This window comes from Bacteroides sp. HPS0048, assembly GCF_964240755.1.
Lineage (GTDB): Bacteria > Bacteroidota > Bacteroidia > Bacteroidales > Bacteroidaceae > Bacteroides > Bacteroides nordii.
Genome location: NZ_CAXSVC010000001.1, coordinates 57672 through 288357, shown reverse-complemented (window position 1 = coordinate 288357; position 230686 = coordinate 57672). Strand labels below are relative to the sequence as shown.

Here is a 230686-nt window from a genome sequence, read left to right as displayed (position 1 = left end):
CTCAATCACCTCTTTGGCCGTTTCTTTTGCTAATACATATTTATCTGTCTGTTTAAGGGGCCATCCTGCCATAGTCAGATATACTTCCGCCAAGCAAGTCTTTGCTGCCCACTTAGTGGGGGTAGAATTGGCTCCGGCACTTCCTAAACGTCCCTGTTCCGGTAATTTCTCTGCCGCAGCCTGTAAATTTGGAATAATCACCTGATTATAAATGTCGCTTATCGCATTACGACCGATGATTGTGCTACCTAGAATATCTTCTTTCTGCTCCGAATCTTTATAAGCCGGCACCTCTCCAAACCAACGAACCAGTTGGTAATAGGCAAACGCTTTAAGAAAATGGGCCTCTCCTGCATATTGTACTTTGTCACTTTCGGTAAGAGTCGTTGAATTTTGAATTGTCTCCATCAAAAGATCACACTCTTTTATCAGTGCATACATATCCTGCCATATAATCTTCACATCCCCTTCAAAGGCAGCATCTACTTTCAGCTCGTCCATAGCATAATGACGCTTAGCTACCGATCCTCCGACAATATCATCCGCTCCTAATCCTAAAATCTGCGGGCGACAATTAAATCCCCAATTACCGCCCCATAGTGTAGTATATAGCTTATCGGCTGCCGCTTCCAATTCTGCTTTAGTCGTATAAGACGAAACAGCCGCTTTTACTTCCTGTAAAGACTGGCGCTGCAAGTGTTCGGAAACAACCTGAGCATGCGATACCTCGTTTGAATCAAACAAGTTTGCAGGAGCGAACCATGCCGCATAACCAATGCCGGCAGCCCCACATAATGTCAATGCTAATAAAATGTTTTTCATTGGATTTCTTTTTTTAAGTTAAGTTTCGCGAACTCTTATCTTCCGGTAACCGTAACAATCCGGCTATCGGCTGCCGGAGACAGAGCTCGCTAAACTACGTTTTTTCTATATTAATAGACTCTCGGATTAGCTTCAAAGCCACAATCAATCTGTTCCTGTTCGGGAAGTGGCATCAAATAGGTACGACGCTCTTCTTTGGTAATACCATTCTTTATCATAGATGCTTTCACACGCGGATTATTTTGATTCATCTCCCATACTTTTTCCGTTCTCACCAATTGAAACCATCTTTTAAACTCAGCGAAAAATTCCCAACCGTACTCATCAAACACGGCTTTATCAAACTCTTCTTCGTTCATGTTTTCCGCTTTGTCATACACTCCGCCTCCGGCCGCACGTTTACGAACATCATTCAGGCATTGGTATGCCAATGTATTGGGACCATGCTCTGCACGATTCTGAGCTTCAGCATAAATCAGTAATACTTCAGCATAACGATAAATTGGGGTAATACCCGAAGATTGAGCACTCATCGTTCCCCCGTTTTCTGTAGTTGTACCTCCATAATCACGATATTTATTGATGGCAGGAGAACGCATCTGTGTTACACGAAAATCTTTCGCTCTTTTTCCTTCACCCATTTTAGTGATAAAGTTGAATGCCTTTCGTTCATCGGCCGGATAACGTTCATAAAAGCAGGAATCTGCCAGATAATCACTCCATGCAGCCGTGTTTTCCTCCATTGCCATATATGAAATTCCGTAGTTACTGGCTTGATTTACCTTGTCATGAGGTAACGCGAACATATGCTCCGTCGCATCAAGCTTAGTAGCTTCTTTCCACAATTCTTCGTAATGCGGAAGCAGTGAATAACCTCCTTTATCAATAATTTCTTTTGCTTTGTCACGGGCAAGTGCAAAATTTTCTGTCTTTTTCAATGGCCACTCTGCCATGGTCAGGTATACATCAGCCAGACATGCCTTCGCCGCCCATTTGGAAGGAGTTTCATTTGAACCGTTATTCTTCCGTCCTCTTTCGGGCAGATACTCTTCGGCTATCTTCAAAGAAGGAACAATAATCAGATTGTAAATATCTTCTGTCTTGTTACGGGTAATGTTCGTACTCCCCAAAATGTCTTTATAACAAGTAGAATCGGTAAATCCGGGAACATCTCCAAAATAACGCACAAGATGAAAATAAGCAAATGCACGCATAAAATAAGCCTCACCCAAATAGGGTTTCTTGGCCTCATCGGCCATGGTAGGAGAAGCTTCCAAACCTTCTATAAGCTGATTACTTGCTTGTATCACGGCATATAAATACTCCCAAACCAAATCAACATCATTGCCATGTACATAAAACTCATCAATCAGATAATGACGTTTACTAACCGATCCTCCGATAATATCATCGGCTCCTAATCCTAAAATTTGGGGACGGCAATTGAATCCCCAGTTATTAAACCACAATTTTCGATATAAACCATCGGTCAGGCTTGTTACGTTGTCCTGATTATATTCAATATTCTCCGGAGTTGGAAAACTCAATGGCTCTTGAAATAAATCAGCACACCCGGAAAGCCCAATACAACCTGTAAAAGCTAACGCTACAATATATTTTTTCATAAATCAATCTGCTTTTTATTATTAAAACCCAAAATTCAATCCAATCAGATAATTACGTCCGTTAGGATAATATCCGTAATCGATCCCCGAAGTTAACGGACTTTTCAATGTAACCTCCGGATCGATGCCGGAATAACCGGTAAACAGGAATGGATTCTGAATAGAAGCATATATTCTCAATGTACTGATTTTCATACGTTTCACTATTAACTCCGGGAAATTATATCCCAATGTGATGCTCTTTACTTTCACAAAATCACCTTTTTCCACGTATTGTGAAACAGATTTCTTTGAATTACGCTTTGATATAAAACCGGCAATATCCGAATTCTCATTCTCCGGTGTCCAACGATTCAACCACTCCGGATTGGGGCCTAACTCCAACGGATTATCCCCTACTCCCAAACGTGCCGCACGCGTATAATTATAAATATCAAAGCCATGTACTCCAATAACAAACAGGCTTAAATCAAAATTCTTGTAGGTAAGTGTATTATTCCATCCCCATTGAAAAGAGGGTTGTCCATTACCGATAATGGTCTGGTCTTCCACCGTTATCTGCTTATCTTCGCTACCGTCCAGGTTCTTGTATCGATAAGATCCCGCCTCTGTTCCCTGTGGAGCATCAGCCAGTTCACTTGTTTTCCAAACGCCGTCACTTACATATCCCCACATTGTTCCAAGCTTTTCACCCTTTATATTACGGAAATAGTCGTTCTGATATCCACCGCTAATAATAGCATATTCCAAATCCCCGTCCAGGCTTTCAATAACTCCTTTATTGTGTGATAAAGTGATATTCGTATTCCACCTGAAATCTCTGGTAGCTACAGGATCGGCTCCGATAGTAACCTCAAAACCTTTATTACGTATTTCGGCTGCATTCTTCAAACGGGTCTTGAAACCGGTATATAACGGTGCAGTCACATCCAGTAAAGCATCCTTGGTCAGCTTATTATACACATCTACCGTAAATGTCAGGCGATTGTTGAATACTCCGAAGTCAATACCCGCATTCCACTGTTTTGTACGTTCCCACCGCAGACCTTTCGTTCCGATTCGCTTGGTTGTGAGAGTCAAATTATCATTTGCATCACGGGTTGCCTCCAACTCTGTCCAGGCAGAATATGCGGCTACAGCCTGATTTCCTGTTTCGCCATAACCGGCACGGAGTTTTAATTGACTCAGGAAATCAACATCACGCAAGAATGATTCTTCTTTCACATTCCATGCCAAAGCCATTGACGGGAATTGTTCCCATCTCTTCTCTGACGAAAGATTGGAAGAACCGTCATAACGCCAGGAAGCAGTCAGCATATACCGGTTCATAAGAACATAATTTACTCTTGCCATATAAGAAAGCATAAAGGACCGGGTATGTCCGGAAGAGCCATATACTTTTTTAGCCAAAGAGGTATTATTGGCACCTATTTCTTCGGAAATCAACTCACGACCTTCGCTCTTATTGTTCATATTATTACTATACTGTTGCTCAATAACGGCTGTAGCATTAATACGATGGTTCTTATTAAACTCTTTCACATAGGATAGAATATTCTGGTTCGTCCAAGAGTAATTCTGAGTACTGGTAAAAGTAGCAGAGTTATACCCACTATTCCACCCACTCAGGCTTCCTTTCGTATTGGTGTTCAATGCACTGGTATTCCCGAACCAGAAATTCTGAGTAGTCCGTAGCGTTAGTCCTTTCAAGATCGTAACATCTACATACCCCTGTATTGTAGAACTATAATAATAACCGTCTTTATCTACCTCATTGATATGAGCCATCGGGTTGAATTTACGTCCTCCCTGAATATCTTTGTGATGATAAGCTCCATCTTCATCTTTCGGTAAAACGGTATTCGGAAAATTCAGTGCATCCACCAATGTATTCTGCCATCCGCCAAAGTTCACCCCGGAATCTTTAGAGTAACTGCCATTAAAGTTCACACCTGCTTTTAACCATGGAAGAAGTTCTGTATCCACCTTCAAGCGGGCATTGATCAACTTGCGTTGCGACTCTTCAATCGTACCTTCGTTATAATTATAACGCCCGGAAAATACAAATTGAGTTTTCTCATTTCCTCCGGTCACCGACAATTCATGTGTGTGCTCCAACGCCACATCCCGGAAAATAGCATCCAGATAGTCATATCCACCTCCATTATAGAAACTTTTAACAGCATCTGCATCATAGAAAACCTGAGGATCCAAACCAGAGTTCCGGTTAATTTCTCTTCCGTAATCGTTTGCTAAATCGGCCATTTGTCCGGGAGACAAAACATCAGGAAGAGTATATGGCTTTTTAAAATTGACATATCCATTATAATTCATATTTACTTTTCCGGATTTTCCTTTTTTAGTCGTAATCAGGATGACTCCATTTGCCCCGCGTGAACCATAAACAGCCGTAGCAGAAGCATCTTTCAGTACCTCGACGGACTCTATATCACCCGGATTCAACATGCTCAATGTACCTCCGATAAAACCATCGACTACTACCAGCGGACCACCATCTGCCTTGATAGAGTTGGCTCCACGCACACGGATCGTAGCTCCCTGAGTAGGGTCACCCGAAGCGGAAACAATACTAACCCCTGCCATACGTCCCTGAAGTGCATTTTCAATATTATTAGTCGGCGTATTTTTCAGAATATCGTCTGCTTTAACAGAAGCAACCGCCCCCGTCAAATCCGACTTACGCTGTACACCATAACCTACTACCACTACTTCATCCAGAGCTTGTGTATCGTCCTGCAGCGTTATTGTCAAACTTTTCTTTCCTGCTACTTTGACCTCTAATGTCTGATAGCCGACAAAGGAGATTTTCAAAGTTGCATCACTCCGTACATTGTCCAACTTAAAGTTTCCATCTACATCTGTAATGGTACCCATTGTCGTACCTACCACCAGAACAGATGCTCCAATCACGCCCTCCCCGGCTTTGTCAATAACCTTACCAGTTATAGTTCCTACCTGTGCCCATACTATTTGCGTCATCAGGCAGCAAACTACAAACAGGCTCCACAACCTTTTTGTCGCCAAATTACTTTTTTTCATACTATTTTATTTCTAAAGTTATTTCACCAGAACTTTAAATGTCTTCGAACCGTTTACATTGCTGACTTTCACCAGATAGAAACCATTTCCGGACATGTTTATAGTGTTATCACCCGCAGCAACCGGCATAGTAAGTACCATTTCACCTACGATAGAGTAAACCTCTACAACCGAGTTTTCATCAGAAGTTACTACCAACTGATTCCCATAAGCCACCACCGAGGAACCGTTATCTGCTTTGTTCGGATAAATGCCAGTGAGTGCCGAACCCTGGTAAGCTCCCATATTGATTTTACCATTTACAATACGATTATTGCCGGCAATATCTTTCTTCATGAATTTTTCAACCCAGGCATCTTCCAGCTCACAATTATAGTCAAATTCAGTAGTACCGGAGTTTATGGCCAACGAAGCCTCCTTTAGAGAATAATCAGCTTTTGCAGACTCCTCTTTCTGAGTTGCATCCGTAGCAGCCCCTTTGAAAGAAGCAGGATTTACAAAAGGGGTAGCATCTACAACATTATTACTATTCGTTGCTTCTCCAAAATCAATCTCTGTATCAAAAGCACTGTATTCTATCCAACACTGTTCGTTATTAGCTGCAACCTCCACTGCTTTTTCTCTGCTTGCTTCGTTGTTTACTACAATATTATTATACCAGAAGGGGCTACCGGCACCATCAATATACAAAGTACCTTTATTATTGGCAATGGTATTATTCAACTGGGTACCTCCCTGAATGTCTATCAGTAACTGCTTACTTGTATTATTCACTATCAGATTATTAGCAAGAACCATATTGGAAACCGTTGTAATAAGAGCACTTCTCCATTCGTCTCCACTTTCTGCTGTATTTTGATTATTACGAATAATGTTGTTAGCAAAACTTGCCTGCACATTTGACTTTCCGGAAAGCACAGTACCAGAAACAGTCGTAGCATTTCCTTCAAACAGGCAGTCCGTTATCGCCATCGTGCCTTCTGACCAATCATAAGCAATTCCAATACATTTATCTGTATTATCTTTAAAAAGACACTTGGTAATCAGTACTTCGTCTGATTGATTCTGTGGTCCGCCATTATAATTATAAAGTCCAAAAGATTGCATTTTGTTAGCTTCAAAAACACAGTTCTCCATACGATTTGGCAAACTGCCTACTGCATAACCACAAAAATAAATCACTGAATTAGTCTTCGTCAAATCACCTAAATTGCTGTTATTCGCAAAATAACAATCACGTACTATGAAATTCTCTTCACCATAAACAAGAGTAGCATTAGCTGCGCAATTAATCACTTTATTATTCTGGAAAGTAACTGAATTTCTAAAATATAAAAAACGCCAGTCCTTGGTTACCTTATAATTATTAAAAGTAATTCCATCCACATACAGCATATCCCAAAGAGAACTTTTATCCTCACGTTCCATCAAACGGTTTTCATTCTCACCGGTAAAAATCGTTTCATTTGTAAAGTTCCAAGGTTCAGTTTGAGGATTAGGTCGTTGACGTACATCGACAGAGGTTTCTCCTTTGGCAAATCCACCATAAAAGCTTACTCCATTTTTCATCATAATAGATGTATTGAAAACGTAGGTACCTGCAGCAATATAAATGTCATCACCTTTATCGGCTTTGCTTATTGCCACATTCAAATCTTTCACTGCCGTCTCCCAGGAAGTCCCGGCATTGTTGTCATTACCATCAGTAGTTACATAGATTACTTTCGCACTCATGCCTGAGCAGAGAAACAAAGCACACATTGCGGAGAATAATGTCTTTTTCATACTATAAATTTTAAAATTGATAAGTTTTACATCGGTTTTTGATGCAACAAAAGTGGAATAAATATGAAAGAGAGGGATGCATATTGCGTACTTAAAGGAGGCACATCAAGTACAATTCACCGATACACAACATGCAGGAATTATTCTGTACGCAATGTGCACCTGATTGTACGCATAGTGCACATTCATTTAATAAACTTCGTATTAAACTTACTCCTGCTATTACATTAACATTATTAACACCTTTCTTTAACAAACTCCCTCTGCCTTGTAAGAGTGTACACTTTTGCACTACAAAACTGTACATCTTTGCATAACAAGAATGTACAATTAACACATGAATAAATGTACACTTTTACAAGACATTAAATAAGAGGTTATTATCTATTATAAATCAAACGATTACATAATATCAACGAAGTATATTCTACCTAAAATTTTCTTATGAGAAATATCTGTAATTACTTTTTTGACTACTACGTATTTACCGAATGAATCCAATATAAGAGGTGAAGAGAATATCACGTACATAAAAAACGACTGATACAGAATAGGGCATATATCATACACCAAAGATTTATACGATGATGAACGCCTCTTTACCGGCCAGTTTCCTCTTCCGTTTCTTCCACATCCTCGTCCTTATTACCCGTGCGATAGAATAATGGGCTGATACCATATACTTCCTTAAAGCAACGGCTGAAGTAACGGGGAGAGCTAAAACCTGTCTGGTCTGCCACCTCAGCTATTGACAAGAACAATTCATTCTTCAGAAGATAAGCGGCTTTTTTCAAACGAATTGTCAAAATGAAATCGTTCGGAGTTTGTCCGGTAATAGCTTTCATTTTAGAGAAGAAGTTGGTGCGAGAGATACACAACTCACGAATCACGTCATTCAGACTAAACTCTGCATTATCCATATTCTTTTCAATAATGGTAACGGTACGGTCCAACAGATCTTTATCCATCGGATTGGTTGCTAACATCTGAACACGGGTCTGTGGCTGTTTACTAAACTTCTCCTGCAATACGATACGACTGTTCACCAGATTATTACACCTGGAAATAAGCAGGTTCACATTAAAAGGTTTCGTAATATAATCGTCCGCACCAATACGCAGGCCTTCAATGGTATGCTCTATCGCAGTACGGGCCGTCAATAGAACAACCGGAATATGACACGTTTCGAAATCCTGCTTTATCTGTTTGCAGAGTTCAATACCGGTCATTTTAGGCATAACCACATCGCTAATAATAAGATCAGGCATTCTATCACGAGCCTCTTTCAATCCTTCTTCTCCATCCGCAGCGGTTATTATCTCATAATAAGGTTCAAACAGACCCGCCAACATTTCTCTTAAAGAGTCATTGTCCTCCACAATCAGTACTTTCGCTCCTTTGATACGTTCCTTCACCGTATCGTCCAACACCTGCTGTTCAACCATGAATTTCGATTCGACTATGACTGCTGCTTCCTCTTCTTTCGGCTCCTCTGTCTCTATCTGTTCTGCGGTGAAATGGGCATTTCCTAACTTTAACGCAATAGTAAACGTTGTCCCACTCGTCTGATTGCTACTAACCTCAATCCGCCCCTTATGTAACTCCACAATACCTTTGCTCAAGGCCAGCCCAATACCTGTTCCCTGAGTATTCTCCGGATCATTGCTGGTTTGATAGAAGCGTTCAAAAATCTTCCCTGCTTCTTCCGGCTTGATTCCTTTACCACTGTCCTGCACTTCAATAATAGCTTCTTCTCCTCTCTTACTGATGTTGATGGAGATACTTCCTTTCTCTGGAGTATACTTAAAAGCATTTGACAGCAAATTATTAATAACTTTCTGCATCTGACGCGAGTCATACCAAACCTCCAACTGATCCTGATCCTTATTGAAATAGAATTTGATATGCCGGGTAGATGCATATTCGATATAAAGCAGATAGTTTTCATATAAGAAGTCAACCAGATTATGCCTGCTCACCTTTATCTTCATATGACCTTGCTCCTGCTTGCGAAAATCAAGTAATTCACTGATCAATCCCCGTAACTGGAGCCCGTTCTTATAAACATTCAGAAGTTTATTGTAAATAGCCGGTGGAAACGACTGTACCTGCAGTAACATTTCAATCTGCCCCACAATAACCGTCAACGGAGTACGGAACTCATGAGAAATATTAGTAAAGAAACGGAGTTTAGATTGGTTCAGTTCTTCTACATCCCGAATGTGCTGTTTCTCGTATTTAAGAGATTCCTGCAATTTTATTCTTCCATGATAGGTCCTCACTATATAATAAAGAAGGCTAATCGTAATGACAACATAGATAAGATAAGCCCAGATCGTTTTGTAAAAAGGAGGAAGAACGGTTATGTTAAGACGATATTCCGGTTGGTACACATTATTAATTCCTGTCGGTTTTACAATCAGGGTATAGTCACCCGGTGACAGATTGGTATAAGTAATAGTACGTTGCTTGTATATCTTTGTCCAACCATTGGAAAATCCCTCTAACCGATATACAAACTCATGCTGATTGGCAGCAATATAGTTAGAAACGGCAAATTCCAGATTCAAAACCGAATGATCACTTTTCAGCGTAATAGCAGAGGTGTCATAAAAAGAAGATTTCAGAATACCTGTCTTGTCATTGATACCCACTTCTTCGCCATTCACCCAAAGTCCTACCGGAAAGATATCATAAGGTTTAGGAGGAATATTGAGACTTTTTTCATAGAATGAAACCATCCCTTTGATACCTCCCAGAAATATTTCACCATCTTTACATTGATATAATGAGTTCTCATTCAGCGTAGTGAAAGGAAAGCCATTCTCATTATCATAATTGTAAAACAACTTCGTGTAATAATCAAAAAGGGTGAATCCCTGATTAGTGGTCAGTAACAATTTGCCGTTTAAAGACTCTGTTACAGCATAGATACAATCACTGCCTAAACCGTTCTTCTTAGAATTGAAATTCTCAAATTTACCTGTCTCCCGGTAATAAACGTCAATGCCGGAACTAATCGTTGAGAACCACAGATTGCGATGACGATCTTCGGTTATACAGGTGATCATATTATCGCTTAAACAATTTGTCTTCTCCGGATCATATCTGTAATTCACCAGCTCCTTCGTATCAAAATGGTAAGCATATACGCCATGTCCCTCTACCCCAATCCACAAGAGTCCCTCCGAATCTATTTTCAAACGATGAGAAAACAGATTTAATAACAGAGTAAAGTTTCCCGTTTCGGGATTGAATTGAAAAACACCATCATAAGAAGCCAGCAGCAATTCATTTTTATAGGGAATAATGTCCAGTATTACATTAGACAATTGCTTTCCTGCCACATCAGGAAGTTTATAAGTGGTAATTCTGTCTGTTTTTAAATCCAGTTTGTTAAGCCCCTCCTGATGAGTACCGATCCAAAGTGCCTCTCGCTTTTCGTCATAGTACAAAGCTTTTATGTTATTATGCGAAAGAGAGTTGTGTCCCTCTTTATGCTTATACTACTTGAAACGCTTGTTGGTACGATCATAGAAGTCCAGCCCACCTCCTTCGGTAGCAATCCATAAATTTCCACTCTTGTCTTCTGCAAAACAACCGATCACCGGAAAACTAAGTCCCTCGTTCTCGTGCAATCCGGGACGATAATGGGTATAAATTTCATATTCGGGATTAAAATAGTTCACCCCACCGAAATAGGTGCCCACCCAGAGAGTTCCCTGGTGATCTTTAATAATGCAATAAACAGAAGCATTACTCAGACTACCTGGTATATCTGTAGAAGTATAATAGACAAATTCGTTTTTCTTCTTATCAAACTTATCCAAACCATTGAAAGTTGCAATCCATAGGTTTCCCTGATTATCTTCACAACAATCTCTTACGGAGTTGGATGATATACAATGTGTTCTATCTGCTCCTCCATCCGTATAATGTACTGTTCCATTGTCAGATATGTGGTAAAGTCCGTCTTCCCAAGTACACACCCAAATGTCACCGGATGAATCCTGATAAAGATTAAAAACATTACATTGAGGTAAAACACACAACTGCTTCATTTCTCCTTTCTTCAAGCAATACAATCCATCCCCCCGGGTCCCAAGCCACAACCGTCCGGTTTTATCTTTCAATAAAGAAGAGACCTGTATATCTCCCTCTAAAGAACAATAAGGTTTTACCTGATGATTCAGAACATCATAAGAATAAACAGAACCATTACCACCTATCAATAATGTATCAGAACTATAGGTAATTGAATGCCCCGGCCCTTTCTGGATTGTTTCAAACGTTTCGGAATACATATCAAAAATACATATTCCCTCAATTGTCTGTATATATAAATGTCCCTTACCATCCCCACAAATCCTCCTGACATCTTTTCCAACAATAGAATGTTCATTCCCACGCTCCGGCTTATAACTCCGCACCCAATTACCATTGTATACATTCAATCCGTCACGTGTTCCTATCCATATCCTGCCAAGTTCATCTTTATATAAACAGTAGGCTGTGAACTGTGAAAGTCCATTCTCAGTAGATAAATAGTTGAACGATATGTCTTGTGCGACAAGCTTGGTAACCCAAAATAGTGAAATAAGGAATAAGGTAATCCTACTTATATTCTGATGCTTTATGTTTTTCATACCAGAGACGAATTAGATTCTTTATTGCACAAAAATACGATAAATAAGAATCACGCCCAACTCTCTCATTAATAAAAAGACAAGCAGGTTATTTACTACGCACCTTCTTCATCCTTTTATAAGACCGGTGTCCATATATAGTTACCACTACAAAAAAAATAAATGGAAGTATAAACGACAAATTCACTGCCGGCATGCCAAACAAAACCGATTGTAAATCGGGCATAATAACTTATAGATTATATCAATTATCACTATCCCAAAGTACCTCTTTTTCAATAGTACATTTATTTCAGGAAGTGTAAATACTACAATCTTCAGCTACTCTCAGAAGCAATGCCGTTTCCACAATTTAAAATAAATAACAAAATTAACAGACCAAACATCAAAACATACATGACAACCGATACAAAATCCGTCTACTTTTGTAAAATCCATTAAAATTAATACTATGTACACACACATGGCAAAACTATTAAGAGTCTTATCGATTATTATACTTATATTAATAAGCATCGCAATCACATTCGATAGCGGCATATTCGTTTACCCCTCCTTATCCAACACCTTATTTTTTTCTATATTAGTATCTTTATTAACTTTAATAACAGCGTTTTATGCGATACATAACACCAGTTATGAAAAAGTATCTATATATAGCTGTATTGTGTTTTTTTGGGGAGTATACATTCTGTTACACTGCTACCACACTAATGGCGAATACTACCGTTCTCTCTATTTAATTTCAAGTATCATCTACCTGATAACACTTTCTTTTTTAATACGGATACAAATCATAAACATTACATTTATAAAAAACATTCTTCTCTGTATTGCAATTATCCAGTTGGTATTTATGCTCGGACAATCTTTAAACATTATTGACTCATACAGTAAATATTTCCCTATTTCCGGCACAAATGAAAATCCAAACACGAATGCAATTTTCATACTTTGCTGTTTGCCCATTCTTATTGAAAGAATCAGGAACCTTGATAAAACATTTATTTACAAAATTCTATTCGGATGTATACTTCTATTTTTATTCATATTGAAATGCAGGACTGCTTATATTGGAGGTGCCATCCTATTAGCCACTTACCTCCTTTCCGGCAAACGTATCCATCGTTTTTGGAAAAAAAGCAACTATATAAGAAGAGCCTTATTACTCTCCCTTTTATGTACAACAATCTTTTTTACCGGAATACATATTTATCAAATTAAGAAGGATTCTGCCGACGGGCGTTTACTCATTTGGAAACTTAGTACGGAAATGGTTGCAAAAAATCCGATTGAAGGCTACGGATATGGATTATTCGAGAGAAACTATAACTTGAAACAAGCATCCTACTTTTGCAGCCAACCATCAACAACAGAACACCAAAATGCTTCTTTAGTTGCAATGGCCTATAATGACTATCTGGAACAAGCCATAGAAGGAGGTATCACAGGTTTCATCTGGTATCTGGGATTTTTCATATTACTTGGCTATCTGGCTATTCGACAAAAAAACAGAGAAGCATTAGCTATTGTATTAGCCATTGCCATAATGGCGTTATTCAACTTCATATATGCTGCAATAACCACTTGGTTTTTACTACTAAACTATGGAGCTATTTTATTGGCTGCATCCAATAACCGATTTAGTCTCCCTACCCTAATTAAAAGACTAATCAGCATTATCTTTTGCTGTATCGCATCCATACTGCTATATCATCAATGCAGAGTAATCAATGCGCAAATAGGGCTTAAAAAAAGTATCGGACTAATTAAAGAAAGACGATTCGAAGAAGCCGGCAATCTTTTAGCCCGACTTTTAGAACAAGCAAGTACTTCCGAAGCCTTCCTTACACAATATGCCAACTCATTAGCTAAACAAAAACGATATGAAGAAGCTATACCCATATATAAAAAAGCTTCCCTGTATACTTCCAATATATCTCTTTACTATCGTATGGCCGATTGCTATGCCCATTTATCACAATATAGCGATGCATTAACCACTTTGAAAACCATAGCTGCCATTATACCCACAAATCTACGTTCCAGATATCAGATAATGTGTTTACAACGACATATTCAAGACATAGAAGGAGCCCGCCAAACTGCCTTGGAAATTATAAATATATCTCCCAAGGCCTATAACCCCAAAGCAGAGCAATATAAAAAGCAAGCTCGAGAATTTTTAGAACATTCCAAATAATAAATCTGCAATAATATGAGAATCAGAATCACTTTCTTACTGCTGCTGTCTTTCACTGTTCCTTCGTATAGTATAGGACAGACAACAGAACAACTGAACAAAGTATTGGCCCATTATACTACCAGCCCGACAGATAGCTTAAAATACAAAGCCGCCTTATTCCTTATAGAGAACATGCAAGATTACAAAGCTCCCTATGGTAAAGCGATTGATAGTTACAAACAGAAAATCCATGCTTTAACCCCTCCCGTCAGCACCAAAACAGTAAAAGCTGCCTGGCAATCATCTATAATGGAATACTCCCCCAAAGAAATAATATGGGTTAACGATTCTGATACCATCTCATCCGAATTTCTGATAGAAAATATCGAACAGGCTTTTCTGTCATGGGAAAATGCCCCGTGGCATAGCCAGATATCATTCGAGCAGTTTTGTCGTCTGATATTACCTTATCGAACAATGAACGAACAACTGACTTTAGGATGGAGACAAACGCTACAACAAAAATACGGCGCCATTATAGAAGGAATAACAGATATTAAACAAGCTTTTTCTCTCCTATCCGATTCTATTATAAAATCCGTTCGACAAGCAACCCCCTTATGCCCCTATTCACCGGATGTATTAACCATAGATAAGCTGCAACAAGCCAATTGCTCCCAACGTTGTATTCTGCAAACCGCTATTCTTCGTTCACTGGCTATTCCTGCCACATTAGATATGGTACCCAGATGGGCTAACTATAGCACCCTCGGACACACTTGGGTGTCATTAGTATTAAACAACGACGAAACCTACACACTTTATGAAAAAGACAAAGAAGCAAAACGATTCAACAAAATCGATGCGTCCGAGTTTCCTGTAACTTATCGACCTGCACCGACAGACAGATATCCGTTTCGCATAGACTCTATAAAAAAAGTATCAAAAGTTTATCGTACCACATTCAAAACGCAGTCCTACCCGATAGAAATGCAAAAGGTTCCAAGTCTAAATGATAGTCATATCTACGATGTTTCAGCAGAATATGGTTACACAGATTCTATATCCCTGAACATCAAAGAAGCAAACAACGAACTTTTATGTTTATGCACTTTCAGTACAGGAAGGAATTGGCAACCTATAGCAATAAGCCGCGCTCAAGATAGCCTAATCACATTCAATAATATAGGAACAGATATTGTATACGTCATTGCACGCCCTCATGGCGATCATATCCATGCCGTATCCTATCCTTTTTTATTACAGGACAGCGGCAATATAAGATATTTCATTCCGGATACCATACAAAAGGAAACAATAACCCTCTATCGTAAATATCCAGTATTCTCTAATTGGAGCAATCAATGGGGTAATATGATTGGAGGGCGTTTCGAAGGAGCAAATAGCCCCGACTTTAGTGATGCCGTTTTACTTAACAGCATTCGTACAATGCCGTTTGGAGGTAATATTCTACAAATCAACAATTCTAATTCTTTTAGATATTTACGCTATAAAACTCCAATTACAAGCAGAACGTCTTTAGCCGAACTTACTTTCTATACCCAAACACCAATTGGTATAAGAAAAATAATAGGAATCCCAATAGGTTATAAAGTTCCAAACGAAGAATTGCATTTTGCTTTCGATGGCGATCGCGAAACAGTAGCCAATACTAAAAGTACTAAATATTGGATTGGACTTGATCTAGGTGAAAACAAAGAGCAATCTGTATATATAATTAAATTCACCCCAAAGTCTGATACAAACAGTATGGAACCCGGACATCTTTATGAACTTTATTATTTTGATAAAAAATGGCATTCATTAGGACGTCAAGTTTGTACAGACGATTTTCTGATTTATGAGCATGTACCTAAAAATACCATTCTATTATTAAAAGACCGAACAAAAGGTAAAGAAGAACGAATATTTTATCACGATGCCGGACTACAAATCTGGTATTAATTTAATAACTCAAATATTTAATAATTATGAAGAAGAAAAAAGTATTAATTACATTGCTTCTAAGTATATTCGGGAGCTACGTAAACGCTCAATTCAGCAAGCAACTTACCCCAAAAGAACTAAACACATTTCAAATCCAAGGAGATACGTCTAGAGTATGGGAAGCAAAAAAACAGTTTTTTTCTCATTTTACCATTAATGACAATTATATAAAAGAAGTAAATTCTATTATCGATTACTACGAAACTAAAAAACAACTTTTAGAACACAAAAGTACAGAAATGGATAATATATCGGAAGACCTTAATCGCCTAAAAGAAGAATATAGCAAACATATTTGCACTATTCTATTTTTGAGCGGAAATTATTTATCAACGCCTAATTATCAACTGGCATTTTCTCTACGCAATAGTCTCCATTTATCCGAAGAAACTTTGAGAAATCTAGCTCAAAAAGCCGTCGAGATAAAAATAGATGAAAAAGAAGAGCAAGATTATTGGCAGATAGAATTTAAAGAATTATCTAGTATTTTAACTAATGAGCAAATGGATTATTTCCTCCGAAAGAAAAACTCTCAAGAAAGTTGGCAAAAGACACATCGCGCATGGGAACTTTTCCGCAAATCACGAAAGTATAATAACAAAGATAGCATTGCTATTTGTGGAAAATTATATAGTTATTATAGTAAAATAGCAATTGCAAATGAATTATATGCTAATGACCCAATACTAAAAAAAGAAGCATATATCGGAATTAAAAAATTTGCCCCATCTATCATTTTTTCCATTGAAGCACTGCAGAGGAGACAAAAAAAGCAAAAGAAAAATAACTCCTCAAAACATACTGAAAAAGCTATTCCTACAATAAAAGAACAATATTTATGGGCAGAACATTCAAATCAATCAATTGAAGAAGACTACAAGGCCAAACGAGCTATAATGTTAGCATTAGGAGCACAAGGAAGAATTGATAGAAACACTGCATTCACAAATCTTTCCGAATATTCTCGTCAAGGTAATGCCACGGCTATGAATGCAATAGGATTAATGTATTTAAAAGGATACGGAACCCAAGCAGACACTATTATGGCTCTAAATTGGTGGGAAAAAGCAGGAGCACACGGGTGTTCTGATGCTTACAATAATATTGGATTATTCTATAAAACAGAAGACAATTATTTAAATCTTGAAAAAGCCTACTCATATTTTTCTAAAGCTGCTGAAAAAGGTAATCTGATAGGATGCTATTTTACAGGTTACATGCTTTACAAAGGATTAGGATGTGAACAAAGTTATGAAAAAGCAATAGAATATTTTAAAATAGGCGCCAAAGATAGCTATGCACCTTCACTATATATGCTTGGACTTTGCTATCGTAATGGGTATGGAATAGAACAAAACGAAGCAACAGGAAAACTATTCTTACAACAGGCTGCATCTCAATCATACAAACAAGCTTTAAAAGAACTAGAACAACCTATGCCGGAAAACAACCATTCTACTTATAGAATCTTAAAACAAAAAACAAATCAAGTTCCAGCGTATCCACAAATCAGAATACCTTCAAAAGAAGTAAAACAAATTAAAAAAGGAGAATATACTGGTAGTTTAATAACTTATGACTGGAGTGGAAAATATATAGTTTCAGAAGTTCCATTAAAACTAATACTCTCTTCACAAGGAAAACAAATTACAGGCGAGTGGTATGAAGGAGAGAAAGAGCCAATTTCAATAGCAGGAGAGCTTAAAGGGAGCAAACTTATTTTCACAAATAGCACAAATAGAGCAAAAAGAATTAATGGAAGATATAAGAATATGACACAATCATTTTATCTTCAAGAAGCAGACATACAAGTAATAGAAGTAGAAAATGAAATATCAATATTAGGAACAATACAGATGTACTCTGTATCAGCTAAAGAGAAAGAGCGTCCAATGTATTTATCCATCACCAAAAAGAATAAGAAAACTGAAAAAAATAGAGTAACAGCATATCCCAATCCTTTTGCTCAGGAATTAAATTTACTTATAAATATGCAAAATACAGATAAAGTACGTCTATTTATTTATAGTATAAAAGGAGAACCAATTTATCAATATGATGCAGGTGTAATTTCAATGGGAGAACAGCACATCACTGTCTATCCCAATTTAACAAGAGGAACTTATATAGTAAAAGTCTTTATAGGAGAAGAAGAAAATCAATTAACAATAATATCTAAATAATCAGTATTATGAAAAAGTTTATTATAGCAACAATTTTAATATTAGGTATAATTCCTAATTTTGATGGAAATATTACTCTCGTATCAGAAGCAAATGCACAGATGATGGCTTATGAATTTCCTGGAGAAGATGATTGCAGTAATTCAGATGAGACCATGTGTATATTTTGTGGGACATGTTATGATACATATACTTACAGTTCTTGCCCATCGTGCGGTACCCTCGTAAAATGCGACGTTTGCCAAAATCATTATTCATCAACCGAAGGACACGATTGTCCTGGTTCAAGTTCAGGTTCAGGCTCAGGTTCTGGCAGTAGTTCAGATGGATATCGATATGATTGTACATCTTGCGGCAGATCATTTTATTTAAAAAGAAATGTTTTCTACGCTGAATGTCCATTTTGTCATGGCATACTAGAACCATATTATTAACCATAAAGAAAAGTATAAACGATTAAATAACAAAGTTTAAGTATATTCAATTAAAAAATGAATGAAAGTACATAAAGTGCAGACAACTTATGCAACTCATTCATTTTTTAGCACCAATAATAATGTACTTATTTCTCATATATCCAAATATATAAATTATATGATATACCGATATTTTCTTTTTTTTATTATATTATTATATAGCAGCATTACAACAAACGCACAAAACGCTCTGAATAAAATCAATTCAAAATTCATCAACTATCTAACAGCTACTCTACCCGAAAAAATCTATCTGCAAACAGATAAATCCTGCTATGTAGTAAAAGACACCGTTTGGATGAAAGCATACGTAATCAGCGCACAAATCCATCAGCCCTCGCCAAGCAACTTTGTGTATGTGGAACTTATCAACCAACTGGATAGTATACAGAGTCGAATCAAAATAAAAAAAGATTCTATCGGATTTCAAGGATATTTAAAACTAAACAAAGAACTACCTACAGGCGAATATGCACTTCGCGCCTATACAAGCTGGATGAGAAATGAATCGCCAGAATACTTTTTCCAGAAAAACATAACAATAGGAAAAGTAACAGAGGCACCACGGGTACTCACAATAGAATATAAGCCAACAGAAGGAAACGAAATTCAAGCAATAACCAGATATACTTACAATGACGGTTCTCCAATTAAAAATTGTAGAATAGACTTCTCATACAACAAAGACGGAAAAAAATACAGAAAAAGATATACTCTTACAGACAAAAAAGGAGAAATAGAACTTGGTATACGATTGGAAAACAATGCAGCTCCCACAAAGCAGATACTAACAGCCACTGTTTTTGACTCGGAAGGAGGTATTCTCAATAGCCAACAATTCACAATTCCACAGATAAAAAATGACTTTGATTTACAATTCTACCCGGAAAGTGGAATTCTCCTTAGCGAAACGCCACAAACCATAGCATTCAAAGCTATTGGTTCAGACGGACTAAGTATTTCTGTAACCGGGAAAATAATCAGTGAAGGTGGAATCACATTAGCAGACATAAAAACAATGCACAATGGCATGGGAAAGTTCTTCTTATGTGCACAAAAAGACACCACCTACTACGCATTGGTAAAAACTCTAAATGGATCCGAAAAGAAATTCAGAATCCCCAGCGCACAGGCAGAGGGAATAATATTATCACTAAACAAAAGAGGAAACAATTGTATCTATTCATTTGAAAATCGAACTCCATATCCTACCGACAGTTTATTACTACTCGCTCATACACGCGGAATGCTTTCAATCACAAAATCTCTAAATGATAAAGAAAAAGTTGGAAGGTTTTCGCTAAATCAAACACCCGAGGGTATACTTAATGTGGCAATTGTCAATCGGGCAGGAAACGTCTTCTGCGAACGAATGATATATATAAAGAAGAACAACAGACCTGTACCAACTGTAGATACCGACTCTCTTGAATATAAACAAAGGAGTAGAATAAAACTAAATATAAATGCCTTAAAAGGGAATTTCTCTTTATCTGTCACTGATGCCGAAATCGTAAAACATAACCCCTTAGAGAACAATATCATTAGCCAATTTTTATTAACATCTGAATTAAAGGGATATATAGAAAATCCCGGATATTACTTCACGGCCAATAACAATGAAGTAAACGAATATTTAGATTTACTTATGCTCACACAGGGGTGGAGACGCTATGATTTATCTGCAATCCTCCAAGGGCAAATACCGGAAATAAAGGAGCCTTTGGAACGGGGACAATCATTAACAGGCAGAGTTAAACCTATTTTATGGAGAAAGACAGACGGTATAGAAGTGGTTGGATTTACCAACAAATGGAAAGCCATACGGGCCACATTAGACACATTGGGAAATTATGTGTTTAATGGTATCGAGTTTCCTGACAGTACGGCTTTCACAATCAATGCAGTCAACAAAAAAGGTAAAGCCAAAGGAGTTATGATTTATCCTGATCCGGAAAGATATCCGGAAGCGCACCTTTTTATAGCCCATCCCCAGCCAGAGCAGAAGAATACAAGAAATAAAGTATTAGAAAACTATCAGGATCTTTACAAAAAAAACAATAGTAACTTACAAGAAATTATATTAGATGATGTAACAATAACCGCCAAATACATTAGCAAAACAGGAAAATTAGCTGGTGAGTTTGCAGCCCACGCAGACTATCTCATTATAGATCAAGATATAGAGACAAAATACAGAAATAAATCAATAACTAATATTGTCAATGAAGCCATCATACAACGTTTTCCTGGAATTAGCACAGCTAATATGGACACACTTTATTATCGCGGCAAACCTGTACGTATTGTAGTTGATACGAAAGTCATTGAATTAGATGAACTCCAATTTTATATGGCCAACGAAGTTGCATCTATCTCCTTTTTTAAGGATGCTTCGGAAGTACCGTTTTTTATGCCTGTCCGCAATGGAGACCAGATGGAAAAAATGGATGAATACAAAGGAGTGATCCTAATCGAATTAAAAAATGGAGGTACCGCCCACTATTATCGTCCATCATTGGGACTGGCAACTCTCTACCCATTAGGCTATCAAAAACCTGCAGAGTTTTATTCACCCAAATATGATGTACCCGATTCATTACAAACGACAAAGACCGACTTCAGAACAACCGTTTACTGGAATCCACAAATACAGACCGATTCCACTGGACATGCTAAAGTGTCTTTTTATACTACGGATATGAAGCACGACATGGACTATGTTTTGGAAGGAATTACCGAAAAAGGGATACCATGCAGGGCTACAGGACGGATAAAAGCGAAGAAGGAATAAAATAAGGTCCCCAAAGAATGGGAAAAATTCCTTTCTGAAAGGGATTTTCCTTATTTATCTTTGAAGAATCGAAACGGAATAATATGAGACACACAATCATCTTAGTAGCTTGCTTGGTTAGTTTGCATTCGCAACCACAAGAAATACAGGTTCAAAAGTTTTTCAACCGAAAGCTTATCGACTATCTGACCACTACTCTTCCTGAGAACGTTTATCTACAAACAGATAAACCCTACTATGTAGTGGAAGACACCATCTGGCTAAAGGCCTACGTAGTAAACGCACAAATCCATCAACCGTCACCCAGTAACTTCGTGTATATAGAACTGATAAACCGGTTGGACAGTGTGGAGAAACGTATCAAAATCCGAAAAGAGAATCATGCTTTCTGCGGATATCTGCCACTCGATAAGAAATTAATTCCGGGGGAATACGTTTTAAGGGCATACACCAACTGGATGCGAAACGAATCACCGGACTATTTCTTCCAGAAAACCATTACAATAGGAAGAATCATGCAGACACCCAAAATTCTGACAGTAACCTATTATCCGGACGAAGAGGGAAAATTACGAACCATAGCCAAATATACCTATAACGATGGCTCACCGGTAAAGAACTGTAGGATTGATTTCGATTACAACAAAGGTGGGAAAAAATATCGAAAAAGATACACTCTGACCAACTCTCAAGGAGAAATCGAATTACAGATTCGACAAGGTGACTCTCCGGAAAAGCAACAATTATCGGCTACGGTATTTGATGACAAAGGAGGTATTGCCTATGAACAAAAGTTCATTATTCCGGAAAAAGGAGGAGATTACGACGTGCAGTTCTTTCCGGAAAGCGGAACATTATTGACAAATATACCGCAGGTTATCGCATTCAAAGCTATAGACACAGATGGGATGAGTACAGCAGTGACCGGAAAAGTATTTAGCGCAGGAGGGATGTTTATGGCAGATATAGCGACCCAACACGACGGAATGGGGAAGTTCCCGCTCTTGCCACAAAAAGACAGTACTTATTTTGCTGTAATAACAGACAATAAAGGGGTTGAAAAACGATTTCAACTGCCGAAACCACATGAAAAAGGGGTAGCTTTACAACTTCGACGGCAAGGTGGAGCATGTATATATATGTTCCAAAACCAAACAGACTATCCTACAGACAGCCTGTTTCTAGTAGCCCATACCCGGGGAATGCTTACGACTGTCAAACAGCTAGACAACAGCAGTAAAACAGGAAAATTTTCTCTGACACGCGCACCGGAAGGAATTTTAAATGTGGCAATCGTCAACAAGAAAGGCAACGTATTCTGTGAAAGAATGATATACGTGAAAAGAGGCGCTCATTATACCCCTCAAATACAATCCAACCAGGATTTATACGGACCAAGAGAAAAGGTGGAATTGCAATTAACATTGCCCGGCAGAGGGGATTTCGCTCTTTCAGTCACCGATGCGCAACTCATAAAAGGAGACTCACTGGAAAACAACATTATCACCCAGCTATTAATACAATCGGAACTGAGAGGATTCATAGAAAACCCTAACTATTATTTTACACAAAACACAACGCAAGTAAATGAACATCTGGACTTATTGATGTTAACTCAAGGTTGGAGAAAATATGATTTATCTTGCATCTTACAAGAACGTATTCCCCAACCCAAGTATCCATTGGAACTTGGACAGTCACTTACCGGAAGGGTGAAACCACTCCTATGGAAAAGTATGGATGGGGTAGAAGTAGTTGGTTTCAGCAATCACTGGAAAGCCATACACGCACAAGTAGACAACTCGGGAAACTATACATTCAATGGAATTGAATTTCAGGACAGTACCGCATTCACCATTAATGCAGTCAACAAAAAGGGAAAGGCAAAAGGAGTCATGATTTATCCGGATGCCGAAACATTCCCTGACTCAAAAGTATTCATTCCACATCCAAGAGAGGTCATACAAAAAGAAATCGGCAATGCTTTGGACGAATATCAACAGACCTATCGACAAAGCAATATATGGAAAGAAATTACATTGGACGAAGTGAATATAACAGCGAAATACATCAGCAAAACAGGAAAACTGGCAGGAGAATTCGCATCTTTTGCCGACTATGTCATTACAGACAAAACGATTGAAAGTGAATATAAAAACAGATCAGTATGGGATATTATAAAAGAAAACTTCATAGACAAGATACCCGGAATCGTCCAACTAAAAGAAGATGAATATATTTATCGGGGTACTACATTAAGATTTTCGGTTGACTTAAAATTGATAGAGCCTAAAGATCTACAATTCTATATGGCAAGTGAAATAGCTTCTATTTCTTTCTTTCGGGATGCACAAAGCGTACCGGTTTATGTTCCAAATCTAATGGTAGGAGTGGTTGTGCCAGAAGGAGGGCTGATTCGTGATCCCAAATTAAAGCCCGGCTCCATCATTAAAGATGTTGACAATCCAGATTTTGAATATCTTTCCGGATGGGACAAAGATGACCTACTGCGATATACAGCCGAAATGAGTAAATATAAAGGGGTAATCCTTATTGAATTAAAGAATGGAGGTTCAGCCCATTACTTCCGCCCTTCACTCGGCTTGGCAACTCTCTATCCGCTGGGTTATCAAAAACCGGTAGAGTTTTATTCACCCAAATATGATGTGCCCGATTCCACACAAACCGGTAATACCGATTTCAGAACTACCCTTTATTGGAACCCACAAATAAAGACCGATTCCACCGGACATGCCAAAGTATCTTTCTATACTACGGATATGAGGCATGATATGGATTACGTATTGGAAGGAATTACCGAAAAAGGGATGCCATGCAGAACAACAGGACGGATAAGAGCAAAAAAAGAATAAGATAAACCGCTATAATAATAGGGAAGTTCCTTTGGAGAGAGGGTGTAAAAAGCAAGACCTGCTATCATCCAATTACAAATTCACGTTAATTTACGCAGATTTCATTTAGAACCTGTTAAAATTTTGCGTAAATCAACGTGAATCTCTGGTTTATAAAGTTACCTCTTTATCCTTTTATAAGACCGGTGTCCATATATAGTTACCACTACAAAACAAATAAATGGAAGTATAAACGACAAATTCACTGCCGGCATGCCAAACAAAACCGATTGGTCAATAATGCTTGCCTGAACCGGAGGTAAAACAGAACCACCCAGAATGGCCATAATCAATCCGGCAGCACCAAACTTGGCATCATCACCCAATCCCTGAAGGGCAATACCATAAATAGTAGGGAACATCAACGACATACAAGCCGAAACACCCACCAGACAATACATTCCACCAATATTCTGGAAATAAATAACTCCTACCGTTAAACAACAGGCAGCAATTGCGAGAATTTTCAGTAAAAGCCCGGGATTGAGATAACGCAGAATAAACGTACAAATAAAGCGGCTCACACAAAAAATGATCATCGCAACAATATTATACTGTTGAGATAAGACCTCAGCAGCCTGCTCACTCATCCCTTGAGAGACAAACAGACGGGTACCATATTGGATAATGAACGTCCAGCACATAATCTGTGCACCTACATAGAAAAACTGCGCAATAACTCCCTCCCGGTAATGGTGAATAGAGAAGATACGTTTCAGCGTTGGCAGAAAATCAATCGAATGAGAATGATCACCACTTTTAGGCATCTTCACCATACGAATCAGTAACAACATAATGAGAATAATGACTCCAATCACGAGATAAGGAGCTATAAGTACTGCCAGATCCGAATCACGCATCGCTTCAAACTCCGTAGGAGAAAGCTGACTGCGTTCTGCTGTCCCCATCGGATTAAGACGATTCTGAATAAAATTCATGGCCACATACATACCCAATAGTGACCCCATCGGATTGAAGGATTGAGCCAAATTAAGTCTGCGGGTAGCTGTCGCTTCCGTTCCCATTGACAAGATATAAGGATTGGCACTCGTCTCAAGAAAAGACAACCCACACGTCAAAATAAAGTAAGCGATTAAAAAAGGATAATAGCATCCGGTCATCATTGCCGGGAAGAAAAGTAACGCCCCCAATGCATACAACCCCAACCCGAGCAGAATACCCGCTTTATAAGAGTACTTACGAATGAACATTGCCGCCGGAAAAGCCATAGCGAAATAACCACCATAGAAAGCAACCTGTACCAACGCACCATCTGTCACACTCATTCGGAATATTTTGGAGAACGCTTTCACCATGGGATTGGTGATATCATTGGCAAATCCCCAGAGTGCAAAACAACTGGTGACAAGAATAAAAGGGATAAGATAGCTAACGCCGTCTTTGCTCAAAATCGATTTTTTGGAAGTGTTGTTCATAATGGTAAAAGGGGTATTAGAAATTATTCTGATTCATATAAATAAAACATGCGCTCCATAGGCTGCCATTTCTGCGCTGAAGTAGCTCCGGGCTCTGTCAATTGGAATATCGACATATAATCTTCCCATTCCTGCTGACGCGGCAGAGTGGCAAGACGAGCCATGGCAGTATCCCAGTCAAACTCCAACGGAGTTTCTACAATCATAAAGAGACGTGTACCGAGAATATAAATTTCCATTTCAAGGATGCCAACTTCGCGAATACCTGCCATCACTTCCGGCCAGATATTTTCACGGCTATGCCGACGACGATACTCAGCTATCAATTCAGGGTCATTTCTCAAATCAAGTGTCCGGCAATAGCGTTTTACAGGCTGATGATATTCCTGCGTCCGATAACTCTTTATAGATGTTTCCATAAAATTATTCGCTTTTAAATTATTCCTTTTATTTCTCTACGGTCAGCAATTTCACCTTTGGCTAAAGCTTGCACCAGAATGTTACCAATGGCCGTAGCTTCTACCGGACCTGCATATACAGGAATACCTAATGCATCTTCTGTCAACCGGTTCAACAGTTTATTCCGACAGCCACCTCCAATAATGTGCAATGCCTCTACCGGAGCAGGCAACAAACGGTTTAATTGTTCGATCCCTCTTTTATAACGTTGAGCCAGTGAATTTAGTACACAACGCACATATTCACCTTGTGTAGAAGGTACCTGCAATTCATGAGTACGGCAATAATGGGCTATGGCAACTTCCATATCCGCCGGACAGGCAAAAGCCGGATCATCGACATCAATCACAGAAGTGATTTCTGCCAGTTCAGCAGCAGAGATTAAAGCATCGTATTCAGTCTCCTTTTGATTTTCGCCCCATTGGGCTATCAAACGTTGTAAAATCCACAAACCCGTAATGTTCTGCAAGAAACGAATCTTGCCGCCTACTCCACCCTCATTGGTAAAGCCGGACAGCCGGGCTTCTTCCGTTAAGACAGGTTCATCGAGCTCAATCCCCAGTAATGACCAGGTTCCGGAACTCAAAAATGCATGACGAAGGCTTGTAGCAGGAGCAACGCTTTCAAGTACAGCATCCGTATCAGCAGACACAGAGCACCCTGTCCCCAAGCCAACAGTAAACACAGCACTTGCCGTATCATGCGAACCTACGGCTATCACATCTACTTCATAATCCAGGCCAAGTTCTGCGGCAACATCTTGTTTCAACTGTCCACGTACTGTACCAGGCATAACAATCTCTCCGAAAAGATGACCGGGTAGGCCCAACTGATGGATCAATGGCCAGTTCCACGTCCGGCTACGCGCATCCAGCAGTTCGGAAGTAGACGCGATACTATATTCATTGTTTGCCGTCCCAGTCAGGAAATAACTGAAAAGATCCGGCATAAACAACAGGCGGTCGGCTATCTCAAGAGTAGCATCTCCCTCTTTCTTCAAACTGTAAAGCTGAAAGAGTGTATTGATCGCCATCACCTGAATACCTGCTTCGGCATAATGCTGTGAAACATCCGTACCTGCAAAGAATTCTTCAGGAAGTCCATTTGTCCGGGAATCACGATAACAAACAGGGTTACTCAACAGATTACCTTTCTTGTCTATCAACCCAAAGTCGACTCCCCACGTATCAATTCCGATCCCCTTTATATGATACCCCCTACGAACTGCTTTACTTATACCCTGTTTCATATCAGCAAACAGTGCCGGAAAATCCCAGTAAAGATGATTACCCAATTTTACCTGCCGATTGGGGAAACGGTAGATTTCCTCTAAATCTACCATTCCCGCACTGACAAATCCAGCCATAACCCGGCCACTTCCGGCACCAAAATCTATAGCTAAATAAGTATCTAACATCATTTTGTCTTTTTTCCTAAAACATACGTTTCAAGATCATCTATTTCTTCCGGAGTCAATACAGTATAATCACCACCAGACTGAATGATAATACGACACGCCATCTCAAAAAACATGGCACGTTCAAAAGCCTCATCAAAATCTTTGCCACATACTACCTGTCCATGTTTCAGTAATAACACTGAATTGTGGTCCTTCATCCCGTCAATCACCCCTTGGGCCAGTTCTTTCGAACCAGGACGATAATAAGGAACCACCGGAATTTCGCTACCTACGTGGCAAGGAATCTCTGCCGTTACATTAAAGTTGGTAGGACGGTTTTTCATGCAAGCCACCGCAGTTGCATAATGTGATTGAAAATGAAGTACTACATTCACATCCGGACGTTCACGAAGAACGCCAAAATGAAAGCCGCTCTCCATAGAAGGTTTTACACCATTCAAGACTTCACCGGTGGAAAGGCGACAAATTGAAACTTTTTCCTTTGGTAAAGAAGGTACCCATGATCCTGTACCGGTAATCAATACTTCATCACCGATACGCCACGAGATATTTCCACTACTGCAGATTGTAAGATTTGCATCACCTACACGATGTGCCTGAGCCATAAACTGCTCTATTTGTTCATTTGTTATCATAAGACCTATTTATCTGTTTTTTTAAGTACTGTATCTTAATTAAATATTTCAACTGCTGATTCGTATTATTTATAGACAGGACCATAAACAGTGCAAGCTCTGTAGTCTGCCCCCTCTTTATCCATACCAAATGCATTCCATGCAGCAGGACGGAAGATCTTATCATCTTCTACATTGTGCATACAAACAGGGATACGAAGCATGGAAGCCATGGTTATCAAATCCTGACCGATGTGTCCGTAACTAATAGCGCCATGGTTAGCTCCCCAGTTGTTCATGACAGAATATACATCTCTGAAAGCCGGTTTGTCGCAAAGACGGGGTACAAACCAGGTAGTGGGCCAGGTACGATCTGTACGTTCGTCCAACAATTTATGAATTTCCGGATCAATCTCAACGGTCCATCCTTCTGCAATCTGCAAAACCGGGCCAAGCCCTTTCACCAGATTCAGACGCATCATAGTGACAGGCATACCTCCTTTTGAAAGGAAATTAGATGAAAAACCACCCCCGCGGAAATAGTCACGGTTGGCAGGATACCAGGTAGTAGCCTCCAGACACTTTTCTACTTCTGCTTCTGTGATATCCCAGTAAGGTTTCATTACCGGTTCACCTTGTTCATTGGTTTGTTGCCCCGTACCATCCAATGTGGTAGCACCGGAATTTATTAAATGGATAATACCATTGGCAGCACGGCCGGTAAGTTCCTTTCCTGTCACACGTTTCACAGCCTCCGGGCTCCAATAAGTACGTACATCTGAGAAGATTTGCGCACGGTTGGTCAACAAATGTCCAAAAAGCATGGCAACTCCATTGCAGGCATCGTTTTCTGTTGCCACCACATAGGCTTCACGAATCCCATTCCAGTCAAAAGAGGTATTTAATAAAGCTTCGGAATAGTCTCCGTTCGGATAGAAATCAGTCCACTGGCGTTGTCCCTGAAAACCGGCAGCGATAGCATTGTGTCCCAAGGCTTCTTCTTTGAATCCCATTTCACGCAATTTCGGGTTTCCTTGCATCAGATCACGCATTATAATGGTCATCTTCACAATAAATTCCCAATCTTCATCCTTCTGTTCACGGGTTTTCGTCTTTTCAGGGATATTGATATCTTTTCCTTCATTTTTCTTACAATATTTTTCAGTCCATGCCATTGCTTTCACGAACTCATCCTTATCATAAATACCTTCAGTCATACGACGGATTATTTCAGTCAAATCGACAGATTCATTGCGCATGCCTAAATATTCCTGGAAAAAATCCGGATTAACAATAGACCCGGCAATACCCATGGAAACACTCCCCATAGAAAGGTAAGATTTACCTCGCATGGTGGCTACAGCCTGTGCAGCACGGGCAAATCGAAGAATCTTTTCCGCCACATCAGTAGGAATAGAGTTGTCGTTTAAATCCTGTACATCACGTCCGTAAATGCCAAAAGCAGGTAATCCCTTCTGAGCGTGCCCGGCCAATACAGCAGCCAGATAGACAGCTCCAGGACGTTCGGTTCCATTAAATCCCCACACAGCTTTCGGATAGTAAGGATTCATATCCATTGTTTCGGCACCATAGCACCAGCAAGAAGTGACAGTAATAGTAGCCCCTACTCCTTCACGCTCAAACTTTTCTGCACACGCTGCACTCTCAGCAACACGCCCAATCGTACCATCAGCAATTACACACTCCACAGGAGTACCATCACCATTTTTCAGATTCGTAGAAATTAATTTGGCTACAGCTTTAGCTAAATTCATTGTCTTTTCTTCAAGGCTTTCACGTACGCCACCCTGGCGGCCATCAATCGTGGGACGAATCCCAATTTTCGGATACTTTTTCATATTCTATGATTTAATAAATAAAACATTTCAAAACCATGCTGAACTGTGCCGAAGCAAGGAGATAAAAAAGGATCATAAAGATCCTCTCAACCGCACTTCCGTGGGAAGATAAGTATGTATCTGCTTACCCGATAGGATGAAATCAGCTGCTAAAGTTCCCATCTTTTCCCAATCAATACTCAGCGTAGTAATCCCTTTATCAATGACTTCATAAGCCGGCGTTTCGTTGTAAGCCAACAAACCGAAATCTTCGCCACATGCAAGTCCGCTTATACGACTTTGCTTGATAAGGCTAACCACATCCAGCTGTCTGATAGCTATATATACTTCTCCTTTACTAATCTTTATCTCATCCATATTGTCTGTCACTTCACACTCAAACTGGTGATCTGTACAAAATTTACGGAAGCTAATGCAAGTGCTTTGAGGATGTTTGGTTCCTTTTACGAATAGCAGAATCAACTTTCTGTAATGTCGCAATCTATCAACAAGCTGTAATAATGCCTGATAAAAGGCATCGTCAAAGTCCTGACATATATAAGAGTAGTCTTTTTTATCAAACTTACCGAAATCGAGTAGTAAAAGTTTAGAAGGATTTATTTTATAAAGATCAGAAGAAAACTTTTCATTATCGAAGTTCATCACAACATATTTGTTGTAACGTCCGAGAGACTCGCGCAGAATAGCATTAAATAAACGTTCATTATATTGATGAAACCATAAATCGACCTTATAACGAACCGATAGATGTTTAATAAAACTATTATAAAGCGTATCTTTGAAAGGAGAATATTCATCAAGCAATAATAAGATACTCCGTTGCCTGTTTACTACATAATAGCCTTTACCTGGAGTAGAATCAATAATGCCTCTTTCTTTCAAGTCGAGAAAGGCCTTAAAAACTGTATCACGTGACACTTTATAATATTGACTTAGTTGATTAATGGAAGGCAATGCGTCTTCAGCCTTATACTTGCCTATTGAAATATCCTGGCTAATAAGATCAGCCAATTGTTTCACTTTAGTAGTTTGTTGTCCGAAAATGATTTCCATACAATTAGAATTAAAAGGTAGTAAGAATGGAACGCACAACTATGCTGAACCATCCTGCCACAAAGTAAAGTAATTTATTTAAAATCAACAAGAAAAAAGAATATGTTCTACAACACGAAAGACACCGTCTGAAAAGCCTGAATTACACACTATACAGCTTCATCTGTAGCGAATATAATAAATACAAATACGGAGCGGTAGAATTCGCATCCCCTAAAAAAACGCCTGATTCCAAAGAAGTATCCGAAAAGAAATATCAATACCCAATATTTACATTACAAGTTCATTACTACATTAGATAGATATCTTCACACCTACATACACATTCCAAAGACGAATAAAAGAGCATGATAATATAGTGATAGCCATTCGCTATAAATTGACATTATTTAGACACCCTTCCTTATAGGCTATCACAAATAAAATCAGTATCTTTACCCCGAAACTTTAAAAGTATTATCATGGCACACCCTCTGAACACTAATAAACAATTTATGATAGGTAATGGTATTCTGGCATTTGCCGTCATCTTTATTGTAGTAGTCTTTGTTTATATGAGTATGAGGCTACAACGCAACAAAGAAGCAGACCGCCATTTTATCGAAACCTACACAATTAATCTGACAAAAGGATTTGTAGGCGATTCGCTCTCACTCTTTGTGAACGATAGCCTGGTAATGGACAAACAGATATCAGAAGAACCTGTCACTGTAGAAATAGGTCGTTTTGCAGAAGAAAGCGCATTGATGATTGTAGATAATATTACAGAACAAGTATCTGTTTTCGATTTGAGCGAGAAGGGAGGCAACTATCGATTTGAAAAGGATACAGACGGAATAAAACAACTGGCACGCTAAACATAGATTCTCTGAATTATAAAAATACGTATTTAACTATGTGTTAATTACCTATTTAACACATAGTTAAAATGCATAGTTTATACTTATAAAGTACGTACTTTTTAATAATCTGTAATACAAGTATATAAGAAAGATTTCAAATATCGGTTTTATACTTCTTCAGTTCCTCACGCAATTCAAAAGCTTTACCGCCAGTCATAGAGTTTAGCAATGCCCAAAAACGATCTCCATGGTTCATTTCACGCGTATGGCTGAGTTCATGAAGCAAAACATAGTCAATTAAATGCTTAGGCAACAGAACCAGAAAATAAGACAGGTTGATAGCCTTACGCGCCGAACAACTTCCCCACCGGCCACGACTGGAGTTAATCTTCACACTTTTATATGGCAATTTATGTTGTTCTGACAGCATATAAAGCCGTGGAGGCAAGATGATCTTTGCATTTCTTCTGAGAGCTTCTTCGATAACCTTACGTAACCACACTTGCAGATTCTCATCCGCAAAATCAGCAGTAGGAGGGCAAATAATACGCATTTCACCCAATTCCGAATGAGCCAGAAACTTATCACGTTGCCCACTAACAAGTGACAATTTAAAATATTCCGTATCAATCTGGTAGTTGAGGTCTATCAATGGACGAACTACTTTCTCCTTAAGCCCGCGTAACTTTACACGCAACTGATCTATAGCATTCGTAACATCAGCAGAGGTAGTTCCAGGAGGTACACTTACATAAATAGCATCATTCTTTGTACGAAACACAAGGCTCCTTGCGCGTGCATTAACACGTATGACCAAAGTGCCTAACTCCTTATCTTCAATTATCTCATCCATTCTTTTCATACATCTGCAAATAAACAAATAATCCACCGGAAGAGCAAATTCAATATAATAAAATCAGGGTAAGTGACGGTTAATTATTGAAACGCAAATATTCGTAAAGAGGCAGATACAGGTATAAAAAGAATAGTCTCTTTTTAATCTGTACCAACTCGCATTAATCCGCGCTTCATTAAATATCAATACGAAAAAATCAAGATAAGATGCAACTTTACCAGGATAAACTACGTCTAATATACAAAAACCTAGAAAAAAGAAAAGAAATGAAGACGAATTTAACTGTATTATTAGCTACAATCTTAGTTTGCTTACTGACCAGTTGTACCTTTATCGGCGAAAGAGCAGAAGGATTAAAACCCAGTAAGAAAATGATTACCAGAGATTATGAGATTAAAAACTTCACTGCAATAGACGCCAATACAGTGAGTAACATTCACTACACACAAGCCACAGACGGAAAAAGTTCTCTCCAAATATCCGGACCGGACAATTTTGTCAACCTGATACAGGTTTCGGTAAAAGGTAATACATTGGTACTTACAATGGATAAACAGAAAAAAATCAGGAACACCAAAAACTTAAAAATTACAGTAAGCTCCCCTAATCTAGACCGTATTAACTTCAAAGGTGTAGGAAATATTAACATTGAAAACAAACTCACAACCAACACACTTGATATAGAGAGTAAAGGAGTGGGTAATATAGAGATACAAGATCTTAGTTGCCAAAATCTGACAGTGAGTTCTATGGGAGTAGGCAATGTAAATCTGAAAGGTAAAGCAGAAAGTGCCAATCTCTATTCAAAAGGCGTGGGCGATGTAGAAGCTACCAATCTGGAAGCTATTCACGTGAAAGCTTCTTCCCACGGAGTAGGAAATATATCATGCAATGCTGTCGAGTCATTGGACGCCGCAGTAAGAGGTGTAGGAAGTATCCACTATAAAGGTTCACCTGTACAAAAGACATTCAGTAAAAAAGGTGTGGGAAGCATAAAAAGTATAGAATAGTAAGAATTGCAGAAACAAAAACATCTGTAGCTTGTTACTTCAACGCAAAGATGCTTCGGAAGCATAAGAGATTTCTCAAAGGCAGGAATCAGATAGATTATTAAAATTCTCTCTTACATATAACTTTATCTCTAACAGAGATACAAAAAGGAAGTTTCCGTGAGGCAATTTCCTTTTTTTGTTTTTCCCTGATGAAACAGATAAACATAATAAAAGGGCTACTGCATCACGCGGTAGCCCATCTATTTAGTTAGTCTTATTTATAAAAATTTGAGAGAATTGAAACTTCACAGCCTCAAGTTGTTTTAATTAAGCACACTAACTATATTATATGTTTAAAGCAAATGAAAATGTCTTTTTTATCAAGAACGTTTGGGCTTCATTGAAGCAGCCAGTTTTGAGATAAACTCTGAACTCATATTACCTGTAAAATTAATCACAGAAAAATTATTCTTCCCATGCATTAACATCACCAGTTCAATAATCGTATCATTCTTCTTTCGCACCATAATCTGACAATTTTCGGTACCGTCTTTGAAAGAAAGAAACGGTTCAAATCTTCCGGAATTCTTTTCTACCACTTTCAGAGCTTCATCATAATACTCTTGCCCTTTCACTTTGGCAGTAAGCATCTGCATACTCTTCAGATTGGATATTATCTCCAGAATTTCATCATCTTTTTCAGCATCACTTTTCATTATTTCCTCCATCATTTTCGGACTGATAGTGACACAAGTCAGATTTGAATCTCCTTTATGCTCTGTCAGAAAACGGGAGGCAAAGTCCTGAGCTGATACAGCTACAGACAGCAATGCCATCCAGCACATTAAAAGAACGCTCTTCATTATTTCTTTATCATATCGACTACACCTGCCCGCACGCTGTCGGTCAAATGCTGGTCTTGTGATTTATTGATTCCCTCAGACAATATCATTAAAGCAGAAGACACTTGTTTGTAAGCTACTTCCGGATCATCATATGTATCTGTGTAGGCGTCATAATTATAATCCAAAGCCTCATCGGCAAAAATGGTATGTTGTGCTATACCGCCCAGTGAAAACATCACAGCAACAACTGCAGCAGCTTTGAACAAAGGCATAAATCTTCCTGCCAATGTCAGGCGCCTTGCCTTCACTACAGGCGTTTCTACCTGAGCAAGAATACGTACATCAAAGTCCTCACTCAGCCCAACTTCCTGTTGAACCTGCTGATAAACAAACAGATCTCTATATTGAAGCAAATGAGCAGGCACCTTTTCCTGTGAGAAGAAAGTACGCAATTCTGACTCTTCTTCCAAAGAAGTTTCACATTGCCAATATCGCTCCAAAAGTTGTTCTATATACTTATAGTCCATATTCTTCAATCTCAATATACTGTTGTTTCACTTTTTGTCTTGCTCTGAAGAGGTTCACTTTAACCTGTTCCTCCGTCAGATGCAGGACTTTTGCAATATCCTTATAACTTTCGCCCTCTATATCCCGCAGCTGCATTATAAGCCGTTGTTTCTCAGGAAGTTCATTGATTAACCGATGAATAATCTTCATCCGTTCATCATTCACCAGCTGTTCATAAGGACCGGAAAGATCAACCTCTTCAGCCATATCCGAGGTAAGTTCTACGTTCTGAGCTTCTTTTTTTTGACTCCTATCTATTGCTAAATTTTTTGCAACTATCAAACAATAAGCTTCAATAGACTCAAATTGCTTCCACTCGTCACGTTTATTCCAGACTCGTATCATGGTGTCCTGAACTACATCCTCTGCTTCTGCCCTATCCAAGGTTATTCTAAGCGCCAATCGAAAGAGTTTATCTTTCAAAGGAAGTATGTCGTTTCGGAAACTGATTTCTTGCATCTCTATTAGAATGACGGGTGAGAATATAAAAAGTTACAGGTACAATCGTATTTTTTTGAATTATTTTTTAATACGTGTACCACTATCCCCATTAATTGCTGATGCTAAGGTGATTACCACTTCTGAGACACCTGCATTAATTGCTTCAAAAGAGTTCTCAAGCTTTGGAATCATACCACCTTGAATAATACCATCGGCTACATATTGATTAAACTCAGCAGGTGTAATCTGCGGGATAACACTGTCATCATCATTTTCATCGCGTAATACCCCCTTCTTCTCAAAACAAAAAACAAGAGTCACATCAAAAAACTGAGCAAGTGCTTTTGCTGTTTCCCCGGCAATCGTATCGGCATTCGTGTTAAGCATATTCCCTTCGCCATCATGAGTCAGCGGAGCCATAACCGGAACTACACCTTTATATATAAGGTCAGACAACAAGGAAGCGTCTACCTTCTTCACATCACCGACAAAGCCATAATCAACTTCTTTCACCGGACGTTTGGCCGAGCGAATCACATTCATATCCGCCCCGGTCAGCCCTAAAGCATTCACCCCACGAGCTTGCAGGCCTGCTACAATATTCTTATTGACCAATCCTCCATAGACCATTGTTACCACTTTGAGTGTTTCGGCGTCAGTTATACGACGCCCATTCACCATTTTACTTTCAATGCCAAGTTGGGTTGCAATCTTTGTGGCCGATCTCCCTCCTCCATGAACAAGGACTTTATGTCCTTCAATAGCTGCAAAATCATTTAATAATTGGTTGAGTGTGGCTTCTTCTTCTACTATTTTGCCACCAACTTTAATAACAGTCAGTTTTTCTCTCATAATTCTATATATTATATAAAGGAAGGTGCGTTAAAAGTCTGAGACAGCTATCAATATATAACTTTAAAAACGCAGATTAACGCTGATTACCGCAGAGTTATTTAATCTTTGCGTAAATTAGCGTAATCTGCGTTTTAATGATAGCGAATTTTACCCTTGGGCACCCTCGCCAAAGGTTCTATTATTCCAGATAGGTATATCCGTAAAGCCCGGAGCGATAATTTGAAAGGAATTCTTTTCCTTCTTCCACAGAAATCTTTCCTTCTTTTACAGATTTTGTAACCCAGGTTTCCAGTGTTCGCACCAATTTCTTAGGATTATACTGTACATAATCCAATACTTCCGCTACTGTCTCACCATCAATAATCTGTTCAATTGTATATCCCTTTTCGTTTACAGATACATGTACTGCATTCGTATCACCAAACAAGTTGTGCATATCTCCCAATATTTCCTGATAAGCACCAACAAGGAATACTCCAAGATAATAAGGCTCTTTACTTTTCAAACTATGCACAGGCATATAGTGAGCTACATTCTTTGTCGAAATAAAGTTTGCAATCTTCCCATCCGAGTCACAAGTAATGTCCTGCAAAGTAGCTGACCGCTCAGGTTTTTCATCCAATCTTTGAATAGGCATAATGGGGAATATCTGATCGATAGCCCAGGAATCCGGCAGTGATTGAAATAACGAGAAATTACAAAAATATTTATCGGCCAATAGTTTAGATAGACCACGGAACTCATCCGGTGCATGCTTCAACCCACTCGCTATCTGATTTACTTCTCGAGTGATAGACCAATAAAGCCGCTCAATCTGTGCACGAGTTTTCAGGTCAACAATACCATGACTGAACAGATCGAGTGCCTCTTCACGAATCTGCTGTGCATCATGCCAGGCTTCAAGCATCTTGTTCTGATTCAAGGTATCCCAAATGCCATACAGCTCCTGCACCAATTCGTGTGCATCCGGTGCGATCTCTTCCTCATCATCCCATTCGGGCAGTGTAGTCGTTTCCAAAACTTCAAAAACAAGTACAGAATGATGTGCCGTCAATGCACGTCCGCTTTCTGTTATAATATTGGGGTGAGGAATATTATTCTTATCACTGGCATCTACAAGAGTAGAAATAGAGTCGTTAACATACTCCTGAATAGAATAATTCACACTACTCTCGCTACTCGATGAACGGGTCCCGTCATAATCAACTCCCAGTCCACCGCCAATATCGACAAATTGTACATTAAAGCCCATGGAATGAAGTTGTACATAAAACTGGGAAGCTTCACGCAAAGCAGTCTTTATGCGACGAATTTTAGTCACCTGGCTACCAATGTGGAAATGAATCAGTTTCAAGCAGTCTTTCATATCCTTCTTTTCCAGGAAATCAAGTGCCTCAAGCAATTCGCTGGAAGTCAATCCAAACTTACTGGCATCACCACCGGATTCTTCCCATTTACCACTACCGGAAGAAGCAAGTTTAATACGAATACCGATATTGGGCATTACATTCAATTGCTTCGCCATCTTGGCAATGAGTTTCAGCTCATTCATTTTTTCTACAACAAGAAAAATACGCTTGCCCATCTTTTGTGCAAGTAGAGCAAGTTCAATATAACTTTCGTCTTTATATCCGTTGCAGATAATCAACGAATCAGAATCAGTATTAACAGCAATTACAGCATGGAGTTCCGGTTTGGAGCCAGCTTCAAGACCAAGATTAAACTTCTTTCCATGACTGATTATCTCTTCCACAACCGGACGCATCTGATTTACCTTAATAGGGTAAATGATGAAATTCTGTGCTTTATAGCCATACTCTTCAGCAGCTTGTTTAAAGCAATAGGCTGTCTTCTCAATCCGATTATCCAGAATATCCGGAAAACGTAGCAACATGGGAGCTGCTACATCACGCAACTGTAGTTCATCGACCAACTCCTTCAGATCGACACCTATGCCATCCTTACGCGGTGTAACAACCACATGACCTTTGTCATTTATACCAAAGTACGAAGTACCCCAACCTGTTATGTTGTAGAGTTCCTCAGAATCTTCAATACGCCACTTTCTCATTTTAATGTATTCAGTTGTGTTTATAAAATATTTAAGGCAACAAAAATAGTTATAAATCCATAGTATACAATCAGAAAGACACGTTTTTTCAATAAGACAGGTTCAGAAGGCACAAATAAGTCATAGTTTTAATAAATCGCGTAGCCGCTGCACTGATTTTTCAATCTGTGAGCGATCCTCTAATTCATCAGCATTAAAAATATACTGAGCTTGAGAATAGAACGGAGCACGTTTCTCCAACGCCTGAATGATAAATTCCTTTAATTCCTCGTCCTCTTTACCTTGCAAAATAGGACGCTGCTGTTTGGCAACACGCAACCTACGAAATAAAACATCGGGATGGACATTCAAAAAGACAGTCTTACCATTATGATTCATGAAATCCATATTATCGAAGAAGCAGGGAGCACCACCACCCGTGGAGATAACAACATTTTCAAAAGCACCTACTTCACGCAACATATTTTTTTCCAGTTCACGAAAACCTGCTTCACCGCGTTCGGCAAATAACTCTCCCACTGTCTTATGGAAACGCTCTTCCATATACCAGTCCAAATCAACAAACGGTACGTTCAGTGTTCGGGCAAAAGCTTTCCCTAAAGTAGTCTTACCGGCACCCATATAGCCGGTCAGGAATATACGAATCATAATTACTTTTCTTTTCAGGACAAAGATAAGAAATAAAAGTGAAACTGAATATTCTTTCGCGTTACAGAATCAGTACTCACCGTGAGAATTACCGCCATTGATGTTTGCTCCCTCTTGAGGTACAGTTATCCTAAAATACCGTTTTACCGATATTATAAAAAACACACAGCCTCATTTCGAATCGCGCACGCACCGTATCGGTCCTGCTACTGATTTTACATAATAAAAATAAAACTGATATTCGAATATATGGAACAGACCGGCATCCTTATGGATATGCAAAATGTTCACTCGGTTGTCAGTATCCGTAGTTGCATTATGGTAGTTCCCACAACTGTTTGTACGAAAACCTCCTCCATCGCCCACACGTGTTCCCTGTGTCGGGAAATAAGAAGTCGGACCCTCTTTCCAATTCTGCATATACATATTCATTCCATATCCGTCCGGAAATTTATCGTCATAATTGATACCACCCATAGATCCGGGATTGAGCCCCGTATTTGTAAATTCGAACCACAATTCACCCGAGGCAACCCTCCAGCCTGTGGGACAAGGATCGAAAATAGATTTTTCCGTTCCATAGTTATCATATATATGTACATTATTATTTTGGTTAATCGTATAAGCTTTCATTCCATCGGAAGCCGGTTCCAGCCCACCCCAAAGTTTGTTGTCACTTTCTCCTATCGGACACCAGTCTCCATTATTGAAATAATTACTCTTTTGTTGTACGTAACTTTCATTTCGGTTAACATCGTTCGTTCCAGTGATAAAAACCGTGGGATTGGCGATGGCATGTCTGACAGCTCCAGTCAGAGTGCTCCCAATCACCGAATGGAACAGCTTGTTTTCATCTGTACCGGATGTCTTATGCACTTCAATCTGGTTGGAGTTGTCATAATGCTGATCTGTATGTTCGTCGTTATAATCCTGATGTTCACTTACAATATTGCGTAAAGGAGGGAAAGGATCTTTTCGTCCCCATTGATACAACATGCCGAAAGCCTGTGTCATTTCATCCGGATACCGATGGAGACCAATTCCTAGACCTTTCTGATTCTCCGCCAATGCACCGAGATTGCATGACATGACGGCATAACCCTGAATACGCGGTTTCTCAGGATAGATACCATTATTATCCCAGTCGTATGTGTAATAAGTAACAGCCCTGCCGAGATTGTCCGGCTCGTGGTCTGTAACCCAGATGTGCCAAGACCACAGAATGTCTCCCTTGCTATTGTAAGCACCGATCAAGGCATTACCTTTCTTTTGCGTTCTAACATAGATTTTCTGATGAATATCACCTGTATTCTCACCGAGTTGCACCAATGTTCCATCCGTATTATCACCAATGCAGTCTTTGGTCTGCCAGATAATGCCGACACTGGCTATTTTCAGATTCTCGTCATGAGGACTTAAATAGTCTGCAAAATTATATCCGCCTCCTGTCTCTACACGGTAATAGGGCTCAAAAGAAAGGAAACCGTTTGGCTTTACAACAAAGCAGTTGGACGATGGATTGTTTTGACCTTTCTCTCCTGTGATAGTCAACGTCACGCGATAAACTTGATTGCGTTGTATATTAAAATTATTAAATGAGTTTCCTCCGGGATAAGCTGCATAGAGATATCTTTCACCACCAATTTCAGTGGTTACATCCACCACAAGCGCATTGGAGGGGGCTCCATCAGACTTATTACCACCTTGAGTTTCTGTTTCCCCTTGCAGGTTTTCAGGAACATAGAAAACAGCCCACTCTTTATCTTCACTCTTTTCCAAATCCGAAGCGGCAAAGGCAATGGAACTGAATGTCGTCCCATCAGGAAATAGAACCGCATTCATCGGTTCCCCCTCTCCTTCACCGGCAAATGTCTCTATCCGGCAAATATTCGGAATTTGCCTAACATTGATGTTGTTCAGCTCCATCTCTGCTTTCAGCATCTCTACCTTTACTTTGAGCTTGGCATACATACGTGTAACCGGGACTGTGACCGTAATACCTGTTGTTACCTCTACCTCCTCGCTTACTCCATCCATTGGTATCGACACTTTATCTATCGACCGCAACGGAAAAGCGGTAGGCAAGGTCTGCTTCTTCAGTTGTTCCAGATTCTTAAACTTTTGCCATGAAGTATCCGTTCCATCGTTGGCCCAGTTGTCATAACCCGTGTTGGTTACGACATATACGAGAGACGGAACCCCGGCTTTCAGGTATACGGGCAGGTCTTGTAACATTGCCTGGTCGGTGATAGTATAGTAACGCGGCTTTATCAGCAATTCTTTCGTTACCGCATCGTACTGGAACACCCAGATATTGTGTACCTCCTTTTCTTCCGAAGTCTCATTCTCAGGGATGCTGCTTGGTATAGACGCCCTTGTCTCTGCCTGTGCTTCAACGGCAAATGTATTGACGGACAAATTCAATTCGGCTTCTGTCAATCCGCTCTCGTCAAGGACCACTCCGTCTGTTCCACTTCTCTCCGGTTGCAGTTCTTCCGTGCAACCACCCATTACGATAGCTGCCAATAGAAGTATGAATAATAAAAAATAATGTTTCATATCAGTCAAAAGTATATTCGTTGTCATAAGCATATTTCCATTCTTGCACATTCACCATGAGTCTGCTATTGCGAACGGTAAGGGTGAAACGATAGAGGTTGTTACGTGAGATGTCAAAACGCTTGGCATTGTCGTTATTATCTGTCTTTCCGCTCTCATCGTAACTTGCGAAATAGACTTTATGCGGCTCGTCCTCACCGGTCTGGACATCGAGCCTAACCTCAATGCACGAGTATTTATCGCCCGCGTCGATGTTCTGGTATTCGAGCAGATAAGCAATCCATTTCTCATATTTATTTCCATCAGCACCTGTCCACTGGCTTGCGAAGCGAAAATTTTGTATTTTATCTTCCGCATCGTTGCTATTTTCCACAAGGTGCAAGCCGCTGACATAATCGCTGTTCCACTCACCGCCGTGATCGTAGTTATCCTGTGAAAAAACGTTTTTCGGAGCACAATATCCCTTTTTATTATAGCGACGAATCTTTACCTCACTGAACGACAAGTCGAAATGGTCGTCCGTCTTGAGTATCACCTCTACTTTTGCCACGGCACGGAGCAGGGTGACAGGCTCAGACAGTAATGTGGCCTCTCCGGACTTGAACTCTATATTATTGTATTCGTGGACGCCATAGAAGGGAATCAGTCGTTCCGGTCCCAACTCGAAAGAAGAAAAACGATCGAAGTACCCCCATTCGGCATCACATATATCCGCAAGAAGCGTTTCTCCAGCCTTCATCGCATCGTCGCCATATTGCGGCCAGTTGGCAAGCACGACCATCTTGAAGTTTTTGTGATTGACCAAAGCGGCGGGTGCCTTGCCAAGCACACTGTAATCGCTGTAATCGTTTCCTTCAGCCACCACGAAACCATCCGGCTCGAAACGGGCGATGAACTTATTGGCGGAGGTGAAAAAATAAATCCTATAGTTGTTGTTCTCTATGTCTATGTAGTTTTCATAGGTTTCGCCAACCTCATAGCTTTCACCGCTCTTCAGGCTTTTTGTGGGTAACCTGAAGCCGATGTTGAGAGTTGTTTCTTTATCGGATATGCCAAAGGCCTCCGTGTCATGACTACACGAGGTACCCCACAACACAAGGAGCATCAGAGTCCCTGTAACGATATGTCGTACCACATTCTTCATTTGCATTCCTCCTATTATAATTCGCTGTTTTGCAGCATTACTTTCCAAGAATTGATATAAATGTAGGCATCTAGCCAACGGTCACCTTCATCAATGAAGAACACCATGTCGTATACGTCCTGCCTGTCAAGATACTCCTGGTCGTCCATATCCCGGTTATAAAAACCTTTCACAAGCAAGGCATAGTCGATAAGGGGAATGGAGAAAACCGCCTTTCCTGTTTCCTTATTAGCCACGGTAAGCCGTGTCTCCTGCCCTTTCACAAGGCGTGGCACGGTCAGTTCGGCTATGGCCGCGCTGAAAATGGCACGAGATGCAGTCTGGTTTTCTTCGGGTTGGGTATCCATGCCTGCTTCCCCGGCATCGGTATGCCATGCGTAGAAAGTCACCGGCTCGTCGGGTAACAACGTATTATCCCAGTCCATGCTCCCGTTAGTGCCGGTAATGGTAAAAACAAACTTCTCTTTGTCCACAGCCTCTCCTGAGAGATGCTGCAACACTACTCGTACGTTATTGGTGTTCTTCACCAGCGGTACGGTATAAGTGTACGTTCCTTCGGTTTCTCCGAAGGTCTGTTCCGGTAACCACCCGTGGAACAAGCGGTCGAGATCTTCGGTGACGAATGCCTTGTTCCCAATATCGTGTTGCCTGTCAAGCGTGCAGGTCAAATCTTTACCGACAGTAGTTTCGGGTATCGAGAAAGAACCTTTCTCAGCAGTACCACACCAGGCAAGCAGATCGTATTCACCTGGTTCTACGTCTACAATCATGGCATAGCCATCGGCTGCAAGGGCTTCTCCCCGTTCAGTACCTTGCCAAACCACCCTACCATCGGCATCGAGCAGGTAAAGTGTCACTACGTTCACCTCGTGGGCAAAGGCATCGGCAAACTTCATGTTGTAATCGTAACGAAACTTTACACGATAGTTCACCGAGCAATCGCCCTCGCCCTCATATATTAAGCCGTCGCAGGCATATAGCATCGAAGCGCAAGCAATGGCCGCCAGCAACTTGCAGCTCGTTTTTCTTATGTAAGACCGTATATCCATATGACTTATATTGTTAGATTCTATATATGTATACTGCGAAAAAAGTCGCAGGGATTTTTCATTTTCGGTAGGAAATGGCAAATGCGCCCTTTCCGGTTCCGTCCTCTCTTTGCGCCGGAGCGGAAGCGCTTTTCTAAAGCCATTCCATGTAGGAGAAACTCCCTCATGGAATGGTTGTACATTAAGATAAAACTATTTCAAGAAAAATTAAAGGTTCACATTTTGGCTGACAATCTTCCAAGAAAGGATATTGATTTTCGCACCAACGTAATAAGTGTCATCATCCGGATCGTCACCGGGAACAATTTTTTCGTTTTCGTCAAAGATTCCCTTGCCTATATTTTCCAATTTGTCAATGGTAACTACGTAGTGATGATTGCGCACCACACCGTATTTGGCTTCCGGAATAGTTCCATTTTCCACAACTTCATCATTATTAAGGTGTTCAATAGGAATATTATAGTACATCAATCCACCATTGTAAGCGATGGCGTCTGTGGAAGCGGCAGCCAAATTATTGTTAAGAGTAGCGATAATTTCATCCGAGTAATTAGAGCCGTTCCCTGTATATAATGAAGTCCCATGCTCATTCGTAAATATCACTTTCACTTTTCCATCGCCTACATTCTCCAATTTCACATACTCTTTGCCAATCTGGGTATATTTTGTATTACCCATATCATCTTGACCGTCTTCATACCACACGTCCAATTGGTTTTTCGTCTTCAGTACACTGAGTACATATTCGAGGAAAGAGTCTTGTTTGAAAAGCACACCACTGTAACGTACGAGGTTTAGTGCATTGCCGCTTACATCGCAAATCTTGGCTTTCAACAAGATGCTCGTAACAGCAGAAGGAAAATTAGCGGTAACAATAGTGTTGGTGTTGGTATTTTCGGCACAATAGGCAGGGGTTTCCAATGCGGTTAAACCAGTTTCCAAATCAACATAGTTCAAATATTGGGAATTGGCAGAAACTCCTGCTACATTTTCAGGATAACCGGAAAGGCCGTAGTTGAACGACTTGCCCCAGTGACTGCGGTAATTAACCGCTCTGTTCCATGTAAAACCCAAATCATTATCTGTCCAAGTCGGATCTATGTTCTTAACCATGAACGAATTCTTCGCCGTAGCATTCAATTTCCACCCGAGCAGTTCCACATAAAGGTCTTCCGAAGCGATATTACCGCTTTCGGCTGAGTTATCTTCACCTGCTACAGTGACTTTTATCGGATAACGCCCATTTTCATCTTTTTCGAGTTCATCAGACACGTTCAAGGTTACTTTGGCAGCCAGACGCTCCACATATACGGTCACCGTATTAGTAATGGCACTCGCATCTGTCATCGGTTCAAGAGAGAAATGTTCCTCTTTAACTTCCGTCACGAAATACTTTTCCCGATTGGTGTCGGTGTAGCTCGTAGTGCTCATGGTAAAGTAATTGGTGGTGACACTATTGGTTGTTTCCGGATAATAAATGCCTTCCGCATTATTATCTGCAAGCACTGTCTGCATTTCATCGAGCGTGTTTCCATACACGAAACCGTTCGGCTTGTTAAGTACTGCTACCATATACTTAGGATAGCTTTTCTTGTCCAGCCCTTTCAGCACAACAACGTTGTTACCCGCAAATTCAATATTTCCGGCAGGAGTTGTTGTCGAGGGGGTGCCACCCGTCCAAACATCACCTTGTGTCACAAATACACCGTCTACATCATAAAAGTAGAAGTAGGCGTTTTTTACGGATTGTTCGTTTGTCCCGTACTCAAACTCACCTTCTGTCGCCCTTGTAAGGGAGCTTGCATCAGCAAGGCGGACATTGATGTAAGCCTCATCTCCTGTGAAAACATTCGGTGTATCATTTGGAATGATTTCCAATTCATCGTTCGAACATGCACTCAATGTAGCGCATACGAACAAACCTAAAAATAATTTATTCATCTTCATAAATGTTTGTAATTCAATTTTGTTAATAATATACTCTCTCATTCATTCTTAATATATCTCTTTTTCAAGCTGTTCAAGCGTAATGCCGGCCTGCTCTAATCCGAGCAATTTCGCCTCGTTCAGATAACGTCGGGCACTGTCGGAATCCTTTTGCCGGATAGCCAGTGCACCTCGGGCATAAACAGCCTCGGACGAATCGCCCGCTTTGGCAAGATAACGCTTCGCATTTGTGAGGTCGCCACGACGTATAGCGGCATTGGCTGCGTTCAAATTGGCAATGGCGTCATCTGGGAACATGCGTACCGCTGTCTCGAATACCTCAGCGAACTCATCCGTACCGGGCGCATACTCCTGTGCAGCAAGGTAGAACTCGTTCAAGCTCAGTTTTTGCGGTCGTTCACGCATGATTCGTTTTATTTCCTCCACATCGCTGTAACTGCGGATAGTGTAGGCTATGCGGTAGTCGGTGTGGCGCAACGCCGGATAACAGTTCTGTAACAGGAAACGGTATTCTACCGGATAGGTACTTTTTATTTTCCACTCTTTGGCATCCGGTTCCAAATTGCCGTCTATCAAAGCGATGATTTCCGTGCGATGTTCAAGATTCGACCGCTCCACATAGTGGCGTAATCCTACCCAATCCTCCGGTTCGTAGTCTGTCGTTATTACGTCGCCTTCAAATCGGTAGAGTTGCTGTATATGATTCTTCAATGCAACGGTACGTCCGATAGCCAACTCTTTGTTATGTGCATAAGGACTTTCGGGCGAAGCATAACCTTTCAGCCATACCGAAGTGATGGTTATGTCCATGTCGCTTCGCACAGAGTCAATCGATGACTGTATTTTCCCGAGTTCAACGGTGTTACGCCGATAATCCGGATAAATCACCGTTTGGTCCACCGGAAAGTCGATGAATGCCGAACCTTCGAGTGAATCACGTTTTTCGATCTGCCCTTGCGGACGTACATATACCAATTCAGGGAAAAATGCCTCAGTGTGTCGCCCAAGCATGCCATTCTGCTCTGCCAGCAAAGTGTTGCAACATCCATAGTCGGTACGATGAAGCGAAAGCACAGAGCCGTTCATCCATTCGGCATATGGTAGCAGATTGTGGTATTCGATAGCATCAGGTTTTTCCGAAACCTTATAACTCTTTTCATCTTTTCCCGATAACATACTCTCGCCATTGCGTACATAGAAGTAATAACGTCTCCTGCCGTAAATCCCTACAGATTGCAAGTCAAGTGAATCATTACCATTGACCAACCTTGGGGTAAGAAGTACGGCACGATTATTGTCCACATTAAGCCCTGACAAGTCCCAAAGCATATCTATGGCGATATATCCGTCGTTACGTTCCATTCTGAGATTCTCTACGGAAACGCCGTCTACAATGTCCTGTTTCCGCATGTCGGTTATGATCTGCGCTTCCGCCACCGCAACTATTCCCCCAAAGACTGATAGAACATATAAAATCTTTTTCATCTTGCACACAATTAAAATATATAAACAAGGTTGATTGCCACTTTCGTCGGCCCCACGTAATGGTGCGACTTGTCCGTTTCTATCCTCTTGCCACACCCGGCACACTGGAAGCGGTCATAGCGTGTATAGGAATAACCAAAACCTATTTCCGCCTCAAGGTTCCAATGCCGCCCCAGTATCCATGCATATCCATAAGCTATGCCTGTACCGATAAACCAGCCCTGATAACGGGTATCCTTCAATCTGCGAGCACCCGTGCCAAGGAAGTTGATTTTTCCATCAAAACCTCCTATATTATATTGTCCGCCATGAATATGAGTACCCACAAAGTGCCCCGAGAAGCGGTCGCAGAACCAGTATCTGACTTCAGGTTGCACAGCCCAGTGTTTCCAGCGCCGATCGTGCGAGAGCGTCCACGCATTAAACTGTCCCGTAACGTCTAAAGTCCATTTAGGTGCAAGTCCGATCTCTATTCCCAAATTCGGATTCAAAAAAGCATCCGCCAGAACATTACTCTTGACAGCCATATCCTGGGCTTTGACACCCTGCGTAATACCGGTGATGGCAACTACCACCAGAACAAATATTCGTCTTATAATTCCATTGTCCATAGTTTATGGTTATAGTTAATTATTGCGTTCCAAATTTCACAAACAGTCCTCGGATAGACAGTCTCCGTCTTTTTTGTTCTGCACAAAGAAACGATGTATTTGTTTTCGCATAATGCCAAAACGTATAAATCAGATATTAATCATATTGGCAAAATCGTAATAAGCATTGTACGCAAGCTGCAATTTTGTAACAGGCATGTCAAATCATCAAATCCTGACTCATTCTTGAAGCGTACGAAGCCATTATTAACAGTAGTAATGCAAAAAGTATAGTAAATCGAGCTATCTTTGTATTGTATAATGCCAGTGAGTCTATGACTATCTACCCAAGTAATTTTAGTGTACCGGGAAAAGTCAGCAGAAATACACTTTAGAGAAGAAGAATTTGAATTCAATTAATATGGGAGCATTTGTCACATACAGCAACTTGATGACCTATATTTTACCGATATTTTGTTCGGCCATCTGTTCGGTCTTTGCCTTATTATTAATATGGAATTATCGTAATCTTGCCGAAAGGAAATTAAGACGGGTCGTGAGTATTTATTGTACCCTGATAGCCGTATGGTGGTCATCCTTTTTATGGCACGTACTCTCTGACGATCCGGTATTCCTCCCGGTAGATATTCCTTTTGCCCTGTCATATATTTATATTCCCATATTGTTCTACAATATCGTTTATTACCTGACCTATTTAGGAAACAAAAGGAATTTTCCCATACAGAATTACCTTTGGCCGATTCCTACATTGGCAATTATCCTGATAGCGTCAGTCTGGATATCGCCTCCCGAAGAAGGATTTTCTACCGGATTATTGTTACTCGAACGATATACGGAGCTTTTTATATCCGGCCTTTTACTGCGGTTTATCCCAGCGGTAGCCTATATCGTTCCGACCGGCCTGCTGTTGTCGCGGTATTATAAGCAGACGGTACTTCTAAAGGCCGACACGGATCGAAAATATCTCAGAATAATATCATCGCGTTGGATCATCGTATTTTTCATACTTTCCATCGCTATATTGCTCATCGCTTTTTTACCTTCGTTGGTTGGCGCAAGCCAATGGCTTATCCGGCTGAATGCGTTATGCATTATGGCTCAGGAGATCTTGCTTACATACCAGGTTATCTGCAGGCAATATCTCTCTTACAAAACCTCCGATTTGTTTCCGGTCAACGAAAAGAAAACGGGTAACAACAGTTTGAATGCCAAACAGCACCTTGAGCCAGACAACGCACACGAACAATTGAGCAGGAGAACGTTCGAAAACTATATGTCCCAACAAAAACCATACCTCAACCCCAATTTCAAACTGACTGACATGGCCGAGGCAATGGGAGTGAACCGTACCATCATGTCCAATTTTGTCAATCAAACTTACGGAATAAATTTCAAGCGTTACCTGAACCAGTGCCGAATCAGGGAGTACCAGATTCAGATGGAAGATCCTTCGAACGAACGTAAAAATCTGTATCAGGTAATGGCCATGGCGGGATTCAAGGACTTCAGACATTTCCAACGTGCAATTCAATTGGAAAATATATATAAAGAACAGTCTCACAAGGAACCACAAATAAATAAAAAAGGATGAATCAAGATATCGAACGTGCAATAGCTTTCTCAATACCCGTAGTAAGCGCTGCAGTCAGCCTGATCATGATTTTGCTTGACACAACTCGCTCTTCCAATACGGTCAACAGGAAGATACATTACAGTATGATCACCGTATATTGCCTGATAATGCTGTACTGGAGCGGACTGGTTATGCATTCCGTCGCCCACGACGCTTTCATAACATATCTACCTGTTTTCTTTTCCTCGTTCAGCTTTATTCCCGTATTCCTATATCTGATCACCTATATTATTACGGGAATAGGCGAACGGAAACGTTTCCCGACATACCATTTTATCCTTCCGTCGTGTTTGACCGTAACCATCTGCATGATTGCCTTTATTGTGCCGTTCCAACAACGATGGACTGCTATTTATGATAACGAAGCAAGCCTGACAACGATCATCGACATCATGTTTATCGTCTGTATTTTGCTGAGCATTTTATACTCCGTACTGAGCCTGCTCCGCATAAAATCGTATAAACGTCAGGTAACCGATTATTCCGCCGATATTTATCGGATGTCGCTGGATTGGCTGTCCTTTATCATCCTGTTCAGGGTCGTGCTGCAAACCTTGCCGATAGCCGGATTGATATTAGGCATCGGACTATTCAATAATTTGGGAGGTATTTGGGCATTTACAGCATTGCCGCCAGTCTTTACCCATATCGTACTATGCCTAAATATCCTTTCAGAGAATTATGTGATTATCGAGCCTGTTACTGCCAAAGAAAAGGAAATGACCGCATCGGGAAATTATGCGCAATTAGGACGACAGCGGATCGAAATGTATTTAGAGAATAAGAAACCTTATCTAAATCCGGAATTCAAAATAACCGATATGGCTAAGGACCTTTTGTCCAACAGGACTTATATATCGGCTTTCATCAACCGAGAATATGGCATGAACTTCAATCGTTTCATCAATAATTACCGGTTGAAGGAAGTAGAAAGATTACAGTCGGAAGCTGTACAAAAAAAGCAAAAAATATCTTCGATGGAGATTGTTATTCATGCAGGATTCAGTAATTACCGCAGTTATTTTCGGGCTAAAAACATGATGAAAAATGATGTTGTTTCCATGGATTAAAAAAGTATTCACTTCCTGATCCAATTAATTATTTATGTCCAAATTGTCCAAACAAACAAATGGAGATTAAGAAGTTATCTTTCTAAATCTCCATTAAAATATTCATAGGAATATTGCCAATATTTTAGGATTAAAAGTAATTCATTTCTTACTACGGAACTACTTAAATACTTTCACTCTTTCAGAGAGTGCTTTAAATTCTTTATCACCCGGTTCTCCAACCGGCATACCAAATGGCATTTCAGCAATCAGATGCCAACTAGCCGGTAATTCCCAGGTACGACGCACTTCCTCATCAATCAGAGGATTGTAATGTTGCAAAGAAGCACCGAAACCTGCATCTTCCAACATACTCCAGATCGCTAACTGATGCATGGCCGATGTTTGTAAAGACCACCCAGGAAAATTATCTTTATAACTGACAAATGTATCCTGCAGCGTTTGCACAACATATTGATCTTCAAAGAACAATACAGTACCATAACCACTTTCAAAACAATTATCAATCTTTGATTCTGTATTTTTAAAAGCCTCCGGAGTTACAATCTTCCGTATAGCATCTTTCACTATTTCCCATAGTTTCTTATGATTCTCACCCAAGAGTAATACGACGCGGGTCGACTGAGAATTAAAAGCTGATGGTACGTGGGTTACCGCAAAATTTATAATACGTTCTATCTCTTCGTCAGAAATAGGTGACTGGTTTGTGATTGAATAATAACTTCTCCTGTGTTTCAGGACATCTTTAAATGATTTCTGCATCATAGTCTCCTTTCTTTGGGTTTATTAATCTATTATATAGAGAACAACTGATCTTGAAAACTTGTTCGATAAGTAGTACTTCAAATTTAATTCATACTATGACAACGTTTTATTAAAATGCAAATGATCGCAGATTTTCGCAAATTAGAAGGTTTGCTGTACTTGAGAGACGATATTTTTTGCGTGAATTTGCGATAATCTGAGTTTCAATGATAGGTTCATTTAACTAGGATACAGTACTTACTAAAATATATTTGTAACTTTACCGCCCGAATAAACAAAAAGATGAATGGCAAAGCAAAAATTTTATGTGGTATGGGAAGGCGTAACTCCAGGCATTTATTCTTCCTGGACTGACTGCCAACTACAAATTAAAGGATACGAAGGAGCCAAATATAAGTCATTTGACAGCCGAGAAGAAGCAGAACGTGCTCTCGCATCATCTCCCTACGCATATATTGGTAAAAATGCCACAAACAAAAAAGGAAATAAACCTACCTCACACACGTTGCCTGCTGCTGTAATAGAGAATAGCCTTGCTGTAGATGCAGCCTGCAGTGGTAATCCCGGTCCGATGGAGTATCGCGGAGTACATGTAGCCAGCCAGCAGGAAATATTTCACTTTGGCCCAATGAAAGGTACAAATAATATAGGTGAATTCCTAGCATTAGTACATGGACTTGCCCTACTGAAACAAAAAGGATTCGATATGCCCGTCTACAGTGACAGTGTGAACGCTATTAGTTGGGTAAAACAAAAGAGATGCAAAACCAAATTACCACGCACCGCTGAAACGGAACAGCTTTTTTTATTAATAGAACGTGCTGAGAAGTGGTTGAAAGAAAACACCTATTCTACCCCTATTCTGAAGTGGGAAACCAAAGAATGGGGCGAAATTCCCGCTGACTTCGGAAGAAAATAAACTACTTGAACTTCTTTATCAGAAAACTCGGATTCACACGCAGATAAACACCAAAAGAAAAACTGGTGGCACTACCCGGCTTTATCACTTCCCCATCTGCTTTAGTCATGGTACCAGGCAAATACTGATAAATATCTGCTTTAGCGCCAAGAGCATAGTGCTTACCAAATGAGCGAGAATATTCTACAGAAAGGAAAAGAGTTTGCGGATCATTATAAAACGCCCCCTCTTCTTTCGTGGAAACAGAGCCAAAATAAGGAATACCAAGCAAAGAGATAAAATCCTTTGACATAAAATACCCACCTTTCACACGTATGTCTTTAAGATCAGTGTAAGCAGCAGCGTATAGCCCTACTCCTTTATCAAAAGGCCATAAATGTCCCGCCTGCTGATAATAGGCTACTGCATCCACTTCTACATTCACTCGTTTCAGCACCGGGCGATTTACGTTCCAGGTTACTCCGGCTCCAACAGAACCATTCATCAATGTTTGTACCGAATTAGTATAGATTGTATCCTGTTCTCCTCCACGATGCTGAATAGTCATTTGTACAGGAGTATAATAATGAAAACGAGCCTTAGGATCATTGTATTTTATAAGCGAAGACAACCCTACTATAAATGCTTCCTGGTGGGTATCTTCTTCAAAAATATAACTCAGCCAGTTGACCCATGCATCCAGATGTAAATGCCGGGAATCATATAGAAATTGTAATCCCATCTCCGGATCAGCGGTCAGATTTAACTCCGGACTGTAAAGAGGAGCAATCAGACCATGATTAGAGCCACCGTAAATATCTCCTAGGATAAGATTCACATGAGACAAAGCCAACTGCGCTCTGAAATAAGGCAAGATATGCGTTCCACGTTGGTATTGATTTCCTTTCCAGGTAGCTATATCATGATAGGCATAATTGGGAAATTTATAAGCACCGCTATAAATCAATGCATGTGCTCCCAACTCCAGTTTCATATTTTTCAGCGGATAATAGACAACTTTAGGTTCCAGCCACATACCCGGCAACGAATATCCTTTCATCACAGTACCGGCATACTCGTTATCTTTAAAAAAACTGATATTATCCAGTTCTACCGACAACTCTCCTACACGTTCAGGATTAATCTTGTAATCAGTCTTACATACTTTCTCCTCCACTTGTGCCCGGACCGTTGTAGTTGCTATGAGAAGCATCACCAAACAACCTGTCCATCCAATATATCTGCCGTATTTCATTTTACCATCTATCAAAGAGATTGCATATCATTCAGCCGCTTATAGTATCCGTTCATTTCCAATAACTCTTCATGCTTACCGCGTTCTACAATCTCTCCTTCATAAAGTACGCAAATTTCATCTGCATTCTTTATTGTCGAAAGCCGATGGGCAATAGCAATCGTCGTACGTGTTTTCATTAATCTTTCAAGAGCTTCCTGTACCAGACGTTCAGATTCTGTATCAAGAGCAGAAGTTGCTTCATCAAGAATCAGAATCGGTGGATTTTTCAATATAGCCCGAGCTATACTGATACGTTGACGCTGCCCTCCGGATAGTTTACCACCACGGTCTCCGATATTAGTGTTATATCCATCTTCCTTTTCCATGATAAAATCATGGGCATTAGCAATCTTAGCAGCCTCTATCACTTGTTCCATAGTTGCATTTTCCACACCGAAAGCAATGTTATTGAAGAAAGTATCATTGAAAAGGATAGCATCCTGATTCACATTTCCAATCAAACCACGTAAATCAGATATACGTACATCTTTAATACTGGTACCATCAATTTTTATATCTCCGCCTTGTACATCATGATAGCGAGGCAACAAATCAACCAGTGTAGACTTACCGGATCCGGATTGTCCAACTAAAGCGATTGTTTTTCCTTTTGGTATTGTTATACTGACATCCTTCAGTACCTCTCTTTTTTCGTCATAACTGAATGTGATATGTTGAAACTCTATCTTATCATTCAATCCATTCAACGGCTTCGGATTCGGAGATTCCTTTATTTTGTTTTCTGCTTTCAATATCTTATCTACGCGCTCCATAGAGGCCAATCCCTTTGGTATATTATAGCCCGCCTTTGAGAATTCCTTTAATGGATTAATTACGCTATAGAGAATTACCATATAAAAGATGAAAGAAGGAGCATCTATTGTCGAATTATTTCCTAAGATTAACGATCCTCCAAACCACAACACTATTACAATCAACAATGTACCCAAAAATTCACTCATCGGATGAGCCAATGATTGTCTGATAGCAACACGATTTGTAGCATCCCGATATTCGTTACTGCACTTTGTAAAACGATCCACCATTTTCTTCTCCGCAATAAAAGCTTTAATAATACGGAGTCCTCCCAAAGTTTCTTCCAGCTGCGACATGGTATCACTCCATTTTGCCTGCGCCTCCAAAGACTGGCGTTTCAATTTCTTTCCGACAACTCCCATCACCCATCCCATACCAGGCAATACAAGTATTGTAAACAAAGTCAACTGCCAACTCGTAATAATCAATGTTCCAAAATAGAAAAGAATCAAAATTGGATTCTTAATCAACATATCCAACGAACTGGTGATAGAATTCTCTACTTCACCAACATCTCCACTCATACGAGCAATAATATCTCCCTTGCGTTCTTCGGAAAAGAACCCCAATGGCAACGACATCACTTTTGAGTATACCATTATGCGAATATCACGAACTACACCTGTACGTAACGGGACCATTACAGCTGAAGAAGCAAAATAACAGGACGTTTTCAACAGCGTCATGAAGGCAAGAAACAATCCTAAAAAAAGTAGTGTCAATGAAGCCCCATTTATAGTGATCATATCCGTCACAAAAAAATAGAAGTTATTCACCACCTTTTCTTTCAATCCTACACTCGCATCCCAAGGAATAAACTCATAAACTTTATTATCCATCTTAAACAGAATTTGTAAAATCGGAATAATCAATGTAAATGAGAAAACATTAAGTACAGCAGACAGTATATTCAACAATATAGCCCATCCTAAATATTTCTTGTAAGGCGCCACGAATCGGCGCATGAGTTGAAAGAATTCCTTCATTAGTTTGTCATTAAATGAATTAGGGTGCAAAGATAGGAGATATTTCTTTTAGTAAAAACCGTTTCCTTATAAATTAATGTAAAGTCCTTCATAAATTGTCTGTAAAGTCTCCATAATAACAAATACTTCAAAACAATACGAAATTATTTGGTATCATAATCTAAAAATATATATCTTCACATTTTCAAATCTAAAACAAAATGAGTTCAAAGATTTATTTTATCTGTTTTGCAGACTCCAGGCTTCAGAAATCAATCAATCGTTTAAAAAATGAAGTGAAAGATTTTAAGATGATAGACGAAGTCTATTTTTATACAGAAAAGGATTTTGATCCTTATTTCAAAAAAGAATTTCATCCTATCCGTCACCTTCGTGGATATGGTTACTGGAAATGGAAGCCCTATTTTGTAAAGAAAATATTTGATCAGATCAATGTAGATGATATAGTTATATGGTCAGATGTAGGTAATATATTCAATATTAGAGGTGAGCAAAGATTCAAAGAATATCTTAATATGGTCCGAAAAAATAAAACTGGCATTCTCTACTTCCGCCAAGAAGGAAATGTAGAGAAACTATGGACCAAGGGGGACTTATTCAAATTTTTCAATGTATATGAAGATCCAGCATACACAGATAGTTACCAGGCTTGGGCCGGCTGCTTCATTCTAAGAAAAACAGACATGTCACAACAACTCGTTGATAGATGGTATGACATACATATGAATCATTATGATCTAACTACCGATAAAAGGTCCCAAGTTCCTAATTTATCAGGATTCAGAGAGAATCGACACGATCAAAGTGTCTTTTCCTTACTAGTAAAATCCTATGATAGTATACAAATTTCCAGTACCGAAGTATATGGTGGTGAAGAAGGTTGGAAAACTCAAGTACTATTTCCTATCTGGGGAGCCAGAAAAAAAGAATTCAAAGGGAATAAAATAACAAAAAAAATAGAGACTTATTACAAATGGTTCTATCGAAAATATTTAATCTTTTTTGAAGATATGCATATTGACAAATTATCTGAATGGTAATAACGGTGTAGAGTTTTACCTAATATACAACAAGTTTTTAATCCACTGAAAGAGCAGAACTGTTACAAAAGAACTGTATATAAACAGTAGTTTTACTTATGTACAATAATTCAGCTAACTTTATCCTGTAAAAATATTCTAAAAAAGTAAAAGTAAGAGGTAGTCTTAGCCAACCACCTCTTACTTTTTTACCTTCATTTCTACAAAGTCTTCTATCTTACGTCAATTTGCAGGATAAATATAACCTGAAGTATGCTCAAAACGAACATATTCCGGATATGATTGGACCAATGTTGGAAACGTAGATGTATAATGATCTCCTTGTCCTGCATTATAATATTCATATAATATTTCTGTATCCATTGTAGAATGTTCATAAACATACCCCAAAAGACCATTCATGACCCAACCAGAATAGATTAGATGCATATTAGGCATCGTTGTAGTACAATGATTAAATCCTGTATCAGAATAATATTGATATAGAGGTATTGTTCCAGACACTTGCTTTTTTAATACAAATCCTTCTAAACGAGAGAAAACCCATCCATTATCCCTATTATCATCATCATAAGGATAAGTAGTAGTATCATGATTGGTCCCCTTGCCCGTATCTGCATGAAAATAAGTTTTTAAAGGTAACACCTCCAAAACATTCAATTGAGCAGATTTTATATATCGTTTAACTGCAGTTTTAATTTCCTCTCTCTTTTGGGGATCTGAAATAAAACTATAAATAGGATAAGTTTCTTTCCAAATAATTTCATTAAGGCAAGCGTTTCCCAAGGAAACTGATTTCTCCCAACCTTGTATATCGACACTAGTAGGCATTCCCTTTTCCAAATCATACTTCAAATTAGTACCACTACCACCATAAAACAGCACATACAATTCTTTACATTGGTTCTCTTTTACAAGACTTTCATCAATTGTTTTATCATAGTCTAAATTATACTCAAACCCCATTTTCCCTAAAGAAGATTTGAATCCTGAGTTTACAGTTTCTTTCTTTATAGAAGCGTCTCTAGTTTTGGTAATAACAGACCTAAACATTAATTTATAACGTCCATCAATTACAAAATCAGTTAGAACATGAGTTCCACACCTCTCTATAAGCCTATCCGCAGAGAGACGATTTAAATCCTCTTTAAATTCATCAGACAAATAATGAGTCAGACGAGTCACCTCATCATTAATACGAATATATTTCAGATTTCTAATTGCATCTAAACTTACGAAGGAATATTTATCAGAATACGAATATTCTGTTTTTAAATAAGAATTATCTTTAATATTCCCAGAAAGTAACCATTTAAAAAGAGTATTTACAAATAGCAAAGACCTTCTAAGATCAAATTTACACTACGGAAACTTTGTTATTCATTTGGTGTGCAAAGCATTAACACACATAAAAGATTCTGCAAACAAGACAGAAGTTATGAACATTAGCTCTTATTTTTGTAGTACAAATTACTTCATACATTTAATATAAACTAACTCATACTACAAAGGTAGATACTAAAACAATAATAAATATAAAATCAGATTATAGATAGACAGGATTTTGCAATAGCTTTCTCCAACTATATTCAGTTACATCGTCACAGAGTATTACATATTTTCCAATATTATCATCCAATAAAGCGCCATATTTCCCCAATGTGCCTTTACTTGTGATTTGATGTTTACAGTGGGAAATAAGATATAAATCCATATATCCTTTATCAGAACCGTTTATATCAACAACACTATAATTATCTGACAATGGCAAATCACAAACAAGCTCTTTGGCAACCCAATCCGGTTCATCTGAGAAAAAATAAAAAAAAGGATTCTGTAACTTGTCATTGAGAAAATGAATTGCTTTCTGAAAATAATTCAAAGTTGCAGGTTTTCCATAAGCAAAAACCTCCCCTTTTAAATCCCCTCTTCGCACATGCACGGCAACACTGGAAGGACAATCCGCTATTTCATTACATAATATCTCATTCCGTTCATCCAAAATATTACTCTCCCACTTAAATAATTGACGAAATTTTTCTAACCAAAGTTCTGGAGGCAACTGGTAGTAGCCTCCCAGATAAACAGGAGCAGTACATTGCAAAAATGAATAATCGTCAATTTTCAAATTGCCTTCTGTTTTATTTCCCAAAAAATAAAATTTCCGTTTATAAACACGAATCATTGTCTTGGAAGCCTCTTTCAAACATAAATGAGGGAAAGCTTTTAACAAATCAAAATTACGAACAAAACACTGATTAAGATCACTTCCCCAATCCTCAAAAAATGATAAATCATAATAAACAGACTCCCCTTTATCGACAAAACATTGTCCTAACAGATACTGATGCATTTGTGAGCAAATGCCTCCATCCAATAATACTACCACTTTAGAAGAGATTAATTTACTCTTCGTTAGGATCTTATAAATCTCGTAATCTAAACTCTTCATTTTATTTATATTTTCCCTCTACTACGATAATAAGATAGATATAAATCACCTAACCAACCTGACAATTGATAAACTGATAGAACCTTTAATTGACGTTTAGTCAACCCAGCCCGTAATCCGGGCATTCTTTTTAGATCATTAGCCGCTTTTCTCAGATCTGCAGGTGCATCTTCATATCGCTTCCAATACATTGCCAAAAAAAGATTCTGAAGTTGCAAATGCGCTAAATCCTCCTCGAACTCTCTAATTAACCCCTTTCTCTGTAAATAATGCTCTATCCAAGTAGGATAAGCTCTAAGGTCTTTATACATCCTGTCACTTACTACCTCCGAACGTGACAGAGAATTTGGACGCACATAATAATTTAAAATAGGTATATCGATAGTCACTACCCTTTGAGCAAAAGAAAGAAGCTGAACCATCAGTATGGCATCTTCACCTAAAGAAATATCGGGAACATGCTCTATAGAATGGTCAAGGAATAAAGAACGCTTCTGAAAATTAGCCCACACACTCCAGTATCCTCTACCCTGAAGAATCTCTCTAAAATATTCCATTCCGGATAATGTATCAAAAGTCATCGATACAGATCTTTTAGGTTCTTTTCCTAATGTACAAAAATAAAAAGGTGCTGCAACAATATCAGCATCGGAATTTTCAGCTTTATCTACCAAATGTTCAACCGCTCCGGGCAGCAAAACATCATCGCTATCCAGGTGTTGAATATATTTCCCTTTAGCAATATCAATCCCTGATTTTCGCGCAGACGGCAACCCTCCATTTCTCTTATTTATAATAATAATACGTTCATCAAGTTTGGCATACGTCTCCATAATAGTAAAACTATCATCTGTAGAGCCATCATTAACTATTATTATTTCCAGTGTAGAATAACTTTGCCCAATCACGCTTTCAATACACGCCTCTAAATAAAGCTCACTATTATAAACAGGTATAATTACAGAAACCAAAGGAGATGATAAGTTAACCATCATAAACAATTTCTAATTTATTAATTCCATTCTTTTTTCGATGACAACAATAATGATTCAAATAGCCTTAGCCATTTTTCACCAATTACCTCCGGAGCATAATCCATAGACTTACGAATAACATTCCCTTTCATTTTTTGCAGTTTATCAGCGTCATTCAATAAGTCAATTAACAAACGCGCATATTCTTTTAAAGAAAAAGGAGGTACGAGTATTCCATTTTCCCCCGAAGGGGATATAATTTCATGTATGCCCGCTACGCAATCAAAAGCAACAGGTATCACCCCATTTGCCTGAGCTTCGGTAAGGCAAAGTGGCCATCCTTCATAATTAGAAGTCAAGCATAGCACCGAAGCATTGTAATAATATTTATCAACACAGCTACTATATCCTACAAAGCTGATACGCTGTAACTGTTTTTTTTGCGCTCTCTGTTGAAGAAACACTTTTTCATCCCCGTCGCCAACCAAAATCAACTCCCAATCCGGTACTTCTCTATAAATCAGCTCCCAAATATCTATCAAACGATCTATACGTTTGTCTTCATAAGTCATACGCCCTACAAATAAAATTTGTTTCTTTTTATTCGGATTAATATTCTCAACCCGTTTTTCCGAATTAGGAATTACAGATATCTTATTTTCCTCAGGAGACAATCCTATTTTATCAATCAGCGTCTGTTTATACCCTTCGCACAAGACCGTATATACATCCACCAGTTCGTATATCCTACGGTAATCGCCCAAAAGACGTTTATAGTATTTCTTAAACCAAACGGTTTTAGGATAAGTAAATAAAATCCACTTTATTCGCCCGAATAATGAATGCCATGCTTTTTTCTTTTTATTGTAAAGATCATGCCCAATCTCCCAAAAAGGAACACTATGCAAAGCGAATATTATTTTACAATTAGTATTATTCCGTATATGTGCCAGATGCGACAATGTTTGAACAGGCAAAACAAATATATCAATTCTCAACTGCTTCAAAGTCTCAATAATAGCATCTGCATTTTCTTTGCTATTAACGCTTGCTTTGTCCGGCAGCTCCAAAAGTACTATGTTGGATAGAAACTTATCACGTATTTCTCTTGCCAGAACATATACTTCAAATCCATAATGAGATATATAACCAGCAATATCAATAGTCACTCTATCTGCTCCACCACTAGGAAATTCGTTATGTAAAAACAAAATTCGTTTTTTATCCATTACTTTTTAGGTCTTTGTTTTATAAAGCGGTAATACCTTTCGAAAAAAAACGGTGACATATTAAACATCCAATAATAAAAAGAAGTTTTACGGGGTTTAAGAGGGAGTAATCCTCCTTCTTTTATTTTTTTTATCATATCAGCCTGTCCTCGTCCACCGCAGCGAATGCTATTCTTAAATAATCTCATAATAATCACAGCAATGTGATCATCAAAATAGGCTACTATCTTTGGATCATTACTAACAGTAATTTTAAAATTATTCAGCGATACCATAGCCGCAACCATATATAGTGCATTAGATTCACAATACTGATTCATAAAAGAACCGCTATTTTGGAAATAAGAATAAAAACACAAAGGTAGATATTTTATTCTGTTTGCATAAAAAATAGCTCTTGGCACGAACTCTTCATCCTCATGCCTAATAGGAATCATCTTTAATTGATTAGCAATAAGAAAAGTGCGTTTATAAACATATAGCGGAACCATTGCCGGATAAAAATCCCTCAAAAGAAACTCTCTTCCGGAAATGATATTTGAATCATTTAATTCCATATGATAAGGTTGCTCTAAAAAACTTCCATCCAAAGAAATATGCTTATAATTCAACAACATCATATCCAATTTACCATCAGACATCTCCTTATAAATACGTTCAAAAACATTCGGATAGAAGCAATCGTCAGCATCCAAAAAAAGCAAATACTCACCACAAGCCTCTAATATTCCCTTATTCCTTGCACAACTAACTCCCGCATTTTCAACATCAATATACTTTAAAAATGAATATTTCTCACACAAAGAATCCAATATTTCAATGGAGTTGTCCGTTGAACCATCATTTATTACAATTGCTTCATAACAATCATATGGTAAATCCTGATTGGCAACTGACTCTATACATCTGTTTAAATATTTTACAGCATTATAAGCTGGTATAATAACAGAGATTTGCATATATATATCCCGCTTTTCGTAAATTTAGGTGGTAAAGATAGTCAAATATAGTTGGACATAATTAATAGAAAAAGACTTTTTCCGAAAAAAGAGCAAAAATATGCAGTATTTCCCCTATCTTTGCATTTATTACTTTACATAGTAAAACAAAAGCTGATTAAGATATATCCAATGAAAGTTTCATTAATCATTTCAACCTACAATTGGCCTGAAGCGTTAAGACTTAGCCTTATGACAGTGTTGCATCAGACCCAATATCCGCACGAAATTGTTATAGCGGATGACGGCTCTACCATTGAAACTCAGAATATGATTAAAGAGCTTCAGACAGAATATCCTATCCCCATACAACACATTTGGCACGAGGATAAAGGATTTAGGAAAACGATGATTATGAATAAGGCTGTCAAAGCAGCTACCGGAGATTACATCATCCAAATTGATGGGGATATATTATTGCATCCCTATTTTATAGCAGATCATCTTGAGATAGCTGAGCCTGGATATTTCATAAGAGGTGGCCGTACACTCATCAATGCATTTAAAACAAGATTTTTTCTGCACCGCAATGCGCTTCGTCCCCAGAAAAGTAATTTAATGAGAAGTAACAATAAGTTTAATGCATTCAGAATACCTTTCCTTGCAAATATATTCAGTGGAGTATCGGAAGATGTAACACATGTAAAAGGGTGTAATATGGCTTATTGGAAGAAAGACTTTATTGCAGTGAATGGCTATAATAATGATATTAACGGCTGGGGACACGAGGATATAGAGCTTGCTATCCGTCTTCATAACTCAGGAATTAAGATGAAAAAAGTGAAATTTAAAGCAATAGCTTACCACCTTCACCATCCTTTGAATTCAAGAAACTGTGAAGAAAAGAATATGGAAATTTCCAATCTTGCACTCAACAAAAAAATAATACGAGCAAAGAATGGATACGACAGCCTATAGCCGTACTTCAAAAGTCAGTATAATCGTTCCAATGTATAATGCAGCCTCTTTTCTAAAAGAGACTTTAGACAGTATTCTTAATCAAACTTTCACAGACTTTGAGCTAATACTTATTGATGACTGTTCAAAAGACAATACTTTAGAAATAGCTAATTCTTTCTCCGATCCTCGTATTTACATTGTTAAAAACGAGAAGAATTTAGGAGCCGGAGGTACCCGGAATAAAGGTATTAAACTCGCACAATCAACCTATATTGCATTCTGTGATGCGGATGACATTATGTTTCCCAATAGATTAGAAGAGCAATACAACTTTATGGAGCAGCATCCGGACATTGATATCTGTGGTAGTTTTGTGAAATTAATCAACCAACAAGGTGACATAACAGGTAAATTTACATTTCCGGTAAAACATGATAAAATAGCTGTTGAGATGTTCTTGCGCTGTGCATTTCAACAATCCACAGCTTTCATTCGCCGCCAGTCTTTTAAGCAATCCGGGCTTGAATATAAAGAAAATCACTATGCAGAGGATTATGATTTGTGGGCCAATGCCATAAAAAAACTGAAATTCCATGTTATTCCCCATTTCCTGATGTACTACAAGATCTCTGATTCGCAGATATCCTCCATATCTTTTGATAAACAGCAAAGAGATGCCTACCTGGTTTACAAACAAATGATGGAGGATTTAGGAGTTCGTTACAATGAACATATTATTGAACTTCATTACGAGTTGGCACATCGCAAGAGAAAAACATTCCCGGAAGAATGGATAAAAGAATATGAAACTTTCTGCAGAGAATGCCTTTTGAGAAATAAATCAGTAAAACTCTACAAAGACAAGCTCTGGAGACAAGCTATGATACATAATTATAAAAAGTCTCAATATTTATTGCATAATAAAATAGTAGCAACTATCAAGGCATTTTTTAAATTCAAACTCCTCAAATAATGGATATCAAAATTTCTATTATCATACCAGCTTACAATGCACAAAAGTATATTGAGAGATGTCTCCTGTCATTGTCTGTACAAGACATGCCAACTAATAATTATGAAGCGATTGTGATCAATGATGGTTCTACAGACAACACTCAAAGCCTTTTAGATGTATTATGTAAACAATACTCATTTGTCCGTTATGTATCTACCCCCAACAGCGGGCTTAGTGCATCCCGAAACAGAGGTGTAAAAGAAGCAACAGGAGAATATCTCTTATTCTTAGATGCAGATGATAGCATTATACCCAACTGTTTAAAGGAAATTTATAAGGAGATGTCCGGAAATCAACTGGATATGATGTTAATGAACTACCAATATATACTTCCCAACGGAACTCAACGGAAGGGCGGATATCATATTGATAAGAATGACGAAAAAATTGTCTCCGGCAAACAGTTTCTAATCAGAGAAAATTATCCGCCGATGATTCCATTGTATGCATATCGTCGCTCTTTCATTACCGAGAATAACCTCTCTTTCCTTTCTATCGGACATGAAGATGAGGAGTTCACTCCCAAAGCTATTTACATAGCTAAGCGCATTAAATATTATCCCCTGACTTTCTACAACTATTTCCAGAATGAAGAGTCATTCATGCATACCTACAAAGAAAGTAACTTTTATGATATGCTCACTGCTATGGGTTCACTCAATAGGTTCAGACTTGAACACGAAAATGATCCTAAAATCATATCCTATTTCAACAACCACATTGCAAACAGAGTGATAATGATATTCAAACGCAGTATCAGGGACGGACATTCCATCCAAAAAGAGTTAATACAGAAAATTAAAGAGGAAGGTTTATATCCATTAAAGCCCCAGAGATCATCTTTTTATATACGGTTATTCAACTATTCTCCCACCTTGTTTGAAAGATACTACCGCTTCATTAAGCATAAATAAAACACTACAACAAAGATATTTTACAGCACATCTCCCAGAAAATAATTTTATTATTATCCTCTGCAAATGTAATATCTTATAAACACCCGGTATGTTCCTCGTAGAGTTTCGCCCCGTTCCTCGTAGAGTTTCACATCATTTCTCGTAGAGTTTCGCCCCGTTTCTCGTAGAGAAAAACACAACCATATATCTTATTGATTTACAAAGACTTACAAAACCAAGAAATGTATCATTTTTTCCTCTATTAAAGGAACTGTTTTTATAGATCCAAGCAGTCTTTTAGTTCTCCAAAAACTACGAATAAACTTTACTCACACACCAGCTTATCCGTATTCATCCTCGTCATATATTGCTGAATTATTGCCTTTAACTCTGATTCCATAGAAGATTGCATTTCGGGTAAAGTACCTAACAAATTATGTTCCAGCAAACGATCTGAAACAAAGTCATACAGTGCAACGGACTCTTTACCATCAAACTGAAGCAAATAACGACCTTTATGATATTGATAAACACCGCCTATATAATTCACTGCGGAAGTCTGACTGGTGGGAGTAGTAAGCAAATCACATCCGAAAGAAATGTAAGGCTTGTCATATCCCAAATATCCCAATACAGTAGGCATTATATCTATTTGCTGGGCTATAGCATCGATATGCCCTTTCAATGTACTACCCGGCTGATAGAAAATGACGGGTACAGCAAATGTGCCGCTTTCAGTCATATATTCGGGATGTTCCGTTTGATTGGTATGATCGGCTGTGATCACAAACAACGTATTGTTGAACCAGGATTCATGAGAAGCCTTCTCAAAAAAACGCTTCAACGCATAATCCGAATAACCAATACACTGATGAATAGGCAATGTCCCTTTGGGAAACTTACCCGTATATCGTTTGGGTATTACAAACGGATGATGGGAAGAAGCACTAAAAAGAGCAGCTGCAAAAGGTTGACGGAAAGAAGAAAGCTCATCTGCAAAAAACTGGAAAAACTCTTCGTCCCAGATAGCCCAGCGACCGTCAAAATCATCATCGTTATTATATTCTGTACGCCCATAATAATCCTGAAAACCTGTAGCCCGCGAAAAAGCTTCAAAGCCCATTGAACCATTTTCGGCACCATGGAAGAAAGCCGTATAGTATCCCTTTTTACGTAACTCGCCCCCAATACCGGATACTTTATTCATTGAAGCCGGCGTCAGGAAAAAAGGTTCTACAAACATAGGAATACCGGACAATACGGAAGGCATCCCATCAATACTTTTGTGCCCGTTGGCAAATGAGTATTCAAATGTGAGACTCTCTGAAATCAATGAATCCAGGAACGGGGTATATCCCTTATAAGCTCCCCCATCCAAATCTTTATTTAAAGCACCAATGTATTCCTTTCCGAAACTCTCCATGATAAATACCACCACATTCAGCGGACGGAACTGCACACTATCCGCCGGAGTATGAACAGGTGTATAAACCGCCTCCATCGCAGCCTCATCTTTATAATAGGCAGGTACTACAAACGGCTTTTTACCAATAGTACGTATCATCGCAAAAGGAGTATTAAGCACCAGCCCTGTCTCAATGGGACGATTGACATATTGGTTGGCATTACTAACCGTAATAGGTCGCACAGCAGCTCCGATGCCGCCACGCATACCAAATATGCAAAAAGGTATGACAGCAACAAGACAAACCAACTGTATTCCGTAATACCCCCACGGATTTAGATTTTCTGATTTTCCAAAAGGCTTTCTGTATAACTTAAACATGCCATAAATCAACACAACAGCCAGCAAAGTCAGATACCAATGATTCAGCAATTCTACTCCGATAATACCCGCTATGTTATTCTCATTGCTGAATTCATTGAAAACGGAAGCAGTGGTACGGCGATTGGTAAACTGAAAATAGACCGTATCCATTAGATTCATAATCAAGGCAATACTATTAGTAAAGACAAAAACGCCTTTTGTCACTTGCTGATAGCGTTTATATTCTTTATAGTGTAATGGGAAAAACATCAGAAGGATGTACAAAGCATTGATATAAACAATAGCAGATGTATCAAAAACCAATCCTCCTTTAAGTATAGTCATCAACTCGGTGCCTGTCAGTTCTGAATAATAAGAATAATTGACCCATAAAAAGACAAACCGACAAATCATAAAAAGAAGATAAGACAGCGCCAGATTACACAGTGCAGCAAGCACCACTCGTATATAAGGAAGGAAAGAAAAAGATTTTTTCATATTGGTGTAATATCAAGTATAACAGCGACAAAATTAATATATTTAATTGGTTCTGCCATTAAAATACCCAAAAACACTTACCTTTGTAACCTATAAACCAGAAATTATAAAACGAATGAAAATAGCTTTTGATGCCAAAAGAGCAGCACAAAACCGTACAGGTCTCGGCAATTACAGCCGCTTTGTTATTGAAGGTTTAAGCCGTTACTGCCCTGAAAACAAATACCTGTTATACACTCCCAATGAACGAAAAGCAAAGTTATTGGGCAATTTGTCACAGCAAGAGAATTGTGTTGTCTGTTATCCCGATAAAGCTATCTGGAAAAGCCTATCTTCATTGTGGCGTGTCAGTGGCATCAAAAGACAGCTGCAAAACGATCATCCGGCTATTTTCCACGGGCTTAGCAACGAACTCCCTTTAGGGATCGAACGGTTGAAAGAAATCAAAAGTATCGTTACGATTCATGACCTGATTTTCCTTCGCTATCCTAACTTTTATTCATATATAGACCGCAACATATATACTTATAAATTTCGCCGGGCCTGCCAGATAGCCAACAGTATTATCGCTGTAAGCGAATGTACTAAAAGAGACATTATACACTATTTTGATATTCCGGCAGAAAAAATAAAAGTGATTTATCAAGGATGTGATGAAAGTTTTCTCCACCCGGCAGACTCCGGTTTGAAAGAAGAAGCACGCAAACAGTACGGGCTTCCGGAAAAATATCTTTTATATGTGGGAAGTATTGAAAGCCGCAAAAATCTGTTGTTAATAGCTAAGGCCCTTACAAAAGCCTCTTGTGACTTACCTTTGGTAGCGATAGGAAAACATACCCCTTATGCGGATACTGTTCTTCAGTATGCCCGGGAGAACGGACTGTCGAATCGACTCCTGATGTTGCACAACGTTTCGTTCCGTTATTTCCCTGCTATCTATCAAATGGCCTCTCTATTTATCTATCCAAGCTTTTTTGAGGGATTCGGTATTCCTATTCTGGAAGCATTAAACAGTAAAATTCCTGTAATCGGAGCTACAGGTTCTTGTCTGGAAGAAGCAGGTGGAGACCATTCCATCTACATAAATCCCGAAAATGAACAGGAACTTGCTGATGCCATAGATCGAGTCATGGCAAATCCCACCTTACAACAGGAAATGATTGAAAAAGGAACAGAGTATGCTGCTCGTTTCGGACAAGAGATATTAACCCGGCAAATGATGGAACATTACCTCTCGCTGTAAAATAATTATTTCTGATTTCTTCTCAGATATTCTTCGTAGGTCCTTTTCCACCGATTATGACTCCACAACCAAAATTGAGGAGCTCGCTGAATAGTCGCCTCCAGGCGCCGGGCATAATCAACCGTTATTTCATAATTCGGGAAGGATTTGGGTTGATCGGTCATCAGGATAAACTCTGCATGATAATACCCTCTTCTTACTCTTTGTACATCTATATACACGACTACAGCATCGGTTGCTTTGGCAATGCCTTCTGCACCAACAAAGAATGAGGACTTATGATTCAGAAAGTCAGTCCACATATTCACAAAATTCCAGTTGGGAGACTGATCGGATATAAAGCCAATGATAAAACGCTTCTTTTGCTGTTTATAACGTACCAATTGACGTAAAGCCATGAACATCTCTATATTAACTGCACGAAAACGACTTCGCATTCGCAGGAATAGCTGATCAAAAGCCGGACTTTCCAATCGGTGATAAATCTGTCCTACCACAAGGTCTTTATCAATATCCAAATGTAAAGGTAAAGAAGCCACCCACTCCCAATTACAATAATGTCCCAAATAAACGACACAATCCCTATCTTTAATAATTTCATTTATCTTTTCCACACCACCAAAAGTCATCCGTCTGCGCATCTGCTTTTCACTCATAGAAAACAGCTTAATCGTTTCCACCATATAATCACAAAAATAATGATAGAATGCTTTCTCTATTCTTTGTATCTCCCCCAGCTCCTTTTCAGGGAAAGATTCAATCAGATTTTTCCGAACAATCTTCCTTCGATAACGAACACAATAATAAAGTGGAAAATACAATAAATCAGAGAATATATAGAGAAATCGCAACGGTAACAAAGAAGCAATAAACCAAAAGAAAAAAATAAAATAATACAAAACAGTTTTCATACACTTACTTATTTTTATGCTTAAAAACCCAACGAAGTAATATAAAATTTATCGGAACTGCAATAGCTAAAACTAAAACAGGAGCCAATACCTTTGAAATTCCTAAATACAAAAAGAGGTTCAGAAAAGACAAATGAATCAAATAGTTAATCAGATGACTTCCTCCGAAACCCAGGGCCTTCCTGATAGAAGGTGAACTATGGAAAGTAAGATACGAAGTGAGAAAGAAATTACAAATCAAGCTAATCAAATATCCCACTGTATAGGCAACATTTACATCAATCTTTGTTTGCAACAGATAGTAAGCCCCATAATGTAGACCCGAAGCTACTACTCCGACCACACAAAACCGAATAAATTCGTATCGCTTTTCTTTTGATTTCAACATTCCTTCCATTACCTTAGTCGTGCGTAGTCTTCGTGTCCGGTTCTTCCGTATCTTCATTATTCAATAAAACAGATTCAATATTATACCGAGGCCTATCTTTCACCTCAATATATATTTTCCCGATATATTCGCCCACAATGCCAAGGCTAATCAAAATGACAGCTCCCACAAACCAGACAGAAAGCATCAGTGAAGTCCATCCCGGCACCACATGACCAATCCAGAGTGAATGTAAGGTATAGACCAATACACCTAAAGTTATTAATAGAAACAATACTCCCACCAGAAGAATCATCCTCACCGGTTTCACAGAAAAAGAGGTAATACCATCTATTGCGAAGTTCAGCATTTTATTAAAGGGATATTTGGACTCTCCAGCAAATCGCTCAACCCTATCATAATATACGGAGGTTGTATTATAGCCAATTAGTGGTACAATACCTCTAAGGAAAAGATTTCTTTCACGAAACTTACCCAACTGCTCAATGGCTCTCTTACTCATTAGGCGATAGTCAGCATGATTATAAACCGACTTTATCCCCATAGCACGCATAAATTTGTAAAAACTTAAAGCCGTAAAACGCTTAAAGAAGGTATCAGAAGTTCTACTTTTACGTACACCATAAACGATATCAAATCCTTCTTTATATTTAATGACCATTTCTTCTATAACAGCAGTATCATCCTGCAAGTCGGCATCAATAGAAATGGCTATATCGCAAAACCTTCCGGCAACAGTAAGTCCCGCCATTAATGCATTCTGATGTCCTACATTACTGGCTAAATTGACCCCACAAATAGATTTGTTATTTGAATGAAGAGTTGAAATCAAAGACCATGTTCCATCTGTACTTCCATCATTTACGTAAAGAATAAAACTATTGGGTGTTATCAGTTTCCTGTTAATGAGCGCCTCCATCACCTTGGTCAAACGTTTAGTTGTTTCAACCAATACCGCTTCTTCTTTATAACAGGGAACAACAATGGCAAGTCTCATTTCTTCTTTACTTTTCCGGTTAATCAATCAACAGACCTTCCACTTTACTTATTATCTGCTCTGGTTTAATATTTCTCATACAAGCATAATCCCCGCGAAAACAGGGTTTCTGCCCATATACCGAACAGGGACGGCAAGATAAATCAAGCTGTACTGTATTGATTGGCAACTGTTTCCAGCCCATAAAACCAGCGTAAGGATGAGTTGCTCCCCAAACGGAAACCACCGGAGTATTTACCAATGAAGCCAAATGCATATTAGCCGAATCCATAGAGAGCATCACATCCAGATGGCTCATCAGATTCAGTTCCGTATTCATATTTAATTTACCGATCATAGACGTCACAGATGGGTACTTTGACATCCATGAATCAAAAACATTCTGTTCGTCCATGCCTCCACCAAACAGGAAAACTTTAACATCCGAACGTTGAGCGAAATGGGCGATCACCTTCTCTTGCAGTTCTATGGGATATATTTTCCCTTCATGCTTGGCAAAGGGAGCAATACCGATCCATTTTATCCCTTTCTCTTTTTCTCCGGTTACAGGTTCTATTAAAGAAAAATCTCCTTTTCCTTCACCATAGATTGAAGTAAAATTCAACAAAACCGGAAAGCCTAACTCCTCCAATACATCTGCATAGTGCCTGAAAGAGCTTTTCTGATTTTCCAATACCTTGTTATGACGCCGTACTAACTTCTTTTTTCCTTTTCGGCCCTTATCAATAAATGCTACCGGAACTCCGGACATTCTAAACCTTAAACGGATATATTTCGTACGCAGCACATTATGAAAATCAGCCACATAGTCGAAATGAAGTTTTTTCAACTCCGAATAAAGTATATTCAATCCCCAAAGTCCCTTATGTTTACCGGTAAGATCTGCACTTATAAAATGTACATTGGCTGGTAAACCTTGAAAAAGAGGCTGTAGCACCCCACGGCTCAACACAGTAATTTCATGCTGAGGATACTGGGTTGCCAACGAATAGACTACCGGAATAGTCATAGCAACATCACCAAGTGCTGAGAAACGAATGATAAGGATACGGGCCATCGTTTATTTTTTAGCATAAAGCACCGGATTCAAAGCCGGATCATTATACATCTTCATCTGCTTATATACCTTCATGTATTTTCTGCCGGCCTCAATATCAGTCAACAATTGGTCAATAGCCGTTGACAGATCTTTCTGTTGTTCCAACAGAATAGAAAGTTTAGCAAGACATTGGTCATGATGTTCTTTCGTTGTATCCGTGCGATCTACTTCCTGCTGCATATGGTAGATTTTCAAAGCAAGTATGGAGAGACGATCAACGGCCCAAGCAGGACTTTCCGTATTAATCGTAGCGTTTGGCAGAGAAACAACATCTTTATATTTATCAAAGAAATAACTGTCAATCAATTCCACCAAATCCGTACGATCCTGGTTGGACTTATCAATTCTGCGTTTCAACTTCAATGCTTCTACCGGGTCAATCTGAGGATCACGGATTATATCTTCAAAATGCCATTGCACAGCATCAATCCAGTTCTTTAAATACAAATAATATTCAATCGTTTTCAACTCATATGGGTTATTCATCGGAGCATCCACACTATCTGTAATATGATAATCGCTGGTCGATTTCCCAAAAATGTCATTGCAAAGGTTACTAAATGTCATAGTTATAATCATTTTAATGAATGTACAATAAGACAAAGCTAAAGAATTTTTCTCAGACGAACAATCCTTTCTTACTTTTAATTATACATCCATACTATAAACGCGCATTATAGCTTCATAGAACTTATCATAAGTCAATTCTTCCTGAAAATATTTTTTAGCCTGATCCCCCAAACGATTACGTGTTTCAGAATCCGAAATCAGCGTTGACAACGCCTGAGACAAAGCATCAACATCACCTGGTGCCACTAACCAGCCATTACTTCCATGCTTAATAAATTCCACTTGTGCCCCATTATCCGTCGTTACAATACATTTTCCTGCCTGCATAAATTCTATAGCAGTCAATCCGAAAGCCTCTTGACACAAAGAAGGAGCAACTCCGATATCAGCATCTGCAATAAGTGCACGCACTTTATCCGAATGTCCCAGAAATGCAACTTTATCAGCCAGCCCTTCTGAAGCCACAAGTGCTTTCAATCGCTCGACAAAATCATCCTGTCCCTTACCTATAATTACTGAAAAGAAATTAAGATGATGAAGTTTGCCTAATGCTGCAATCAGCTGAAGTATGCCTTTCGCCGGAACAACTCTCCCTACAAAAACAATCAACGGACACTCTTTAGCAATATGAAACCTTTCACGAAGGGTTTCCGACTTAACTATAGGTTCTATATAAGAAGGAATACTGTTGTGAACAACGATACTGCGTTCTTTAGGGAAACCGGGAACTGAACCTAAGAAAGTTTGTTCACCAAGCCGTGATACGAACACGATACGATTTATATGACGATAGGCCCAAAGATAGAGAGGATTATTTTTCCCTTTTTTAATAAGATGCCTCGTGAGAACAATCTTTGCTTTACTTCCGGAAATACGTTTGGCAAGAATAACAGTAAACATCTCTTTAAAGCAATGGATATGTATAATATCCGTAGGATGGCTTTTCAAATACTTACTTAACCGGATAACCGAGTAAAAATCTATAATTCCTTTGAAAGGTAACTGGTAATACTCCCCATCGATTCCTGCAACTCTCTGAGCTATAACAGAACTTTTCCGTGAGAAAAAGGTGACAGCATGCCTGTGACTCGTAGAAGCTACAGCCAAGTCATATATATATTGTTCACCTCCTCCCCAAACAGGAGATGCAAAAATCTGAATGATATTCATATTTATTTCTATCTTACAGCTTTAAAGCGAGTCGTCTTTGCCATCAGGCAGTAGTTTTTTACCTATCAAGTCCCGACAAAGATACTATTTTTTTTGTATTTTTGCCAAAAATGAAAAATGATATGAAAATTATTATAGACGACAAGATTCCTTATATACAAGAGGCTATCAAAAAAATAGCGGAGGAAGTTGTTTACATATCAGGAAAAGACTTTACACCAGAACTCATACGGGATGCTGACGCACTAATTGTCCGTACAAGAACTTATTGCAACCGCGAACTGCTTGAAGGTAGCCAGGTTAAATTCATTGCAACTGCAACCATCGGATTCGATCACATTGATACAGAATACTGTCGTACAGCTGGCATTACCTGGACCAATGCTCCCGGATGTAATTCTGCTTCTGTAGCACAATACATTGAATCCGTACTCTCGTTTCTGAAGATCACCAAAGACAAGAATCTCAGTGAAATGTGTATAGGCATTGTAGGAGTTGGAAATGTGGGAAGTAAAATTATTGAAGTAGCAAAGACACAAGGGATGCGCATATTGCTGAATGATCTTCCCAGAGAAGAGAAAGAAGGGAATAGTGAATTTTGTTCTTTAGAACAAATAGCGCAAGAATGTGACATAATAACTTTCCACGTCCCTCTATACAAAGACGGAAAATACAAAACCTACCATTTGGCAAACGAATCATTTTTCCGTACTCTCAAACGCAAACCCATAATTATCAACACTTCCCGTGGAGAAGTTATTGATACAAAAGCATTACTGGAAGCCTTGCAAACAGGAGTCATTTCTGAAGCAATCATTGATGTATGGGAAAATGAACCCGCTATTAATCTTGAGTTATTGAATAAAGTAATAATAGGAACCCCTCACATCGCAGGATATTCAGCAGATGGAAAAGCCAATGCAACACGGATGTCATTAGACGCTCTCTGCCGGCATTTTGGTATAAAAGCCAACTATACCATCTCACCTATGCAACCAGAAAACAAGCTGATACAAGCTGCAACTTTAGAGGAAGCTTTACTAAAAATATACGATCCGCGCCAAGATAGTAACCGATTAAAATCACACCCTGAACAGTTTGAACAACTTCGGGGAGATTATCCTCTGAGAAGAGAAAAAGAGGCATATATTATATCGGTTAAAATGGCGGAATAAAGTACGTATTTAACTATGCGTTAATTAGTATACTTTATATACAAAAAGTACGTACTTTTACAGGTATAAAGTACGTACTTCTGTTAGCATAAAAATGATAGTTAAGAAATTATGTTAATAAAGTTGTAAGGTTATGAGGAAATAAAGCATAGAATCATTATATAGTTAATAAAATAAGCATTCACCACTTTTAATAAATCCGGAAATTATAATCTATTTAAATATCATGAAAAAACTTTTTTTACTTGCTTTTCTTCTTCTGAGCACTCTATCTGCAAACAGTAAGAAAGCCGGAGAATTTACTGTTTTGCAATGGAATGTCTGGCAAGAAGGAACTTCTGTACCAGGTGGTTACGACGCTATCATTAACGAAATTGTCCGTTTGAAACCAGACTTTGTCACCTTTAGTGAGGTCAGAAACTATAACAAAAGCAATTTTAGTGCCCGCGTCCTGTCTTCTTTGCGAGAAAAGGGATTAGCCTACTACTCTTTTTATAGCTATGACACCGGCCTACTAAGTAAACATCCCATTACAGATTCTCTGACTGTTTTTCCCGAAAACGGAGATCACGGTAGTATTTACAGACTATTGGCCACCGTTAACGGACGCAAGGTAGCCGTATACACAGCTCATTTGGATTATCTGGATTGTGCATACTACAATGTACGTGGATATGACGGTTCTACCTGGAAAGAAATTCCCAAACCTCAAACAGTGGAAGAGGTGTTAAAAGTTAATACAGACTCGCAACGTGATGATGCCATCAAACTATTCATTGACCAAGCCCATAAGGATATGGCCAACGGATATAGCATTATTTTAGGAGGGGATTTCAACGAACCTTCTCACCGTGACTGGTTGGAAACAAACAAGGATATGTACGACCACAATGGTATGGTTATCCCCTGGACAGTAACCACTCTACTTGAAGAGGCCGGATTCATTGACAGCTATCGTGAAATTTATCCTGATCCGCTTACACACCCCGGCTTTACTTATCCTTCGGACAATCTGTTAATAGCCCCCGAAAAGTTAACCTGGGCACCGAAAGCAGATGAACGTGAACGAATCGACTTCATTTTTTATCAAGGGAAAGGGCTACAAGCAGAAAAAGCAATTATATTCGGCCCTAAAAGTTCTATTGTGCGCAGTCAAAGAGTAAAGGAAACAACCAAAGATAAATTCCTCCTTCCTAAAGGAGTATGGCCTACCGATCACAAAGGATTACTGGTCACATTCCGCTTCACGGAATAAACAGAACAACAATCATATTATATATGCGAATCAGTAGTTGGTTATTGAGTTCAAAAACAGAAACGAGTCAAATGGCTTTGTATTTTCTACGTCACACAGAGTAATATTTATCTGATGAACGCAAATTAAAAGACTGTAGTTATTTACTATCTATTGGTTCCCTTTGCGAAAATCTGCATTAATCTGTGTTTCAATAAAGATTTAAACTCGGTGTTACTCTGTGATAAGTTTTGCTCATTTCCGATCAGAAATGAATAAAACTAACTCTTAACTGGTTTCAACTACTGATTCGCATTATATAATAATGTATATAAAATAACTATGCCAAGCACCTCAATAGATATTTTTTCAACAACTCAAAAGTTTCTCTATTACCTGCGGATAATATTCATATTCTAAAGAATGCACTTTCTTTGCCACATCGGCAGGTGAATCTTCGGGCAATACCGGGCATTTTGCCTGAAAAATAGTATTGCCTTCATCATAGTGTTCATTTATATAATGTATAGTAATACCACTTTCTTTTTCTCCGGCGGTCACCACTGCTTCGTGTACACGATCGCCATACATCCCCTTTCCTCCAAACTTCGGAAGCAAAGCAGGATGTATATTTATGATTTTATCGGGATAAGCATGCAAAAGTACATCAGGTACACGCACCAGAAATCCGGCCAAAACAATAAAATCAATATTATATTCACGCAATAAAGCTAAAATCTGCTCACCGGAAATCCAATCATCCTTCAAAAACACCTTAGAAGGTACTTTCAGGCGGTTTGCACGCTCTAAAACATACGCATCGCTCCTGTTAGAAAGTACCAATGCCACTCTAATAAAATCATTCTCCTGCAAATACCGGATGATATTTTCGGCATTTGTGCCAGAACCGGAAGCAAAAATTGCGATGTTTTTCTTCATAATCAGCCTATTCTCTGCACAAAACAGTGAAAAATGTGCAAAAGAATGCATTTATTTAATCAAATATTTGCGCAGAACGATAAATATTTATTCCTTTGCACCGCAAAATTAAAGAAATAAAACTAATTATTAATTAAAAACTTAAAGTTATGTCTGAAATTGCATCAAGAGTGAAAGCGATTATCGTTGATAAATTAGGCGTTGAAGAATCAGAAGTTACAACTGAAGCAAGCTTCACCAATGACCTGGGAGCTGATTCTCTTGACACTGTAGAACTTATCATGGAATTCGAAAAAGAATTCGGTATCTCTATTCCAGATGACCAAGCTGAAAAGATTGGTACTGTAGGTGACGCTGTATCTTATATCGAAGAACACGCTAAGTAATCGGATTTCATCAATATGGAATTAAAAAGAGTTGTAGTAACAGGCCTCGGCGCCATTACTCCCGTTGGCAATAGTGTACCCGAATTTTGGGAAAACCTGGTGAACGGGGTTAGTGGAGCAGGGCCTATTACTCATTTCGATGCTTCGCTATTCAAGACCCAATTTGCATGTGAAGTAAAAAACTTCGATGCGACCCAATATATCGACCGTAAAGAAGCACGCAAAATGGACCTGTATACACAATATGCTGTAGCAGTAGCCAAAGAAGCAGTTGCTGACTCTGGTCTTGATGTCGAAAATGAAGATTTAAATAGAATCGGCGTTATTTTCGGTGCAGGTATCGGTGGTATTCGTACATTTGAAGAAGAAGTAGGTAACTACGCCCTTCGTCAGGAAAATGGTCCAAAGTTCAATCCGTTTTTCATTCCTAAGATGATTTCGGACATTGCTGCCGGACAGATTTCTATTATGTATGGTTTCCACGGTCCTAACTATGCAACATGTTCTGCATGTGCTACTTCTACCAATGCCATCGCTGATGCATTCAATCTGATCCGTCTGGGCAAAGCGAATGTAATCGTATCCGGCGGTTCGGAAGCTGCTATCGCTGCTGCCGGTGTAGGAGGTTTTAATGCAATGCATGCATTGTCTACCCGCAATGACTCTCCGGAGAGTGCATCTCGTCCGTTCAGCGCAAGCCGTGACGGATTCGTTATGGGTGAAGGTGGCGGTTGTCTTATTCTTGAAGAATTAGAGCATGCCAAAGCACGTGGTGCAAAGATCTATGCAGAAGTTGCCGGTGTAGGTATGTCAGCTGATGCTCATCACCTCACAGCTTCACATCCGGAAGGATTAGGTGCAAAACTGGTGATGTTGAACGCATTGGAAGATGCAGAAATGGATCCGAAAGAAGTTGATTACATCAACGTACACGGAACATCTACTCCTGTAGGTGATATCTCGGAAGCTAAAGCTATTAAAGAAGTATTTGGTGACCATGCATTTGAGTTGAACATCAGTTCAACCAAATCAATGACAGGCCATTTATTAGGTGCTGCCGGTGCGGTAGAATCTATTGCAAGTATTCTTGCTATCAAAAATGGTATCGTTCCTCCGACTATCAACCACGAAGAAGGTGACAATGACGAGAACATAGACTATAACCTTAATTTCACTTTCAACAAAGCACAGAAACGTGAAGTTAACGTTGCCTTGTCCAATACATTTGGATTTGGTGGTCATAACGCCTGTGTTATCTTCAAGAAATACGCAGAGTAAAGCCGTGCTACGAAATCAAATAGACAAGATAAGACTGCTGTTCTGTAAGGACAGAGAGTCTTATCTTTGTTTTTATAGAATACTTGGATTCTATCCTCGCAACATCCATCTCTACGAACAAGCTCTTCTACACAAATCAACCTCTCTCCGTTCAGAAAAAGGACGGCCTTTAAATAATGAACGCCTGGAATTCTTGGGCGATGCTATTCTTGACGCCATTGTAGGAGATATCGTATATAAACACTTCGAGGGAAAAAGGGAAGGTTTCCTGACCAACACCCGTTCAAAAATCGTTCAACGCGAAACGCTGAACAAACTGGCCGTACAAATTGGCCTTGACAAACTCATAAAATACTCCACTCGCTCTTCGTCTCACAACAGTTATATGTATGGCAATGCCTTTGAAGCTTTTATCGGGGCCATCTATCTTGATCAGGGATACGAACGTTGTAAGTTATTTCTTGAAGAGAAAATAATACATCCGTATATTGATCTGGACAAACTGTCACGCAAAGAAGTAAACTTCAAATCTAAACTGATTGAATGGAGCCAAAAAAATAAGATGGAAGTCTCCTTTGAACTTATAGAACAATTTTTCGACAAAGAGAGCAATCCTGTATTCCAGACAGAAGTACGTATTGAGGGTATACCTGCCGGAACCGGAACCGGTTATTCTAAAAAAGAGTCCCAACAAAATGCTGCACAAATGGCGCTAAAAAAAATAAAGACGCCTGAACTCATGGCAAGTATAGAAGAAGCCAAAATACAAGCAATAACAGTTGTAACAGAGGCAGAAGAGAAGACGAAAGAAGAAATAGCAGAAATACCAGAACAAGAACCAGAAGTAATTACAGTAACAGAAAGTATAACGCAGAAAGAGCTCACCGAAGAGCATGAATTATCCGAAACAATATGAAAACTATAAAAGTAAAATTCGTTGATTTCTGGGAAAACTTTGATCCCCAACACAACTTCATAGCAAATATAATTTCTAAGAAATATCGGATTGAGCTTAGTGATACTCCTGATTATCTGTTCTTTTCAGTCTTTGGATATGAAAATATAGATTATCACAATTGTACTAAAATATTCTACTCCGGTGAAAACATCACGCCAGATTTCAATATCTGCGACTATGCCATTGGCTTTAACTTCCTATCATTCGGTGACAGATATATACGTATACCTTTTTACACAGCATATGGTGTACAGCAATTAGCAGCTCCCAAAGTGATAGTTCCCGAAGTGGTTCTTAACCGTAAATTCTGTAGTTTCGTAGTTTCTAATGCCAAAGGAGCTCCCGAAAGAGAACGTTTTTTCCAACTATTGTCAGAATACAAACAAGTGGATTCGGGAGGCCGCTATAAAAATAATGTAGGAGGTCCGGTTCCCGATAAAACTGCTTTTATCAAGGATTACAAATTCAATATTGCATTTGAAAATAGCATGTGTGACGGTTATACCACTGAAAAAATCATGGAGCCGATGCTTGTTAACTCCGTACCTATCTACTGGGGTAATAAACTTATTGACCGAGATTTCAACCCGGCTTCTTTCATCAATGTCTCCAGCTATTCTTCTTTGGAAGAAGCAGTAGAGCACATTGTCCGACTGGATCAGAATGATGATGAGTACCTTTCTTTATTATCTGCTCCCTGGTTTAATGAAGAGAATTACCTGAACTGGGAAGAGCAATTGATAGTTTTCTTCGATAATATCTTCGAAAAGCCTCTATCCGAAAGCAGATATATTCCAACTCACGGGTATATCCAAACTTATCAATACAGATTGCACCGCATGATGAGAGATAAATTATTTCGCAAACGGATCAATCCGCTGAAATGGTTTTCTTCGAAGTGAATATTTTATCCGAAACAGATTCCCATATGCCGTCCCTGAATCACCAGATCATGATCTTCTGTGACCAGCTTTAATTTCCCGGCTACCTCTTCCAAAGGAATAGATGAAATTTCATCACCTTTTAAGGATATCATACGTCCGAACTGTCCGTTGGCTATCAACTCTGTAGCATGTCCCCCCATACGTGTTGATAAATTACGATCGAAAGGAGTAGGCGAACCACCACGTTGGATATATCCTAAAACAGTTTCACGCGTTTCGATACCCGTTTCATATTCTATTTCCTGCGCAATATACTCCGCAGCACGTTTACGTCCATCAGTCTGGATGCCCTCTGCAACCACAACAATAGAGTAAGGCTTTCCTTTCTTCAGACGATTCAGGATCACCTCACCAATATTCTTTATGTTATAAGGAATTTCGGGTAAAAGAATAACATCACCACCACCAGCCATCCCGGAGTACAGGGCAATCCAGCCGGCCTTATGTCCCATTACCTCAATTACCATCACACGTTTGTGTGAACTGGCTGTAGAATGCAGACGGTCAATAGCATCTGTAGCGATGCTTACTGCAGAATCAAAACCAAAGGAAATATCCGTTCCCCAGATATCATTATCAATAGTTTTGGGCACAGAAACGATATTCAACCCCATAGCGGCAAATTTGGCAGCAGTTTTTTGTGTACCATTACCTCCGATACAAACCACACAATCAAGCCCCATCTCTTTTATATTCTGCTCAATCAAAGCCGGTTTATTAACATTCTCGGCTACTACCCCTCCCTTTTTGAATGGTTTCTCACGGGAAGTTCCCAAAATGGTACCTCCCATATTCAGTAAACCTGAAAGGGATTTATCGGTTATTAGTTCCACATCCTTAGTCAGAAGACCCTGAAAACCACTGTGAATACCGACGACTTCCATACCATAGTAGTTTATGGCAGTTTTACACACGCCACGAATCGTAGCATTAATGCCGGGACAATCGCCCCCCGAAGTTAAAATACCAATTCTCATCGCCGTTTTTTGTTCTAAAGTTCGGAACTAATCTCCCGTCTTTTAACTTTTAACTATTATTTCCGTCGTAAAGATAGAAAAAAAAGATAAATAAGGTTACATTTGTAGGCTTAAACATTACCCATTTAAAAGAGAAATGAATATCACAAAGATTATAAAGCAGGCGTTCAATTCCCGTTTAAAAGAAATAGACCTCTATGCCAGTCAGGCTGGCGAAATACAGCACCGTGTCATGACACGTCTCGTAACCCAGGCCGCTAACACTGAATGGGGAAAGAAGTATGATTATAAATCTATCCGAAATTACGAAGACTTCAAAAGCCGCATACCTGTACAGACCTACGAAGAGATAAAACCCTACGTAGAACGTCTTCGCGCAGGAGAACAGAATCTGCTCTGGCCTTCGGAAATTCGTTGGTTTGCCAAGTCTTCGGGAACCACCAACGACAAGAGTAAATTTCTTCCCGTAAGCAAAGAGGCCCTTCAAGACATTCACTACCGCGGAGGAAAAGATGCAGCCGCCCTCTACTTCCGGATAAATCCGGATAGCCGTTTCTTTTCAGGCAAAGGATTAATTCTCGGTGGAAGCCATAGTCCCAATCTAAACTCCAACCACAGCCTTGTAGGCGATTTATCTGCCATCCTCATACAAAATGTAAGCCCTCTCATCAACCTGATACGTGTTCCCAGCAAGAAAATAGCTCTGATGAGTGAATGGGAAAGCAAAATAGAGGCGATTGCCAACAGTACAATTCCCGTCAATGTGACTAATCTCTCCGGAGTACCGTCATGGATGCTGGTATTGATTAAAAACATCCTTCAAAAGACAGGGAAACAATCATTGGAAGAAGTATGGCCCAATCTGGAAGTGTTCTTCCATGGCGGCGTAGCTTTCAACCCTTATCGTGAGCAATACAAGCAGGTCATCCAATCTCCGAAAATGCATTACGTAGAGACTTATAACGCCTCTGAGGGATATTTCGGGACACAAAATGACCTCTCCGATCCCGCCATGCTATTGATGATTGATTACGGAATATTCTATGAATTCATGCCTCTCGAAGAGGTTGGCAAAGAATTTCCACGTACCTGTTGCCTGGAAGAAGTAGAACTGAACAAGAATTATGCAATGATAATCTCCACTTCCTGCGGATTATGGAGATACATGATCGGTGACACAGTAAAATTCACCAGTAAGAATCCTTATAAATTCATTATTACCGGACGGACCAAACATTTCATCAATGCCTTTGGAGAAGAGTTAATAGTAGACAATGCAGAAAAGGGATTGATAAAGGCCTGTGCAATGACAGGAGCACAAGTAAGTGATTATTCCGCAGCACCGGTATTCATGGACGAGCACGCCAAGTGCCGCCACCAATGGCTGATAGAATTTGCAAAAATGCCCGATTCCATCGAGAATTTTGCTGCTATACTGGATACTACTCTCAAAGAGGTGAACTCTGATTACGAAGCAAAACGCTGGAAGGACATTGCTTTGCAACCACTGGAAGTAATTGTAGCCCGCAAAGGATTATTCCATGATTGGTTGGCTAAAAAAGGCAAATTAGGTGGACAGCATAAAATCCCCCGGCTAAGCAATACGAGGGAATATATAGAAGAAATGCTGGAACTGAATAAAGCATAACACATAGAATTGCGTGCATCCGGGATGTACGCAATTTTTGTATACGGCAAGCAATTCTTTTCCCGGTAAAGAGCAATGTCCGAGATGTACATGTGGTACAGCACGAGATGCACATGTCGTACTGTACCACATGTGCATGTCAGACAGTACGACATGCACATCTCGTCCATCATTCTGTTACGGCATTCTATAAGTTCAATACATACTTATCTTACAAAAGCCTTAGAAAGGTAACTGCCTCATCTATTTGGAGTCTACGATAATTCCCCCACCTAACAATAAGCCATCTTTATAGAAAGCAGCAGCCTGACCAGGCGCAATGGCTGTAAGAGGCTCATACAAATGTATATACAGGAGTCCTTTCTCTGTGATTTGCACTTTACAATGATTCTCTTGTTTCCGATAGCGAATCTTCACTATAATATCTTCCGGCCCAATCAAGCGGGATTCATCCACCATATTCCAATCTTTCAACCACATCTCCGTTTTTGCGAGACCTTGCAATGAAGATAACACCACTGTATTCTCCACCGGATGTATCTCTTTTACAAATACGGCACGATTCAAATCAATCCCTAAGCCACGACGTTGCCCGATCGTATAAAACGGATATCCTTCGTGCCAAGCAATAAAATTGCCCTTTTCATCGATAAACTTTCCTTTTTCAACCTTTATAGGAGCAGAGTTATGACCCAGATATTGCTTTAAAAAGCTTCGATAATCCATCGGACAAAAACAAACTCCCAGACTGTCTTTCTTGGTCGCTGCCTTTTCAAAACCCCGTGCTGCAGCCAGGGCACGGGCTCCAGGCTTTGTCATCTCTCCCATCGGGAGTAACATGCGTTGTAATATTTCCTGTTTCAACCCCCACAAGAAGAATGACTGGTCTTTATCGGAATCAATAGCGGGAACGATATAATATTTTTCTCCCAAGAGCATCTTTCGCACATAATGTCCGGTAGCAATATAAAAAATCCCCATTTCATCGGCTAACTTTGCTAATAAAGGCCATTTTAAATAATTGTTGCAAAGCGTACAGGGTACCGGGGTATGCCCTGACAGATACTCATCAATGAAATAAGTAATAATCTGTTCACGAAAAACTTCACGGGCATCATAAGTTATATGCTCAATACCTAAACGTTCTGCCAACATACGGGCATCTTCCAGATATTCAACCGAGTCATTCAGTTCATAAAAGCGAAAAGTCACCCCAGTCACTTCATAGCCGGCTTCCTGTAGCAATATAGCGGCTACCGAACTATCGGTTCCACCGCTCATTCCCAACAACACACGTTTCTTTTGATCCATCATGCCGCAAAATTAAACAAAATCCCGTATCTTTACCCTTTCAAACTAAACAGAATGAGAGAATCGTCGTCACATAACCTATTCATCATTGTCCTTTCAGAACATCCGACATTAGGTATGCTCCTCCTCCCATACATTGCCGAAAGTTCTCCTGAAAGAGAGGAACTCTGTTTAGTAGAACAAGCTTTCCACCTGTCTCCCAAGACTGTGGCACAAATGAGTAAAACGGAACAGAAGGCCATAGAAATAGCTTCGCACTATACAGAGAAATACCTGATGACTGTCTACTCGAAGGATAAAACTATTCCCAAATTTCTGCGCCGACTGACCGAAGAACCGGAAAAGTTGAGAAATGTCCGCCTTTTCATCGAGAAGAAGTTACAGGAGATGATGGAATTGATACGCACCTGTAACCTACCCTTGTATCAAAAACAAAGCCGTAGCAAACTACTCTATCCACATCATGCATATCATGTGAACCAAAAGGATGTAGAAGTTCACTTTTCATTTGAGGTCAACAACCAGTCCTTCAACTATCAGTTGCAATGTTACAGTGAAGGTAAAGCAATACCTCTCACCGAATTAAAACCAGTCACCACGCTCACTTCCAATCCGGCTATATTATTATTAGGTATGGAAGTCTATATATTTCAACACATTGAGAGTTCACGCCTTCTACCTTTCACAAAAAAAACACACATTAGCGTAGATGCCTCGCTTACAGAGAAGTACATCGACAACATTCTCATTCCTGTAGCCCGTTATCATAATATCGATGTACAAGGATTAGATGTTAAAAAAGAAAAGAGAATATGCGAATGCTTGCTATATATAGAAGATACCATCTATCATACACCACTCTTACGATTAAACTTCCGCTATGGAGATCAGGTATTCAGTCCGCAACCTACTGACGGAATAAAGAGATTCATTTTTCGGGAAACACAGGAAGGGAGAAGCGTCATACGTTATTTCAGGAGAACTCCGGATATTGAAAAGGAAGCAATATTCCTGTTACAGAATGCAGGACTGGAAGCAATCAGCGATTCACACTTCAAACTATCCGAAAATGCACCGGAAAAAAGCATCAACGAATGGGTAGCTCATCACCGTACCATGTTACAGGAATCATTCGTACTGACAAGTGGTATTCAGGACAAGCCATATAGTCTGGATGAAATCCGTATTGAGCAAAGTTTTGATGATGGTCCGGATTGGTTTGAACTTCACATCACAGCTGTCATCGATGAGCTACGTATCCCTTTCAGTCGCTTTCGCAAGCACATTCTTGAAGACAGGCATGAATATACACTCCCCGACGGACGTATCATTTTACTTCCGGAAGAGTGGTTCAGTAAGTATGCCAATCTGATGGAGTTAGGCATGACGCGTGGTAAAACAATCTATGTCAAACACCCCTATATAGGGGTTGTCCATTCTATTCTGGAAAGTGATACCCGCAAAGAATTCCTCCCTCTCCAACCTCAACAGGAATATCCGATCCCCAGAGGGCTGAAAGCCCAGTTACGCCCCTATCAATATAAAGGATATACATGGATGATGCATCTCTACGAGCAAGGATTCGGAGGATGCCTTGCAGACGATATGGGATTGGGGAAAACACTCCAGACACTCACCTTATTGCAACAAATATATCATACTGACAGCAAAAAGAGTAATCCGGCAGAAGGTGACGAATATGTTAATCTACCACAAGACAGTGTAATCGGAGCCAAACAAGAGTGTAATTTTATATTAAAAAAGGCTTCACATACTTCCGATGAAATGGGGCAATTTAATCTTTTCGATGATTTGACAGTGGAAAATACGCTTCCAGGTTGTGTAATTCCGGTAAGTGGAAGCAAGGTCACCAGAAAGCCAGGAACATTAATCGTCGTACCCACCTCCCTATTACACAATTGGAAACGTGAAGCTGCCCGTTTCACCAATCTGTCCTTGGCAGAATTCAACAGTAGCAGTTATTTTAAAACAGGACATCCGGAACAATTTTTCGACCGCTTCCAACTGATATTCATATCATATGGTACTATGCGAAATAAAATAGATATTCTTCGCCAGTATAACTTTGAATACATCGTACTGGACGAAAGCCAGAATATAAAAAACAGCGACTCACTGACTTTCCGATGTGCCATTCAACTACGCAGCCATCACCGGCTGGTACTGACCGGCACACCTATCGAAAACTCACTAAAAGATCTATGGGCACAGTTTCATTTCCTTCAGCCGGAGCTCTTAGGAAATGAAAATGCATTTACCAAACAATTCATCAACCCCATTAAACAAGGAGACAATCGTATGGAATTACGCCTGCGCCAACTTATCAGTCCATTTATCCTGCGCAGAAGTAAAAATGAAGTTGCCCCCGAGTTACCACCACTCACAGAAGAAATCATCTACTGTGACATGACCGAAAAGCAAAACGAAATTTACCAACAGGAGAAAAACAGCCTGCGCAATACATTGTTACAGTTTAATAAAAAGCAGCGCCTGCAACTCACCGTACTCAATGGTATCTCCCGGCTACGTCAATTGTCATGTCATCCCAGAATGATATTCCCCGACTCTAAAACAGAATCGGGCAAAATGGAACAGATTATCGATACCTATGAAACTCTTTACAGCGAAGGACATAAGGTGTTGATATTCTCATCCTTCGTAAAGCATCTGGAACTGATTGCTGAAGAATTCCGTAAACGTGGCTGGCAATATGCCCTCCTCACCGGTTCGTCCACCAATCGTCCGGAAGAAATAACCCGCTTCTCTCAGACAGAGGAGATACGTGCTTTTCTCATCTCTCTCAAAGCCGGAGGAGTGGGACTCAATCTTACACAGGCGGACTATGTGTTTATCGTTGATCCCTGGTGGAATCCCGCTGCCGAAGCACAAGCCATTGCCCGTGCACATAGAATCGGGCAAAACAAGCAGGTCATTGCTTACCGTTTTATTACCAAAGACAGCATTGAAGAGAAAATCATCCGGTTGCAGGAAGACAAACGTAAACTTGCCGAGACGTTTATCACCGACAGTGGGGCGATGCCTGTACTGACAGATCAGGAGTGGATCGGGCTTCTGGAATGAACCAAACTTGTATTTTTTAACCTGACAGATAGACAAACTGTTCTATCTTGTGTAATATCTGACTTAATCGAAAAACAGGTAACCGCCTTATTTACAGTTTGTACTATATTCGTCCCTCAGAAATATAGTATTAACTTTAATCCATTCTTGTATTATGAGAAATGTATATTACACCATTCTTGTATTCGTATGCCTTATAAGCAGTTTATCTGCAAAGGCTTCAACGAGGGCAGAAGGAGATTCCGGTTTTAAAGACATCAAGCTGAATTTGATGAACGGTAATTTCCTATCCGACGAAGAAATCAACAACAAAACTCAGGTAACATTCGGTATCGCCATTGCCGAAGACGGCACCCCAACCCGTGTGGCAGCAGACGACGCAACTGCCAATATCATACTGAACAACTACAAATACCATAGCAACGAACATGGTTTCAATCCGGGTACAGCCACCGTAAAAGTGCAAGGCCCGGTGAAAATATCTATCGGTGCTTGTGCTTACGGAAATAATGTTACAGTTAAGAACGAAGCAGGCGATGTAATTACTACCATCGCTATCAACTCTTTAGGAAGTTGCTACCACAACAATGGCAACCCTTGTGTAGAAGGATATTATACAGGCAAGGAAGCAACGACCCTCTCAATCAGTGGTGGCGGATACATCCCGTATATTGGCATCGAAGCCATCAGCGAAGCCCCGAAAGAATCAACTATCAAATATGCATTAGGAGAATATACCGATGCCGGTACAGTACCAGCCTCCGATAAAGTGCTTACAGGTAATAAGTATACATTACCTCTCAACCGTACTCTATACGTAGAGAGTAAAACACTTACTGCATGGACAGACGGAACGAACAACTATACGCCAGGAGAAGAAATTACAGTAATTGAGGATCTGTCTCTGACACCTGTATTTACAGATAACACAGTATCATTGGATGATCGTAATGAAGAAGTTATTATTACCTGGGATTTCCAGCAGAAAAATGGTGCTCCCAAAATAGCATACGAAGGAATAACAGGTTTCTACGTTTCACAAGCCGTTGTAAATGGGAATACGATTGATGTAAAAACAGACTTCAACACTAAACCCGGTAAGATCAATAATGGAAGCTGGACAGACTGGGCACAAATGAATGAAGGTACTACTTTCACTTTCCCGGCAGCCAAAAACTGTATCATTACTACCGAAGCTTATAATCCGCTTTCCACAACAACTATTGCCGGTTCAACAGACTATACCAGTGGCAAAATAGTGACTTATACTTATGGTGGAACTGACCCAACAATTGATATCGTTATTGGTAAAGATGGTACTTATTTCCGCTATTTTACCATCGTATATCCGAAAGCTGAATCCAATATTCAGGAACGCCCTGTTATTGCTACAGATTTCACTGACTGGGAAGCCGTTTCTTCTAATTCCGGTGATGTAAGCGTAGAAAAAACAACTACTTTCAGTAACGAAGCAGTAACTTTCACATTCAATGGTGTTACCGTTTCGCCACAAGGACAGAATGTAGAAAAATTCGGTGACCTGACAGGCTATGCAATGGCCGAAAAGAATCTGCCCGGAATAATCACGACATCCGCATTAAGCAATATCACTAAAGTACGTTATTTCCACGGAGCTACCGGTGGTAAACGTGGATACAAACTGGAAAAGAAAAGTACGACTGATACCGATTGGGTAGTACTCTCCGACGCTTTTGCCGATCCAGCGAAAGGAGTATGGGTAGAATGTGCCATAAATGAGGAAAACGTACAACTCCGCTGGACCAACCTCGCTCCTACTCAGAATGCGTATATGTTCGAACTGGAGATTTACTCAAATGTTGAAATTACTGCCAAACAAGTAACATTAGCAACGAAAGTCTCTCCCGAAGAAGCCGGAAGTGTATCCGTTTCTCCCTCCAGCAGCCAGTATGACGAAGGTACGGAAGTAACACTAACAGCCAAAAAGAACTTCGGCTACAAATTTGTGAAATGGACAGATGCAACAGGAAACACTCTTTCCGCAGAAGCATCCTACAAGCAAACATTAAACGAAGATATGATCATTACGGCCGTATTTGAACCGGTAGCTACTTATTCACTTACAACCAGTACAGAAGGTGGAGCAAACAATTACATGGTAACAGCCACTCCTGATGCCACCGTTGTAAATGGTAAGAACATGTATGAAGAAGGTACTCTGGTCACTCTTACTGCTACAGAAAACCGCATTCTTACATTCCTGAACTGGAAAAGCGGAGAGATGGGTTACGAACTTCCTGTAAGAATGGATAGCGATAAAGAATTCGTAGCAGTATATAGTGCTGCCGATTATATTGTAGGATGGGATTTTGTTCGGAAAGGAAATAACAGTCGTCCGGCAGACTTCGCTTCTACAGGTGAGAATGAAGCTACAACGCTCATTCTACGCAAAGAAGACGGGACAACCCAGGCATGGCTCGACAAATCAAAAGAATCAGGGAACTATGAAGGTGAATCTGCTGCTGTAAACTGGAAGAACATCTCTGAGAAATATTACTATGAAACCCGTATAAATGCTTCTGAATTTATTGATATTAAGGTAACTTCCAGAATGTTATACAACTATAATGCATATTCTGTACAGAAGTTAGAATACTCTTTGGACGGAACTAACTATACAGAAGTAGCCCGCATTACTCTACCGGGGGCTAAGGCATGGACACCATTGGAAGCCACACTTCCCGAATCATGTAATAATGCCGAATCATTGTATCTCCGTTGGATTCCCGATTATAGCTCTGAGATTGTAGGTACCGCATCAGAAAATGATGGTACTGCAATCGGTTCTATCTATATCACCGGAGTACAAAAAGGAGTTGATCCGGGAAGAGCACCCCTATTACTCTCTTCTCTCCCCGCAAACAATGCTGAGGAGGTTTCTGCTACAGGACGTATCGTATTGACATTTGACGCTAAGGTAAAAATAGCAGAAGGAACAGTAGTTACTTTAGGAAACAAAACATTGGTACCATCTGTGGCAGGCAAAACAATTACATTCCCATACATGGGCTTAGACTACAATACAACTTACACCTTCACATTACCGGGCAATAGCGTATCCGACTTTTATGGTAATAAGATAAAGGAGAATATCACACTCAAATTCACAACGATAGCACCTCCGGTAGTAACTCCGGGTATGTACGATGCTATCGCCAGCAATGCGGAAGAACTGCTCGAAGCACTGGCTAAAGGGAATGAAGCCTCCACATCAGGAGAGCGTTTCCGCATCTTCCTGCACGATGGAATTTACGATTTAGGAGAACTTTGCCTGACAGACGTGAAATCTAACATTTCACTGATCGGTGAAAGTATGGAAAATACAATTATCGTAAATAAAGCACCGGTAGAAGGTATCTCCGTGTCAGCTACTCTACGCCCCACAGGAGAAAATATCTATATGCAGGACCTCACTCTGAAAAACGATTATGATTATCAGGGAAGCACCGGACGTGCTGTCTGCCTGCAAGACAAAGGAAACAAAAACGTATATAAAAACATACGTATGTTGAGTTATCAGGATACATACTACTCAAACAACAATCGCATGCGTTCGTATTTTGAAGACAGTGAAATTCATGGTACGGTAGACTTTATCTGCGGTGGTGGTGACGTTTTCTTCAATCGTACACTGCTTTATCTGGAAGACCGTTCAGGCAACTGTATCACGGCTCCGGCAGGTGATACCGAATGGGGATACGTATTCAATGATTGTACGATTGACGGATACGATGCAAACAAAGGTTCTTATGCCTTAGGACGTCCCTGGCAAGGTGCTCCGATGAGTGTATGGATTAACACAACCATGAAGGTTCTTCCGAAAGCAGAAGGATGGAGTGATATGAGTGAAACGATTATCCCGAAACTATTTGCTGAATACAATAGCCATACCGAAAGCGGAATGGCCGTTGATTGCAGTGCCCGTAAAACTAAATACACAGGAGGAACCATACCTTACAGTCCGGTACTGACTCAGGAAGAGGCATCCCGCTTTACCCTCGAGAATGTATTGAGTGGCAGTGACTCTTGGCAACCGGCTTTATTAACCGAACAGGCAGCAGCTCCGGTACTGACGGTCAATGGTACTACTCTCTCCTGGAATGCCAGCGATTATGTATTCTGCTATGCTATCTGCAAAAACGGAAAAGTGATCGACTTTACGAATGAGACCAGCTATACCATTCCGGCAGATGCAACCGATAATGATGTATTTACTGTACGCGCCGCCAATCAAATGGGTGGATTGGGACAACCTTCCAATAACAGTAATGCTACTGGTATCGAACAGAGTACTGTAGCTAAAGAGATAGTAGAACGTCAGTACTTCAACGTGAACGGTATCCGCCTTAACAAGGCTGAAAAGGGACTAAACATCCTCCGTACCATCTATAGCGACGGTTCAATAGAAACAGTGAAAGAATTTGTAAAATAGTGGTGCTTGCCGCACCGGAAGGTGCGGCAAACGATGGTTAATTGAAACGTGGATTAACACAAATGAACGCAGAGTAAAAGACTGTAGTTTTTTATCATACATTTGTTTTCCTTTGCGATAATCTGCGTTCATCTGCGTTTCAATAAAAATTTAAACTCTGTGGAACTCTGTGTTACTCTGTGGTGAATTTTGCTCCTTTCTAATCAGAAAACATTATCTTTGCATTCTCAAATCAAACACTGAGCATAAAGATGGACTATAAAATCCTCGTACTCGACCTTGACGGTACACTAACCAATACCCGGAAAGAAATAACGCCCAGCAACCGGGAAGCATTGATACAGACACAACAACAAGGCACACGACTGGTATTGGCTTCGGGCAGACCGACTTATGGTATTGCGCCATTAGCCGATGAACTACAAATGAGTCAGTTCGACGGTTATATACTCTCCTACAACGGCGGAGAAATCATTGACTGGAAAAGCAAAGAGATACTCTACGCCAATGTACTACCGAATGCTGTCATCCCTCAGCTATACGAATGTGCCAAAAGAAATAAACTTGCCATCCTGACCTATGACAAAGAATGTATTGTGACCGAAAACCCGGAAGACGAATATGTAAAGAAAGAAGCCTTTCTTAACAGAATGGAAGTACGGAAAAGTACAAACTTCCTGACCGATATCCATCTTCCTGTTCCTAAATGCCTGATCGTAGGCGACCCGGACAAACTCATAGCCGTCGAGTCCGAGCTTTCCATCCGGTTACAAGGCCAGATCAGTGCCTACCGTTCCGAACCCTATTTTTTAGAACTTGTTCCGTTAGGTATCGACAAAGCACAATCACTCACCGTATTGTTAGAAAAGCTCGATATGAAACGGGAAGAAATGGTGGCTGTGGGCGATGGTTATAATGACCTTAGCATGATTAAGTTTGCCGGGCTTGGAGTAGCAATGGCCAATGCTCAGGAACCGGTAAAGAAAGCAGCAGACTACATCACTCTCTCCAACGACGAAGACGGCGTAGCTGCTGTCGTAGAAAGATACTTTTCAGCAGCAAAATAAGAAATATCAATTATTTATTCTAACTTTGTGGTTTCAAACTGAATAAATCTCAAACGTTATGGAACATCAACTGACCATTTACAACACTTTAGATAGGAAAAAGGAGCTGTTCGTACCCTTACACGCTCCGCATGTAGGGATGTACGTTTGCGGACCAACCGTATATGGCGATGCCCATCTGGGACATGCCCGCCCGGCTATCACATTCGATGTACTTTTCCGCTACCTTACACATCTGGGATACAAAGTACGTTATGTGCGTAATATCACTGACGTAGGCCATCTGGAGCACGATGCCGATGAAGGTGAAGATAAAATAGCCAAGAAAGCCCGCCTGGAAGAGTTAGAACCGATGGAAGTGGTGCAGTACTACCTGAATCGTTATCACAAAGCGATGGATGCATTGAACGTCCTTCCGCCAAGTATTGAGCCGCACGCATCGGGACATATTATAGAGCAGATTGAACTGGTAAGCAAAATCTTGGAAGCCGGCTATGCTTACGAAAGCGAAGGTTCCGTCTACTTTGATGTAGCCAAATACAATAAAGATTATCATTACGGTAAACTCTCCGGACGCAATCTGGACGATGTACTGAATACCACCCGTGACCTCGACGGACAAAGCGAAAAGCGTAATCCGGCCGACTTTGCCCTCTGGAAGAAAGCACAACCGGAACATATCATGCGCTGGCCTTCACCCTGGAGTGACGGTTTCCCCGGATGGCACGCAGAGTGTACAGCTATGGGACGCAAGTATCTGGGAGAACATTTCGATATCCACGGAGGAGGTATGGACCTGATATTCCCGCACCACGAATGTGAGATTGCTCAGTCCGTTGCTTCACAAGGTGACGACATGGTACACTACTGGATGCATAACAACATGATTACCATCAACGGGACGAAGATGGGTAAATCTCTCGGCAACTTCATCACGCTGGATGAATTCTTTACCGGTAGCCACAAATTACTGGCACAGGCATATACACCTATGACCATTCGTTTCTTCATCTTGCAGGCACACTATCGCAGTACGGTAGACTTCAGCAATGAGGCTCTGCAAGCATCAGAAAAAGGATTACAGCGATTGATGGAAGCGATCGACAATCTGGAAAAGATTGTTCCCGCAAGTGGTTCTTCTGTAAATGTAAAAGAACTGCGTACCAAATGCTACGAGGCCATGAACGATGATATGAACACCCCAATTGTCATTGCCAACCTGTTTGAAGGGGCCAGGATGATCAACAATATCATTGCCGGCAACGACACTATATCTGCCGAAGACCTGAAAGAGCTGAAAGAAACATTCCATCTGTTCAGTTTTGAAGTTCTTGGCCTGAAAGAAGAAGCAGGGGCGTCAGATAGCCGCGAAGCCGCCTACGGGAAAGTAGTTGATATGCTGTTGGAACAACGTGTGAAGGCGAAAGCCAACAAAGACTGGGCTACTTCGGACTTTATCCGCAATGAACTCACGGCATTAGGATTTGAAGTGAAAGATACCAAAGACGGATTTGAGTGGAGATTGAATAAGTAATCACTCTTACCCCTTATATAAGCAAAAGAAAGAGGTCAGAACCGTGATAACTTCCGGTTCTGACCTCTTTCTTATACCTATCAATAAATGTTTCAATACATATGAAACAACACTTTCAATCGATATGAAACAAAATGAAACACTTCATCATTGATAAGAAATCAGTTCAGAAAGTACCTGTCCCCTATACCAGGGATCATCAATCTCCTTCAACATAGCTCCCATCTCAGTACAAAGTTGTTTCACTATTTCCTGATTCTCTTCCAGCGGAAGGTTATTCATCTGATAAGGATCCTTCAAGTCATCAAAGAGTAAGCTCTTTTTCAACTGCTTTGTATCACGGTCGATATAGAGAGCCAGTGTATAATGTGCTGTTTTAATACCTCTTGATGATGGGAAATATGACATAACCAGTCCGTTCTCATCTTTCTCTCCATCCAGATTCTGAATATAAAGAGCTCCTGTGGGACGTACAATATCCGCCTTTTCATCGAAGAACAACGGAGCAAAATTACGTCCTTGTACCTCAACCGGAATAGAGTCTCCAAGACCACACAATCCCAACAAAGTAGGCATGATATCCGGCGAGGAGATCATCAGATCATCTACACGCGGCTGAATCTTACCCGGGTAACGTACCAGGAACGGAACGTTCATCGATTCCGCATAAGGAGAGTTCTTAGGATCATCCGTACGCTGACTGCACATTGTTTCACCATGATCGGAAGTAAATACGACAACTGTATTCTTATCCAGCCCCATTTCTTTCAATGCCTCCAGTATCTCACCAAAGGCCCGGTCTACTCCCGTCACCGAGGCGAAATAATAGCGGGCGGACTCTGCCTTCTTCATCTTTGTATCCGCATTGGGACGAATCAAAAGGCTATCCAAAGGCTGATCTTTATACAAATCAAAATCTTCTTCCATACAATCATTGAGTGAACGATACGGACTGTGGGGCGGATTCATCCCGACCATAATAAAGAATGGTTTCTTTGTATCACGCACATTACCTTCATTTTTCAGATACGAAACAACCCTTTTGGCTTCGTGCAAGGGCGACCACTCTTTAGGGTCGTGTCTCTTACCATCCGTATCCCAGTAATGAGGATTTTTATGTTCATCAAACGTACCGTATGAATACCAGTAATTGAAACCGTGACGCCGTTCTTTGGGAGTATAAGCATCCCATACCGGACGCTGCTCTTCTACATATTTTCCCGGATGCTCCGGATCATTAGGTGTGGGAAAATCAGCATGTAGCTTGCCAAAGTAAGCACAGTCATATCCGGCATTATAGAATACATCACCTATACACTCTGCATCTTCACGCAGTGAACTGATAGGACGACTGGAGTTACAATTCAATGGTACGCCGCTTTTATTAGGATACATGCCCGTCAGCAAACTACCCCGGTGCGGGCTACTCAGCGGACAGTTACTCTGTGCAGAAGTCAGCACTACCGATTCGCGGGCAAAAGCATTCAGGTTGGGGGTATGTACAGGATCACCTTTGAAGTTTACTTTCTCCCGGAATCCATCCTGATTCCAAAACTCCATAGCCTGGTTACGATACTGGTCTGGAAAAACATAGATAATATTGGGATGTCCGGCTTGCTCTACTTGCGGGGCTTTGCAACCCTGTAAAGCAAGCAAACCCAATCCACCAAATAATAAGTTTACTCGAGTGTTCATAGCTCTATAAGTCGTTAATAAGTAGTAAGCAGTTAATAAGTAGTAAGTAGTCAAGTAGTAAGTATGATACTATTTTCTACTTAATTGTTAATGAGTAAGTAGTAAGTAATGATACTATCTTCTACTTACTACTTAACTACTTGACTACTTAACTACTTATTAATTCCTCCCTTCCATTTCTCTTTTACGTATCAACGCTTCGAGGAAGTAGTAGTCGGCATAATTCAACGGAACATCAATCTCGGCACCGTGAGGAATACTGCCTACAGAGTGCATCAGGATAAAATTACCGTTTGTGCCCACTGCTGCACGATAAGCCGGTGAGCCAAGACTTTCCATGATCTTATCGGCTGTTGCCTTATAGTTATTCCCCGGGAGATAAGTTTCCAGCTCATACAACGCTGAGGCCGTACAGGAAGCAGCAGAAGCATCGCGTGGTTCATTCGGAATATTAGGAGCATCAAAGTCCCAGTACGGTACAAGATCTTCCGGCATATTCTTATTGGTAAAGATAAAATTATACACCTTTTGCGCCTGATCAAGATACTTTTTATCATGTGTATAACGATAACAAGTAGTATACCCATAAAGCGCCCATGCCTGTCCACGAGCCCATGCCGATTCGTCAGCATATCCTTGTGCAGTTTGTCTTTTACGCACTTCACCTGTCTCCGGATCATAATCAACCACATGATAACAACTATTATCTGGACGGAAATGATGAGCCATGGTAGTATCGGCATGTTTCACTGCTATATTATAGAAAGTAGAATCACCCGAAAGCGCAGTTGCCTCAAACAACAGTTCCAGATTCATCATATTGTCAATGATAACCGGGCATTTCCAGCCACGCGTTCCTTGCCAACCTCTGTCAGCATCCCATGATTGAATTACACCGGCATTCGGACGGAAGCGGGTAGACAATGACCGGGCTGCCTCAACAATCACATCTTTATACGCTTTCTTATCAGCCAGACGATAACCATTCAGATAGCTGCAACCAATCATAAAGCCTACATCATGATGCCATTTCAAATGCTTTATTGAATCAAGGGCTTCTGTATATTTCTCTGCAAGGGGCAACCATTTCTTGTCTCCGGTCAGCTCATAAGTAAGCCACATACTTCCGGGATAAAACCCCGAACACCAGTCGTCAATAGGGATATAGACAATATTTCCCTTTTCATCAATTGTACGGGGATTTAAGATCTTACCCGACTTTTCGATGATATCGGTCTGGATTGTGTTCTGTGCTACCGCATTGTCAATGTTATCCTGAATAAAGTCCTTTTCAACCGGCTTTTGGCTGTTGCAACTCGTCAAGACCAGAAGGGAAATCCCCAATGCACTCAAAATAGTTCTCATAATACATGGATTTATTAGTAAAGTAATTAATTTCATGGTGGCAAAAATAAGGCAATCTTACAGATTTGACCGACCTAAATCATCCAATTAAGAGACATTTTTGGTACATTTGCAGAAAATAATGTGCCAATATACTAAAATATGCCGATATGCCAATTCCCATACGGTGTTATTGCGCAGGCAATTGGCATATTGACACATTGAATAATTAGTTATTATGACACCACAGGAGTTTTTCAAAAATGACCTATTTGCCGAAAAAGCAGGTATTGTACTAATGGAAGTACGCGAAGGATACAGTAAAGCCAGACTGGAAATAAAAAAAGAACATCTCAATGCAGGCAACCGTACGCAAGGAGGGGCCATCTTCACACTTGCCGACCTCGCCTTGGCAGCTGCTGCCAATTCACATGGGCAACTTGCTTTCTCTCTGTCCTCCAATATCACATTCTTACGCGCCAGTGGTGAAGGTGACACACTCTACGCCGAAGCCCGCGAACGCTACATCGGACGAAGCACCGGATACTATCAGATAGATATTACCAATCAGCAGAATGAACTAATTGCCACCTTTGAATCAAGTGTATTCCGCAAAGATCAACAAGTACCTTTTACTTTGAAATAATTGAAGTCAACGGATAGCGATTCCCGGAAACACTCTTCAGAAAAGCTTTGGCCGATCCGATATTCAAAAACATATCTAAACGGACAGGGAGATGATTCTTATCATCCGTAATATAAAAAGTAATGACCTCCTTCTCCTTGCCTTTGTCTGTGTATTCTACAAACGAAAAGACAAGGCAGCGATACGTAGTATCATTTTCTGCTGTGATATTCTTCATCCCACGATAGATCAGCGTTTGCTCCTCTACCCTACGTCCTGTAGCCATCGGGAAGTTGATCTTTTGCCCCACTTTATAATCTTTTGGATCGTAGGAACGAGCCTGTGCCAGAATACTAAGCATATCAAAAACACAACGGCTGTCACTATATTCCGTCTCCACTACCTCACCATCCCGGTAAGTCCGCTTCTGATTGACAAAGCATAAGCCGTCTTTGTAAGAGAACCAAGCCTCATCCACTGTATAGCGCTTACCTTCTTCAGCACCCTTCCGGAAATAACGGGGTTCGAGCTTCTCGCCGACAATGCACGTCAGCGTATCACGCATTTTAAAAAAGAAATCGACCTTCTTACTGCTTATGGATAAAAGATTAAACCGGTAGGCAGGTTTGGAATGATAAGTGGTCGCATTCGTTGTAAGACTGGCTATCCCTGCCTTGATCCATACAAATTTCCAGTTAAAGAATAAATCGTACATCACATGCTCGCCAGATTTAAATGCTTCATTGGGTGCTTCACACTGGGCCTTAGCAGGCATAGAGCAACACAGCCCTACCAACAGCACAAGCCATGCTAAATTTATCCGTTTACTAATTGCGGCGATTGTTATTTCTATCTTTCTTTTTCTTGTCTTCATCTGGTTTTTGCTTTTTAAGTTCATCCGGCCTCTGTTTGTCTAATGGAAGAGCCTTTACATCCCAGGTCTGTTCAACCTCCCAATTGGCTTTAGGTTCGAGTATCTGAGGATAGTAATACACCATTTCCGGCTGACGCTTTGTCTCGTATTCACCGCTATCCCACACGCCATTCCCATTCGTATCATTTATCAAACGGGCACAATACTTACCCGGGTTCAAGAAATAGAAGTCGGCCTGTCCATTGATAACCGGAACTTTTCGCACTACTTTATCCTGCGTATCAAGCAATTCTACAAATGCAATAGAGTCACATCCTGAAACATTAAAATAAATGGCTCCGTATTCTTCCAGCGAACGAACTTTTATATTCTGTTTTATCTTATCTGTAAACAAACCGTAGATACCATGAAAAGCTGTAGAATCTACAGAGAACTCATATTCCCGCGTTGGCTCCCATTCATAATACAAGTTATACTTACGCAATTGCAACGAATCTTGCTCAAAGGTAAAGGGGATATCTTCCCATAAGGTATCTACCTTCTGTTTCAAATGAATAGCTGCGCTATCAAAGGAAGCTATCGGCTCGTCAAAAGAGAGTGAGATATAATCATATACATCCATTGTAGACGGGATATACGTAGATACATGCAGGAACTTGGTTGGCTCCGGCTCCTCTTCTTCACCTTTCTTTTTCTTCTTTTTCTTAGGTTCGTCCACAGCCTTTTTCACAGTCTTCGCCACCAGGTTAAGAGTATCCGTACGGGGTACTAACTGGTTAAGTGTATCTGTATACAAATAATTCAGACTTAAAGATAAAGTGTCCTGTTTATAAAGTAACGAATCTTTCACCCAATAATGAATGGTATCATTAGTCAGATTCTTCTCTATAATAAAGGCATCCCTCTCATCAAAATTCAATCCTTTCAACACAGGCAGCGTATCTGCTCTTGCTGCAAAGTAGAGCGTAAACTTCTCAGGAGTCAACCGTTCGTTTTTCACAAGATATTGTGAAAACAAATCTTCCTTAAAAGAACGCAGAATCACATTGTCCGGCAAATAATAAGTGTATTTCCTTTCTACGACCGTGTCGATGGTAAGAGAATCCACCCAGGTAGTATCCTGACGTATACGTTCTTCCCAGCGGGGAATAACCAGCGAATCATTAAAAGCAAGTGCTTCACTCTTCTGGCTGAAAGCAAAGTTCTGGTCGGCATCCATCAAACCAAAAATACGATATTTCCCCGGGGCAACGCCACGAATCGTAAAATGTCCACGGCTATCCGTACGGGCTACTCTGTCAAAAGGCAGTTTCGTAAATGCAGTATCAGACAGATTGGAGTGCATACCCACCAGCATTCCTTTAACAGGCTCCAGGTTGGAGGCTTCGAGCAATGTTCCGGATACTTCCATCGTATCAATCGCACTTCCGGTAGAGAAAGTAAAGGCAAAATTACCTAACGGATTTCCTTCATTGTTATCAACAATAGCATCCGAGAAATCAATTGTATAAGTTGTGTTAGGCTTCAAAGAATCAAGCAGGTTGACACTTATCTTCTTTCCTGATGCTTTTATCTCCGGTTGCTGCACCTGAGGAGGAGAGATCACCACCTTTTCATTGGCTTTCTCAAGCTTAATGAATTCGTCAAAGGAAAGTGATACTTTCGTTTTTGTATTATTAAGTGCCCCCGCAGCAGGCGTGCTGCCAATAAAACGGGGAGGAGTCTCATCAAGTGGTCCTCCATCGGGCCTTCCTATACTGGCACACGAATAGAGAGCGGCTATCACCGTAACCACAGCCAATACCTTGCGAATAAGCCTCTTCATATTATATTCTTTTCTTAACATGATGCAAAAATAAAGGTTCTCAGAGAATAAATACTATACTTTACACTTATTTAAAGGAAAATGTTCAAGTAATAGTGCTTCCCGCACGGGGAGGAACGACAAGCGATGATTCATTGAAACGCAGATAAATGCAGATTTTCACAAAGGGAAACGAATGTATGATAAAGATCTACAGTCTTTTAATCTGCGTTTATCCTGGTTTCTTTTAAACTCTGTACCCTCTGTATCCTCTGCGGTTAAATACACTTAAAACTGTACAGTGACGAAGCTTATGGCCCAATCTTTTCGGTAGCGGAAGTATCCATAGACGATATCGATCCCTTTGTTCGGTATTGTACTTTGTCTTTCTCAGGAAGGAACACTCCTTTCCCCGGTGAGTAGTCTTGTTTTAGATGTACATGTAAAGCAGTACGACATGTGCATGTGGGACAGCACGACATGTGCATCTCATGCTGCTTTACATGTACATCTAAAACAATGTTACCCACCGAGGCTTCCTACGTTACTCTACGGGATAGAGCTTTATCAATACCGGAGAAAGAGACTGATGGCAATGACAAACGCCATTAAGTTCGAAACCGTACAGGAATGAATAAATTTACGATTAGACGATTGACGATGTACGATTGGGCTTACTCTGTCTCTAATAGGGCTGAAACAGGCTTTTAAAAAAGCAACTTCAATCGTACATCGTCAATCGTCTAATCGTAAATTTATTCATATTCGATCAATAATGAACAATTTGCCAATGTGTTAATTTGGCAATGTCTTTCAGCAATACAGTATAGCCAATTGGCGCATTGACATATTGGCACATAACTTTATTGTTTTATTAACAAAGAATCAAAGTAATACAATCCCCACAGGTCTTTAAATGTTATAATTTACCAATGAATGTACCATTCAGACAACACCTATATTAATAAGAGAAAAACATAGTTAAAAAAGAACCGGTTATCGAACATTTATATAAGAATTTAAAGTACTTTTGCAGCGAAAAACTAAAGAGAAGAGTCTCAGTTTTCTCCTTCTATCCCTAATAATACTTATGAGCACACTATTTGTAGAAAATTTATCAATAAACACTGAATATAGAAGTATGAAAAGTAGAATTGTATTATTTGCATTTTGTTTGGCCCTCTTGTCGAGTTGTGGCAAAAAGGGTTTTGACTTGGGAGGAACCCCGGAATGTGCAGTGCAGGCATTGCAACCGACAACAGTTAATCTGACGAGTTCTTATCCGGCTACTATTAAAGGAAAACAAGATGTTGAAATCCGGCCGCAGGTGTCTGGTTTCATCACTCAACTTTGTATCGACGAAGGTTCAATGGTAAAAAAAGGACAAGTGTTGTTCATCATCGACCCGGTACAATACGAATCAGCCGCACGTGCTGCCAAGGCAGCAGTACAAACTGCAAAAGCAAACGTAGCGACCCAGGAAATCACAGTTAAGAATAAACGGGAATTAAACAAGAAGAATATCATCAGTGATTATGACCTGGAAATGGCCGAAAACACATTGGCTTCTGCCAAAGCACAACTGGCTTCTGCCGAAGCACAGTTAATCAGTGCCAATCAAAACCTGGCATATACCCGTGTCACCAGCCCGTCCAATGGTGTAGCAGGCTCTATCCCCTTCCGTGTAGGAAGTTTGGTTAGCGGTTCCAGCGCAACTCCATTAACCACTGTTTCGGATATTTCTGAAATGTACGTCTACTTCTCACTTACAGAAAAAGAATTGCTCAACTTAATCCGCAAAGATGGCTCTCAACAGGAAGCATTGAACAACTTCCCACCCGTTCAATTGACTTTGGCAGACGGTACCCTGTATGGTGACAGTGGAAAAATAGAAACGGTCAGTGGTGTTATTGACCAGAATACCGGTGCGGTAAGCATTCGTGCTACTTTCCCCAACAAAGGCCACTTGCTGAGAACCGGAGGAACAGGTAGTATCCTTATCCCTTATAGTTCACCCAACGCGCTTGTAGTTCCGCAAAAGGCAACTTATGAAATTCAGGATAAGAAATTTGTGTATGTACTGCAAGACGACAACACGGTTAAGAATACAGAAATCAAAGTACTCAATCTTGATGACGGACAAAACTACATTGTAACTTCAGGACTGAATGCGGGCGATAAAATCGTACTGGAGAACGTAAGTACACTAAAAGACGGCGCAACTATCAAGCCGCTTACTCCACAAGAGTCTGCCGAACATTTCAAAGCATCATTAGAGCAGAAGAAATAAGTAAACATGTAAAATCAGAAGATTAAAATATGAAATTAGATAGATTTATTAACCGTCCGGTACTATCAACGGTCATCTCCATCCTGATAGTAATTTTGGGTATCTTAGGCCTTATATCACTGCCTATCTCCCAATATCCGGACATCGCACCTCCTACTGTACGCGTCAGTACAACTTATCAGGGAGCCAATGCACAGACTGTATTGAACAGTGTGATTGCTCCACTTGAGGAGCAGATCAATGGTGTGGAGAACATGATGTACATGACTTCTACGGCAACCAACACCGGAGATGCCTCCATTGAAGTTTACTTTAAACAGGGAACCGACCCGGATATGGCTGCCGTTAACGTGCAGAACCGTGTTGCCAAAGCTCAGGGTTTCCTCCCTGCAGAGGTTACCAAGGTAGGTGTTATCACCTCTAAACGGCAAACCAGTATGTTGCTTGTCTTCTCTCTCTACAGTTCTGACGACAAGTACGACAATGAATTTCTTGAAAACTATGCCAAAATCAACGTTATCCCGGAAGTACAACGTGTACCGGGTGTAGGTGACGCCATGGTAATGGGATCTGATTACTCCATGCGTATCTGGCTGAAACCAGAAATAATGGCTCAATATCACTTAATGCCGACTGACATCTCTACCGCCCTGGCAGAACAAAATATCGAAGCTGCTCCGGGTTCACTGGGCGAACGTGGCAACCAGACTTTCCAATATACATTGAAGTATAAAGGCCGTCTGCAAAGCCAGGAAGAATTTGAGAACATCGTCATTCGCGCCACTGCCGATGGTGAAGTATTACGCCTCAAGGATGTAGCCAACGTCGAATTGGGACGTCTGACTTACGGGTTTGCCAATAAAACAAATGGTCATCCGAGTGTAACTGCCATTATCTTCCAGACAGCGGGTTCCAATGCGACACAAATTATCAAGGATTGCGAAACCTTGTTGAAAAATGCAGAAAAAACAATGCCTCCGGGCGTAAAAGTAAGTATTTCGCAGAATGCCAATGACTTCTTATTCGCTTCTATCCATGAAGTAATCAAAACACTGATTGAAGCCTTTATTCTGGTGTTCATTGTAGTGTACATTTTCTTACAAGACTTACGCTCTACATTGATTCCGGCCATTGCTATCCCTGTAGCCCTGATCGGTACATTCTTCGTACTTTATATCATCGGTTTCAGTATCAACTTGCTGACCCTTTGTGCCATGGTGCTTGCCATTGCCATAGTGGTCGACGACGCCATCGTCGTCGTCGAGGGCGTCCATGCCAAGCTGGACCAGGGTTACAAATCGGCCCGTCTTGCTTCCATTGACGCCATGAGTGAATTGGGTGGTGCCATTGTTTCTATTACGTTGGTAATGATGTCCGTGTTTATCCCTGTTAGTTTTATGTCGGGAACCTCCGGTGTATTCTATCGCCAGTTCGGTCTTACCATGGCAATTGCAATCGGACTTTCTGCTGTAAACGCATTAACACTGACTCCGGCATTATGTGCTATCTTGTTGAAGCCTCATGATCCGGAAGAAAGAAAGAAGTCTACTTTCGTCAGCCGTTTCCATACTGCATTCAATGTTTATTACGACGGGATATTAAAGAAGTACAAGAAGGGTACGCTGAACTTCATCCATAAGCCCTGGCTGACGATAGGATCCGTAGTAGCCGGCATCGCCTTGTTGCTCTTCTTTATGAAGATCACTCCTACCGGACTGGTTCCAAATGAAGATACCGGTACCATTATGGCAGTTGTCGATCTTCCTCCCGGTACATCACAAGACCGTACCGAACAGGTATTGATGCAAATAGACAGTCTGCTTGCTTCCGAACCCGCTATCGAAAGCCGTACGATGATTTCCGGATACAGCTTCATGGCAGGTCAAGGACCAGGATATGGTTCATTTATCTGTAAGTTGAAAAACTGGGATGACCGTACCATTGAGCAGCGTTCCGACTTTGTCTCTGGTATGCTTTACCTCAAAGCCCGTAAGGTAATAAAAGATGCACGCGTTTTGCTGTTTGCACCTCCTATGATCCCCGGATATAGTGTATCCAACGGTTTTGAGTTGAACTTGCAGGACAAGACCGGTGGTAGTCTGGACAAATTCTATGAAGTGGCACAAGACTTTATAACCAAGTTGACAGAGCGCCCTGAAATTGCTTCGGCACAAACTTCATTCAACCCGAACTTCCCGCAATACATGATTGATATTGACGCGGCAGCTTGTAAAAAAGCAGGTTTGACTCCGAATGCGATCCTAACGACCCTACAAGGATATTATGGTGGTTTATACTCATCCAACTTCAACCGTTTTGGTAAGTTGTACCGTGTAATGATCCAGGCCGATCCTAACAGCCGTACCAATCTGGAGTCTTTGAAATCAATCAAAGTGCGTAACGGAAACGAAATGGCTCCTATCACCCAGTTCATGACTATCAAGAAAGTATACGGACCGGATAATATCACCCGTTTCAACATGTTTACGTCTATGAAGATCAACGGTAACCCGGCTGATGGTTATAGTAGCGGTCAGGCTATTCAAGCTATGCAGGAAGTAGCAGAACAGACCCTGCCTACCGGATTCGGTTATGAGTTCTCCGGTATGACCCGTGAAGAGCAGAGTTCAAGCGGCAGTACAACGGCAATGATCTTTATCCTTTGCTTCGTATTCGTTTACTTGCTGTTGAGTGCCCAGTATGAAAGTTATATCCTGCCATTGTCAGTATTGCTTTCTGTACCATTCGGTCTGGCCGGTAGTTTCATCTTCGTACATCTGATGGGACTTGCCAACAACATTGTCCCGATACTTGGAGCGGCGACCAACAATATCTATATGCAGATTGCCTTGATTATGTTGATCGGTCTGTTGGCAAAGAACGCCATTTTGATTGTAGAGTTTGCCCTCGACCGTCGTAAAATGGGTATGAGTATTACCTGGGCTGCCGTATTAGGTGCCGGTGCGCGTCTTCGTCCTATCCTGATGACCTCATTGGCTATGGTAGTAGGTTTGCTTCCTATGATGTTCGCTTTTGGTGTGGGTGCCAATGGTAACCGTGCATTAGGTGCTTCTGCCGTAGGTGGTATGTTGATTGGTATGATTTGCCAGATATTTGTGGTACCTGCATTGTTCGTAATCTTCCAGTACTTACAGGAGAAAATCAAACCAATGGAATGGGAAGATATCGACAATTCAGATGCTGAAACAGAAATTGAACAATATGCTAAATAAGATTAGAAGTTAGAAGTTAGTAGCTAGAAGTTAGAAGAGTGAGATTCTTCTAACTACTAAATTCCAACTACTAACTACTAAATTCCAACTACTAAATAAGATTAGAATGAAGAAACAAATTATATATATGTTGTGTACAACTGCTCTTCTGAGCAGCTGCCACATCTATAAATCATATGACAGACCCGAAGACATACTGACTGCCGGTTTGTATCGCGACACGGTAGCTACCGGTGATACACTGGCCTCAGATACTGCCAACTTCGGCAATCTGCCTTGGAGAGAAGTGTTTACTGACCCTCAGTTGCAAACACTTATCGAGCAAGGGTTAGCCAATAATACCGACCTTCAGACAGCCATCCTGAAAGTAGAAGAAGCAAAAAATGCACTAATGACTTCACGTCTGGCTTATGCTCCTTCACTGGCACTGTCACCACAGGGAACAATCAGCAGCTTTGATAAAAGTGCTGCCACCAAGACGTATTCGCTGCCGGTAACAGCCAGTTGGGAAATAGACTTGTTTGGAAAATTGCTGAATGCCAAACGCGGTGCACAGGCTACCCTATTACAAACCAAAGCTTATCGTCAGGCTGTACAGACACAAATTATAGCCGGTATCGCCAATACGTACTATACATTGCTAATGCTCGACCGTCAGATGGATATCTCCGAACAAACAGCCGACATCATGAAGCGCAATGTAGAAACGATGCGTGCCATGAAAGATGCAGCAATGACCAATGCTGCTGCTGTGTCACAAAGCGAAACAGCTTATGCACAAGTATTGGCATCCCTTCCCGCTATTCGTCAGAGCATTCGTGAGACAGAAAATGCACTCTGCATGTTGCTCAGACAAGCTCCGCAAACCATCAAACGCAGTACGCTTGAAGAACAGCAACTGCCTTCTGAGTTTTCAGTAGGAATACCTCTCCAGTTATTGTCCAACCGTCCCGACGTGAAAGCTGCTGAAATGGCATTGGCCAATACTTACTATAATACCAATTCAGCCCGTGCTGCATTCTATCCACAAATCACAATCAGCGGTTCTGCCGGTTGGACTAACAGTGCAGGTAGCATGATTGTCAATCCGGGTAAACTTCTTGCTTCAGCTCTTGGTTCGCTGACACAGCCTCTATTCTATCGTGGTAGTAATATTGCCCGTTTGAAAATAGCCAAAGCACAACAGGAAGAAGCGAAACTTGCCTTTCAACAGTCTCTTTTGAATGCCGGAAGCGAAGTTAGTAATGCCCTCTCTTTGTATCAGACAACAGCCGAAAAGACCTCTGCACGTAAATTTCAGGTAGAATCTGCAGAGAAAGGTGCCGAATATACAAAAGAATTGTTTAAATTAGGCACGTCTACCTACCTCGAAGTACTGTCAGCAGAGCAGTCACTGCTTAGCGCACGCCTGTCACAGGTATCCGACAGCTTCGATAGCATGCAGGCGGTAGTAAGCCTTTACCGTGCATTGGGTGGTGGAAGAGAAGATTGAGAGGTATTAAATTGTAAATCGTAAATCGTAAAATTGTAAAATATCATGATTAGTCCGTTAGCTTATGTAGACCCCGAGGCAAAAATTGGAAAGAATGTCACTATCGAACCTTTTGCCTATATCGAAAAGGATGTCGAAATCGGGGACGACTGTGTAATCATGGCCTATGCCAGTGTTCTGAAAGGTACACGTATGGGTAAAGGTAATAAGATACACCACCATGCAGTGCTTGGTGCAGAACCTCAGGACTTCCACTACACGGGAGAAGAAACCAATCTGATTATTGGTGACAACAATCATATCCGTGAAAATGTAGTGATCAGCCGTGCCACCTTTGCAGGCAATGCTACAAAAATTGGAAATGAGAACTTCCTTATGGATAAGGTTCACATCTGTCACGATGTTCAGATAGGCAACCATTGCGTAGCAGGAATTGCAACAACAATAGCCGGTGAATGTACACTTGACGATTGTGTGATCCTAAGCGGCAATGTTATCCTCCATCAGTATTGTCATGTGGGTAGCTGGACATTGATCCAGAGCGGATGCCGCATCTCAAAAGATGTTCCTCCATATATTATTATGTCGGGCAACCCAACTACTTATCATGGGGTGAATGCAGTTGTACTGACTCAACACCACAATGCTTCGGAGAGAATCTTACGCCACATTGCCAATGCCTACCGTTTGATTTATCAAGGTAATTTCAGTCTGACTGATGCTGTACAGAAAATCATAGACCAGGTACCGATGAGCGAAGAAATCGAAAACATCGTAAGCTTTGTGAAGGGATCGGAACGAGGTATTGTAAAGTAAATTTCGAAAAATATACTTAAAAGAAGAAGGTTCTGCTTGCCCTTAAAAGGGTAGACAGAACCTTCTTCTTTTATTCACCAACCATCCATATAAACTTACCACCATAGGATCCTCCATCAAAATTCCTCAACTCTCCTCTCTGATACAGATATATTATATCAAATAAAAGTTAACAAGCCCTCTTCGTTAGCTAAGGAGTCTGAAAAATAAGAATAACTTCCATCTGAATTTGTTCTCTACACTCTTTTATCTATGTAATATGTAAATATATACAGCAAAAATTAAAAGAAGAACAGAAGAGATATTTTACTGATCATTTATAAACTAATAATCAAAAAGAATGAAACAAAATGATTTCGTATTTTTCATGCGCTCTGTAATCTGTAACTTTGAGAATAACAATAATCACGGGACCGCGCATATATACAAAAACAGCTTAAATAGTTTTATCACATTTTGCCATAGCAGCACAATACCTTTCAGAAAAATAACACCGGAATTATTGAAAGGCTTTGAGGCATATTTAAGGCAAAAACAAAGGAGTTGGAATACAGTGTCTACATACTTACGTGCATTGCGTGCCACCTACAACCGTGCTGTCGATAAACATCTGGCTCCCTACATTCCACGCTTGTTCAAGCAGGTTTATACAGGAACACGGGCAGACAGAAAAAAAGCATTGAATATCAAAGATATGTCTCGGATACTTCATAGTTGGGATACGGATGAAATACCACACAGCCTTTCCCGTACGCATGGTTTATTCATTCTTATGTTTATGTTGCGCGGTTTACCCTTTGTAGATTTGGTGAACTTACACAAAAAAGACTTGAATGGCAATATTATCACCTACCGCCGCCGTAAGACGGGTAAACAACTAATCGTAGAAGTACCTCAGGAAGCACTAACCATTCTGGAGAAATATATGGATACAAATCCACATTCCCCTTACCTGTTTCCATTTCTGACCCATAGAGAAGGTACAGCAGAGGCTTACCATGAATATCAATGGACGCTACGCATATTCAATCAGCAGCTTTCCCTTCTGACAAAAGCACTTCAATTAAAGACCCCTCTAAGTTCATATACCGCAAGGCACACATGGGCTACTCTGGCTTATTATAATGAAATCCATCCCGGAATTATTTCAGAAGCAATGGGGCATTCATCAATTACGGTTACTGAGACTTATTTAAAACCTTTTAATATTGAAAGAATAGATGCGGCAAACAGGAAAATTATCTCGTCAGTAATACACCTCAATCCATGAACTACTGACCTTATTACTTTGTAGGTAACAGAAGATATATATTGGTGCAAAGATTAAAATATTTTTCCTATGAACAAAATAATCATCCTATTTTTTTATCAAAACAATGGAATATAAATCAAAAATTAAGAATAGAGGAACATTTCACCCAAACTACTGAAAAATCAACCCCCTAATGTAAAAGAATAACATCACCATATTTATCCGAATAAATATGGACTACATTACTATTGCATTTACTTCCATGCAAACGATAAATCATTTATAAAAACAGCTGCTCAAAACACTTTAGAGCTCCTAATTTACCTTTTTTCTGTTACCTACAAAGTAACAGAGCTATAATCTGAAAACAACATTATTAACAGAAAAAGCAAAACAGGCAGAAGTTATGGTAACATGGTTTGGTAGTTTTTTATTTTCGAGCAACAGAAAGGAGTATATTAACATCGCAACTACATTTAATACTACTCCCTGGCGGGTTTATAGTCTTGCTCACAGATCCAGAGCCCGCAGTAGTAAAGAGGCTAAAATATTAACAGAGCTAAAAGAAAGAGGGATAATCACAACCGTCCGGCTCTTCTAAGCAGAAAAAAAGAAGATGCTTACATAGTCGGATGCATCTTCTTATCAATTCTATTTTAGTACTATTCGATTATATTTCTCAATACAAATCCAAAATGTTTCTCCCTATATAATAGAGATCCAACCTATACTATATTTCCTACCACTAACAGTACACTTGTATACATACAAACAGTAACTTTAATATGAAAAGAACTCAAGGATCGGAATATTAGAACATCCGGATGTTTCCCATAAGAACACCCGGATGTTTTCAGATACAACACCCGGGTGTTTTTAGCAAAAACATCCGGATGTTATGAATACAGCAAAAGCATATCAATATCCACATCACATTAATAAACAGCACATTAAATGTATGCATTTATAGACATAATAATATACTATTTTTATGTTTTAGATTATATGCTATATAGATACCATTAGCAATTTCAGAAGAATAAATAAATGCAGAACAAAAAAATTCCACCTGTTATGAACTTTAAGGGAAGTAGCCGTTTCGTTCAAAACAGGTGGAAGAAGATAAACACTCTTGTTTATTCCATTTCCAATGTACCGAAGAAATCGGGACGATGAAAATCTGGTTTCTCTATCTCGATAGGATTCCAGGAAAGGAAATGCGGAGTTTGAAGTTCGTCACCACATTTGTAGAAGTTCGCCTTTATTGTTCTACCATCCAATGAGGTTAACTGATGCTTAAAAAATGCAGTATAAGGAATGACCAAAGCAACCTCCCAGGTTACTTCTCCTACCTGTTCTTCAAAAGGCACACGACCAAGACTTGACCAACGCTGCACCTGAGCCGTTACATCTACCGGCGCATGCTCACGGTTGTTACGCTGAGGACCGGCCCCTATCAAAACAGTCCCAATACAATTACATTCAATATTATAGTAGATTCCGTCGCCGGCAGGAATGGAAAAGAACTCCACACAGGAATCAGTCCACACCGAACCGTTATCTTCGCCATAGCGGGCACGCACGCTGGCCTCTGTTACTTTAAAATGCAGCAAAATGGCACTCTCTGTATGAGCTACCCGAAATTCTACTTTCGGACAATAAGGATATTCAGTCCAATTCACTTGATTAATAGGCTGGAATCCAATCTTTTCTTCATCCAGCAATTTAGGAAGTGAACTGACTTCCACGTTGGCTACACTAATTTTTTTTACTTTCATAGCTTCATGTATTTCTATAAGTCAAACAAAAGTAATATATTTGTGGTTAGTTTCACCTTAAACCCGGCAAAAAGTGAAAAAATTCATCCTTTTATTCTTAGTTATACTTAATACAGTCACCGTTCTTGCTCAGAAACAAAACATAACTTTCAGTCATCTGACTACTGATGACGGGTTATCTCAGTTTTCTGTGAACAGTCTCTATGTAGACGAAGAAGGGGGAATCTGGATAGGTACACGTGAAGGGCTGAACCGTTACAATGGTAATAATATAAAAACATTCAAACTACAGAAAAACAATCCTAACAGTTTGTTCTGTAATACCATTCTTCGTATTACAGGAGATCAGAAAGGAAAAGTCTATGTGCTATGTACGGAAGGTGTAGCCGAATTCGACCTTACGACGCAGAAGTTTACCACCTTATTGCAAGGAAAAGTCACAAGTATCTATTTTAACGAACGTCTTTTTATCGGTAAAAAGGACGAAGTATATGTATTCAACAAGGAGACACGGAATTTTGACCTTACCTACCACCTGGCAGGAAAAGATATCTCTATCGCTTGCCTCCATCTTGACGATAAAGGCAATCTGTGGATGGGAACCGAAAATAGCGGCGTTTATAAACTGGATAAAGACAAAACACTTACCCACCCCATTGAAAAGGGAAATATAACAAGCATTTATCAGGATTCTTCGAAAGAGCTATGGATCGGAAGCTGGGAATACGGATTATATCACATCGATAGAGAGGGGATAATACACAATATGCGTCATGACCCGTCAAATCCCAATAGTGTTTCTTCTGATTTTGTCAGAGATTGTTGCGAGGACAACAATGGAAACATTTGGATCGGTACATTTAACGGGCTGAATCGTTATCAAAAGAGTAATGGCCGTTTTGACGTTTATACGGCAGGACATGAAACAGAAAGCCTCACGCACTCTTCTATTTGGTGCATTGTAAAGGACGCCCAGGGTACCTTGTGGCTCGGCACCTATTTCGGAGGAGTAAATTATTTCAATCCGGAATACGAAATTTACACCCGTTACAAAGCTTCCGATACGGAACGGGATGGCCTAAGTAGTTCTATCATCGGACGTATGATAGAAGATAAGGATGGAAATTTATGGATATGTACAGAAGGAGGTGGGGTAAATGTCTATTACCGAAAAGAAGGGACTTTCCGGTGGTTACGTCACGAAGAAGGACGCAACAGTATTTCGCACAATAATGTAAAAGCGATCTATTATGATGAAAAAGGTGAAAGAATGTGGTTCGGAACCCACTTAGGCGGACTTAATAAACTGGATTTACGTACGAACCGCTTCACTCATTACAGAATGAAAGAAGATGATCCGCACTCATTACCCTCAGACATCATCCGGGACATAACTCCTTTCCATGATCAACTCATTGTGGGTACACAAAACGGAGTATGCCTATTTGATCCGGAAACAGAAACCTGCCAACAACTCTTCAAAGACACCAGAGAAGGACAAGCTATGAAAATGGTAGCCGATTTATTTGTCGATAGGGACAGCACGCTCTGGATTGCCGCAACAGGCGAAGGCGTTTATTCCTATCGGTTTGACACGGATAAACTAATCAATTACCGGCATGATTCAACAATTCCGAATGATGTCGACAATCATACAAACAGTATCAGTAATAACAATGTAAACAGTATCATGCAGGACAGCCAGGGTAACTTATGGTTTTCTACATCCGGTAGCGGGCTCGATCTGTATCACAAGGAAACGGACAGTTTCGAAAACTTCGATATGCAGAAAAACGGACTATCCAGCGATTGTATCTACGAAATACATGAATCGTCTTTTGAGAAAAGCTGCCTGCTGCTCATTACTAATCAAGGATTCTCCCAATTTGATGTTCCTAACCGAAAATTCCACAATTACAGTATTGAAAACGGATTTCCCTTAACTGCCGTTAATGAGAATGCATTGTACATTACCCGTGACGGAGAAGTATTCCTGGGTGGTGTACAGGGAATGATATCCTTTCACGAAAAAGCTTTGTTTTTTACTCCCAAATCATACAATATCCTTCTGTCGCGTCTTATCGTCAATGGAAAAGAGATTACTCCGGACGACGAAACCGGTATCTTGCAATACTCTTTATCCTATACTCCCGAGATTACCCTACAGGCGAATCAGAACATGTTTAGTATCGAATATACCACCTCAAACTATATTCCTGCCAACCGGGATAAAATACTTTATTGCCTCGAAGGGTTCTCCAATGAATGGAACAGTGTACAACGCGGTCAAAACTTCATCACATATACCAACCTGAATCCCGGTACGTATACTTTTATAGTAAAGACTCAGCGGGAAGACATCAAAGCAGTCCGACTGAAGATCCATATTCTTCCGCCATGGTATGAAACCTGGTGGGCTTATCTTATCTATGTCGTATTTACAGGTAGTCTACTGCTATATCTTATTCAGGTTTACAAATCAAGAATCAGACTGCGCGAGTCTCTCAAATACGAGCAGAAACATATTGAAGACCTGGAATCATTAAATCAGTCCAAACTAAGGTTCTTCACCAATATTTCTCATGAATTCCGTACACCACTCACGCTTATTGTAGGTCAGATAGAAACGCTGTTACAAGTACAGACGTTTACTCCAACTGTGTATAATAAAATTCTGAGGATTTACAAAAGCAGTTTGCAACTGCGCGAATTAATTGGAGAGTTACTCGATTTCCGTAAACAGGAACAGGGACATATGAAGATCAAGGTAAGCAGGCATAATCTGGTTACTTTCCTTTATGAAAACTATTTGCTGTTCTTAGAGTATGCCAGCAGTAAAAAAATCAACTTCAAATTTAAAAAAGAAGAAGAAGACATTGAAGTATGGTATGACCAGAAGCAGATGCAAAAAGTCATCAACAATTTACTCTCCAACGCATTAAAGCATACCAAGGAAGAAGACACGATCTCTATCTGTGTAAAAAAACAGAACGGAAATGCTGTCATCGTAATACAAGATACCGGTTCGGGTATTGATGCTGCCGAAATAGATAAAATATTCGACCGCTTCTATCAGACTGAGCAACTTGACACTTTAGCAGTAGGTGCCGGAACCGGAATAGGACTGGCATTAACCAAAGGTATCATTGAGTTACATCACGGCACAATATCCGTAGAAAGTGAGAAAGGTAAAGGCAGTAGCTTTATTATCACATTAAAATTAGGCAACGGGCACTTTGAACAAGAGCAGATTTCCCTGAAAGAAGAGATCATACAACAGCAGGAACCCGCACAGCCGGGCACTGCCGCCATAATGGCAGAAGCTGCTTTAGACAACGACATCGTTCCGACTCACCCATCAGATACCAAGATGTTGATTGTAGAAGATGACGCATCTATTCGCGAGATGTTGGCAGAGCTCTTCCGGACTTTCTATCAGGTTATTACCGCATCGGACGGTGTAGAAGCATTGGAACTGGTACAAAAAGAGATGCCAAGTATCGTGTTAAGTGACGTGGTTATGCCCCGTATGTCCGGAACGGAATTGTGCAAACAGATTAAAGGCGAGTTTAACACCTGCCACATCCCGGTAGTTTTGCTTACAGCAAGAACTGCTGTGGAGCATACTGTGGAAGGATTGCGTCTTGGAGCAGATGACTATATCACAAAACCATTCAATATCAACATATTAGTTTCACGTTGCAATAATCTTGTTAATTCACGCATTCAGTTGCAAGAAAAGTTTACAAAGCAACCCCAGGCATTTGCACAAATTTTGGCCACAAACCCTATGGATAAGGAGATGTTGGACCGTGCTATGGAAATTATAGAAAAATATCTGGATGATTCAACTTTCAATGTCAACACTTTTGCCCGTGAAATGGGAATGGCACGTACCAATCTGTTCAGTAAGTTAAAAGCTGTAACAGGACAAACTCCCAATGATTTTATACTAACCATCCGTCTGAAAAAAGGTGCCGTTATGTTACGAAACAATCCGGAGCTGAACATTACGGAAATCTCAGACAAAGTAGGATTCTCTTCATCGCGATATTTCAGCAAATGTTTTAAAGATGTATATCACGTCAGTCCGATGAATTATCGAAAAGGAGAAGAGGGAGAAGACGACGAAGAAGAAGAGTGATTAGTGGTTAGTGATTAGTGATAAGTGATTAGTATCATACAGGAAAATTGCGCAGCCTACTAATCACTTATCACTAACCACTAATCACCCATCCCTAATCGCTTATCACTCCCCATTATGTACTTTTCTTGCCTTTATCCGTACAACATTATCCATTATCTTGTTTCATGAGGACTATCTTTGCACAATAGAAATCCTTAAATAATAAAAACCATGAAACAGGTATTGTATACTTTGCCTCTACTATCCGGTATCACTTTGATAACAAGTTGTGGAGTCAGTGCCCAAAAAGAAACAGGAAATAACAAACAACAGAAACCTAATATTATCTATATTTTTGCAGACGATCTTGGTATTGGTGATCTCAGTTGTTATGGGGCAACCAAGGTTAGTACCCCCAACATTGACCGACTGGCGGGACAAGGTGTACAGTTCACCAATGCCTATGCAATTTCCGCCACCAGTACCCCTTCCCGCTTCGGACTATTAACAGGTATGTATCCCTGGCGACAGGAAAACACAGGAATTGCTCCAGGCAACTCCGAATTAATTATTGATACTACTTGTGTCACGATGGCCGATATGATGAAAGACGCAGGATATGCCACTGGTGTAGTGGGGAAATGGCATCTCGGATTAGGTCCCAAAGGAGGAACCAATTTCAATCAACAGATATCTCCCAATGCACAAGACATCGGTTTCGATTATGAATTTGTGATTCCTGCTACTGTAGATCGCGTACCTTGTGTGTTCGTAGAGAATGGACGTGTTGTAAGACTCGACCCGAATGACCCGATTACAGTCAGCTATAATCACAAAGTGGGCAACTGGCCTACAGGTGAAGAAAATCCGGAGTTGGTTACACTCAAACCCAGCCAAGGCCACAACAATACAATCATTAATGGTATTCCCCGCATCGGATGGATGACAGGAGGAAAATCGGCTCTCTGGAAAGACGAAGATATAGCCGATATCATCACCAATAAGGCTAAAAACTTCATTTCACAACACAAAAATGAACCGTTCTTCCTGTATATGGGTACACAGGATGTACATGTTCCCCGCATTCCACATCCCCGTTTTGCAGGCAAAAGCGGATTAGGTACCCGTGGTGATGTTATTCTGCAATTAGATTGGACAATCGGTGAAATCATGAATACACTGGATAGCCTGAACCTTACAGAAAATACAATGCTAATCTTCACAAGCGATAATGGTCCGGTCATTGATGACGGTTATCAGGACCAGGCTCTCGAACTGCTGAACGGTCATACCCCTATGGGGATTTACAGAGGTGGCAAATACAGTGCTTATGAAGCTGGTACACGCATTCCATTCATCGTTCGCTGGCCGGCAGGTATCAAACCAAGTAAACAACAAGCCCTTTTCTCCCAAATAGACGTTTATGCCTCTCTTGCTTCTTTACTGAAACAACCTTTGCGAAAGGGGGCAGCTCCCGATAGCCAGGAACATTTAAGAGTACTATTAGGTAAAGAAGCTGCCAATCGTGACTACGTTGTGCAACAGAACCTGAATAACACGCTTGCTATCATCAAGGGACAATGGAAATATATTGAACCCAGTGATGGACCAGCCATCGAGTACTGGACAAAAATGGAATTAGGCAATGATAAACGTGCTCAACTATACAATCTGTCATCTGATCCTTCCGAAAGACAGAATGTGGCAAACGAACATCCCAAAATAGTACAAGAGTTATCTGCTTTATTAGAAGAAGTAAAGAAATAAATATCTTATTTTTAATACACAATTCATATGACAAAATACAAATCTATCAGAAATGGTATCTGTGCTACCATAATGGCGGTTACACCTATCCTGCTTTCAGCACAAATAGTGAAACATGACAGACTTCTGTCTTTCGAATCGGCAGAAGTACCTTCATTTATTTCCGGTACAAACTCCGGTCTATCCATCTCCGACCAACATTATAAAGACGGTACGCACTCCCTGCAATGGAAATTCCAGCCAGGGAGCAGTATCACCATTGATAAAGATCTGAAATTCGAAAAAAAAGATCCGACAGGAGTTGATAAATATCTGTCAGTCTTTGTGGTATGGATATACAATGAAAAGCCAATAGCCCAAACTATGCAATTCGAATTTCTGAAAGATGGGAAAGTATGTACTTCGTTCCCTTTCGGATTGAATTTCCATGGATGGCGGGCTGCCTGGGTATCTTATGAACGGGATATGCAAGGGACCCCCGAAGAGGGAATGAACAAAATACGCATTACCGCTCCCGATGTTCCGGGCGAAATATTCATTGATCATTTGCTCACAGCCGCTAAAATGGACCATCGTTATCAAACAGCCGATTTACAAGTGCCGTTTGTTAACAAAGAAACCGGTAATCATTGGTTATTTGCATTAAAATATTCTCAATTAACTCCGGATATCCCACTGGAAAAGACAGTTAGTAACCTGCAACATAAGGAAATAAAAGTAATAGAAAATCGTCTGCGGGAAATAATATGTCCTCCAAGTGAAGTTACTCCGCAAACGATAGCTAACCTGCGCAAAGCATACGAATCCTACGGTATAACATACAAAGATGGCAAAGTTTCCGGACTTCCTCTTTTTTACGGACGTGCAGGCGAAGCTTACGAACGCATTCTGCCCGATTGGAAAGGAAATATAATGGCCGCTAATAACATGGAAGTTAGCAATTTCTTTAGTTTAATGAACAGAATCGCCGTAGCATATAACAATGCAATAAATCCTCAGGACAAAGATGCGCTCAAGCAAATGTTTATTACAATGTATGATCATATTACCGATCAGGGGATAGCATATGGCAGTTGTCTGGGTAATATCACCCATTACGGTTATAGTTTCCGTCCTTTCTTTACTGCCTATTTTCTGATGAAAGAAGTGTTCCGGGAAATAGGGAAACAAGAAGAAGCAGAAAAAGCAATGCTTTGGTATTCGACTGTAAACGATGTATATAATAAACCGAAAACAGCAGGTATCGATATCGATTTCTTCAATACACTCAGTACCGGGCGTATCGCCAGCATCCTGTTCATGGAAGATACTCCTGAGAAAGTACAGTATCTGAAATCCTACTCACGATGGCTCAATAATGGTTGTCTACCGGCTGAAGGGTTGAATGATGCCTTCAAAGCAGATGGTTCCGCCTATCACCATTGTAACAATTATCCGGCTTATGCAACAGGCGGTCTGACAGGAGCTACCAACATGATTTATCTACTGAGCCATACCGGTTTTGCAGTATCAGAGCTGGCTCATCAGACAGTGAAAGAAGTACTCCTCACCATGCGTTTCTATTGTAACAAACGTAGTTTCCCTCTCTCAATGTCCGGACGTCATCCCAATGGGAAAGGAGAGTTAATCCCCGAGCATTATATTCTAATGGCTCTGGCAGGCTCCCCTGACCGGAAACAAGATATAGACACAGACATGACCAATGCCTATTTACGCCTGACAGAAGCACCGTATAAGTGCAACAAACGAGAAGAATCTTTCAGAAATCTATTTTCTGCTAAAGGATTTAGTCCGGAACAGGATCCCGAAGGGAATAAGGCAATGGGATACGCTTGTGTGTCCATACAACGTCGTAATAACTGGTCGGCAGTGGCCCGCGGTCATTCGCGTTATCTATGGGCTGCCGAGCACTATCGTGGTGCAAACCTTTTCGGACGTTATCTGGCCCATGGTAGCCTGCAAATCATGACTGCCCCTCAGGGAGAAGAGGTATCGTCTACCAGCGGCGGATGGCAGGAAGAAGGTTTTGACTGGGGACGTATCCCAGGAACTACAGCCATTCATCTCCCGGTAGATCAGTTGGAAGCCAATATTCTCAATGTAGACGTGTTTTCGGGATATGAAGAAATGCTATATTCGGACGAAGCATTTGCAGGAGGTATCTCACAGGAACACAGGAACGGAGCATTCGGAATGAAGCTGCACGAACATGATAAATACAATGGCTCACACCGCGCCCGTAAATCTTTTCATTTCTTTGACGAAGTGATTGTGTGTCTTGGCTCGGATATTGAAAATACAAACAATGAATATCCTACAGAAACAACCATCTTCCAGCTTGCAGTAAAAGATGATGCCGGACATAACTATTGGAAAGATTATCAAGGCAACGGAAAGTACTGGATAGATCCCATCGGAACAGGTTATTATGTTCCCGTCGCTGCCAAGTTCGAAAAGAATTTTCCGCAATACTCACGTAAGCAAAATACCGGAGAGAAAACCGAAGGAGACTGGGTATCACTGACTGTCGATCATGGCAAAGCACCCAAAGGAGGCTCCTACGAATATGCGATTCTTCCGCAGACAACCCAAACAGAGATAAGCAGTTTCGCTAAAAAGCCATCTTATAAGGTACTTCAAAAGGATCGTAATGCACATATCGTACGCGATCTGAAGAGTAATACTACCTCTTATATCTTATTTGAAACTCCGGATGTGTTGCCGAAAGGCCTCATACAAAAAGTAGATACCTCCTGCCTCATCATGTTACGTGAGCATAAGCAGGAAGCCGTACTTACCGTATGCCAACCCGACCTGGCACTCTATCGGGGTCCTTCGGATGATATATACGATGAACAGGGAAAACGCATCGAACGCAGTATTTACTCCCGTCCCTGGATAGGAAATCCAAGCCAATCGATCCCCGTCCGTATCGAGCTAAAAGGCAAATGGGAAATCGATGAAACTCCCGAATGCAAAACAGTCTCCTCAGATACTAAAAAAACAGTATTAGAGTTTACCTGTACAGATGCAGCAAGCCTGGAAGTAAAACTTCATAAGAAATAAAACGAAGGAGATTAAAGTATGAAAAACAGCATTCTATTTATTATATATCTTTTGTTGGGAACTACAATGTACGCCCAAACATTGCAAGAGGTACAACAAAAGAAAATAAAGTCCCAAAATCCATTATTCCGGAAACTTGGAAAAGCTTATAAAGCACCGGCCTTCGAATGTGAAGGCTGGTGGGTATGGGGAAGTTCTGTCATTAAAGGAGATGACGGTAAATATCACATGTTCGTATCCCGTTTTCCGAAATCTCTTCCTTTCCATCCGGGATGGATGGTAGCATCGGAAATTGTACACGCCACCAGTGATGTTCCACAAGGACCTTATAAACTATCAGACATCGCGTTGGCAGAAAGAGGGGCACAATACTGGGACGGACGTTCGGCACATAACCCACGTATCTTAAAAGAGGGAGATACTTATTATCTGATTTACATGGGATCCACTCACCCCTTCGATACGCCTACTGCAGAACAACTTACCTTGGAAAGTCCGTGGTGTATAGTAGCCCGTAGCAATAAAAGAGTGGGTATTGCCAAATCCAAATCTCTCTACGGTCCGTGGACACGCCTTGACGAACCTATCCTAAAAACCAAGCCCAATACTTTTTATAGTTTTCTGACGTCAAACCCCTCTCCTATTGTAGAAGAAGATGGTTCGGTTACAATGATATTCAAAGCCCGGGAATACATCGGTAATGACAAATACTCCGATATGGCTTTAGGAATTGCCAAAGCAAAGCATATAGAAGGTCCTTATGAAGTACAGAACAACAATCAGCCCATCTTTCAGGTAAACGGTCAAGGAGAGGCAGAAGATCCGTTCTTATGGAAAGACAAAGATGGATATCACATCATCTTTAAAGATCATGTAGGAAAATACACCATCGAGGCCAAAGCCGGAGCTATGGCACACTCAAAAGATGCGACTCACTGGACAGTAGATAAAGACGCACAGGCCTACTCCAAAACATTGGAATGGGAAGATGGCACAGTAACTACCCAGGGACAACTGGAACGCCCCTTCATCTTTTTTGAAAACGGTGAACCTGCTTATATATTCTTTGCAACGATGGATGGGCCCGGAGGGTTTGAAAATGCAACGCGGTCATGGAATATGGTAATTCCGATTATGAAGTAAAAATGTATAAAAAGGAAACCGGTATTCCTGCTCTTTCCCTTATCCTTTTCATACTTATGAGAGTCAGGAATAAAACTTGCTTTTCTTCCTGAAAGAAGTTCTCCTTCTTATAGAATGAACTATAACCGCAACTTTTGGTTGTATAAACAAAACTTTTAGTTATATAATCAAAACTTTTGGTTTTATAACCAAAAGTTACGGTTATAGATTTATTAGGAAGAAAGATATCTTTTTATTGGGAGAAAATACTTTATTTTCAGGAAGAAAAGAGAATTATTATTGAAAGATGATGGTGAGAGAAAATAGATATAAATAAAATGCCTGACCGATAAACAAGCCTGCTTAAAAAACATAACTTGTGACAGCTTTCTCAGAAAGAGAGGGTAAAAGTCAAAAGCCGGACCAAGCTATCCGTAGGTCTCTTTAGAAACACAGATGAACGCAAATTAACGCAGATTTCATTCAATCTTTGCGTAAATTCTAGCGTTCATCTGCGTTTTTATTACAATATTTTTCTTCATAAAATTATCTCTTCCTATATTTTGTATTCCAATTCAGTAAACTTTTTACAGTATATACAACCCCTGTTTCAGAATCATGTACATAAGGATATGGCTCCTTCGCATATCTCTTCAAATAGTTTGGTCCATTATTTATTTTACTTCGCATATATATCATTGTAGACCTTTGCCCTGATGTTATATTTCTTCCACTACCTTGTTTCATTAAATTATTTAAACCTGTAGCGGTACCATGAGTTAGTCCTGCAGCATGTCCAAATTCATGTAGGGCAGTCTGAATATTATTTGAAAAAAACGTATTAGAGAACCAATTATCATTTGTATAGTCGCTTGATGCTAAGTTTAGAACTTTTCCCCCTAGCATGTTAACTGCTCCTCTTGCACTCTGTCCATCAGCATCACGGAGAACAAATAAATGATCTGAATCCATAACATCATCCATTGAACTAACTGCATCTAATTGGACATCTGTTTGCAAAGTATAAGTTTGTCCTTCAAATTTAAATACTCCACTAAATACATCTGAAATACCAGAAGCAATATCCGAAGCAGCTCGATTTACGTTAATACCATCACTTGAACTATCAATAATCTTGCCTGTCACATGCATTGTAACTACATCTTTATCAATAGTATACCAGATACTATCTCCATTTAAATCAATCGCATTTATCGGATTATTCGCACAATACGCATAGGGAGAAATTGAATAAATGCATATTTTCATCTGCAGTTAGTTCTTCTTTCATGTAAAATTTCCCTTTTCTTTTTTTATATACATGTATTGTAAAACATTATTTGTTAAGCTATAAAAAGCATTGGAGATTTGTGAACACTTATATTAAAGTGTTGCCCTCTATACTCACCTGGAATATCCAAAATATCTCCATAATACTCTATAGTCATAAAAGTAACTAAAAATGTATTTAATTCCACTTCTTCAGCAAGCTCTCCATTCATTCTAACAGCTATTTTATGATTACCAGATGTCGTTTTAGCAGAATATCGTTTATACCAATGAAATCCGTTTTCAATTTCCTCATCTATGATTTTAATTCCGTCTATAAAAATCTCCAATTGGGCAGGATCCACCAAAGATTCATTAGCTATATAAAATATCAAGTTTCCTTCATATTTTACTTTATAATACAATTGCTGTAAAATGCCACACACAAGTATCCCTAAAAAAACAATAAAAAATATTCTCTTTAGCTTTCTCATATAAATTCAAATTATTCTGTATAAAACGGATTAAAATTAGTCCATACCCCAAAACTGGACCGAGTACGAGAAGGAATTCTTTTGCTAAATACACCCGGAAAAGTTTCTATTATCGAATTATACTCTGCCAAAGCTTCTTCCCCCATACCTAATGTGTCTGCCCTAAAAAATTCAATATGGACGTATTGATTAGGAAAAAGAAAAACTTTATTTTCCTGATCAATGTCCGCTTTTTTAGATGATATATTAATTTTATGAAACCCATATCTTAATTTCTCATTGAGTATAGTAGGGAAAAAAGGAGAACTATGCAAAGAATCATCGAGAACTAATTTATCATCAATTTTCAGTTGAACATCAATAACCATAGGAGAATAAGAATAATCTCCTACATAAATATTGGTACTAACTTTTATAGAAAAGAAAGATATGACTAAAAGAATCCCAAACAATATTACTACAATATTTTTCTTCATAAAAATTACCTCCTTCCATAAATATCTACCACCCTTCATGAACTATAGTTTAGAATAAAGAGTTATCTTTCTTCCTACACCTTATTCATATTGCAGAGCAAAATAAGTTATTGAGTATAAAATGGATTAAATTTACTTTCTATTAAAAACTCAGGCTGACGATAACCTGGCATTTTCTTTATAAGTAATTTTTGTGAAACATCTACTGAATCATTCCCTTCTTTAAATACTTTCTTTTTCAAGGTTAATATATCGGTTCCAGAAAATCCAACAAAAATGTACTGGTTAGGAAAAAGTAAAATTTTACTTTTTTGATTAATATCTGCTTTCTTAGACAACACATCAATTTTATGTACCCCATATCTTAACTTCTTACAGATTATGGTAGGGAAAAATGAAGAGCTACGCAAAGAGTCCTTAAAAATTAGCTTATCATCAATTTTTAGTTGAATATCAATGGGTGTGGAAGAACCAGAGTAGTTCCAAACATAAATATTGGTATTAACTCTCATAAAAAGGAGAACAAAAAAAGACACAATGAAAAGCCCCCCAAATAGTTTTATTACAATATTTTTCTTCATAAAATTACCTCTTCCTATATTTTGTATTCCAATTCAGTAAACTTGTTATAGTATATACAACACCTGCTTCAGAATCATGTACATAAGGATATGGTTCTCTCTTATATCTCATCAAATAGTTTGATCCGCCATTTATGCGACTTCGCATATTCATCATTGTAGCCCTTTGCTCCGATGTTATATTTGTTCTACTTCCACCTGGTTCCATTAAGTTATTTGAACGGGGATCAGTATGAATTAGTCCTGCGGTATGCCCAAATTCATGTAGGGCAGTCTGAATATTATTTGAAAAAACGTATTAGAGAACCAATTATCATTTGTATAGTCGCTTGATGCTAAGTTTATAACTTTTCCCCCTATCATGTTAACTGCTCCTCTTGCACTCTGTCCATCAGCATCACGGAGAACAAATAAATGATCTGAATCCATAACATCATCCATTGAACTAACTGCATCTAATTGGACATCTGTTTGCAAAGTATAAGTTTGTCCTTCAAATTTAAATACTCCACTAAATACATCTGAAATACCAGAAGTAATATCCGAAGCAGCTCGATTTACGTTAATACCATCACTTGAACTATCAATAATCTTGCCTGTCACATACATTATAACTACATCTTTATCAATAGTATAAGATGCTATCTCCATTTAAATCAATCGCATTTATCGGATTATTCGCACAATACGCATAGGGAGAAATTGAATAAATGCGTATTTTCATCTGTAGTTAGTTCTTCTTTCATGTAAAATTTCCCTTTTCTTCTTTTATGTATATGTATTGCAAAACACTATTTTATTAAGCGATAAAAAGCATTGGAGATTTGTGAACACCTATATAAAAGTACTTTCTATATTTATCAGTGCTATCCAAGATATCTCCATAATACTCTACAGACACAAAAGTAACTAAAAATGTATTTAACTTTATCTCTTCAATAAACTCCCCATCTATTTTAACAGTTATTACATGATTACCTAATGTTGTTTTAACAGAATACTGTTTTACCAACTGAAATACACTTCTTATTTTATCATCTACAACTTTTATTCCATCTATAAAAATCTCTAATCGGGCAGGATCCGCCGGAGATTCATTAGTTATATAAAATACTAAATTTCCTTCATATTTAACTCTATAATACAATTGCTGTAAAATGCCACACACAAATAATACTGAAAAAATAATCAAAAATATTCTCTTTAGCTTTCTCATATAAATTCTCATTAATTATTAATGCGAATCAGCAGTTGATAATCATCTACCTTTTTCGCTTGTTAAAATGTTATTATTCAGTTAATTATCTCATTAATTAGTTTTCTAATCTCCTTGAAAATCAGTATATTAGAAGAATAAAACCACTCATTGTTCTAATTATGATTCCCAAGGAGAAAGAATTAAAACTTATAAAAATATATATGTATATCTGCGATGTTTACGAGTCTTCACTCAAGTTCTACTGCCAGAGGTTCAGTAATAACAATCATCCAATCTTTACCGATCAGGAACTGCTTACTGTATATCTGTTCTGCGGAGCTTATCAGCAATACTTTAAAATCAAAGACATACATACCTTTACCAAAGAATACCTGCTTTCATGGTTCCCTGACTTGCCTTCTTACCAAACATTCAATTATAGATTGAATTTGATGCCGGAAGCAATCAGCGAACTCGTCAGGCAGTTAATCCATTCATTCAAACCTCAAGATTGTGACAGTATGAAATCATTAGTTGACTCGATGCCTATCATTACTTGCGCAGGAAAGAACAAAGTAGGAAAGGTCGCCACTGAGATTACTTCCAAAGGATATTGTTCGACAAAGAACATGTATTATTTCGGACTAAAACTCCATGCAGTGGCTTTCCGTAGAAAAGGAACTATACCTTTTCCTGAAATGCTCATACTTTCCGCTGCTGATGAAAATGACTCCACTGTATTCAAAAGAGAATGTGTGGGAAATCTGAACAATAGAGAAATATATGCCGATAAAATATATTCGGATATGCCATTCTATAAAGAGACGAAAGAATCCAAAAAACTCGAGCTATTTACTCCTGTAAAAGCTATCAAAGGAGAATCACCTGAAATAACAAAAAGGGAGAAAGCGGCAAGAGACTTGTTTTCAACGGCAGTCTCAAAAGTCAGACAACCCATTGAATCATTATTCAACTGGTTGAATGAAAAAACAAATATTCAAAGAGCGATGAAAGTCAGATCTACATCTGGACTTCTGATACATACGATGGGAAAAATTGCCATCGCATTAATTACTCTAATTTTTAACTAAGGAATCAAATACTGATTCGTATTATTAATATATAACATATAAACGGGCAGCTCCCAACCCTCTATTAGGCTTTTTCTTCCTTATTGCGCCTCCTGCTGAAGGACTACTATATCTAACATATTCCCAATTGTTTCCTTGATTTAAAAGACCTTTTCTATAACTACTATATATCGATTGTAATTGTTCATTATTCATTTTAGTACTTCTCATCCACAAAATTCCTCCAGGATTTTCCTTCATCAATCCAGAGGTATGCTTTAGACCAGCCAAATGCCCAAATTCATGAGCTGCGGTTCCTGGTCCTACATTACCGATGCTGGTATCCAAGAACCCAGTAAAATAATCGGCATTAATAAATGTAACTTTCCCTCCGGAAACATTAGCTACACCTTGCACAGTTTCGCCCAAAGGAGAGTCTATATCAGCTAAAGCAAACAAATGATCGCTTTCTGCAACATCATCCATTGAATTTGCTATAGATAAATCTACATTAGTTGAAAAAGTAATACCATTATCATCTTGTCCATTAAAAGAAGATTCTATTTGAGAAGAAATTCTTTTAGTTGCATTAACCATATTAATTCCTGAATTGGATGACACATTTATTACTTTACCGGTAACATTCATAATTACCCCTATCAAATTACGACCACCATCCTTGTTTATTACATACTTCCCATCTTCATCCTTCTCCCATTCATAAGAAAAAGAAATATCGCGGCCATCCGGATCTATAAACCGTATCGGATTATTCATACAATATGCATAAGGAGAAATTGAATAATATTTCTCACATAAAGGGTCTACACCAATCCAACTGGGAACATCATTACGTTGATATCTTGCTCCAAAATCATGCCAATCTAACCCATGCATCTTATCAAGTTCCTTCCCTCCAAACTTATAAGGCTGATTACTTATAACAGTTTCTTCCCCAAATGAACCTCCGAAAGGATAATAGTGGTTAATCTGCTTTATTGTTTCTCCATCTTGCTTTACCACCACACGATTATTGCCCAAATGATCCCTCAAATAATAATGATATGTATATTTAAATCGATTCTCAAAAGTTACATAACCTTCCGGAAGTAGTAGCATATAGTCAGTTCCAAAATGGACTAGATTTTGGCAGTATTCGTTCCAAGTTTCTTCTAACACCTCAGATGGATATAGTCCTTTCTCTTCCACCCCATCTTCAACAGTGATACGCCCTCCCATAGGTATAACTACCCCAGCTCTCGCAGTAGCATAATACGCTTTTCTTTTAGAGCCATCATTACCATATGAATAATCAATACTGTGTCCATTTTTAAAATGGATAAACGTAGGTTGATTCAGATAATTATATTGGATAAGAGCAATACCCTTATTATAGTCTTGAATTAAATTTCCATTCCCATCATATACATATTCTATTTCTCTATCGGAATCATTTACGAAGTTAGATACACCATAACGCAACGGATCTGTGGCTGCATCATCTACATATTTCAATTGATTACCATTATATTCTAATGTTAAATTATCTATCAACCCATACGATGTGGCATTTGATTTCCCGTAACGGCGTAGACGCTTGATGTTTCCATTTAAATCATATTCATCAATCAATTCACTAAAATGATTTTCATTTATATTATAAGCGACACCTTCACTATATATGGCAGAAGTCATCCGATTTAAACCATCATAGCTCAATTTGTAATTACGTAAAGTTGAACTATTAGAAACTTCCCAATCAAAAGCACTTATGTTGCCATTGTAGCACGCCTTCGAAGGACCTGTATTATAATACAAATGCTCTTTAAAATGCTTATTTGTGATGTCACTTATCCAGTTACGAATATTGTAGGAATAGTTTATAGAAATTGCTCCATTATGTAACTTTTTCATTTGCAATCGCCCTATATCATCATATAAGTTTTCAGCAAGCGTAATAACAGGACTATCACTTGTTTGATTCTCAGCTATTATCTGATGTTCGATTTTATGTACCCGATCTTGCCCATCGTAATGATACATATAAATTTCGTGGGGATTAAGAATTCTCATAGGAAGTCTTATATGATAAACTCGTTCTACTTTTAAAGGCTGTCCAGTAAAAGAGTAATCTGTTGTTTCACTAATTTCAGAACCTGAAGATTGAATTAATTGACCTTTTGAATCATAATAATATGCCATAGCCTGCCAAACATTTTCTCCCGTAAGGAGTCCGGTAGCCTTGACTGTAGGTAATGGAAATCTGCTTCTATCAGTAAAACTTGGCAATTCAAGAAAATCATAATTATCATAATAATATACTTTCCTAACCGAAGGAGATATTAGACTGAAGTTACTATTATATCCGCTATTCCCAATAGTATTAGTTGTATTGGAAAACACTCCAGTGATAATATCATCTCTCGCTTCATCAATATTGTTATTTGAACATATACCATATAAAAGTGTACGCCCAAGTTTATCATAGACATAAAAGTCCCATTTTGGAGTATCCTGCGCACGTTGCAGGCTATCTTGAGAAAAAACCAATCGATCTGCCTTATCGTAAACATATATAACAGGGCCACATCCTGGGATTTTTTTCCAAATGCAACGACCACGATCGTCATAACGGTATTGATAAGCATATAAGTCAATATCCGCTTTTTGCTGGTACATAGGCGAAAGGACAAAACGTAGGTTATCCAAATCATCATATATATAATAAGTATCATGAGAAATGTTATCTGACAGTTGCCGAGTCAATATTTGTTTTCCTCGCATATCAGTAAAAACATATGATACATTTCCATCTTCATCAGTTTGCATTGTTACATATAAAGAAGCCGGCCTATAGTTGCCTTCAATTTCCAAATTACCACTACTATTGACTTTGTAATATTTGCAAGATAATACTCCATTTTCTTGATTCACCAAATAGTCTATTCTAACAGGATGCTCTCTCCACGCATCACCCACACCATACTGAGCTACCACCCTATTTAAAGGGGAAGATTCATAAAGAGGTTCGCTATAAGGACGTGAATCATTTTCGTAATATCCTGAAAGTTGCGCTTTAATAGCAGTAGGCTCCATATAATCGCTGCTTATAGGTAGTGGCAACCATGACTTTCCCTCACGCCCGGCACTATCATATTCTTGTAGTGTAGCTATGATGTTATCTGCCTTATTTACCTGAAGAAAAGGGCGTCCAAATCCATCTACATATTGTATCTGATCAACATACTTATCCCCCGCCTCATTCAGCATAGTACGTGTACGTACATAATTTTGCGTGGTAACTTGTCCAAACAAACAATTAGTAATGCCACAACACCAAACAGTAATGAGAATAAAAAGCAATTTACCTATCCTTATAAATAATGTTTTTCCCATAATAACTTATATTTTAGAAAAAAGGTTTCTACAAAACTAACAGATGAAATAGATAAAAGCAAATTTTATTATGAATATTTTCAAAAGAAATTACATATAGACCTATATAAAGAGGGAAATAGTATTTAAAATAATATTCTCTGTTATAGATTTATTTGTTTAATATTTTTTTTCAAAAAAGAAATCAATTAAAGAAAAACACCGACCCTTTCGAGCCGGTGTTCCAATCAAAGGTTAGAAAAATTACGAAATCGAAAGGTTATCTAATTACAACCTTCACTGTTTTATCACTGATCTTCACAATATAACATCCTTGCTGATCAAGAGTGAAACGTGCCGATCCGTCTACGTCAACAGATTTAATAACCTGTCCGGCAACATCATATACCATAGCTGTTCCCACAGCATTTACAACAAATACGTCGTGTCCGGCTGTATAAACGTGTGCCTGTTCTGACTGATCTACTGTGGTTATGCCTACAGCGTCTTTATCAACTAAGTCAATATATACAGGTTCTCCCTCAGTAAGAGTAAGATCAATCTTTGTAGTTTTATCACTTTGTGGAGTGATAGTAACACCGTCGATTGCATCACCATTCAGAACCCACTCTCCATCCAAAACAATGCTGGTTTGTGTAGGAGTAGCTACCCAACCGTAAACATTATCCGCTTGCGGACGTAAGTTAGGATTAGAAATAGCCAATGAAAGCATCTTATCATTAACACCGGGTTTCTCCATCAACAGCATTTCTGAAGCAGTAGATTTCAGACGACCGAAGTTCAAACCGTCTACAGCTGTAAAGATAGAATAAGCTGTAACTTTGGCAGGTTTGTAAGCCAGCGCGTGAAGTTTTTCATTCTGAGCTTTTATCTCAAAAATTTCACCTCCCTTGTTAGCCATCTTAGCTGCCAGTTCTGCCATATCAGTTACATTCGTTGCCGGAACAGCTACAAAGACATATTCTTTACCAGAAGTTTTTACACCATGATTAATATATGCTTTGGCAGCAGTTACAGTCACAGGATCATCTACATTATCACCGGTTTCATTCGGAGAACTTTGTTCACCATGCTTAATGATAATCGGATCATTGCCTTTGGGTACAAAATATCCGGTACCTTGTGGTGTAACCATCCATAAATCTGCTGACGAATCATTTGTTTTAGCTTCCGCACCAGCTGCCATTGTTTCACCGTTTACTACCAGATCACCACTTACTTCAGAGTCAATACCCTGGAATAAATTAGTTGCAGTAATCATGTCGTCACCATAAGCTCCGGATGCAGAGATATTGCTACCCAAACTGATCAACATTCCATCAAATGCATATACCGATTTCTTAAATGTCAGGTTTGTTGGTGTAAAACGTAGACTACCCCATGAATCATCCTGATCAAATTCAGCACCAAACATACCACAATCTTTCCATGCTAAAGCACCGGCAAAGTTGGTTGTTTTTGAATATTGATCAAAACGATCAGTCACATTCTTGTTAGGCATCATTTCTTTCCAGGAAGTATAATGTACAGTGGTTGCACCTGCTTCTACATTCCAATCCCATCCACCAGTCACTTTAGTACCAAGGCTTGCATTCTTTTTCGGGAAACCGGAGTTCTCCATTGCACCATCATACATCACTTCAAGAGTTCCGTGTGCCTGATAACGTCCAAAACGGTTCGTTTTACTATAAACCTCACCTCCCCAGAACTTAGTAGTCGGACAACGCATCGTAGCTACCCAATTATTCTGACGATAGATACCGGCAGGACTATAATTGAACTGATAGAATCCGTCTACATCAGCTTTATTGACTCCTGTATAGAAATCTTCCATAAAGAAGTAATTGTATTGAGCAGCCAGTTCAGCATCAATACCTGTACCAAGGATATCACCACCTGTTTCGATCAGCTTCTTAAATAAGTCTTTTTTGAATGTGATTTCAGTACCACCTATCAATGGATGACGTCCTGCCATGCTATTAGCAAAAAGATGGATATCATTTTCTGATTTAGTAGACATCATATACAATGTTACTACCGCTTTTTTGATACGTTCATAGGCATCTTTGTTAATACGGAAACTTGTACCTTTCAAATAGCTGATATATTCTACCCAAGTATTATATGCATACATATAATTATTATACTGCGTATTATGGTGGAACCCTGTACCGTCCGGTTTAAGGATATCATTACTACCTGGAGCATACTCACTTGCATTCTCCAACAATTGAGTCAGGCCTTTCAGATTTTCTACAGCCTCATTCTGATCAGCAGCATTGACTGCACATGTATACAGATTAGGCAAGAAGTTATAAATGTAGTCCGAACTAAATTGTGACAGGATATATTCCAGAGGAGCATAAGCCAAATTAAATTCTATCATCCATTTTACACCTTTCACAATTTCGGTTCTTTGTTCATCTGTATAAGCATTCATAGCATTGAGGAATCCAGCCGGAATGCCCTTCACATTCGTATAATCACTATAAGTGAGTCCACTAAAATTATACAAAATACCTTGATCAATGATCAGATCAACCAGATTATTGAATGCCGTCTTCACTTGCTGGTTATTGACAGATGCTGCCATAATCTCAATATCAGAAGATAACTCTTTCAAATAATCCAAAGTCAGTTCCTTAGGAGTTGGCATTACATTACCTGATACAGTACCATCGCTGTTTCTTACAATATTCATCGCAGACACTTTACTAAGCAATTCTCTGATTTTACCAGTATTTCCTACAGGTGTTCTCGCAAATTGAGGTTTCAATGTATTCAAATCTGCAATCTCTGCCTCTGTTGCTGTTCCTGGAACTACATCCGCACCGAAGTTGTATACTTTCAATAAGCGAGAATTGTCTGCATTCAGATATTCAGTATCCAATACCATCATATCGGGATACTGGCGTTTACTATCAACAACAGCATTAAAGTCTACATTATCAAGAAGAATCTTTTGTCCGTTACCTTCCTTAGCAGCATAGATAAAACGTACTTTCTTCACACTTGCATTCGCCTTATTAGCATATTCATCATATGCACGACTGAACTCACGCCAGCCTTTGAAATTTACCAGAATAGTAGCTTTCTTAACAACCTTATCATTAGCATCCAAGAATTCTGTGTAAATAGTATCATTATTAGCACTCGTACTATAAATATTGAAGAATGCAGCATTCTGAGGACTTACAGCCAAATTCTTACTGAACGGAAGTTCTAATGTTGCTTTATCAGCAGCATTCCAGCACAAAGCTTGTACTCCCTTCTTGAAATGTTCTTTAGTCAGACTAAGTTCACTACCGGTAGCTTTCCACTCTGAAGGTACTGTTGCTTCTTCAAAATCATACTGGATAATCAATTTCTGATCTTCTTCATCAATATCAGCTATCTTAGTAAAGCTCACATTATCAATATAAACCGTTGCATTTTCTTTGTTACCTAAGAAACAAATATTCATGTTAGTTAAATCAACGTCTGTAGCATTTTTAACAATACCCTGATCAAAGGTCCACTGATACATACTATTAGCTGTTTTTGATAGGTTAAAGTCAACATAATACTCTTTCCACGTACTAGTTAAAGTAAAGTTCTGCCAACATCCGTACCATTTTTGTGTCGGATCACTTGGTTTTCCAGTTTCTTTTATAAAGAAATTGTTCGTATTACTATTATCAGCATCCGTCGTACGTGTATAGATTCTCAATTGCCCACCATCATCTGAACGACCCAAGAAGGAGAAACGATAAATACCTTGAGGAATAGTTCCTTCAATACGTTGAGATAATACTGTTGTATACCAGGAGAATGTTTGTCCCGTGATAGCTACTACTTTTCCCTGAGTTGCATCGTCACTTACAGTAATAGTAACTGGTTTGGTTTCGTACTGTTGATCTTTATAAGCAACCCATTGCCCGAGAACCTTCGGTTCTTCCAATTGTAAGGTCAAATCCGGATTTGATTCAAAACCTGAATCTTTTACCAAATTCTCTCCCGGTTGATCGGGTTCCTCAGGATCCGATAAATCCTTCACAAGGATAAATGATACATTATCTATCAAGATAGTTTTATCTGCAACATCTCCCTGGAAACAAATACTGAAATTAGTTAAATCAATTTCATCAGCATCTTTTGCATCACTTAACGGTACACTATACATGCTGGTAATTGTCTTCGTAAGGTCAAATTCTACAGAATATTCTGCCCATTCGGTAGTTAAAGACGTGTTAAAATAAGAGCCATACCATTTTGATGCAGGATCAGACGGTTTTCCGGTTTCCTTAATAAAGAATTTCTGTACATCCTTACCACCAGCGTCAGTCAAACGAATAAAGACTTTTGCTTTACCACCATCTGCAGACTTACCCCAGAAAGAGAGTTTATAAATACCTTTTTTAGCTGTAGTCTCAATACGTTGTGCAAAGAATGATGTATACCATGAAGATGGTTTACCTGTGTAAGAAGCCACTTTACCTTTGGTAGCATCATCAACAACCGCATAACTTATTGCAGCTTTTTCGTTAGCAGGATCTTTATAAGTCAACCATTCACCAAAAATAGCAGGACTTGCATCAAACGTTTTTGTAAAATCAGCATCATTAAAATCGGCATCTTTTATTAGATCAGTCGGTTCTTCAGGTTCCGGCTCAGACAAATCCTTTACTAATTCCAATTTTACATCATCTATTAAAATAGTTTTAGCTTCAATATCACCTTGAAAACAAATACTAAAATTAGTCCAATCTACCTCGTCTGCATCTTTAGCGTCACTTAATGGTACACTATACATACTAGCAATTGTTTTCGTAAAGTCAAATTCTACAGAATATTCTGTCCATTCAGTAGTCAATGATGTACTATAAAAAGAACCATACCATTTCGATGCAGGATCAGACGGTTTTCCGGTTTCCTTAATAAAGAATTTCTGTACATCTCCTCCTGCAGCATCCGTTAGACGAATATAGGTTTTTACTTTACCACCATCAGTTGATTTACCCCAGAAAGAAAGTTTATAAATACCTTTTTTCGCAGTAGTTTCGATTCGTTGAGCAAAGAAAGAAGTATACCAAGAAGATGGTTTACCTGTATAAGAAGCAACTTTACCTTTAGTAGCATCATCAACAACCGCATAACTAACCTCATTTTTTTCATTCTTAGGGTCTTTATAAGTTACCCATTCACCGAAAACTGAAGGAGTTGTATCAAAGGTCTTAGCGAAATCTGCATTATCAAAACCTGAATCTTTTATTAAAGCATCTCCCGGTTCTTCCGGCTGCTCCGGTTCTGACAAATCTTTCACCAGTTCAAGTTTAACATCGTCAATCAGAATATTTTTATCAGCATTTTCACCTTGGAAGCAGAGAGTAAAATTAGTTAAATCCACATCAGTTGCATCGACAGCATCGTTCAATGTCATATCGTACATAGTCTTACCGACCTTTGTAAAATCAAACTCTACCGAATATTCTTTCCACTCCGTAGACAAACTTTGATTATAGTAAGTACCACGCCATTTTGCAGTGGGGTCAGTTGGCTGATCAGTATACTTTATAAAATAAGTTGAACCATCAGTATCACTAGCCGTGGTAGTTCTAAAAAAAGCTTTCACTTTACCGCCATTTGCAGATTTACCCCAGAAGGAGAGCTTATAAATACCTTTTTTAGCAGTGGTTTCAATACGTTGTGCGAAAAAAGAAGTATACCAAGAAAGTGATCTGCCAGTAAATGAACCGACTTTACCACGGACAGGATCGGTTACCACTTCATAAGATACAGTATTGGTTTCTTTCGCATCTGTATAAGTAACCCATGAACCATATACACGCGGTTCATCAGTAAATGTTTTTGAAAAATCTGCATTATCAAAGCCAGAATCCTTAATCAGATTCTCAGCTGTAGCCAAAATTTCCGTAGTCTGAATATTCTCTTCATACCACGTTATTGCAGCCGAAGCCAATCCGGCACAGCCCAGAAAGGACAGTGTTAAGAAAATGTTTTTCATAAATTTTATTGGTTTTGTGGAGAAGTTACTTTTAAAAAAGTAACTTCTCCGAATTATATTCTAACTAACAAAAAGCTATTAACGAGGATTTTGAGTGAATCCACAAGCTTGTACCTCTGCAGAAGGAAGGGGCATCAAATAGACATCTCTATTATTTTTAGTAACACCATATTTATCAATTCCCGCTTTCATGTCCGGATTGAGTTGATTAGCATCCCACACTTTTTCTGTCCTGACAAGTTGGAACCAACGCTTAAATTCACAGAAGAATTCCCAACCTCTTTCATCAAATACAGCTTTATCAAAATCTTCTTCACTCAAACCGGGAGTCAATGGGTTTTCAACACCACCCATAGCGCGTTTCCTAACATCATTAATACATTTGTAAGCCAATGTATTAGGAGTATGCTCTGCTTTATTCTGAGCCTCAGCATACATTAACAAAACATCTGCATAACGATAAATCGGAGTAATACCCAAAGACTGTGCAGAGCTCACACCACCATAATCACGATACTTATTAATAGCAGGAGACTTCATTGTAGTATTTTTATAACTGACTTTTCTTCTGTTAATTATAAATTCATCTATAAAATTAAACTCTTTACGTTCATCATCCGGATAGTTTTCATAGAAATAAGGATCAGCAACATAGTCAGACCAAGCTGCAGTAGACTCTTCAATAATAAAATATGATTTACCATAATTACTATACATGGTAGTAGAATGATTCAAAGCAAAAATATGTTCTGTATCATCACTTTTAGTAGCTTCTTTCCAAAGATCCTCATAATGTGGCAACAAATCATATCCACCCTTGTCAATTATTTCAAAAGCCTTATCTCTTGCATCAGCATAATACTGAGTTTGTTTCAGCGGCCAACCAGCCATTGTCAAATAAACCTCTGCCAAACAAGCTTTAGCAGCCCATTTAGATACTGTGGAATTAGGAGCAGTAGTACGCCCACGATTAGGCAATAGCATTTCAGCAAACTGCAAATCGGGAACAATCAGCTTTTTATAAATATCCTCTACTTTATTTCGAGTAATTGTTGTATTACCCAAGAAATCTTTCGCACATTTTGAATCAGTAAATGCAGGTACATCACCAAACCAACGGACTAAATTAAAATGAGCAAATGCTCTCATGAAATAAGCTTCACCCAAATATTGTTTTTTCTCCTCTGTAGTCATTGAAGATGTTGCCTCCAAACCCTCAATTAACTGATTACTTCCTTGTATAAGTTTATACATATTATCCCACATGGTCATAAAATCATTCTCCATGCTTCCCATATCAATATGTAATTGATCCCAATAAACACCACGTTTACTATAAGAACCACAAGCAACATCATCTGCCCCCAATCCCATCAATATGGTACGGCAATTGTATGCATAGTTACCTCCCCAAAGAGAAGTGTATAAACCATTTGTCAAACTTGTTACGTTCTCTTCTGTATATTCAATGTTCTCAGGTGTAGGAAAACTCAGAGGCTCCTGAGATAAATCTACACATCCAGCAAACAATATACCACTAATCCCCAATGTTATAATTAGTTTTTTCATACTTTGTGATTTTAATTTTAGAATGCAAAATTAAGTCCTATCAAATAGTTACGCCCATTAGGATAATATCCCCAATCAATACCAGAAGTCAATGGACTCTTCAAAGTTACTTCCGGATCGATACCAGAATATCCTGTAAACAGGAATGGATTCTGAATAGACGCATAAACTCTAAGTTTGCTAATCCCCGCTTTACTCAAAGTTGTGTTTGATAAAGAATATCCCAATGTTATACTTTTTACCTTTACAAAATCACCTTTTTCCACAAACTGAGAAGAAGGAGTCAAAGCATTAATCCCGTCTACAAAACCCACTATATCCGTATTCTCGTTTTCTGGTGTCCAACGATTTGCCCATTCCGGATTAGGTCCAAGAGAGATAAGGCCATTTGAAGCAAAACGAGCTTCACGCGTATAGTTATAAATATCAAACCCATGCACTCCCATAACAAATATACCCAAATCGAAATTCTTATAAGTCAGTGTATTATTCCATCCCCACTGGAAAGACGGTTGCCCATTACCAATAGCAGTCTGGTCATCTTCATTAATACCTTCTACACCATCAATGTCTTTAAATTTATACGAACCTGCCGCTGTCCCCTTAGGAGCATCCGCCAATTCCCATGACTTCCATACACCATCACTGACATATCCCCACATAGTACCTAGTTTTTGCCCCTTTACATTACGGAAGTATCTATTTTCATAATTTCCACTAATAACCATATAAGATTTGTCGCTATACAGTTCTTCAATAGTACCTTTATTATGAGACAAAGTGATATTGGTATTCCAATTAAAATCTCTGGTAGCAACTGGATCTGCCCCAATAGTTATTTCAAAGCCTTTATTCAAAATATGGGCAGCATTCTCCAGTCGGCTTGAGAAACCTGTATAATGCGGAGCATCTACCTCTAAGAGTACATCTTTACTCAACTTATGATAAACATCTAATGAAACAGTCAAACGGTTATTAAATGCACCAAAATCGATACCACCATTCCATTGTTGCGTTCTTTCCCATCTTAGATTAGGGGTTCCAATACGCTCAGTAGATAAAGCCAAATGATTCTGATCATTTCTTGTAGCTTTCAGTTTGGTATATTCTGAATAAGCTGCTACAGCCTGATTACCTGTTTCACCATATCCCAAACGTAATTTCAATTGACTTAATAAGTCCACATTTCGTAAGAAACTTTCCTGTTTTGCATTCCATGCCAAAGCAACAGAAGGAAATTGTTCCCATCTATTGTCTTTATTCAATCGGGAAGAACCGTCATAACGCCAAGAGGCCGTTAACATATAACGATCCATAAACACATAGTTTACACGTCCCATCCAAGACATCATCGTTGTTTTAGTTCTATCGCCAGAAGCATACATTATATCACCCAAAGCGGTATTATTTGCACCAATAACAGTCGATACCAATCCTCCTTTAGCCTCTGTCTTATGAATAAAGTCATCCGAATACATTTGTTCAAATACAGCTGTGGCATTAATTCTATGGTTTCTATTGAACTCTTTCACATAGGATAGTATATTCTGATTTGTCCAACTATAATTCTGCGTACTTGTAGCCGTAGCACTTGTCTTATCCCCATTAGCCATCACTGTAGTATAACTATCTCTACCATAAGTTGACCGAGCCACATAATCTCCAAAAGTAAATCCTTGCGTCATTCTAAAAGTCAGACCTTTAAGAATAGTAACATCAGCATAACCCTGAATACGAGAAGTATATCTATATCCATTACTATCTATCTCCCAAATATGTCCCATCGGATTATACTGAGGGCCAGTCAGATTTGCGTTATTGTATTTTCCGTTTTCATCTTTGGGTAAAATGGTATTCGGAAAAATCAAAGATTCTATCAAAACTCCACGATACTGACTAAAACGAGGCCCTTGGCTCTTAGAATAATTACCCCAAAGATTAGCACCAAATTTTAGCCAGGGTTTGATCTCTGTATCAACCTTTAAACGATAATTATAAGTGTCTGCACTTGAACTCTTAGCAGTACCTTGATTATTATTGTAACTTCCTGAGAATAAAAATTTAGTTTTTTCACTACCACCGGAAATTGAAAGTTCATGATTGTTCTCTATAGCAACATCACGGAAAATATTTCCTACATAATCATATACATTTTCACCTCTATCAAAAGCTTTGATTTGCTCGTCTGAATAAAAACGATATGGGGTACCATCCTCATTAGCCGGTCTAAGCGCTGCTCCATATTCATTTGCTAATCTTGCAAAATCACCTGGTTCCATTACATCCGGAAGATTATAAGGAGTTTTAAAATTTACATAACCACTGTATTCTACTCTTACTTTACCTGCTTCCGGATTACGAGTGGTTACTAATATTACACCATTCGCACCACGAGAACCATATATAGCAGTAGCAGAAGCATCTTTCAACACTTCAATAGATGCAATATCCGAAGGATTTAATGAACTAAGCGAGCCACCAATAAAACCATCAATAACTACCAACGGACCACTATCAGCTTGTATAGAGTTCATACCACGCACACGAATAGTAGAAGAAGAACCTGGCTGTCCAGAAGAGGATACGATACTTACACCAGCCAAACGTCCTTGAAGAGAAGAAGTGATATCTGCCGCAGGTGCACTCTTGATCACATCGCTTCCTTTTACAGAAGCAACAGAACCTGTAAGGTCAGACTTTCGCTGTACACCATATCCGACAACAACAACTTCATCCAAAGTTTGTGTATCATCAGCAAGTTTGACAGTAAAATTCTTCTTTCCTGCAACGGGAATTTCCTGTGTCTGATAACCGATATATGAGACTACCAACGTAGCATTAGAAGGAACATTATCCAGTTTAAAATTTCCATCAATATCGGTTATTGTACCGCTTGTAGTACCTTTCACTAAAACCGATGCCCCGATTACGCTTTCTCCAGTGCTGTCGAGGACCTTACCCATAATAGAGGAGACCGATTGTGCAAGAGTCGTTTGTGTCAATAAAAAACTGACAATGAAAAAGCAGACGAATTTCACTGACAATAAAATGACTTTCTTCATAGTGTTATAATTTTAAATTATTAAAAAAGGAAGATACGAAGAACGGTGTTACACCGTTCTTCGTATAGTATCAGTTATTACTTAATAACTACTTTAAAAGTTTTAACTTGATTACCTGTTATAACTTTAACCAAACAGAGCCCCTTCTGAGCTGCTGGGATAGAAGCATTGCCACCTACAATTTCTGTAGATGCAACCATTGCTCCATTTACATTATATAGAGTTACATAACCGTCTTTTTCAGATGATATATAAATCATACCTCCATCAACAATTACATTACAATTCATGCCTTCTTCAATGCTGGTATTGTTAATACCTGTGCCTTTTCCTCCTTGATAAGCACCCATATTGATTTTACCATCTACAATACGTTCATTACCTGCTATATCTTTGTTCATGAATTCATCAATCCATTCCTGAGTCATAAAAAACTCATCTATAAAGTCAACAGAACCTGTATTCACACATGCAGAGTTGCTGGTCAAAGAAAAATCTGCATCTTTTATGGCCTGAATATTAGCGGCATCCGTAGTAGATCCAACAAAAGTAGTAGACTTAACAAACGGAGCAGCTTCTATAATATTATCTTCAAAGAAAGCAGGGGTGTTACTATCTGTAGAACTGTTAGTAATCTCTATATCAGAAGCACAAAACCGCACTGCTGAGTTATCAATTGCATAAACTGCTTTGTTATTATGAGTTGCCTGATTATTCACCATAATTGAATTCATCACTGTTGCATAACTCTCACCTACATATACAGTACCTTTATTATTAGCAATTGTATTATTGTAGATTGTACTACCCTGCAAATCAATCAAGAGATTTTCCGAAGAATTATTTACAATTAAACAGTTCTCAATTTGTGCATTCTTTTTTGTAGCAATGATTGCATTTCTCCAGGATTCACCAGCAGGAGTAGCATTTGTGTTATTACGAATAATATTGAAGGCAAAATCATAATATACTTCTGAATTACCAGAAAGAACAGTGCCTATATTACTAGAAGTATTTCCCTCAAACAAACAGTGAGTAATTTTCAAATAACGTTTAGCCCACTGATTATTAATCTGGATACAAGAAGATACATTATTTCTAAAAATACAATTTGTTACCAATGTACCGTCTTGATCACTAACTTGCTCTGCTGTATTATAAATAGATAAACTGGGTACTTTATTACCTTCAAAAACACAATCGTATAACTGATTACCTGGGAAATACTCTGAGTGACATCCACGCAGCTGAAGAGTTACTGCCTCTTTTTCAGGATTACTGGTATTATTGCCAGAAAAATAGCAGTCACGAACTATTGTATTTTCTTCGCCATAAACCACTGTATTAGTACAAGCATTATCTAAAATCTGACAATTTTGAAGAGTTACAGAGTTTCTAAGATAGAGAACACGACCGTCTGTTGAAACATTGTTTTTGAAAGTAATACCGTCTATAATAGTATTAACCCAAAAATTATCTTTATCCACACGGTCTACCAGACGGAAAGTTTGATTTCCACTGGTAATTATAGTTTCGTTCGTAAACTTCCAAGGCTCTGTAGCAGCATTGGGACGTACACGATTTTCTATAGATGTTTCACCTTTGGCAAATCCACCATATACATGCACTCCTTCTACCATATTAATAGTAGTAGTAGTCATATAAGTACCACCTGCCATATAGATAACATCGCCTTTGGATGCTTTTGAATAAGCTGTACCGAGATCACTAATCGGAGAATTCCAGGACTCACCATTATTAGATGCAGAACCATCCGGGCTAACATAAATGTTTTTCGCATTTGCACCTGTTGCAAGCATTAGAGCTAAGACTGAAGTAATAATCACATTTTTCATAAGCGATAGTTTTTTTGTTTAAAGTTACTATTAGGCTTGTATTTTATCTGCACAAAAGTATGAATAAGGATTTTACCTGATACACATTTTTGTTCATCAATACTCCAATATTGTACAATTCTATTTTTTATAATTAAAGAGCTAAAAATAGACTATATCATGTACTATTTTGTAATAAATAGCTCTTTTATAGGCAGAAAGTTATGGAATGGACCGATTATCTTTGTGAACAGAATTACTCTTAATCTAATTTTAAATAATCATGAATAACAAATTCTTTAAGCTTATCTTTTGCCTTGCTTTACTGCTATCATGTACACCTTCATTCGGCGCTAAATGGAAAGCTAAACACGTAGTATTTATTGGATTAGACGGTTGGGGTGCTTACAGTATGGAAAAAGCTAATATGCCCACTGTAAAACAATTAATGAAAGATGGATCATACACCCTGGAAAAGCGATCTGTACTACCATCTTCAAGCGCTGTAAACTGGGCTTCTATGTTTATGGGTGCAGGTCCAGAATTACACGGATACACAGAATGGGGATCGAAAACGCCGGAATTACCCTCTCGTGTACTTAGCCATTATGGCATTTTCCCCAGCATCTGGGGGTTATTCAGAGATGCTAACCCTCAAGCTGAAATCGGATTCTTTTGTCAATGGAACGGATTAGAGTATCTGGCAGAAATGAAGGCTATGAGTAAAGAAATACATGTAAAAGCCGAAGATGATCCTTCAGGAAAGGCTGATAAAGCTGTTGCAACCCATTCTTGTGCATATATAAAAGAAAAGAAACCAGCTTTCGTAGGCATTTTCTTTGATGAGCCTGATCATGTAGGACATCAAAGTGGACATGATACAGAAACATATTATCAAAAATTAGAAGAATTGGATAGATATATAAGCGAAATACTAAATGCCGTAAAAGAAGCTGGTATTTGGGACGAAACGATCTTTATCTTAACTGCTGACCATGGGGGTATCAATAAAGGACACGGCGGTAAAACAATGGAAGAAATGCAAACTCCTTTTATCATCTCCGGTAAGAATATAAAAAAAGGCTATAACTTCACAGAGAGTATGATGCAATTTGATGTAGCCTCTACCATTGCTTATATCTTTAAACTCGAACAGCCTCAGGTATGGATCGGACGGCCAATGAAACAGGTATTTAAATAAATACGATATAACGATTTTTCTACCTTAATCAATTTTATATCTCTAAGCCTCATTCTTCCCCAAAACAAAGAATGAGGCTTTTTCATTTTATAGTTGACAATGAGAAATATTACCCTTACTTTTGCTTCCTAAAAAATATTGTATGCCAGCAACACTTCCAATTCATTTTGCCCCGTTACAAGGATATACCGACGCGATCTATCGTAACGCGCATTCCGCAATCTTTGGTGGAATAGATACTTATTATACCCCTTTTATCCGGCTCGACAAAGGAACGTTCCGGAATAGGGATGTTCGGGATATAGAACCGGGAACTAACGAAGTCCCCCACCTGATACCCCAACTTATCGGACATGAGGAAGAAAAAGTTGAGACCATTTTATCCCTTTTCACCGAAAAAGGATATAAGGAAGTAGATATAAATATGGGGTGTTCGTTTCCTATGTTAGCCAAACGTCACAACGGCTCCGGTATCCTTCCTTTTCCCGAAGAAGTAGAGAAACTATTAGAAATTACCCAAAGATATCCGGAAATAAGTTTCTCTGTGAAAATGCGTCTGGGATGGGAAAATGCTGAAGAGTGTCTGAAGTTAGCCCCCATATTGAATGTATATCCATTAAAACATATCACCATGCATCCACGATTGGGAAAGCAGCAATATAAAGGAGATGTCGATCCGAAAGGATTTGCCGCCTTTGCAGAAATTTGTCGCCACCCTTTGATTTATAATGGAGATATAAGTAATATTGAAGATATAGAACGTATTCACGATAGCTTTCCCACTCTATCCGGAATCATGATTGGAAGAGGGTTACTGATGAATCCGGCTTTAGCCATCGAATATAAAGAGAAAAAGTCCCTTTCCACCGAGGATATGAAAGAGAAACTATACCAAATGCACAAGATCGTATTTGCCCGTTATGAAGAACGGCTTGAAGGCGGCGAAGATCAATTACTCAACAAAATGAAAATTTTCTGGGAGTATCTTGAGCCACAAATTGGTCGTAAAGTATGGAAAGCAATACACAAAAGTACAAGCCTGGCAAAATATAATGCAGCAATAGGGTTGCTCTAAGCCAAAATGAACAAGACTTTAGCCGACTAATAAAGTTATATGCTGATTTTTGATCAAGAATCACACAATTGTTTCTCAGAATCTTAGCGATATAAAAGAGGATACCGGTATAAACTACATGATTATATTGGAGGACAGAATTGTTTTTCCTATTTTTGCCAAAAAGCGAAGATAAACAGCACCTTGGCTTAAAAAATGAACAAGCTCATTTTATTCTACTCTCGGTTTCCATTATCTTTGTAACTAATGAAAAAGAATCAAGCATCAACTTTATGACAAATGTAATAAACAAGATAAACTCTCTGTATCCGCTCTCTGATGATACCTTACAAATTTTAAAGGAAAATGTAACAATCTGTCATTTCCCCAAGAAGTATAAATTGATAGAGGCAAATAAATTTTGTAAATCGGCTTATTTCATAGAAAAAGGAATGACTCGCTCTTTCTGGCTGGTAAACGGAGAAGAAATAACAACCTCCTTTGCATACGAAGGAAGTATTGTTTTCAGTATGGATGAACTGTATTATAATAAAATAAGTGAGGAGTTTGTGGAAACGCTTGAAGAAGTTGTTGCGTATAAGATATCACTCACCGACTTGCTCCGGCTATTTCAAAACAATATCGAACTGGCCAATTGGGGAAGAATTATTCATCAAAACGAATACAGGCGCTTGCACCGTTCACACAAAGATCGCCTGACACTCTCGGCTAAAGAAAGGTACGAAGAGTTTAAGCAGCAGTTCCCTCAAGTATGCCAGCGGGTAAAATTAGGGTATATTGCATCTTATCTGGGCATAACACTTCCAACACTCAGCCGCCTTAGAGCACACAAATAATTTTCCTGTCCGGTAAGATTTTGTCGTAGGACAATTTTTTAGATGTATAAGTTCCGTAACTTTGGCGCGTCGTCAATAACACTACTACTAATAATAATTTGAATTATAGATTTAACATGAAAAACATCTCTGCTTCTGCATTTGCAGACTCTAAACCTCACTACGAACTCCTTGACGGGCTGAGAGGCGTTGCGGCTCTTGTAGTCATATTGTATCATATATTCGAAGGCTACGCTTTTGCCAGTAATGGTACTATTGACACCCTCAATCACGGATACTTAGCCGTAGACTTTTTCTTTATCCTTTCGGGGTTTGTTATCGGTTATGCTTATGATGACCGCTGGGGGAAAGGTCTTACTATGAAAAATTTCTTTAAACGTCGTTTGATACGTCTTCATCCTATGGTAATCATGGGTGCCGTTTTAGGCGCTGTTACATTCTATCTCCAAGGGTGCGTGCAATGGGATGGAACACATATTGCCATATCAATGGTAATGCTGTCTCTTCTCTGTACGATGTTCTTTATTCCTGCGATGCCGGGGGTGGGCTATGAAGTTCGTGGCAACGGTGAAATGTTTCCTTTGAACGGACCTTGCTGGTCGCTGTTCTTTGAGTATATAGGAAATATTCTTTATGCCTTGTTTATTCGCCGCCTGTCTAATAAGGCATTAGCTGTACTTGTAGCAGTGTTGGGAGTTGCCTTGGCATTATTCGCGGTACTTGATATATCTGGCTATGGAAATATAGGAGTGGGCTGGACATTGGACGGTGTAAACTTCATCGGCGGGACATTGAGAATGCTTTTCCCTTTCTCTATGGGTATGCTTTTGTCGCGTAACTTCAAGCCTGTAAAGTTGAAAGGTGCCTTCTGGATATGCACAATTATTATGATTGCTTTGTTCGCAGTGCCTTATCTGGAAGGTGCGAAGCCGTTTTGCGTAAATGGTGCTTATGAAGTATTTTGTGTTATTGTAGCTTTCCCTATTCTTGTCTGGCTGGGAGCATCGGGAACCACAACTGATAAGAAGTCAACCGTGATATGCAAGTTTTTGGGAGATATATCTTATCCTGTCTATGTGGTACATTATCCTATTATGTACTTATTCTATGCGTGGTTGATTAAAAATCAGCTCTATACTTTGGGTGAAACCTGGCAAGTTGCTTTGTGTGTTTACGCATTGAGTATTGTACTGGCTTATCTTTGCCTGAAGCTATATGATGAACCTGTAAGAAAATGGTTAACCAAAAAGTTTCTGGCTAAGAAATAAGACTATATCTTTTCTATCAGAAGATGAGACTGTATCAAAAGCCTGAGACGACTATCAACAGATAACCGTAGAAACGCAGATTTACGCTAATTAACGCAGATTTAATTGAATCTTTGCGTAAATTAGCGTTAATCTGCGTTTTAACAATAGTAAGTTTTACTATTGGCACAACCTCATTAAACATCAGTTTTTAAAAGGAATCAGTTCGGTATCTTGACTCATACCGTCTTTACAGATGAAACGAATCACCGTAGAATTCTTATCTGAAGATACAACCTGGCAGGCAGGCGTTTCTTTCACAGTCCAACATCCTTTTAATGTAACCGTCACTGGAATCTCTCCACTATCATTATTAATCCAGGGACGGGAATAGATGCTACGCTCTATACGTTTACCATTTTCATCAAAAGCTTCATCACTCGGACCACGATAAAAGGCAAGATCGGGCTGAGCTACCGTAAGCAGAGCTTTTCCTTTTTCTTCATGTACCATTACTAAACAGGAAGTATCTGCTTTCATCAACAATCCTTTGGGCAGATCGGCAGAAGGAGTTTCAAAGAGCACATACGAAGTGGTATTACTTTTCAGATCACGTACAATATGTGCATTACGATCCTTTTGCAATACTTTATACGAAGGTTTCTTTGCAAACTGCTTCATAACGGGTACAACGGTCTGGGGAAGAACAGCATATTCATAAGAAGCTCCTTTGGGCGACTTTCCATGATCTATAACCAGAGATACCCAATCTCCTTTTGTCTCTTTATTCACTTTTTGTGCACGTGAATACTGTGGAAATTTCTTCTCAAATTTAGCAGCAACAGGTACATAATACCCCGTACCAATATGATCTATCCAGACTTTACCATCCCCCTGATATGTCTTCCAATAGGCATGCCCTGCCGAATCTGTCACAGCAAGCTGAAAAATGGTAGTTTCCGTAGGATATTCACCATTCGTATTCTCAATGTCTGATCCGAGGCAGACAATCACTCCGTCAAAGAAATGAAAAGATTTACGCGCACGATGGGAACCATTGTATTTATCGTGTTCATGCAGTTTCATTCCAAAATTTCCATTCTGATGTTGTTGAGACAAGCCACCGGCAAATGCTTCATCCGAATAAAGCATCTCTTCCATACCAGAAAAGGTATCAACATTGTAAACTTTAGCCTGTAAATCATCAAATGGCAGATGAATAGAAGTCACACCGGGAATCCGGTTCCAGTCGAATCCGGCTTCCTGCCAACCGCTTGTATCTGGAGTCACAACCACCCCCGGAGCAGCAGTCAGTATCTGCATACTTCCATGAGCCAGATAACGTCCGTAAAGATTAGCGCCAAGATAATGTTCGGCTGCCCAAAGGTAACGCGAATGCCCACGGACTACTGCAGCCCAGTTACTACGACGCTGAACAGATACGCAGCCATATCCCATAGCAAGGTTTCCTTGCGGATCCGGTTCCGGTCGGAAACCTTTATCAGACAAAATTTTAGCCATACGCCTCTCTTCCTCATTGCTAAATTGAGGCATATATTCCGGATCTTCTCCTGTAGAAGATGTACCGGCTACCAAGCGAAGATAAGCTGCTGCCATATCAGCATCAAAATCAGCCTTTCCATCGGGCGTACCGGCAAGAGCCATCACTGCATATTGCATCGGAATAAGTTTTCCCTTTCCATCCGGATGACGTCCGGACATAGATAGTGGGAAATTGAGTTTATTACAGTAGAAACGCATCGTAAGTAATACTTTCTTCACTGTCTGGTGAGCCAGCTCAGATACAGCAAAATCAGTATGATTGAATAGGTAGATCATATTTGAAGCTCCTTCCAAACCTCCAACAGCATAAGCCGGATAATTATTCCGGTGATGAAAAGCTCCTCCATCCTTCTTGAAAGCTCCGGCTAACCCCAAAGCCGGACGACAGCCATAATCAATCCACCTTGAAAAAGATTTCAGATACTGAAGTTTTTCCGGCGTATCTTCCATCATCAAAATACTTGCAATACGTCCTGTTGTTTGCGTATTGAAAGAGTCCATATCAATACCATCAACTTCTGGTTTCGGATAGACTTCATTGGTTATGGCATACCAACGTAGTGTGCGCTCAGCCTCATTTAATTTCCCTGCCTCACGAAGCACATCTTTCATCAGGAAATAGGCCAGATATAAACCACGCACACTATAACCATAATGATGTATATTCCCCCAGCAACTGCCAAATGCTACTCCCTGATCGGTAATATGATCATACATGGCAAGAAACTTATCTTTCATCTCCGCTCTGACAGAATCATCCGAAGCATTGTTATAAGCTACGGCAATCTGTTTCATCAAGTCAAAATAAGCTCTCATTTCCACACCCTGTTTGGTAAGCATATCTTTGTCCCAATCGGGAAACATACGCTCATAAGCTTCAGAAGCACGTACCATAAAGATAGGTACACCCGTCACTTTTCCATCTTTATAAGAGATATTATAAAAATCATATTTTTTACGAATCACTTCAATCTCTTTCTGCGATAACATGGAAGATGTATATACCATATCACGGAAACGTTTCTCTATCAATTGCATATCCCGTCTTTGTTTTTCACTAACCGGAGTAAGCTCAATATCCGGTTTGAATAGCGAATGTTTATAGACAACAAGCCAATGATTCGTAGTTTCGGCATTCACAAAAGGCACCTGTAAATCTGCTGTCTGCTGGCGGGCATCTACTTTGATTGCTGTAATAAGATGATCGATAAAAAGCTGACCTTCTACATTCGGCGCAACCATACGAAGTTCGTTCATACCCTCTTCAGGGATACCCTGCATATCACGTTCATAACATACCCAGGCAGCACGCCAACCTTTGAAGTTAATCCCAAAAGGAAATGATGTACAAACCTTTCCATCTTTCAGAAATTCAAATTCTATTTTTTTATCTTGTGGCTGCTCATTATATATCCATACAATAAAAGCCGAAAGATAGAGATCTTTCCCGGTAGGATCTTTTTTCTCAAACTTCAGATCTTTTTTCAAAGAAAGTGTTGCATTCGGTTGAAAAGTCCATAGTAATGAATGCGTACCATCTTTATAATGTTCCGGTGAAATGGATAATTTTGAAGATTCGCTACTGATACAAGCAGGAACTTGCGACTCCTCAAAAGAAAACATACGATCATTCTTCACCAATTGTGCCAATAAGGTAACAGAGCCAAAAAGAGAGAGAAAAACTACAGCTCCCAATTTCATAAAAGATTGTTTCATCATTTAGAGTATTAATTGTGTGGTTATCACATTTGTTTGATTTGAAATCCGGTCATCAGGACATGATTCTGGAGCAAACGGAGGCCAAAATATCCATCCCCCTCTCCCGGTTTTAAAGAAGCGCGAAAAAGTTCCTCACCATTCACTGCATACGTGGTTTGTTTTTTCTCTACGCGAATCACAATATGATACCACTTTCCTGCTACCAGAAGATGGGCAGGATCAGTATATTCAGCAATTAAGGGTTTTACACGGGCATCATCGACTCCATAAAATTCAGCATAGTAGCGACGGAAACGGGTGGTTGTGTTTTCATTACCACCATAGCCCACATAGAATAGATTCAATGTATTATAATTTTTGAAAACTCCGTTTCTCCACTCACTGCGAGCAAAAATATCATCAGGATACTGCGGATCATTGGCAGCCCAGAAACAGTTCAGGTCACTCAGCCGATCCTGCTTTCCGTCTTCCATTAATATAGCTATGTGATAACTTATTTCATACTCACCGGTCAATGGCTCATTATACCATAAAGTGAGACCTGCAGGTACAACAATGTCCAAAGTATCCGACACCAATGATAATTGCATGGCGGCAGATTCATCCTCTGCAATCCAATTTTCAGCTAAAGAGGTATTATTTTTTCCGGAAGGCAGACAGGCTGTTACCAACCAGAGAAAAGTAAATAAAGCAGTGCTACGGATAAGAATTCGTTTCATTTATTTATGTATTAGTTTTAAAGATTACTACCGGATACAAAGAAACCCCTCTTTTCGGAAAAAGAGGGGCTTAAATCGTACAGAATAATACAATAATTATTCACGACTCCGTGGATAGAAGAACTTCTTGTAGAGGTACGAATCTATTTCACTACAGAGTAACACAAAGTATTATTTATCCGTTTTTGGCATCTTATTTTTCAAGTCAATCACCCTCGGTTCAAGTTTTTCTGTCAAGGGTGCAATTCTTTAAATGCTTTATTATCTTCCTGAACCTGAAGTATTGTTTCTTTAAGTTCACCAATCGGAAGGTCAAACCCATACCAACCGGTATAGCAATCGGTCACATACCATTTTCCTTCAATCAATTCAAATTCCACACGAAGATCTATTTCAGATTCCTCATACCCGGCTTCAAAAACTTTGTGAGCAGGTTCATTAAGCGTATATTTTGAAACATACACACCGCCTTCTTCCTGGCTAATACGTTCTTCTTTCAATACCTCACTATCCAACAATGGCCATTTCTCTTGGGTGAAAGGAAAAGTTTTCTCACTATTTCCATCATCAGTCATCAAAGTAATAGGAGTTTTCAGCGGAAACTTAATACGTGTATACTGATAAGCTGCACTGGAAGTGAACTTTTCTAAAAAAGCAGGGAAATCCTCCCCGTCTACATTGGCAGCAAGAGCCTCTGCTTTTCTTTTTGACATATTGCCACAGGACACACAGCAAACACCTGCTAACAGAACAGCTACCAACAGGTAAGACACAACTCTTTTTGTTTTCATAATTAACTGCATTTAAATTGGCTGCAAAGATAATGCAAACCGAGAGCAGAATAAAATGAACTTATTCATTTTTTATGCCAAGGTGCAGCTTATCTTCGTTTTTCGACAAAGATAAAAGAAGCTTGAATGCGTTGATTAAAAGAGGAAAAATATTTTAGTTGCCTGATAATTGGTTAGTTTTAGTTTTTATTTCTTTCGCAAATACTCATAACCAAAACGGCAATAAAGACACTTCTTTTTATCGCAATACTCTTTTTGAAGTTGCAGTAAAGCCTGACTATCAGCAGCTGTATGTACAGGCAGTCCTGCCCCACTCCACAAACGAGTCACATAATTATTTTCTGCCTTCAGCTCTTCCAGAAAATCAGTAGCACGATCACACAAACGTTCATCCGCTTTATGCAACCCGTAAGCATAAAGAAAAGGAACAACAGTATTGATAACTAACAGATTTTGTGCGCCTGCACCAATTCCCTTTTCTTTTTGGGGAGAGGATTTACCAAAAATAAAATGACTTTCCCAATAAGGAGAAGTCTTTGCTATCAATATCTGCCTGATCTCTTTTAATGTCTTAGCCTCCATCACACGCGAAAACAATGAACGTTCCTCTTGGTAAAGAGCTGCTAACTGCGCCAGACGAACATGCGGGAAATTACCCGGACGAATTCGCAAAAAACGCCATAAAGCATTATCCATTACAGCAGACAGTTCAAATTTATGTTGTAAATAACGGAACTCATTCTGCATCCGGGCCTGATAATCATCTGTAGCATCTTCCTCCAGCAAACCTGCCTGCCCAAAGAAGAAAGCTTCTATCTGTGTCAGATCATCCCGATGCTTATCTACTGCCCGAAAAGGGACCAGATTGGCCCATGTTTCAAAAGCATCTCCATTCAGACCAAAACCGAAATTACGGGCCAGGGTAATAAAAAAAGCATCTTCCCAATTATTATTACAAGAGTGCAACCGTTTGGCTATCACATCAGCCTTTTGCTGAAAACGTTCTGTCTGCAATGCACTAAGCCAGGAATGGATCGTCAACTTAGATAAAGCGGACAAAATAGAATAACAGGGAGGATAAATATCACTTGCATGAAGTTCTTCATAATGTTGCTTTACATGTTCCGGACACACAAGTAACAACTGGGAAACCTGCCCGCCATTGGAACAAAAAACCTCACAATCAGCTTGTTCAACAACATGTAAAATGACCGAATCATAAGCTTTATCATGATCGTGTCCATGACGATACCAATCAGAAGAAGTTGTGTGTATTTCTACATTACCTACCCAAAGAGTGCCGTCTATCTTTAGTTTGGCATTAAAAAAATCGGGACCGGCATGCGTATTTTGCAAACCGGTATCAATGACTTCTACCGGCAATCCTGAGGTTGTTTGCAATGGAGTAAGAGGGAATATTTTATGTTTCCAGACATAGTGCAAGAGTTGTTCCATGTTAACAAGACGTTAATGTGTTCGACAAATGTAATAAAAATCTTATCTTTGCGACTATTATTTTGAATATAAGTCAGTAAAACAATGAAAATAGCATTAATCGGTTATGGAAAGATGGGCAAAGAACTGGAAAAAGTTGCCCTTAGCCGCGGACATCAGATAGTCTGCATTATCGACGTCGACAATCAGGATGATTTTGAATCTGAAGCATTCCGCTCTGCGGACGTGGCTATTGAATTCACCAATCCGACAGTGGCATACAACAACTATATCAAGACATTCAACGCCGGCGTAAAGCTCGTTTCAGGCAGTACCGGATGGATGGCAGAACATGGTGACGAAATAAAAAAACTTTGCGAGAAAGAAGGGAAAACACTTTTCTGGTCTTCTAATTTCAGTCTGGGAGTCGTTATTTTCTCTGCTGTCAACAAATACCTGGCAAAGATAATGAATCAGTTCCCAATATATGATGTGACCATGAGCGAAACACATCATATACATAAACTCGACGCACCAAGTGGTACTGCTATCACACTGGCCGAAGGTATCCTTGAAAATCTGGACCGTAAAGACCATTGGGTAAAAGAAGTGGCTGTCACAGCCAACGAATTACCTATTCACTCCATTCGTGAAGGAGAGGTTTTCGGCATTCACACCATTCGTTACGATTCGGCAGCTGACAGTATCTCCATTACACACGATGCCAAAAACCGTGGTGGATTTGCCTTAGGTGCTATATTAGCTGCCGAATATACTATGGATAAACAAGGGTATTTAGGCATGAGTGACTTGTTTCCGTTTTTGAAAGAATAATTATAAATAAATTATATCATGGAAAAAGCAACGCGCGCACAATGGATTAAATGTGCCATCGTTATCCTCCTCTACCTGGCTTTTTTAGTATGGGTGAAAAGCTGGTGGGGACTCATCGTAGTTCCTTTTATCTTCGACATTTATATCACGAAGAAAGTCCCCTGGTCATTCTGGAAGAAATCGAAAAACTCTACAGTACGTAATGTCATGAGTTGGGTGGATGCCATTGTTTTTGCATTGGTAGCTGTATACTTCGTGAACATATATGTATTTCAAAACTATCAGATACCTTCTTCTTCTTTAGAGAAATCTCTGTTAGTAGGTGATTTTCTATATGTAAGTAAAATGAGCTATGGCCCTCGTGTTCCCAATACACCCCTCTCTATGCCGTTGGCGCAGCATACATTGCCTCTTGTAAACACTAAATCGTATATCGAGTGGCCACAATGGAAATATAAACGTGTTCCGGGATTTGGTAAAGTGAAAATGAACGATATTGTAGTATTCAACTTCCCGGCAGGAGATACTGTAGCTGTCACCTATCAACAAACTGACTTCTACGATAACATCATTTATCGGGAAGGAAAAGGGACTTTTTCCAATCCGATCAACATGGATAGTCTGAATCGTAAACAACAACGGATCGTATATGACCTTTATCGGGATGCCGGTAGAAAATACGTGTTTGCACACCCTGAAAAATTCGGTAACATAATCTATCGGCCGGTAGACCGCCGCGAAAACTATGTAAAACGTTGTGTCGGACTTCCGGGAGATACTCTTCAGATAAAAGACCGCATCATATACATCGACGGTAAAGCACAGGAAGAACCGGAAAACCTTCAGTTCCTCTATACCGTACATGCTACCGGTAAGATGATACCCAACGAATTCCTCCATGATGAGTTGGGATTAAGCAACGAAGATACAGAATACTACCAACCGGGAGCAACTGTTTTCTACTTGCCACTTACCCAAAAAGCACGCAACACATTGCTTGCACGCAAAGACCTTGTTACTTCGATAGAACCAATCTCAACAGAGAGACCCTCACACGATCTCTATCCACTAAACTTGTATACAGACTGGACAGTAGACAATTATGGTCCTATATGGATACCAGCCAAAGGTTCTACCATCACACTGACGATGGACAATCTTCCTATTTATGAGAGATGTATTGTTGCGTACGAAGGTAACAAGCTGGAAGTGAAAGACGATGGTATCTACATCAACGGACAAAAAACAGACAAATATACCTTCCAGATGGATTACTACTGGATGATGGGTGATAACCGCCATAATTCACAGGATTCCCGTTATTGGGGTTTTGTACCCGAAGATCATGTAGTAGGTAAGCCAATTGTAGTATGGTTATCTCTCGATAAAGACCGGGGGTGGTTTAACGGAAAGATCCGCTGGAACCGTATCTTTAAATGGGTGAAATGAGTGTGAGTTTGTGAGTTGGTAAGTTTGTAAGTTTGCGAGTCGATAAGTTTATGAGTTGGTAAGTTGGTAAGTTCTCAGTAGTTATCATAAATTGAAACTAAAGAACTAAAAAACTGAAAAACTAAAGAACTAAAACGCCATGAAGAGAAATCTAAAATGGATAATAGCATTAGCCGGAGCAATAATCATCGTATTATTGCTCCGCAGCTTTGTTTTTACCTCATGCCTTATCCCTTCGGCAGGTATGGAAAATTCTCTCTTCCGCGGTGAACGTATATTAGTAAACAAATGGAGTTATGGACTTCGCCTGCCACTGATGTCTCTTTTTTCTTATCACAGATGGAGAGAACGAAAAGTGGAAAAAGAGGATATTGTTGTATTCAATAATCCTGCGAGTACAACACAGCCCGTTATAGACAGGCGGGAGGTATTTATAAGCCGTTGTGCAGGTGTACCAGGAGATACCTTATTGATTGATTCACTATTTACGATAGTATCCTCCCAAACCGTAGCAGGACCTGACCGTAAAAGGTTGTATACCTACCCGAGAACCAGAGAAGAACAACTTGATTCGCTCCTGAGCATTTTATCCATAACTCCCAATGAACTGATGGGACAGGATTCCGTCAATAACGTACGAAGTTTCAGCCGTTACGAATATTACCTACTGGAACAGGCCATGAACGGATCAAACTGGATACAGCCACTTGAGTCAGACCGGGAAAAACAAGTAGTTAACCCGCTGATAATCCCCCGGAAAGGGATGGCTGTCCGGGTATACCCCTGGAACAGGACACTACTCCGTAACACACTTGTATTGCATGAGGGTAAACATGCAGAAATCAAACATGATACATTGTATGTAGACGGACACCCTGTACAACACTGTTATTTCAGTAAGGATTATTATTGGATGGTATCCAATAATTCTGTTAATTTATCCGATTCACGCCTTTTCGGACTTGTACCACAAGATCATATTATCGGAAAAGCCTCTCTTATCTGGTTCTCCAAAGAGAGTAATACAAATCTGTTTGAAGGTTACAGGTGGAATCGTTTCTTTCAACCTGTACGATGAGAATAAATGATGAATATTTAATGATGAATTACAAATGAAAACTGTTTTTCTCTCTTCAGCCTATCTGGCTCCCGTAGAATACTATAGCAAATTGGTTACCTATGATAAAGTTTTTATCGAGCAGCATGACCACTATATGAAGCAGACCTATCGTAATCGTTGTACTATTGCCGGTCCGGATGGTGATATTGCACTTTCTATCCCTACTGTAAAACCGGAAAATCCGAAATGCCCCATGAAGGATATCCGTATTTCCGATCATGGGAATTGGCGCCATATGCATTGGAATGCTATTGAATCGGCCTACAATAGTACTCCGTTTTTTGAATACTATAAAGATGATTTTCATCCGTTCTATGAGAAGAAATACGAGTTTTTAATCGATTTCAACGAAGAACTCTGCCGACTTATTTGTCAACTGACAGATATTGAAGTAGCCCTAAAACGAACTACAGAATATAAAATGGATTTTGCTCCGGATGAGTATGATTTCAGAGAAGCCATTCATCCCAAAAAAGATTTCCGGGAGACGGACCCGGAATTTATTCCCCATCCTTATTATCAGGTATTCGAAGCCCGGAATGGTTTTCGTCCGAATTTAAGTATGATAGACTTACTATTCAATATGGGGCCGGAAAGCTTATTAGTCCTACAACCACAAACAAGAAAATAGAGCAATAACCTTTTTTAAGATATTTCTAAACAAGAAAGCATCTTCAAACAATCTGTTTCTACTTCTTTTCGAGATAAAAAAGAAGTAGAAACAGACAGGCAAATTTATACTCAATCAACACATAGAAAAAGTATACTAAAAAAAAGCTTCTCCTTCCTTTTCCTAAACCATTATTTCGTGTTTTTATCACGAAGATACACCGGTACAAGCTTTTGAGATAAAATTTAAAAGTGCACCGGTACACTAAAAATAAAATTCCATCCGAATGATACCAGGCTTTGAAAAGTTTAGTAAATTCAAAACAAAAACACTATGAAAGCAAGAGTTACCTCATTTATTGTCGTTTTATTGTTCACAACCGGCAGTATGCATGCACAATCTATTTGGGATGCAGAGCATCTCAAAACCGTCAAACAATCTATACAGGAGCAACCTTATTCAGACATCTTTCAGGAGCTAAAATCAAGAGCTGATAAATTACTCAATGCAGTTCCTTATTCCGTCATGGATAAAGAAAAAACACCTGCCAGTGGAGATAAACACGACTACATGAGCCAGGCGCGTTATTACTGGCCCGATCCGACAAAGCCCGACGGCTTACCATACATCAGCCGCGACGGAGAATCAAATCCTGAACTGAACAAACTGGATCGTAACCGCCTGGGAAGTACTGCCAGCCGAATAACAACACTCAGTTTGGCATGGTATTTCAGCAACGACGAACGTTATGCACAAAAAGCAACGGAACTGATCCGTGTATGGTTCTTTAATAAAGATACCCGAATGAACCCTAACCTGGAATATGCCCAAATGATTCCGGGACGCCACAACAACAAAGGCCGCAGTTTTGGAGTGATTGACACTTATTCTTTTATAGAAATGCTCGATGCAGTGCAATTACTGGAACAATCGCAAGCATTCACAAGTAACGACTCCAAACAACTCAAAGCCTGGTTTGGGGAACTGTTAAACTGGATATTGACAAGCGAACAAGGAAAAGAAGAGCATGATGCCAAAAACAATCACAGTATAGCCTATGATGCACAAGTAATCGCTTTCGCTATGTATGCCGGAGATCAGGCCACTGCAGAACGGTTCGTTAAAGAATTCCCCGAAAAACGTATCTATAAACAAATTGAGCCGGACGGCAAACAACCTCAGGAGCTTCGCCGCACACTCGCTTTTGGTTATTCAGAATACAACTTACAACACATGCTTGACATCTTTGTAATGGGAAAGAAAATGGGACTTTCCCTCGACAACAGCACATCTTCCGACGGACGTAACTTCTACAAGGCAGCTGATTTTCTCGCAGCCTATCTGGGTAAAAATGTATCAGCATGGCCTTATCAACAAATCAGTGACTGGAATATGAAACAACAAGAGCTTTGCAAAGACCTGTATCGTATCTATCTGATGAATCCGGCACGTACAGATTACCTTAGCTTGTACAAAGCCAACAATAAAATAGATATCAAAAGTGAATTCATTCTACTCTATGTACGTCCCGAAGATATAAGTAACAAATAATACCTTATTCACAAAACACAGCAGCAAAAGCTCATCTGGCCGATGCTTTCTACCAGATGAGCTTTTTCATTATCTGATCTATATATCCCCCCTATCCTATTCAGTAAATCATTTTATCCACCTTTCTCTAAAGAAATCCCAATTTTTCCACTTTATAGGAAAATATGTACCCGTCTATTCTCTCTACATAAGATACTTTTGTGATAAGTTTTATGATGTGATACTTAAAAAACCAATCAATTATGAAAAACTATTGGAGACTTTTCCTCTCTTTACTCTTTTTGTGCAGCGCTTTATCCCTGCAGGCTGCCGTAAAATCGTTCACAGAATCTTTTGTCCTTTACACCAATTCAGAGGGGTTAACCGCCGCTTACAATGAAGGTTGGTGCCTCGATGGAAAAGGATCAGGAACTTTCGCTTATTATTCATCCCGCTCGGCTACATTTCCCGATGCACTTACTGACGGCACCGTCACTATGGAATCGGACTGGCTGGACGTTAAAGGAGCTAATAACAATAAAGGAGCTGTATTTACCGTCACTGGTATCTCCGGACTGAAATTAGCCTTTCAAAGTGGTAGCGCCGCAACCCGCTATGTGCGTGCCGTTATTTCCGGCAATTCAGGAACAAATATCACTCTGTTAGGAGGAAGCGATGCCAATGAGGCAGGTGTGCTTGAGACCTCTGATTTGATCCCTGCCGAACAGTATACCATCACTGTCACCTCCTGGGCAGAGGAAACTTGCACAAGTGGAGCCGACAGTCGCTTGTATTACGTAGCTTTCATTGCAAATTCTCAGAATCTTCCTAATGCCGCCTACGTCTACGATTCTCAATATTCCAATTACTCCATTACCAAAGATCCGGTCTATCTGACATTGGTAAAATCGTTTACAGTAACAACGATTGATGCAAACAACTATAACTCCATCCCGGGCACTTATTATAAAGAGAGCTTAAAAGAGTACGATCTGGTAGTTGCTTCTGAGTCTGTTGCCAGTACAAATAAATTTGGTATAGCCCTATCAGACCTGGTAGGAAAAGTTCCAATGTTAAATTTAAAAGCGTTTTATTATGGAAGTGCGTCCTGGAACTGGGCCAGTGCAATAAACCCCACAGCCGGTTCTACAGGATGGAATCAAATCATAGTATCCGATGCATTTAAAACACACTCTCTATTCAAAGGCATCAATTCTGACGGTACCATCACTCTCTTTGACGGTACAGCGAAAACAAGTAATAATGTACAGAGCTATACCTCTCCTAAAGAGATTATCGCTTCGGATGAAGTACTTGCTACCAATGCCTCAAACGGATATAATGCCATACATGAGCATAAACAGAGTAACGGAAAAAATAGCTATATACTCATTCCTCTCTCTTATGCCGCAATTGAAACATTAACCCCTGATGCGAAAACGCTGATCACAAATACAGCTTCTTATCTGGCTGCAACAAAAAGTGAATATACCGTGCCCGCACAAGTGGAAAATCCCGTTATCAGTTATGACACCGATAATAATGTAACAATCAGCTGTCCCACCCATGGAGCTACCATTTATTACAGTAAAGACGGCTCCGCCCTATCCTCTTCAGCCTCTGTATATACAGAAGGATTCTCTTTGAGTACAACCACCACACTTAAGGCAATCGCCGTAAAAGAAGGAATGCTCCCGTCGGAAGAAGTTTCCGAATACATTGTGATTGCCAGAGAATGTGGGCCGCAAGTACTCGATCCGGAGCGTCTGAACCGGGGAGCCATTGCAACCTACACCAACGATGGAATGCTGGTAAACTGGCGTTGGCTTGCCACAGATCCCGATGATATTGCTTTTAATATATATCGTGACGGTACAAAACTAAATACTCTGCCACTCTCATCACGTACCAATTATCTGGATGCTGAAGGATCAGTTAATTCAAACTATACAGTCGAAGCATTGAGTGCCGGTAAAGTAGTTGAAACCGCTGCAGCATTAGTTTTGGAAAAAGGATACCTGAACATTCCTCTCGACCGCCCTCAAGGAGGCACAGTTCAAGGCAGTAGTTATACCTACACCCCAGGAGACGCAAGTGTAGGTGATGTAGACGGAGACGGTGAATATGAAATTATCCTGAAATGGGACCCCACCAATCAATGCGACAATGGCCAGAATGGTAGCCAGAACTACACCGGCAATGTTTATCTTGATTGTTATAAACTGAATGGAACCAAATTATGGAGAATAGATCTGGGAGTTAATATCCGTGCCGGTGCTCACTATACTCAATTTATGGTCTATGATCTGGACGGTGACGGCAAAGCCGAAGTAGCTTGTAAGACAGCCCCGGGAACCATTGATGGACAGGGAAACCATGTAATAATGGGTAGTGACGATCCTACTGCCGATTATCGTGGAACCTATGGTGGTAAGAAAGGGGTCATAAAAACCGGTCCGGAGTACCTGACTGTTTTTGAAGGAAGCACCGGTAAAGAACTCTCTACCGTAGCTTATGAACCAAGTCGTAATATTATCTCAGACTCAGCATGGGGTGACAGTTATGGAAACCGAAGCGAACGCTATCTGGCATGTGTTGCCTATCTGGACGGGAAGAAACCAAGTCTTGTGATGTGCCGGGGATATTATACAGCCGCTTATCTCTGTGCCTGGGATTTTGATGGTAAGGAGTTGAAGAAAAAATGGATGCACGCATCCACCGTCAAAGGACAAGGTGCTTATGGTGAAGGTGCCCATAGCCTTGCCGTAGGAGATGTAGATGGTGACGGATGTGATGAGATAGTTTATGGCGCTTGCTGTATCGATCACGACGGTTCATTACTCTATCGTACGGGATTGGGACACGGAGACGCTCTTCATTTAGGGGACTTCATTCCGGATCGTGATGGCCTGGAAGTATTTATGGTACACGAAGAAAAGTCGGCTGCTTATGGTTTTGAAATGCGTGATGCCCGGACCGGAGAAATACTTTCGGGACGTAAAATGGGGGCAGACATCGGCCGTGGTCTTTGTGCAGATATCGATTCGCTTTCACGTGGTGCCGAATATTGGTCGTTAGCCAAATTCAATGTAACCGCTGATGGCAAGTACAATAACATCACCTTCGACTGCAATGGTGATTCTATCTCTACCAGACGACCACCTGTAAACTTCCGCACCTACTGGACAGGCAATTTATCCGAAGAATTACAGGAAAAAGGCATCATCTCACAATGGGTAAACAAAACCTCCAATTGCTCTACCCTTACGGATTTTGTATCGACTTATGGCTGCGGTGTAAACCTCATTAAAGATACCCCTTCGCTGCAAGCCGATATTTTCGGAGACTGGCGAGAGGAGTGTATCTATTATGATGAAGCCACCAAGAGTAATCTGATGATCTTCTCTACTCCATTTACCTCTCCGTATCGGGTTCCGTGCCTGATGCACGATCACATTTACAGAATGTCTATCTGCTGGCAGAATGTGGCATATAATCAGCCTCCTCATTTGGGATATTATTTGCGTGACTATGTAAAAAACCAACAATCCAACCCCACCGGCATATCACAACCCTCTATAACGGAAGAGCAAAGTAATATTGAAATACCTTTCACTCTTATTTCCGAGGGCATTGTTATCCGTTATACAGACATGAATAATACATCCTGCAACATTCGTGTTTATTCTCAGGATGGTTTGTGTGTATATCACGCAACAAATAAGTTTCAAGGAAACGGAGAAATTAAGCTTGAAGGTCTGGAAGAACTGAAAAAAGGCGTTTACCTGCTCTCTGTAGTTGCTGATGGAGTAAGAACTGTTAGGAAGATTATACGATAAAATAGAATAAAAACGAAATAAAGCCCATCATTGAAATACTGTTCATCAATGATGGGCTTACAAATTTTGTAAACTTGATTTAGAGATAAAATAGCCCAGTAACCAACCATTATCAGATAGTATAACTATAATACACTGATCTTTTTATTTCAATTCAAAAGGAACCACTCCTTTAATATCGGCGGCAGAGGCAGCTATTACAGCTTCAAACTTACCCGGTTCGGCCACCCATTCATGTTTGGCGTCATCGAAGAAACTCAGAGCATCTTTAGCAATCGTAAATGATACGGTCTTTTCCTCACCCGGAGCGAGCTTTACTTTATCAAAACTTTTCAACTCTTTAACAGGCCGGGGCAAAGATGATTTTTTATCACTGATATAGAGCTGGACTACTTCCTGACCTTCACGGGTGCCAGTGTTCTTTACAGATACCGTAAAAGTAATTGTATCATCGGCAGACATCGTTTTCTTATCGGCAACCGGTTTACCATATTCAAATGTAGTATAACTCAACCCATAACCAAACGGAAAGAGTGGCTTCACCTTCTTCTGTTTATCGGTCCAACGATACCCTACGAAAATACCTTCATTGTACTTTTCGTTGACAATGTTACCTACCTTTTCATTGCCGGGATACTCGCCCAGCTGATGTGCGGGCACGTCTTCCAACTTAGCAGGAAAGGTAAAAGGTAATTTACCGGACGGATTCACATCACCAGTCAATACAGCAGCAATAGCTGTCCCTGCCTCCGAACCTAAAAACCATGCCTGCAAAATAGCGGGGACTTCTTTCACCCAAGGCATTGCAACAGCATTGCCGGAGATATTGATTACAATCAGGTTCTTATTAGCTTTGACGAGTTCTGTAATAACTTTATCCTGATCGTACGGTAAACCAAGTCCGGCACGGTCAGAGTCCTCACAATCCTGATGCGCACTTTTGTTTAATCCTCCAATGAATATTACATAATCCGCTTCACCTGCCACACGTACAGCCTCAGCAATAAGTTCCTCTGGAGTACGGTCATCTTTCAGATTCTGCCCTGAAACGACGCCGTTGTACTCGCCACTTGCATCACCTACATAACCGCGCGCATAGACAACTTCTGCCTTATTACCAACGCGGTTGCGAATGCCATCCAGCGGAGATATTTCACGTTGCACTTTCAAAGAAGAAGAACCACCACCTACAGTCATCATCTTTACAGCATTCTCACCGATCACAGCAATTTTTTTTGTATTATCAAGATCGATAGGTAAGAGATCGTTGTTATTTTGTAACAATACAATTCCCGCTTCACCTATCTTACGGGCAGCTTCATAGTGTTCCGGTGATCTCATTGTGCCATAAGGACGGTTACGATCCATTGTTGTACGGAAGGCTAGACGAAGAATACGGCGTACCTTATCATCCAACTCTTTTGTACCTACCTTACCCGACTTTATACGTTCGAGATAAGGTTGCGCCAGGTAATAATTGTCATAAGCATTACTCGTACCGTTAGACAAACCATTGGTCCAGCTACCAAACTCCATGTCGAGTCCGTTGGTTATAGCCTGGTCTGTGTCATGTACACCTCCCCAATCGGATACAACTACACCATCGAATCCCCATTCACCTTTTAATATGTCATTCAGCAGGTATTGATTATGGCAAACATGTTGATCTTTGTACAAATTATAAGAACCCATGATGGCCCATGTGTTACCTTCCTGAACAGCTGCCTTAAAAGCAGGCAGATAGATTTCGTACAGAGTACGGTCATCTACTATCACATTTGTAGTGTGGCGATTCACTTCCTGGTTATTCAACGCATAATGCTTCACACAGGCAGCCACTCCATTCTTTTGTACTCCCTGTATATAAGGAACAACCATACGCCCAGCCAGATAAGGATCTTCGCCCATATATTCAAAATTACGCCCATTCAACGGTGTACGATAGATATTCACACCCGGTCCCAACAAAACGGTTTTATTACGATAGCGAGCTTCTTCTCCGATACTTTTTCCGTAGAGCATAGACACTGTCGGATCCCAGGTAGCAGCCAGACAAGTTAAAGCCGGAAAAGCCACACAAGAATCATTGGTCCAGCCAGCCTGATCCCATTCATCCCACAACACTTCGGGACGTATACCGTGAGGTCCGTCTGTCATCCAAAACTCCGGAATACCCAAACGCGCCACACCCGGGGAACTGAATTTTGACTGTGCATGCGTCATGGACACCTTCTCCTCTACTGTCATTCGGGATAGAGCATCCTCTACTCTCTCTTCTATCGGCTTGCTATCGTCAAGATAAACCGGGGTCTGCGCAAAAACAGGCAGAGCAGTCAGGGACAAGCCCAATAACATTGATCTTACTTTCATGATACTATTTACTTATTATACAAAAAAATTAAAACGAGACGTTTCGTCGTATACCAGTTATTTAGCTATAAATATATTAGTTAAACGACAAACAAGTTCCTTTTTATTAAACAAATTCACTAACATTAAGAATTGCATATACCTGCCGTTCCTCAATTAAGTGATACGACAAGCGCAAAACGCAACAATCGTACCGGTCTCATCCCTTAATCTATATGTGTCTCATTCTCTTCTATCATACATTATAATCAAACGAACGAAAGGTCGTAATTGAACGATGTACGACATGTGCATGTCGTGCTGTACGAGATGCACATGTCGGGATGTTCCACATGCACATCTCGTGCAGTACCAGATGTGCATGTCGTACATCGTTCTTCACCGGGATAAAAGAGATACCCCGGGAAGAAAAGCCGTAAGTGCTATAATATCATTTATAAATCAGCGTAGACAGATATTCCTCTGCAAACATCTCATTGGCTACTTCAAGAAGATTATCTGCCGTCAATGTCTCTATACGTTTACAGACTGTATCCAGATTCTCAAACTTATTGTAATGCAGGAAAGTTTTAGCCATACCCAAAGCATTGTTCTCAAAGTTATCCGAAGCTACACAGATTTGCCCTATCAACTGTTTTTTGGCAGCTTCAATTTGTGAGGAAGTCATCTTTACATCACGCATCCGCTTTAGTTCTTTATAAGTCAATCGCAGACAAGTATCCACATCCTCAAGGTCTGTACCAAAGTAGATGGAAAAAGCACCGGTATCCGTATAAGAAGTCAGATTGGATTCTACATTGTATACCAACCCACGGCGTTCACGTAAAGCAACATTCAGACGACTATTCATACCGGGACCACCCAAAATATTATTCAGCAGATAGAGAGCGGTACGTTTATCATCATAAGCATTATACCCCCGGCTCCCTAACATCACATGAGCTTGGTGAGTATCTTTCGGTATTACCAGGTGTTCCGGGACATATAATGGCGGTGGAGTACGCAAATTTTTCACCTCGCCAGCCGGTATATCCGCCATCAGTTTTTCCAACATATTCACTAACCTCTTAAAATCAATTTTTCCCTGAACAAAGAAAACCATATTAGAGGGTTGATACAGTCGTTGTGTAAATGCCAGAGCATCAGCTGTCCGGAATTGCCTCAGCAGCTCCGGGCGCCCCAAAATATTACGCCCCAATGGATGCCCACGGAATATCATATCTTCAAAGTCATCAAAGATCAATTCCGAAGGATTATCTTCATAAGATTGTATTTCGTCAATGATCACTTCTGTCTCTCTTTCTATCTCACGCTGCGGAAAAGTAGAACGGAATACAATATCGACCAGCAATTCTACTGCACGCGACAGGTCATCTGCCAGAAAAGCAGAGTAAACTACCATCTCTTCTTTATTGGTATAGGCATTCAAATCACCTCCCACAGCCTCCATACGGTTTAATATATGCCAGGCCTTCCGCTTTTGCGTGCCTTTAAAGATAAGATGTTCTACAAAATGAGCCATTCCCTGTTCATTTTCAGTCTCATCACGAGTACCGGCATTCACAGCAAAACCACAATAAGTCACATCGGAAACTACAGGTTTACAAATAATCCTCAAGCCATTTGACAGAGTATGCTCGACCTGCTCCGTTAGTAAATTCTTCATTATCAGTACTAAGTTTTATTGATGCTACAAAAATACAATAAAACTTATTGTCGTTTATAGAAAATTGCAGATATTTGTAGACTATAACAGTGACAACGTGTATGGAAAAGATAGGAATATTCTGTTCTGCATCAGAAAACATTGACAAAATGTATTCCGATGCTGCTGTCCGGGTAGGTAAATGGATAGGTGAAACAGGCAAAACTCTTATATATGGCGGTGCCAGTCTCGGACTTATGGAGTGTGTAGCACAGGCAGTAAAAACAAACGGTGGACACATTATTGGTGTAGTTCCTGCCAAACTTGAAGAGAACGGAAAAGTCAGCACGCTGCCGGATCGTATTATTCATACCCATAACCTCAGTGATCGTAAAGACATTATCGTAGAAGAATCAGATATATTACTGGCTCTTCCGGGAGGCGTAGGTACATTGGACGAGATATTCCACGTCATGGCAGCCGCATCCATCGGTTATCATCATAAGAAAGTGGTGTTTTACAATGTGAATGGTTTTTACGACACCTTATTAGCAGCACTCAAAGAGATAGAAAGTAAAGGGTTCGCCCGTCATCCGTTCTCTACATACTATGACATAGCCCACACACCGGAAGAATTAAAAGAAATAATGACCATATGATAGAATCCATTAAAGACCTTTTGCAGAAGGAAGCACAAGCTGTGCTGAATATCCCCGTAACAGACGCTTATGAAAAGGCTGTAGACCTTATCATAGAACAAATTTGTATCAAAAAGGGTAAGCTTGTAACCAGTGGCATGGGAAAAGCCGGGCAGATTGCCATGAACATTGCTACCACATTCTGTTCTACCGGTATTCCCTCTGTTTTTTTACATCCAAGTGAAGCACAGCATGGCGACCTGGGTATTTTGCAAGAGAATGATTTGCTATTACTCATTTCCAACTCAGGTAAAACACGTGAAATTGTGGAATTAACACAGCTGGCACACAACTTGAATCCCGGATTGAAATTTATTGTAATTACTGGTAATCCGGACAGTCCACTGGCCGATGAGTCAGATGTCTGCCTCAGTACAGGTAAACCGGCGGAAGTATGTACATTGGGAATGACCCCTACTACATCGACTACCGTAATGACTGTAATTGGAGACATTCTGGTGGTACAAACCATGAAAAAAACTCAATTTACGATTGAAGAATATTCCAAACGTCATCATGGCGGTTATCTGGGAGAAAAATCAAGAGAGTTATGCGTAAAGTAATCGGTATTGGCGAAACAATTCTCGATGTCATCTTTGAAGGAAACCGGCCCTCGGCTGCCGTACCGGGTGGCTCTGTCTTCAATGGTATCGTATCGCTAAGGCGTACGGGTATAAATGTATGCTTTATCAGTGAAACGGGAAATGATCATGTAGGTAACATCATTCTGCAATTCATGCAGGATAATGGGTTGCCAACAGAACATGTAAACGTTTTCCCCGACGGAAAATCGCCTGTATCCCTTGCCTTTCTGAACGAGCGTAACGATGCAGAATACATCTTCTACAAAGATTATCCCAAACAGCGCCTTGATGTATTATTTCCGGAAATACATGAAGACGATATCGTAGTTATCGGTTCTTACTATGCACTCAATCCTGTACTCCGCGAAAAAATAGTGGAGTTACTGGAAACAGCAAAAGAGAAAAAAGCGATTATATATTACGATCCCAACTTCCGTAGCTCACACAAAAACGAAGCTATGAAGCTCGCATCTACCATTATCGAAAATTTGGAGTACGCAGATATTGTACGTGGATCAATAGAAGACTTTTTCTATATGTACGGACTGAATGATACAGATAAAATATACAAAGATAAGATCCAGTTCTACTGCCCTAATTTTATTTGTACGGCAGGAGCAGAACAAATCGCACTGCGCACCAAAAACTTTCGGAAAGACTATCCGATAGAACCGCTGAATGCAGTAAGCACCATCGGAGCTGGGGACAACTTCAACGCCGGACTTATTTATGGTATGCTGAAGTATGATGTACGCTATCGCGACCTGAATGGCCTGAATGAAGAAATATGGGATAAAATCATCGGGTATGGCAAAGCTTTTGCTGCAGAGGTTTGTAAGAGCTTCAACAATTCAGTCTCAAAGGAATTCGCTGAAAAACTCATTGAGAAATAAGTTCCGGATATTCTACGTTCCAGAACGAGTATAGATATCTCCATGTGGATCTGTGTGAGTATTAAAAACTCTGTAGTTTGTCTAATAATAGCAAAGTAATAACAAAGTCTGCCAGTTATTCATATCTTTGCAATTAGAGTTTTAGACAATATACTATGTATAAGAACCTGATCAACTGGCTTGCTATTTTCCTTTTGTTCCCTTCATGTTCCAAAACACCACCGAATATCTCGGTTGTTTGTGAGGAAAACAATGTAGGAAACTGTATCATTAAGTGGGAAACGGCCCCTCTTATCCAGGGGCAGGTGAAAGTATACGCGTCTACCAATCCGGAAATGATACCGGAAACACTCCCAATTGCCGCTGCCCCTATTTCCGATGGTAGAATGACCATTGTCACAGACGACCCTTCCAGACGGTATTATTATATGATGGTATTTAACAATAAATACCGTGTAAAAATAGCGACCCGAAATGTGAATATCTCCGGTATACAAAACTTCCGCGATCTGGGTGGATATAAATCCTCTGCCACAGGAAAAAACGTTCGTTGGGGGATGCTCTATCGCTCGGCACAGATTGACAGCCTCGGTTGTGCTGCACTCAGGGAACTAAGAAATATAGGAATAAAAACCATTATCGATTTTCGTACTCCCGAAGAACGTAATAACTATCCGCAGATTCAAAAAGGCTTCAATGTCATTTACATTCCCATTGCAACAGGTAACATGGAAAAGGTGTTACAAGGCATACAAGAGGGAAAAATCAAGGGTGATACCATCAACCGTATCGTAGAGCAAATGAATCGTAAACTGGCAATAGATTATCGTAATGAGTATAAAAAGCTTTTCAGCATTTTGCAAGATCAAAGCAATTATCCCATTATCATTCACTGTACTTCCGGCAAGGGACGCACAGGTGTTTCCTCTGCCATCATTCTTGCCGCTCTGGGTGTAAACGAAGATATCATAATGCAGGATTATCGTCTGAGTAACGATTATTTTAATATACCCAAAGCCTCTAAATATGCCTACAAACTTCCGGTAAATTCGCAGGAAGCCATCACTACCGTTTATACGGCAAAAGAGGATTTTCTGAATGCTGCCAAAGAGGAAATAGAGCGGACATATGGAGATGTGCCGACTTACCTTGAAAAGGGACTCGATCTCACCACTAAGGACATCGAGCAATTACAAAGTATTTTGCTGGAATAATACTAATGAGAGGTATATATCCTCTTCAATATACTTCTGGCAACGTGTGGACGATAATGCGAGTCTTCGTAATAATTATGGTAATCAACCGTAATTTCATTTGTTCCCGAAAAATCAAAAACGTTTTCCTTTCCAAATATTTCCCTGAGAATGCCCAGATCCTGAGGATTCAATTTTATCTGATCAAATAAAGGATTTATCACGATCTTATAATCAGTGTGATGTTTTTTAAAAATTTGCACCATTTCTTCCAGCATTTCCCGTTGCTTAATCACTATGACAGGTCGTGACACAGAATCAGGAAAACTTTTATCCTCAAACACCTTCATTTTCTTTTCATTATAAAAAGTACCATCAGCTATCTCTCGTTCAAACTCCACAGATTTAGCCTCGTTAGTATTCTTGTCATATCGGAATCGCTCATCTGAAAGTAAATAACTCTCTGCCATATACTTCTTCACTTCACCACTCAGTTTAAAATCGGCTAAAGCATACAGAAACTTTGGACTAAAGAAAGCTTTAATAAATGAACAATGAAAACCAAAAATATTCGTATAATTCTCCAACTGAGGGGCAATACAATACAGATGTCCATCTTTACTTTTATCTTGTTCAAGAATTGACTTATCAAGTATTAGTAAAGCATTATGAATACTATTTCCACTTTTGTCTATATACATCACTTTTTTATACAATGCATACAATGACTCCAAAGACGCATCAAAATGAAAGCAACTACTACTATCCGGCAGATACTCTCTCCAATCGGCTATCTCGTAGTACATACTTCTTGAATTCCCGAAAACAAAAGAATCATAATGAAGAGCAACATGCCGTTTTTCAAAGGTAGTTGTACTTATATACCCGGCATTTAAACCGACACCGGGCTTTTCATCTTCAGCATAGAATGCATCGTAATCATAGATAACTTTAAAAACATCCAAGGCAAAATATAGCACTAACAATAGTACAAACGGAATTGCCATCAGCAACGTCTTATATATAAACTTTCTAATACCGCTCCTTGTCATACCAATATCTCTTAAAACTGAAAATAGATAAACTGAGTGCTTTGACCTGCCTGCCAAAACAATACTGAAATGATCGCATAGTAAATAGCATATCTGAGCAAAGGAGACTTTATCTGCCCATCCAATTGCAAAGCGTGTTGCTTATCTCTCTGAATCCATTCTACAAGTATCAACACCGCAATAAACATACATGCCATCTTTCCTTGTTGAGGGATTCCAAAATGCCCATTAGTTATCATACGAATAATATACTGCCAGGCATCGTATATTGTCCTGGAACGGAAAATAATCCAGCCCAACACAACCAAAATGAATGTACATATCATCTGGATTGTCTCTCGTAACGTAGGAAGTTTCTTACCCTTAGCTACAACATCCGTAAATCTACGATTCCTGCCCAGCAGCAATAAAGGTAAGAATAGTAAAGCATGAAAGGCCCCCCAACAGATAAAAGTCCAGTTAGCTCCATGCCACAGGCCACTAACCAGAAAAATAACCACTGTATTACGGAAGCTTTGCCATTTTCCTCCCCGACTTCCTCCCAAGGGAATATAAATATAATCACGAAACCACGTAGTCAGAGAAATATGCCAACGTCGCCAAAACTCCGCAATATCCCGTGAGAAATAAGGAAAATTAAAGTTCCTCATTAGATTAATACCAAACAGACGAGCCGTACCTATTGCGATATCAGAATAACCGGAGAAATCTCCATAAATCTGAAAAGTAAAAAGTACTGCTCCATAAAAAAGAGTCAAACCATCATGTTGATAATAATTTTCAAAAATCTGATTGACAGCAACCGCACAATTATCAGCAATCACCAACTTCTTAAATAGTCCCCATAATATTTGTCGCATCCCATCCGTAGCTTTAGCATAATCAAAACTACGCGATCTCAGGAACTGAGGCAGAAGATGAGTAGCCCTTTCGATAGGACCTGCCACCAACTGAGGAAAGAAGCTAATGAAAGCAAAGAAAGCAACAATATCATGTGTTGGTTTCATTTTATGCTGATATACATCAATCGTATAACTTAATGCCTGAAAAGTATAAAAACTGATACCCACCGGCAAAAGAATATCTAGTGTTACCCAATCCAGTTGTAATCCAAAAGTAAGAAATAGTTGTGTAAGATTCTCTGCGAAGAAATTGTAATACTTAAATATTGCAAGAATTAGCAGATTCAACAATATATTAGCGACACTTATCCATTTCTGTAAGTTGCGGTCTCCTTCTTTTTTTTCAAGCAAAATGCCACTTCCAAAACTACAAAAGGTTGTAAATGCGATAAGAATCAGAAAACGCGCATCCCACCATCCATAAAACAAATAACTTACTGCAACAATAAACAGGTTTTGCCACTTTAACGATTTAAATACAAACCAATAAAGTAGAAAAACAACCGGCAGGAAAATTAAAAATTCAAAAGAGTTAAATAACATTTCTCTCAGATTACGCTGTAATGCACTAATAACGGTAATATACCTTTATAAGTATGCAAAATTAAATAAAAAACAAACAATGCTATAGTCAAAAGAATTAGTTTCCACTAATTTTACGTATATTTGCGCCCGAATATAAAGATATACAGAGATTTAATGAAGACATTTGAAGAGCTTGGCGTTTCTCCGGAGATACGTAGAGCAGTCGAAGAAATGGGATACGAGAATCCCATGCCGGTACAAGAGGAAGTGATTCCGTACCTTTTAGGAGAAAATAATGATGTAGTAGCTCTTGCTCAAACAGGAACTGGGAAGACAGCCGCATTTGGTCTGCCGCTGATACAACAGATTAATGTAAAAAACCGTGTTCCTCAATCGCTTATCCTTTGCCCTACACGGGAGCTTTGCTTGCAGATAGCAGGTGATTTAAATGATTATTCCAAATACATCGACGGATTAAAAGTACTGCCCGTATATGGTGGATCATCTATAGATAGCCAGATACGTAGTCTGAAACGTGGTGTACACATCATAGTAGCTACTCCAGGTCGTTTGCTCGATCTGATGGAACGCAAAACCGTTTCCCTCTCTACTATCAGCAATGTTGTAATGGACGAAGCTGATGAGATGCTGAATATGGGATTCACAGACAGTATTAACGCTATTCTGGCAGACGTTCCGCAAGAACGTAATACGTTGCTTTTCTCGGCTACTATGAGTCCGGAAATAGCACGTATTTCTAAGAACTATTTGCGCGACGCCAAAGAAATCACCATTGGACGTAAAAACGAAAGTACCAATAGCGTGAAGCATATTGCATATATGGTTCAGGCGAAAGATAAATATGCCGTACTAAAACGTGTAGCAGATTACTGTCCGCAAATATATGGTATCGTTTTCTGCCGTACCCGTAAAGAGACGCAGGAAATTGCCGACAAGTTAATGCAGGAAGGCTATAACGCCGATTCATTGCATGGAGAACTCTCTCAGGCACAGCGTGACGCCGTTATGCAGAAATTCCGTTTACGCAATATACAAATATTAGTCGCTACAGACGTAGCTGCACGCGGACTGGATGTAAACGACTTAACCCACGTCATCAATTACGGCCTGCCGGATGATACGGAAAGCTATACGCACCGCAGCGGACGTACCGGACGTGCGGGAAAAACAGGTATCTCTATCGCTATTGTTAACATGCGCGAGAAAGGGAAAATGCGTGAGATAGAGCGTATCATTGGCAAAAAGTTCATTATGGAGCAAGTCCCCACAGGCAAGCAGATCTGTGAGAAACAGCTCATCAAGGTAATTGACGATATTGAAAAAGTAAAGGTTAATGAGGAAGAGATAGCGGACTTCATGCCCGAAATCTACCGTAAGCTGGAATGGTTGAGTAAAGAAGACGTTATCAAACGCATGGTATCTATGGAATTCAACCGTTTCCTTGAATACTATCGTGACCGCGAAGAAATACAAACTGCAACCGATAGCCGTGGCGAACGTGGCACGCGCACCGAAGGACGCGGAAGCCGTGATAATGGCGGTAGCCGTACAGCAGCACCGGGATTCACCCGTTTATTCATCAATCTGGGTAAAATGGACAACTTTTTCCCGAACGAACTTATCAACCTACTGAATAGCAATACTCGCGGACGCATCGAACTGGGACGTATTGATCTGATGAAGAACTTCTCATTCTTTGAGGTAGATGAAAAAGAGGCACAAAGTGTTATAAAAGCGCTGAATCGCACAAACTGGAATGGACGTAGGGTTTCAGTCGAAATAGCCGGAGAAGAAGGCGGAGAAGGGCGCAAAAACAGTGGCAGATACAAAGATAACGGCAGAGATGCAAAGTCATCTGCATCAACAAAACCACGCAAAGACAAACCGGCCAGAGCAACTTCAGCTTCTACTGACAGCAAAAAACAAAAGCCAAGCCGTGAGGAACGTGGATACAGTAATGCACGCGGTAAAAAAGACGACTGGCAACAGTTCTTTAAAGATGAAAAATCGGATTTTAGTGAAGAAGGATGGGCACGTAGAAAAAAGAAAAAATAATTTTATAGAATCGTTACTATAAAAAAACTTGTATTATACACACAATTCACCCGAATGTAGAAATAATCTATATCCGGGTGATTTGTTTTATATAGCCGAATGAAAATAAAAGAAGCCAAGAAAAACACTACCTTTGCAGCGTTTTTACTGATTAACGCCATCCCTTGATATGAATAAACTAAATGGTTTCCTGTATGGTCTACTGTCTTCGGCATCCTTCGGCCTCATCCCGATGTTTACCATTCCTGCAATGCAGCAAGGGATGCAGTTTGAGTCCATTTTGCTATATAGATTCGCTTTTGCCACACTGGCCTTAGGAGTTATTTTGTTAATTGACGGCCAGTCATTTCGTATCAACCGCCGTGATATACCTTCCCTTCTTTTACTGGCATTTTTTTATCTTATATCTGCGGTGTTCTTATTCTGGGGATATAAATTTATGGCAAGTGGGATAGCTACAACTTTGCATTTCATGTATCCTGTATTGACTACACTGATCATGATGCTATTCTTCCGGGAAAAGAAATCGATCTGGCGATTTATGGCCATAGCTCTGGCTGTGGCGGGAGTATTCTTTCTTTCTCAAGGAGATGATTCGGGAAGTATTACATTTATAGGTATCTTTATCGTTCTCCTCTCTGCTTTGGGATATGCGCTCTATTTAGTCACTGTGAGCCAGCTAAAAGTAGGTCAGATGAAGGGGCTACGGCTCACATTCTATGTCTTCCTTTTCGGAACCCTGCTCCTTTTCATAGGAATTGGTACAACAGGACATACCCAACCGATCCCCAACCTACATACAGCCGGAAATCTGGTAATGCTTGCCATTATCCCAACCGTTATTTCTAATCTTGCACTGGTAAGAGCAGTAAAATGTATCGGTTCCACACTCACCTCAGTCTTGGGAGCAATGGAACCGGTAACAGCTGTATGTGTAGGTATCTTCATGTTCGGCGAACCCTTCACGAACAGCGTAGGTTTGGGAATAATACTCATTATTACCGCAGTAACAGTGATCATTCTCAAACGGTAGAAAGATGCATATTACTCGCTTTTACCGGATATCTAACTCTTTTATAAGGTTGCCTGCTTCTCCATACTTCTCAATAACGAAAAGTATATAACGTACATCTACGCCGATACAACGCTGCAAATCGGGTTCAAAAACAATATCACTGCTCATCGCTTCCCAGTTGCCATCAAAAGCAAGCCCGAGCAATTCTCCTTTGGCATTAAACATGGCACTACCGGAGTTACCACCTGTTATGTCATTGTTGGAGATAAAACAGACTCTCATTTCGCCCTTTTCATCGGCATAACGCCCAAAGTCTCCGGCACTGAACAATTCCAGTAAACGAGGACTGACCTCAAAATCCGGATCGTCCTGATGGTCCCGCATCTTTTCAAAAATCCCCAACGGAGTAGTATAATAGTTATAAATAGCGCCATTAAACGGAGAATAACTGCAAACCGTCCCGAAACTAAGCCGCATGGTGGAATTGGCGTCAGGATAGAAGTTACGGTCGGCATACATCCGGCGAACAGCCGCATTAAACAACCGTTCATCCTTTTCTATGTTTTGCGAAGCCTCCACGATGGCCTGGTTCATATCATAATAAGACACCAGCAGATCAATGCCCAAAGAAATGGCTGGATCATCCAGCATACTAAATGTTGTATCACGCTCCAGATAGCGTTTCAATCCCCGTGGAGTAGTTATCTCGGAGCGAGCATACAAAGTGTCGATATAGGCCCGTTCATTGCCGTTATACAGCGTATCAATCGTCTGATACATCGGTGGCAGATATTCAGGAGAAACCTTTTCACGATATTCTTTCAGAAGTGCAGTAAACACATCTTTATCGATCGAAAGGTCCAGATTGTCATATTTCTCCAATAATTTCTTCAACCGCGCAACAACCTGCTTTTCTTCGGCTTCAAAATCGAAGTTAAGAATCTCAAGAGACAGCTGTACCAGCTCGGGCCCATTGATAAAGGATTCACCGAAATAGGCCAACGCACGGTTGGTTTCCCGACGGCTCTTATAGTTCAGTTCCAGGGAAGATAACAAATGCATCAGTTTCTCCCGTTCGGCAGGAGTATTCTGAATCCATTGACGGAGGGTCGTTTCCAACTCTCGTTTCTTTTCAAGTACTTTCAGCTTGCGGATGGCTTTGTTTGTCCCGATACTGTTTTTCCAGTAATTGGAGCTTTCATCATACTTTGAAGCATATTTGATACGAATATCTGCCCGCCGATCCATCTCACGCTTCCAAATAGCCTGCTTTACACCACGCACATCTATCATCGCCTGGTTCATACCATTCATCATCTCCTCAATGCCGAAGGAAGAGAGGAAACGTTCCGTACTACCGGGATAGCCCAAAGTCATACAAAAAGACCCTTCTTTATATCCGTCAAGCGAAACAGGCGCTACATAGGTCGGATGATAGGGTACATTGTCCGGTGAGTAATCAGCCGGACGATTCTTTTTATCGGCATAAATGCGAAAAACACAGAAGTCACCGGTATGGCGGGGCCACATCCAGTTATCCGTATCCCAACCGAATTTTCCAATAGAAGAAGGAGGAGCAAACACCAGACGAACATCGTTGAAATCGCGATAAACTGAAAGCCAAAACTCATTTCCACCATAATAAGCATCAACGACTCCCACAAGAGTAGAATCTTTGAGACTCACTTCGTCTGCTATAAGACGCGAAATAGAATCAACAGCAACCATACGTTCCTGCTCGGTCATAGCGTCATGGGTTACTTTCAGCACCCGCTTGGTCACATCTTCGGTGCGAAGCAGAAAACGAACATAAAGCTCCGGATTGGGTAACTCCTCGTCCCGGTTACGGGCCACAAAACCATCTTTCAGGTAATCGTGTTCTACGGTGGAATGTTGCTGCACACTGCTGAAACCGCAATGGTGATTAGTAAAAACCAATCCGTCTTCTGAGACAACTACCCCCGAACAAAACCCACCAAAACTAACAACGGCATCCTTCAACGAAGCCTTCTTAGGATTATAGAGTTTATTGGCAGGCATCTGCAAACCCAGTTCTTTCATCGTTTGCCGCGTTTGTTTATTCAGGTTCCCCAATAGCCACATTCCCTCGTCAGCATGAACAGCCGATGAGATGAAAAGGGCAATAATTGTAAATAGTTTAAGTCTCATCTATATTGAATTTAGCAGTCAGTTTTTTATTTTACTCTGTTATCAGACGTAGTTTCTTCGCCCCTACACGGGCTTGCAGCCATTCGGTTATTTTCCTCTTCTCACTCTCACTCGGATGACGGGTAAACTTCAGTACAGCCAATGCAATCGTATCCGTTTTCAACGAATCCACCGTAGTTTCAAGTGTATGCGAGATCGAAACGGTTGTCACTGAAGGGTACAATACCTTTAGTTCCGGTATAATAGTACGACTCATTTCATCATAAGATTTATACTTCTCAAGGTTCTTTTCCAGAGAGGAAATCTTTTTTTGTTGTTCTTGCAGCCGTTGTTCACTGTTCTTATAAAAGTCTTCCATGACCATGGCACGAATGGACGAAATATCCATTGCATCGTTGTTCATACCTTGTAGCACAACCAACTTTGTTTCCTCCAGTTTATACTGTTTCATCTTACTACGCGCCAGAGCAATAGAAGCCTCAGGAACTTCAGGACCAATAAGCACCACACGAATCTCCCGGTGTTCGTAACTAATCTTCTTATCAAGCACCTGTGTATTTTCAAAATTCAATTCCGTATTGATAAAGTGATTGGCAGCCGTTTCATAAAAAGTGCTTTTGATAATGCCGAATGTCAGATAAACAGCCGGGCACATCGTAAGGACAACGATCAGGATAATATATTTGCGTACCGTCTTCTCACGTTTCTTGTCTACAAATTCCTTCCGTTGGAAATGCATCACCCGTACTCCGATAAAGGTAGCCAGGCTAATGAAAACGGAGTTGATAAAATAGAGGTAGAAAGCGCCTAAAAAATAAATCAGGTTACCCGATGCCAACCCGTATCCTGCCGTACAGAGGGGAGGCATCAATGCCGTAGCAATAGCAACACCCGGAATCACGTTTCCCTTTTCCTTTGTAGAGAGGGCAACAACACCTGCCAATCCACCAAAGAGTGCGATGAATACGTCATAAATCGTAGGTGAAGTACGTGCCAGCAATTCCGACTGCGCCTCGGCAATGGGGGTGAAAAGGAAAAAAACAGTTGCCGTAGTAACACTGAATGCAGTGGTTATGAGGAAACTCTTTAAGGAGCGTTTCATCAATTCAAAGTCGTTCAGCCCGACGGATAACCCCACTCCCATAATAGGTCCCATCAAGGGGGAAATCAACATCGCACCGATAATTACTGCGGTAGAGTTCACATTCAGTCCTAACGAAGCCATAAAGATTGCGAAGATCAGAATCCAGAGGTTAGCTCCTTTAAATTCCACTCCTTTACGGATAGAGTCAATGGTTTCCAACTCATTGTCCTTGTCCTTTCGCAAATCGAGATACTCACGAAGAAAGCTCTTTACGGCAAAAATGTTTCGGTTGTCTGTTTTCATAATCACTTCTTCACAAAACGGTTAATAACTGGAATTTGCTTCAACGGCAAATCATGTTTGATGATATATCCTATAAATACAAACAGTAGCAACGTACGTAAAAGCAGGCGGAGCAACATATTATCCACCGGTATCCACTCTCCTGCCACATAGATCATTAATGCCAAAAGTACGTATCCACCGATACTCTTCAGGTCATATGCGATCGGGTATTTCTTTTGTCCCACGAAATAAGAGAGCAACATGGCAACAGCATATCCGGTGAAACCTGCCCAGGCACAAGCCATATAGCCATACACAGGAATCAGAAAGGCATTCATCAGAATAACAATCGTACAAGCTGTCAGCGAAAAGTAAGCTCCCCATTTCGTCTCGTCCGTCAGTTTATACCAGAACGAGAGATTAAAATACACACCCATAAACATCTCGGCAGCCATAACGATAGGCACTACTTTCAACCCTTCCCAGTAATCACGTCCGATAACATAACGCAATATATCGAGATAAAACATCACCGTGAGGAAGGCTAAAAGAGTGAAAATGATGAAGAACTTCATGGCTTGTGCATACATTTGCCGGTTATCCTTCTCTTTACTCTTACCAAACACAAATGGTTCGTAAGCAAAGCGGAATGCTTGTGTAAACATAGCCATAATCATCGCTATCTTACTGGTGGCTCCATATATACCCAACTGCACATCAGCCTCTACCGGATCGGGATAAACAAACGGAAAGATAATCTTATCAACCACCTGGTTCAGTATACCCGCAATACCTAATATAAGAATAGGAAAAGAGTAACGAAACATCCGCTTCATCAAATCACGATCCAGTGTATAACGGAAACCGCGCAGTTCGGATATCAGGCAAAGCATTACCAGCGATGTACAAATAAGATTAATCAGAAAAGCAGCGCCTACATTGGTTCCTTTCATAAACACGAAGTAGACAATGTTGAGAATAATGCTGGCAAAGATGAATAACATCTTTAAAGCTGCAAACTTAATAGGACGATTTTTATAACGCAGATAAGCAAAAGGGATAGCCTGTATAGCATCCATTGCGATCACAATGAGCATCATCCCAAGATACCAGGGATGCTCTTCATACCCCATTACTCCGGCTATCGGCTCAAGAAACAAAAGACATACGGCAAGAAACGAAAGAGAAATAGCTGCTACAGTCAATAAGGTAGTAGAGTAAACTTTCACCGGGTCTTCTCCGCCCTTATTGGCAAAACGGAAAAATCCGGTTTCCATACCGCATGTAAGTAGTACAAGCAGAAGTGCCGTAATGGCATACATATTCGTAATAATACCATATCCTCCCGTAGAAGCGGGCATAGAAATAGTATAAATAGGCACCAACAGATAGTTGAGGAAACGCCCTACTATGCTGCTAACACCATAAATGGCAGTATCTTTGGCTAATGACTTTAATCCACCCATGTTTATTATTGACGATTAGACGATTGACGATTAGACGATTGGAATTTGATTTACGGTGTAACTTCAATCGTAAACCGTCAATCGTCTAATCGTCAATCAAAACAGTGTTTGTTGACTACTATAAAGACTCCTCCCCAAATGTTTGTAAGCCAGTTCCGTCACTTCACGCCCACGAGGGGTACGTTTCAGGAAACCTTCTTTAATCAGGAACGGTTCGTATACCTCTTCGATTGTTCCGGCATCTTCACCCAAAGCGGTGGCAATGGTAGTAAGTCCTACCGGACCACCCTTGAACTTATCGATAATGGTACAGAGGATCTTGTTGTCCACTTCATCCAATCCGTATTTGTCGATATTCAGTGCTTCAAGTGAAAAAGTAGCAATCTCCGTATCAATAGAACCGGAACCCTTCACCTGAGCAAAGTCGCGCACACGACGAAGCAGTGCATTGGCAATACGAGGGGTACCCCGGCTACGCGAAGCAATCTCTCCCGCAGCGGGTATCGAACAAGGTACATCAAGGATAGCAGCCGAACGACGGATAATATTACTCAGCACATCGTCATCATAATATTCAAGATGCAGGTTAATGCCAAAACGCGCACGCAACGGAGCTGTCAACAGCCCACTACGGGTAGTAGCTCCCACCAGCGTAAAAGGATTCAGATCTATCTGAATACTGCGTGCAGAGGGTCCTTTATCTATCATAATATCAATCCGGTAGTCTTCCATAGCAGAGTACAGGTACTCCTCTACCACAGGTGACAGACGGTGGATCTCGTCAATAAACAGGACATCGTTCGGTTCAAGACTGGTAAGTACACCCGCCAGATCACCGGGTTTATCGAGCACCGGGCCTGAAGTGACTTTAAAGCCTACTCCAAGTTCATTGGCTATAATGTTTGAGAGAGTTGTTTTTCCCAATCCGGGAGGGCCATGCAGCAATACATGGTCTAATGCTTCACCACGAAGACGGGCGGCTTTGACAAAAATGCGGAGATTCTCCACCACCTTATCCTGCCCGCTGAAATCCTCGAAGCTAAGGGGACGGAGCGCATTCTCAAAATCCCGTTCCCGGCTTGTCAACTGATGATCGCGTATATTGAAATCTTCTTCCATAAAATCACATCCTCGTTCTTTTATATATCGTACAAAGATAATGCAAACCGAGAGTAGAATAAAATGAACGCGTTCATTTTTTATGCCAAGGTGCAGCTTATCTTCGCTTTTTTAACAAAGATAGTACAAATCAGAGAATAGTTGTATCGAGCAGACAGGATAATTGCCTCCTTTTCCGAATATACCTCTGATAAAGTAGCCGGAATACATGGATTATCTCAAACTATTTCATCTTGTTCAATTAGCGCTGCATATAGTGTTTCCGCTCTTCATCCGTCAACTTCTCTATCGAATAGCGAAGCATCGTACGGGGCATTTCACGTGCATACTTATCAAGAAACTGTAGTAATAAGTCCCGATTCCGTTTCCCCATTTCACGAAGCATCCAGCCGATAGCTTTCTGCATCAGATCGTGTTTGTGATGTAACAACAGTTCCGACAAACGGAGGATATCGACGAAATCGTTGTTTCTTATCAATGTAGCCGTAGCAACTACCGCGATACGCTGCTCCCAAAGAAGCGTACTACCGGCAAGACGATACAGTTCTTCACGCGATTTGTCTTTCAGATACTCTCCTACAATATAGGGAGCTGACAAATCCACCAAGTCCCAGTTATTGATCCGTTCCGTTTGTGTCAGATAGAAATCATAGATCTCTTTTTGCTCCTTTTCACCGGACTTCTTAAAGCGCTCTACCAACATAAGCAATGCGCAGAGGCGGCACTCGTGCCAGTCACTTTGCAAGAGCTCTGCCATCACCTCAAACGGTTCTTCTTTGTGCCGCTTTGCCACCAGACGTGTATTGGGAACTACTACTCCTAAAAACTTATCACCTTCTCCGTATTGCCCCTTCCCTGTCTTAAAGAAATTGGGCAAATACTCCCTTTTCACCGGGTCAATATATGCTTCCAGCTCTTTCTGAATACTCTCAACTTTTGTCTTCATATCGTTATCTGTATAAATATAGCAAACCGAATCCCCGCCAAAAATAAACAAAATATGGATGATTAATGGAAAGTTATATCTATTTTTGCAAATAATACAGTAAGTACATTATGGTTCTAAATTACATCTGGATAGCATTCTTCATCATAGCTTTTATCGTAGCACTCGGAAAGCTTATCTTCACAGGAGACACACAAATATTTACCGAAATCATCAACTCTACGTTCAGCTCATCCAAAACGGCTTTTGAGGTTTCTCTCGGATTAACCGGGGTTCTCTCTTTATGGTTGGGCATCATGAAGATTGGTGAAAACAGCGGTCTTATCAATGCACTGTCGCGTTGGTTGAGCCCGGTATTCTGCCGCCTGTTTCCCGATATCCCCAAGGGACACCCCGTAATGGGATCTATTTTTATGAATATGTCTGCCAATATGCTGGGACTTGATAATGCTGCTACTCCGATGGGGCTCAAGGCAATGAAAGAGTTACAAGAACTGAATCCGAAAAAAGATACGGCCAGTAACCCAATGATCATGTTTCTTGTTATCAACACTTCCGGACTGATACTGATACCTATTTCAATCATGGTATACCGTGCCCAAATGGGAGCTGCACAACCTACGGATATCTTTATCCCAATTCTGCTCAGTACATTCATTTCAACATTAGTGGGAGTTATTGTTGTTAGCATTTCCCAACGCATCAACCTGATAAACAAACCCATATTGATATTAATGGGAATATTGAGTCTTTTCTTCGGAGGTTTGATTTACCTTTTCACTGTTCTTTCACGTGAAGAAATGGGAACTTACTCTACGCTGATTGCCAATATCATACTATTCGGAGTAATCATTCTCTTTATCCTGACGGGCATACGAAAGAAAATAAACGTTTACGATTCTTTTGTAGAAGGAGCCAAAGAAGGGTTCAGTACTGCCGTACGAATCATACCTTATCTGGTAGCTTTCCTGGTAGGTATTGCAGTCTTTCGTACTTCGGGAGCAATGGATATTCTTGTCAACGGAATCGGACAGGTTGTAGGATTTTGCGGACTGGATACCAGCTTTGTCGGTGCTTTGCCTACCGGACTGATGAAATCTCTGAGTGGCAGTGCTGCCAACGGATTGATGATTGACACCATGAAACAGTTTGGCCCCGATGCCTTTGTATCCCGCGTCAGCTGTGTAGTTCGCGGTGCATCAGACACCACATTCTATATTCTGGCTGTCTACTTTGGCAGTGTAGGCATTACAAAAACAAGAAATGCCGTTACCTGCGGTTTGATAGCCGACTTTTCGGGTATCATTGCTGCCATATTTTTCAGTTATTTATTTTTCTTTTAAAACAATACATTATCATGGCTGTAACTTATCAGACAGAGGGCGTAAAGATGCCCGATATTAAGAAACGGGAAACCACAGAATGGATCAAATCCGTAGCTGCCACTTATGGAAAGAGACTCGGTGAAATCGCCTATATTTTCTGTTCGGACGAAAAAATATTAGAAGTGAACCGGCAATATCTGCAACACGATTACTATACAGATATCATCACATTCGATTATTGCGAAGGAGATCGTCTTTCGGGTGATCTTTTTATAAGCCTCGATACTGTAAAGACCAATTCTGAACAGTTCAATACCACCTATAACGAAGAACTTCACCGTACCATTATTCACGGTATCCTTCATCTTTGCGGCATCAATGACAAAGGACCGGGAGAACGGGAAATAATGGAAGCGGCGGAAAATAAAGCATTGGCGTTGCGACAGAGTTGAAAACTCTACATATATTGTCCATTATAAGGGGTAGCATTGTCCAAATGAACTATTATGGCATTTACTTAAACAAAGGATACAGACTGATTCCGGTGAAAAAACCTTTATTTGCATAACTGCTGGCGAGGGGTAAGTGCTTTTTGTATCTCACCGGCAGTTAAGCTTATTAAATACATAATCTTAAAAAAGTAAAGGAAACACCATGAAACATCTATTTTCAAGTTGGGCAATCAGCCTGTTTGCCCTGTTTATTATTGTCCCCAACAGTTTTGCCGCCAAATGGAAAGCCGAACATGTCGTTCTTATCGGTCTCGATGGATGGGGAGCTTATAGCGTAGAGAAAGCAGATATCCCAAACACCAAGAGTTTAATGGAGAACGGTAGCTATACTTTAAAAAAACGTTCTACACTCCCCTCTTCAAGTGCTATAAACTGGGCTTCCATGTTCATGGGAGCAGGTCCGGAACTGCACGGTTATACCGAATGGGGATCTAAAACTCCGGAACTTCCCTCACGCGAATTGAACCAGCACGGTATTTTCCCTACCATTTTTCAAGTACTGCGGGATGCTGCTCCGAAAGCAGAGATTGGTTGCCTGTACGAATGGAACGGCATTAAATATCTGGTAGATACACTTGCATTGAGCTATCACAAACAGGCACCGGATTATAACAAGTATCCCACTGCTCTGTGCGAAATGGCAGTTAGCTATCTGAAAGAAAAGAAGCCGGCCCTCACACTGGTTGCTTTTGATAATCCCGATCATATAGGTCATGGTGCAGGTCACGACACACCGGAGTATTATGCCAAACTGAAAGAACTGGACGGATATATCGGACAAATTATTCAGGCTACCAAAGATGCAGGAATATTTGACAAAACGATCTTTATTGTTACTGCAGACCATGGTGGCATTAACAAAGGACACGGCGGAAAAACGATGAATGAAATGGAAACCCCATTCATCATCTGCGGAAAAAACATCAAAAAAGGATTAAACTTCAACGAGAGTATGATGCAATTTGACGTAGCATCAACCATCGCCTACATCTTCGGACTGAAACAACCGCAAGTATGGATCGGCCGCCCGATGAAACAGGTTTTTAACAAATAAGAAGTCACGACATAGAGTACTACAAAAGTACGTACTTTATAGATATAAACTATGCATTTTAACTGTGCGTTAAATACGTATTTAACGCACAGTTAAAATGCATAGTTTGTTTTACCGATTATAGTATCTTGAATTATATATCCAAGAAACATTTGCATAGCATCTATAATTTGGTTAGCGTCCTACAGTTAGATAACAAAAATCACATTCGGAACCACCTTTTATTTGTAATTATTTAGAAAGATAAACAGAATAAAAAAAGAGAATTGACACATCAAAAATAAGCGACACAAAGCGAGTTTACAACTTATTGATAATTAAGACATTACAAAACGCATTTTTCCTCTACGAGAAACGACCCGATCTCCGTAGAGTTTCGGGTCGTTTCTCGTAGAGCATCGGAGTGATCTTCGTAGAGTTTCAAGATGAAAGTTCACAAAATTGACGATCGGTATAAAACGAAAATAAACCGCACGACTTTATTGTAATAATTTATTTATACCACAAAATCAAGATCCATCTCAAATAATTAAATGGATTGATTCGGGACAATAGCCCTATTTTAGAAATAAAACCTCAATCCGCCCAATACATTGACGCGATTTATTCCGCTCTTTTCATCCTTCTTTAGTTCAACTCCATCCCGTTTCGGCAAGTTACTTGCAATTGAACTGGCTGATACGCCAAGTCCCACATGGCTCGACAACATATATTCTACTCCCATAGTGACATGTGCGCCAAATCCGGCAGTACTGTAATAGGGTTCATTATAAAGAAAAAGCCCCATGCCTACTCCGCACTTCAGAATCCATTTATTAAACTTTGTACGTAATGCAACCTCCGGTGCCAGATAAGACAATACCATATCTCCTCCCGGAAGCTCCGCTTTAAAACCAGAATATTGCATACCTACTCCCCACCCGGAAGTCCATATATGCTCATAGCCAAGCTTCCACTCTAAACCGCTCTTACTCCCCAAAGACACATTATTAGCATCATAGATTTTACTGCTTATCCAACCATACCCCAAGCTAACTTCAAAGGTATTAGCAGGTGCCGGATTCCTCCGCTCAGGTTGCTTCTTGTCTCTGGCCACTACGAAGTTCATATCGATGGCATACTGTACAGGATTTGCCCTCAATGTATCCACCACATTATCTTTCAGGTAAAGCATCAATCCGGATATCTGATGGCACGAACTTCTCCAGAAAGACGGATCCTCATGCCAGGTTATAGCAAAACCATTTCCACCGGCTTTACCAACAGCCTCTTGTGCAAGATGAACGACCTCATTATACCGGCATTTCGTAGCCGTACCAGGATCTATAACAGAAACACGTCCAATGGCTTCGGCAGTGTTGGGCACTGTCTCTCCCAATTCAAAGACCCGAACAGAATCGGCCGGAACTGGATTTGGATAAGTTTTTATCAGATTTGTCACGACTTTGGGTGAACAGGAAGCTAAAAGTAGCAATACGGAGATTGACAATAGATTAGTAAGTTTCATAAAGCTTTGTACTATTAAGTTTGTTTTAATGTATGAGTTTTGCCATCTGTCTGCAATATTCGAGCAACATCTTCTTTTATACACAGAAAATAATGATTCCTTATTTCAATGTCTCTGTATCCCATATTACTCCACGTGACAAAGATAAATACATTTTTTTATTAAAATACAATAAAGGAGTGCGTAATAGGGTTCTAATATCTATTTTACTTCCGAAAAGGAGAGCTTTTTAATCACGTAGCCAGACAATATACATCAAATAGCAGAACTTTTTTCGTAACTTTGCACCGTTTGCAAATAAGGATTGAACAAATGGATTTTAGGTATGATGTTATTGTAATTGGTGCCGGACATGCAGGCTGTGAAGCGGCTGCCGCTTCGGCCAATCTGGGTTCAAAGACTTGTCTGATCACGATGGATATGAATAAAATCGGGCAGATGAGTTGTAATCCGGCTATAGGTGGTATTGCCAAAGGACAAATTGTACGCGAAATAGATGCACTTGGTGGACAAATGGGGCTGATAACAGATAAAACAGCTATCCAGTTTCGTATACTAAACCGTTCGAAAGGGCCGGCAATGTGGAGTCCACGCGCACAATGTGACCGCAATAAGTTTATAGGAGCATGGAGAGAAGTATTGGAAAATACTCCCAACTTGCATATCTGGCAAGATACAGTGAAAGAATTACTCGTTGAAAACGGCGAAGTAACAGGGTTAATCACCATGTGGGGAGTCACTTTTCATGCGAAGTGTATCGTACTCACAGCCGGAACTTTCCTCAATGGATTGATGCATGTAGGTAAAAATATGCTTCCCGGAGGTCGTATGGCAGAACCTGCATCTTACGAATTAACCGAATCCATCGCACGCCATGGGATCAGTTACGGACGGATGAAAACAGGTACTCCTGTACGAATAGACGGACGAAGTGTACACTATGAATTAATGGACACACAGGATGGAGAAGCTGACTTCCATAAATTCTCATTTATGGATACAAATGTACGCCATCTCAAACAACTGCAATGCTGGACCTGCTTTACCAATCCGGAAGTACACAGCATTCTTCGTGAAGGATTATCAGAATCTCCCCTTTTCAACGGACAAATTCAAAGTATAGGACCGCGTTATTGCCCCAGCATAGAAACCAAGATTGTTACCTTCCCGGATAAAGAACAACACCAGTTATTTCTGGAACCAGAAGGAGAAACCACACAAGAATTATACCTGAATGGTTTTTCATCTTCATTGCCTATGAACATACAGATCGAAGCTCTGAAAAAAGTTCCGGCATTTAAAGATCTGGTTATATACCGTCCCGGGTATGCGATTGAATACGATTTCTTTGACCCAACCCAATTAAAACATACGTTGGAATCGAAGATAATTAAGAATTTATTCTTTGCCGGACAGGTAAACGGAACTACCGGATACGAAGAAGCAGGCGGCCAAGGTATCATTGCCGGCATCAATGCACACATCAACTGCCAAGGTGGAGAACCATTTACACTGGCACGCGATGAAGCATATATTGGCGTATTAATCGATGACCTCGTTACCAAAGGAGTAGATGAGCCCTATCGTATGTTTACTTCCCGTGCAGAATACCGTATTCTTCTTCGCATGGACGATGCTGATATGCGTCTTACAGAAAAAGCCTGGAAATTAGGACTCGTCAAAGAAGATAGATATACTCTGCTGAAAAAGAAACGCGAAGCAGTGGAACGTATTATATCTTTTGCACGAAACTATTCGATAAAAGCGGCTCTTATTAATGATTCTCTCGAGAAATTAGGTACTACCCCGCTGCGTCATGGATGCAAGTTAATCGACCTGATTAATCGTCCGCAGATAACAATAGAAAACATCGCAGAACATGTACCGGCATTCAAACGTATACTTGACGAGATCACGGAGAGAAAAGAAGAAATTATAGAAGCTGCGGAAATTCTTATTAAATACGAAGGCTATATCGGACGAGAACGTATCATTGCAGATAAACTGGCCCGATTGGAAAGTATCAAAATCAAAGGTAAGTTTGATTATAGTTCGATCCAATCGCTTTCAACGGAAGCACGCCAAAAGTTGGTTAAAATAGATCCGGAAACAATTGCTCAGGCAAGTCGAATCCCCGGAGTATCACCAAGCGACATCAACGTATTGCTGGTGCTTTCGGGAAGATAAGAGCATGCGTTTCACGTGAAACAAAACATTTAAGAAAACGAAATAAATCCATGATTATGAGCAAAGAAAGGCTTATTAAAAGTATCCGGGAAATACCCGATTTCCCCATACCGGGAATTCTTTTTTATGACGTAACCACTCTATTTAAAGATGCTGCATGCCTGCAGGAACTTTCGGACGTAATGTATGAGATGTACAAAGACAAAGGCATCACAAAAGTAGTAGGTATCGAATCAAGAGGATTCATTATGGGTCCGATTCTTGCGACCCGTTTAAACGCAGGATTCATCCCAATACGCAAGCCCGGCAAACTTCCGGCAGAAACCATCGAAGAGAGTTACGATAAAGAGTACGGAAAGGATACTGTACAGATACACAAAGATGCACTCGATGAAAACGATGTAGTATTACTGCACGACGACTTATTGGCAACAGGTGGAACAATGAAAGCAGCTTGTGAGTTAGTAAAGAAATTAAAGCCAAAGAAAGTATATATAAACTTTATCATTGAACTTAAAGAGCTGAACGGCAAAGCAATGTTCGGAGATGATGTAGAAGTAGAATCCGTATTGTCTTTATAGATATAAATTGTTATATTTGCAGGGCGTAGTTATGTTACTACGCCTTTTTTATATGGAAACAAACCAGGAACTGAAAACCAGCGAATATCTGAAAGGGATTGTATCTAACCTCCCCGAAAGGCCCGGCATTTATCAATATCTGAATGCCGAAGGTACTATTATATACGTAGGAAAGGCCAAAAACTTAAAAAGAAGGGTATATTCCTATTTTAGCAAAGATCATGAACCGGGAAAGACCAGAGTACTCGTCAGCAAAATTGCAGATATACGTTATATAGTCGTCAATTCTGAAGAAGATGCTCTCTTATTAGAGAATAATCTTATAAAAAAATATAAGCCGCGGTATAATGTTCTGCTTAAAGACGATAAAACATATCCGTCTATTTGCGTACAAAATGAATATTTCCCACGAATATTCAAAACGCGCAAAATCATTCGGAACGGCTCCTCTTACTATGGCCCATACAGTCATGTGCCATCTATGAATGCAGTGTTAGACCTGATAAAACACCTATACCCACTACGAACATGCAACTTGAATCTGTCACCAGAAAACATACGCGCAGGTAAATTCAACGTTTGCCTTGAATACCATATAAAGAACTGCGCCGGACCTTGTATAGGGCTCCAATCACAAGAGGAATACCTAAAGAATATCGATGAAATCAAGGAAATATTAAAAGGAAACACCCAGGAAATAAGTCGTATGCTATTCCAGCAAATGCAGGGATTGGCTGCTGAAATGAAGTTTGAAGAAGCACAAAAAATAAAAGAGAAATATACACTTATAGAAAATTATCGCTCAAAATCAGAAGTAGTAAGCTCGATATTACACAATATCGACGTATTCTCTATTGAAGAAGACGAACACAATTCAGCATTTATCAACTACCTGCACATCACGAACGGAGCTATCAATCAGGCTTTCACCTTTGAGTATAAGAAAAAGCTAAACGAAAGCAAAGAGGAGCTTCTTACATTAGGAATCATCGAAATGCGGGAACGCTATAAGAGCCTTTCACGTGAAATCATTGTCCCATTTGAAGTAGATATGGAACTGAATAACGTCGTTTTCACCGTGCCACAGCGAGGAGACAAAAAGAAATTATTAGATCTCTCATTACTCAACGTAAAACAATACAAGGCAGACCGGATGAAGCAATCAGAAAAGTTAAATCCGGAACAAAGAAGTATGCGACTGATGAAGGAGATCCAACAAGAGTTACATCTGGAAAAGTTACCTATGCAAATAGAATGCTTTGACAACTCCAACATCCAGGGTTCGGATGCAGTAGCTGCCTGTGTCGTATTCAAGAAAGCAAAACCATCGAAACAAGACTACCGAAAGTATATTATTAAAACCGTAGAAGGTCCCGATGACTATGCATCTATGAGAGAAGTCGTAAAACGGCGTTATCAGCGCGCTATAGAGGAGGAAAGCACCCTACCCGACCTCATCATCACAGACGGAGGAAAAGGACAAATGGAGGCTGTAAGACAAGTTATGGAGGAATTACATTTAAATATTCCTATTGCAGGCCTTGCCAAAGATCGAAAACACCGCACATCAGAGCTTTTATTTGGTTTTCCACCTCAAACAATCGGATTAAAACAACATTCTCCCCTTTTCAAATTACTGGAGCAGATACAAGATGAAGTACACCGTTTTGCCATTACTTTTCATCGTGATAAACGCAGTAAACGCCAGGTAGCTTCTGCCCTCGACACAATCAAAGGCATCGGAGACAAAACAAAAACCGCATTACTAAAAGAATTTAAGAGTGTAAAACGCATCAAAGAAGCCTCTTTAGAGGATATCAGCGCTATTATAGGCGAAACCAAAGCAAAAGTTGTTAAAGAAAACCTGTAATAACAGAGACATTAAATACATTCAGAGGCTATACGTCTCATTATAAATAAATGTAAAGCACATGTGATTTTACGAAAAAACTCTGTGAAACATGATTTTTCTATAGTGATTTTTGTAAATTTGCCTTTCCAATAAAACAAAAAAAGAGAAATGAGAGTAGTTATACAGCGCGTCAGTCATGCCTCAGTTACCATCAACGGAAACTGTAAATCGGCTATCAACAGAGGAATGCTTATCCTGGTAGGCATCGAAGAAGCCGACGGAACAGAAGACATCGACTGGTTGTGCAAGAAAATAATAAATCTCCGCATCTTTGATGATGAAAATGGAGTCATGAATAAATCTGTCATAGATACAAACGGTGAAATACTGGTAATAAGCCAGTTTACCCTACATGCATCTACAAAGAAAGGTAACCGTCCGTCGTATATAAAAGCAGCCAAACCGGATATTTCAATCCCACTGTATGAACAATTCTGCACAGAACTTAGTTCTTTACTTGGAAAGGAAATAGGCACAGGTGAATTCGGAGCAGATATGAAAGTAGAATTATTGAATGATGGCCCGGTAACCATTTGTATAGATACAAAAAACAAAGAATAATGACACTGGAAGAAGCACAGAAACAGGTCGACCTGTGGATTAAGAAGTATGGAGTACGTTACTTTAGCGAGCTCACAAATATGGCCGTACTCACTGAAGAAGTAGGCGAACTGGCACGCGTAATGGCCCGTAAATACGGTGATCAATCCTTCAAAGAAGGAGAAAAAGACAATCTGGAAGACGAAATGGCAGATGTACTTTGGGTACTCCTCTGCCTGGCTAACCAGACAGGCGTAAACCTCACTGAGGCCTTTACACGTAACCTGGAAAAGAAAACCAAAAGAGATAACAAAAGACATATAAACAACCCCAAACTGAGTGACCATGGAACAGAATGACAGCCATCTGACTAAGTATGAAGCCGCATTGGCAAAGTACAATACCAACCTGAGCGACGCTGATGTACAAGCCCGGGTAGCTTCAATTATCGAAAACAAAGTAACGGAAAACAATACAGAAGAGGTAAAAAAACTCCTTTTCAACTGTATTGATCTCACTACCCTCAACAGTACGGATAGCGACGAAAGCGTTATGAAATTTACTGAAAAGGTAAACAAGTTTGACGATGAATTTCCCGATTTAAAGAACGTAGCAGCAATCTGTGTATACCCCAACTTTGCAGAAGTAGTAAAAAATACATTGGATGTTGACGGTATCAATATTGCTTGTGTATCAGCAGGATTCCCGTCGTCACAAACGTTTATTGAAGTAAAAATAGCAGAGACAGCCATGGCACTGATGGAAGGTGCAGACGAAATAGACATTGTTATTTCTATCGGTAAATTCCTGAGTGGAGATTATGAAACAATGTGTGAAGAAATACAAGAGTTAAAAGACACTTGTAAAGAACGTCACCTGAAAGTAATTCTTGAAACCGGAGCGCTGAAAACGGCTTCGAACATTAAAAAGGCCTCCATCCTATCAATGTACTCCGGAGCAGATTTTATCAAAACGTCCACAGGAAAACAGCAACCTGCAGCCACTCCGGAAGCAGCTTATGTGATGTGCGAAGCCATTAAAGAGTATTACGAAAAGACCGGAAACAAAATTGGATTTAAACCAGCCGGAGGCATTAATACGGTAAATGATGCATTGATTTACTACACAATAGTAAAAGAAATCCTGGGAGAAGAATGGCTTAACAATAAGCTTTTCAGACTGGGTACCAGCCGATTAGCAAATTTATTACTTTCTGATATCAAAGGTGAAGATATAAAATTCTTCTAATTCAAAACAATTCGTGAGGATATGCCAAAGAGGCTTTGTATTTTTAAATAAAACATCAGATCACCTCTTTTGTATATCCTCATTTATTATCCAGGCATTTCGATTCAGTTAACCTTAGCACGAATATCATATCTATAATTAAGAAAAACTAAACTTCCTTACTTAAAGATACTCATTTTTTTACTATCTTTGCCGAGCATTAGCCTATAGAGAAGAGGCTAATAAACTGTATTAGAGAACGTTTCATTTATTATCTTTTTCCTGGAATTCGGCAAAATTCATGTTATGAAAGGTAATAGGCAAACGGGTCTCACGCACCTTCACGTATATACTCTTGTTATATATCGAATGGAGCGTGAGACTGTTGCTTGTATCGTCATAACGGCTTGCCGAAGCCCCAGGAAAGATACAGAGCAACAGTTCTCACGCTTTTCGGTTAACGAAGAATTAAAAAACAAGGGTATGGAACAAAGCAGTATTTCATTACGGTTCAACCAGAACAGAGAAGGCAATGCCTTATTAGCCAACAAAGAGCAAAACCTGCTCATTGGGCTCATTTCCAGTATACAAACAGGTCTTTTCGTGAATAGTCTGGAGACAGGTATGAGTAAAGATAAACTTCGCCAAATGCTGGCAGAAATACCTCAGCTAAAACAAGAATCCTTCATCACAGAAATGCTGACGCTCCTCAAGAATGAAGGAGAACGTACCGCATATTCTATCCTTCTGCCCTATCTTCTGTCGTCAGACAATGAGGAAGAAATAGAAACTATCCTCCGTAAGCGTTTTTTCGGCATAGAATCGTTTATACAGCGCGCCCATCATCTGCACCGATTTATGAAGTACATACGTGAGAAAAACATCGTATCCATCGAAAAAGAAGACTTCGAACGAGGGATTTTAGCATGGGACATGGGAGAACTAATCACCTTAGCACGCGTAGCCCTGGAGACAGGATATATTGATGAGCAAACGGCATGGGAATATATCAGATTTGCCGGTGAAAAATGTCGGCAGATATTTAAAAATTGGGAAGAAATAGGTAAAAGTTACCTCATCGGACAGGCTATGAAAACAGATAAAAAAGAAGAAATAGACATCACAATCACAAGCTTCCTCTCAGCCACACAGGATGCAGAAAGCCCATGGAAAAAGTATTATTTATCTCTGTCAACTACATAATCAAGGTAGGCTTCAAGTGCAGTACATACCTCAGAAGGGGGAAGCGAATGAAGCAAGTCAAGCGCTTTACCCTTATATAGTTCCATCATTTTAACCGCATACTCAATTCCTCCATTGGACTTGGTAAAATCGACTAAACGTCCGATTTCATCAGGAGTAGCAATCCCCTCTTTGACTTTGACAGCTATCTCTTGTGCCCAGGTACTATTCGTAGAATTCAGAGCGTAAAGAACAGGTAACGTCAGTTTACCTTCCAGCATATCATTTCCAGTTGGCTTACCTATCTCTTTACTTTCAAAATAATCAAAAATATCATCCTTTATCTGGAAACAGATACCAATATACTCGCCAAATAAACGCGAAAATTCCGCCTCTTCATCGCTTGCATTAACAGAAAGGGCTGCCGATTTAGTACAAGCAGCAAAAAGGGCCGCCGTTTTTTTACGAATAACATCAAAATAGATTTCCTCAGAAAAATGAGGATTACTTACATTGGAAAGCTGTAACAATTCTCCATCTGCAAGATCCTGCCCCAAGCAAGATACAACACTAATAATCTCATGGCTCATCGTCTTCCCGGCATGTACAAGGCTTGTAGCCAGCAAAAAATCACCAGCCAATACCGCCACTTTATTATTAAAAACGGCATTTACAGAAAGCTGCCCACGACGTTCAGTACTTTCATCAACTACATCATCGTGTACCAGACTGGCTGTATGAAGAAGCTCCAAAGAAACAGCAGCATGAAAAGTAGCAGGACGGATAGCACCATATAAACGTGCCACAAGGAGTACCAGGATAGGACGCATCATCTTCCCGTTTCTCTGCCGAATATGAGCAATCACATTATTAAGCAGGAAATTTGAACTGGAAAGAGAACTATCAAATAGTTTTCTGAAATCTTCCAGTTCCGCATCTATCGGAGACTTTATAAAAGACGAGCTATCCATATAATGACACTATTTGAGCACAAAAGTAATAATAAAACGGTTAATACCGTATTTTTTTGTACTTTTACCATGAAAAATTAGATAAATATGGACCAAAACAGTAAACTTTTCTTTTTAGATGCTTACGCACTTATATATCGGGCGTATTATGCCTTTATCAAAAATCCACGGATCAACTCCAAAGGTTTCAATACTTCAGCCATTCTCGGCTTTGTAAATACATTGGAGGATGTATTGAAAAAAGAAAACCCTACACACATTGGAGTTGCTTTCGACCCTTCAGGACCTACTTTCCGACACGAAGCCTATGAACAATATAAAGCACAACGTGAAGAAACACCGGAAGCAATCCGGCTTTCCGTACCCATTATAAAAGATATCATCCGTGCTTATCGTATCCCTATCCTTGAAGTGGCAGGCTATGAAGCAGACGACGTTATCGGAACACTGGCAACCAAAGCCGGACAACAGGGGATCACAACCTATATGATGACGCCTGACAAGGACTATGGCCAGCTGGTAACAGAACATGTGTTTATGTACCGTCCCAAGTATGGTGATAAGGAATTTGAGGTTATGGGTATAGAACAAGTCAAAGCAAAGTTCGATATTCAGTCACCTTCACAGATTATTGATATGTTGGGACTCATGGGAGATGCGTCAGATAACATTCCCGGATGTCCAGGTGTCGGAGAGAAAACAGCCCAAAAGTTAATTGCTGAATTTGGTAACATCGAAAATCTACTTGAACATACCGACCAATTAAAAGGAGCACTCAAAACAAAAGTAGAAACAAACCGGGAAATGATAACTTTCTCCAAATTTCTGGCAACCATAAAAACAGATGTACCTATCGAACTTGACATGAATGCACTGGTACGTGAACAACCGGATGAAGAAGCCCTTCGAAAAATTTTTGAAGAACTGGAGTTTCGTACACTAATGGAGAGAATCTTCAAAAAAGAGAGTCAACCTCTCCCCTTTTCTGCAGGTCCGCTTTTTGCACAAGAAAGTGGCCCGATTCAAGGCGATTTATTTGCAGAAATTACGCCCAACGGACCGATTGAAGAAAAAAAATCAAATATAGACACGTTAAAAACGCTCAATACTGACTATCAACTAATTGATAATAAGGAGAAAAGAGTCAAAATTATTCAAAAGTTACTTACAACCAAAATTCTTGCGTTAGATACAGAAACAACCGGAACCGACCCAATGGAAGCTGAGTTGGTAGGAATGAGCTTCAGCTTCGCCGAAAATCAGGGATTTTATATACCAATCCCTGCAGGCCGGGAAGAAGCGTTAAAAATAGTAAACGAATTCAAAGAAGTATTCGAAAATGAAAAAACGTTAAAAGTAGGGCAAAACATCAAATATGACATGATCGTTCTCCAAAATTACGGAGTTGAAGTAAAAGGTCCTCTTTTCGATACAATGGTAGCACATTATGTTCTTCAACCTGAACTCCGTCACGGAATGGATTATCTGGCGGAAATTTATCTGAATTATCAAACAATCCACATCGAAGAACTTATCGGACCGAAAGGAAAAAATCAGAAGAGCATGCGCGATCTTGCTCCCGAAGCTATTTATCAATACGCCTGCGAAGATGCGGATGTTACGCTGAAACTAAAGAATATACTGGAAAAAGAATTGAAAAAGAATGGTGCTGAGCAATTATTCTATGAAATAGAAATGCCCCTGGTACCCGTATTGGTAAATATCGAGATCAATGGAGTACTTCTGGATACAGAAGCACTCAAACAGTCTTCAAAACATTTCACAACACAAATGGAGGCCATTGAACAAGAGATTTATCAATTGGCAGGAGAAGAATTCAATATCGCTTCACCCAAGCAGGTAGGTGAGGTATTATTTGATAAACTTAAAATTATCGATAAAGCAAAGAAGACCAAGACCGGCCAATATGTTACATCAGAAGAGGTGCTCGAAAGCTTGCGCCACAAACATCCTGTAGTAGAAAAAATTCTAGAACACCGTGGACTAAAGAAGCTGTTAAGCACCTATATTGATGCTCTGCCTCAGTTAATAAACCCGCGTACAGGCCGCGTACATACCTCCTTCAATCAAACAGTAACAGCAACCGGACGCCTCAGCTCCAGCAACCCGAATTTACAGAACATCCCCATCCGGGATGAAAATGGAAAAGAGATACGCAAAGCATTTATTCCTGACGAAGGTGCTCTTTTCTTCTCTGCCGACTATTCACAAATAGAGCTGCGTATTATGGCCCACCTAAGCGAAGATAAAAATATGATAGACGCATTCTTAAGTGGTTATGATATTCACGCAGCTACAGCAGCCAAAGTATACAAAACCGATATAAAAGAGGTAAACCCCGATATGCGCCGCAAAGCTAAAACAGCGAACTTTGGTATCATTTATGGTATCTCTGTTTTCGGTCTGGCTGAACGAATGAATGTAGATCGTAAAGAGGCAAAAGAGCTTATAGACGGTTATTTTGAGACCTATCCTCAGGTAAAGGCTTACATGGATAAAAGTATTGAAATAGCACGTGAAAAAGGTTATGTAGAAACTATTTTTCATCGTAAACGCTTCCTTCCGGACATCAATTCACGCAATGCTGTAGTACGCGGATATGCCGAACGTAATGCTATCAATGCTCCGATCCAGGGAAGTGCGGCCGACATAATCAAAGTTGCAATGGCTCGCATCTACGAACGCTTCAAACGCGAAGGATTAAAGGCAAAAATGATATTACAAGTACACGATGAATTAAATTTCAGTGTCCCAGTAGAGGAAAAAGAGCGGGTGGAACAAGTCGTTATTGAAGAAATGGAGAAAGCCTACCGGATGCATGTCCCTCTAAAGGCTGATTGCGGCTGGGGGAAAAACTGGTTAGAAGCTCATTAAAAAGACAATTGCTGCCTACCAAAACATTTATAACATTAATTAACTCCTCAAGCAGAAAGCTGCTAAATGCCTCATTAAGTACACGAACTGTTTAAACATATATCCGGCAAACAAACTGCCGGATATTTTTTTGTCATTAATACCTGCAAAAAGAAAGCAATACAGAGGTACGACAATTATCATTATGATAATTATTTCACTTATTTTAAGCATTAATATCCACTTTATATGTAACTTTGCAGCAAATAAAGAGATTAAGTATAACAATATGATAATATAACCCTAAAAACAGTATAATCATGAAAGTAAATGTTTCCATAAGAACAATTGCATTATCAGTAGTTCTTTTTGTAGGTAGCCTAACCGTTTCTGCCCACAATAACGACGGGAATCTCATCTATAACTCAGAAGAAAGAGACGGAGTGATGGTAGAACAGACCGTTTATAAAAAGGAAGGTGCTGCACTCGCCAACTATATGAAATACAACTACAAGTATAATGATCAGAAACGTATGACAGAAAGTAAAGCACTAAAATGGAATGCTAACAACCAAAAATGGGAAAATAGCCTGCGCATCACTTATACTTACGAAGGTAAAACCGTAACTACCAATTATTACAAATGGAACAGTAAAAAGAATGCTTATATTCTTGTTCCGGAAATGACAGTTACAATGGACGATACAAATATCTGATATACATATTCTCTCTAACTCTACATTTTACATTAATACAACAGAAGGCTGGAATTTATATTCCGGCCTTTTCTGTGCCACGTGGAACAAACCCATAAATGTTAAGACGTTACAAGAAATTTAGTATCTTTGTTTTCCCTTTATTAAATAAGATTTTCCCGAGATGAACGAACAGCTAAAAGAATACATAGAAACGGTTATTATTCCGCAATACGAATCGTTTGATAAAGCACATAATTTAATACATGTAAATACTGTAATAGCAGAAAGCCTGGAACTTGCTAAAGGCTATCCCGTAGACGTGGATATGGTATACACCATTGCTGCCTATCACGATACAGGACTGTGCAAAGACAGAGCGACCCATCACCTTGTTTCAGGAACTATTCTTGAAAATGACAAGATACTCCGCCAATGGTTTTCTACCGAAGAAATACAGATAATGAAAGAAGCCGTAGAAGATCATAGAGCCTCTTCAAACCACGAACCACGCAGCATTTACGGAAAGATTGTAGCTGAAGCAGACAGAGTTATAGACCTTGAAATTACATTGAGAAGGACTGTACAATATGGGCTAAAACAAAATCCATCGGGAAGCAAAGAATGGCACTATGAACGTTTTCTTAATCATCTCCTGAGCAAATATGCCAAAGGAGGATACTTAAAACTATGGTTTGAAAACTCGAAGAATGGAGAAAGGCTAAAAGAGTTAAGAGCTCTGATAAATAATCGAAAACAGCTAAGAGAAACCTTCGACAGAATGTTTATGGAAGAGAAATAATCACAAGGATCATATAAAAAACAAATCTACACCACTATTTCACAACATTCGATTCGCCTTTTTGTTATAAGTACCAAATGGGCGCTCACAAACAAAACTCATCAATAAAAAAATAGCCGGAGACTTTTTCACAAAAGCTCCGGCTCAACCAGTTACATAGAATTGATCATCTAAAAACCAAAAAACATTCAATTCCTACCTAACATCACAAAGATAGCATTAAAAAGGATAATATGAAACACCCTTTTTGCGAAAAATGAGTATTTTGTCGCAAATCACACATAAAATGTCTAAATAAGTGCTTATACAACAAAAAAAATCAAATAAGATAGAAACGTTCTTGTAATTCTTTCAAAAATCCACGGGAAATGCACAGGTCTTTTCGCTCACTAAAAGGAGGATAAAGCTGGCATTGTTTCCCATTAATAACAGCTAAATAGGCAACATTAATAATAACCGACTGGCTAATCTGTACAAATGATACCGAATAATTTATAATATCTTCTGCTCTGGTATTTTTTTTAAGACTCAGCTTTGTCTGATTAAAAAGAGTTACCTGCCACTGCCGTTTATCTTTAGAATATTCAAAAAAGCCAATTTCCTCAATACGAAGTAATTTGAAACCTGTCACACTACTGATCATAAATGTGTCACGTTGGGGCAATAATGCAGCTATAGATGCCGAAAATGAAGGAGTGACCTGGTGAGTGACCATCGCCTTCCGATAACGTTCTATAATCCCATCAAGTTCCTCTGTAGTAAAAGGTTTCAATAAGTAATCGAACGCCGACTCTCTTAAAGCCTGAAGCAGGTATTTATCATATGCCGTATAGAAAACAACTTTCATATCCCATACAACCTCCTCACGCATGTCACTCAGTAGTCTGATACCCAGCATATCCGGCAATTCTATATCTAAAAACAACAAATCCGGACGTTGCTCCATTATCATCTTTCTTCCTTTAGCTCCATTGACTGCCGTACCTTTGATTAGCATATCAGAATAAACTGCAAGCCCCTTTTTCAAGTCTTCTATAGCCGTATAGTCATCATCTATAATTACGACTTTACAAATTTCATTCATTGTCATCATAAATCATAAGAATATTTATATGGAATATATACAGAAACACAAGTCCCTGTCTGTTGTCCATCGGCAAGTTTTTTTATTTCAAAACAAATCTTCTCTCCCTTATTTTTTTGATTGAGTAACTGGATTGTCTGATAAAGAACCTTCAAACCTGTACCCGTTCCTCTGGAGGGAGATATCATATGAGGAAGATACCCCCTACCATTATCTACAATTATTATTCGAACCCCATTACCTTCAGAAATTACAGAAATAGTAAGCCGCTTCTCTCCTTCAATCCCGGCAAGTCCATGTTTCATAGCATTCTCTACCGGAATCTGTATAATCATAGAAGGAATAATAATTTGCTCCGTATTCAATTTGTCATCGATGGACAATGTCAATATAAAATCAGATCCCAAGCTGGTCTGTTCCAAATTAATATAAGTCCGCACAAAATCCAGCTCTTCCCGAAGCGGGATACTTAACTTTTCGGTTAACTCCAGGCTCTTTCTTAGAAGCTTTGCTAATCCTACTAACCCCTCCCGATCTTCTTCAGAGCCTTTAAAATGACTAATTTCTCTATTCAGCACGTTAAAAGTAAAGTGAGGCGAAATATGATTACGTATATTTTCCATACGAAGACGACTTATCTGATTCAAATGCCGTTCCTGCATAAAAGCACGCTTTTTCTTCATCAACCAATAGAAAACACTCAATGCTGCTATTAAAACAATACAACCAATAGCCCAGATAAACGATGTCAAACGCAACACCCGCATTTCACTCGTTTGCCTCCCTATCACCAACTCACGCCGCATCACAATCGTATCCTGACGATAACGCATATCGAGTTCCGCTACACGCGTACGGACCCGTTCGTTCCGAATAGAATCATTCAACGCGACATCCCGCTTCAGATACTCATAAGCACGCCTGTAATCACCTGTACGTTCATAATAATGCTCTAAATATTGATTCCGGATATTTATCATATTCGCATCAATGTGTACGCCAGGCGTTGCATTGGCAATCAGCCTGCCAGCCCGTGAAATATCACCTTGTTTTAAGGCAAGCTCTATCAGCTGGGTTTCTATGTAATAAAGTGCCGAACGATTATTCATCTCAGTGAAATAGCGATAGCTATCATTCAGATAGATTTGAGCTGAGTCCAGTTTACCATTCAGCATATAAAGTTCTCCCAAATTTCCTTTACTAAGATTCCGTTCAAAAATCATTTGAGGATAGTCATCCAGTACATGCAGTCCTCTACTGATATAGTATTCGGCTTGCAAGTAATCCTTTTTGTAATAAAAATGGTTCCCTCTATTATTGAGATATCCCCATTTCTCATACGGATTCATCTCCTGATAATAATTCCCTGCCAGTTCATAGTAATAATTGGAAAGTTCAAAATCACGTAACTCCATGTAAGTCTGCCCTAATCCCCAATAAACAGTCCATTTCTTTGTATCAGGTAGCTGGAGTGAATCACAAAGAAACAATCCCCTGCGATAATAGAAAGCTCCATCGGCATAATTACCCAGATGATTACTGGCATCTGCCAAATTAAAACAAAGTTCGGGAAGATTAAAAACATTATTTCCCAACCGCTGCTCTTCATATGCCTTTCGATAATATGCCAGAGATGAATCAGGCTCTGCTTTCTGTATCCAGTAATTACCGGTCATATTATAAACATTCGCCTTCATATCATGTATGGAAGGAGAATCGGACGCTTCCCTGCAAAAGCGGGCAATTATCTGATTATAATATAGCACAGAGTCAAAGTCAGAAGAGGCAAAACAAGCTTTTACGTAATGATTCATTAATCTATAGAAAGTAAGACTATCAGTGGCTTTTGCCATCCCGCTACGCAACAGATTACGGGCATACGTATTATTAGCAAATAAAGAATCTCTTGCCTGTTTTTCAAGCGAATCGGTCTGAGTATTCTTTTTTATTGCTTCTCCTGTTTGTGTGTGTTCTCCGCAACCATTGATACACAAGAATAAACAAATTATTGCAAACCCTTTGATGGTTTTACTCCCCATAAACTTCTTTGTTAATAGAATGTCGCAACAAAGATAGAAAAATGTGCATAATATTTCTTACCTTTGTAGCCAATTAATTAGAAAAGGAATCTAATGAGTCCACTAAATTTCACCCACATTCTGACACAGGCAGTCGATGAGCTTTCGGAAAGCGAATCATACAAAGGACTGTTCCATCAACACAAGGACGGCGAGCCCTTGCCTTCGGCACGGGTATTGTGTGACGTCATCGAGTTGGCACGCTCCATTCTTTTCCCCGGATATTTTGGAAATTCTACTATCAACAGTCGTACAATCAACTATCACATAGGGGTTAACATTGAAAGATTATTTGATCTGCTGACTGAACAGATTTTAGCCGGACTCTGTTTCGGAAGTAATGAAGGATGTGATACCTGCAATGATTCTTTACGAGAAGAAGCTGCCCGCCTGGCTGCTAAATTTATCAGCAAATTACCACATATGCGCCGTGTACTGGCAACAGATGTAGAAGCAGCCTACAATGGTGATCCTGCAGCTCAGAGTTTTGGCGAAGTAATTTGTTGCTATCCGGCTATCAGAGCTATCAGCAACTATCGCATCGCTCACGAACTATTGGAACTGGGAGTACCACTTATTCCCCGCATTATAACAGAAATGGCCCACAGTGAAACAGGTATAGACATTCATCCCGGAGCACAGATAGGCAGTTATTTTACTATTGATCATGGAACAGGTGTGGTAATCGGAGCAACCAGTATCATTGGCAATAACGTAAAACTCTACCAAGGTGTCACGTTGGGAGCCAAAAGTTTCCCCTTAGATACCGATGGTAAGCCAATTAAAGGGATTCCCCGCCATCCAATACTGGAAGATAACGTTATAATCTACTCAAATGCAACTATATTAGGACGTATTACCATTGGACGTGATGCTACAGTAGGAGGCAATATCTGGGTAACAGAAGATGTTCCCGCAGGAGCAAGAATCGTACAGACGAAAGCAAAGAAATAATGGCCCAATTGCGAACATGCCAATGTGCCAACTGAGAGAATCAGATATTAACAATTTGAAAAAATAACAACTTTAACGCGCCAGCCAATTGGCATATTACCACATTGGCATATTGGCACATTATTCATTATGAGCGAACAATTTGAAATGATTGCCAAAACCTTCCAGGGATTGGAAGAAGTACTGGCCGAAGAACTGATAGTGCTGGGAGCAAACGACGTACAAATAGGCCGGCGAATGGTTTCATTTTCCGGAGACAAGGAAATGATGTATAAAGCAAACTTCTGTCTGCGTACTGCCATCCGCATTCTGAAACCAATCAAACATTTCAAGGCCAAAGATGCCGACGAGGTTTATGAGCAGATCAAAGCCATCGCCTGGGAAGAAATACTAGATGTAAACAAAACATTCGCCGTAGATGCCGTCGTATTTAGTGATGAATTCCGCCATTCCAAGTTCGTTTCTTACAAAGTTAAAGATGCCATTGTCGACTATTTCCGTGAGTTGAATGGTAAACGTCCGTCCGTTCGTATCAACAGACCGGATGTATTACTGAATATTCATATTGCGCAAACCACCTGTACCCTTTCACTCGACTCCTCCGGTGAATCACTTCATCGCCGTGGCTATCGTCAGGAAGCAGTAGAAGCACCACTCAATGAAGTTCTTGCTGCCGGAATGATTCTGATGACGGGATGGAGAGGAGAATGTGACCTTATTGACCCGATGTGCGGTTCAGGTACCATTCCTGTAGAAGCTGCATTGATTGCCCGTAACATTGCTCCGGGAGTGTTCCGTAAGGAGTTCGCATTCGAGAAATGGGTGGATTTCGATCAGGATATGTTTGATAATCTATACAACGACGATAGCCAGGAACGTGAATTCACACACAAAATATATGGCTATGATAATAACCCTAAGGCAAACGAAATAGCCACACACAATGTGAAGGCAGCAGGGGTTTCTAAAGATATCATTCTGAAGTTACAACCCTTCCAGCAATTTGAACAACCGGCAGAAAAATCTATCATCATCACCAATCCTCCTTACGGTGAACGTATTTCTACCAATGATCTTTTAGGATTATACAGCATGATTGGCGAACGTCTGAAGCACGCTTTCGTTGGAAATGATGCCTGGGTACTCTCCTATCGTGAGGAATGCTTCGACCAGATCGGCCTGAAGCCCAGTCAAAAAACGCCATTATTCAACGGAGCATTGGAATGTGAGTTCCGCAAATATCAGATATTTGACGGAAAGTACAAAGAGTTTAAAGGCCAGGAAGGCGAAGAAGAAAATAAAGAAGGTACTCCCAAAGAAAAAAGAGAATTTAAACCTCGCCGTGAAGAAGGCGGACGTAGCTTTTCAAGTGACAGAGACAGAAAACCGAGAGAAGGACGAAGCTTCAACGGAGACAGAAATCCAAGGGAGTTTAAGAAGAACTGGGAACCGAGAGGTGATAAGAAAGAATAATGGATGAACTTGTTATCATAGAAACTAAGATATACGAAATCGGAAGTCAGAAAGTAATGCTGAATTGGTTCAAGAATAAAGATAAAAAACAAGAAGACAATGAATAAAAGAGGCTATCTATTATTAATGGGGTTGCTTCAAGCTCTATTTATCACGAACGTTATGGCACAAGAACTAAAAACTCCTACACTGGAAGATCTTATTCCGGGTGGTGAAACATATCGTTATGCAGAAAACCTTTATGGACTACAATGGTGGGGCGATGAATGTATAAAACCAGGCATAGATACCCTGTTTGTTATTAATCCAAAGACAGGAAAAGAAAAGACTATCACTACACGGGAAATTGTAAACAAAGTATTGGAAGAAAACCAGTCCGGAAAATTACAACACTTCCACTCTGTCAGCTTTCCCTGGTCTGACAAAGAGCAAATGCTGATTAAGCTACCCGGTAAATATATTGTTTACGACTTCAAAAACAACCAAATAGTTTCCACAACAGCTCTGAAAAAAGAGGCTGCCAATCAGGATTACTGCACTACCACCGGAAATGTTGCTTATACAGTAGGCAACAATCTGTATATAAACGAAAATGCAATAACCGATGAATCCGAAGGTGTTGTCTGCGGACAGTCTGTACACCGTAATGAGTTTGGCATCAGCAAAGGCACTTTCTGGAGCCCGAAAGGTAACTTATTAGCATTTTATCGCATGGATGAAAGCATGGTTACACAGTATCCACTGGTAGACATCACTCAACGTATAGCAGAAGTGAACAACATTCGTTATCCAATGGCAGGGATGACCAGCCATTTGGTAACAATAGGCATTCATAATCCTTCCAACGGAAAAACACTCTACCTGAAAGCCGGAGACCCGACTGACCGTTATTTTACCAATATCAGCTGGGCACCGGATGAGAAAAGTCTCTACCTGATAGAATTGAACCGGGATCAAAATCATGCTAAACTCTGCCAGTACAACGCAGAAACAGGCGAGCTGATGGCAACGCTTTTCGAAGAGACACATCCCAAATATGTAGAGCCTCAACAGCCCATTGTTTTTCTGCCCTGGGATGCTACAAAATTCATTTATCAAAGCCAGCGTGACGGTTTCAACCACCTGTATCTGTATGACACCACAGGCAAACTAATCAGACAACTGACAGAAGGTAAATGGCTGGTCAGTGATATATTAGGGTTCAACGAAAAAAAGAAAGAAGTTCTTTTCAGTGCCAACGATGCTACAGGACGGAACAATTTCTCTGTAAATATCAGAACAGGAGAGAGAAGCTTACCCTTCAGCATGTATACTACCACTGAAGGTGTGCACAACGCTATTGCAAGTAACTCAGGACGCTATGTGATTGACAATTACTCAACTCCTACCCTACCCAGAAAAATTGATATCATTGATACTCAGACAGGTAAAAGCGTTAATCTGCTTACTGCTGCCAATCCATTCCTTGGCTTCAAAATGCCGGTTATCGAAACCGGTACAATCAAAGCCGCAGACGGTGTAACCGATATCTATTACCGCCTTATCAAACCTGCTGATATGGACCCGAATAAAAAGTATCCTGCCATTGTATATGTATACGGAGGTCCGCATGCACAGATGGTAACCGGAGGTTGGCAGAATGGTGCCCGCGGCTGGGATATCTATATGGCAAACAAAGGGTACATCATGTTCACTATTGACAATCGCGGCAGTTCCAATCGCGGATTAGAGTTTGAGAATGTAACTTTCCGTCATTTAGGTATTGAAGAAGGAAAAGATCAGGTAAAAGGAGTCGAATATTTGCAAAGTCTTCCCTATGTAGACGGTAATCGTATCGGTGTGCATGGCTGGAGTTTTGGAGGCCATATGACTACTGCCCTGTTACTTCGCTATCCGGAGATTTTCAAAGTAGGTGTGGCAGGTGGTCCGGTGATAGACTGGGCATATTACGAGATAATGTACGGAGAGCGTTATATGGATACTCCACAAAGTAACCCGGAAGGCTACGAACAATGTAATCTGAAAAATCTCGCCGGCAATCTGAAAGGACATTTACTCATTATCCATGACGATCACGACGATACTTGCGTGCCTCAGCATACATTGTCTTTTATGAAGGCATGCATAGATGCCCGTACGTATCCGGATCTTTTCATTTATCCCGGACATAAGCACAATGTAATGGGACGTGACCGCATACATCTGCACGAAAAGATAACCCGTTATTTTGAAGATAACCTGTAACAATGGGCAATATACCGATTGAAAAAGAAACGAGAGAAAAATAATAATAATAACAAGCGCTACATATCCGATGCCAACATTGGCATATTGGCATATTGGCCCATTAACCAATTATTGATATGAAACTGTTACTCTTAGGTTCGGGCGGCCGTGAACACGCTCTGGCGTGGAAAATAGCTCAAAGTCCCAAAGTAGAAAAGCTATACATCGCCCCCGGTAATGCCGGTACCTCTTCTGTAGGAGAAAACGTGAACATCAAAGCTACCGATTTTAATGCATTAAAGGCATTCGTTCTTAAGGAAAACATCAGCATGATTGTAGTTGGTCCCGAAGACCCATTAGTTGAAGGTATTTACGACTACTTTCAGGGAAATCCTGAGACACAGCACATTGCCATCATCGGGCCTACCCGCGAAGGAGCACGCCTGGAAGGTAGTAAAGAGTTTGCCAAAGAGTTCATGCAACGTCATAATATCCCTACCGCACGTTATAAAAGCATCACAGCGAACACATTGGAAGAAGGTTTTGCTTTCCTCGAGACATTAGAAGCTCCCTATGTTCTGAAAGCTGACGGACTTTGTGCCGGAAAAGGTGTTCTGATCCTCCCTACTTTGGATGAAGCTAAAAAGGAGCTGAAAGAGATGCTTAGCGGTATGTTTGGCAATGCTTCGGCAACGGTAGTCATTGAAGAGTTCCTCAGTGGCATTGAATGCAGTGTATTCGTACTGACAGACAGCGAACATTACAAAGTACTTCCCGTAGCCAAAGACTACAAACGTATCGGCGAAGGTGATAAGGGACTTAATACCGGTGGTATGGGAAGCGTTACGCCTGTTCCGTTCGCCAATGATGAATTCATGGAGAAAGTACGTACGCGTATTATCGAACCTACTGTAAATGGCTTGAAAGAAGAAGGTATTCTTTACAAAGGCTTCATCTTCTTAGGATTGATAAAGGTAAAAGGAGAGCCAATGGTTATTGAATATAATGTTCGTATGGGCGACCCTGAGACAGAAAGCGTTATGCTTCGTGTCAAGAGTGATCTCGTAGAGCTCTTTGAAGGTGTGGCAGAGAAGAACCTCGATACAAAAACGCTGGAAATAGACCCACGTACGGCGGCTTGTGTGATGTTGGTAAGTGGCGGTTATCCGGAAACTTACGAAAAAGGATTCCCTATCACTGGCTTCGATCAGGCTGCCGCCACAGACAGCATCCTATTCCATGCAGGTACTACCCTAAAAGACGGACAAGTAGTAACCAGCGGCGGACGTGTCATTGCTATCAGTTCATATGGAAATACCAAAGAAGAAGCACTGGCAAAAAGCTATAAAGTGACCGAAATGATACAGTTTGAAAAGAAGAATCTTCGAAGAGATATTGGCTTTGATCTGTAGTGAGGAAGGGTTATAATGAAAAATAATAGACTACAAGGCCGGGTGACAGCAGGACGGTTTACATTGCCTGTTGTCATTCTTATCTGCACAGTCTGCTGGATATGTACCTCTTTTCTTTTGCCTGATATGAGTTCAGCAAAAGAGACAGGATACGCTTTGTGGCAATCTATTTGCACCTCCTGCCTGCCTTCCTGGGCAAACAGGATGATCAGTTTTATGCTATACGCGGCTATCGGTTATTTCTTGATTGAGTTGAACAATACATTCACTATTATCCGTATGCGCGCCTCGGTACAGACGTCACTTTACTTTCTTTTAGTTACCATCTGTCCGGGTATGCATTTGCTATATGCAGGCGATGTAGCTGCCGTGGCTTTCCTTATCTCCTTGTTTTTCCTGTTCAAAAGCTACCAGCAGCCTCATCCGGTGAGCTATATATTCCATTCCTTCGCCTTTATTGGTGCAGGAAGTTTATTATTTCCACAATTACTCTACTTCATCCCTCTTTGGCTGATAGGAGCTTACTCGTTTCAGTCGCTCACAATACGCAGTTTCTGCGGAGCTATCATCGGAATAAGCCTTCCCTATTGGTTCTTATTAGGGCATGCTTTCTTCTACGGAGAGATGGAGTTATTCTACCAACCATTCATTGAGCTGGTTCATTTTCAGCCTATAGAGTTTGGAAAGAATCTACAGCTTTGGGAGCTTGTCACATTGATCTATCTGTTTATCCTGTTCATTGTCAGTGCAGCCCATTGCATTGTTAGCGGATATGAAGATAAAATACGAACACGTTCCTATCTGCACTTCCTGATATTCCTGAACTTCTGTATCTTCCTGTTCATACTTCTGCAACCGATACACTGCATGGATCTGATGTCACTCCTTCTGATCGGTGTCAGCATTCTCGTAGGACATCTTTTTGTATTGACCAGCAGCAAGACTTCTAACGTATTCTTTATCGGTTCCACCATCGGATTAATCCTCTTATTCTGCTTCAACATATGGACGCTTTTATAAACTCAGTAATACAGCTACTTATCGACTGGGGTATCCCTGGTTTGTTTCTTTCTGCCCTATTAGCAGGAAGCATAGTTCCGTTCAGCTCCGAACTGGTGTTGGTAGCATTAGTAGAAGTAGGATTAAGCCCGGTCACCTGTGTGCTTGCTGCTGCATTGGGCAACACCTTAGGTGGTATGACCTGCTATTATATGGGGCATCTCGGCAAGGTAGACTGGATAGAGAAATACTTCAAAGTAAAAAAGGAGAAAGTGGACCGCATGGAGGCATTTCTGCAAGGCAAAGGGGCACTTATGGCGTTTTTTGCTTTCCTTCCGTTTGTAGGGGAGGTGATTGCCATTGCGTTAGGGTTCATGCGCAGCAATATATGGCTCACGACAATTTCTATGTTTGCCGGTAAGCTGATACGTTATATTCTCATGTTGCTTGCACTGAAAGGCATTATCAATTTCGTCATATAATCATCATGAAACGGGTTATCGAACAAACAGCCGACGGGAGCGCTACCCTTTTTGTGCCGGAATTGAACGAACACTATCATTCCGTGAAAGGCGCACGTACAGAATCTCAGCATATCTTTATTGATATGGGCCTGAATGCCTCTGAAGTGGCCGAACCGCATATCCTCGAAATAGGTTTCGGAACAGGTTTGAATGCCCTGCTGACACTCGAAACAGCCGAAGCGACTCAAAGAAAAGTACATTACACCGGAATTGAGCTCTACCCGCTCTCCTGGGAGATGATAGAACCATTGGGCTATAGTGACAATCCGCTATTCAAAACGCTACATATTATTCCCTGGGAAGAGGATACAATAATAACCCCCTGTTTTACGTTAAGGAAGGTACAAGCCGACTTTACAACGTTGACTACGGATCGCTCATTTGACATTATTTACTTCGATGCTTTTGCTCCCGAAAAGCAGCCGGAGATGTGGTCACAAGAACTATTCGACCGGTTACACGTTATAATGGGCGAGAAAGGCATACTTACTACCTATTGCGCCAAAGGAGTAGTACGCCGGATGCTTCAGACAGCAGGATTTACTGTAGAACGTCTCCCCGGCCCTCCGGGAGGAAAACGGGAAATACTAAGAGCAAGAAAATAAAGGCTGCCGGAGGGGAAAATATACTAAACCCAAAGAATATATGAAACATATACCTCTTCTTCTGATAATCGTTCTTCTGGCTTCCTGCAACATGGGTAAGTCCGGGAAGAGTCAAGATAATGAGAAACCCGTCATTGCTGTCACCATAGAACCCCAGCGTTATTTTACTGAAGCTATTGCCGGAGACAAGTTCGACGTCATCAGTATCGTACCCAAAGGCAGCAGTCCGGAGACTTACGATCCTACCCCCCAGCAGCTCGTTTCGCTGGGAGACAGTAAAGCATATCTCCGCATTGGCTATATCGGCTTCGAACAAGTATGGATGGATCGCCTGATAGACAATACCCCGCATATACAGATCTTCGATACTTCCAAAGATATTGATCTTATCCTCGGAGAGGCACACGACCATGGCGATCACCAGCATGCCGGTGGGGTAGAACCGCACATCTGGAACTCAACCAATAATGCACTGATCATTGCCCGCAACACCTACAAGGCTCTCTGCCAGCTTGACAAAGAGAATGAGGCTTACTACCTGAACCGCTATGACAGCCTTTGCCAACGCATTATGCACACCGACAGCATCATCAGGAAAACCCTGCAACAGCCTGGTACAGCCCAAAGCTTTATGATTTACCATCCGGCTCTCTCCTATTTTGCCCGCGACTACGGTTTGCAGCAGATCAGTATCGAAGAGGGCGGAAAAGAACCTTCACCTGCTCATCTAAAAGACCTGGTAGACCTCTGTCGCCAGGAAGATGTCCGCATCATTTTCATACAACCGGAATTTGACCGCCGCAATGCAGAAATTATTGCCCGGGAAACCGGTACCGATATTGTTCCTATCAACCCGCTGAGTTATGACTGGGAAGCCGAAATGTTAGCTGTTGCCCAGGCGCTAACGGATCATAACAAGAAATAAGATTCTCCGATTATGGCACAACCGATTATAGAAGTTCGTGGACTCTCCGCCGGATATGATGGTCGTACAGTATTGCACGACGTTAACCTCACTGTATATGAACGTGACTTCTTAGGAATTATCGGACCGAATGGAGGTGGAAAGACCACCCTCATCAGATGTATGTTAGGGTTGCTGAAACCTACTGCCGGAAAAATCACTTATTATGGAGCAGACCACTCACAACTCCCGGCACTCAACTCCCGGTTTTTTATGGGTTATTTGCCTCAATACAACACAATAGACCGTAAATTTCCCATCTCTGTAGAAGAAGTAATACTCTCCGGACTGAGTTCTAAAAAATCGCTTATCAGCAAGTTTACAGCTCGGCAGCACGAAAAAGTTCATGCTGTCATCGCCCGTATGGGACTGGAAGGTCTGGAGAAACGTGCCATCGGACAACTCAGTGGCGGACAATTGCAACGTGCCCTGTTAGGACGTGCCATTGTCAGTGATCCATCTGTTCTCATTCTCGACGAGCCAAGCACTTATATCGATAAACGCTTTGAAGCCCGCCTCTATGAGCTTCTGGCAGAGATAAACAAGGAATGTGCCATTATCCTTGTCAGCCATGACATTGGCACGGTATTACAGCAGGTAAAATCTATCGCTTGCGTCAATGAAACGTTAGATTATCATCCGGACGCGGGTGTCACTACAGAGTGGCTGGAACGTAACTTCAACTGCCCCATCGAATTATTGGGACACGGAACGTTACCACATCGCATATTGGGAGAACATCACCACCATCACGATTAATTCCGGATAAATGCAGCATAATATTACTATCCCAGTGATATCCCAAAAGCGAAAACCCCTATTCATAATACACTGATAATCAACACCAATAGAAACACATTTCCTCCCCGGAGCCGAGCAGCCTCCTCCTCGGAGCCGAACGACCTCTTCCCCGGAGCCGGACAGCTTCCTCCCCGGAGCCGAGAGAAGCGCACGCCTTCGTAGAAACGCCCCATGTAAAATAATATCATTCTACCCAACGGTCGTTCAATCAAACAGGTACAAATCTTCACACAACAGCCGTACAAAGGGCATGCAGATAACCCAAACGTACTTGTACACACTGTTTTCATTTTCATATCTTTCCTTCCGAAATATAATAAATCTTATCAGTTTGCCGGATTGTACACGTAAATCATTATCTTTGCGCCCACTTAACATGTTAATGAATAAACATCTATCGTCTTAATGAAACAGTACAAAACCGTAAACAACCTAATCGGTTGGCTTACTTTCATTATTGCTGCCACGGTCTATTGCATGACAATAGAACCGACAGCCAGTTTCTGGGATTGTCCCGAGTTCATTACTACCGGCTATAAACTGGAGGTCGGACATCCGCCCGGCGCCCCTTTCTTCATGCTGACAGCCAATCTGTTCTCACAGTTTGCTTCAGATGCCACCACTGTAGCCAAAATGGTAAATTACATGAGTGCCCTGATGAGTGGAGCCTGTATCCTGTTCCTTTTCTGGAGCATCACCCATCTGGTACGTAAGCTGATTATCAAAGACGAAAACAATATTACCACCGGCCAGTTAGTTACCATCATGGGTAGCGGCCTTGTTGGTGCATTGGTATATACATTCAGTGACACTTTCTGGTTCAGTGCCGTAGAAGGGGAGGTTTATGCCTATTCTTCCCTGTTCACAGCCGTTGTATTCTGGCTTATTCTGAAGTGGGAAGATGTAGCCGACGAACCGCATAGCGACCGTTGGATCATTCTCATCGCTTATCTGACCGGATTGAGTATCGGCGTCCATCTGCTGAACCTGCTCTGTCTGCCTGCTATCGTACTGGTATATTACTATAAGAAAGTTCCCAATGCCAATGCAAAAGGCTCTCTGTTAGCTCTTTTCGCTTCTATGGTGTTGGTAGGAATCGTGCTTTACGGTATCGTGCCAGGCGTAGTAAAAGTAGGCGGATGGTTCGAGTTGCTTTTCGTCAACAGCATGGGCTTGCCATTCAATACCGGCGTCATTGTTTATATCATCATACTTGCCGCCAGCATTATCTGGGGAGTATATGAAAGCTATACCGAAACCAGCCGTGCACGTATGAATATCTCTTTCATGCTGACTATTGCCCTGTTAGGAATTCCGTTCTACGGACACGGAGTGAGCAGTGTTATTATCGGTATCATCGTACTCGCCGCATTAGGACTCTATCTGTTTGCTAAAAACCTCAATAAGAAATACCAGATTTCGGCCCGCAGTATGAACACCGCACTGCTCTGTACAATGATGATCATGGTAGGATACTCCTCGTATGCGCTTATCGTAATCCGTTCTACAGCCAATACTCCGATGGATCAGAACTCTCCGGAAGATATCTTCACGCTGGGCGAATATTTAGGACGTGAACAGTATGGTACACGCCCGTTATTTTACGGACAGGCTTACTCTTCAAAGGTGGCCCTGGAAGTGAAAGACGGATACTGCATCCCTGTAGAGGCAAACAGCACAACCAAATACATTCGCAAAGAAAAAACATCGTCGGACGAAAAAGATTCGTATGTTGAAGTACCGGGACGTGTAGAATATCAATATGCACAGAACATGCTCTTCCCGCGTATGTATAGCAGTGCACATATTCCGCAGTACAAAGGCTGGGTAGACATCAAAGGATATGACGTGCCCTACGATGAATGCGGCAACGCAATTATGGTCAATATCCCCACACAGTGGGAAAATATCAAGTTCTTCTTCCGCTACCAGCTCAACTTCATGTACTGGCGTTACTTTATGTGGAACTTTGCCGGACGCCAGAACGACATCCAGGGCAGCGGCGAAATAGAACATGGTAACTGGATTACAGGTATTCCTTTCATCGACAACTGGTTGGTAGGCGATCAAAGCTTGCTTCCGCAGGAACTGAAAGACAATAAAGGACACAATGTATTCTACTGCCTGCCCCTGTTATTAGGTCTTATCGGACTATTCTGGCAGGCATACCGCGGTCAGAAAGGCGTACAACAATTCTGGGTAGTATTCTTCCTGTTCTTCATGACGGGTATTGCCATTGTGCTCTACCTCAACCAAACTCCCAGCCAGCCCCGCGAACGTGACTATGCTTATGCCGGTTCGTTCTACGCGTTCGCTATCTGGGTCGGTATGGGTGTAGCAGGTATCATCAAACTGCTGCGCGACTATACCAAGATGCAAGAATTACCGGCTGCTATTCTTGTCTCTGCACTCTGCCTGCTGGTACCCATTCAGATGGCAGGCCAGACCTGGGATGACCACGACCGTTCAGGACGCTATGTAGCCCGTGACTTCGGACAAAACTACCTGATGTCCTTGCAGGAAAGCGGAAATCCGATCATCTTCACCAATGGTGACAACGATACATTCCCTCTGTGGTACAACCAGGAGACAGAAGGTTTCCGTACAGATGCCCGCACATGTAACCTGAGTTATCTGCAAACAGACTGGTATATTGACCAGATGAAACGCCCTGCTTATGACTCTCCGTCACTGCCGATCACCTGGGACCGTGTTGAATACGTGGAAGGAACGAACGAATACATACAGATACGCCCGGAGATTAAAAAGACAATCGACGCTCTTTATGCACAGGCAGACAGTAGCGGTAACCCGGAAGCATTGCAAAATATCCACAACGAATTCGGTGAAGATCCGTATGAACTGAAGAATATCCTTAAATACTGGATACGTTCAGACAAAGAGGGCCTGCATGTCATCCCGACAGACAGTATCGTCATCAAGATTGATAAAGAAGCGATACGCCGCAGTGGCATGAAGATTCCGGAAGCTTTGGGCGACTCTATCCCCGATCATATGAATATTCTGCTGAGAGATGACAATGGAAACCCGAAACGTGCCCTCTATAAGAGTGAACTGATGATGCTTGAAATGCTGGCAAATGCCAACTGGGAACGCCCTATGTATATGGCTATCACCGTAGGCAGAGAAAATCAGTTAGGTATGGACAAGCATTTCGTTCAGGAAGGACTCGCCTCTCGCTTCACACCATTTGAAACCAAGAAATTGGGGGCAACGATTGACAGCGAGAAGATGTACGACAACCTGATGAATAAGTTTAAATTTGGTGGTATCGACAAGCCAGGCATCTATATCGATGAAAATGTGATGCGCATGTGCTATACACACCGCCGTGTTTTCGCGCAGCTCATCGAACAGCTGATGAAGGAAGGTCAAAAAGACAAAGCCCTCGCTGCTTTGGATTATGCCGAGAAGATGATTCCTGCTTACAACGTACCTTATGACTGGCAGAACGGCGCCGTACAAATGGCGGAAGCCTACTATCAGCTGGGACAAACCGAGAAAGCAGACAAAATCATGGATGCATTGGCCAATAAGGCGATTGAATACATGACCTGGTATCTCAGTCTGGACGATTCACAATTCTTCGTATCAACCCGGGAATTCGAGTATCACATAGCCTTACTGAATGAAGAGCTGAAACTCATGGAGAAATATAAATCGAAACTGTCAGAAAACTATTCCGGCAAACTGGACGAACTGTACGGCATGTACGTCTCCCGTGTAAAAGGAACGAGATAGAAAGATGTTTATAGAGCAACCACCGTGGTTTTTCCGCATTTTATACCCGAAAGCTATCTTCCGGATGAACCCTGACGAAAAAGCAGTTTACCTGACTTTCGACGACGGGCCTATTCCGGAAGTAACTCCCTGGGTATTAGATCTGTTAGATCAGTATGAGATCAAAGCCACATTCTTTATGGTAGGCGACAATGTACGGAAGTATCCGGATATTTTCCGGATGGTGATTGAACACGGACACCGGATCGGTAACCATACCTTCAACCACATCCGTGGATTCGAGTACTCTGCTAATGATTATCTGCAAAATACGGATCGTGCGAATCAAGAGATGAAGACCGATCTTTTCCGCCCGCCACACGGACACATGGGATTCAAGCAATATCACGCGCTGAAACAGTACTACAGCATTATCATGTGGGATCTGGTAACACGTGACTATAGTAAGAAAATGCGTCCCGAACAGGTGTTGGCAAACGTAAAACGCTATGTACGGAATGGTTCCATCATCACGTTTCACGATTCGCTGAAATCCTGGAATAACGGGAACCTCCAGTACGCTTTGCCGCGTGCCATCGAGTTTATGAAAGAACAAGGCTACGAATTCAAGATGCTTCCACACTTCCCGCATGGGGAGGTTCGGCAAGCGGACAGGTAACGAAAAATAAAAAGACAGGATGGGAGAAGTTATTCTTTCTGCTAAACAAATAAAAGCCGAAGCTCTGCGCCTCGGCTTTTCTGCTTGTGGGGTGGCACCGGCAGAAGCGGTAAACAAAACCGTTTCCAATGCCTTTTGCCACTGGCATTCGCACGGCATGCAAGCAGGAATGAATTACATGGGCAATCACCTCGAAAAGCGCCTCGATCCCCGTTTACTGGTAGAAGGAACACGCAGCATTGTATCCGTAGCCCTCAACTATTACCCTTCCCGATTCTTACGAGAAGACCAGTATCAGTTTGCCTGGTATGCATACGGCAAAGATTACCACGATATCATGAAAGCCCGGCTGACCGCCTTACAGGAATATATCTCCACACACTCTCCCCTACCCTTACAAAGCCGTATATTCTGCGATACAGCTCCCGTATTAGAGCGTTACTGGGCATGGCGTGCCGGATTGGGTTGGATAGGTAAAAATACTCAGCTTATTATTCCGCATGCCGGTTCCTGCTTCTTTTTAGGAGAAATATTTCTCAGTGCAGAAGCAGACGAATACGACCAACCGTTAACAAGTCGCTGCGGAAACTGTACCCGGTGTCTTGATGCCTGTCCGACAAAAGCGCTGGAAGCCCCTTTTTTGCTCAATTCAGGCCGTTGCCTGTCTTATCTTACCATTGAGCACCGGGAAGCTATTCCGCCCGCAGAAGGCAAAAAAACGGGCAATAAGATATATGGCTGCGACGAATGCCAGAAAGCCTGTCCCTGGAACAGATTTTCCACTCCCTGCCAGACACCGGAATTGCAACCCACTGACGCCTTCATGCAGATGGAAAAAAAGAACTGGCATGCACTGACAGAAGAACAATACAGAATGATCTTTAAAGGAAGTGCGGTAAAAAGAGCCAAGTACACAGGCTTAATGAGAAACATACATCAAGTAGAGAGTAACGATAAAGACGAAGTACAAACATTGCCAGACGTGTAAACATAAACATGAGACGGGATTAACAGTATCTGAGAAAATGTAAACATAGAATGCCAAACAGAAGCCGTACTTTTAAAACCTGCTTTAATCCTAAAAACAGCGCATCATGAAGACAATGACTTATCTTGGATTCTTATCAGTTCCCCTATGCTTCTGCCAACACCTACAGGCACAAAACAACTCCCGGCCAACAAATCCCCCCAATATCATTTTCATCCTTGCAGATGATATGGGCTATGGCGATGTCTCGGCATTCAATGAACATTCCGGCATTACTACCCGGAACCTGGATGAAATGGCCGATAACGGAGTCTCTTTTACCGATGCTCACTCCTGCTCGTCCGTTAGTACGCCTACCCGCTATGGGATTATCACCGGAAGATATAACTGGCGTTCAAGCCTTAAAAGCGGTGTATTATATGGATATTCACGCCCCATTATCCCTACTACGCGAAGCACAATGGCTTCTATGCTAAAACAAAACGGATATACCACAGCCTGCATCGGAAAGTGGCATTTAGGTTGGAACTGGGGTACGAAAGCCGGACACGAAAAGCCAAATGCCAATGCACTGGCAGAGGAAGATGTGGATTATAGTAAACCCATCACGAACGGCCCTGCCGATTTAGGATTTGATTATTTCTACGGCTTCTGTGGTTCATTAGACATGGCTCCTTATGTCTATGTAGAAAATAGCCAGCCTACTACCACTCAGATACAAACCATCGCCAAGTCAGGAGGGTCTGCCATGTGGCGGGCAGGTGCCATAGGCTCCGACTTCTCACACCAGGAGTGCTTGCCCAACCTTACACGCCGGGCCGTAGACTATGTAAATCAACACGCCCAAAACAAGCAGCCGTTCTTCCTGTATCTGCCTCTTCCTGCACCACACACCCCTATCCTTCCGGACGAAAGATTTAAAGGGAAAACCGGGTTAGGAGATTATGGAGACTTTGTGCTAATGGTAGATGATGTGGTAGGACAGATCCGGAAAGCGCTCAAAGACAATAATATCTCCGAAAATACCATCCTAATATTTACCACAGACAATGGTTGCTCACCGGCCGGAGGTATTGACAAGATGGCACAGAAAGGACATCGTGCCAATTACATATGGAGAGGTATGAAAGCCGATCTTTTCGACGGAGGACACCGTGTCCCTACCATCGTAGAATGGCCCCAAAGAGCCGGAAAAGGCAAATGCAACCAAACGGTCTGCCTAAACGACTTTTATGCAACGTTCGCAGCACTGAACCAATATCAGATAAAAGAGAATGAGGCAGAAGATAGTTACAACATTTTGCCATTGATCGAGAATCCCGGTTATCCCCAAACAATCCGGGAAGCCGTTGTACACCATTCCATCCGTGGTGAGTTTGCCATACGCAAAGGCGAATGGAAACTACTTTGTTCACCCAGTTCAGGAGGTTGGAGCTACCCGAAACCAAATGTAGACAAAGAAGTCATTGCTACACTGCCTCCTATTCAACTCTACAATATGAAACAAGATCCGGGAGAGAAAAACAATGTATATCAGGAACATCCGGAGGTAGTACAAGAATTAAAACAGCTGTTACAGAAGTATATACAAGACGGAAGAAGTACCCCGGGAACAGTTCAGAAAAACGATGCGACCAACAAATGGGAACAGATAAAAGGCATTATGCAGGATGATTAAAGAGAGGGGAGTTAAGAGAAGGAAGAAGGGAGAATGGAGAGGGGAGAAGGAGCTGCGCTATTACGCTGCATAGCACTTCTCCCCTCTCCATTCTCCCTTCTTCCCTTTAAATAATTACTGTACTGTTACAGTCAGCGGAGCACGCAATTTCTGTGCAAATGCAGCTACATATTCATTCCATGCATCGGCAGTCTTGATATCAGCCTTATCCCATGCAGAACCCCAATAATAAGTATATTCAGAGCCCGGTTCATAGTCACTGACAGCCAGTACATGACCATCTGCACCACCACGCAATTCTTTCTTCTCTTTTTCAGGGAAAAGAACCACTTTGGCGTCTTTCACTGTAGCAGTGAAAGCAGCACCCACAAAAATCTTTCCGTTATTATTGTTCACATTATCCGTCGGATCCACATAAGTAATATAACCATTGGCAGCATCTGTCACAACGACACCGTCCGGTTCGTGAAGAACAATACCGGTAGCAACAGGCATTGTTTCTTTCAGATTACTGTAAGCAACAACAGTCTTGTTCATATGTGAGCCAGCATCCAAAGAGATCAGACGAGTCTCTATAACGTCAGAATTATCCTTTACTGTCAGCGGGTTATACACCAGTTTCACTGTGAAACGCAACGGACCATTGTCAAGTATTTCCTGTGTTGCATAGCAATACGGATAGATAATCGAATCACCCGACATCAAAGCGGCCGTACCTCCTCCGAGCGTAGGACCTACTTTATAGCAATCCAGACCGTTACCATGATCTACATGATAAGAAACAGAACGATAAAGTTCACTTGCTGCTTTAGGATCTGTCTTTTTCAGTTCGGCTATTTTAGCTTTGGTTTCCGGGTTCAACTCGCCTGCATAACGAGCCTCTACCACCGGCTCTGTTGTATTGTATTTAGTCCAGATATCATAACCGAAAGCACGCTCACCAGTTGCCTGCAAAGCAGGACCGTAAGTACGGAAAGCAACCAGATCATTTTCCCATGCCACGTCATCTACACGTTCAGGATAGTGGCGTCCGCAAGCCTTTGTATCAAATACGGCAGGAGTACCGGCCTGAATAGTATAAGCCGCTGTTCCGTTAGCTTTTACGGTAGCCGGGAAAATTACTTTCTCATCATAAGTAATCTGATAGGGCACTTGCTGACCATCAGCATCAAGCACAACAATCTGAGCAGTGTCAGCCAATTGCAGCTTAGAAGAGACATCACTCATGGATACCTCTACCATTTCACCGGCACGCTCCATAGCGGTGGGATTTGTTACTGTAACAGTAACCGTCTTGCTCTCAGTACAAGCAAAGCTTACAAGAGCAATTGCAATAAAGAAAAATAACTTTTTCATCTTTTTGTCGTTAGTTTGATAATAAAACCCGAAAGGGCGGAGTATTCCTCCGCCCTACAGCATAACTGTATTTTATCTCTTATTTCGGTTGTTTTCCGATATATGCCAAGATACCACCGTCAACGTATAATACGTGTCCGTTTACAAAGTCAGAAGCATCTGAAGCCAGGAACACTGCAGGTCCTGCCAGGTCTTCCGGAGTTCCCCAACGGGCAGCCGGAGTCTTAGCAATGATAAATGAATCAAATGGGTGACGTGAACCATCCGGTTGGATCTCACGCAACGGAGCTGTCTGCGGAGTAGCAATATAACCCGGGCCGATACCATTACACTGGATATTGAATTCACCATATTCAGAAGCAATGTTCTTAGTAAGCATCTTCAAACCACCCTTAGCAGCGGCATAAGCAGATACTGTTTCACGACCCAGTTCACTCATCATAGAACAGATATTGATGATCTTACCGTGACCTTTTTTAATCATAGAAGGGATAACAGCCTTAGACACAATAAACGGAGCATTCAAGTCTACATCAATTACCTGACGGAATTCAGCTGCCGACATTTCGTGCATCGGGATACGCTTAATGATACCTGCATTGTTAACCAAAATATCGATAACGCCTACTTCTTTCTCAATCTGAGCAACCATAGCGTTCACCTGTTCTTCGTTGGTTACATCGCATACATAACCTTTAGCTTCAATACCTTCAGCTTTGTAAGCAGCAATACCTTTGTCTACCAGTTCCTGTTTGATATCGTTGAACACGATTTTTGCACCTGCCTGAGCAAAAGCAGTAGCCAAAGCAAAACCGATTCCGTAAGATGCACCAGTAACAAGTGCAACTTTACCTTCTAATGAAAAGTTTACCATTATAATAATTTATTAATGTGCCAATGTACAGAGTGCCAATGAAAGCACTTATTCACACATGTAGCACGAAGGTTATTAATTAATTGTTCTTATTAAGTCGTTTCTTAAATTAACACAGGGCATATTCAGCGCATGCCTCATTATTTAAGATCTGTAATCAGTGAGAAATCCTGATCTCCGTAATCCAGATTTTCGCCTCCCATACCCCAGATAAAGGTATAGTTATGAGTAGCAGCAGCCGAGTGAATAGACCATTCAGGAGATAATACAGCCTGATCGCCTTTCATCCATACGTGACGTGTCTCATCTACTTCACCCATAAAGTGACATACAGCATGTTCTTCGGGCACTTCGAAGTAGAAATAAGCTTCCATACGACGGCTGTGAACGTGTGCCGGCATTGTATTCCAAACACTTCCCGGAGCCAATTCCGTCATACCCATCTGCAACTGGCAAGTAGGTAATACCTGATTTACCAGCATTTTGTTTATATTTCTATGGTTAGATCCTTCCAGTGAACCCATTTCAGCCACCACTGCATCCTTCTTTGTCACTTTCTTATCAGGATAGTTACGGTGAGCAGTCAGCGAGTTAAAATAGAACTTAGCAGGATTCTTTTCGTCTTTACTTTCAAAAGTCACTTCACGATCTCCTGAGCCTAAGTAAAGTGCTTCTTTATAATCGAGTTCAAATACAGCATCGCCAGCTTTTACCACACCAGGACCACCGACATTGAAAATACCCATTTCACGACGAGTAAGGAAATAAGGAGCCTTCAACGGATCGATAGCTTCAAGCTTCAGCACCTCTCCTACCGGCATTGCACCACCTACTACCATACGGTCATACATGGAATACACCATATTTACTTCGTTTGCCGAAAATACTTTTTCAATCAGAAAATCACGACGGATTCTCTTAGTGTCATAGCTTTTTGCATCTTCAGGATGCGCAGCATAGCGAATTTCATAGTTCGTTTTCATACCTTATTTATTTAAATAGTTCATAATATCATACTCTCAGACGCACGTCGTTTACGTACACGATGCAAAAATAAGAAAAGAAAACGGCAAAACCTTGCATTTTTGTTCTTATTATCTATCAATATTGTCCACAGATGTACAATAAGCGGGGTGTTTAACAAACTATAATGAATTAAAGCTGTTCCGGTCTATATTTTTTGGAGAGACAATTGACTACGATCTATATTTTACTATATCCAGATAATACCAAACTAGATAGCTCGTGACTCTCTGATATATAACCGGTAATTGACGATGACGTATCTGAATGGCCATTTCCAGCTGACTGCTTTGGACTTTTGTGTATACATGGGGTTAAAAGACACGTCCCTGTACGAGCAATATTATAGAGCATCAAAATAAACAACGAATCTCTAAAATAATTTTCCTGAAAATAAAGTGGAAAATATTTGGAATTATGCATTTTAATGCATTCATTTATAAATATTGAAAAAACAAATCACATTTAAAATCTATGCCACATGGGAAACAGCAAACACACGCCAAAACAAATTGTATCCACACTTGTACTATTCGTAATTCTCTCTTTTGGGTGGAATGCAGATGCTTACTCGCAACGCATCGAATATATTTACGACAATGCCGGTAACCGGGAAACCCGCCAACTGCAGATTATCGTACAGCGAATGGATTCCTTAGAGAATGAGAATGAAAACAGGGAAAAGATGCTTGAAAGTAAGGTTATTATCTATCCAAACCCCACTCGTGGTATACTCCAAATCGATATCCTGAAAGTAGAAAACTTCAACGATTACAAGATTTCTCTTTATAGTTCTGCTGGGAAACAGCTACAACAATGGCCAAGTGTCTCCCAATCTAATGTAATAGATATCTCCGACTATGCTTCGGGCATATACATCCTACAGGTTGCGTGCAACAGCGATGTGAGCAATTGGAAGATAATAAAGCAATAAAAACGACAAAATCTAATAACAATGAAAACATACATATCAATCATACTTTCCGTATTACTATTTCCGACGGTTGTTTACGGACAGATAGGCAATACAATAGCGACACCCATAGTAACTGGGACTTATAATACCGGGTTCGAGTATACCGATTTAATAAACACGACTGATTTTACTGATAATTATGCTGGTTGCCCAACCAATGACGTTTATTATAAGTTTACTTTGAATGCAATGATGGAAGTTACTATATATCATTGTGATTCATATCCCTATCTAAATTTGAGTAATACTTATATAAGCTTATTGGACGCTTCGGGAAATCTGATAACTTATAATGAACATAACGGACCTGAAATTTGTGGTGAACCTCAACAGAATTTTATTAAAAAAGACTTAGATCCCGGCACCTATTATGTAGTAACGGAGGGATATAGTGAAAACGGTTTGATACAAACCCATATATCAGGTGAGCCTAAATTTAAATTAGATATCGACCGCGTAACGATTTCCATGTTTATAGGTGAGTTCAGTAGGAGCTATAAATATTCCAGTATTCAGAATTCGGCCTATCTCACCAGCCAACATCCCGGCAGCCCGTCCAATGATATCTTTTATAAGTTTGCTATTACTAGAAGAATGAATGTAACCATTACCCATTGCGGTTCGGAACTTGATTATACTTGTATGTATTTATTAAATTCCTTTGGAAGTACGATTGTACATAACGACGGTTATTCCGGTGACGGACAATGTTCTTCTATATATCACGCTTTTATACAAAGGTCGCTTGAACCGGGTACCTATTATATTGTATCCGAAGGAAATAACTGTTCAGGTTCCATAACTACCAACGTTACGTTTTTTGCTCCTGACGATTCTGACTATACAGATGTTCCTAGCGCGTATAGCACCGAACCCGAAGAAGTAGGCGGTATTGGAGGATCCCTTGATGTGTCTCCTACTGGGGGAGCCATTTACTCTATTCCTATCAAAGTTCCCCAAGGGGTAGGCGGCTTGCAACCTTCCCTCTCCATTTTGTACAACAGCCAGTCGGGGAACGGAATAGTTGGCTGGGGATGTAACCTCTCGAGTGTATCCGCCATTACGCGCGGTCCCAAAACGGTGTATCATGACGGCGTTGCCGCAGGAATGACTTTTTCTGCCGATGAGGCATACTATATGGACGGTAAACGCCTAATTTATCACTCCGGAGCCGTAGGTCAGGAGGGCGCCATATATTATCCCGAGTCCGACCCTTTTACCAAAGTAATTGTTCACGGTACTTATAATTCGACCGTGGCCAATACGTGGTTCGAAGTGAAATCTCCTGACGGTAAGATTTATTATTATGGAAATACGCCCGGTGCGCGGCAAAGCTATACTGCGGGTGGTTCACCCAAAATCTATGCGTGGTATCTGGATTACGTGGAAGATCCGCTGGGTAACTATATGAATTATACCTATAACCAATGGAATTACTACATGTATCCCGGCAGCATCACGTATGGAAAAAACAAAAATGGAAGTAACAGCCTGCTGAATAAGATAACCTTCCATTATGAAATCCGTTCCAATGATCCTCAACCGTTTGTGATAGAGGGTGTGAAAGGGATTATGAACTATCGGCTAATAGGGATAAGTTGTGAGACTGGTAGTTCTGTTTACCGACGTTATTATTTACAATATGACACTAACAGCGATGGTTCCGGCACTGAATTTTCACGTCTGACAAATGTGACGGAGAAAAACGGTAACGGTGAGGCGTTGAAACCTGTTGAATTAACTTGGTCTTATTTGCCCGGTATGAGTAATGCACCGGTTTCTCCTCAGGTAAATGCGGCGTCTGTATATCCTGCCGTAGCCTTTTCCGAGCAGAAATTCATTGCCGGCGACTTCAATGGTGATGGTTTGACGGATATGATGGGTATTGCTCCTGTCCAGATTCCGACAGGTTCGGGCTCTTGGACGGGTGATACCTACGCTTATATCTACTGGGCTTCTCTGAATTCTAACGGGAATGTTCAATTTGCCACCGGGACAAATTATCGCCTTGGACCGGGTTTTGAGTTGGGAGACATGCAAGAGCAGAAGGCGGGGACTTCGGTGCTTGATTTTGATGGAGATGGTCTCAATGAGTTTGTAGTACCGCATGTAAGTATCAATAATAATTGGAAGCAAATAGGCTTTTATGTTTATGGAAATACTGTTCAGGGAGTTTATGGATATGATCTGCAAAATAGTAGCGAAATGCCCGCTTATGCGACCGGCGATTTTAATAATGACGGGAAAGGAGATATTATTTTCATCGAGAAAGGACATAACCCCGACAAATATCCCGGTGAAATCATTACATTCAATTCCGGAAAAATTGCATTTAACCTAACAATGCCTTCCGCGCCTGATGAAATATTCGTATCGGACCTGAACGGTAACGGATTGCAGGATTTGATGGTAATATACAATGGAGGATATACCATTTTTTGGAATCAAGGTAACGGGATAACTGAAACTACATTCTCGGATGCTAAAAGAACCACAGGTACCAATATTTACAACGTAAATATGATACGCTCCGGCGATTTCAACGGCGATGGGTTGATGGATATCCTGATGAATAATACCGATGATAGTAAATGGTATTTTGCCTTGAACAATGGTAATGGAACTTTCACAAAATCGCAAGCTTGCACATTGGATATTTACGATCAGAGTTTTACAGACAAAGATAGCGATAATCATAATCAGAGGTTTAACTGTAATGTTTATGACTTCGATTTCGACGGTAAATCGGATGTGGTGATAACCAAAGCCATGTATAAAAAGAAGAGTGACATTACCGGTAGCTGGGGTGAATTCACGAAAACACATACCTACTGGATGCGCTCTACCGGAAACAGGCTTACTCAGATGCGCTATGCTACTTCCAACATCGAAGATGACGCGCTTTCGTCTCGTTATATGGTAGGTGACTTTAATGGTGACGGGCAAGCGGAGTTGATGAATTTTGGTTACAATTGTTATAGCAGTAGCAATGCAACCGGCAATCCCGAATGGCGATTGTACGGTAACCGTGGATACGAATACAATAATAACTGTGGAAAAGTGATATCCGCCACCGGCGACTATGGAAGTATAACTACTATCGATTACACTTCCCTCACCGACGGCCATATCTATACCAAAGGCTTGGGTAGCAGTTATCCCATTGTCGATTGTACCTTGCCCTTACATGTGGTAGAGTGTGTCACTACGGATTATAATTACAAAGCTGGGATAGTCAACCTACAGCGCACTTACACTCATTACCGATACAAAGGTCTGAAACTACACCTGCAAGGAAAAGGGATGTTGGGATTATCTTCCATGACGGCCGAAAACACGTCTTTAGGTACAGTCTCAGAATCGGGAGTCAAGGCTTGGAATACATCCTACTATATACCTTCCGCAACCTATACTAAACACACCGTAGGAGGCAGCACAGCGGAAACCAACGTTACGTTTACCATTGTGGACAAAGGTTCTAAAAAGTATTTTGCCTATCCTGCCACTACCATAGAGAAAGACTTGGATAACCATACAATTACTACGACTCGCCAGTTCAATACTACCTACGGATATATAACTCAGGAAAAGACAGTCTACGATAATGACAATACTATGTATCATACCGTGCAATACAGTAATTATACTCTTGCCGGGAAAGCGTACCATCCCGGATTGATTACCAAGATACAAAAACATAAGGATGATACTTCGCCCTTTATTCAGAAAACACAAATCACGTATGACATTCCTTTCGGATACCAAACCCAGATTATTGAGAACAATGCTTCTAATCTGCGTTTGGTTACCAATTCCAGATGTGATACTTGGGGAAATCTATTTATAAGCTCGAAATCCGGCATAGGAGTAAGCACCCCGGTCCAGTACTATGAATATGATGCCACAAAACGCTTCGTTACCAAGTCTTATACCTCTTCTCCATTATCGTCCGTCATTACATACACGTATGATATCTGGGGAAATGTCCTTTCCGAGAACGACGAAAGTGACCCTTCCAACATATTGACCACTACGCACACGTACGACGGATGGGGAAAAAAGACATCAACAACCTTCCCGGACGGTACGAAAGAAACCTATCTCCGCGGATGGAATAACAATTTGGACAAACGTTTCTTCACACTTACTCAAGCTACCGGAAAGCCTTGGGTGAAAACTTGGTATGATAGTCGGGGACGTGAGGTTTTGGTGGAAAGTATTGGGCCCGGTGGTATAAATAAGAGTGGTATAAGTCTTAAGCAGAGTACGACTTATAACATCAAGAACCAAGTTACGAAGAAGCAGATTCAGACAGGTGATCTTACCACAACGGAGGAGTACACGTATGACGGTCGCGGTCGGGTGCTGACACAAGCCAACAGTACCGGGCAATCCATCTCTTATACATACGGTGATCGAAGTATTTCAACCACCACAAACGGAAGAACCACTACCAAGGTGTATGACGCCTGGGACGGCGTGAAGTCCGTCATCGATCCGATTTCGAGTATCACTTATACTTATAGTTCGGTTGGTAGCCCTGCAAAGATAACCACAGGTGGCGTCGATTTCATGATGACTTACAATGATGTGGGAAGGCAGAAAACGCTGACCGACCCCAACGCAGGTACCACCACCTATACGTATGACGCCGCCGGACGTGTAAAAACGCAGGTTGACGGTAAGAATAAAACCACTACGAATACGTATGACATTTTGGGGCGTTTGACGAGTACCGTTATTGACGGCGTGTCTACTACCTACACCTATGGTACTTCGGGTAGTAGCTTCGCCCGATTGACGAAAGAACAAACGGGTAATAACTCCATTTCCTATACATATGACGATTATGGGCGTATAGATGTAGAAAACCGCCAAGTGGATGGCACGGAGGCGTTAGCGTTTACTTACTCCTATAATAACAAGGGACAGTTGAGCACTATCACCTATCCAGGAGATTTTACCGTAAGCCACTTTTATGACGCTTACGGTAATTTGAACCACGTGACAAAAGGGACACCGGAATCACAAACCGATGTGTGGATGCTCCTAAGCAATACCGGAACGATAACCAGCTCCATGCTTGGTTCCGAGCACGTAATTGCTACCAAGACCCTCAATTCACAAGGCTTACTGACTAACCAGAATGTGTCTAACACTTATACCAACACCGTATTTCATAACATGGACTATGTGTTTGACGGCGCCACCGGTAACCTCACTTCCCGCACGGGTATGATTCCGCAAATGGAGTCTTTCACTTATGACCATGCGGATCGTTTGACAGAAGTTCGTGAAGGTAATTCCACGGCCATGTCCATGGGATATCACCTCAACGGTAACATCACTTCAAAAACGGGCCTGGGTTCCTATAGTTATGGAGGCAAGCCTCATGCGATAAGTACGGTTGACAACACTTCCGGTTTGATTTCCGGGAATCTCCAAAACATTGCCTATACGGCCTTCAATAAGGTTTCTTCCATTAGTGAGACAGTTGGTTCAGACAACTATCTGCTGAATATCACGTATGGCCCCGATCGTCAGCGTTGGAAATCCGTTTTAAAGAAGAACAACATTGTTACTCGCACCACTGTTTATGCGGGTGATTATGAGAAAATCACTGAGAACGGTGTCACGAAAGGATTGTATTATATCAGTGGCGATGACGGCCTGGTTGCTGTCTGCGTGAAAGAACCGGGTCAATCCGATAAGACCTACTACGCTTATAAAGACCATCTGGGCAGTATTATGACGCTGGCAGAGATTTCCG

General features: G+C 40.3%; 160 protein-coding genes and 1 pseudogene (2 of these 161 only partly in view). 82 read left to right on the top strand and 79 right to left on the bottom strand.

What is annotated here, in order from left to right; genetic code table 11:
- From ACESQI_RS01050 to ACESQI_RS01030, 5 genes and pseudogenes are all read right to left on the bottom strand, one after another.
- A protein-coding gene (locus ACESQI_RS01050; RefSeq protein WP_373125369.1) for a RagB/SusD family nutrient uptake outer membrane protein crosses the window boundary here: on the bottom strand, positions 1–822 show its 5' end (the start). It extends 4422 nt beyond the left edge of the window; the window shows 822 of its 5244 coding nt (coding positions 1–822); the start codon lies at positions 820–822; the stop codon falls past the left edge of the window.
- A gap of 110 nt (positions 823–932) precedes the next feature.
- On the bottom strand, positions 933–2447 hold the full coding sequence (locus ACESQI_RS01045) for a RagB/SusD family nutrient uptake outer membrane protein (protein ID WP_320908727.1): 1515 nt from the start codon (positions 2445–2447) through the stop codon (positions 933–935).
- Between the two features lie 21 nt (positions 2448–2468).
- Positions 2469–5507, bottom strand: coding sequence for a TonB-dependent receptor (locus tag ACESQI_RS01040; RefSeq protein WP_320908726.1), 3039 nt, complete (start codon positions 5505–5507; stop codon positions 2469–2471).
- A gap of 18 nt (positions 5508–5525) precedes the next feature.
- The gene (locus ACESQI_RS01035) at positions 5526–7292 is read right to left on the bottom strand and encodes a right-handed parallel beta-helix repeat-containing protein (RefSeq protein WP_223381727.1); all 1767 of its coding nucleotides are present in this window, start codon (positions 7290–7292) and stop codon (positions 5526–5528) included.
- A 599-nt stretch (positions 7293–7891) separates the two neighbouring features.
- Positions 7892–11938 (bottom strand): annotated as a pseudogene (locus ACESQI_RS01030) (two-component regulator propeller domain-containing protein).
- A gap of 856 nt (positions 11939–12794) precedes the next feature.
- Here ACESQI_RS01030 and ACESQI_RS01025 point away from each other — a divergent pair.
- The 6 genes from ACESQI_RS01025 (at position 12795) to ACESQI_RS01000 (ending at position 24456) form a co-directional block, all read left to right on the top strand.
- Positions 12795–14141 carry a tetratricopeptide repeat protein gene (locus ACESQI_RS01025; protein WP_373125368.1) on the top strand — a complete coding sequence of 449 codons (1347 nt, stop codon included), beginning with the start codon at positions 12795–12797 and terminating at the stop codon, positions 14139–14141.
- A gap of 15 nt (positions 14142–14156) precedes the next feature.
- The gene (locus ACESQI_RS01020) at positions 14157–16088 is read left to right on the top strand and encodes a hypothetical protein (RefSeq protein WP_320908722.1); all 1932 of its coding nucleotides are present in this window, start codon (positions 14157–14159) and stop codon (positions 16086–16088) included.
- A gap of 26 nt (positions 16089–16114) precedes the next feature.
- Positions 16115–18313: a T9SS type A sorting domain-containing protein gene (locus ACESQI_RS01015; protein WP_320908721.1), complete on the top strand. Its 2199-nt coding sequence runs from the start codon at positions 16115–16117 to the stop codon at positions 18311–18313.
- Between the two features lie 8 nt (positions 18314–18321).
- Positions 18322–18747, top strand: coding sequence for a hypothetical protein (locus ACESQI_RS01010; RefSeq protein WP_155921397.1), 426 nt, complete (start codon positions 18322–18324; stop codon positions 18745–18747).
- Positions 18748–19087: 340 nt separating this feature from the next.
- On the top strand, positions 19088–21583 hold the full coding sequence (locus ACESQI_RS01005) for a hypothetical protein (RefSeq protein WP_373125367.1): 2496 nt from the start codon (positions 19088–19090) through the stop codon (positions 21581–21583).
- 83 nt (positions 21584–21666) lie between these two features.
- Positions 21667–24456 (top strand): hypothetical protein, encoded by a 2790-nt coding sequence (locus ACESQI_RS01000; RefSeq protein WP_320908719.1) that lies wholly within the window; start codon positions 21667–21669, stop codon positions 24454–24456.
- Positions 24457–24614: 158 nt separating this feature from the next.
- Here ACESQI_RS01000 and fucP read toward each other — a convergent pair whose 3' ends face one another.
- The 6 genes from fucP to ACESQI_RS00970 form a co-directional block, all read right to left on the bottom strand.
- Positions 24615–25931, bottom strand: coding sequence for an L-fucose:H+ symporter permease (fucP, locus tag ACESQI_RS00995; RefSeq protein ID WP_256142165.1), 1317 nt, complete (start codon positions 25929–25931; stop codon positions 24615–24617).
- Positions 25932–25954: 23 nt separating this feature from the next.
- Complete coding sequence (locus ACESQI_RS00990) at positions 25955–26350, bottom strand: L-rhamnose mutarotase (protein ID WP_320908718.1); 396 nt, start codon at positions 26348–26350, stop codon at positions 25955–25957.
- A gap of 14 nt (positions 26351–26364) precedes the next feature.
- Complete coding sequence (locus ACESQI_RS00985; RefSeq protein WP_373125378.1) at positions 26365–27807, bottom strand: rhamnulokinase family protein; 1443 nt, start codon at positions 27805–27807, stop codon at positions 26365–26367.
- On the bottom strand, positions 27807–28445 hold the full coding sequence (locus tag ACESQI_RS00980; protein WP_002558716.1) for a class II aldolase/adducin family protein: 639 nt from the start codon (positions 28443–28445) through the stop codon (positions 27807–27809). Before ACESQI_RS00980 ends, ACESQI_RS00985 begins: the two co-directional genes overlap by 1 nt.
- 65 nt (positions 28446–28510) lie before the next feature.
- Positions 28511–30283: an L-fucose isomerase gene (fucI, locus tag ACESQI_RS00975; protein WP_002558715.1), complete on the bottom strand. Its 1773-nt coding sequence runs from the start codon at positions 30281–30283 to the stop codon at positions 28511–28513.
- 72 nt (positions 30284–30355) lie between these two features.
- Positions 30356–31336, bottom strand: a complete 981-nt coding sequence (locus ACESQI_RS00970) for a GntR family transcriptional regulator (RefSeq protein WP_002558714.1) — start codon at positions 31334–31336, stop codon at positions 30356–30358.
- A gap of 461 nt (positions 31337–31797) precedes the next feature.
- On the opposite strand from ACESQI_RS00970, the gene ACESQI_RS00965 reads away from it, so the two are divergent.
- Positions 31798–32193: a hypothetical protein gene (locus ACESQI_RS00965; protein WP_373125366.1), complete on the top strand. Its 396-nt coding sequence runs from the start codon at positions 31798–31800 to the stop codon at positions 32191–32193.
- Between the two features lie 139 nt (positions 32194–32332).
- Here the strand turns inward: ACESQI_RS00965 and ACESQI_RS00960 are convergent, their stop codons facing one another.
- Positions 32333–33031 carry a SprT family zinc-dependent metalloprotease gene (locus tag ACESQI_RS00960; RefSeq protein ID WP_256142163.1) on the bottom strand — a complete coding sequence of 233 codons (699 nt, stop codon included), beginning with the start codon at positions 33029–33031 and terminating at the stop codon, positions 32333–32335.
- 269 nt (positions 33032–33300) lie between these two features.
- On the opposite strand from ACESQI_RS00960, the gene ACESQI_RS00955 reads away from it, so the two are divergent.
- A complete protein-coding gene (locus ACESQI_RS00955) occupies positions 33301–34044 on the top strand; it encodes a head GIN domain-containing protein (RefSeq protein WP_195350648.1) in 744 nt (247 codons plus the stop codon).
- A gap of 362 nt (positions 34045–34406) precedes the next feature.
- Here ACESQI_RS00955 and ACESQI_RS00950 read toward each other — a convergent pair whose 3' ends face one another.
- The 12 genes from ACESQI_RS00950 to ACESQI_RS00895 form a co-directional block, all read right to left on the bottom strand.
- Positions 34407–34889 carry a DUF4252 domain-containing protein gene (locus tag ACESQI_RS00950; protein WP_002558710.1) on the bottom strand — a complete coding sequence of 161 codons (483 nt, stop codon included), beginning with the start codon at positions 34887–34889 and terminating at the stop codon, positions 34407–34409.
- Positions 34889–35398 (bottom strand): hypothetical protein, encoded by a 510-nt coding sequence (locus ACESQI_RS00945; protein ID WP_373125365.1) that lies wholly within the window; start codon positions 35396–35398, stop codon positions 34889–34891. Before ACESQI_RS00945 ends, ACESQI_RS00950 begins: the two co-directional genes overlap by 1 nt.
- A complete protein-coding gene (locus ACESQI_RS00940) occupies positions 35388–35897 on the bottom strand; it encodes an RNA polymerase sigma factor (protein WP_195350650.1) in 510 nt (169 codons plus the stop codon). Before ACESQI_RS00940 ends, ACESQI_RS00945 begins: the two co-directional genes overlap by 11 nt.
- Positions 35898–35957: 60 nt before the next feature.
- Positions 35958–36731, bottom strand: a complete 774-nt coding sequence (gene argB, locus ACESQI_RS00935) for an acetylglutamate kinase (protein ID WP_256142162.1) — start codon at positions 36729–36731, stop codon at positions 35958–35960.
- 181 nt (positions 36732–36912) lie between these two features.
- Positions 36913–38805, bottom strand: a complete 1893-nt coding sequence (gene speA / locus ACESQI_RS00930) for a biosynthetic arginine decarboxylase (protein ID WP_195661436.1) — start codon at positions 38803–38805, stop codon at positions 36913–36915.
- A gap of 120 nt (positions 38806–38925) precedes the next feature.
- Positions 38926–39453 carry a shikimate kinase gene (locus ACESQI_RS00925; RefSeq protein ID WP_373125364.1) on the bottom strand — a complete coding sequence of 176 codons (528 nt, stop codon included), beginning with the start codon at positions 39451–39453 and terminating at the stop codon, positions 38926–38928.
- A gap of 171 nt (positions 39454–39624) precedes the next feature.
- On the bottom strand, positions 39625–42012 hold the full coding sequence (locus ACESQI_RS00920) for a DUF4906 domain-containing protein (RefSeq protein ID WP_373125363.1): 2388 nt from the start codon (positions 42010–42012) through the stop codon (positions 39625–39627).
- Between the two features lies 1 nt (position 42013).
- Positions 42014–43156, bottom strand: coding sequence for a hypothetical protein (locus tag ACESQI_RS00915; RefSeq protein WP_373125362.1), 1143 nt, complete (start codon positions 43154–43156; stop codon positions 42014–42016).
- Between the two features lie 14 nt (positions 43157–43170).
- The gene (locus ACESQI_RS00910; protein WP_320935648.1) at positions 43171–44205 is read right to left on the bottom strand and encodes a FimB/Mfa2 family fimbrial subunit; all 1035 of its coding nucleotides are present in this window, start codon (positions 44203–44205) and stop codon (positions 43171–43173) included.
- Between the two features lie 207 nt (positions 44206–44412).
- Entirely contained in the window at positions 44413–46152 is a 1740-nt protein-coding gene (locus ACESQI_RS00905) for an Mfa1 family fimbria major subunit (protein WP_373125361.1), read from the bottom strand.
- Between the two features lie 48 nt (positions 46153–46200).
- Positions 46201–47637 (bottom strand): hypothetical protein, encoded by a 1437-nt coding sequence (locus tag ACESQI_RS00900; RefSeq protein ID WP_373125360.1) that lies wholly within the window; start codon positions 47635–47637, stop codon positions 46201–46203.
- Positions 47638–47648: 11 nt separating this feature from the next.
- Complete coding sequence (locus tag ACESQI_RS00895) at positions 47649–48248, bottom strand: DUF3575 domain-containing protein (RefSeq protein ID WP_373125359.1); 600 nt, start codon at positions 48246–48248, stop codon at positions 47649–47651.
- Positions 48249–48648: 400 nt separating this feature from the next.
- On the opposite strand from ACESQI_RS00895, the gene ACESQI_RS00890 reads away from it, so the two are divergent.
- Positions 48649–49839, top strand: coding sequence for an AraC family transcriptional regulator (locus tag ACESQI_RS00890; RefSeq protein ID WP_373125358.1), 1191 nt, complete (start codon positions 48649–48651; stop codon positions 49837–49839).
- Positions 49836–50951: an AraC family transcriptional regulator gene (locus ACESQI_RS00885; RefSeq protein WP_373125357.1), complete on the top strand. Its 1116-nt coding sequence runs from the start codon at positions 49836–49838 to the stop codon at positions 50949–50951. The genes ACESQI_RS00890 and ACESQI_RS00885 overlap by 4 nt, the downstream gene beginning before the upstream one ends.
- Before the next feature lie 159 nt (positions 50952–51110).
- Here the strand turns inward: ACESQI_RS00885 and ACESQI_RS00880 are convergent, their stop codons facing one another.
- Positions 51111–51713: a nitroreductase family protein gene (locus tag ACESQI_RS00880; protein ID WP_122201262.1), complete on the bottom strand. Its 603-nt coding sequence runs from the start codon at positions 51711–51713 to the stop codon at positions 51111–51113.
- Between the two features lie 289 nt (positions 51714–52002).
- Between ACESQI_RS00880 and ACESQI_RS00875 the strand changes: the two genes are divergently transcribed.
- Positions 52003–52635 carry a viroplasmin family protein gene (locus ACESQI_RS00875; protein ID WP_007483384.1) on the top strand — a complete coding sequence of 211 codons (633 nt, stop codon included), beginning with the start codon at positions 52003–52005 and terminating at the stop codon, positions 52633–52635.
- A gap of 1 nt (position 52636) precedes the next feature.
- Here the strand turns inward: ACESQI_RS00875 and ACESQI_RS00870 are convergent, their stop codons facing one another.
- On the bottom strand, positions 52637–53869 hold the full coding sequence (locus ACESQI_RS00870; RefSeq protein ID WP_373125356.1) for a hypothetical protein: 1233 nt from the start codon (positions 53867–53869) through the stop codon (positions 52637–52639).
- 11 nt (positions 53870–53880) lie between these two features.
- Positions 53881–55713 carry an ABC transporter ATP-binding protein gene (locus ACESQI_RS00865; RefSeq protein WP_007483383.1) on the bottom strand — a complete coding sequence of 611 codons (1833 nt, stop codon included), beginning with the start codon at positions 55711–55713 and terminating at the stop codon, positions 53881–53883.
- A gap of 200 nt (positions 55714–55913) precedes the next feature.
- Between ACESQI_RS00865 and ACESQI_RS00860 the strand changes: the two genes are divergently transcribed.
- On the top strand, positions 55914–56753 hold the full coding sequence (locus tag ACESQI_RS00860; protein ID WP_373125355.1) for a hypothetical protein: 840 nt from the start codon (positions 55914–55916) through the stop codon (positions 56751–56753).
- 222 nt (positions 56754–56975) lie between these two features.
- Here ACESQI_RS00860 and ACESQI_RS00855 read toward each other — a convergent pair whose 3' ends face one another.
- The 5 genes from ACESQI_RS00855 to ACESQI_RS00835 all read right to left on the bottom strand — a co-directional run bounded on the left by ACESQI_RS00855 (position 56976) and on the right by ACESQI_RS00835 (position 62367).
- Entirely contained in the window at positions 56976–58091 is a 1116-nt protein-coding gene (locus ACESQI_RS00855) for an MAC/perforin domain-containing protein (protein ID WP_373125354.1), read from the bottom strand.
- A 208-nt stretch (positions 58092–58299) separates the two neighbouring features.
- Positions 58300–59205, bottom strand: a complete 906-nt coding sequence (locus tag ACESQI_RS00850; protein ID WP_195570550.1) for an alpha-1,2-fucosyltransferase — start codon at positions 59203–59205, stop codon at positions 58300–58302.
- 5 nt (positions 59206–59210) lie between these two features.
- Positions 59211–60200, bottom strand: a complete 990-nt coding sequence (locus ACESQI_RS00845) for a glycosyltransferase family 2 protein (RefSeq protein ID WP_373125353.1) — start codon at positions 60198–60200, stop codon at positions 59211–59213.
- A gap of 17 nt (positions 60201–60217) precedes the next feature.
- Positions 60218–61408 (bottom strand): glycosyltransferase, encoded by a 1191-nt coding sequence (locus tag ACESQI_RS00840; RefSeq protein ID WP_373125352.1) that lies wholly within the window; start codon positions 61406–61408, stop codon positions 60218–60220.
- Entirely contained in the window at positions 61408–62367 is a 960-nt protein-coding gene (locus tag ACESQI_RS00835) for a glycosyltransferase (RefSeq protein ID WP_373125351.1), read from the bottom strand. The genes ACESQI_RS00840 and ACESQI_RS00835 overlap by 1 nt, the downstream gene beginning before the upstream one ends.
- 171 nt (positions 62368–62538) lie before the next feature.
- On the opposite strand from ACESQI_RS00835, the gene ACESQI_RS00830 reads away from it, so the two are divergent.
- From ACESQI_RS00830 to ACESQI_RS00820, 3 genes are read left to right on the top strand one after another with little or no spacing between them, the layout of a single operon-like run.
- Entirely contained in the window at positions 62539–63324 is a 786-nt protein-coding gene (locus tag ACESQI_RS00830) for a glycosyltransferase (protein ID WP_081504711.1), read from the top strand.
- Entirely contained in the window at positions 63305–64279 is a 975-nt protein-coding gene (locus ACESQI_RS00825) for a glycosyltransferase family A protein (RefSeq protein ID WP_320969684.1), read from the top strand. The genes ACESQI_RS00830 and ACESQI_RS00825 overlap by 20 nt, the downstream gene beginning before the upstream one ends.
- Positions 64279–65235 carry a glycosyltransferase family 2 protein gene (locus tag ACESQI_RS00820; protein WP_373125350.1) on the top strand — a complete coding sequence of 319 codons (957 nt, stop codon included), beginning with the start codon at positions 64279–64281 and terminating at the stop codon, positions 65233–65235. The genes ACESQI_RS00825 and ACESQI_RS00820 overlap by 1 nt, the downstream gene beginning before the upstream one ends.
- A 307-nt stretch (positions 65236–65542) precedes the next feature.
- Here the strand turns inward: ACESQI_RS00820 and ACESQI_RS00815 are convergent, their stop codons facing one another.
- Entirely contained in the window at positions 65543–67483 is a 1941-nt protein-coding gene (locus tag ACESQI_RS00815; RefSeq protein ID WP_256142149.1) for an LTA synthase family protein, read from the bottom strand.
- 115 nt (positions 67484–67598) lie between these two features.
- Between ACESQI_RS00815 and ACESQI_RS00810 the strand changes: the two genes are divergently transcribed.
- Entirely contained in the window at positions 67599–68726 is a 1128-nt protein-coding gene (locus ACESQI_RS00810; protein WP_007483374.1) for a glycosyltransferase family 1 protein, read from the top strand.
- Positions 68727–68731: 5 nt separating this feature from the next.
- Here ACESQI_RS00810 and ACESQI_RS00805 read toward each other — a convergent pair whose 3' ends face one another.
- The 6 genes from ACESQI_RS00805 to ACESQI_RS00780 all read right to left on the bottom strand — a co-directional run bounded on the left by ACESQI_RS00805 (position 68732) and on the right by ACESQI_RS00780 (position 73861).
- Entirely contained in the window at positions 68732–69637 is a 906-nt protein-coding gene (locus tag ACESQI_RS00805) for a lysophospholipid acyltransferase family protein (RefSeq protein ID WP_007483373.1), read from the bottom strand.
- Positions 69638–69641: 4 nt separating this feature from the next.
- On the bottom strand, positions 69642–70025 hold the full coding sequence (locus tag ACESQI_RS00800; RefSeq protein WP_044166362.1) for a GtrA family protein: 384 nt from the start codon (positions 70023–70025) through the stop codon (positions 69642–69644).
- A gap of 13 nt (positions 70026–70038) precedes the next feature.
- Positions 70039–71022 carry a glycosyltransferase family 2 protein gene (locus tag ACESQI_RS00795; RefSeq protein WP_007483371.1) on the bottom strand — a complete coding sequence of 328 codons (984 nt, stop codon included), beginning with the start codon at positions 71020–71022 and terminating at the stop codon, positions 70039–70041.
- Between the two features lie 19 nt (positions 71023–71041).
- Positions 71042–72079, bottom strand: a complete 1038-nt coding sequence (locus ACESQI_RS00790; protein WP_002558687.1) for a glycosyltransferase family 9 protein — start codon at positions 72077–72079, stop codon at positions 71042–71044.
- Positions 72080–72082: 3 nt separating this feature from the next.
- On the bottom strand, positions 72083–72688 hold the full coding sequence (locus ACESQI_RS00785) for a DUF4254 domain-containing protein (protein WP_007483369.1): 606 nt from the start codon (positions 72686–72688) through the stop codon (positions 72083–72085).
- 81 nt (positions 72689–72769) lie between these two features.
- The gene (locus ACESQI_RS00780; RefSeq protein WP_007483367.1) at positions 72770–73861 is read right to left on the bottom strand and encodes a glycosyltransferase family 4 protein; all 1092 of its coding nucleotides are present in this window, start codon (positions 73859–73861) and stop codon (positions 72770–72772) included.
- 122 nt (positions 73862–73983) lie between these two features.
- On the opposite strand from ACESQI_RS00780, the gene pdxB reads away from it, so the two are divergent.
- Together pdxB and ACESQI_RS00770 are read left to right on the top strand one after the other, a co-directional pair.
- Entirely contained in the window at positions 73984–75036 is a 1053-nt protein-coding gene (gene pdxB, locus ACESQI_RS00775) for a 4-phosphoerythronate dehydrogenase PdxB (protein WP_320969681.1), read from the top strand.
- A gap of 226 nt (positions 75037–75262) precedes the next feature.
- On the top strand, positions 75263–76291 hold the full coding sequence (locus tag ACESQI_RS00770) for an endonuclease/exonuclease/phosphatase family protein (RefSeq protein WP_195661430.1): 1029 nt from the start codon (positions 75263–75265) through the stop codon (positions 76289–76291).
- A 348-nt stretch (positions 76292–76639) separates the two neighbouring features.
- Here the strand turns inward: ACESQI_RS00770 and purN are convergent, their stop codons facing one another.
- Positions 76640–77260 (bottom strand): phosphoribosylglycinamide formyltransferase, encoded by a 621-nt coding sequence (gene purN / locus ACESQI_RS00765; protein ID WP_007483361.1) that lies wholly within the window; start codon positions 77258–77260, stop codon positions 76640–76642.
- 98 nt (positions 77261–77358) lie between these two features.
- Between purN and ACESQI_RS00760 the strand changes: the two genes are divergently transcribed.
- The 4 genes from ACESQI_RS00760 to ACESQI_RS00745 are packed head-to-tail and all read left to right on the top strand — an operon-like array spanning position 77359 to position 80733.
- Positions 77359–77595 carry an acyl carrier protein gene (locus tag ACESQI_RS00760; RefSeq protein WP_002558672.1) on the top strand — a complete coding sequence of 79 codons (237 nt, stop codon included), beginning with the start codon at positions 77359–77361 and terminating at the stop codon, positions 77593–77595.
- Between the two features lie 15 nt (positions 77596–77610).
- On the top strand, positions 77611–78873 hold the full coding sequence (gene fabF / locus ACESQI_RS00755; RefSeq protein WP_002558671.1) for a beta-ketoacyl-ACP synthase II: 1263 nt from the start codon (positions 77611–77613) through the stop codon (positions 78871–78873).
- A gap of 4 nt (positions 78874–78877) precedes the next feature.
- A complete protein-coding gene (rnc, locus tag ACESQI_RS00750) occupies positions 78878–79789 on the top strand; it encodes a ribonuclease III (RefSeq protein WP_373125349.1) in 912 nt (303 codons plus the stop codon).
- Positions 79786–80733, top strand: coding sequence for a glycosyltransferase family 10 domain-containing protein (locus tag ACESQI_RS00745; protein WP_195570554.1), 948 nt, complete (start codon positions 79786–79788; stop codon positions 80731–80733). The genes rnc and ACESQI_RS00745 overlap by 4 nt, the downstream gene beginning before the upstream one ends.
- 5 nt (positions 80734–80738) lie before the next feature.
- On the opposite strand, the gene ACESQI_RS00740 is transcribed toward ACESQI_RS00745, so the two are convergent.
- Positions 80739–81752, bottom strand: coding sequence for an ATP-dependent 6-phosphofructokinase (locus ACESQI_RS00740; protein ID WP_002558668.1), 1014 nt, complete (start codon positions 81750–81752; stop codon positions 80739–80741).
- A 136-nt stretch (positions 81753–81888) separates the two neighbouring features.
- Here ACESQI_RS00740 and ACESQI_RS00735 point away from each other — a divergent pair, with 136 nt between their 5' ends.
- On the top strand, positions 81889–83400 hold the full coding sequence (locus ACESQI_RS00735) for a GH3 auxin-responsive promoter family protein (protein WP_002558667.1): 1512 nt from the start codon (positions 81889–81891) through the stop codon (positions 83398–83400).
- 243 nt (positions 83401–83643) lie between these two features.
- Here the strand turns inward: ACESQI_RS00735 and mnmA are convergent, their stop codons facing one another.
- Positions 83644–84711, bottom strand: a complete 1068-nt coding sequence (mnmA, locus tag ACESQI_RS00730) for a tRNA 2-thiouridine(34) synthase MnmA (RefSeq protein ID WP_002558650.1) — start codon at positions 84709–84711, stop codon at positions 83644–83646.
- A gap of 54 nt (positions 84712–84765) precedes the next feature.
- On the opposite strand from mnmA, the gene ACESQI_RS00725 reads away from it, so the two are divergent.
- The 4 genes from ACESQI_RS00725 to cysS all read left to right on the top strand — a co-directional run bounded on the left by ACESQI_RS00725 (position 84766) and on the right by cysS (position 94885).
- Positions 84766–87813, top strand: a complete 3048-nt coding sequence (locus ACESQI_RS00725; RefSeq protein ID WP_373125348.1) for a DEAD/DEAH box helicase — start codon at positions 84766–84768, stop codon at positions 87811–87813.
- Between the two features lie 154 nt (positions 87814–87967).
- A complete protein-coding gene (locus ACESQI_RS00720; protein ID WP_373125347.1) occupies positions 87968–92284 on the top strand; it encodes a pectinesterase family protein in 4317 nt (1438 codons plus the stop codon).
- A 251-nt stretch (positions 92285–92535) separates the two neighbouring features.
- Positions 92536–93351, top strand: a complete 816-nt coding sequence (locus tag ACESQI_RS00715) for a Cof-type HAD-IIB family hydrolase (RefSeq protein ID WP_373125346.1) — start codon at positions 92536–92538, stop codon at positions 93349–93351.
- Between the two features lie 58 nt (positions 93352–93409).
- Positions 93410–94885, top strand: a complete 1476-nt coding sequence (gene cysS, locus ACESQI_RS00710) for a cysteine--tRNA ligase (RefSeq protein ID WP_002558654.1) — start codon at positions 93410–93412, stop codon at positions 94883–94885.
- A 147-nt stretch (positions 94886–95032) separates the two neighbouring features.
- On the opposite strand, the gene ACESQI_RS00705 is transcribed toward cysS, so the two are convergent.
- Positions 95033–96580: a sulfatase gene (locus ACESQI_RS00705; RefSeq protein WP_373125345.1), complete on the bottom strand. Its 1548-nt coding sequence runs from the start codon at positions 96578–96580 to the stop codon at positions 95033–95035.
- Positions 96581–96739: 159 nt separating this feature from the next.
- Positions 96740–97945, bottom strand: a complete 1206-nt coding sequence (locus tag ACESQI_RS00700) for a glycoside hydrolase family 88 protein (protein WP_373125344.1) — start codon at positions 97943–97945, stop codon at positions 96740–96742.
- 217 nt (positions 97946–98162) lie between these two features.
- Between ACESQI_RS00700 and ACESQI_RS00695 the strand changes: the two genes are divergently transcribed.
- Entirely contained in the window at positions 98163–98570 is a 408-nt protein-coding gene (locus ACESQI_RS00695; protein ID WP_002558657.1) for a PaaI family thioesterase, read from the top strand.
- Here the strand turns inward: ACESQI_RS00695 and ACESQI_RS00690 are convergent.
- Both ACESQI_RS00690 and ACESQI_RS00685 read right to left on the bottom strand, forming a co-directional pair.
- Positions 98557–99423 carry a DUF3108 domain-containing protein gene (locus tag ACESQI_RS00690; RefSeq protein ID WP_373125343.1) on the bottom strand — a complete coding sequence of 289 codons (867 nt, stop codon included), beginning with the start codon at positions 99421–99423 and terminating at the stop codon, positions 98557–98559. The two genes, ACESQI_RS00695 and ACESQI_RS00690, sit on opposite strands and share 14 nt — an antisense overlap.
- On the bottom strand, positions 99377–101248 hold the full coding sequence (locus ACESQI_RS00685) for an Ig-like domain-containing protein (protein ID WP_373125342.1): 1872 nt from the start codon (positions 101246–101248) through the stop codon (positions 99377–99379). The genes ACESQI_RS00690 and ACESQI_RS00685 overlap by 47 nt, the downstream gene beginning before the upstream one ends.
- Before the next feature lie 1120 nt (positions 101249–102368).
- Here ACESQI_RS00685 and ACESQI_RS00680 point away from each other — a divergent pair.
- The 5 genes from ACESQI_RS00680 to ACESQI_RS00660 all read left to right on the top strand — a co-directional run bounded on the left by ACESQI_RS00680 (position 102369) and on the right by ACESQI_RS00660 (position 110328).
- The gene (locus ACESQI_RS00680; RefSeq protein ID WP_044094817.1) at positions 102369–103517 is read left to right on the top strand and encodes an efflux RND transporter periplasmic adaptor subunit; all 1149 of its coding nucleotides are present in this window, start codon (positions 102369–102371) and stop codon (positions 103515–103517) included.
- 29 nt (positions 103518–103546) lie between these two features.
- On the top strand, positions 103547–106750 hold the full coding sequence (locus tag ACESQI_RS00675; RefSeq protein ID WP_002558661.1) for an efflux RND transporter permease subunit: 3204 nt from the start codon (positions 103547–103549) through the stop codon (positions 106748–106750).
- A 106-nt stretch (positions 106751–106856) separates the two neighbouring features.
- Complete coding sequence (locus ACESQI_RS00670) at positions 106857–108242, top strand: TolC family protein (RefSeq protein WP_195349783.1); 1386 nt, start codon at positions 106857–106859, stop codon at positions 108240–108242.
- Between the two features lie 45 nt (positions 108243–108287).
- Positions 108288–109058: an acyl-ACP--UDP-N-acetylglucosamine O-acyltransferase gene (gene lpxA, locus ACESQI_RS00665; RefSeq protein ID WP_002558663.1), complete on the top strand. Its 771-nt coding sequence runs from the start codon at positions 108288–108290 to the stop codon at positions 109056–109058.
- Between the two features lie 340 nt (positions 109059–109398).
- Positions 109399–110328: a site-specific integrase gene (locus ACESQI_RS00660; RefSeq protein ID WP_002558664.1), complete on the top strand. Its 930-nt coding sequence runs from the start codon at positions 109399–109401 to the stop codon at positions 110326–110328.
- A gap of 1118 nt (positions 110329–111446) precedes the next feature.
- On the opposite strand, the gene ACESQI_RS00655 is transcribed toward ACESQI_RS00660, so the two are convergent.
- A complete protein-coding gene (locus tag ACESQI_RS00655) occupies positions 111447–112088 on the bottom strand; it encodes a carbohydrate-binding family 9-like protein (RefSeq protein WP_002558649.1) in 642 nt (213 codons plus the stop codon).
- Between the two features lie 73 nt (positions 112089–112161).
- Between ACESQI_RS00655 and ACESQI_RS00650 the strand changes: the two genes are divergently transcribed.
- The 4 genes from ACESQI_RS00650 to ACESQI_RS00635 all read left to right on the top strand — a co-directional run bounded on the left by ACESQI_RS00650 (position 112162) and on the right by ACESQI_RS00635 (position 122190).
- The gene (locus tag ACESQI_RS00650) at positions 112162–116232 is read left to right on the top strand and encodes a two-component regulator propeller domain-containing protein (protein WP_373125341.1); all 4071 of its coding nucleotides are present in this window, start codon (positions 112162–112164) and stop codon (positions 116230–116232) included.
- A 213-nt stretch (positions 116233–116445) separates the two neighbouring features.
- The gene (locus tag ACESQI_RS00645; RefSeq protein WP_373125339.1) at positions 116446–117981 is read left to right on the top strand and encodes a sulfatase-like hydrolase/transferase; all 1536 of its coding nucleotides are present in this window, start codon (positions 116446–116448) and stop codon (positions 117979–117981) included.
- A gap of 27 nt (positions 117982–118008) precedes the next feature.
- Positions 118009–121047, top strand: coding sequence for a chondroitinase family polysaccharide lyase (locus ACESQI_RS00640; protein ID WP_373125338.1), 3039 nt, complete (start codon positions 118009–118011; stop codon positions 121045–121047).
- Between the two features lie 18 nt (positions 121048–121065).
- Complete coding sequence (locus ACESQI_RS00635; protein WP_320908708.1) at positions 121066–122190, top strand: glycoside hydrolase family protein; 1125 nt, start codon at positions 121066–121068, stop codon at positions 122188–122190.
- Between the two features lie 525 nt (positions 122191–122715).
- Here the strand turns inward: ACESQI_RS00635 and ACESQI_RS00630 are convergent.
- The 6 genes from ACESQI_RS00630 to ACESQI_RS00605 all read right to left on the bottom strand — a co-directional run bounded on the left by ACESQI_RS00630 (position 122716) and on the right by ACESQI_RS00605 (position 126205).
- On the bottom strand, positions 122716–123438 hold the full coding sequence (locus tag ACESQI_RS00630; protein ID WP_373125337.1) for a hypothetical protein: 723 nt from the start codon (positions 123436–123438) through the stop codon (positions 122716–122718).
- Between the two features lie 74 nt (positions 123439–123512).
- Positions 123513–123932 carry a hypothetical protein gene (locus ACESQI_RS00625; RefSeq protein WP_025866565.1) on the bottom strand — a complete coding sequence of 140 codons (420 nt, stop codon included), beginning with the start codon at positions 123930–123932 and terminating at the stop codon, positions 123513–123515.
- An 11-nt stretch (positions 123933–123943) separates the two neighbouring features.
- Positions 123944–124408, bottom strand: a complete 465-nt coding sequence (locus ACESQI_RS00620) for a hypothetical protein (RefSeq protein WP_081768100.1) — start codon at positions 124406–124408, stop codon at positions 123944–123946.
- 107 nt (positions 124409–124515) lie between these two features.
- Complete coding sequence (locus ACESQI_RS00615) at positions 124516–124989, bottom strand: hypothetical protein (protein WP_025866563.1); 474 nt, start codon at positions 124987–124989, stop codon at positions 124516–124518.
- Between the two features lie 237 nt (positions 124990–125226).
- Positions 125227–125640 (bottom strand): hypothetical protein, encoded by a 414-nt coding sequence (locus tag ACESQI_RS00610; protein WP_373125336.1) that lies wholly within the window; start codon positions 125638–125640, stop codon positions 125227–125229.
- Positions 125641–125788: 148 nt separating this feature from the next.
- Entirely contained in the window at positions 125789–126205 is a 417-nt protein-coding gene (locus tag ACESQI_RS00605; RefSeq protein WP_007483326.1) for a hypothetical protein, read from the bottom strand.
- 203 nt (positions 126206–126408) lie between these two features.
- On the opposite strand from ACESQI_RS00605, the gene ACESQI_RS00600 reads away from it, so the two are divergent.
- Complete coding sequence (locus tag ACESQI_RS00600) at positions 126409–127278, top strand: transposase (RefSeq protein ID WP_007484362.1); 870 nt, start codon at positions 126409–126411, stop codon at positions 127276–127278.
- 24 nt (positions 127279–127302) lie between these two features.
- Here ACESQI_RS00600 and ACESQI_RS00595 read toward each other — a convergent pair whose 3' ends face one another.
- The 5 genes from ACESQI_RS00595 to ACESQI_RS00575 form a co-directional block, all read right to left on the bottom strand.
- Positions 127303–130653 carry a DUF6443 domain-containing protein gene (locus tag ACESQI_RS00595; protein ID WP_373125335.1) on the bottom strand — a complete coding sequence of 1117 codons (3351 nt, stop codon included), beginning with the start codon at positions 130651–130653 and terminating at the stop codon, positions 127303–127305.
- Positions 130654–130912: 259 nt separating this feature from the next.
- Positions 130913–136657, bottom strand: a complete 5745-nt coding sequence (locus tag ACESQI_RS00590; RefSeq protein WP_373125334.1) for a DUF4627 domain-containing protein — start codon at positions 136655–136657, stop codon at positions 130913–130915.
- A gap of 78 nt (positions 136658–136735) precedes the next feature.
- Positions 136736–138226, bottom strand: coding sequence for a RagB/SusD family nutrient uptake outer membrane protein (locus ACESQI_RS00585; RefSeq protein WP_025866557.1), 1491 nt, complete (start codon positions 138224–138226; stop codon positions 136736–136738).
- 17 nt (positions 138227–138243) lie between these two features.
- On the bottom strand, positions 138244–141288 hold the full coding sequence (locus ACESQI_RS00580) for a SusC/RagA family TonB-linked outer membrane protein (protein WP_373125333.1): 3045 nt from the start codon (positions 141286–141288) through the stop codon (positions 138244–138246).
- A 77-nt stretch (positions 141289–141365) separates the two neighbouring features.
- Positions 141366–143144, bottom strand: a complete 1779-nt coding sequence (locus tag ACESQI_RS00575) for a right-handed parallel beta-helix repeat-containing protein (RefSeq protein WP_373125332.1) — start codon at positions 143142–143144, stop codon at positions 141366–141368.
- A gap of 262 nt (positions 143145–143406) precedes the next feature.
- Here ACESQI_RS00575 and ACESQI_RS00570 point away from each other — a divergent pair, with 262 nt between their 5' ends.
- The 4 genes from ACESQI_RS00570 (at position 143407) to ACESQI_RS00555 (ending at position 147503) form a co-directional block, all read left to right on the top strand.
- Positions 143407–144324, top strand: a complete 918-nt coding sequence (locus ACESQI_RS00570; protein WP_122201159.1) for an alkaline phosphatase — start codon at positions 143407–143409, stop codon at positions 144322–144324.
- A 142-nt stretch (positions 144325–144466) separates the two neighbouring features.
- Positions 144467–145399, top strand: a complete 933-nt coding sequence (locus ACESQI_RS00565) for a tRNA-dihydrouridine synthase family protein (protein WP_122201160.1) — start codon at positions 144467–144469, stop codon at positions 145397–145399.
- A gap of 272 nt (positions 145400–145671) precedes the next feature.
- Positions 145672–146235 carry a Crp/Fnr family transcriptional regulator gene (locus ACESQI_RS00560; RefSeq protein WP_007483293.1) on the top strand — a complete coding sequence of 188 codons (564 nt, stop codon included), beginning with the start codon at positions 145672–145674 and terminating at the stop codon, positions 146233–146235.
- Positions 146236–146351: 116 nt separating this feature from the next.
- On the top strand, positions 146352–147503 hold the full coding sequence (locus ACESQI_RS00555) for an acyltransferase family protein (protein WP_373125331.1): 1152 nt from the start codon (positions 146352–146354) through the stop codon (positions 147501–147503).
- A 183-nt stretch (positions 147504–147686) separates the two neighbouring features.
- Here the strand turns inward: ACESQI_RS00555 and ACESQI_RS00550 are convergent, their stop codons facing one another.
- The 4 genes from ACESQI_RS00550 to ACESQI_RS00535 all read right to left on the bottom strand — a co-directional run bounded on the left by ACESQI_RS00550 (position 147687) and on the right by ACESQI_RS00535 (position 153729).
- Positions 147687–150764: a chondroitinase family polysaccharide lyase gene (locus tag ACESQI_RS00550; RefSeq protein ID WP_373125330.1), complete on the bottom strand. Its 3078-nt coding sequence runs from the start codon at positions 150762–150764 to the stop codon at positions 147687–147689.
- A gap of 23 nt (positions 150765–150787) precedes the next feature.
- The gene (locus ACESQI_RS00545) at positions 150788–151483 is read right to left on the bottom strand and encodes a DUF6250 domain-containing protein (RefSeq protein ID WP_373125329.1); all 696 of its coding nucleotides are present in this window, start codon (positions 151481–151483) and stop codon (positions 150788–150790) included.
- A gap of 233 nt (positions 151484–151716) precedes the next feature.
- Positions 151717–152274 (bottom strand): hypothetical protein, encoded by a 558-nt coding sequence (locus ACESQI_RS00540; protein ID WP_002558631.1) that lies wholly within the window; start codon positions 152272–152274, stop codon positions 151717–151719.
- A 186-nt stretch (positions 152275–152460) separates the two neighbouring features.
- Positions 152461–153729, bottom strand: a complete 1269-nt coding sequence (locus ACESQI_RS00535) for a DUF2851 family protein (RefSeq protein ID WP_373125328.1) — start codon at positions 153727–153729, stop codon at positions 152461–152463.
- A gap of 84 nt (positions 153730–153813) precedes the next feature.
- Between ACESQI_RS00535 and dapB the strand changes: the two genes are divergently transcribed.
- From dapB to ACESQI_RS00505, 6 genes are all read left to right on the top strand, one after another.
- Positions 153814–154542 carry a 4-hydroxy-tetrahydrodipicolinate reductase gene (gene dapB, locus ACESQI_RS00530; protein ID WP_373125327.1) on the top strand — a complete coding sequence of 243 codons (729 nt, stop codon included), beginning with the start codon at positions 153814–153816 and terminating at the stop codon, positions 154540–154542.
- A gap of 18 nt (positions 154543–154560) precedes the next feature.
- Positions 154561–155991, top strand: a complete 1431-nt coding sequence (gene lepB / locus ACESQI_RS00525; protein WP_122201163.1) for a signal peptidase I — start codon at positions 154561–154563, stop codon at positions 155989–155991.
- 139 nt (positions 155992–156130) lie between these two features.
- Positions 156131–157069, top strand: a complete 939-nt coding sequence (gene lepB / locus ACESQI_RS00520; protein WP_373125326.1) for a signal peptidase I — start codon at positions 156131–156133, stop codon at positions 157067–157069.
- 34 nt (positions 157070–157103) lie between these two features.
- On the top strand, positions 157104–157742 hold the full coding sequence (locus tag ACESQI_RS00515; RefSeq protein ID WP_002558626.1) for a WbqC family protein: 639 nt from the start codon (positions 157104–157106) through the stop codon (positions 157740–157742).
- A gap of 312 nt (positions 157743–158054) precedes the next feature.
- Positions 158055–159272, top strand: a complete 1218-nt coding sequence (locus tag ACESQI_RS00510) for an alginate lyase family protein (protein ID WP_234130707.1) — start codon at positions 158055–158057, stop codon at positions 159270–159272.
- Positions 159273–159514: 242 nt separating this feature from the next.
- The gene (locus ACESQI_RS00505; protein WP_373125325.1) at positions 159515–163090 is read left to right on the top strand and encodes a chitobiase/beta-hexosaminidase C-terminal domain-containing protein; all 3576 of its coding nucleotides are present in this window, start codon (positions 159515–159517) and stop codon (positions 163088–163090) included.
- 144 nt (positions 163091–163234) lie between these two features.
- Here the strand turns inward: ACESQI_RS00505 and ACESQI_RS00500 are convergent, their stop codons facing one another.
- Together ACESQI_RS00500 and ACESQI_RS00495 are read right to left on the bottom strand one after the other, a co-directional pair.
- Positions 163235–165460, bottom strand: coding sequence for a glycoside hydrolase family 3 C-terminal domain-containing protein (locus tag ACESQI_RS00500; protein WP_007483274.1), 2226 nt, complete (start codon positions 165458–165460; stop codon positions 163235–163237).
- Positions 165461–165890: 430 nt separating this feature from the next.
- Positions 165891–167126 (bottom strand): pitrilysin family protein, encoded by a 1236-nt coding sequence (locus ACESQI_RS00495; RefSeq protein ID WP_007483273.1) that lies wholly within the window; start codon positions 167124–167126, stop codon positions 165891–165893.
- A gap of 101 nt (positions 167127–167227) precedes the next feature.
- Here ACESQI_RS00495 and ACESQI_RS00490 point away from each other — a divergent pair, with 101 nt between their 5' ends.
- From ACESQI_RS00490 to ACESQI_RS00475, 4 genes are all read left to right on the top strand, one after another.
- Positions 167228–167764: a TIGR00730 family Rossman fold protein gene (locus tag ACESQI_RS00490; protein WP_373125324.1), complete on the top strand. Its 537-nt coding sequence runs from the start codon at positions 167228–167230 to the stop codon at positions 167762–167764.
- A complete protein-coding gene (locus tag ACESQI_RS00485; RefSeq protein WP_002558620.1) occupies positions 167761–168366 on the top strand; it encodes an SIS domain-containing protein in 606 nt (201 codons plus the stop codon). The genes ACESQI_RS00490 and ACESQI_RS00485 overlap by 4 nt, the downstream gene beginning before the upstream one ends.
- Positions 168354–169280, top strand: a complete 927-nt coding sequence (locus tag ACESQI_RS00480) for a carbohydrate kinase (RefSeq protein ID WP_025866548.1) — start codon at positions 168354–168356, stop codon at positions 169278–169280. Before ACESQI_RS00485 ends, ACESQI_RS00480 begins: the two co-directional genes overlap by 13 nt.
- Before the next feature lie 155 nt (positions 169281–169435).
- Positions 169436–170494, top strand: coding sequence for a tyrosine-protein phosphatase (locus ACESQI_RS00475; protein ID WP_263667007.1), 1059 nt, complete (start codon positions 169436–169438; stop codon positions 170492–170494).
- A gap of 2 nt (positions 170495–170496) precedes the next feature.
- Here ACESQI_RS00475 and ACESQI_RS00470 read toward each other — a convergent pair whose 3' ends face one another.
- Together ACESQI_RS00470 and ACESQI_RS00465 are read right to left on the bottom strand one after the other, a co-directional pair.
- Entirely contained in the window at positions 170497–171480 is a 984-nt protein-coding gene (locus tag ACESQI_RS00470) for a hypothetical protein (protein ID WP_223381690.1), read from the bottom strand.
- A 56-nt stretch (positions 171481–171536) separates the two neighbouring features.
- A complete protein-coding gene (locus ACESQI_RS00465) occupies positions 171537–172970 on the bottom strand; it encodes an MBOAT family protein (protein WP_263667008.1) in 1434 nt (477 codons plus the stop codon).
- Positions 172971–173126: 156 nt separating this feature from the next.
- On the opposite strand from ACESQI_RS00465, the gene ACESQI_RS00460 reads away from it, so the two are divergent.
- Complete coding sequence (locus ACESQI_RS00460; RefSeq protein ID WP_044094812.1) at positions 173127–175028, top strand: DEAD/DEAH box helicase; 1902 nt, start codon at positions 173127–173129, stop codon at positions 175026–175028.
- 169 nt (positions 175029–175197) lie between these two features.
- The gene (locus ACESQI_RS00455; RefSeq protein ID WP_002558614.1) at positions 175198–176061 is read left to right on the top strand and encodes a DMT family transporter; all 864 of its coding nucleotides are present in this window, start codon (positions 175198–175200) and stop codon (positions 176059–176061) included.
- A 21-nt stretch (positions 176062–176082) separates the two neighbouring features.
- Here ACESQI_RS00455 and ACESQI_RS00450 read toward each other — a convergent pair whose 3' ends face one another.
- The 5 genes from ACESQI_RS00450 to ACESQI_RS00430 all read right to left on the bottom strand — a co-directional run bounded on the left by ACESQI_RS00450 (position 176083) and on the right by ACESQI_RS00430 (position 183112).
- Positions 176083–178212: a S46 family peptidase gene (locus ACESQI_RS00450; protein ID WP_320908359.1), complete on the bottom strand. Its 2130-nt coding sequence runs from the start codon at positions 178210–178212 to the stop codon at positions 176083–176085.
- A 31-nt stretch (positions 178213–178243) separates the two neighbouring features.
- A complete protein-coding gene (locus ACESQI_RS00445; protein WP_002558612.1) occupies positions 178244–179599 on the bottom strand; it encodes a TIGR00341 family protein in 1356 nt (451 codons plus the stop codon).
- A 2-nt stretch (positions 179600–179601) separates the two neighbouring features.
- Positions 179602–181047: a lipopolysaccharide biosynthesis protein gene (locus ACESQI_RS00440; RefSeq protein WP_195571852.1), complete on the bottom strand. Its 1446-nt coding sequence runs from the start codon at positions 181045–181047 to the stop codon at positions 179602–179604.
- Between the two features lie 96 nt (positions 181048–181143).
- Positions 181144–182166 carry a Holliday junction branch migration DNA helicase RuvB gene (ruvB, locus tag ACESQI_RS00435; protein ID WP_002558609.1) on the bottom strand — a complete coding sequence of 341 codons (1023 nt, stop codon included), beginning with the start codon at positions 182164–182166 and terminating at the stop codon, positions 181144–181146.
- A gap of 241 nt (positions 182167–182407) precedes the next feature.
- The gene (locus ACESQI_RS00430) at positions 182408–183112 is read right to left on the bottom strand and encodes a DNA alkylation repair protein (RefSeq protein ID WP_044166359.1); all 705 of its coding nucleotides are present in this window, start codon (positions 183110–183112) and stop codon (positions 182408–182410) included.
- A 110-nt stretch (positions 183113–183222) separates the two neighbouring features.
- Between ACESQI_RS00430 and ACESQI_RS00425 the strand changes: the two genes are divergently transcribed.
- The 3 genes from ACESQI_RS00425 to ACESQI_RS00415 all read left to right on the top strand — a co-directional run bounded on the left by ACESQI_RS00425 (position 183223) and on the right by ACESQI_RS00415 (position 186003).
- A complete protein-coding gene (locus ACESQI_RS00425) occupies positions 183223–184455 on the top strand; it encodes a nucleoside recognition domain-containing protein (protein WP_025866542.1) in 1233 nt (410 codons plus the stop codon).
- 14 nt (positions 184456–184469) lie between these two features.
- Complete coding sequence (gene ybeY / locus ACESQI_RS00420; protein WP_007483252.1) at positions 184470–184889, top strand: rRNA maturation RNase YbeY; 420 nt, start codon at positions 184470–184472, stop codon at positions 184887–184889.
- A 202-nt stretch (positions 184890–185091) separates the two neighbouring features.
- Positions 185092–186003, top strand: coding sequence for an alkaline phosphatase (locus ACESQI_RS00415; protein WP_002558605.1), 912 nt, complete (start codon positions 185092–185094; stop codon positions 186001–186003).
- Between the two features lie 562 nt (positions 186004–186565).
- On the opposite strand, the gene ACESQI_RS00410 is transcribed toward ACESQI_RS00415, so the two are convergent.
- Complete coding sequence (locus ACESQI_RS00410) at positions 186566–187510, bottom strand: outer membrane beta-barrel protein (RefSeq protein WP_373125323.1); 945 nt, start codon at positions 187508–187510, stop codon at positions 186566–186568.
- A gap of 312 nt (positions 187511–187822) precedes the next feature.
- On the opposite strand from ACESQI_RS00410, the gene mnmG reads away from it, so the two are divergent.
- The 7 genes from mnmG (at position 187823) to ACESQI_RS00375 (ending at position 195160) form a co-directional block, all read left to right on the top strand.
- Positions 187823–189697 carry a tRNA uridine-5-carboxymethylaminomethyl(34) synthesis enzyme MnmG gene (gene mnmG / locus ACESQI_RS00405; RefSeq protein WP_320908362.1) on the top strand — a complete coding sequence of 625 codons (1875 nt, stop codon included), beginning with the start codon at positions 187823–187825 and terminating at the stop codon, positions 189695–189697.
- A 50-nt stretch (positions 189698–189747) separates the two neighbouring features.
- Positions 189748–190278: an adenine phosphoribosyltransferase gene (locus ACESQI_RS00400; RefSeq protein ID WP_122201186.1), complete on the top strand. Its 531-nt coding sequence runs from the start codon at positions 189748–189750 to the stop codon at positions 190276–190278.
- 52 nt (positions 190279–190330) lie between these two features.
- Positions 190331–192148 carry an excinuclease ABC subunit UvrC gene (gene uvrC / locus ACESQI_RS00395; protein ID WP_234130703.1) on the top strand — a complete coding sequence of 606 codons (1818 nt, stop codon included), beginning with the start codon at positions 190331–190333 and terminating at the stop codon, positions 192146–192148.
- Positions 192149–192298: 150 nt separating this feature from the next.
- A complete protein-coding gene (dtd, locus tag ACESQI_RS00390; RefSeq protein ID WP_007483238.1) occupies positions 192299–192751 on the top strand; it encodes a D-aminoacyl-tRNA deacylase in 453 nt (150 codons plus the stop codon).
- Entirely contained in the window at positions 192751–193089 is a 339-nt protein-coding gene (locus tag ACESQI_RS00385) for a nucleotide pyrophosphohydrolase (protein WP_002558590.1), read from the top strand. The genes dtd and ACESQI_RS00385 overlap by 1 nt, the downstream gene beginning before the upstream one ends.
- Positions 193076–193978 carry a deoxyribose-phosphate aldolase gene (deoC, locus tag ACESQI_RS00380; protein WP_007483236.1) on the top strand — a complete coding sequence of 301 codons (903 nt, stop codon included), beginning with the start codon at positions 193076–193078 and terminating at the stop codon, positions 193976–193978. Before ACESQI_RS00385 ends, deoC begins: the two co-directional genes overlap by 14 nt.
- Before the next feature lie 462 nt (positions 193979–194440).
- On the top strand, positions 194441–195160 hold the full coding sequence (locus tag ACESQI_RS00375) for a DUF1266 domain-containing protein (RefSeq protein ID WP_007483234.1): 720 nt from the start codon (positions 194441–194443) through the stop codon (positions 195158–195160).
- Here the strand turns inward: ACESQI_RS00375 and ACESQI_RS00370 are convergent.
- On the bottom strand, positions 195136–196110 hold the full coding sequence (locus ACESQI_RS00370; RefSeq protein ID WP_025866691.1) for a polyprenyl synthetase family protein: 975 nt from the start codon (positions 196108–196110) through the stop codon (positions 195136–195138). The two genes, ACESQI_RS00375 and ACESQI_RS00370, sit on opposite strands and share 25 nt — an antisense overlap.
- 87 nt (positions 196111–196197) lie before the next feature.
- On the opposite strand from ACESQI_RS00370, the gene polA reads away from it, so the two are divergent.
- The 3 genes from polA to ACESQI_RS00355 all read left to right on the top strand — a co-directional run bounded on the left by polA (position 196198) and on the right by ACESQI_RS00355 (position 200481).
- Positions 196198–199005, top strand: a complete 2808-nt coding sequence (gene polA / locus ACESQI_RS00365) for a DNA polymerase I (protein ID WP_373125322.1) — start codon at positions 196198–196200, stop codon at positions 199003–199005.
- 299 nt (positions 199006–199304) lie between these two features.
- A complete protein-coding gene (locus ACESQI_RS00360; RefSeq protein ID WP_278512796.1) occupies positions 199305–199700 on the top strand; it encodes a DUF3836 domain-containing protein in 396 nt (131 codons plus the stop codon).
- 163 nt (positions 199701–199863) lie between these two features.
- Positions 199864–200481 (top strand): HD domain-containing protein, encoded by a 618-nt coding sequence (locus tag ACESQI_RS00355; RefSeq protein WP_278512793.1) that lies wholly within the window; start codon positions 199864–199866, stop codon positions 200479–200481.
- A gap of 319 nt (positions 200482–200800) precedes the next feature.
- On the opposite strand, the gene ACESQI_RS00350 is transcribed toward ACESQI_RS00355, so the two are convergent.
- Positions 200801–201574: a LytTR family DNA-binding domain-containing protein gene (locus tag ACESQI_RS00350; protein WP_025866690.1), complete on the bottom strand. Its 774-nt coding sequence runs from the start codon at positions 201572–201574 to the stop codon at positions 200801–200803.
- On the bottom strand, positions 201571–203604 hold the full coding sequence (locus tag ACESQI_RS00345; protein WP_278512789.1) for a histidine kinase: 2034 nt from the start codon (positions 203602–203604) through the stop codon (positions 201571–201573). Before ACESQI_RS00345 ends, ACESQI_RS00350 begins: the two co-directional genes overlap by 4 nt.
- Before the next feature lie 93 nt (positions 203605–203697).
- Here ACESQI_RS00345 and epsC point away from each other — a divergent pair, with 93 nt between their 5' ends.
- The 9 genes from epsC (at position 203698) to ACESQI_RS00300 (ending at position 213559) form a co-directional block, all read left to right on the top strand.
- Positions 203698–204597, top strand: a complete 900-nt coding sequence (gene epsC, locus ACESQI_RS00340; protein ID WP_002558581.1) for a serine O-acetyltransferase EpsC — start codon at positions 203698–203700, stop codon at positions 204595–204597.
- A gap of 129 nt (positions 204598–204726) precedes the next feature.
- Positions 204727–206070, top strand: a complete 1344-nt coding sequence (locus ACESQI_RS00335; RefSeq protein ID WP_373125321.1) for a class I SAM-dependent RNA methyltransferase — start codon at positions 204727–204729, stop codon at positions 206068–206070.
- A 99-nt stretch (positions 206071–206169) separates the two neighbouring features.
- Positions 206170–208314, top strand: coding sequence for a S9 family peptidase (locus ACESQI_RS00330; protein ID WP_195449911.1), 2145 nt, complete (start codon positions 206170–206172; stop codon positions 208312–208314).
- A gap of 119 nt (positions 208315–208433) precedes the next feature.
- The gene (gene purD, locus ACESQI_RS00325; protein ID WP_373125320.1) at positions 208434–209708 is read left to right on the top strand and encodes a phosphoribosylamine--glycine ligase; all 1275 of its coding nucleotides are present in this window, start codon (positions 208434–208436) and stop codon (positions 209706–209708) included.
- 15 nt (positions 209709–209723) lie between these two features.
- On the top strand, positions 209724–210728 hold the full coding sequence (locus ACESQI_RS00320) for a hypothetical protein (protein WP_195350468.1): 1005 nt from the start codon (positions 209724–209726) through the stop codon (positions 210726–210728).
- Positions 210713–211189 carry a YqaA family protein gene (locus ACESQI_RS00315; protein WP_007483218.1) on the top strand — a complete coding sequence of 159 codons (477 nt, stop codon included), beginning with the start codon at positions 210713–210715 and terminating at the stop codon, positions 211187–211189. The genes ACESQI_RS00320 and ACESQI_RS00315 overlap by 16 nt, the downstream gene beginning before the upstream one ends.
- A 5-nt stretch (positions 211190–211194) precedes the next feature.
- Positions 211195–211836, top strand: a complete 642-nt coding sequence (gene mnmD, locus ACESQI_RS00310) for a tRNA (5-methylaminomethyl-2-thiouridine)(34)-methyltransferase MnmD (protein WP_122201193.1) — start codon at positions 211195–211197, stop codon at positions 211834–211836.
- A gap of 40 nt (positions 211837–211876) precedes the next feature.
- Positions 211877–212761, top strand: coding sequence for a metal ABC transporter solute-binding protein, Zn/Mn family (locus tag ACESQI_RS00305; protein WP_320934928.1), 885 nt, complete (start codon positions 211877–211879; stop codon positions 212759–212761).
- Positions 212762–212773: 12 nt separating this feature from the next.
- Complete coding sequence (locus tag ACESQI_RS00300; RefSeq protein ID WP_373125319.1) at positions 212774–213559, top strand: metal ABC transporter ATP-binding protein; 786 nt, start codon at positions 212774–212776, stop codon at positions 213557–213559.
- 62 nt (positions 213560–213621) lie between these two features.
- Here ACESQI_RS00300 and ACESQI_RS00295 read toward each other — a convergent pair whose 3' ends face one another.
- Positions 213622–213891: a hypothetical protein gene (locus ACESQI_RS00295; protein WP_373125318.1), complete on the bottom strand. Its 270-nt coding sequence runs from the start codon at positions 213889–213891 to the stop codon at positions 213622–213624.
- A 115-nt stretch (positions 213892–214006) separates the two neighbouring features.
- Between ACESQI_RS00295 and ACESQI_RS00290 the strand changes: the two genes are divergently transcribed.
- The 4 genes from ACESQI_RS00290 to ACESQI_RS00275 all read left to right on the top strand — a co-directional run bounded on the left by ACESQI_RS00290 (position 214007) and on the right by ACESQI_RS00275 (position 220687).
- Positions 214007–217363: a DUF2723 domain-containing protein gene (locus ACESQI_RS00290; RefSeq protein ID WP_373125317.1), complete on the top strand. Its 3357-nt coding sequence runs from the start codon at positions 214007–214009 to the stop codon at positions 217361–217363.
- 4 nt (positions 217364–217367) lie between these two features.
- Positions 217368–218021 (top strand): polysaccharide deacetylase family protein, encoded by a 654-nt coding sequence (locus ACESQI_RS00285; RefSeq protein ID WP_234130700.1) that lies wholly within the window; start codon positions 217368–217370, stop codon positions 218019–218021.
- Between the two features lie 19 nt (positions 218022–218040).
- Positions 218041–219009, top strand: coding sequence for a tRNA epoxyqueuosine(34) reductase QueG (gene queG / locus ACESQI_RS00280; RefSeq protein WP_373125316.1), 969 nt, complete (start codon positions 218041–218043; stop codon positions 219007–219009).
- 106 nt (positions 219010–219115) lie between these two features.
- Positions 219116–220687, top strand: coding sequence for an arylsulfatase (locus tag ACESQI_RS00275; protein ID WP_002558564.1), 1572 nt, complete (start codon positions 219116–219118; stop codon positions 220685–220687).
- Positions 220688–220801: 114 nt separating this feature from the next.
- On the opposite strand, the gene ACESQI_RS00270 is transcribed toward ACESQI_RS00275, so the two are convergent.
- The 3 genes from ACESQI_RS00270 to kduI all read right to left on the bottom strand — a co-directional run bounded on the left by ACESQI_RS00270 (position 220802) and on the right by kduI (position 223900).
- On the bottom strand, positions 220802–222043 hold the full coding sequence (locus tag ACESQI_RS00270) for a DUF4861 domain-containing protein (protein ID WP_234130698.1): 1242 nt from the start codon (positions 222041–222043) through the stop codon (positions 220802–220804).
- Positions 222044–222122: 79 nt separating this feature from the next.
- The gene (locus tag ACESQI_RS00265) at positions 222123–222917 is read right to left on the bottom strand and encodes a gluconate 5-dehydrogenase (RefSeq protein ID WP_002558561.1); all 795 of its coding nucleotides are present in this window, start codon (positions 222915–222917) and stop codon (positions 222123–222125) included.
- Between the two features lie 140 nt (positions 222918–223057).
- Positions 223058–223900 (bottom strand): 5-dehydro-4-deoxy-D-glucuronate isomerase, encoded by an 843-nt coding sequence (gene kduI / locus ACESQI_RS00260; protein WP_007483201.1) that lies wholly within the window; start codon positions 223898–223900, stop codon positions 223058–223060.
- 521 nt (positions 223901–224421) lie between these two features.
- On the opposite strand from kduI, the gene ACESQI_RS00255 reads away from it, so the two are divergent.
- Positions 224422–224874 (top strand): T9SS type A sorting domain-containing protein, encoded by a 453-nt coding sequence (locus tag ACESQI_RS00255; RefSeq protein ID WP_122201199.1) that lies wholly within the window; start codon positions 224422–224424, stop codon positions 224872–224874.
- Between the two features lie 21 nt (positions 224875–224895).
- On the top strand, positions 224896–230686 hold the 5' portion of the coding sequence (locus ACESQI_RS00250) for an FG-GAP-like repeat-containing protein (RefSeq protein ID WP_281961834.1). 1127 nt of this gene lie beyond the right edge of the window; the window shows 5791 of its 6918 coding nt (coding positions 1–5791); it begins with the start codon at positions 224896–224898; its stop codon lies beyond the right edge, outside the window.

Coding starts and splice junctions, on each gene's coding strand:
- ACESQI_RS01005 (WP_373125367.1), top strand. CDS start 19,088: ATGAAAGCATACGTAATCAGCGCACAAATCCATCAGCCCTCGCCAAGC.
- ACESQI_RS00620 (WP_081768100.1), bottom strand. CDS start 124,408: ATGAAGAAAAATATTGTAGTAATATTGTTTGGGATTCTTTTAGTCATA.
- ruvB (WP_002558609.1), bottom strand. CDS start 182,166: ATGGAAGAAGATTTCAATATACGCGATCATCAGTTGACAAGCCGGGAA.
- ACESQI_RS00480 (WP_025866548.1), top strand. CDS start 168,354: ATGCGTAAAGTAATCGGTATTGGCGAAACAATTCTCGATGTCATCTTT.
- ACESQI_RS00810 (WP_007483374.1), top strand. CDS start 67,599: ATGAAAATAGCTTTTGATGCCAAAAGAGCAGCACAAAACCGTACAGGT.
- ACESQI_RS00345 (WP_278512789.1), bottom strand. CDS start 203,604: ATGGGGAGTAAAACCATCAAAGGGTTTGCAATAATTTGTTTATTCTTG.
- ACESQI_RS00545 (WP_373125329.1), bottom strand. CDS start 151,483: ATGAAACGAATTCTTATCCGTAGCACTGCTTTATTTACTTTTCTCTGG.
- ACESQI_RS00535 (WP_373125328.1), bottom strand. CDS start 153,729: ATGGAACAACTCTTGCACTATGTCTGGAAACATAAAATATTCCCTCTT.
- ACESQI_RS00920 (WP_373125363.1), bottom strand. CDS start 42,012: ATGAAACATTATTTTTTATTATTCATACTTCTATTGGCAGCTATCGTA.
- epsC (WP_002558581.1), top strand. CDS start 203,698: ATGAGTCCACTAAATTTCACCCACATTCTGACACAGGCAGTCGATGAG.
- ACESQI_RS00845 (WP_373125353.1), bottom strand. CDS start 60,200: ATGATGGTTAACTTATCATCTCCTTTGGTTTCTGTAATTATACCTGTT.
- ACESQI_RS00970 (WP_002558714.1), bottom strand. CDS start 31,336: ATGGAAATCATTTTCGGACAACAAACTACTAAAGTGAAACAATTGGCT.
- ACESQI_RS00815 (WP_256142149.1), bottom strand. CDS start 67,483: ATGAAAAAATCTTTTTCTTTCCTTCCTTATATACGAGTGGTGCTTGCT.
- ACESQI_RS00505 (WP_373125325.1), top strand. CDS start 159,515: ATGAAAAACTATTGGAGACTTTTCCTCTCTTTACTCTTTTTGTGCAGC.
- ACESQI_RS00655 (WP_002558649.1), bottom strand. CDS start 112,088: ATGAAAGTAAAAAAAATTAGTGTAGCCAACGTGGAAGTCAGTTCACTT.
- ACESQI_RS00370 (WP_025866691.1), bottom strand. CDS start 196,110: ATGGATAGCTCGTCTTTTATAAAGTCTCCGATAGATGCGGAACTGGAA.
- ACESQI_RS00950 (WP_002558710.1), bottom strand. CDS start 34,889: ATGAAGAGCGTTCTTTTAATGTGCTGGATGGCATTGCTGTCTGTAGCT.
- ACESQI_RS00835 (WP_373125351.1), bottom strand. CDS start 62,367: ATGCAAATCTCTGTTATTATACCAGCTTATAATGCTGTAAAATATTTA.
- ACESQI_RS00780 (WP_007483367.1), bottom strand. CDS start 73,861: ATGAATATCATTCAGATTTTTGCATCTCCTGTTTGGGGAGGAGGTGAA.
- ACESQI_RS00385 (WP_002558590.1), top strand. CDS start 192,751: ATGACACTGGAAGAAGCACAGAAACAGGTCGACCTGTGGATTAAGAAG.
- ACESQI_RS00885 (WP_373125357.1), top strand. CDS start 49,836: ATGAATCAAGATATCGAACGTGCAATAGCTTTCTCAATACCCGTAGTA.
- ACESQI_RS00860 (WP_373125355.1), top strand. CDS start 55,914: ATGAGTTCAAAGATTTATTTTATCTGTTTTGCAGACTCCAGGCTTCAG.
- queG (WP_373125316.1), top strand. CDS start 218,041: ATGGGAGAAGTTATTCTTTCTGCTAAACAAATAAAAGCCGAAGCTCTG.
- ACESQI_RS00910 (WP_320935648.1), bottom strand. CDS start 44,205: ATGGATATACGGTCTTACATAAGAAAAACGAGCTGCAAGTTGCTGGCG.
- lepB (WP_373125326.1), top strand. CDS start 156,131: ATGAAGAGAAATCTAAAATGGATAATAGCATTAGCCGGAGCAATAATC.
- ACESQI_RS00715 (WP_373125346.1), top strand. CDS start 92,536: ATGGACTATAAAATCCTCGTACTCGACCTTGACGGTACACTAACCAAT.
- ACESQI_RS00820 (WP_373125350.1), top strand. CDS start 64,279: ATGGATATCAAAATTTCTATTATCATACCAGCTTACAATGCACAAAAG.
- ACESQI_RS00295 (WP_373125318.1), bottom strand. CDS start 213,891: ATGAAAACAGTGTGTACAAGTACGTTTGGGTTATCTGCATGCCCTTTG.
- ACESQI_RS00670 (WP_195349783.1), top strand. CDS start 106,857: ATGAAGAAACAAATTATATATATGTTGTGTACAACTGCTCTTCTGAGC.
- ACESQI_RS00635 (WP_320908708.1), top strand. CDS start 121,066: ATGAAAAACAGCATTCTATTTATTATATATCTTTTGTTGGGAACTACA.
- fabF (WP_002558671.1), top strand. CDS start 77,611: ATGGAATTAAAAAGAGTTGTAGTAACAGGCCTCGGCGCCATTACTCCC.
- deoC (WP_007483236.1), top strand. CDS start 193,076: ATGGAACAGAATGACAGCCATCTGACTAAGTATGAAGCCGCATTGGCA.
- ACESQI_RS00320 (WP_195350468.1), top strand. CDS start 209,724: ATGAAAAATAATAGACTACAAGGCCGGGTGACAGCAGGACGGTTTACA.
- ACESQI_RS00330 (WP_195449911.1), top strand. CDS start 206,170: ATGAATAAAAGAGGCTATCTATTATTAATGGGGTTGCTTCAAGCTCTA.
- ACESQI_RS00695 (WP_002558657.1), top strand. CDS start 98,163: ATGACACCACAGGAGTTTTTCAAAAATGACCTATTTGCCGAAAAAGCA.
- ACESQI_RS00375 (WP_007483234.1), top strand. CDS start 194,441: ATGGAACAAAGCAGTATTTCATTACGGTTCAACCAGAACAGAGAAGGC.
- ACESQI_RS00830 (WP_081504711.1), top strand. CDS start 62,539: ATGAAAGTTTCATTAATCATTTCAACCTACAATTGGCCTGAAGCGTTA.
- ACESQI_RS00400 (WP_122201186.1), top strand. CDS start 189,748: ATGATTATGAGCAAAGAAAGGCTTATTAAAAGTATCCGGGAAATACCC.
- ACESQI_RS00605 (WP_007483326.1), bottom strand. CDS start 126,205: ATGAGAAAGCTAAAGAGAATATTTTTGATTATTTTTTCAGTATTATTT.
- ACESQI_RS00825 (WP_320969684.1), top strand. CDS start 63,305: ATGGATACGACAGCCTATAGCCGTACTTCAAAAGTCAGTATAATCGTT.
- ACESQI_RS00625 (WP_025866565.1), bottom strand. CDS start 123,932: ATGAGAAAGCTAAAGAGAATATTTTTTATTGTTTTTTTAGGGATACTT.
- ACESQI_RS00990 (WP_320908718.1), bottom strand. CDS start 26,350: ATGGAAACATCTATAAAGAGTTATCGGACGCAGGAATATCATCAGCCT.
- ACESQI_RS00770 (WP_195661430.1), top strand. CDS start 75,263: ATGAAAAAACTTTTTTTACTTGCTTTTCTTCTTCTGAGCACTCTATCT.
- ACESQI_RS00850 (WP_195570550.1), bottom strand. CDS start 59,205: ATGAAGAGTTTAGATTACGAGATTTATAAGATCCTAACGAAGAGTAAA.
- ACESQI_RS00255 (WP_122201199.1), top strand. CDS start 224,422: ATGGGAAACAGCAAACACACGCCAAAACAAATTGTATCCACACTTGTA.
- dtd (WP_007483238.1), top strand. CDS start 192,299: ATGAGAGTAGTTATACAGCGCGTCAGTCATGCCTCAGTTACCATCAAC.
- ACESQI_RS00785 (WP_007483369.1), bottom strand. CDS start 72,688: ATGACATTTAGTAACCTTTGCAATGACATTTTTGGGAAATCGACCAGC.
- ACESQI_RS00725 (WP_373125348.1), top strand. CDS start 84,766: ATGAGAGAATCGTCGTCACATAACCTATTCATCATTGTCCTTTCAGAA.
- ACESQI_RS00590 (WP_373125334.1), bottom strand. CDS start 136,657: ATGAAAAACATTTTCTTAACACTGTCCTTTCTGGGCTGTGCCGGATTG.
- ACESQI_RS00735 (WP_002558667.1), top strand. CDS start 81,889: ATGAATATCACAAAGATTATAAAGCAGGCGTTCAATTCCCGTTTAAAA.
- ACESQI_RS00600 (WP_007484362.1), top strand. CDS start 126,409: ATGTATATCTGCGATGTTTACGAGTCTTCACTCAAGTTCTACTGCCAG.
- ACESQI_RS00760 (WP_002558672.1), top strand. CDS start 77,359: ATGTCTGAAATTGCATCAAGAGTGAAAGCGATTATCGTTGATAAATTA.
- ACESQI_RS00460 (WP_044094812.1), top strand. CDS start 173,127: ATGAAGACATTTGAAGAGCTTGGCGTTTCTCCGGAGATACGTAGAGCA.
- kduI (WP_007483201.1), bottom strand. CDS start 223,900: ATGAAAACGAACTATGAAATTCGCTATGCTGCGCATCCTGAAGATGCA.
- ACESQI_RS00900 (WP_373125360.1), bottom strand. CDS start 47,637: ATGAAAAAGATTTTATATGTTCTATCAGTCTTTGGGGGAATAGTTGCG.
- ACESQI_RS00430 (WP_044166359.1), bottom strand. CDS start 183,112: ATGAAGACAAAAGTTGAGAGTATTCAGAAAGAGCTGGAAGCATATATT.
- ACESQI_RS00905 (WP_373125361.1), bottom strand. CDS start 46,152: ATGAAGATGAATAAATTATTTTTAGGTTTGTTCGTATGCGCTACATTG.
- ACESQI_RS00630 (WP_373125337.1), bottom strand. CDS start 123,438: ATGAAAATATGCATTTATTCAATTTCTCCCTATGCGTATTGTGCGAAT.
- ACESQI_RS00510 (WP_234130707.1), top strand. CDS start 158,055: ATGAAAGCAAGAGTTACCTCATTTATTGTCGTTTTATTGTTCACAACC.
- ACESQI_RS00415 (WP_002558605.1), top strand. CDS start 185,092: ATGAAACATCTATTTTCAAGTTGGGCAATCAGCCTGTTTGCCCTGTTT.
- mnmD (WP_122201193.1), top strand. CDS start 211,195: ATGAAACGGGTTATCGAACAAACAGCCGACGGGAGCGCTACCCTTTTT.
- ACESQI_RS00865 (WP_007483383.1), bottom strand. CDS start 55,713: ATGAAGGAATTCTTTCAACTCATGCGCCGATTCGTGGCGCCTTACAAG.
- ACESQI_RS00565 (WP_122201160.1), top strand. CDS start 144,467: ATGCCAGCAACACTTCCAATTCATTTTGCCCCGTTACAAGGATATACC.
- ACESQI_RS00550 (WP_373125330.1), bottom strand. CDS start 150,764: ATGATGAAACAATCTTTTATGAAATTGGGAGCTGTAGTTTTTCTCTCT.
- ACESQI_RS00690 (WP_373125343.1), bottom strand. CDS start 99,423: ATGAAGACAAGAAAAAGAAAGATAGAAATAACAATCGCCGCAATTAGT.
- ACESQI_RS00335 (WP_373125321.1), top strand. CDS start 204,727: ATGAGCGAACAATTTGAAATGATTGCCAAAACCTTCCAGGGATTGGAA.
- ACESQI_RS00940 (WP_195350650.1), bottom strand. CDS start 35,897: ATGCAAGAAATCAGTTTCCGAAACGACATACTTCCTTTGAAAGATAAA.
- purN (WP_007483361.1), bottom strand. CDS start 77,260: ATGCATTCTTTTGCACATTTTTCACTGTTTTGTGCAGAGAATAGGCTG.
- ACESQI_RS00965 (WP_373125366.1), top strand. CDS start 31,798: ATGGCACACCCTCTGAACACTAATAAACAATTTATGATAGGTAATGGT.
- ACESQI_RS00660 (WP_002558664.1), top strand. CDS start 109,399: ATGAAACAAAATGATTTCGTATTTTTCATGCGCTCTGTAATCTGTAAC.
- ACESQI_RS00485 (WP_002558620.1), top strand. CDS start 167,761: ATGATAGAATCCATTAAAGACCTTTTGCAGAAGGAAGCACAAGCTGTG.
- ACESQI_RS00265 (WP_002558561.1), bottom strand. CDS start 222,917: ATGGTAAACTTTTCATTAGAAGGTAAAGTTGCACTTGTTACTGGTGCA.
- ACESQI_RS00595 (WP_373125335.1), bottom strand. CDS start 130,653: ATGGGAAAAACATTATTTATAAGGATAGGTAAATTGCTTTTTATTCTC.
- ACESQI_RS00470 (WP_223381690.1), bottom strand. CDS start 171,480: ATGGCAATTCCGTTTGTACTATTGTTAGTGCTATATTTTGCCTTGGAT.
- ACESQI_RS00450 (WP_320908359.1), bottom strand. CDS start 178,212: ATGAGACTTAAACTATTTACAATTATTGCCCTTTTCATCTCATCGGCT.
- ACESQI_RS00540 (WP_002558631.1), bottom strand. CDS start 152,274: ATGAAAACAAAAAGAGTTGTGTCTTACCTGTTGGTAGCTGTTCTGTTA.
- ACESQI_RS00500 (WP_007483274.1), bottom strand. CDS start 165,460: ATGAAAGTAAGATCAATGTTATTGGGCTTGTCCCTGACTGCTCTGCCT.
- ACESQI_RS00745 (WP_195570554.1), top strand. CDS start 79,786: ATGAAAACTATAAAAGTAAAATTCGTTGATTTCTGGGAAAACTTTGAT.
- ACESQI_RS00890 (WP_373125358.1), top strand. CDS start 48,649: ATGGGAGCATTTGTCACATACAGCAACTTGATGACCTATATTTTACCG.
- ACESQI_RS00790 (WP_002558687.1), bottom strand. CDS start 72,079: ATGGCCCGTATCCTTATCATTCGTTTCTCAGCACTTGGTGATGTTGCT.
- ACESQI_RS00515 (WP_002558626.1), top strand. CDS start 157,104: ATGAAAACTGTTTTTCTCTCTTCAGCCTATCTGGCTCCCGTAGAATAC.
- ACESQI_RS00980 (WP_002558716.1), bottom strand. CDS start 28,445: ATGATAACAAATGAACAAATAGAGCAGTTTATGGCTCAGGCACATCGT.
- ACESQI_RS00350 (WP_025866690.1), bottom strand. CDS start 201,574: ATGATGACAATGAATGAAATTTGTAAAGTCGTAATTATAGATGATGAC.
- ACESQI_RS00440 (WP_195571852.1), bottom strand. CDS start 181,047: ATGGGTGGATTAAAGTCATTAGCCAAAGATACTGCCATTTATGGTGTT.
- ACESQI_RS00870 (WP_373125356.1), bottom strand. CDS start 53,869: ATGAAATACGGCAGATATATTGGATGGACAGGTTGTTTGGTGATGCTT.
- ACESQI_RS00275 (WP_002558564.1), top strand. CDS start 219,116: ATGAAGACAATGACTTATCTTGGATTCTTATCAGTTCCCCTATGCTTC.
- mnmA (WP_002558650.1), bottom strand. CDS start 84,711: ATGGATCAAAAGAAACGTGTGTTGTTGGGAATGAGCGGTGGAACCGAT.
- ACESQI_RS00560 (WP_007483293.1), top strand. CDS start 145,672: ATGACAAATGTAATAAACAAGATAAACTCTCTGTATCCGCTCTCTGAT.
- ACESQI_RS00740 (WP_002558668.1), bottom strand. CDS start 81,752: ATGAGAATTGGTATTTTAACTTCGGGGGGCGATTGTCCCGGCATTAAT.
- ACESQI_RS00685 (WP_373125342.1), bottom strand. CDS start 101,248: ATGAAGAGGCTTATTCGCAAGGTATTGGCTGTGGTTACGGTGATAGCC.
- ACESQI_RS00945 (WP_373125365.1), bottom strand. CDS start 35,398: ATGGACTATAAGTATATAGAACAACTTTTGGAGCGATATTGGCAATGT.
- ACESQI_RS01025 (WP_373125368.1), top strand. CDS start 12,795: ATGCTCGGACAATCTTTAAACATTATTGACTCATACAGTAAATATTTC.
- lepB (WP_122201163.1), top strand. CDS start 154,561: ATGGAAAAAGCAACGCGCGCACAATGGATTAAATGTGCCATCGTTATC.
- ACESQI_RS00645 (WP_373125339.1), top strand. CDS start 116,446: ATGAAACAGGTATTGTATACTTTGCCTCTACTATCCGGTATCACTTTG.
- ACESQI_RS00915 (WP_373125362.1), bottom strand. CDS start 43,156: ATGAAGAATGTGGTACGACATATCGTTACAGGGACTCTGATGCTCCTT.
- ACESQI_RS00570 (WP_122201159.1), top strand. CDS start 143,407: ATGAATAACAAATTCTTTAAGCTTATCTTTTGCCTTGCTTTACTGCTA.
- mnmG (WP_320908362.1), top strand. CDS start 187,823: ATGGATTTTAGGTATGATGTTATTGTAATTGGTGCCGGACATGCAGGC.
- argB (WP_256142162.1), bottom strand. CDS start 36,731: ATGAGAGAAAAACTGACTGTTATTAAAGTTGGTGGCAAAATAGTAGAA.
- pdxB (WP_320969681.1), top strand. CDS start 73,984: ATGAAAATTATTATAGACGACAAGATTCCTTATATACAAGAGGCTATC.
- ACESQI_RS00360 (WP_278512796.1), top strand. CDS start 199,305: ATGAAAGTAAATGTTTCCATAAGAACAATTGCATTATCAGTAGTTCTT.
- ACESQI_RS00720 (WP_373125347.1), top strand. CDS start 87,968: ATGAGAAATGTATATTACACCATTCTTGTATTCGTATGCCTTATAAGC.
- ACESQI_RS00925 (WP_373125364.1), bottom strand. CDS start 39,453: ATGATTCGTATATTCCTGACCGGCTATATGGGTGCCGGTAAGACTACT.
- ACESQI_RS00615 (WP_025866563.1), bottom strand. CDS start 124,989: ATGAAGAAAAATATTGTAATAAAACTATTTGGGGGGCTTTTCATTGTG.
- ACESQI_RS01035 (WP_223381727.1), bottom strand. CDS start 7,292: ATGAAAAAGACATTATTCTCCGCAATGTGTGCTTTGTTTCTCTGCTCA.
- ACESQI_RS00795 (WP_007483371.1), bottom strand. CDS start 71,022: ATGAGACTTGCCATTGTTGTTCCCTGTTATAAAGAAGAAGCGGTATTG.
- ACESQI_RS00490 (WP_373125324.1), top strand. CDS start 167,228: ATGGAAAAGATAGGAATATTCTGTTCTGCATCAGAAAACATTGACAAA.
- ACESQI_RS01010 (WP_155921397.1), top strand. CDS start 18,322: ATGAAAAAGTTTATTATAGCAACAATTTTAATATTAGGTATAATTCCT.
- ACESQI_RS00610 (WP_373125336.1), bottom strand. CDS start 125,640: ATGGAGATAGCATCTTATACTATTGATAAAGATGTAGTTATAATGTAT.
- ACESQI_RS00955 (WP_195350648.1), top strand. CDS start 33,301: ATGAAGACGAATTTAACTGTATTATTAGCTACAATCTTAGTTTGCTTA.
- ACESQI_RS00305 (WP_320934928.1), top strand. CDS start 211,877: ATGAAACATATACCTCTTCTTCTGATAATCGTTCTTCTGGCTTCCTGC.
- ACESQI_RS00455 (WP_002558614.1), top strand. CDS start 175,198: ATGAATAAACTAAATGGTTTCCTGTATGGTCTACTGTCTTCGGCATCC.
- fucI (WP_002558715.1), bottom strand. CDS start 30,283: ATGAAAAAGTATCCGAAAATTGGGATTCGTCCCACGATTGATGGCCGC.
- ACESQI_RS00300 (WP_373125319.1), top strand. CDS start 212,774: ATGGCACAACCGATTATAGAAGTTCGTGGACTCTCCGCCGGATATGAT.
- ACESQI_RS00680 (WP_044094817.1), top strand. CDS start 102,369: ATGAAAAGTAGAATTGTATTATTTGCATTTTGTTTGGCCCTCTTGTCG.
- ACESQI_RS00585 (WP_025866557.1), bottom strand. CDS start 138,226: ATGAAAAAACTAATTATAACATTGGGGATTAGTGGTATATTGTTTGCT.
- ACESQI_RS00555 (WP_373125331.1), top strand. CDS start 146,352: ATGAAAAACATCTCTGCTTCTGCATTTGCAGACTCTAAACCTCACTAC.
- ACESQI_RS00700 (WP_373125344.1), bottom strand. CDS start 97,945: ATGAGAACTATTTTGAGTGCATTGGGGATTTCCCTTCTGGTCTTGACG.
- cysS (WP_002558654.1), top strand. CDS start 93,410: ATGGAACATCAACTGACCATTTACAACACTTTAGATAGGAAAAAGGAG.
- ACESQI_RS00840 (WP_373125352.1), bottom strand. CDS start 61,408: ATGGATAAAAAACGAATTTTGTTTTTACATAACGAATTTCCTAGTGGT.
- ACESQI_RS00445 (WP_002558612.1), bottom strand. CDS start 179,599: ATGAAAACAGACAACCGAAACATTTTTGCCGTAAAGAGCTTTCTTCGT.
- ACESQI_RS00465 (WP_263667008.1), bottom strand. CDS start 172,970: ATGTTATTTAACTCTTTTGAATTTTTAATTTTCCTGCCGGTTGTTTTT.
- ACESQI_RS00675 (WP_002558661.1), top strand. CDS start 103,547: ATGAAATTAGATAGATTTATTAACCGTCCGGTACTATCAACGGTCATC.
- polA (WP_373125322.1), top strand. CDS start 196,198: ATGGACCAAAACAGTAAACTTTTCTTTTTAGATGCTTACGCACTTATA.
- ACESQI_RS00960 (WP_256142163.1), bottom strand. CDS start 33,031: ATGGATGAGATAATTGAAGATAAGGAGTTAGGCACTTTGGTCATACGT.
- dapB (WP_373125327.1), top strand. CDS start 153,814: ATGAAAATAGCATTAATCGGTTATGGAAAGATGGGCAAAGAACTGGAA.
- ACESQI_RS00895 (WP_373125359.1), bottom strand. CDS start 48,248: ATGGACAATGGAATTATAAGACGAATATTTGTTCTGGTGGTAGTTGCC.
- ACESQI_RS00410 (WP_373125323.1), bottom strand. CDS start 187,510: ATGAAACTTACTAATCTATTGTCAATCTCCGTATTGCTACTTTTAGCT.
- ACESQI_RS00495 (WP_007483273.1), bottom strand. CDS start 167,126: ATGAAGAATTTACTAACGGAGCAGGTCGAGCATACTCTGTCAAATGGC.
- ACESQI_RS01015 (WP_320908721.1), top strand. CDS start 16,115: ATGAAGAAGAAAAAAGTATTAATTACATTGCTTCTAAGTATATTCGGG.
- ACESQI_RS01040 (WP_320908726.1), bottom strand. CDS start 5,507: ATGAAAAAAAGTAATTTGGCGACAAAAAGGTTGTGGAGCCTGTTTGTA.
- ACESQI_RS00875 (WP_007483384.1), top strand. CDS start 52,003: ATGGCAAAGCAAAAATTTTATGTGGTATGGGAAGGCGTAACTCCAGGC.
- ACESQI_RS00800 (WP_044166362.1), bottom strand. CDS start 70,025: ATGTTGAAATCAAAAGAAAAGCGATACGAATTTATTCGGTTTTGTGTG.
- ACESQI_RS00985 (WP_373125378.1), bottom strand. CDS start 27,807: ATGTTAGATACTTATTTAGCTATAGATTTTGGTGCCGGAAGTGGCCGG.
- ACESQI_RS00475 (WP_263667007.1), top strand. CDS start 169,436: ATGTATAAGAACCTGATCAACTGGCTTGCTATTTTCCTTTTGTTCCCT.
- ACESQI_RS00315 (WP_007483218.1), top strand. CDS start 210,713: ATGGACGCTTTTATAAACTCAGTAATACAGCTACTTATCGACTGGGGT.
- ACESQI_RS00805 (WP_007483373.1), bottom strand. CDS start 69,637: ATGAAAACTGTTTTGTATTATTTTATTTTTTTCTTTTGGTTTATTGCT.
- ACESQI_RS00290 (WP_373125317.1), top strand. CDS start 214,007: ATGAAACAGTACAAAACCGTAAACAACCTAATCGGTTGGCTTACTTTC.
- speA (WP_195661436.1), bottom strand. CDS start 38,805: ATGAGAAAGTGGCGTATTGAAGATTCTGAGGAACTCTACAACATAACA.
- ACESQI_RS00705 (WP_373125345.1), bottom strand. CDS start 96,580: ATGAACACTCGAGTAAACTTATTATTTGGTGGATTGGGTTTGCTTGCT.
- ACESQI_RS00355 (WP_278512793.1), top strand. CDS start 199,864: ATGAACGAACAGCTAAAAGAATACATAGAAACGGTTATTATTCCGCAA.
- ACESQI_RS01020 (WP_320908722.1), top strand. CDS start 14,157: ATGAGAATCAGAATCACTTTCTTACTGCTGCTGTCTTTCACTGTTCCT.
- ACESQI_RS00285 (WP_234130700.1), top strand. CDS start 217,368: ATGTTTATAGAGCAACCACCGTGGTTTTTCCGCATTTTATACCCGAAA.
- ACESQI_RS00640 (WP_373125338.1), top strand. CDS start 118,009: ATGACAAAATACAAATCTATCAGAAATGGTATCTGTGCTACCATAATG.
- ACESQI_RS01000 (WP_320908719.1), top strand. CDS start 21,667: ATGAGACACACAATCATCTTAGTAGCTTGCTTGGTTAGTTTGCATTCG.
- ACESQI_RS00425 (WP_025866542.1), top strand. CDS start 183,223: ATGGTTCTAAATTACATCTGGATAGCATTCTTCATCATAGCTTTTATC.
- ACESQI_RS00575 (WP_373125332.1), bottom strand. CDS start 143,144: ATGAAAAATGTGATTATTACTTCAGTCTTAGCTCTAATGCTTGCAACA.
- ACESQI_RS00580 (WP_373125333.1), bottom strand. CDS start 141,288: ATGAAGAAAGTCATTTTATTGTCAGTGAAATTCGTCTGCTTTTTCATT.
- ACESQI_RS00880 (WP_122201262.1), bottom strand. CDS start 51,713: ATGCAGAAATCATTTAAAGATGTCCTGAAACACAGGAGAAGTTATTAT.
- lpxA (WP_002558663.1), top strand. CDS start 108,288: ATGATTAGTCCGTTAGCTTATGTAGACCCCGAGGCAAAAATTGGAAAG.
- ybeY (WP_007483252.1), top strand. CDS start 184,470: ATGGCTGTAACTTATCAGACAGAGGGCGTAAAGATGCCCGATATTAAG.
- ACESQI_RS00270 (WP_234130698.1), bottom strand. CDS start 222,043: ATGAAAAAGTTATTTTTCTTTATTGCAATTGCTCTTGTAAGCTTTGCT.
- fucP (WP_256142165.1), bottom strand. CDS start 25,931: ATGAACAACACTTCCAAAAAATCGATTTTGAGCAAAGACGGCGTTAGC.
- ACESQI_RS01045 (WP_320908727.1), bottom strand. CDS start 2,447: ATGAAAAAATATATTGTAGCGTTAGCTTTTACAGGTTGTATTGGGCTT.
- purD (WP_373125320.1), top strand. CDS start 208,434: ATGAAACTGTTACTCTTAGGTTCGGGCGGCCGTGAACACGCTCTGGCG.
- uvrC (WP_234130703.1), top strand. CDS start 190,331: ATGGAAACAAACCAGGAACTGAAAACCAGCGAATATCTGAAAGGGATT.